Source organism: Citrobacter sp. Cpo071, assembly GCF_030332765.1.
Lineage (GTDB): Bacteria > Pseudomonadota > Gammaproteobacteria > Enterobacterales > Enterobacteriaceae > Citrobacter > Citrobacter portucalensis.
This window is the reverse complement of sequence record NZ_JAOWHE010000077.1, coordinates 115,343-340,430: the sequence shown is the minus strand read 5'-3', so window position 1 is coordinate 340,430 and position 225,088 is coordinate 115,343. Positions and strand designations below refer to the sequence as shown.

Genomic DNA, 225,088 nt, shown 5'->3' with positions numbered 1-225,088 from the left:
GCAACAACGCCCGCACCAACAGTACGGCCGCCTTCACGGATTGCGAAACGCAGACCGTCGTCCATCGCGATTGGGTGGATCAGGGTAACAACCATTTTGATGTTGTCTCCCGGCATTACCATCTCTACGCCTTCCGGCAGTTCGATGGTACCAGTCACGTCAGTAGTACGGAAGTAGAACTGCGGACGGTAGCCTTTGAAGAACGGAGTATGACGGCCGCCTTCGTCTTTGGACAGAATGTACACTTCAGATTCGAACTTGGTGTGCGGCTTGATAGAGCCCGGCTTAGCCAGTACCTGACCACGTTCGATTTCTTCACGTTTGATACCACGCAGCAGAACACCAACGTTCTCACCAGCACGGCCTTCGTCCAGCAGTTTGCGGAACATTTCAACGCCAGTACAGGTAGACTTAGCAGTCTCTTTGATACCAACGATTTCAACTTCTTCACCAACTTTGATGATACCGCGCTCTACACGACCGGTAACAACGGTACCACGACCGGAGATGGAGAATACGTCTTCGATAGGCAGCAGGAACGGCTTGTCAATCGCACGCTCTGGTTCTGGGATGTAAGAATCCAGGAAGCCAGCCAGTTCGATGATTTTCGCTTCCCACTCTGCTTCGCCTTCCAGCGCTTTCAGAGCAGAACCACGAACGATCGGAGTGTCGTCGCCCGGGAAATCGTACTGAGACAGAAGTTCACGAACTTCCATTTCTACCAGTTCCAGCAGCTCTTCGTCATCAACCATGTCGCATTTGTTCAGGAACACGATGATGTACGGAACGCCTACCTGACGACCCAGCAGGATGTGCTCACGAGTCTGCGGCATCGGGCCGTCAGTCGCAGCAACAACCAGGATCGCGCCGTCCATCTGCGCAGCACCGGTGATCATGTTTTTAACATAGTCGGCGTGGCCCGGGCAGTCTACGTGTGCGTAGTGGCGAGTCGGGGTGTCATATTCAACGTGAGAAGTGTTGATGGTGATACCACGAGCTTTTTCTTCCGGCGCGTTATCGATCTGGTCGAATGCACGAGCAGCACCGCCGTAGGTTTTAGCCAGTACGGTAGTGATTGCAGCGGTCAGGGTAGTTTTACCGTGGTCAACGTGGCCGATGGTGCCGACGTTAACGTGCGGTTTTGTACGTTCAAATTTTTCTTTAGACACGGCTATATTCCTTACTATAGTGCTCTCCCCTATGGAGAGAGCACGGGACTTAGGTTTTAATCCTGTGGATTATTTACCACGGGCTTCAATAACGGCCTGAGCAACGTTGTTCGGCGCATCGTCGTACTTCAGGAACTCCATGGAGTAAGAAGCACGGCCTTTGGTCAGAGAACGCAGCTGGGTTGCATATCCGAACATTTCAGACAGCGGAACTTCAGCATGGATAACAACGCCAGTGACGTTGGATTCCTGACCACGAAGCATACCACGACGGCGGCTCAAGTCACCGATTACGTCACCGGTGTTCTCTTCCGGAGTCTCTACTTCAACCTTCATGATAGGCTCAAGCAGAACTGGTTTCGCTTTCTTAAAGCCATCTTTGAAGGCGATAGAAGCGGCCAGTTTAAACGCCAGCTCAGAGGAGTCAACGTCATGGTAAGAACCGAAGTGCAGACGCACGCCCAGATCAACAACCGGGTAACCAGCCAGCGGGCCAGATTTCAGCTGTTCCTGGATGCCTTTATCAACGGCCGGGATGTATTCGCCAGGAATTACACCACCTTTGATGTCGTTGATGAACTCGTAGCCTTTCGGGTTTGAACCCGGCTCCAGCGGGTACATGTCGATAACAACATGACCGTACTGACCGCGACCACCAGACTGCTTAGCGTGTTTACCTTCGATATCGGTAACTTTCGCGCGAATCGCTTCGCGGTAAGCAACCTGAGGTTTACCGACGTTCGCTTCAACGTTGAATTCACGCTTCATACGGTCAACGATGATGTCGAGGTGCAGCTCACCCATACCAGCGATAATGGTCTGGTTAGATTCTTCGTCAGTCCATACGCGGAATGACGGGTCTTCTTTAGCCAGACGGCCCAGAGCCAGACCCATTTTTTCCTGGTCAGCTTTGGTTTTCGGTTCTACCGCGATGGAAATTACCGGCTCAGGGAATTCCATACGTTCCAGAATGATCGGGTGATCCGGGTCACACAGAGTGTCACCAGTGGTCACGTCTTTCAGACCGATTGCAGCAGCGATATCGCCCGCGCGAACTTCTTTGATCTCTTCACGTTTGTTAGCGTGCATCTGTACGATACGGCCGAAACGTTCACGTGCAGTTTTCACGGAGTTCAGGATGGTGTCACCGGAGTTAACCACACCAGAGTACACGCGGAAGAAGGTCAGGTTACCCACGAACGGGTCAGTAGCGATTTTGAATGCCAGAGCAGCAAACGGCTCGTCATCGCTAGCATGACGCTCAGCAGGAGTATCTTTACCGTCGTCCAGAATACCGTTGATCGCAGGTACGTCTACTGGGGATGGCAAGTAATCAATTACCGCATCCAGCATCGCCTGAACACCTTTGTTCTTGAACGCAGAACCACAGGTTACCAGGATGATTTCGTTGTTCAGAACGCGCTGACGCAGAGCTTTTTTGATCTCTTCTTCAGTCAGTTCTTCACCACCCAGGTATTTCTCCATCAGCTCTTCTGAAGCTTCTGCAGCGGACTCGATCAGGTTCTGGTGCCATTCTTCAGCCAGTTCCTGCATGTCAGCCGGGATATCTTCATAAGTGAAGGTTACGCCTGCATCTTCTTCGTTCCAGTTGATGGCTTTCATTTTCACCAGGTCAACAACACCGGTGAACGCTTCTTCAGCGCCAATTGCCAGCTGCAGCGGAACAGGGTTCGCGCCCAGACGGGTTTTGATCTGACCAACAACTTTCAGGAAGTTCGCACCCATACGGTCCATTTTGTTAACGAACGCAATGCGCGGAACTTTATATTTGTTTGCCTGACGCCATACGGTTTCAGACTGAGGCTGAACACCACCAACTGCGCAGTAAACCATTACTGCACCATCAAGCACACGCATGGAACGTTCTACTTCGATAGTGAAGTCAACGTGCCCCGGGGTGTCGATGATGTTTACGCGATGCGGTTCATACTGCTTAGCCATACCAGACCAGAATGCAGTAGTCGCTGCGGAGGTGATAGTAATACCACGTTCCTGCTCCTGCTCCATCCAGTCCATGGTGGCTGCGCCGTCATGAACTTCACCGATTTTATGGTTTACACCGGTGTAGAACAGAATACGTTCGGTAGTAGTGGTTTTACCGGCGTCGATGTGCGCACTGATACCGATGTTACGGTAGCGCGCGATGGGTGTTGTACGAGCCATTTGATTCCTCGTTTATCTTTTAGGCGTTCAATTTAAGTAGCCCAAAGCGGGCTGCTTACTAGAAGCGCCCGCCTGGTGACTAAAACTCCGAAGGGATTACCAACGGTAGTGTGCGAACGCCTTGTTGGCTTCTGCCATACGGTGAACGTCTTCACGTTTCTTAACTGCAGTACCTTTGTTTTCTGCAGCATCAGAAAGTTCGTTCGCCAGGCGCAGAGCCATGGATTTATCACCGCGTTTACGAGCAGCTTCAACGATCCAACGCATTGCCAGAGCATTACGACGGACCGGACGGACTTCAACTGGTACCTGATAAGTAGAACCACCAACGCGGCGAGACTTAACTTCGACAGTCGGGCGCACGTTTTCGAGAGCTACTTCGAAAGCTTCCAGTTCGTTTTTACCAGAACGCTGAGCCAGGGTCTCCAGCGCGCTGTATACGATAGTTTCGGCAGTAGATTTTTTACCATCTACCATCAGGATATTTACAAATTTAGCCAGCAGTTCTGATCCGAACTTCGGATCCGGCAGAATTTTACGCTGACCAATGACGCGACGACGTGGCATGGAAATACTCCGTTGTTAATTCAGGATTGTCCAAAACTCTAAGAGTTTAGTTTGACATTAATATAAAACGTTTGGCCTTACTTAACGGAGAACCATTAAGCCTTAGGACGTTTCACGCCATACTTGGAGCGTGATTGCTTACGGTCTTTAACGCCGGAGCAGTCAAGCGCACCACGAACGGTGTGGTAACGAACACCCGGGAGGTCTTTTACACGACCGCCACGGATCAGGATCACGGAGTGCTCCTGCAGGTTGTGACCTTCACCACCGATGTAGGAAGTCACTTCAAAACCGTTAGTCAGACGAACACGGCAAACTTTACGCAGTGCGGAGTTCGGTTTTTTAGGAGTGGTAGTATATACACGAGTACATACGCCACGTTTCTGCGGGCATGCTTCCAGCGCAGGCACGTTGCTTTTTGCAACTTTGCGTGCACGTGGTTTGCGTACCAGCTGGTTAACTGTTGCCATTAAATAGCTCCTGGTTTTAGCTTTTGCTTCGTAAACACGTAATAAAACGACCTCATACAATATGAGGACGCAGAATTTTAGGTCGGTGTCGAAAAGGTGTCAAGAAATATACAACGATCCCACAATTACCAGGACATCTGGCTGGGATGCTTCACCGTAAGTCTGACGAAGTCAGTATAGCTAACCCTGACGACACTGTCTGAAATTTGACCACTCAAACCGCGAGCCTTAATGTCTTCTTCCAGTACATAGACCTTAATGGAGGCATTTTGCAGACTTTCAAGGAAACGGCTGCCTTCGATTGCCGCCGTCACACCATCCTGGAGCAATAAAAGCTCATCGTCTTTATCTACCAGGCGAAGAAGAGAGGAGAAATCGGTAAGCCACGCGGAACGATGTAGTGTGTGCAGCATGAGAGTCTCAAAACCTTAAAATGACGTCAAAGTTGCCTAACTCACGGCGTAAATCTTCCGGTTCAAGCGCTGTCGCATCGACCACAAAATTACCCCCCTGCTGAAGGCCCCGCTCGCGTAATGAAGCGGCGCACAGCCAACATTGATCGATATCGTACAACCCTAACAGCTTGAAGGTTGCGATATAGTCTCGCGCCAGCACGGCATCCGGTTGTTGTCCCTGGAGGATTTGAAAGACGCCATCGCCGATAAAAAACACGCCGAGGTCTTCCGTTAATGCAGATGTCGCCAGCAATGCATCTAACCCTTCACGGCCAGATGCGCTGCCGTGCGGCACGGTAGAAAAGACAAAAGCAACACGTTTCATCAGAACTGCACCACGCGATCGCAGGTCAGGGATGCCTCAGCCAGCGATCCAAGCCCGCTGAGGTTAAAACCTGATTGTAAATTAGCCCCTGCCAGTCCCAGACGCTTTGCCTCAGTTTCATCAACAACGCCGCGACGCAACGCCGCCGCCACGCAGATATTCAGCGTTACACCATGCTGTTGGTTCAGCTGTTGCCAGGCCCGCACCAGATCATATTCATCACTGGCGGGTGAAGTCAGTAAGTTGGCGTTATATACACCTTCTCGATAGAAAAAGACGCTGCATAACTCATGCCCTTCTTCGAGAAGCGCATGTGCAAATTGCAACGCGCTACTCGCCTGCTGCGTGCCATAAGCAGGCCCTGTCACCATGATGGCAAAACGCATTACTTGTCTTGCCCCTGGAAATCGCCGCTTTTGAACTGACGAATATAGAGGTAGACCGTATGTTTGGAGATGTTCAGCCGATCGGCGACCTGGTTGATGGCATCTTTAATATCGAAGATGCCTTTCTCATATAAATTCAGGACGATCTGGCGGTTCTTCGCGTTGTTGGAAACATTGCGATCGGCATTCACTTCTTCGATCGTGAATTCCAGCGTCTGGGTAACCAGATCTTCCACCGAAGAAGCGAAGTTGACGGCAGAGCCCACTTCCGGGGTTTCCGGTGGGATAAAGGTATTCATTATCTGCGAGAAAGGAACATCAAGGTTCATGTTGATGCACAGCAGACCAATCACGCGATGCTCACGGTTGCGAATGGCAATCGTCACCGACTTCATCAAGACACCGCTTTTCGCACGTGTGAAGTAACACTTCGACACGCTGCTATCCGCACCCGTCATATCATGCAGCATACGCAACGCAAGGTCGGTAATCGGTGAGCCAATTTTACGGCCCGTGTGTTCACCGTTAGCAATGCGGATGGCCGAGCATTTCAAATCCTGCAAAGAGTGCAATACGATTTCACAATGGGAACCAATGAGCATCGCCAACCCGTCCACTACCGCTTCGTAGGATTTGAGGATATCGAAGTCGGTTTGATCGAAAGGACGTTGATCCAGCAAATCTAGCTCACTGGTTTCGTTGGTTAAAAGCGACCTGGACATGAAAAAAAGCACTCCTTTTCAGGAGCCTGTCGTTATGTTGTCAGGGCAGGCTCATCACTATTATAGGGGCATCTAAAGTAATACAGCGCACAAGGCGCTTTCCAGTATTAATTATATCCTGTCGATAATAAAAAACCGCCGCCCTGTGGGCGGCGGTTTCTGTTAGCTTATTTTTTGCTGCTGTCTGCAGCTTTATCTGCCGGTGCAGCATCTGGCTGCGCGTCAGCTTTCGGTGCCGGTTTGATGTCTAACAGTTCAACATCAAAGACCAGCGTAGAGTTGGCCGGAATACCCGGGACGCCGGTTTTGCCGTAAGCCAGATCCGGTGGGATAACCAGCTGGATTTTGCCGCCTTTCTTGATGTTTTTCAGGCCTTCAGTCCAGCCAGGGATGACACCGTCAAGACGGAAAGACAGCGGCTCACCACGGGTGTAGGAGTTATCAAACTCTTTACCATCGATCAGCGTACCTTTGTAGTTGACTACCACGGTATCGCTATCTTTCGGTGCAGCGCCAGTACCTTCTTTCTCTACTTTGTAGGCCAGGCCAGTAGAAGAGGTTTTAACGCCTTTCTCTTTAGCAAATTTCTCGCGGTAAACTTTACCTTTGGCTTCGTTGTCAGCCGCGTCTTTTTCCATTTTCGCCTGAGCGGAGCTCTTCACGCGCGCTTCAAACGCCTGCAGAGTTTGTTCGATTTCCTGGTCAGACAGTTTGCTCTTGTCTGCAAACGCATCCTGAACACCAGCGATCAGCTGATCTTTATCCAGTTTGATGCCCAGTTTTTCCTGCTCTTTCAGAGAGTTTTCCATATAACGACCCAGGGACGCGCCCAGCGCGTAAGCGGCTTTTTGGTCGTCATTCTTGAATGCTGCTTTGCTGTCAGCAGTAGCGGCTGGTTTCGCAGCATCAGCAGCGAAGGTGATCGGGGCATGCAGAGCAACAGCCATTGTGGTCGCCAGCAGCGTTACTTTAAACAGTGATTTCATCCATATCTCCAGGGCCGGGGCATCTCACCCCAGGGTTAGCTAACATAAAAATGTACTATAAAGCGTTGCAGAACAAATCAACATACAGGCACGCCCTATTATCACCACTTTTCAGACTCTTTTTGTTTAAATTAGTTTCGTTACCGAAGATTGAGTGCTGTGCAAACAGGCAAAGTTAAGTAGAATTCGCCGCAGTCCGCGATCTGCCGGAAAAAAAAGAAAGAGGTGAATCATGCAGGATACAACAATGGAAACTCGCCTGGCTGAACTGGAAAGTCGCCTGGCATTTCAGGAGATCACCATTGAAGAGCTCAACGTGACGGTGACCGCGCATGAACTGGAAATGGCCAAACTGCGCGACCATCTGCGTCTGCTGACGGAAAAGCTCAAAGCAACGCAGCCGTCCCACATTGCGTCGCAGTCTGAAGAGACCCCGCCGCCACATTATTGAGACGTAAAAAAAGCGGGGATATCCCCGCTTTTTTGTGCCGGATGACGACGTAAACGTCTTATCCGGCCTACGGTAGGCCTGATAAGCGTAGCGCCATCAGGCAATCATACCGATCAGTGGCAACCGCAGCCGCCGCCGTTACCTTTACCGCCACCGCCGCAGCAGCCTTCGCCGCCGTGCTCGTGACCATGGTCGTGACCGTGGCCGTGACCACCGCAGCAACCGTCATGACCGTGGTCATGATCGTGGTCGTGACCGTGCGCACCGTGAACGTGGCCGTGAGCCAGTTCTTCTTCGGTCGCTTCGCGGATAGCAACAACTTCTACGTTGAATTTCAGATTCTGGCCAGCCAGCATGTGGTTACCGTCAACCACAACGTGGTCGTCTTCCACTTCGGTAATTTCTACCGGTACTGGACCCTGGTCAGTTTCAGCCAGGAAACGCATGCCAACCTGCAGTTCGTCAACGCCCATGAAGACGTCTTTAGGAACGCGCTGCACCAGGTTTTCGTCGTACTGACCGTATGCGTCGTTTGCGCCAACAGCAACATCGAATTTGTCGCCAACTTCATGACCGTCCAGCGCTGTTTCCAGGCCAGAAATCAGGGAACCGTGACCATGCAGGTAGTCCAGCGGTGCACTCACCGGAGACTCATCAACCAACACACCGTCTTCTGTACGTACCTGATAGGCCAGGCTGACCACCAGGTCCTTTGCTACTTTCATGATATCTCCTGAGCATGGAAAGAATAGTGGCGCAGATTGTAGCGGAATTCTGCACCCGTGTACCCTCTAGCTTAAAAAAAGCTGCGCCATATCGCTAGTCCGGATGAAAAATCCCGATCACTTGCTCTTCTTTGCGAACGTGCTCGCGCGCCTCTTTATCTGCTTCCCGCATCTGATGACCGCACTTAACACACTCAACAATATCGATATTATTTTCGCGCCACATCGCCAGCGTATCCTGCGACTGGCAGGACGGACATTTTGCACCTGCGATAAAACGTTTACGAATTGCCATGGTTATCCTCTACTCAAATTCATCCCAGCCATCCAGCTGACGTCGCTCTTGCTGCATCTCTCGTTGGAAAATTTCCTCCAGCTCGCGCCGGGCTTCCCTGGCTCGAGAGATTTGTACCGTATCTGTATGCATGGGGATCAGTTCCCGCAGCATGCGCATATCCAGCCGCCGAAAATGCAGCTGAGCGCGCTGAGCCTGGTGCGGATGCATTCCCAGTGTAACCAGCGTTTTACGCCCCAACTCCAGCGCACTGGAGAACGTTTCGCGGGAAAACTGCGTCACACCAGCCTGTAATAACTCATGCGCCTCTACACGTCCGCGCGCTCGCGCAAGAATATGCAAATGCGGAAAATACTGTTGGCACAGTTCCACCAGTTTCATGGTGTCTTCAGGCTCATTACAGGTAATAACAATAGATTGCGCCGCCTCTGCCCCTGCGGAGCGCAACAGTTCCACCTGCGTGGCATCACCGTAATAAACCTTATAGCCATATTTACGCATCAGATTCACCGCACTGATATCCCGCTCCAGAACGGTAATGCGCATTTTATTAGCCATCAACAGGCGACCAATAACCTGACCAAAACGCCCAAACCCCACCACAATCACCTGCGGTTTATCATCTTCCACCCAGGGTTTTTCGTCTTCCTCATCCGTGCCGTTAAACTGGCGGGAGAGCCATTTATCAATCAGCTTCATCACCAACGGTGTGGTCATCATCGACAGCGTGACGGTCACCAGCAGCAACGCCATTTGGTCGCCCTGAAACAGCCTTTGCGAGGATGCCGTTGAAAACAGCACGAAAGCGAATTCACCCCCCTGACTTAAAACCCCGGCAAATTGCATCCGTTCAGAGCTTCTCATGCCGTTAAGACGCGCCAGCACATACAGCACCAGCATTTTTACGACCACCAGCACTATCACGCTCGCTGCCACCCACAGAATATGGGTGTAGAGCACGCCGAGGTTGAGCGACATGCCAACGGAGATAAAAAACAGCCCGAGCAACAGGCCTTTAAACGGATCGATTGCCGTTTCCAGCTCATGTCGGTATTCGCTTTCCGCCAGCAGCACGCCCGCGATAAACGTTCCCAGCGCCATTGACAGCCCCAGCGCATCCATAAATAAAGCAGAACCCAGCACCAACAGGAGCGTGGCAGCGGTGAACACTTCCCGCACGCCAGAATCCGCAATAAAGCGGAAAACCGGACGCAGCAAATAGCGACCGCCAATCAGCATGCCGGCAAAGGCCAGCACCTTCATTCCCACTTTGATCCAGTCAAAATGTTCGTCAGCAGAACCCGCCAGCAGCGGAACCAGTGCCAGCGCGGGGATCACCGCCAGATCCTGAAACAGCAGTACCGAAAAACCCAGTTGTCCGGATTCACTGCGGTTCATGCCTTTTTCGCGCATCAACTGTAGCGCCATAGCGGTCGATGACATCGCCAGACCAATGCCGCCAACCACTGCCGCCTGCCAGGAGAACGCAGTGAGCATCAATAATCCGGCCAGCACCACCGCGCTCAGCATCACCTGCGCGGCACCGACGCCAAAAATTGAACGCCGCAGTTGCCACAGTTTGGCGGGATTAAGTTCCAGCCCAATGATGAACATCAGAAAGACTACGCCCAGCTCGGAAAAATGCAGGATTTCATCCACATCGCTGATAAATCCTAATCCCCACGGGCCGATAGCAATACCCGCCAGCAAGTAACCCAGCACCGGACCGATACCCAGCTTTGAGGCCAGGGGAACTGCAGCCACCGCCGCGAAGAGGAACAACACTCCCGCTGTCAATAAATCAGAACCTTCCATCAGCGGCCTCCCACAGGGATCGGATTCGCCAGCCAGTCACCATACGCTTTCGCATGGCTGTCCAGCTCCTGCTTCGTTTGCCGTCTGGCCCAGTAAACGATAATTGGGCTCATCCAGTGCATGCGGCACATACCGGCCGTTAGCTCGAAAGGACGCAGCACATCGCTCATTGGATAACGGTTTAGCGCGTCATAGCGGTAGGCACTTTCCGGTTCTCCGGTAGTGATAACGCTACGCCAGTACTTTCCCGCCAGTTGATTCCCTCCGGGACCGCTGGCAAATCCGCGGCTCAGTACGCGATCAAGCCATTCCTTTAACAGCGCCGGACAGCTATAGGTGTAGAGCGGATGCTGAAAAACAATCACATCATGCTCACGCAGTAGCGCCTGCTCATGCGGAATATCGATAAAAAAATCAGGATAGTGTGCGTAAAGGTCGTGCACGGTAACATTGCTAAGCTGCATGGCCGGTTTAAGCAGAACCCGGTTCGCGACCGAGTCCTGAGATTCCGGATGGGCATACAGCAGCAAGACTTTCGCTGGCTGGAACATCATCCCCCTCCCGGTTTTGTCTTTTGTCTATTTTCGATGTTTTGGGCTACCATGGCGCCTCGGTGCGGCAAATGGCCCACACATTACATTATCATAATGATAAATTAACATAGTCTGAACATACGGCGCCTTATGATTGTTTTCTCATCGTTACAAATTCGTCGCGGCGTGCGCGTCTTGCTGGACAATGCCACGGCCACCATTAATCCAGGGCAGAAGGTTGGTCTGGTAGGTAAAAATGGCTGCGGTAAATCTACCCTGCTGGCATTGCTGAAAAATGAACTCAGCGCCGACGCCGGAGGATTTACCTATCCGGGAAACTGGCAGCTTGCGTGGGTGAATCAGGAAACGCCAGCATTGCCGCAGCCCGCGCTGGAGTACGTGATTGACGGCGACCGCGAGTATCGTCAACTGGAAGCGCAGTTGAAGGATGCCAACGAACGTAACGATGGACATGCCATTGCCACTGTCCATGGCAAGCTGGATGCCATCGACGCCTGGACCGTGCGCTCACGCGCCGCCAGCCTGCTGCATGGCCTCGGTTTCTCCAACGAGCAGCTTGAACGTCCGGTCAGCGACTTCTCCGGTGGCTGGCGTATGCGTCTCAACCTGGCCCAGGCGCTGATCTGCCGTTCAGACCTGCTGCTGCTCGATGAACCAACCAACCACCTCGATCTCGACGCGGTGATCTGGCTGGAAAGATGGCTGAAAAGCTATCAGGGCACGCTGATTTTGATCTCCCACGATCGCGACTTCCTCGATCCGGTGGTAGATAAAATTATTCATATCGAACAGCAAACCATGTTCGAGTACACCGGCAACTACAGCGCGTTTGAAATCCAGCGTGCGACCCGCCTCGCACAGCAACAGGCAATGTACGAAAGCCAGCAGGAGCGCGTGGCGCATCTGCAAAGCTATATCGATCGTTTCCGCGCTAAAGCAACGAAAGCGAAGCAGGCACAGAGCCGTATCAAAATGCTGGAACGCATGGAGCTGATTGCCCCAGCGCACGTGGACAACCCGTTCCACTTCAGCTTCCGTGAGCCGGAAAGCTTGCCAAACCCGCTGCTGAAGATGGAAAAGGTTAGCGCAGGCTACGGCGATCGCGTCATTCTCGATTCGATCAAACTGAATCTGGTGCCGGGTTCCCGCATCGGCCTGCTCGGTCGCAACGGCGCGGGTAAATCGACGCTGATTAAGCTGCTGGCCGGCGAACTGGCCCCAATCAGCGGTGAGATTGGCCTGGCGAAAGGCATCAAACTGGGCTACTTCGCGCAGCACCAGCTGGAGTTTTTACGCGCCGATGAATCACCCATTCAGCATCTGGCACGCATGGCACCGCAGGAACTGGAGCAGAAACTGCGTGACTACCTGGGTGGATTCGGCTTCCAGGGCGATAAAGTCAGCGAAGAGACACGCCGCTTCTCCGGTGGCGAAAAAGCGCGTCTGGTACTGGCGTTGATCGTCTGGCAGCGCCCTAACCTGCTGCTGCTCGATGAACCAACCAACCACCTGGACTTGGATATGCGTCAGGCGCTGACCGAGGCGCTGATCGATTTTGAAGGCGCGCTGGTTGTCGTCTCGCACGACCGTCACCTGATCCGCTCCACCACCGACGACCTCTATCTGGTACACGACAAGAAAGTCGAGCCGTTTGATGGCGATCTGGAGGATTATCAGCAGTGGCTGAGCGATGTCCAGAAACAGGAAAACCAGGGCGACGAACCGGCGAAAGAGAGCGTTAACAGCGCCCAGGCGCGTAAAGACCAGAAGCGCCGCGAAGCGGAACTGCGCTCCCTGACGCAGCCGCTGCGTAAAGAGATTACCCGTCTGGAAAAAGAGATGGAGAAACTGCACGCACAGCTGGCGCAGGCGGAAGAAAAACTCGGCAACAGCGAACTGTACGACCAAAGTCGCAAAGCCGAACTTACCGCCTGTTTGCAGCAGCAGGCCAGTGCGAAATCCGGGCTGGAAGAGTGTGAAATGGCCTGGCTGGATGCGCAGGAACAGCTCGAACAGATGCTGGCCGACTAACTTTGGGAAGACGATGATGAATCAGCTGACGACCAACGATATTACCTTCCGCAAGCTGACCATCTTCATGACCTTTATGGAGAAGGGTAACATCGCCCGCACCGCCGAGGCGCTGAACATCAGCGGCGTTAGCGTTCACCGGGCGTTGCACACGCTGGAAGAGAACGTTCGTTGCCCGCTGTTCGTTCACAAAGGACGTAATCTTATCGCCCAACCCGCAGCGTGGACGCTGCTGGAGTACTGCCAGGAAGTCATCCAACTGATGGCGCGCGGGCTGGAAGAGACGCGCAAAACAGCAGGTGTGGGTCAGGGTCGTTTACGCGTTGGCACGCTCTACTCACTGACGCTGGAGACGGTGCCGCACCTGATTATGGGCATGAAGCTGCGCCGCCCGGATCTGGAGCTGGATCTCACCATGGGCTCCAACGAAGCGCTGCTGAAGATGCTGGAAAACGGTACGCTGGACGCGATCCTGATTTCCATTTCAGAAAGCGAAATCGACCGCAACAGCCTCGAAGTGCTGCCCCTGTTCCACGACGATATCTACCTCGCCGCGCCGATGTCCGCTACGCTGGACGCCACCATGAAGGCGGACCTGCGTCACTATCGCAATGAGAAGTTTGTCTCACTGGCGGAAGGCTTCGCCACCTATGCCGGTTTTCAGGAAGCGTTTCATATCGCCGGGTTTGAGCCGGAAATCGTTACCCGCGTAAACGACATCTTCTCGATGCTCAGTCTGGTACAGGCAGGGGTTGGTTTCTGTTTGATGCCGGGGCGAATGAAGAAAATGTATGAGAATACCGTGAAGCTGCAAAAATTGGCTGAGCCCTATCAGATGCAGCAGCTTATCGCGATTGTCTTTGCCCGCAACCGCGAGCGTGACCCAAGCCTGTTGGCGCTGGCCGCCGAAGGGCGGATGTATGCGCGCAGCCTTAAGCCAAACGACTGATTGCCGGATGGCGACGCTTTGCGTCTTATCCGGCCTACGCGTTTCGAGCCGGTTTTGTAGGCCCGATAAGCGCAACGTCATCGGGCAATCACATCACGCACGAAGGTGTTTCGCCAGATGCACAGCAACATCCACGCCGCTGCGCTCCAGAGAAACAGACTCCCCTTCCCACGCCGCCTGACGCGTTAAGCAGGTCAGCACGCCACCGGGCGGCATTTCAATCGCCAGCCGCGCTTCACGTTCGTTAGCGGAGATAACCGCCTCCTGCCAGCGCACGGTACGCGCCATATTCATCGCCAGGTCGTCAGCAATCCGCTCCGGCTGCCACAGTACGCGCCCGGTGCTGCCGCTGAGGTAGGCGTAGCGTGGGCGAGAAAGCGTCACCTTACTGAAAGCCTCAACCAGCTTTTGTGCCGGTTCCGCCAGTAGTTCACAGTGAGAAGGCACGCTCACCGCCAGCCGGTGCGCCTTGCTGGCGCCTTTCTCCAGCGCGCGTTTTGCCACATCGGCCATCGCTTCATCGCTACCCGCAATCACAATCTGCGTTTCGGCATTCAGGTTGGCGATATAGGTTCCGCTGCCTGCCACCAGACTTTCCACCTGACTTAACGTTAGCCCCATAATCGCCGTCAGGCCGTAGCCATGCGGATACGCCTGCTCCATTAAGTCACCGCGCAGCGCCACGAGCCGCAGCGCGTCGGCAAAATCCAGCGCCCCGGCGAGCACCGCTGCCGGGTAAGCGCCGATAGACAAACCGCTGACGATATCCGGCGACACGCCGCGACGCTCCAGCTCATGCGACCACGCAACGCCCGCAATCAACAGTGACAGCTGCACCGCGCGGGTATGCTGTAGCGCCATCGGCGTGTCGAGTGTATCGGCCTCTGCGCCCAGCACCTCCCGTGCCTGCGCCAGCTCTGTTCCCGGCAGGTTTTGCAGCATCCCCGGATGCTGAGTTCCTTGCCCCGGAAAGGTAAACAGAATTTTCATTACTCCTCCCTGCTCCACGGGTCGCTCACCAGACGCGGCCCCTGCGCGGTTTTTAACAGTGCTTTACCGTCGCGCAGCCATTCGTTAAGGGCAAATGCGCCACAGGGCGTCTCAACCTGGGTATCGGCACGGCAAAGCCCTCCCGCCACCTGCTGTTGCCATTTGACCAACAGCTCGCGTGATAACGGCTGAGGCGCGCGGATCAGCAGATCCAGATCGCTTGCCGCGTGGATCACCGGGATCCCGGTAGCCAGCGCATAGCCGGTACTGCCGGTGATGCCCCACGTCCACGGCCACGCCTGCTGCGTCAATAACAACGCCACCTGAAGCGGTGGCTGAGAGATAAAAGGCGAACGCAGCAGCGACAGCGGATCCACCAGCAATTCCGGCGAGCAGACGCGAACGACCGCCTCCGCTTTCACCCAACCGGCGGCGCGCTGGTCGCGCTTCATCCCGCGGACGCCCACGGGAATACGCCCCTGCGCATCAACATCACGCCGTACGACCACCGGCAGGCCGCTATGCCAGACGGTATCCACCCAGGATTCCGTGACATCTTCGAGCGCGTCGCGCGCGTTCAGCCAGATAAGGTCGTGTGGGCGTAATGTTGTGCTCATGATTTAGATTCCTGAAGTCAGCGAGATAAACAGCGGCAGCGACAGGATACACAGTACGGAGCTCAACAGCAGCACGGCTTCTGCATCAGGCGACTGCACGCCAAAGCGGTTACCGAACACCACGCCGAAGAAACCCGCGGACAGCGCAATCATCAGGATAGCGGTAATCGCCACGGAACCATGCAGGCCGAAAATCAGCACGATACCCCAGGCAATAGCCGGTTGAATCAGCAGCTTAGTGATGGTGGAGGTAATCACCACGGTGTTGATCTGCAGTTTACGCGCAGAAAGAATGACGCCGGTCAGGAATAGCGCCGCCGCAGTAGCAGACAGACCCAACGGTTTGATCGCCGCCAGCACCAGCTCCGGCATTTTAATACCAATCGCGGAGAGGATGACCCCCAGCAGCGGGCCCATGACGATCGGTTTTTTGATCGAGCGCCACATCAGCACCGGCAGCATGGAGAGTGTAGAACCGGAGTTTCCACCTTCCGCGCGCGCTTTCTCACGTTCGAGGATCAGCAGGCAGAACGGCGTCATCAATACGGAACCGCAGGCAATGGAAACGGCAACGGACAGCGAGGTGGAAGAGGTTTCACCCAGCACGCTACCCAAAATCGGCAAGCCCAGCGCGGCGTAGTTTGGCAGCGCAACGGTCAGGGTCAGCACGGCGGCGTCCTGTGGAGATTTCTTGAAAACTTTGGTCGCCATAAAGTAGATGGCGGCATAGGTAATCCACATCGCCAGCGTCAGTACCACAATCAGCGGTGACTGCGCGACGATACCCGCCCACGGCGTTTGTACCGTGGCGCTAAACAGCGCTGCGGGTAACGCAAAGTCCATCACGAAGATATTGAGCAGGGAGACATTTTTGTTGTCCACCATTTTGGCCTTCCCGGCCCAGAATCCCAGCAGCATGATGACGAAAATCGGAGCAAGAGCATGAACAATTACGTAAGTCATATTTCACCTGTAATGAAAAAAGTTAGCACTGGCGCGATGATTATTATTTTTTCAGATGCAGTGACCCACGCGGGCGCAGCGTATGCGCCCACGGAGCCGTACATCCGGCAGGTCTCTTTTTTACTTACCAGCTAGCCCGCATGCGTTCGCGTACGAGGGCAGAGCTGCGGCGGTTGTCAGCGCCCAGACGGCTTTTCAGCGTCGGGTCCTGACGAGCGTCATTGATGGCCTGTTGCAGCGTGGTTTTCACCAGCGCCAGATCTTGTGCAGATGGGGCATCCGGATTGCTGATATCCAGCAGATTCTCCAGCAGCCCCAGGGTGGCGTAGTTGCTGATGTCATACGCCATTGGCGGAATGGTCGCCGCCAGTTTTTCCAGCGCCTCAACGGTACGCAGGGTGATGCGCGCCGCCGACTCTTTACCCATCGCATGGATCAATACGCCTTTATCGTTGAAGGCTATCAGACGGTTTGCCTGGTAGCCGTGCGCCAGAAACGCGCCGGACATTGCTTTACCAACGATAAGACCAATCACCGGGTGACCCGCCAGACGCGCATTGGCATATGCCGCCGCCGCGCCGGCCAGCGCCTGGTGAATGCCGAAACCTTCTTCACGGCGACCGTAGGCCTGGCTCGGCACGTCAATCACCGCCACAATCGGGCGCTTGACGGCTTTATCGGCATCGGCGGCGATGGTTTCGCTCACCACTTTCGCCAGCGTCCAGCCTTCCAGCAGACCGACTTCGCCTTTGGCTGCGCGTGGATAATGGTTATTGGCATCGGGAACGACCGCGATAAAACGCGCGGTTTCACCGTTCAATTCACCGTCTGCCGCCTGTACGGACGGGCACAGCCCCTCGATACGTTTAGCGTTTGGCACCAGCGTTTCCAGCCATAATTCGCCACGGCTAATTACGTTACTCATCATTTCACCTCCCGGGCGAAGAGCGCTCTAATCTGTTCTGAATCGGCCTGTTTGCGGGTGTCGAAGTTGCTCAGGCGATCGAGATACCAGTCGTAGTTATCGGTGCGATGTTTTGCCGGAACGCCTTTGGCCAGCGCCTCGTTCATGGCGGCTTTCACCGCTTTCACACCGTCGTTGACCAGTGCTTCTACCAGCCCGCTTTGGTAGCGAACTTCCCCCCCTGTCATGCTCCAGATGAACGGACGGTCGCGGGAGTCATACTCTTCAATCCCGGCTTCCTGCTCGATAACCTGCGGGCCGTTGAGGCCGAGGCGCGCTTCACGGGTGACAATCAGATAGCTACACAGCGCCGCCGCAATAGACATCCCACCGAAGCAGCCGACTGTACCGGCCACAATGCCCACCACCGGGGTATAACGACGCAGGTCAACAATCGCCGCATGGATATCGGCAATCGCCGCCAGACCGAGGTTCGCTTCTTGTAAACGCACGCCGCCGGTTTCCAGGCTCAGGACCGCCTGAGTCGGGATGCCGTTGCGGTTATCTTCCGCCGCCAGCTCCAGCGCCGCCGCCATTTTGGCGCCGGACACTTCGCCCATGCTGCCGCCCTGGAACGCGCCTTCAATCGCCACCACCACTGCCGGTTTGCCGTTAATGGTGCCTTTCGCCACCACCATGCCGTCATCAGACTGCGGGACAATGCCCTGTGCGCCGAGCCACGGCGACATCACGCCTTCAAACGGGTCAAGCAGTTCACGGTAGCTGCCTTCGTCCAGCAGCGCATGCGCACGCTGGCGCGCTTTTAATTCGATAAAACTGCGATCATCACGCATAGCTCACCTCTTCAAAAACCTGTTCGATACGGATGCGCGCCACGCCCGGCGTCGCGCCGAAGTCATGGATCGTCAGTTTGCCCGCAGGCAGGCTGCTGACCGTTTGCAGACGGTTGAACAGCGCTTCCCAGCGGCGGGTGCTGTTATCGACAGAAGTGGTGATATCAATGGTTAACGTCTGGCCCTGGTCGGCGGTGAATAACACCTCCATATCCCCAGAGCCCACAACGCCTGCCAGCGCTTTGCCGCTTAAGGTGCGGCTGGCCGGTACGGTTAACGTAATGTGTTCCATAACATCCTCTTAATGCTTTAAATACGGCGATTCGACGTAATTTCGACGCGATCGAGAAACAGCGTGGCGGCGAGCAGGTCAGCGGCACCGCCCGGCGAGGCGTTGAGCGCCAGCATCTGGCTATCCAGTTCCGCTAATGCCGCCTGACCTGCTAGATGAGCGCTGCCGCCAGCATTCAGCACGGCTCGCGCGCCGTCCTGCATGGCATCAAGCCCCTCCAGCCCCGCGCGGGACAGCACGCAGGTGTCGGTCAGTGAGGTCATGATCGCCATCAGCGCATCCAGCCTCGCGTGCGTTTCGCTGCTGCCGCTCAGGCGGCTTAAACGCAGCTGCGGCAGCGCACGTTGCATCACATGCGGAAACGCCTGCTGCGCTTCTTCACGTGCGCCGGGTACGCGGTAACGGTGCGTCGCACGAAGCCCCTTACTGAAGACTTTTGGCGCCGCATCGTCCGGCAGCTTCGCCAGCTCTGCGGCGGTAGCCGCAACCTGTTGGGCGCTACCTCCGCCACCGAGCATCGCCACGGCGCTCACCAGCAGCCCCAGCGCCCAAATCGCGCCGCGGTGGGTATTCACGCCGTGGGTCGCGGCCATCATCTGCTGCTCGCCTTCACGGCCGAGTCGCCCTATGGTTTGTCTGAGCGCAATATCCGCTGGACGCTGCCAGCTTTGCTGCGCCAGCGCCTGAAACGTGGGGGTCAGGCTGTGCGCGGAGCGCTCCATTAGCGAAAGCGTAAGATCGTGGTGCGCGCCGTTCCCCCGACTGTCCACCAGACCGGGTTTCGGGCTTAATCGTGCTTCGTCAATCAGACACTGCGTGGCGGTTCGCGCCAGCCATTCGGCACCGCCTTCAACCTGAATCTGGGGCAGAAGTTTCATTACCAGCTCCGGAATTTCGCAGGTGGGTTGTAAAGACCGCCGGACCATTCCACCAGGTCAGCGACACTACCGGCTGCCAGCAGCGAACGGGTGGCATCGGTACGACGAATGCCCATATCTTCCGGATAGACCACCTTGCCGCTCTGACGCAGTTCGGCAACGCGTTTAGCGTCAACGCCCAGACCGATATCGGTGATCCCGGCGACCGCAGCCACCATCGCGCGGCGCTCTTCGAGATCTTTGGCGCGGTAGAGGTAGGCAATACCTTCTTCAGTCAGCACATGAGTCACGTCATCGCCGTAAATCATTACCGGCGCCAGCGGCATGCCGGAGGCTTTCGCCACCTCTACCGCGTCCAGTTTTTCGACGAAGGTTGGCTTCACGCCCGCCTGGAAGGTTTCCACCATCTGCACGACCAGTTTTTTACCGCGCTGCATCGGATCCGGTTCGGTGATCATATTCAGCCAGGCTGGCGTTGCATGACGACGACCGTGCGGGTCATGGCCCATGTTCGGCGCGCCGCCGAAGCCGGAAAGACGGCCGCGGGTTACGGTGGATGAGTTGGCGTAGCCATCAACCTGCAAGGTGGAGCCGATAAACATATCCACCGCGTACTGCCCTGCCAACTGGCAGAAGGCGCGGTTAGAACGCATAGAGCCGTCAGAGCCAGTGAAGAAGATGTCCGGACGGGCGCGGATGTACTCTTCCATCCCCAGCTCGCCGCCGAAGCAGTGCACGCTTTCTACCCAGCCGCTTTCAATCGCCGGGATCAGCGTCGGATGCGGGTTCAAAGTCCAGTGTTTACAGATTTTGCCCTTCAGCCCCAGCTGTTCGCCGTAGGTCGGCAGCAGCAGTTCGATAGCGGCAGTGTTGAAGCCGATACCGTGGTTCAGCGACTGCACCTGGTGTTCCGCGTAGATGCCTCTAATCGCCATCATCGCCATCAGGATGTGTTCCTGTTTAATCAGGCGCGGGTCGCGGGTAAACAGCGGTTCAATAAAGAATGGTTTGTCGGCGACAACTACGTAGTCAATCCAGGATCCCGGAATATCCACGCGCGGCAGGTCGCATTCATCATCTACCAGCTCGTTCACCTGCGCGATAACGATACCGTCATGGAAGGCGGCGGCTTCCACCAACGCCGGAGTATCTTCGGTGCTCGGCCCGGTGTAGAGGTTACCTTTACGGTCAGCTTTATAACCGGCAATCAGCGCCACGTTCGGGGCCAGGTCAACATAAAGACGGGAATAGAGTTCGATGTAGGTGTGGATGGCGCCGATTTCCAGTTGGCCATCTTCCAGTAGCTGCGAAATACGCAGGCTCTGGGTACCAGAGAAGGAGAAGTCCAGCTTGCGGGCGATGCCTTTTTCAAAGATATCCAGGTGTTCGCTGCGCCCGACGCTTGGCATAATCATATGCAGGTCGTGGACAATCTGCGGATTGACTTCAGCCAGCATGCGGGACAGGAAATCTGCCTGCTTCTGGTTATTACCTTCTAATACCACGCGGTCACCCGGCGCGATCAGTTTTTCCAGCATCGCGGTCAGGTCTGCGGTCGGCAGCACCTTGCCCTGCACCGGAACGGAAGCCAGGCGGCGCTGTTTTTCCGTACGACGGGTGTTCCAGACTCGTGCTGGCGTTTGCCCAGATAACATTATTAACCTCCTGATTCAGCTAATCATTTTGATTGCTTAACACTGGAAAGAGTGTGCACCCTGGTGAGAAAGTCATCAATTAAGCGTAGGAAAGAATCATTAGCTTGAGAGTAATAATTGAAGTAACCATTTGTGACGATGATCAATTCACGCCGGGAGGGAGGAGGAAGCGGGTAAAGCTACCCGCTTGCGGAAAACTAGCTTTGTGCCGCCAGACGCTGGCGGATATCTTCAAAATGTTCACGGTTAAACAGCTTGCCGTTGAGAAAACGAGTTTTCAGCTCCCCTTCCTGCTCTTGCTCCCAGGTCTGTTCGTCATGCAGACGCAGTTCCCCTTGCTCATCACGTGTGACGCGAAGCAGACCACGGGCTGAACGTTTCAGACCATTATCAGTTTTCGGTTCTTTAAAAATCGTCCGGCCTTTACCGTCGACTTCTCCCCACGTCGCTTTCATCGCAAAACCAAAGGTGTCACGTGTGTTGTATTGATAAGTAAAAGAACCAACGCCAAACACGACGTTTGAACTGGCAAATCCTTTCGCTTCCAGACGACGCAGGATCTCATTCGCTCGCTCAAGGGTGATGGAGTCGCCATAAATCAGTCCGACATGCGGGTCGAGCACCTTGTAACCTTTGGCGTTAATCGTGCCGCCAAAAATCTCCCACAGCACTTCCACGGACCCTTTCTCCTGAGCGGTACGATCGCTGCGGGTATCCTCATCTGCGCCAATACCACACAGGATCTCCACCGGGTTGCCGCTATCCGGACGGAATACCACCCGACCTTCACGCGCCAGAATGATGCTTTTCAGTTCGCGGGTATATTCCGTCAGCACCTGCCAGTAGTCCCAGGTATCAGAGACTATTGATACAAATCCTTGCGGGTAGAGATCGGCAATCAGGCGGCGGAAGGTTTCAATCTCATGCTCGCGCTCACCCATACACATCACGCTGTGTTCGGTAGCCGGAATGCTGGCGCCGATAAAATAGGGCTCGCCGTCGGTGTAGTAATCGCGGGCGTACAGCAGAGATGGAATACTGTCGGTCCCTTTAAAGCTCAACAAATGCCCACTGCCCGCCTGCATGGTGTCCTGTAATCCGGACATACCGCGAAATGAAAAGTCATGGCACTGGAAGTCAAGGTGCGTCAGGTCGCTACAGGTTTGCTCTGCCCAGCGAGCGCAGATTTTGCGGTAGTGGTGAGCTATCGTGGCATTTGTTGACGCCTTCCACAGCTCCGCCGACAGCACGGTCTCCAGGTAATTCACCAGCCAGAAAAACTCGGGTTGGGTGTTGATGATAGTTAAAACCGGTACCGCCATCGGGACTTTGCTGCCTTCATCCAGCGCCTTGATGTGCAGCGGCAGATAGCCCAACTGATGCAGTGCACGAATATGGTCCACCGCCACCGCATCTTTGCCCAGATAGCTGTCCATGACCTGTTTGTATTCGCTGACCACCTCGTCTTCCGGGCGGGCAAAGAACGCCTCATTAAACAGGTCGACTAAAAACCACTGCATAAAACCCTGCAGGCCGAAGAATACCAGTTTGCCATCCGCCAACGGCGAGGAGAAAAAGCGATCGCTGCGCGGGGTAAAGTTGGAATACACGCGATGGGTACCCTGCGGATACTGTACGCGATGAGAAACTTTGTAGCCGTCGATAGCCAGAATCGGGTTCATTTTCATAATCAGTCTCTCCCTCAGGCGCGGTAAATCGCGTCAATATCGATAAGCTCAAGCTGCGGATGTACCAACGCTGGGGCAGCTAAAGAGGTGGTGGTGTAGATAGCGTCAATACCGTTTGCAAACAGGTGATCAACGCCCTTAGAAAAGATACCGTGGGTGACATACAGGCTGACACTGCGGGCGCCAGCATCACGTAACACCTGTGCAGAGCCTATAAACGTACCGCCTGCGTCACACAGATCGTCAACAATCAGCAGATCCCTACCCCTGACGTCTCCGGCCAATAACGCAAATCCCGTCAGGCTGCCGCTTGCCACATCACGTTTTTTGCTCAGGATGGCGTACTGCTCCACACCGGCTACTCTGGCTACAGCATCAATCTTCTTCAGCGATCCCGCATCGGGAGCAACCAGCATCAGCGCGTTTTGCTGAAACAGCCGCGATAATGACGTGCTTTGCATCAGGCAGACCTCCTGGGGGATCGCCACAAAGTTGTCGATTGCAGCCGCCGCCGCATCGCTGTGCGGGTCGAGCACGTTGACCTTGTCAAATTTCAACGTATTGAGGTGACTGGCGAAGACTTTCAGCGCAAAGCTGTCACCCGATACCATATGTCTGTCCTGACGCGCCCACGGCAGCCAGGGGAGGTCGAGATGGCTGACCAGTACATCGGTCTGATGACGTACCGCCTCAACCAGTTGCGCCAGCAGCATAAAATCGTTCATATCACGCATAGCCGTGGCACGGATGCGCATCAGGCGAGCAAAGGTTGGCAACGCATCGGTGACTTTTAACCAGACAGCACCATCAGGAAAAACACCGCTGGCAACGGCATAGGTCTGGTCGTCCAAAGTTAGTGTCAATTTTATGTTCATCGCGCTCACCCCTTAATTGTGTCCCTTCGACACAATTAATAATGTCCCTGTGACACATATTAAGCAAGCATAAAATGAATTATTTTTAAGCCGTGAGCTAATCCACTGATAAGCAATGAGAAAAAACGAACCTTGCCCCCCGGTGTCGGGCTGGTACACTTGTCAGCGTTACAAATCATCGTGAGTACCTTATGACCACCGAAGCCGACTACCTGAATCAGTACGATGCCAGCCGCTTCCCTTCACCTCTGGTGACGGTAGATAGCGTGTTATTTACCCTGCATCAGCAGGCGCTGTGCGTATTACTGGTCGAGCGGGCAAACCAGCCGCAAAAAGGGCGTTGGGGATTACCCGGCGGCTTTATTGATATCGAAAACGATGATTCAACCCGCGCCACCGCGCTGCGCAAACTCACCGAAAAAACAGGCGTTTCGCCTTCGTGGCTGGAACAACTGGATACCTTTTCCGGCCCTGATCGTGACCCGCGCGGCTGGAGCCTGACGGTCACCTGGTTTGCACTAATCGCCTGGGTAGACTGCGCGCCCCATATCGCCAGCGTCAGTAATGCCCGTTGGGTGCCGGTTGATGAACTGAAAAACTATTCACTCGCGTTTGATCACGAGAAAATTATTACCGCGGCGCTACACCGCTTACGGCAAAAAACGATGTACTCGCTCCTGCCCGTATACTGCTTGCCGGAAACATTTACCCATGGGCAACTGCTCGAAGCCACTGAGGTGATCCTCGGCCAGTCGATCCAGCGTAAAAGTCTGATTCGTCGCTTTGAAGCGTCAGGAATGTTTGAAGATACCGGAGAAAGCGTGGCGACAGGGACGCGTAAAGCCCGCCTGTGGCGACGTAAACCCAACGTCGATTTTCATCTTTTCTCGCGTAACCTGCTGACTGACTAGCGACAAAATCACATATTGGCTAACCCGCACGCGCTGTGCGCGGTATAGTTATTCTTTCCGATTATTAATTGCTCCGGTGTTATGGTTGAAATCACGTCCACAGAAATGACCCCACCTACCGACGATTCGCGAGAATTCCGCCCGATGCGCGGTATCAGTAACCGCCATCTGCAGACGATGCTGCCGCGTTTAATTCGCCGCAAGGTGAAGTTCGACGCCCACTGGCAGCGTCTGGAATTGCCTGACGGTGATTTCGTCGATCTGGCGTGGAGTGAAGATCCGCAACAGGCGAAACACAAACCGCGCCTGGTGGTTTTTCACGGTCTGGAAGGCAGTCTGAACAGCCCGTACGCACATGGCCTGATTGAAGCGGCGCAAAAGCGCGGCTGGCTGGGCGTGGTAATGCATTTTCGCGGTTGCAGCGGCGAACCCAATCGTCTGAACCGCATTTATCACTCCGGTGAAACAGAAGATGGCACCTGGTTTTTACACTGGCTGGAGCGTGAGTTCGGTCGCGTACCGACCGCGGCGGTAGGTTATTCACTCGGTGGAAACATGCTGGCTTGCCTGCTGGCAAAAGAAGGCAACGATATTCCGATAGATGCGGCGGTTATCGTTTCTGCACCTTTCGTGCTGGAAGCCTGTAGTTACCATATGGACAAGGGCTTCTCCCGGGTCTACCAGCGCTACCTGCTCAATCTGTTGAAAGCCAATGCCTCACGGAAGCTTGAAGCTTATCCAGGTTCGCTTCCGGTGAGTCTGGCCCAGTTGAAATCTTTGCGCCGCATTCGCGATTTTGACGATCTAATCACCGCCAAAATTCACGGTTTCGCCGATGCTATAGACTATTATCGCCAGTGCAGCGCCATGCCGTTGCTCAATCGGATCGCCAAACCAACGCTGATTATCCATGCGAAAGACGATCCGTTTATGGATCATCATGTGATCCCGAAACCGGAAAATCTGCCCTCACAGGTGGAGTACCAGCTTACTGAACACGGCGGCCACGTCGGATTTATAGGTGGCACGGTGCGCCGTCCTGAGATGTGGCTGGAATCAAGAATCCCGGACTGGCTGACAACGTATCTGGAGGCATCATCATGATTATCCCATGGCAAGATATCTCCCCGGACGCGCTGGACAATTTGATTGAAAGCTTTGTCTTGCGCGAAGGCACCGATTATGGTGAACATGAACGCTCGCTCGAACAAAAAGTCGCCGACGTCAAACGCCAACTACAATCAGGTGAAGCCGTGCTGGTGTGGTCTGAACTGCATGAAACGGTCAACATTATGCCGAGGAAGCAGATTCACGAGTAATCCGTAGCCGCCGGCCGACTTTACTATAATTACAACCATTTCATGGAGTTGTTATGTCTGCCAAACATCCGGTGATTGCGGTAACAGGATCCAGCGGCGCGGGGACCACCACCACCAGCCTCGCGTTTCGTAAAATTTTCGCGCAGTTAAATCTGCGCGCCGCCGAGGTGGAAGGTGACAGTTTTCATCGCTATACCCGTCCAGAAATGGACATGGCGATTCGCAAAGCGCGCGATGCCGGGCGGCATATCAGCTATTTTGGCCCCGAAGCTAATGACTTCGGCTTGCTGGAACAAACCTTCATCGAATACGGTCAGACGGGCAAAGGCCAGTCGCGAAAATATCTGCACACTTACGATGAGGCCGTACCATGGAACCAGGTTCCGGGGACATTCACGCCCTGGCAGCCGCTGCCTGAACCGACGGATGTACTGTTCTACGAAGGGCTGCACGGCGGTGTTGTCACCCCGCAGCAAAACGTGGCCCGGCATGTCGATCTGCTGGTTGGCGTGGTACCTATCGTAAACCTGGAATGGATCCAGAAGCTGACCCGCGATACCAGCGAGCGTGGACATTCGCGTGAAGCGGTGATGGACTCGGTGGTGCGTTCAATGGACGATTACATCAATTACATCACGCCGCAGTTTTCCCGGACGCATATTAACTTCCAGCGCGTACCGACCGTCGATACCTCCAACCCCTTTGCCGCTAAGAGCATTCCATCACTGGATGAAAGCTTTGTCGTGATTCATTTTCGTAACCTGGAAGGGATCGACTTCCCGTGGTTACTGGCCATGTTGCAGGGATCATTCATTTCCCATATCAATACGTTAGTCGTACCTGGCGGCAAGATGGGTCTGGCGATGGAATTGATTATGCTGCCGCTGGTACAGCGACTGATGGAAGGTAAGAAGATCGAGTGATGTGGTCTTTTGCCGGATGGCGGCTGATGCCTTATCCGGCCTACGTGTTTATATCCTGTAGGCCTGATAAGTGTAGCGCCATCAGGCAGCAGCAACCACTTCATAGGAATGGGTAATATTCACTGCCTTTTCCAACATCAACGCCACGGAGCAGTATTTTTCCGCTGAAAGATCGACGGCGCGGGAGACAGACGCATCTTTCAGATCGTTACCCGTTACGATGAAATGCAGGTTGATGTGGGTAAACAGGCGCGGCGCTTCATCACGACGCTCTGAAGTCAGCTTCACTTCGCAGTTGGTCACATCCTGACGACCCTTTTGCAGGATCGATACCACATCAATGGCGCTACAACCGCCAGCAGCCATTAATACCATTTCCATCGGGCTCGGCGCTTTATCACCGGAGTTACCGTCCATCAAAATTTGGTGGCCAGAGGCGGACTCACCGAGGAAGGTTAACCCCTCAACCCACTTTACACGCGCTTGCATATTTCGTAACTCCAATGTTTCAATTTTCCTGACAGATTACGCGCACATAACAATTCTCGCAACGGAAGGCGACCTGCGTCATGCTGAAGCGAGACACCAGGAGACACACGGCGAAAGCTATGCTAAAACAGACGGGATGCTACAGTAATACATTGACGTACTGCATGTATGCAGAGGACATCACATTACAGGCTGCAGTATATTTTTGACAGCCCCTTTCCCAGGTAGCGGGAAGCATATTTTTGCAAACCCAGAGGCAGCGTCGTTTTCTGGCTCTGGAGACAGCTTATAACAGAGGATAACCGCGCATGGTGCTTGGCAAACCGCAAACAGACCCGACTCTCGAATGGTTCTTGTCTCATTGCCATATTCATAAGTACCCATCGAAGAGCACGCTGATTCACCAGGGTGAAAAAGCGGAAACGTTGTATTACATCGTTAAAGGCTCCGTGGCAGTGCTGATCAAAGATGAAGAAGGGAAAGAAATGATCCTTTCTTATCTGAATCAGGGCGATTTTATTGGTGAATTAGGCCTCTTCGAAGAAGGTCAGGAACGTAGCGCCTGGGTACGTGCCAAAACCGCATGTGAAGTCGCTGAAATTTCCTACAAAAAATTTCGCCAATTAATCCAGGTCAACCCGGATATTCTGATGCGCCTGTCTTCTCAGATGGCTCGTCGTCTGCAGGTCACGTCTGAAAAAGTGGGCAACCTTGCCTTCCTCGACGTAACCGGTCGTATCGCGCAGACTCTGCTGAATCTGGCGAAACAGCCTGATGCGATGACCCACCCGGACGGCATGCAGATTAAAATCACCCGTCAGGAAATCGGCCAGATCGTTGGCTGCTCCCGTGAGACCGTCGGTCGTATTCTGAAGATGCTGGAAGATCAGAACCTGATCTCCGCACACGGTAAGACCATCGTCGTCTACGGCACGCGTTAACCCCATCGAAGTGGCGCGTTACCCAGTAATGCGCCACTTTTGTTTACTCCGATGTGGCGAAGACTGATATACCACCCAGAGATCAACTACGCACTACGACAAACGCTGGTGCTATGTTTACCTGTGGCTGTTGGTCTGATCATCGGTCAGCTTCATTTGGGGCTTCTCTTTTCCCTCGTCCCTGCCTGCTGCAACATTGCCGGTCTTGATACCCCGCACAAGCGCTTTTTCAAACGCTTAGTCATTGGTGCATCGCTGTTTGCCGGGTGCAGCTTGATCATGCAGCTACTGCTTGCGCAAACTATACCGCTACCATTGATCCTCACCGGCCTGACGCTGATTCTTGGCGTAACCGCCGAGCTAAGCCCGTTGCATGCGCGATTACTGCCAGCCTCGCTTATCGCAGCGATTTTCACGCTCAGCCTGGCCGGGAATATGCCCGTCTGGGAGCCGCTGCTGATTTACGCGCTGGGCACGTTATGGTACGGCCTGTTCAACTGGTTCTGGTTCTGGATGTGGCGCGAGCAACCGCTCCGCGAATCGCTCAGCTTGCTGTACCGTGAATTAGCCGATTACTGTGAAGCCAAGTACAGCATGCTGACCCAGCATGCTGACCCAGAAAAAGCGCTGCCTCCCCTGCTGGTTCGCCAACAAAAGGCGGTGGATCTGATTACCCAGTGCTATCAGCAAATGCATATGCTGTCGGCACATCACAACAATGAATACAAACGCCTGCTGCGTGCCTTTCAGGAGGCGCTGGATTTACAGGAGCATATTTCCGTTAGCCTCCACCAGCCAGAAGAAGTGCAAAAACTGGTTGAGCGTAGCCACGCGGAGCAGGTAATTCGCTGGAACGCGCGAACCGTCGCCGAACGCCTTCGGGTACTGGCCGATGATATTTTGTATCACCGCTTGCCGACCCGTTTCTCGATGGAAAAGCAGATTGGCACGCTGGAGAAAATCGCCAGGCAGCATCCGGACAATCCGGTGGGGCAATTTTGCTACTGGCACTTCAGCCGTATTGCCCGCGTGCTACGGACCCAGCGCCCGCTGTATGCCCGTGACTTAATGGCTGACAAGCAGCGTCGGTTGCCGCTGATCCCTGCCCTGAAAAACTACCTGTCGTTGAAATCCCCAGCGCTGCGCAATGCCGGACGCATCAGCGTTATGTTGAGTATCGCCAGCCTGATGGGCAGCGCTTTACACCTGCCAAAGCCTTACTGGATTTTGATGACAGTCCTGTTTGTTACGCAAAATGGCTACGGGGCGACCCGGGTGCGCATCTTACACCGTTCCGTAGGTACGCTCGTTGGACTGGTTATTGCCGGCGTCACGTTGCACTTTCATATTCCCGAAGGTTTCACGCTGGCGGCCATGCTGCTGATCACCCTGGTGAGCTATCTGATCATCCGTAAAAACTACGGCTGGGCTACCGTCGGTTTTACGGTAACGGCGGTATACACCCTGCAACTGCTGACGCTGAACGGGGAAGAGTTTATCGTGCCGCGGTTTGTCGATACGGTCATTGGCTGCTTAATCGCCTTTGGCGGCACGCTCTGGCTGTGGCCACAGTGGCAGAGCGGTCTGCTGCGTAAGAACGCCCACGATGCGTTAGAAGCCGACCAGGAGGCAATTCGTCTGATCCTCAGCAACGATCCACAGGCCACGCCGCTGGCGTATCAGCGCATGCGCGTCAACCAGACGCAAAACACGCTGTTCAACTCGCTGAACCAGGCAATGCAGGAGCCAGGATTTAACTCGCACTACCTTGCAGATATGAAACTGTGGGTCACGCACAGCCAGTTCATCGTCGAACACATCAACGCGATGACCACGCTGGCAAGGGAACATACGATGCTGACGCCGGATTTGGCGCAGCGGTATCTGGAGTCCTGTGAAATTGCACTCCAGCGCTGTCAGCAGCGGCTGGAATATGATGGGCCGGGAAGCTCGGGAGATGTGAATATTCTCGAAGCGCCAGAGATGCTGTCCCATGGTCCGTTAAGCACCCTTGAGCAGCATCTGCAGCGGGTTCTTGGGCATCTGAACACCATGCATACCATTTCGTCGGTAGCATGGCGTCAGCGACCGCACCACGGGATCTGGCTGAGCCGCCGACTACGGGACATGAAGGGTTAAGAGATTTGCCGGATGCGCTACGCTTATCCGGCCAACGAATCACACCTTACCCTGTAGGCCGGATAAGGCGCGCGCGCCGCCATCCGGCAATCAGCCCACCACCTTCGCTACCGCCTGCGCGAAACGCTGCATCCCTTCATCGATATCCGCCTGCTCCACCACCAGCGACGGCGCGAAACGCATCACGTCCGGCCCGGCGTTCAGCACCATCACCCCTTCGTGTGCGGCGGCATAGAGGAAATCGCGCGCCCGGCCTTTAAACTGCGGCTTCAGCTCGGCGCCAATCAGCAGCCCCATCCCGCGAATATCGCTGAAAATGTCGAACTGTTGATCAATCTTGTGCAAATGCTGGACAAACGCCTGACGCCGGGCCTGAATGCCTCCCAGCACCTCCGGCGTGTTGATGATATCAAACGCTGCCCCCGCTACCGCGCAGGCCAGCGGGTTACCGCCATAGGTGGAGCCGTGCGAACCCACGTGGAACGCGGAGGCAATCTCCTGAGTGGTCAACACCGCGCTTACCGGGAAGCCGCCACCGAGCGCCTTCGCGCTGGTGAGGATATCCGGCGTCACGCCGTAGTGCATATAGGCAAACAAATCGCCGGTACGCCCCATCCCACTCTGCACTTCATCAAATACCAACAGCGCCTGGTGCTGGTCACAAAGTTCACGCAAACCTTGCAGGAATTCCGGCGTAGCCGCAGTGACGCCGCCCTCTCCCTGAATAGGCTCAACGACCACCGCGCAGGTGTGATCGTCCATCACCGCTTTGACCGCATGCAGATCGTTAAACGGGACATGGATGATATCCGCCGGTTTTGGCCCAAAGCCGTCGGAGTATTTCGGCTGCCCACCAACGGACACGGTAAACAGCGAACGGCCGTGAAACGCATTATGGAAGGCAATGATTTTGGTTTTGAACGGACTATGACGCACGCAGGCATAATGGCGCGCCAGCTTAAAGGCGGTTTCGTTGGCTTCAGTACCGGAGTTCATGAACAGCACGCGCTCGGCAAAGGTCGCATCAATGATTTTACGGCCTAAGCGCAACGCCGGTTCGTTGGTAAATACGTTGCTGGTATGCCACAGGGTTTCGCCCTGGGTTTTTAACGCCTCAACCAATGCCGGATGGCAATGCCCTAACGCGGTCACTGCAATGCCCCCCGCGAAATCAACATACTCTTTGCCCTGTTGATCCCACACTCGACTCCCTTTTCCTTTTACCGGGATAAACTCAGCCGGTGCATAAATCGGCAGAATCACTTCATCGAATGTCGCGCGCGTAATTGCAGTTTGTTCAGTTGCCATGTCATTACCACCCTGTTAAGCAGAAACGCCAGTGAAATTATAATCACAAAATATGAATAAAAAATCACTGAATAGCAACTACAAATCAGCGATTGAGAAAATTAGCCAGCAGCTGATGCCCCTGTTCGCTGAGAATACTCTCCGGGTGAAACTGTACGCCTTCCATATCCCACTCGCGGTGACGAATGCCCATAATCTCCTGCGTTTCACTCCAGGCCGTCACCTCAAAGCACTCGGGAAGCGTCTCAGGGGCAACCACCAGAGAGTGGTAGCGCGTCACCGTTAATGGGTTAGCGAGTCCCTGAAAAACACCCTGCCCGGTATGGGTAATCGGCGAGGTTTTACCGTGCATCACTTTAGCCGCCCGAACTACGCTCGCGCCAAAGGCCTGCGCCATCGCCTGGTGGCCAAGACAAACACCCAACAAGGGGAGCTTACCGGCGAAATGACGAATAACCTCCAGTGAGATACCGGCGTCATCCGGCGTGCATGGCCCAGGGGAAATCACGATTTTTTGCGGGTTCAGCGCGTCGATTTGCGCCAGCGTCAGCTCGTCGTTGCGCCGGACAAGGACATCAGCGCCCAGTTCGCAGAAGTATTGGTACAGGTTCCAGGTAAAAGAATCATAGTTATCAATAAGCAGGATCATGGCGGCTCCGGTACATAAGAACCGCGCTATTCTACTCAGTTTCCGGGGCTTCGCTTACCACTTTACGAAATATCGCCCGCAGTGCAGACAGGTCACCCATCGCCCCGCTCTGATTAGCCTGATTCCACTCCTCAACCGGAATGCCATCCCAGCTCAGCATATACCCGGCATGAATCGCTAACTGTTCGAAGAAAATACGCTGCGCCAGGCCACTGCCAATGCGAAACGGATGCAGCACATTGATTTCGCAATAATAGTGGGCAAGACGATCGACAAACTTGTCTTCCGGTAATCCCACCAGCCAGGACTCATCTTCCAGGTCCTGCATCAGCGCATTGCCCTCTTTCTCGATATAGGCGAAGTGGCAAAAGCGAGTATCGCCCTGGTAAATATCGACTTCGCGCAGGTGTCCCGCCCAGTCAAAAATATCCCGATACAGCTGACGATGAATGGCGCACAGGTGCGGTAAGCCCCGTTTAAGCGGCCCCAATTCGATAGTTGCCGCACGCAGCGCTGTCAGTTCATAAGCAGCCTGCGCCAAACGCTGCGCCTGATGAATCCCCAGACGGTTACGCATGACATTCAGGCCCGGATATAAATACGGGTCGCGACCATCACCGAATTTATCGCTCATAGTGCCTCCTCAGCTCTTCAAGACGCGCCAGGGCCTCTTCAGCACTCAGAGTAACCCGTGGAATATCTACGCCTTCCAGCCGTCGGCTGGCCTGGAAATTGGCGTTTCGCCGTTGTTCCCACAGCCTGGACTTTTGTTTATCGGTGAGTTTTTTCACGTGACCTCCCTGAATGAGCCGACACTTGCCACAAGTATAAGCAGCAATTTCGGGTTACGCAGAGAGAGGGGTGAACGCGGGCAAGAACTACCCGCGCAAGATACGATTACGGCAGGACTTTAGCAGAAAGGATAACAATCGGTTTTGACGGGACATTCTGGTATGGACCGACATCATGGGTCTGTACCTGAGAGATCTTATCCGCGACATCCATACCTTTCACAACTTTACCGAAAACAGCGTAGCCAAAGTCGCGCTGGCCGTGATCGAGGAAAGCGTTATCTGCAATGTTGATAAAGAACTGGCTGGTCGCGCTGTCTTTATCCGCTGTACGCGCCATAGCAATCGTGCCGCGAGTGTTACGCAGTCCGTTATCGGCTTCATTCTTGATTGGCGGGTTAGGTTTCTTCTGCTGCATCTGCTCGGTAAAACCGCCGCCCTGCACCATGAAGCCTGGGATCACACGGTGGAACGTGGTGTTGTTATAGAAACCACTGTTGACATAATCGACAAAGTTTTGCACTGAAACCGGGGCTTTCTGACTGTTCAGCTCCAGCTCAATGTTACCAGCAGAGGTTGTCAGCAGAACATGTGGATCACCTTTTGCTGCCAGTGCTGCGGGGGAGAGAGCAGAAAGAGCGAGAACAGCTGCAACAGCCGCCAGAGTCGATTTGAGCATGAGAATTCCTTAACAAGAGCAGAAATGAAGCAAGTGAATTGATTCTAAAGAGCCTTCAAGGACAAGGCCATCCCTTTACTTAATTTTACGTACCTGAAACAAATGTAACCTCATGGCTGCAAGTATCAATGTGATCAAGATCACATAGAAAAATGTAACGCACCAAGTTATTACCGATAAATATTTAAATGCGTCACTAAAGCGCCTAAAATCTGCCCGCTCACGGCGCAGTCAATGCGCCTTACACTTCTATACAGGCCAGTCATGACTAACAGCAATCGCATCAAGCTCACATGGATTAGCTTTCTCTCCTACGCCCTGACAGGTGCGTTGGTAATTGTCACCGGGATGGTGATGGGAAACATCGCAGATTACTTCCATTTGCCCGTTTCCAGCATGAGTAACACCTTCACCTTCCTGAATGCCGGCATTCTGATCTCTATCTTTCTGAATGCATGGTTAATGGAAATCGTGCCACTGAAAACCCAGTTGCGCTTCGGCTTTATCCTGATGGTACTGGCCGTTGCCGGACTGATGTTCAGCCATAGCCTGGCCTTGTTCTCCGCCGCCATGTTTGTATTGGGCCTGGTAAGCGGTATCACCATGTCGATTGGTACGTTCCTGGTAACTCAAATGTACGAAGGTCGTCAGCGCGGTTCCCGCCTGCTGTTTACTGACTCCTTCTTCAGCATGGCCGGTATGATTTTCCCAATGGTTGCCGCGTTCCTGTTAGCGCGCAGCATCGAATGGTATTGGGTCTATGCCTGCATCGGCCTCGTATACGTCGCCATTTTCCTGCTGACCTTCGGTTGTGAATTCCCGGCACTGGGTAAACACGCTCAGCAGTCAGACGCGCCGGTAGTAAAAGAAAAATGGGGGATTGGCGTGCTGTTTCTGGCGATCGCTGCACTGTGCTACATCCTTGGCCAGTTGGGTTTTATCTCCTGGGTCCCGGAGTACGCCAAAAGCCTGGGCATGAGCCTGAACGATGCGGGTAAACTGGTCAGCGACTTCTGGATGTCTTACATGGTTGGCATGTGGGCATTTAGCTTTATTCTGCGTTTCTTCGATTTGCAGCGCATCCTGACCGTTCTGGCGGGTCTGGCTACCGTCCTGATGTATCTGTTTATCACCGGTACGCCAGAGCATATGCCGTGGTTTATTATGACGCTGGGCTTCTTCTCCAGTGCGATTTATACCACCATCATTACCCTTGGCTCCCAGCAGACGAAGGTCGCCTCACCCAAACTGGTTAACTTCGTTCTGACCTGCGGTACCATCGGCACCATGCTCACTTTCGTCGTCACCGGCCCTATCGTGGCACACAGCGGCCCGCAGGCGGCATTGCAAACAGCTAACGGCTTGTATGCGGTTGTATTCGTGATGTGCTTTATTCTTGGGTTTGTCACGCGCCATCGCCAGCATAACGCCCCAGCAACGCATTAATCTCACTGCCGGATGGTATCCACATCATCCGGCACATTCTCACCCTCCTCTTCTTTCACTGGTCATGTAGGCCAATTCTTACAAAAACCCCTTAATTTGTACGCTATTTATACAAACACGAAAACCCAAATAATTCCGTCACTTATAAAAATGCTGACAAATCAGTTATATACCTCTTAAGGAGTATATAAGGGCGAATTTGATTTGCATCAATAAGCGCGGTTGCTGAATCGTTAAGGTAGGCAGTAATAGAAAAGAAATCGAGGCAAAAATGAGCAAAGTCAGACTCGCTATTATCGGTAATGGTATGGTCGGCCATCGCTTTATTGAGGATCTTCTTGATAAATCCGACGCTGCCAATTTTGATATTACCGTCTTCTGTGAAGAACCCCGCAAAGCGTACGACCGCGTACACCTGTCTTCCTACTTCTCCCACCACACCGCCGAAGAGCTTTCTCTGGTGCGTGAAGGATTCTACGAGAAGCACGGCGTTAAGGTGTTAGTGGGCGAACGCGCAATTACCATTAACCGCCAGGAGAAGGTGATCCACTCCAGCGCAGGTCGTACGGTTTACTACGATAAGCTGATCATGGCGACGGGCTCTTACCCGTGGATCCCACCGATTAAAGGTTCGGAAACCCAGGACTGCTTCGTTTACCGCACCATCGAAGACCTCAACGCCATTGAGTCTTGCGCGCGCCGCAGCAAACGCGGTGCCGTGGTCGGCGGTGGCCTGCTGGGCCTGGAAGCCGCCGGTGCGCTGAAAAGCCTCGGCGTTGAAACCCACGTGATTGAATTCGCCCCAATGCTGATGGCTGAACAGCTGGATCATATGGGTGGCGAGCAGTTACGTCGCAAAATTGAAAGCATGGGCGTGCGTGTGCACACCAGCAAAAACACCAAAGAAATCGTTCAGGAAGGCACCGAAGCGCGCAAAACCATGCGTTTTGCCGACGGTAGCGAACTGGAAGTCGATTTCATCGTCTTCTCTACCGGTATTCGTCCACGCGACAAACTGGCCACCCAGTGCGGTCTGGACGTCGCGCCACGCGGCGGGATCGTCATTAACGACACTTGCCAGACATCTGACCCGGACATCTATGCCATCGGCGAATGCGCTAGCTGGAACAACCGCGTGTATGGTCTGGTCGCTCCAGGCTATAAAATGGCGCAGGTTGCCGTTGACCATATTCTCGAAACTGAAAATGCCTTTGAAGGCGCGGACCTGAGCGCCAAGCTGAAGCTGCTCGGCGTTGACGTCGGCGGTATTGGTGATGCGCATGCGCGCACGCCGGGCGCCCGTAGCTACGTCTATCTCGACGAAAGCAAAGAAGTCTACAAACGCCTGATCGTTAGCAAAGATAACAAAACCCTGCTCGGCGCGGTTCTGGTGGGCGACACCAGCGATTACGGCAATCTACTGCAACTGGTGCTGAACGCCATCGAACTGCCGGAAAACCCGGATTCACTGATTCTGCCAGCACACGCGGGCAGCGGTAAGCCGTCTATCGGTGTCGATAAACTGCCGGACAGCGCGCAGATTTGCTCCTGCTTCGATGTCACCAAAGGCATGCTGGTTGCCGCTATTAACAAGGGCTGCCATACCGTTGCGGCGCTGAAAGCGGAAACCAAAGCCGGTACCGGCTGCGGCGGGTGTATCCCGCTGGTAACGCAGGTCCTGAACGCCGAACTGGCGAAACAGGGTATCGAAGTTAACAACAACCTGTGTGAACACTTCCCGTACTCACGTCAGGAACTGTTCCATCTCATCCGCGTAGAAGGCATCAAAACCTTCGAAGAGCTGCTGGCAAAACACGGGAAAGGTTACGGCTGCGAAGTGTGTAAACCTACCGTAGGTTCCCTGCTGGCTTCCTGCTGGAATGAGTACATCCTCAAACCGCAGCACACGCCGTTGCAGGACACCAACGACAACTTCCTGGCGAACATCCAGAAAGACGGTACTTATTCCGTGATCCCGCGCTCTGCGGGTGGCGAAATTACCCCTGAAGGCCTGGTAGCTGTGGGCCGTATCGCGCGTGAATTTAACCTGTACACCAAAATTACCGGTTCTCAGCGTATCGGCCTGTTCGGCGCGCAGAAAGATGACCTGCCGGAAATCTGGCGTCAGCTGATTGAAGCCGGTTTTGAAACCGGTCACGCGTATGCCAAAGCGCTGCGTATGGCAAAAACCTGCGTAGGCAGCACCTGGTGCCGTTACGGCGTCGGCGATAGCGTGGGCTTCGGCGTGGAGCTGGAAAATCGCTACAAAGGCATTCGTACCCCGCACAAAATGAAATTCGGCGTCTCCGGCTGTACCCGTGAATGTGCGGAAGCTCAGGGTAAAGACGTGGGTATCATCGCCACTGAGAAAGGCTGGAACCTGTACGTTTGCGGTAACGGCGGGATGAAACCTCGTCATGCAGACCTGCTGGCAGCGGATATCGATCGCGAAACGCTGCTCAAATACCTTGACCGTTTCATGATGTTCTACATCCGTACTGCCGACAAACTGACCCGTACCGCACCGTGGTTAGACAATCTGGAAGGCGGTATTGAGTATCTGAAGTCCGTCATCATCGACGACAAGTTGGGTCTAAACCAGCATCTTGAAGAAGAGATGGCCCGTCTGCGTGAAGCTGTGGTGTGTGAGTGGACAGAAACCGTTAACACCCCATCCGCGCAGGTTCGCTTCAAACACTTTATCAACAGCGAAAAACGCGATCCGAATGTCCAGGTTGTGCCTGAACGTGAACAACATCGTCCGGCCACGCCTTATGAGCGTATCCCGGTGACTCTGGTGGAGGAAAACGCATGAGCCAGTGGAAAAACATCTGCAAAATCGATGACATTCTGCCTGCAACAGGCGTCTGCGCCCTGTTAGGTAACGAGCAGGTTGCGATTTTCCGCCCGTATCACAGCGACCAGGTGTTTGCGATCAGCAACATCGACCCGTTCTTTGAGTCCAGCGTGCTTTCTCGTGGGCTGATTGCTGAACATCAGGGCGAATTGTGGGTTGCCAGCCCGCTGAAAAAACAGCGTTTTCGCTTAAGCGACGGTCTGTGCATGGAAGACGAACAGTTCTCCGTGAAACATTACGAAGCGCGAGTGAAAGACGGCACGGTGCAACTGCGCGGTTAATTAATTTTGGGAGGCGCAACGCCTCCCCTTTTTTGACGTATTTATAGGTCTTTTAATGGTAGGCCTGATAAGCGTAGCGCCATCAGGCAATTGCACAGGCACATTGCCGGATGGCGGCATAAATGCCTTGTCCGGCCTACGGTTACGATTTCTTTTTATTGTTTGTACTTCAAGGATAATCAACACATGTTCACAGACACTATTAATAAGTGTGCGGCTAACGCTGCGCGCATCGCACGCCTGTCGGCTAATAACCCGCTTGGATTCTGGATCAGTTCGGCAATGGCGGGAGCCTATGTGGGTCTCGGCATCATTCTTATTTTCACCCTCGGTAATCTGCTCGACCCGTCCGTTCGTCCTCTGGTGATGGGTGCAACCTTTGGTATCGCCTTAACGCTGGTCATTATTGCCGGTTCGGAACTGTTTACCGGTCACACCATGTTCCTGACGCTCGGCGTCAAAGCAGGCACCATCAGCCACGGTCAGATGTGGGCAATCCTGCCAAAAACCTGGCTGGGTAACCTGGTCGGTTCCGTGTTTGTCGCCCTGCTTTACAGCTGGGGTGGCGGTAGCCTGCTGCCGGTCGATACCAGCATCGTCCATTCGGTTGCTCTGGCGAAAACGACCGCGCCTGCGATGGTTTTGTTCTTTAAAGGCGCACTGTGTAACTGGTTGGTTTGTCTGGCAATCTGGATGGCAATCCGTACCGAAGGCGCGGCAAAATTCCTCGCTATCTGGTGGTGTCTGCTGGCGTTTATCGCTTCCGGCTACGAGCACTCCGTTGCCAACATGACGCTGTTTGCCCTCTCCTGGTTCGGCCACCACAGCGAAGCCTATACCCTGTCAGGAATTGGTCATAACCTGCTGTGGGTGACACTCGGTAATACTTTGTCCGGTGTCGTATTCATGGGATTGGGTTATTGGTATGCTACGCCAAAATCGGAGCGTCCGGCTCCGGCAAAAATCAATCAGCCAGAGGCTGCTGCCAATAATTAAGGGGTAATGTCGTGGATCATTTGCCTATATTTTGTCAACTACGTGACCGCGACTGCTTGATCGTCGGCGGTGGAGATGTCGCAGAACGCAAAGCGCGGTTACTGCTGGAAGCGGGCGCCCGTTTAACGGTTAATGCGCTGGCGTTTATTCCGCAGTTCAAAGTATGGGCAGATGAAAACATGCTGACGCTGGTTGAGGGGCCGTTCGATGAGTCCCTGCTCGACACCTGCTGGTTGGCTATTGCCGCCACCGATGACGATACCGTCAACCAAAGCGTCAGCACCGCCGCAGAATCACGTCGTATCTTCTGCAACGTGGTCGATGCGCCAAAAGCAGCCAGTTTTATCATGCCCTCCATTATCGACCGCTCACCGCTGATGGTGGCGGTCTCCTCCGGCGGGACATCGCCAGTGCTGGCCCGTCTGCTGCGTGAAAGGCTTGAATCCGTACTGCCTCAGCATCTGGGCCAGGTCGCGCAGTATGCCGGCAAGTTGCGCTCCCGAGTGAAGCAACAGTTTGCCAGCATGGGTGAACGTCGCCGCTTCTGGGAAAAATTGTTCGTGAATGACCGCCTGGCGCAGTCGTTGGCGAACAATGACCTGAAAGCCGTCGAGGAAACCACTGAGCAAATGCTCAGCGAACCGCTGGATCACCGTGGTGAAGTGGTGCTGGTTGGCGCCGGTCCTGGCGATGCCGGCCTGCTGACGCTGAAAGGGCTACAGCAGATCCAGCAAGCGGATGTCGTGGTCTATGACCGTCTGGTTTCCGACGATATCATGAACCTTGTACGCCGCGATGCAGACCGAGTGTTCGTCGGTAAACGTGCGGGCTATCACTGCGTACCGCAGGAAGAGATCAACCAGATCCTGCTGCGTGAAGCACAACAGGGCAAGCGCGTGGTACGACTGAAAGGTGGCGACCCGTTCATCTTTGGCCGCGGTGGCGAAGAGCTGGAAACGCTGTGCCATGCCGGTATCCCATTCTCTGTAGTGCCGGGTATTACCGCAGCCTCCGGTTGTTCTGCCTATTCCGGCATTCCACTGACCCATCGTGATTACGCTCAGAGCGTGCGTCTGGTTACCGGACACCTGAAAACCGGCGGTGAGCTGGACTGGGAAAACCTGGCAGCAGAGAAACAAACGCTGGTGTTCTACATGGGGCTGAACCAGGCGGCCACGATTCAGGAAAAATTGATCGAATTTGGCATGCAGCCCGATATGCCCGTCGCCCTGGTAGAAAACGGTACCTCCGTGAAACAGCGTGTCGTCAATGGAGAGCTGACTCAGCTAGGAGAGTTGGCACAACAGGTTGAAAGCCCAGCGCTAATTATTGTTGGTCGTGTGGTAGGCCTTCGAGATAAGCTGAACTGGTTCTCAAACCATTAATTGAATGCAAATAAATGCCCTGATTATCAGGGCATTTATTTTTCTCGTTTGTTATTCATGATTTATTCTCAAACCTGAATTAAGAAAGACTAAATCCATTCACAAACAAAATGTATTTGCGCTCTTTTTTATAAAAAACACGTAAAATACCCTGTTTATATCCGTATAACCCATAAATTTAATTCACATCCTAAATAATACATGACCATTGAGTAATTTGACGAAGCACGGTCATTCAGTGGCAAAATAATAAATTACCTCGAAATAAATTTATGCCTTCAATGGCATATTTTGTGCGTATTTATTTAAGGATGTCGATTATGCAAAGGAAAAAACTCATTGCTGTGGGTATTGCTCTTGCGTTGCAAACTTACTATCTCCCGGCGATAGCCGCAGATAGTAGCGACGATGACAATGATTGCCCTACTGATATATCCGTATTATCAAAAGCCGAACGTAACAAACTCTCCGCATGCTGCCTGGCAGATTATACAGAACAAGACAATCACTGGGGATGGGTCGCAGGTGGTGTCGCTGCGCTAACAGCTGGTGTAGCGATAGGTATCGATAACAATAGCGGCGGCCATTCCCACCATAATGATACTCCGGCAACCCCATCAGATAATGGCGATGTAACGCCCACACCTCCCGACGACGATAGCGGCAATGTAACGCCCACACCTCCCGATGACGATAGCGGTGATGTAACGCCCACGCCTCCCGACGATGATGGCGGTGATGTAACGCCCACACCTCCCGATGACGATGGCGGTGATGTAACGCCCACGCCTCCCGACGACGATGGCGGCGATGTAACACCTACACCACCTGATGATACCTCTGTTATTACCTTCAGTAACGGCGTCACCATCGATAAAGGCCTGAACACACTGACATTTGACGGCATCAAGCTGGATAGCGGCACGGACCTCGGCGGCGCCGTATGGAATTACGTCGAACAGGATGATCGGTGGCAGATCGCATTACAAGACGGTAAAACGCTGCTGGTTTCCGACTGGAAAGTGACCGACGATAATGCCGCCGTCATTGAAGGTACGGTACAAGGAAGCGGCCTGTACTGGAAATATGACAACCAGGGATACCTGATCGTTGCCGATGACCAGACAACCGTCGTCGCTGGCGATGACGCTTCAAATACTGCCGATCGCGGGGTTGATACCCGTGGTGAAGGTAAAACTGGCGTCATCATCTCCGGCGATCGGACAAACAACGCGTTAAGCGGTGATTCCTCCGTCAGCGATGGTGCGGTCGGCATCGTCATTACCGGTGACAACACCACCAATACGATTTCAGGACAAAGCACCGTCGACGGCGCAACCGGCGCGCTGATTTCAGGTAACGGCACCACCACCCGCATTTCCGGTGGCATTGACGTCACAGGTGGCGGCACCGGCATGGTGATCGATGGCAACGAAACCACGGTGGCGAATACCGGCACCTCTAACATCAGCGGTCAAAGTTCAACCGGCTCCATCGTCAATGGCGACAACTCGCACGTTATCAACGATGGTGAACTCTATGTGGCCGACGGCGCTACCGGGGCAAAGATTACCGGTGATGATGTCCTCATCGACAATAAAGGCGATACCACCGCCAGCGGCGCAGGTTCTACCGGGCTATATATTGACGGCGACAACGCAACCATTAACAGCGAAGGGAGGCAGGATATTTCCGGCGGCGCAACGGGCATCCTGATTAACGGCAACAGCGCCACCTTCGATAATATCGGCACCACCGATGTCAGCGGCGCAGGCTCTATCGGTATCAGCATCACCGGCGACAAAACGCGCATTACTAACGATGGCGAACTAAACGTTACCGACGGCGCGACCGGAGCCAAAATGACCGGTGACGGTGCGGTGATTGATAACACCGGCGACTCAACGGTCACCGGCGCGGGGTCAACCGGGCTGTACATCGCGGGAAATAAGGCGCTGGTTATTGGCGAAGGAGATCAAACCATTGCGCAGGGCGCAACGGGTACCGTCATTGCGGGCGATAATTCCCGAATCGCGAATACGGGTGATATCACCGTGGATGGCGCGGGCTCTATCGCTGCAGTCATTGATGGAAATGATAATAGCCTGACTCAGGCAGGCGACATGCTAGTCACCAACGGCGCGACGGGTATCGTCACTGACGGGGCGGGTAACGAAATCAAAAACACCGGCAACGCGACCGTGCGCGATGCAAACTCCGTGGGTTTTGTGATCGATGGTGAAAGAAATGTCTTTAATAATAAAGGGAATATCGACGTCAGCCTGAATGGTACTGGCGCAAAAATGAGTGGCGACTCGTCACAGGCGACGCTGGATGGTGATATCAATGTGACCGCTGTCGAGGACAGCAACGGCCTATACCGTGGTGCACAGGGCCTCGATATGGCGGGTGATAACAATACGCTGAATATTACCGGCAACGTCACAATCAGCGGTGACTATGACGCAGATAGCCAGATGGCCAGCAACAGCGATACCCTCCAGGGAATCACCGTCAGCGGCACGAACAATCAGGTGGATCTAACCGGCTCGCTTAACATCAATGTTAGCGATGTGAGCACGGTAAGTGGACAGTGGCTGGATACATACGGCCTCACGGTCAAAGGTGATGGCAATACCGTCAATCTGATGGGCGGTATTGATATCAACTACGCCGAAAATGGCGATGGCGAAGTATCGTCTGTTACAGGCATAAATATAGACGGAGCTAGCAGTGTCACATTAAGCGGTGAGTCCACATTGAATATCACCACCCTCCCCGGCGGCTCAGTGACACTGGCCAATGTACAAAACGGCGGCAGCTTAACGTTAGACCAAAACTCTGTAATTAAAATCACAGAAACAGTTTTGCCCAGTGAGCATTACACCTACAACGCAATATTAACCGCAAAAGGCCAGGGTTCATCGATCGATAATCAGGGAGCCATCGTTGATGACGGCGCTGTCGCCCTATTATTCGCCCGCAGCGGCGCACAGGCAAAAAACAGTGGCGATATTAGCGCCTATGCCACAAGCGGTCATGACAACCGTAATGCAATCACTGCGGCTACCGATCAAGGATCGATAGTTAGCAACGCAGCGGGAGGATCAATCACGCTGGTATCGTCACTAACCCCAGGCAGCGATGGAGGAATAGGAACCTTCCCGCTGATTTGGTACAGCAATACGCTTTACGCCATGCTGGCGGAAAACTACGGCGAAGTGAGCAACGAGGCAGGCGCCACAATAAATCTCCAGGGGGCGGGAGTCTATGGCGTATCCGCCAGTAAAGGGACGGCCCTCAATGCCGGAGATATTTACCTGGACGGCTTTGTCCCGACGCTGAACGACGATAATACCGTCGCCAGCAAAAGTTACTGGTCACCATCACAACTCTATCTGACCAGCTCGGCAATGGTGGCAGGCACCACCGACGGTGGTTATGGCGATGCAACCGCCACCAATACAGGCACCATTACCGTCAATAATGCGGGCTTCGGTATGATGGCACTTAACGGCGGCACAGCCATTAACCAGGGCACTATTAACCTGACCGCCGATGCAGGCGTCACCAAAACCGATGATAACCAACTGGTGGGCATGGCGGCGCTGAATGGTGGCATCGTGATTAACTACACCACAGGGACCATCAATATTGATGCCAATTACGGCAAGCCTTTCCTGACTGACAGCAAAAGTACCGTGGTTAACTACGGTACGGTCTGTTATGACAGCAACTGCCAGGGCAGCGACGACTACAACCCAACCGACAGCAACGTTTCCCTTACTTTTGCTGATGGCGATGTCATTACCGCCGCAGGCGAAACGCTTACCGGCGAAACCATCATTACCAATCCGGTCGCAACGGAAACCGTACACATTAGCAACGCGGGCACCGTCAGCGGCGGCAAGGTCATCGTTAAAAATTACGGCGATTTAACCAATGCCGACACCGGCAGCATCAGCAGCGTCAGTATTGCAACAGGCGGCACCTATACCAACGAAGGTACAACAGCGGCAGTCTCCGTTGACGGCGGTGTCTTCAACAATACAGGCACCGTGACCGGGAAAACCGGCACCACCGTCGCAGGTTCCATTATCAACAACAGCGGGTCCATGAACACGGTTGAGCAATGGTCCAGCACCATGAACAATACCGGCATCGTGACGGACTGGACCGGCGCATCGGGTGGTGCGGTACTGAACAACAACGCTGGCGGCGAAGTCGATAAACTCAAATTTACCGCTGCCGCAACCGTCAATAACGCGGGTGTCATTAATAACGGCACCGTCGATAAAAACGGTACGCTCAATAATCTTGAAGGCGGCGTGATGACGCTGGCAGATAACGCCCTGTGGTCCGGTGCCTTCAATAACTGGGGGACAGTGAACAGCGATGCCGATATCGCCACCGGCGGGAGCGGGCACACGCTGTACAACGGCAGCACTGGCGTCATTAACGGGCAGGTCACTACCTCGAAAAATAATGGCGGCAGTAAAGCCATTAACGACGGCACCATCAACATTGATAAAACTAACAATGTGGCGATGTCCGCGCACGGCAGTGCGAAGATGGTCAATAACGGCACCATCAATGTGGGAACCGAAGGTACCACACAAACCGGTATGGTCGGGATGCAGCTGGAATCAGATGCCAAATCCGATGCGGTGATCGAGAATAACGGCACCATCAATATTTACGCCAGCAACTCCTACGCCTTCAGCCAGTTGGGCAGTAACGGTCATATCGTCAATAACGGCACAGTCTACATTGATGACAACGTGACTGGCTCCGGCTTTATCAAGCAGGATGGTAAAACCATTGAAGGCAGCGGCGAAAACGGTGACGGTACGGAAGTGCATTATGTTGACTTCACGGCCCCCACGGAACCTACCATTACCGATGGCACGACAACCGTTACCACCAGCGACAGTGCAGATTCAACGGCCACCAACAACCTGTCGGGCTATGTGGTCGGCACCAGCGCTGATGGCAGCGCCGGTAAGTTGATGGTCAGCAATGCCAGCATGAACGGCGTGGAGATTAACACCGGTTTTACCGCAGGTACTGCCGACACCACCGTCAGCTTTGACAACGTGGTCGAGGGCAGCAACCTGTCCGACGCAGGTGCCATTCAATCCACCTCCGTGGTGTGGAATGCACAGGGCAGCACCGATGCCAGCGGCAACGTTGACGTCACCATGACCAAAAACGCCTATGCCGATGTGGCGACCGATGGTTCCGTCAGTGACGTGGCGCAGGCGCTCGACGCCGGTTACACCAACAACGAGCTGTACACCAGCCTCAACGTTGGCTCCACCGCTGAGCTGAACAGCGCTCTGAAACAGGTAAGCGGCAGTCAGGCTATCACCGCGTTCCGTGAAGCCCGCGTGCTAAGCAACCGCTTTACCATGCTGGCCGATGCCGCGCCGCAAATTAAAGATGGCCTGGCGTTCAACGTCGTAGCGAAAGGCGACCCACGCGCTGAGTTGGGCAACGATACCCAGTACGACATGCTGGCATTACGTCAGTCGTTGGATCTCACCGCCAGCCAGAATCTGACGTTGGAGTACGGTATCGCGCGCCTGGACGGTGACGGTTCGAAGACCGCGGGCGACAACGGCCTGACCGGTGGCTACAGCCAGTTCTTTGGTCTGAAGCACAGCATGGCGTTTAATGAAGGTCTGGCGTGGAAGAACAGCCTGCGTTATGACGTACACAACCTCGACAGCAGCCGTTCTGTCTCTTATGGCGACACCAACAAGGTGGCGGACTCCAACGCACGTCAGCAGTATCTTGAGTTCCGCAGCGAAGGGGCGAAAACCTTCACCATGCTCAACGATACGTTGAAAGTCACGCCGTACGCCGGGGTAAAATTCCGTCATACGCTGGAAGGCAGCTATAAAGAGCGTAGTGCGGGTGATTTCAACCTGTCGATGAACGCTGGCAGCGAAACCGCTGTGGATTCCATTGTCGGAATGAAGTTCGACTATACCGCTGAAAATGGCTGGAGCGCCAGCGCCACGCTGGAAGGCGGTCCGAACCTGAGCTACAGCAAGAGCCAGCGTACTGCGTCACTGCAAGGTGCCGCAGGCCAGTCCTTTAGCGTAGACGACGACCAAAAAGGCGGAGGCATCAACGGCCTGGCGACGGTCGGTGTGAAATACAGCGCCAAAGACGCCAGCCTGAATCTGGACGCTTACCAGTGGAAAGAGGACAACATCAGCGATAAAGGCTTTATGTTGAATTTCAGAAAAACATTTCGCTAATTAATTAAACCCGCAGCCTGGTATTATTTATTAATACCAGGCTTTTTTATTTAAATTCAATTCACTAATCGTATGTTTTATATATAAAGCGACATGTCCTTTTCTGGACTACTTAAAGTTTATGTTAGTTGATATCTTATCCGGCGAAAAATGGACTTCATCCATTTAGAAATAGATATCTAACAAGGATTTTGACATGTTTAAATTTGCAAAAATCACCTTAGTTGCTGGTGTTCTGGCTACGCTGACCGCGTGCACTGGTCATATCGAAAACACAAAAAATAACTGCAGCTACGATTATTTCCTGCATCCAGCAATTTCGATTTCAAAAATTATTGGTGGCTGTGGTCCGGCTGCAAATCAGTAATAAAAGCGATTGCGCAGATACAAAAAAACCGGGAACTTCCCGGTTTTTTTAACAACACAGAGCGCATTACGGCTTGGCGACAAAACCAATCGCTTCGTAAACGGCTTTCAGCGTAACAGATGCGCGGGCGCTGGCTTTTTCCGCACCTTCTTTCATCACTTTCTGCAGGAAAGCTTCATCGTTACGGAAACGGTGATAGCGTTCCTGAAGCTCGGTCAGCATACCGGAAACGGCCTCTGCGACTTCACCTTTCAAATGACCATACATTTTGCCTTCGAAGTGCTGTTCCAGCTCCGGAATGCTCTTACCGGTGACGGCGGAGAGAATATCCAGCAGGTTGGAAACACCCGCTTTGTTCTGCACGTCGTAGCGTACAACTGGCGGCTCTTCGGAGTCGGTCATCGCACGTTTGATTTTCTTAACCACAGATTTCGGATCTTCCAGCAGACCGATCACGTTGTTGCGGTTGTCATCCGACTTGGACATTTTCTTCGTTGGCTCCAGCAGCGACATCACGCGCGCGCCGGATTTAGGAATGAACGGCTCAGGCACTTTGAAGATGTCGCCATACAAAGCGTTAAAGCGTTGGGCGATATCGCGGCTCAGTTCCAGATGCTGTTTCTGATCTTCGCCAACCGGTACCTGGTTGGTCTGATACAGCAGGATGTCTGCCGCCATCAGTACCGGATAATCAAACAGACCGGCGTTGATGTTCTCCGCATAGCGCGCGGATTTGTCTTTGAACTGGGTCATACGGCTCAGTTCGCCGAAGTAGGTGTAGCAGTTCAGCGCCCAACCTAACTGTGCATGCTCCGGTACGTGAGACTGCACGAAAATGGTGCTTTTTTCAGGATCGATACCGCATGCCAGATACAGCGCCAGCGTATCGAGCGTTGCTTTACGCAGCTGCTGAGCATCCTGACGAACGGTGATGGCATGTTGGTCAACGATGCAGTAGATGCAATGGTAGTCATCCTGCATGCTCACCCACTGACGCAGCGCACCCATATAGTTGCCAATGGTCAATTCACCTGAGGGCTGTGCGCCACTAAAAACGATGGGCTTAGTCATTTTTTGATTCCTGATTTTCGCTATGCGGAAGCCCGAGAGCGGGCAGTAGTTCATTAATACGGTCGTAAATAACGTCGGGCTGGCTCAGCGCGATCGACTCGCCGTAGTTGTAGCCATAGGTCAGGCCAACGGACGGACAGCCAGCAGCTTTTGCCGCCTGAATATCATTGCGTGAATCCCCTACGAAGAGCATTTGCTCAGGCTTGATGCCAAGCTTACTTGCCACCAGCAGCAGCGGATCCGGATGCGGTTTTTTATTCTGCACGTCGTCACCACCGATGACCACGCTAAAGTACTTGGCGATATCTAATGCTTCGAGCAATGGCGCGACAAACGGGGTCGGTTTGTTGGTCACCAGACCCAGCGGCAATCCTTTCGCATGCAGCGCGCCCAGCGTGTCGGCAACATCAGGGAACAGGAATGTCCCCTCTTCTGCGACATCGCCGTAGTATCTGTCGAACAGCTTACGCAAAATACGTACCTGCTCCTCGGCGGGAATATCATCATCAACGGGCGGTTTACCCATCGTTTTACGTAATGTTGCGCGCTCCTGACGGGACCACGCCAGCGCGCGCTCCATCAGTACATCTGCACCGTTACCAATCCAGGTGATAACGCGTTCTTCTCCGGCAACCGGCAGTTCCAGCGCATATAGCGCCATGTCCACCGCTGCGGCTAATCCCGGCGCGCTGTCGACCAGCGTGCCGTCGAGGTCAAATGCAGCGCCCCGAATATCCTGAAACTTATCCATGACTTACCTTCGCCAGTTCATTGCGCATTTCATCAATGACTTTTTTGTAGTCTGGTTGGTCGAAAATGGCGGAGCCTGCAACAAACATATCTGCGCCTGCCGCGGCAATTTCACCAATGTTATTCACTTTGACGCCACCATCCACTTCGAGGCGGATATCGTAGCCAGATTCATCAATACGACGACGCACTTCGCGCAGCTTATCCAGCGTTTGTGGGATGAAGGACTGTCCGCCAAAGCCTGGGTTAACGGACATCAGCAGGATCACATCGAGCTTATCCATGACGTAGTCCAGATAGCTCAGCGGTGTTGCCGGGTTGAACACCAGGCCCGCTTTACAGCCATGCTCTTTGATCAGCTGTAAAGTGCGATCGACATGCTCAGAGGCTTCCGGATGAAAAGTAATGATGCTGGCGCCAGCGGCGGCGAAGTCCGGGACAATCCGATCGACCGGTTTCACCATCAGGTGAACATCAATCGGGGCGGTGATGCCATATTTACGCAGCGATTTCAGTACCATCGGTCCGATGGTCAGGTTCGGTACGTAGTGATTGTCCATGACGTCGAAGTGCACGACATCGGCACCGGCAGTCAGCGCTCTCGCGGTGTCCTCACCCAGGCGGGCAAAATCAGCCGACAGAATTGAGGGGGCGATCAAATACTGTTTCATCCGCTTCTCCTTGAGATTTATTTCTTCGCAGGCGTTACAACTCCTGGTTTATACAGTGCCAGCAGTTCGTTCACCTTTTTACGCGTGCCGCCATTGCTGCTTATGCTGCGCCGCACTTTGACCTGAAAATGTTTCGCCGCTCGGTACCATTCACGGGTATCGGGCGTATCGTGGTTCGAAATTAACACCGGGATCTGCTTACTGACCAGCTTTTCTGCCATCTCGGCCAAATGCGCCTGCTCTTTCGGGCTAAAGCTGTTGGTGTGATACGCAGTGAAATTTGCTGTCGCCGAAAGCGGTGCATAAGGCGGGTCACAATAGACCACAGAGTTGCTATCCGCACGGTTCATGCACTCTTCATAGGAGAGGCAATGGAACTCCGCATTCTGCGCTTTCTCAGCAAAATGGTACAACTCGGCTTCCGGGAAGTAAGGTTTTTTATAACGCCCAAACGGGACGTTAAACTCGCCGCGCAGGTTATAGCGGCACAATCCGTTGTAACCAAAGCGGTTCAGATACAAGAACAGCACTGCTCTGCGGAACGGATCCTCGCTGGCATTAAATTCTTCTCTGAACCGATAGTACACCTCAGCCTGATTGGTTTCAGGCATAAACAGCTCACGCGAAGCCTGCACATACTCATCGGTACGCGTCTTCACGATGTTATAGAGACTGATAAGGTCGCTGTTGATATCGGCAAGAATATAACGAGAAAAGTCGGTGTTGAGAAACACCGACCCGGCACCCACGAAAGGTTCAATCAGGCACTCACCCTGAGGTAAATGCCGTTTGATATCATCAAGCAGGGGGTATTTCCCCCCTGCCCATTTCAAAAAAGCGCGATTTTTTTTCATGCTGACTAACTAATTACACCTTCTCCGGCTGTGGAGAAAGCTCCGACAGCATCCTGCGCTTTAGTCTTTGTCCCGCAATTGGGCGAAACATCAAACCATTGCAGAACATATCCTATCTTACTTCAAATCGGCCTGAACCTGATGCAGCGGTTTTGCCCACGGGTTTTTCGCCTGAATATCAGCGGGTAACGTAGACACTGCACGTTTCGCGTCTTCTTTAGACGCATACACGCCTGTCACCAGAACATACCACGGTTGACCGTTACGCGTCGTCTGGTACACCACGTAGTTCTTCAGGTTTTCTTTCTTCGCCCAACCGTTCAGGTTGTCGTAGTTAGAAGAACTGCTGAGCTGCAGCGTGTAATGGCTGGACGGCGCAGATTTTAACGCTCCAACATTACCTGCACTTTTCGCTCCGCCAGCAACAGGCGTTGTCGTTGTTGCTGTCGCCGTTGACGCAGGCGTTGCGGTCTGCGTTGGCGTCGCAGTTGCTTTCGGCTCAGCGGTCGCTTTCGGCGTAGCGGTTACCACAGGTGCTTTAGTTGTGGTGGTCGGCGCGGTAGCAGTTACGGTTGGTTTTGCCTGAGCAACAGGTTTCGGCTCTGTCGGCGTCGCTTTCACCGTAGTTTGCGGTTTACTCTTCGGCTCAATAACGGCCTGTTTACGTTCCTGACGCGTAGCAGCAGGACGCTCAGTCGTTTCCGTTTTCGCCGTCTGGCGCGCAGCATTACCATTACGCATCGGCGCAACGGTCGCAGGTTCGGTCGGCAGCGTAGAGTTCACCACGACGTTGTTAACCTGCTCCTGACCCTGCGGTTGTGTCAGAGCATTGTTCAAATCGCCCTGCACTTCAACACGCTGCTGGCCTTCGGTTGCCGCAGGTGCCTGACCTTGAGTCGGGGTAGAGGAAATCGGTGGCAGGGAAACATCCTGCTGGGTATTGCCAGCGGTCTGCTCAGTGCCCGTTGCAGGAGCCGTTGCGCTCGCCTGATCCGTTGCATTGCTGCCAGAAAGATCGATGCTCTTCTCACCAGATGCTGCCTGCTCATTGGAAGAAGATGAGGGGGCTTTCAGCGCAGAACCAATGCCGATAATCAGCAGCAGCAGTACCAGAACGCCCACACCCATCATCATATATTGGCGGGAGGCAGGTTTGCTGGCGGCTTTCTTACGCTTGCGCGGACGACGTTCTACACGCTCTTCATCCACGGCATCGTCATCAGATTCATACTCTTCTTCAATGTCCTGCTCTTCTTCACGCTCTTTGCGTGCTCGTGCAGGACGGCGATCGTCAGCATCCAGATCAACATCATCAAAATTGATTTGCGGCTCATTATCGCGTTCAGACGATTGACGAGAACGACCAGTACGACGATCGCTGGGATCGGGTTTCAGCTCGTCTTCTGGTTTGAATTCATCCATTTAACACCCCACTCAAAGGTTAATGCTTACGACTTTGCACATAACCTGAAGCTAAAAGACCTACGTTTCGCAACGTAAGCCTGACCTTTCTTGTTGTTACGCCTGCTGGCAATCAGCAATAGCGTTAAGAACCACCTCGTGCGACACTCCGCCGCGCACTTCACTCTTCCCTATCGCTCGCGGAAGCACCAAACGAATCTCTCCCGCTAACACTTTTTTATCTCGCAGCATGTGCGGCAGATAAGCCTCGGTGGACATTTCACGCGGCCCATTCACCGGTAAGCCAGCTCGCTGTAACAGCGTAATGATGCGCTGCGTATCAGCGGAGGTGAACTGACCCAAACGTTCTGACGTACGGGCAGCCATTACCATACCTGCTGCGACTGCTTCACCATGTAACCAATTGCCATAACCCATTTCAGCTTCGATCGCATGGCCAAAGGTGTGTCCCAGATTCAGTAAAGCACGTAAGCCCATTTCACGCTCGTCTGCTGCGACAACTTCTGCTTTCAGCTCACAACAACGACGGATACAGTACGCCATTGCCGGACCATCCAGACGCAGTAACGCATCCAGATTGTCTTCCAGCCAGCTGAAAAATTCACCGTCAAGAATGATGCCGTATTTGATCACTTCCGCCAGCCCCGATGCCAGCTCACGCGCAGGAAGCGTTTTCAGACAATCGAGATCCACCACCACGGAGGCCGGTTGGTAAAACGCGCCAATCATGTTTTTACCGAGGGGATGGTTTACGGCGGTTTTGCCGCCAACGGAGGAGTCGACCTGCGACAACAGAGTTGTCGGGACTTGAATAAAACGAACACCACGTTGATAGCTGGCTGCCGCAAAACCGGTCAGATCGCCAATCACGCCGCCGCCAAGGGCAACTAACGTGGTATCACGACCATGCGGTTTTTGCAGTAACGCGGTGAAAACCGTATCCAGAACCGTCAGGCTTTTATACTGCTCGCCATCGGGAAGGATAACGCTATCAACGTTAACACCCGCCTGTTCAAGTACGCCGCGAACCTTATCGAGATAAAGGGGAGCCAGGGTTTCGTTGGTCACCAACATAACCTGATCGCCCGATTTCAGCGGTAAGAATGAAGCTGGCTCATTGAACAAACCAGCCGCGATGGTGATAGGGTAACTACGTTCCCCGAGAGTGACTGTGATCCTCTCCATTACGCGACATCCACCTTAGTTACTTGTACCCGCAGACGAGTGTGTATTCAGCCAGAATTAGTTGCTTTCCAACATATGAATAATCTGGTTTGCTACGACTTTTGCGCTCTGATCGTCGGTGCGAATGGTCACGTCAGCAATCTCTTCGTACAGAGGATTGCGTTCGTCAGCCAACGCTTCCAGAACTTCACGAGGCGGTGATTCTACCTGCAGCAGCGGGCGTTTCTTGTCACGTTGAGTACGTGCAAGTTGTTTTTCAATTGTCGTTTCAAGATAGACCACGACGCCACGCGCGGAAAGACGGTTACGTGTTTCACGTGATTTTACAGAGCCACCGCCAGTTGCCAGCACAATACCCTGTTTTTCCGTCAACTCGTTGATGACTTTTTCTTCGCGATCACGGAAGCCGTCTTCACCTTCTACATCGAAGACCCAGCCCACATCAGCTCCGGTTCGTTTCTCAATCTCTTGATCAGAATCGTAAAATTCCATATTGAGTTGTTGAGCTAACTGGCGCCCAATAGTGCTTTTTCCGGCACCCATAGGCCCAACCAGAAAGATATTGCGTTTCTCTGCCATTTTTTCGGTACTACTAAGACTATTCGTTAATGGTAAACCCGCTTCGCAGACACCCAGCGCAGCAGGACATGAACTGAAACCTCATAAGATATTGCGAGAGTCAGACTGAAAATTATCTCAATACTCAAGCGGGTTTGGCAACTGAATAAATCACCAAACCTAACGCATTTCTGGTCGTGGCAGGCATGCTACCCTGCAAACATCAGACCTGGCGACGTATCGCGCAGTCAAATGACACCCAATAAGCCTATGGCACACCACCGGAAAGGCAAAGCGTATTCACTGCCGCATAAGTAAAGAAAAGTACCGACGCTCAAATCGGTACTCCTTGTATGCTAAATACACCCTCACGTCAAATCCCTGAAACGTGTTCAGTGCAAAAACAACGGCTTTTCATGCATAAGTTATTCCGTTGAAACCAGTCTGGGCGTAATAAAGACCACTAATTCGCGCCGTTCGTCTTCTTTACCATCATGGCGAAAAAGAGAGCCAAGCCAGGGAATGTCGCCTAATAGCGGCACGCTGTCGGCTGCGGATTTATTCTTATGTGAAAAAATCCCGCCAAGCGCAATCGTCTCGCCGCTTTTTACCTCGACCTGAGTTTCAATCTCCTGCTTGTCGATAGCCAGCACTTCGCCATCTGCCTGCTGTAGAACCTGTCCGGGAACATTCTGGCTGATATGCAGTTTCAGCCTGATTCTCCCTTTCTGCAACACCGTTGGTGTTACCTCCATCCCCAGTACCGCTTCCTTGAACTCGACGGATGTCGCACCGCTTTCACCGCTGGAGACCTGATAAGGGATCTCACTGCCCTGCTTAATACTGGCAGGTTGCAGGTGAGATGCCAGTAATCGTGGGCTGGCGATGATATCCAACTGCTGTTTTTGCTCCAGCGCAGACAACTCCAGTTCCAGTAAACGACCGTTAATGCGGCCAATATTAAATCCCACACGGGATGTGGCGGTGGCTACAGAAAGGTCGCTGGCGAGCGTCGTGACATTCCCAACCGCCCCCGATTGTTGTGCGTCAGCCAGCGACCACTTCACCCCCAGCTCGCGCAAACTTTTTTCATTAATAGTCACGATATGCGCCGCCAGTTCGACCTGGGCAACCGGCAAATCCATTTCCGATACCCACTTTTCCAGGGTGTTAAGCGCAACGCTATTATCACGCAGCAGTAAGCGGTTGGTCCGTTTATCCACCGTCATGCTTCCTTTGGCACTGAGCAGCTTTTCTCCTGCTTTTGCCAGCTCGGCAGCATCGGCATAGTGCAAAATAATGCTGCGCTGCTCCAGCGGCATACTGGCCTGAATCCGCGCCTGTTCATTGTCCTGGCGGGCCGCATTTTCACTCTGCCATTGAACAGAATGTACATGCAGGATGTTTCCCTCCTGGCGTAATACCAGTCCGGCACTTTTTACCACCGTCTGCAATGCCTGCTTCCAGGGGACATCCGTCAAATGCAGCGACAGCACACCGCTGACATCTGGCGAAACCACCAGGTTTTTCTGTTCCTGTTCAGCCAGCGCCTGCAATACTTGCGTAACCGGCACATCATCGACCACCAGCGTCACGTTTTGCGGTTTCGTCGCCAGTGCGCTCGTTATCCCGACCGCCAGCGCTATTACTATCCACGCTATCCATCGCTTCATTTACCGCTCCTTGTCGTTGCCACTGCCACCGCGGCGGTTCGCAGTTTTTTTCTGTGCCGAGGGTTATGTTCTGGGCCGTTATCTGCGTAATCGTCCAATCGTTTTTCAGGACGTCATTTGGCTTAACCCGCCGCCATTTTTTCTGGCTATCCTGAACAATGCCGATAGGTCGCGTGCCCTGGCTCACCATGCCCTGAAAGCGCCATGTCGACAGCTCAGCAATTTGGCAGCGGTCCTCCGGCGGCAGGAAGGGATTACGCATACCGGTGAGCATCAGTACGCTCATACATGCCAACAGCCAGCGTTCAACCGTCATTCAGGCGCTCCAGCTGTAGCGTTAGCAGCAGCTCCGTGTCTTCTGCGCTAAGCGAAAATCGGCTGACGTTCATCCCCTGATCCGCCAACTGGACAAACGTCTGCGGGATAGCATCCCAGGCCGATATCAGCGCCATCTCTCCGCCTTGCGCAGAGGGTTGCCAGTGGATAAGACGAGTAAGTGAAGTCTGAAACAGTAGTGGAGAGAACAGGGTCAGTTTCTCTTCCGGCTCTGCTGGTGATGCCGCTAACAGATAGACATCTCGCCATTGCATCTGAATAGCTGCCCGTTGCTGGACCAGCGTCTCGCGTTGCATCGTCCGCTCCCGCGCTACGGGATAAAGACATAACGTCACCAGTATGAGTAGCCCCAACATCCAGCCGCACCAGCAGATGAGTCGAAAGCGCGGCGACTGCGCTAACCAGACATCACAGAGCGTTATCATGCGCACCGCTCCGTGTCAGTCGATAGTGGAATTGCCAGCGTCCCTGCGCATCCTGCTGCGTTTCACCGGGGCTGCTCAACTGAAATAATGGCTGCTGGCGTAATTGCGTTTCCAGAGTCTTCAGCGCGGCAAAGTTCAACGTGTTTCCCGTCAGTTCCAGCGTGTCCTGCTGCCAGGTCATTTTTGTTAACCACGCCTGCTCAGGCAGTAATTCCGCCAGCTCTTGCAAAACCGACTGCCAGCTTCGGGTCTGCTCACGCTGTTTGTTCCGTGCCTGCACCTGTTGCCATCGTTGCTGGCGCTGCTGCATACGCGTCTTTAGCGCCATTAAGGCCTCGACACGCGTCTTTTCGGCATCTGCCAGCAACAATTCAGCCCGATTTTCTACACTCAACACGCTGTAATAGCGCAACAACACGCCAATACTAAGCAGTAGCGAAGCGCTAAATAAGATGCCCCAGAAGCGCAGGCAAGCGTAACGCCGAGTCTGACGCCAGGGCAGAAGATTAATGGTCGCTATCATCGGTACGCGCCTCCCATAGCGAGTCCCAGCGCAATGGCGAAGTGATGGCTTTGCGTTGGAATGGGCGGCTGGCGTACAGACACGGCGCTCAAAGGGTCGAAGCCGCCAGGGGAGCATTGCGCAATGGCTGTCGTGGGCAGAGATAATGTCGTGGCAAGCTCATCGATACTGCCAATATCGCTCGTTGATTTACGTCCCCATGCCGAACGGGTCGCCCATAACCACTGGGCGTCATCACGCCATACCAGACACTGCTGATGCTCTGGCAAGAAGGGAATAAATCGCTGTAACGCGCTGGCATCCGGTGTAATCGCCGTAACCTGCACCTTCAGGGTTTGGATAAGCGTCAGAAGCGCTGAAATCTCTTTGCTTTGCGCAGCAGTGACGTTAAATGCCGGGCTCAACGTGTCTTCGCTATAATCAAAATGCAGCGCATCCGGCGCCATATCGAGTTCACGCGCCATCGAACCGGACAACCATGCGGTTTGCTCTGGCTCGCGTAACGTCATTGTCGGACGAGGAAACTTTTTTTGTAACGTCCTGTTGGCGGGAAAAGAGAGATGAATATGGTGTCGGCGAGGGAGCTCCCGGCTCCACGGCAGTAGCGCGGTGACCAGCTGTTCAGGCTCGCGAATGTGGCCATCGACGATAACCTGAGGCGTCAGCGGTATACGCCACCAGCGTTGCAGATACCAACCTGATGCTTCGCGAACGATAGCGACAGCCAGCGCTTCATGTTGCTGAATATGCAGACCAATTTTCCAGATATTGAAAGCCATTGCTAATGATCTCCTTATCACCCGTCGCTTTAACGGGTATATCAATGCGTCTGGCTTGCCTTTATACTACCGCGCGTTTGTTTATAAACTGCCCAAATGCCACTAAATGGGAAATCTCCAGTGAAGTTCGTAAAGTATTTATTAATCCTTGCAGTATGTTGCATCCTGCTGGGAGCAGGCTCGATTTATGGCCTCTATCGCTATATTGAGCCGCAATTGCCTGATGTCGCGACGCTCAAAGATGTGCGTTTACAGATCCCGATGCAGGTTTACAGCGCTGACGGCGAGCTAATCGCGCAATATGGCGAGAAACGTCGAATCCCGGTCACGCTGGATCAGATGCCGCCGGTAATGGTTAAAGCCTTTATCGCCACAGAAGACAGCCGCTTTTATGAGCACCATGGGGTAGACCCGGTGGGGATCTTCCGTGCGGCCAGCGTCGCATTGTTCTCTGGTCACGCGTCGCAAGGGGCGAGTACCATTACCCAACAGTTGGCGAGAAACTTCTTCCTGAGCCCGGAACGTACGCTGATGCGTAAGATCAAAGAAGTGTTCCTGGCGATCCGCATTGAACAACTGCTGAGTAAAGATGAGATCCTCGAACTGTATCTGAACAAGATCTATCTGGGGTATCGCGCCTATGGCGTGGGTGCTGCCGCGCAGGTCTATTTTGGTAAGACGGTGGATCAACTCAGCTTAAGTGAAATTGCGGTGATTGCTGGTCTGCCAAAAGCGCCGTCAACCTTCAACCCGCTCTATTCGATGGACCGTGCAACCGCGCGACGTAACGTTGTACTGTCGCGTATGTTGAGCGAAAACTACATCACGCAAGCCCAGTACGATCAGGCGCGCGGCGAGGCCATTGACGCTAACTACCACGCGCCGGAAATCGCTTTCTCTGCACCGTATCTGTCTGAGATGGTGCGCCAGGAGATGTATAACCGTTATGGCGAGAAAGCCTATGAAGACGGGTATCGCATCACCACCACCATTACGCGCAAAGTACAGCAGGCAGCTCAGCAGGCAGTACGTAACAACGTGATGGATTACGACATGCGCCACGGCTACCGCGGCCCGTCGAACGTGCTGTGGAAAGTGGGCGAAAGCAGTTGGGACAGCAAGAAAATTACCGATACGCTGAAAGCGCTACCGACTTATGGCCCCCTGCTGCCGGCGGTTGTTACCAGCGCCAATCCACAGGAAGCCATTGCCGCGCTGGCGGATGGTACATCAGTGTCATTACGGATGGATGGTATGCGCTGGGCGCGTCCTTACCGTTCGGATACTCAACAAGGCCCAACGCCGCGTAAAGTGACTGACGTAGTACAGACTGGCCAGCAAATCTGGGTACGCCAGGTGGGAGATGCCTGGTGGCTGGCGCAAGTGCCGGACGTCAACTCCGCCCTGGTCTCCATCAATCCGCAAAACGGCGCGGTGCTGGCGCTGGTTGGTGGTTTTGACTTCAACCAGAGCAAGTTTAACCGTGCAACCCAGGCGTTACGCCAGGTGGGCTCCAACATCAAGCCATTCCTGTATACCGCCGCAATGGATAAAGGTCTGACGCTGGCGAGCATGCTCAACGACGTGCCAATCTCCCGCTGGGATGCCGGTGCTGGTTCCGACTGGCAGCCGAAGAACTCCCCGCCGCAGTACGCCGGTCCTATCCGCTTACGTCAGGGGCTGGGTCAGTCGAAAAACGTGGTGATGGTACGCGCCATGCGCGCCATGGGCGTGGATTACGCGGCAGAGTATCTGCAACGTTTCGGTTTCCCGGCACAGAACATTGTGCATACCGAGTCACTGGCGCTGGGTTCGGCTTCGTTCACGCCGTTGCAGGTGGCGCGTGGTTACGCGGTGATGTCTAACGGCGGCTTCCTGGTCGATCCGTATTTCATCAGTAAGATAGAAAGCGATATGGGCGGCGTTATCTTCGAAGCGAAGCCGAAAATTGCCTGCCCGGAATGCGATATTCCGGTGATTTACGGCGATACCCAGAAATCTAACGTGCTGGAAAACAGTAACGTAGAAGATGTCGCCGTCTCGCAGGAACAGCAGAATGCCGCCGTGCCTATGCCGCAGCTTGAGCAGGCGAACCAGGCACTGGTCGCGCAAAGCGGAACACAAGAGTACGCTCCGCACGTGATCAACACGCCGCTGGCCTTCCTGATTAAAAGCGCGCTGAACACCAATATCTTTGGTGAACCAGGCTGGATGGGAACCGGTTGGCGAGCAGGTCGCGATTTACAGCGTCATGATATCGGCGGGAAAACCGGGACCACCAACAGCTCTAAAGATGCGTGGTTCTCCGGTTACGGACCAGGGGTAGTAACGTCGGTATGGATCGGCTTTGATGACCATCGCCGCAACCTTGGTCATACAACGGCTTCCGGCGCGATCAAAGACCAAATCTCCGGCTACGAAGGCGGTGCGAAGAGTGCGCAGCCTGCATGGGATGCTTACATGAAATCCGTGCTGGAAGGTGTGCCTGAACAGCCACTGACGCCACCGCCGGGTATCGTGACGGTCAATATCGATCGCAGCACAGGACAACTGGCGAGCGGTGGCAATAGCCGCGCAGAGTACTTCATTGAAGGCACTCAGCCGACGCAACAGGCGGTGCATGAGGTGGGAACAACCATTATTGATAATGGTGAGACACACGAACTGTTCTGATCGATTGCCGGATGGCGCTTCGCTTATCCGGCCTACAATTTCGGTACAATTATTTGATCTTCCGGAATTTTGTAGGCTGGATAAGGTATCAGTTGGCAATCGTAATTAAAGCCGTCCCTGCCCTTTCAGCCATTCGCGTACGAGGAACAGCGCACTGACATTACGCGCTTCGTGAAAATCAGGGTCTTCCAGCAGGTCTATCAAATGCGCCAGCGGCCAGCGCACCTGCGGTAATGGCTCAGGTTCATCACCCTCCAGCGATTCAGGATATAAGTCCTCTGCCACCACGATGTTCATCTTGCTGGAGAAATAAGATGGCGCCATGCTGAGTTTCTTTAAAAACGTCAGATCTTTTGCGCCAAACCCCACCTCTTCTTTCAGCTCCCGATTCGCCGCCTCAAACACGCTTTCGCCAGGATCGATTAATCCCTTGGAAAAACCCAGTTCGTAGGACTCGGTCCCGACCGCGTATTCGCGAATAAGGATCAGATGGTCGTCAACAATCGGCACAATCATTACCGCTTCACGCGTGGATGGACGCATACGTTCATAAACGCGGCGTACGCCATTGCTGAACTCAAGGTCCACGCTTTCGACCTTAAACAGCCGGGATTGGGCGACGGTTTCCACTTTCAAAATCGTGGGTTTCTGTAATGATTTGCTCATTGTGAGGATCTTTGCTGTGAAATCTGGGGTTATTGTGCGATATACCGCACGGTTTCGGCAATGTGAATTGCCGTTTATTTACATTTATGTAACGTACTAAAAGTTAATCCCTATTTCAAATTAAAAGTCAATAGGTTGAAATAACTCCAGGAATTTGCTGATATTCCATTTTTGGTGATTTTGCTATGATTCGCATTTACTGGGCTGTACTTAAAGATGCTCAAGTTCGACTCCACACTTGCCGATAGCCAACCACAGAATCACGAATATTGAACAGGGTGCGACTGACCACGCCTGACAGACTAAGTAAGATGGGGAAAGCATGAGCACCATTCTGATTTTTTTAGCTGCTTTGCTGGCCTGCTCATTGCTTGCAGGATGGCTACTCAAATCAAAATCCAGGCAGAAAAATTTACCCTTGAGCAGCGTCTTCTCAGACGCCTCGAAACGTAAACTCACACCTGAAGAACGCAGCGCAGTCGAAAACTATCTCGAAAGCCTTAGTCAAATTCAGCAAGTACCCGGTCCCACGGGAGCCAGTGCTGCACCGGTCTCATTAACGTTGAATGCCCAAAGTAATAGCGTCATCGTGCTTACTCGTTCGATTACACGTTACGGCATTACCACCGACGATCCTAACAAATGGCGCTACTATCTTGATTCCGTTGAGGTACATCTTCCCCCTTTCTGGGAACAATACATCAACGACGAAAACAGCGTTGAGATAATCCACACCAATACGATACCGCTGGTTATCTCGTTGAACGGCCATACGCTGCAGGAATATATGCAGGAAGCGCGTGGTTATGCGTTACAGCACACCGCTTCTACCCAGGCGTCCATTCGTGGTGAAGAAAGTGAGCAGATTGAACTGCTGAATATTCGCCAGGAAACCCATGAAGAATATGCGCTCAGCCGCCCTTCGGGATTGCGCGAGGCGTTGTTGATAACCGCCTCATTCCTGCTGTTCTTTTTCTGTTTGGTTATCCCGAACACGTTTGTTCCGTGGGCAGTTGGTGGCGCGGTGTTGCTGTTAGCTGCGGGTCTGTGGGGATTGTTCGCCCCGCCGTCCAAAAGCGCCCTGCGGGAAATTCATTGTCTGCGCGGTACGCCACGTCGCTGGGGGTTATTTGGCGAAAACGACCAGGAACAAATTAATAATATCTCGCTGGGTATTATTGATCTGATCTACCCACCTCACTGGCAACCTTACATCGCCCAAGACCTTGGCCAGCAAACGGATATCGATATTTATCTCGATCGCCACGTTGCCCGCCAGGGGCGTTTTTTATCTCTGCACGATGAAGTGAAAAACTTCCCGTTACAGCACTGGCTGCGCAACGCCGTCATCGCAGGCGGCTCGTTGCTGGTACTGCTGATGCTGCTGTTTTGGATCCCGCTGGATATGCCGATAAAGGTCACGCTCTCCTGGATGAAGGGCGCGCAAACTATCGAAGCCACCAGCGTTAAACAGCTCGAAAACGCGGGCGTTCGCGTGGGTGACACGCTGCACCTGAGTGGTACGGGTATGTGTAACATTCATACCCAAGGAAGCTGGAATGCGCAGCCTGCCACGCCGTTTATGCCTTTCGATTGCTCGCAAATTATCTGGAATGACGCGCGCGCATTGCCGCTGCCTGAGTCTGACCTGGTGAATAAGGCTACCGCGCTCACGCAGGCCGTGAGCCGTCAGCTGCATCCCAAACCTGACGATGACTCTCGCGTCAGCGCATCGCTACGCTCAGCAATCCAAAAGTCCGGCATGGTATTACTGGACGATTTTGGTGAGATTGTCCTGAAAACGGCCGATCTGTGTGCAGCCAAAGATGAATGTGTGCGCTTAAAAAATGCGCTGGTTAACCTCGGTAACAGTAAAGACTGGGCCGCGCTGGTGAAACGGGCAAACGCAGGCAAACTGGATGGCGTGAACGTGCTGCTGCGTCCGGTAAGCGCAGAGTCACTGGATAATCTGGTAAATACCTCTACGGCACCGTTTATTTCACGCGAGACTGCGCGAGCAGCCCAGGCGCTGAATAGCCCTGCCCCTGGCGGTTTCCTGATTATCAGTGATGAAGGCAGCGATCTGGTCGATCAGCCGTGGCCGACGACCTCGCTATATGACTATCCTCCCCAGGAACAGTGGAACGCCTTCCAGCGCCTGGCACAGATGCTAATGCAGACGCCGTTTCGCGCGGAGGGGATCGTCACCAATATTTCGACTGACGCCAATGGCACCCAGCACATTGGACTGCACCGTATCCCGGACCGCTCAGGTTTATGGCGCTACCTTGGCACGACGCTGCTGATGTTCTCCATGCTCGGATGCGCTATCTACAACAGCATACAGGCATTCAGACGCTACCAGCGTCACCGCACCCGCATCGCGGAAATTCAGAGCTACTACGAAAGTTGCCTCAATCCAACACTGATTGATAACCCGGAAAGCCTGATTCGATAACACGCTCGCGCGACAGGATATGCTACCCTGTCGCGCATCATGTTTTCTTCTGGGGAGTTTCCATGCATATCAATATTGCCTGGCAGGATGTCGACACCGTGTTGTTAGATATGGACGGCACGCTGCTCGACCTGGCATTCGATAACTATTTCTGGCAAAAACTGGTACCGGAAACCTATGGCGCGAAGCAGGGTATCTCTCCTCAGGAAGCTCAGGACTATATTCGTCAGCAGTATCATGCCGTGCAGCATACGCTAAACTGGTATTGCCTTGATTACTGGAGCGAGTGCCTGGATCTGGATATTTGCGCCATGACCACGGAACAGGGACCGCGCGCCGTTTTGCGCGAAGATACCGTACCGTTTCTTGATGCCTTAAAAGCCAGCGGCAAACGCCGTATTCTGCTCACCAACGCGCATCCGCATAATCTGGCGGTGAAGCTTGAGCATACCGGTCTGGCCTCACACCTTGATTTATTACTTTCCACCCACACATTTGGTTATCCCAAAGAGGATCAGCGGTTATGGCACGCTGTGGCTGAAGAAACGGGAATGAGTGCAGAGAAGACGCTGTTTATTGACGACAGCGAACCCATTCTCGACGCCGCTGCTCTGTACGGTATTCGTTACTGCCTCGGCGTGACCAATCCCGACTCCGGCATCGCCGAAAAACAGTACGCACGCCATCCGTCACTGAATGACTACCGCCGACTGATCCCCTCACTGATGTGAAGGAGACGCCATGAAAGAAAAGCCCTCTGCTGAAGTCAGGCTGGATAAATGGCTGTGGGCTGCACGCTTTTACAAAACGCGTGCGCTAGCCCGCGAAATGGTTGAAGGCGGTAAGGTGCACTACAACGGCCAGCGCAGTAAGCCAAGCAAGATTGTCGAGCTGAACGCCACCCTCACCCTTCGCCAGGGAAATGACGAACGAACGGTCATTATCAAGGCCATTACCGAGCAGCGTCGCCCGGCAACGGAAGCCGTTACGCTGTATGAAGAAACCGCGGAAAGCGTGGAAAAACGCGAAAAAATGGCGCTGGCGCGTAAACTTAACGCGTTAACCATGCCGCACCCGGACAGACGACCGGACAAGAAAGAGCGCCGCGACCTGTTACGATTTAAACACGGCGACAGCGAGTGACTGTCACCTGCAAGAGAGATGATTATGCCGCAACATGACCAATTACATCGTTATCTGTTTGAAAACTTTGCCGTGCGCGGCGAGCTGGTGACCGTTTCGGAAACCCTGCAACAGATCCTCGAAAATCATACTTACCCGCAGCCGGTCAAAAACGTGCTGGCTGAGCTGCTGGTTGCCACCAGCCTGCTCACCGCCACGCTGAAATTTGCCGGTGATATCACTGTGCAGTTGCAGGGTGATGGTCCGCTGAGCCTGGCCGTCATCAACGGCAACAACAATCAGCAGATGCGCGGTGTGGCCCGCATGCAGGGTGATATTCCTGAAGATGCCGATCTGAAAACGCTGGTGGGCAACGGTTACCTGGTGATCACCATTACCCCGGAAGAAGGCGAGCGTTATCAAGGCGTGGTCGGTCTGGAAGGTGACACGCTGGCAGCGTGTCTGGAAGATTACTTCATGCGTTCTGAACAGCTGCCGACACGCCTGTTCATCCGCACTGGCGACGTTGATGGCAAACCCGCTGCTGGCGGAATGCTGCTGCAGGTAATGCCGGCGCAAAACGCGCAGGCAGATGATTTCGATCACCTGACCGCCCTGACCGAAACCATCAAAGCCGAAGAGCTGCTGACGCTGCCGGCCAACGAAGTGCTGTGGCGCCTGTACCACGAAGAAGAGGTTACTCTCTACGATCCGCAGGACGTTGAGTTCAAATGCACCTGTTCACGCGAACGCTGCGCAGGCGCACTGAAAACGTTGCCGGACGAAGAAGTGGACAGCATTCTGGCGGAAGAAGGCGAGATCGATATGCACTGCGATTACTGCGGTAGTCACTATCTGTTTAACGCCATGGATATTGCTGAGATCCGCAGTAATGCCTCCCCTGCCGATCCCCAGGTGCATTAATCACTGTCTTGCCTGATGGCACGGCGCTTATCAGGCCTACGGAAAATCTGTCGTAGGCCTGATAAGACGTTCGCGCTGCCATCCGGCAAAAACGATGTCGGCAACACACTCATTCGGTGTAATAAGTCATCGGCAGTCTTTTGCCATCAATAGTGATATCCCGCCAGATTCTGGGGGCTGAGCCCAGTTGCTGATTCGCCACCGCCTGCAGCAATTTATCCTTAGTGAATCCTTCAGGTAGCTTGGCAACAGCTAACAAATCCCATTTGTTTTTTTGCATGCCGAAGACCAGACTCTCCCCATCGCCAAAGGCATATAACACCTGCTCAGGATGACCATCCGCATTGAGGTCCTGACTCACCAGTACGCACGCATTCTGCTCAGCACAAGAGGTGATGCGATACCCCTGTGTTTTGACAAACGCCCAGAACGCATCGTCTGGCTTCTGGCTCCCCGGAGCCATCACAACCTTCGATACTAACTGTGTTGCGGTTAGCTCTTTAACCGGATCCCGGCGCCCTTGCAGCAGAGAATTCAAGTCGCGTCTGCGTTTACTGTCTTGATTAAACGCCACATCTTTTTGTAATGCTTCCAACGCTGCGCGCCCCGGTTTTCCGCTGTGATCCAGCATATACAGGCTGACTTGATCCGGTTTAATTTTCCCGCTGTGATATAGCCCCATATGGCTGTTAACGCTGATGCGCCAGGCATCAATAACCGGCGATGACAGCAGAACCAACAGCCCCAACGCCAGCAACGAAACGCCAAGAATGGCCGGCCCCTGAAGTTCAAGCGGATTGCGCCCACGGCGCAAAATGCTGGCCAGATAGCCAAACGACCATACCAGCAGCACCACGACCACCAGCACGCCATACAAACGCTCAGGCGTCCAACCGTACTGCTGTATTCGCACCCACAGTGACCAACCGGCAATCAGCATATAGATGGGCGCGACAATCAGAGAGCATTTGATCAGATAGCGTAACGCGCCAGGATAGGGTAACGCCTCTTTTTGCGGTTCACGCACGATAGCCATCAACAGCAACAGGAGCAGCGTCAGCGTTGACATCAACCCAGCCGCAGACACGCGTTGCGAAATAGCCTCCAGCCCGGTGAAGGGTAAGGTCAGTATGAACATCAGCGCCAACAGCGCGACCAGAGGTAACAGACCGGTGGCGATAAACGTCAGTAATTTTTGTACCGCCGTGACCAGACGCGACTGTGTTCGGGCCAGTAACACTGCCAGTGCGGTAATCAGACCAAAGGCCACATAGCCAAACCAGTCGGTATCAAAGAAGAGCGTGCTGAAGAAGGGAATACCGACCAGCTTAAACATCTCGCTCCATAGCAGGAGCACCAGCCAGAACAAACCGTTGGCGACAAAGACAATCAGCAACGTCAACGCATTAAGCCACAATTGCCGATAAAAATGCGGGTAGCGCGCCTGCTCACGAGAGACATGAAGCGAGTACTGAATCCAGGGCAAAGCAAGCATCGCCATCAGCAGTAAGCGCCAACCGTAGAACATAAAAACTTCATGTTGCCGCCACTTATCACTGTCCTCGACTTGCCACTTTAGCCAGACGCTCATCGCCAGCACCACAACAAAGATCAGCGCCATCCAGTACCACAGCGCGCGTTGTTTGAAAGAAACAACAGTAAGCAAAAGTGCCGAGGTGATCGCAATCGTCGCAGGCATGCCATAGAACAGCCAGCCGTCATTATGGGGCGCCAGATATGTCATCAGCAGATAGCATAATGTCCCCTGCAACAGGCCGATGAATATCATGCCCCAACGCGTCGTACGTGAAATTTCAGCACTATCCATGTCAGTATCCAGAATGAAGGGAAAAGCTAATTATCGCATCAACTTCACAATTTTGAGCATTGATAGAGCGATTTCAGACCACGACGACGGGAAGTGAATCGATATTGTTTATGTATAGCCCACATTCATTTCTTACGTGAATGCGATTACACTCACAAGATTCCCGCCAAAAACACTCTCCATTAACGTTTTAAGAACATTTTCCACAACAAAAAAGGGTTTCCTGCCATAATATCTGCCTCTTTGTGACAGGAGTCGCAGCGCATTCGGTCGCCCGTGATTTTCCCGGATGCGTAAATCTATGAGCCTTGTCGCGGTTAACAATCCCTAAAAAACCTTACTATTCCAGGTAATACATATTGGCTAAGGAGCAGTGAAATGCGTGTGAACAACAGTTTAACCCCGCAAGATCTCAAGGCTTATGGTATCAATGACGTTCAGGATATCGTTTACAATCCAGACTACGACACGCTTTTCCAGGAAGAACTTGATCCAAACCTGGAAGGTTATGAACGTGGTGTGTTAACGAATCTGGGCGCCGTTGCCGTTGATACCGGTATCTTTACCGGACGTTCGCCAAAGGATAAGTACATTGTCCGTGACGACACCACGCGCGACACGCTGTGGTGGTCCGACAAAGGTAAAGGTAAGAACGACAACAAACCGCTCTCCCCGGAAACCTGGCAGCATCTGAAAGGATTAGTCACCCAGCAACTTTCCGGCAAGCGCCTGTTTATCATTGATGCTTTCTGCGGCGCTAACGCCGATACCCGTCTTTCCGTGCGCTTCATTACCGAAGTTGCCTGGCAGGCGCATTTTGTCAAAAACATGTTCATCCGCCCAAGCGACGAAGAGCTGGTTGATTTCAAACCTGATTTCATCGTGATGAACGGCGCTAAATGCACCAACCCGCAGTGGAAAGAGCAGGGGCTGAACTCCGAAAACTTCGTGGCTTTCAACCTGACTGAGCGTATCCAGTTGATTGGCGGTACCTGGTACGGCGGCGAAATGAAGAAAGGTATGTTCTCCGTAATGAACTACCTGCTGCCGCTGAAAGGCATTGCCTCCATGCACTGCTCGGCAAACGTTGGGGAAAAAGGCGATGTGGCAGTCTTCTTTGGCCTGTCCGGCACCGGTAAAACCACGCTGTCCACCGACCCGAAACGTCGCCTGATTGGCGATGACGAACACGGCTGGGATGACGACGGCGTGTTTAACTTCGAAGGCGGTTGCTATGCGAAGACCATCAAACTGTCTAAAGATGCTGAGCCGGAAATCTACAACGCGATCCGTCGTGACGCGCTGCTGGAAAACGTCACCGTGCGCGAAGATGGTTCCATCGATTTCGATGATGGTTCAAAAACTGAGAACACCCGCGTTTCCTACCCGATTTATCACATCGATAATATCGTTAAGCCGGTGTCAAAAGCGGGCCATGCTACCAAAGTAATCTTCCTGACCGCCGACGCATTTGGCGTGCTGCCGCCGGTTTCTCGCCTGACGGCAGACCAAACGCAGTACCACTTCCTGTCTGGCTTCACCGCCAAACTGGCCGGTACCGAACGCGGCGTCACCGAACCGACCCCAACCTTCTCTGCCTGCTTCGGCGCAGCATTCCTGTCTCTGCACCCAACGCAGTACGCAGAAGTGCTGGTGAAACGTATGCAGGCGGCAGGTGCACAGGCGTATCTGGTTAACACAGGCTGGAACGGTACCGGCAAGCGTATCTCTATCAAAGATACCCGTGCGATTATCGACGCCATCCTGAACGGTTCGCTGGATGACGCGGAAACGTTCCGTCTGCCGATGTTTGACCTGGCTATCCCGACCGAGCTGCCGGGTGTGGACACTCGCATTCTCGATCCGCGTAATACCTACGCATCTCCGGAGCAGTGGCAGGAAAAAGCCAATGCACTGGCGAAACTGTTTATCGAGAACTTCGAGAAATATACCGACACCCCTGCAGGTGAAGCGCTGGTTAGCGCCGGACCGAAGCTGTAACGAAAAGTGCCGGATGGCGGTTTCGCCTTATCCGGCCTACAGCAACAAAAAGGGAGGCATTTTGCCTCCCTTTGTTATGCGTCTTTCGTGTTGCCCGGTGCGCGAGTGAAGGGAACCGGAAGCCATGCACGAATCGACAATCCACCGCGTTCACTGGTACCAATCTCCAGCATACCGTTATGGTTATCAATAATACGCTGCACAATCGCCAGCCCCAGGCCCGTGCCGCTGGTACTGCGCGCGCTGTCGCCGCGGACAAACGGCTGGAACAGGTGCTTACGCTGCTCCGGCTTGATGCCCGGACCATCATCTTCTACCTGGAACCAGGCGCGATGCTGCTCCATTCCGCTACTGACCTTAATCCAGCCGTTGCCGTAGCGGGCGGCATTAACCACCATATTGGCAACCGCACGCTTGATCGACAGCGGGTGCATCTTCACCTGAATGCAGCCCGGCAGCAGCGCAGTTTCGATTTCACGTTCGTAGCCGCTTTCTGCCGCCACCACTTCACCCAGCACCGAGTTCAGATCTGCCATCTCCATTGGCATCTCCTGACCGGTACGCAGGTAATCGATGAACTGCTCGATGATGGCGTTACACTCTTCGATGTCCTTATTGATGGACTCCGCAAGATAACCGTCCTCTTCGCCCATCATTTCCGTCGCCAGACGAATACGCGTCAGCGGGGTACGTAAATCGTGGCTCACGCCCGCCATTAACAGCGTACGGTCATCGGCCAGCTGCTTCACGCCCGCGGCCATATGGTTAAAGGCTCGGGTTACGGAGCGCACCTCTGAAGCGCCATACTCACGCAACGGCGGCGGAATGATACCTTTCCCCACCTGCAGCGCCGCATGTTCAAGATCCACCAATGGCCGGTTCTGGATACGGATAAACAGCCACGCCCCACCGATAGCCAGCAGCATAATCGCCAGCGTATAGCGGAACAGTGGTGAAAAATCGCCCTGATGAATTTCCGTAAGCGGCACGCGTACCCAGATATTGGGCGACAGCCAGGTTTTCAGCCACACGACCGGCGAGCTTTTGTTTACCTCAACGCGGACTTCCGTTGGGCCACCCAACTGCTGCGCCATCTGATGGCTTAAGAATTCATAGTGTTGCGCCCAACGCAGTCCGGCCTCTTCAGCGGCCTCGTTGGAATAGAGAGAAATACCCAGCTCACGATAAATTTCCCGGCGGAATGCGGGCGGCACCACCAGTTGCGTACCGTCCTCCAGCTGCAGTTTATCGGTCATCAGCATACGAACTTCGTACGCCAGGACCTTATTAAACTGCTGGAGGCTCGGCAGAATCGCGAAGTTCAGCACTACCAGGTATGTCGTCACCAGGCTGGCAAACAGCAAGGTGACGATGAGCAATAACGTGCGGGCAAACGAACTTCGTGGTGAGAAGCGCATTCGCCTCATGCTTTAGAACCGTCCGGAACAAAGACGTAGCCCAAACCCCATACGGTCTGAATGTAGCGTGGATGAGCCGGATCTTCTTCCACCATGCGCCGCAGACGGGAGATCTGGACGTCGATAGAACGTTCCATCGCGGAATATTCACGACCACGGGCGAGGTTCATCAGCTTGTCGCGGGACAGCGGCTCACGCGGGTGGCTTACCAGCGCTTTCAGTACCGCAAATTCCCCGCTGGTGAGCGGCATCGGCTCATCTTCACGGAACATTTCACGCGTACCGAGGTTCAGTTTGAACTTACCAAAAGCGATAACCGCTTCTTCCTGAGAAGGTGCGCCCGGCAGTTCATTCGCCTGACGACGCAGGACTGCACGAATACGTGCCAGCAGCTCACGCGGGTTAAACGGTTTCGGGATGTAATCGTCGGCACCGATTTCCAGCCCTACGATACGGTCAACTTCTTCACCCTTCGCTGTGACCATAATGATCGGCATCGGGTTGCTCTGGCTGCGCAGGCGACGGCAAATAGACAGGCCATCTTCTCCCGGCAGCATTAAATCCAGCACCATCAGGTGAAAGGACTCACGGGTCAGCAGACGATCCATCTGCTCAGCGTTTGCGACGCTTCGAACCTGGAAGCCCTGCTCGGTCAGATAACGCTCCAGAAGCGCACGCAAGCGCATGTCGTCATCGACCACCAGAATCTTATAGTTCTCTTGCATTGTTATTACTCCCAAAGGTTCGCAACAATTAAGTGTATATTCTTAAGAAAGCTAACGTGAGTCACCAGCGAATTCTGGTATGAATTCCAGGCTAAATTGTTACAAAGCATATTAAACAGCAGCTTAAGTATACAATGTTTCTCGCAATACATTATTTATTCTGTTGATATGCTCACGTAATACTAATTGTGCGCATCATCACAGAGTCGAAGGTAAAACAATAAGATGAAAACGCCCCTGATAACCCGTGAAGGGTATGAAAAACTTAAACAAGAGCTGAATTATCTCTGGCGTGAAGAGCGCCCGGAAGTCACCAAAAAAGTTACCTGGGCCGCAAGTCTGGGTGACCGCAGCGAAAATGCCGACTACCAGTATAATAAAAAGCGCCTGCGTGAGATCGACCGCCGCGTCCGTTATTTGACCAAGTGCATGGAGAATCTAAAAATCGTCGATTACTCCCCACAGCAGGAAGGCAAAGTCTTCTTTGGCGCATGGGTTGAGATTGAAAATGACGATGGCGACATCCGCAAATTCCGTATTGTTGGCTACGATGAGATCTTCGGTCGTAAGGATTACATCTCAATCGACTCACCAATGGCGCGGGCGCTATTGAAAAAAGAGGTCGGCGATCTCGCAGTAGTAAACACCCCAGGTGGCGAAGCCAGCTGGTACGTGAATGAGATTGAATACGTGAAGTGAGACCGGAACAATCCGAAGCCCCGGCAGATGGCTGGCATTTTTGCCAGTCAATCCGTATAACTATCCCCTGATTTTTTATCCTATAGACGAAGCTATCCATGATGAATGATTCTTTCTGCCGCATTATCGCAGGTGAAATTCAGGCTCGTGCTGAACAGGTAGAAGCTGCCGTTCGCCTGCTTGACGAAGGGAACACCGTGCCGTTTATCGCACGATATCGTAAGGAAATCACCGGCGGTCTGGACGATACGCAACTGCGTAATCTGGAAACCCGTCTGGGATATCTGCGTGAACTGGAAGACCGCCGTCAGGCAATCCTGAAATCTATCGGCGAGCAAGGCAAACTGACCGACGATCTGGCGAAAGCGATCAACGGCACGTTAAGTAAGACCGAACTCGAAGACCTCTATCTGCCGTACAAACCTAAGCGCCGCACCCGTGGGCAGATCGCCATTGAGGCCGGACTGGAGCCGCTGGCAGACCTGTTGTGGAACGAACCGTCTCACGACCCGGAAACGGAAGCCGCAAAATATCTCAACGCCGAAAACGGCGTGGCGGATACCAAAGCCGCCCTCGACGGCGCGCGCTACATTCTAATGGAGCGCTTCGCTGAAGATGCTGCTCTGCTGGCGAAAGTACGTGATTATCTGTGGAAAAACGCCCACCTGGTCGCCACCGTGGTAAGCGGTAAAGAAGAGGAAGGCGCTAAGTTCCGCGACTACTTCGATCACCACGAACCGATTTCTACCGTGCCATCCCACCGTGCGCTGGCCATGTTCCGTGGCCGTAACGAAGGCGTGTTGCAACTTTCACTGAATGCCGATCCGCAATTCGATGAGCCACCAAAAGAGAGCCACGGCGAGCAGATTATCCGGGATCACCTGGGACTACGCCTGAACAACGCCCCAGCAGACAGCTGGCGTAAAGGCGTGGTTAGCTGGACGTGGCGCATCAAGGTGCTGATGCACCTCGAAACGGAGCTGATGGGTACCGTGCGCGAACGTGCGGAAGATGAAGCTATCAACGTCTTTGCCCGTAACCTGCATGACCTGCTTATGGCCGCTCCGGCCGGGCTGCGCGCCACCATGGGCCTCGATCCAGGTCTGCGTACCGGTGTAAAAGTGGCAGTGGTTGACGGTACCGGCAAGCTGGTCGCGACCGACACCATTTATCCGCATACCGGTCAGGCCGCCAAAGCCGCCGTTGCCGTTGCGGCGCTGTGTGAAAAACACAACGTTGAACTGATGGCGATTGGTAACGGTACGGCGTCGCGCGAAACCGAGCGTTTCTTCCTCGACGTGCAAAAGCAGTTCCCGCAAGTGACCGCGCAGAAAGTGATCGTCAGTGAAGCCGGCGCGTCGGTTTACTCCGCATCCGAACTGGCGGCGCAGGAGTTCCCGGACCTCGACGTATCTCTGCGTGGCGCGGTGTCTATCGCCCGTCGTCTGCAGGATCCGCTGGCTGAGCTGGTAAAAATCGATCCGAAATCTATCGGCGTGGGCCAGTATCAGCACGACGTAAGCCAGACTCAGTTGGCGCGTAAGCTGGATGCGGTGGTGGAAGACTGCGTGAACGCCGTCGGCGTCGATCTGAATACCGCCTCCGTACCGCTGCTGACCCGTGTTGCTGGTCTGACGCGCATGATGGCGCAGAATATCGTTGCCTGGCGTGATGAGAACGGTCAATTCCAGAACCGTCAGCAACTGTTAAAAGTCAGCCGTCTTGGGCCTAAAGCCTTTGAACAGTGCGCGGGCTTCCTGCGTATCAACCACGGCGATAACCCGCTGGATGCCTCTACCGTTCACCCGGAAGCTTATCCGGTTGTGGAACGCATTCTGGCCGCCACCGAGCAATCGTTGCGTGACCTGATGGGTAACAGCAGCGAACTGCGTAATCTGAAAGCCGCTGATTTTACCGACGAACGCTTCGGGGTGCCGACCGTCACCGACATCATCAAAGAGCTGGAAAAACCGGGCCGCGATCCGCGTCCTGAATTTAAAACCGCGCAGTTTGCCGATGGTGTAGAAACCATGAACGATCTGCTGCCGGGAATGATTCTTGAAGGGGCAGTCACCAACGTCACCAACTTCGGCGCATTTGTTGATATCGGCGTGCATCAGGATGGTCTGGTGCATATCTCTTCACTGTCGAATAAGTTCGTCGAAGATCCACACACCGTGGTGAAAGCGGGCGACATTGTGAAGGTGAAAGTGCTGGAAGTGGACCTGCAGCGTAAGCGTATCGCGCTGACCATGCGTCTGGACGAGCAGCCGGGTGAAACCAATGCGCGTCGCGGCGGCGGGAATAACGATCGCGCTCAGGGCAATCGCCCGGCACCAAAAGCGGCGAAACCGCGTGGCCGTGACGCACAGCCTGCAGGCAACAGCGCGATGATGGATGCGTTGGCGGCGGCGATGGGTAAAAAACGCTAAGTTTAAACCCTGTGCCGGATGGTGGTGTAAACGCCCTGTCCGGCCAGGTTATCGCAATTAATTTGCAGGCCGGATAAGACGCATGAGCGACGCCATCCGGCATATTTAATCCATGCCCCGCTTTGCACCACAATATATTTATCACTTCATTAACAGATGAAACCTTAATTAAACATTAAGATCCCCAATAATTACTTCCGCGAATCACTCGTTTCCAACCAGAATAAATATTGAGGAATATCAAAATTGGCTCAAATTATTATCCAATTGTACATTCCGTCACATTTATTCTATTGATGATAGAAACCATTCTCATTATCATTGATTTGTTGATTATTTACTCTTTCCTTACGTTGGCTAATCATCTGGTCTCATGCCGCCCTGTCGCCCCATGAGGTTATCATCCAGTTAGCGAGATATAAGTAGGTCCCTATGCAATTCACTCCTGACAGTGCGTGGAAAATTACCGGTTTTGCCCGTGAAATCAGCCCGGCTTATCGTCAGAAACTGTTGTCACTTGGCATGCTACCCGGCTCATCCTTCAACGTGGTACGCGTCGCCCCGCTCGGCGATCCTATCCATATCGAAACGCGTCGCGTAAGTCTGGTATTGCGTAAGAAGGATCTGGCGTTATTAGAAGTGGAAGCGGTTTCCTGTTAATACAGTGAGTCTATAAAAATGAAAAAACTAACCATTGGTTTAATTGGTAATCCTAATTCCGGCAAGACAACTTTATTCAACCAGCTCACCGGCGCGCGCCAGCGTGTAGGCAACTGGGCTGGCGTTACCGTTGAGCGTAAAGAAGGCCATTTCGCCACGACGGACCACCAGGTCACGCTGGTCGATTTACCCGGCACCTATTCTCTGACGACAATCTCATCGCAAACCTCTCTCGATGAGCAGATTGCCTGCCACTATATTTTAAGCGGCGACGCGGATCTCTTGATCAACGTGGTCGATGCTTCAAACCTTGAACGCAACCTCTACCTGACGTTGCAACTGCTTGAGCTGGGTATTCCCTGTATCGTCGCACTGAACATGCTGGATATTGCTGAGAAACAGCAAATCCGTATCGATATCGACGCCCTCTCCGCTCGTCTTGGCTGTCCGGTGGTTCCACTGGTTTCCACCCGCGCCCGCGGCATTGAAGCACTGAAGCTGGCGATCGATCGCTACAAAGAAAACGACACCGTTGAGCTGGTCCATTATGCCCAGCCGCTGCTGCAAGAAGCTGACTCCCTCGCCGACGCAATGGCCAAAGATATGCCGCTTAAACAGCGCCGCTGGCTAGGCCTGCAGATGCTCGAAGGCGATATCTACAGCCGTGCTTACGCCGGTGATGCCGCACAAAACCTTGATGCCGCTGTTGCTCGCCTGAGTGAGACAATGGACGACCCGGCGCTACATATTGCCGATGCACGTTACCAGTGCATTGCTGCTATCTGCGATACCGTCAGTAATACCCTGACGGCAGAGCCGAGCCGTTTCACCACCGCGGTAGATAAAATTATCCTCAACCGCTTCCTCGGTCTGCCGATTTTCCTGTTCGTGATGTACCTGATGTTCCTGCTTGCCATCAACATTGGCGGCGCGCTGCAGCCGTTGTTTGATGTTGGATCCGTGGCACTCTTTATCCATGGTATTCAGTGGATTGGCTATACGCTGCATTTCCCGGACTGGCTGACCATCTTCCTGGCCCAGGGCCTTGGCGGCGGGATTAACACCGTGCTGCCGCTGGTACCGCAAATCGGCATGATGTATCTGTTCCTCTCCTTCCTTGAAGACTCCGGCTACATGGCGCGCGCCGCATTTGTGATGGACCGTCTAATGCAGGCGCTGGGACTGCCGGGCAAATCATTTGTCCCGCTGATCGTCGGCTTTGGCTGTAACGTACCGTCAGTGATGGGCGCACGTACGCTGGACGCCCCGCGTGAGCGTCTGATGACCATCATGATGGCGCCGTTTATGTCCTGTGGCGCACGTCTGGCGATTTTCGCCGTCTTTGCCGCCGCGTTCTTTGGTCAGAACGGCGCGTTGGCGGTCTTCTCGCTGTACGTGCTGGGTATCGTTATGGCGGTGTTGACTGGCCTGATGCTCAAACACACCATCATGCGTGGCGAAGCAACGCCGTTCGTGATGGAGCTGCCGGTATATCACGTACCGCACATTAAGAGTCTGATCATTCAAACCTGGCAACGTCTGAAAGGCTTCGTTCTGCGTGCAGGTAAAGTCATCATCATCGTCAGCATTTTCCTCAGCGCGTTTAACAGCTTCTCACTGAGCGGGAAAATCGTCGACAACATCAACGACTCTGCTCTGGCTTCCGTTAGCCGCGTCATTACCCCAGTCTTCAAACCGATTGGTGTTCACGAAGATAACTGGCAGGCAACCGTAGGTCTGTTCACCGGCGCGATGGCGAAAGAAGTGGTTGTCGGTACGCTGAACACGCTCTATACCGCAGAAAACATTCAGGAAGAAGAGTTCAACCCGGCAGATTTCCACCTCGGTGATGAGCTGCTCGGCGCGGTAGATGAAACCTGGCAAAGCCTGAAAGACACTTTCAGCCTGAGCGTGCTGGCTAACCCTATCGAAGCCAGCAAGGGCGACGGTGAAATGGCTACCGGTGCAATGGGCGTGATGGGCGAGAAATTTGGCAGCGCCGCCGCCGCGTACAGCTACCTGATCTTTGTTCTGCTGTATGTACCGTGCATTTCAGTGATGGGCGCTATCGCACGTGAATCCAGCCGTGGCTGGATGAGCTTCTCGATTCTGTGGGGCCTGAATATCGCCTACTCTCTGTCGACGCTGTTTTATCAGACGGTCAGCTACAAAGAGCACCCGACCTACAGCCTGGTGTGCATTTTAGCGGTCATCCTGTTTAACATCGTGCTGCTGGGCCTGCTGCGTCGAGCTCGCAGCCGCGTGGATCTCGCACTGCTGGCAACCAACAGAACGGCGAGTTCCTGCTGTTCCAGCACGACTGGCGATTGCCACTAAGGTTATCGACAATGGCATCGCTTATTCAGGTTCGTGATTTACTTGCTTTGCGGGGGCGCATGGAGGCGACACAAATTAGCCACACGCTGCATACCCCGCAACCCATGATTGACGCCATGCTGAATCAGTTAGAAAAAATGGGCAAAGCGGTGCGGATTCAGGAAGATGCCGACGGGTGTCTTTCCGGAAGCTGCAAAAGTTGCCCGGAAGGTAAAGCCTGCCTGCGCGAGTGGTGGGCTTTACGCTAATCAGATGCTCTTTGCCGGATGGCGCTACGCTTATCCGGCCTACAAATGATGCAAACATCCAGGCCGGATAGCGCGTTTACGCTGATATCCGGCTTTTTTGCGTAATGGATTCCACACAGATTTCATTATTTCAGCAAAAAAGATCTATCCTCCAGCCAGCCACGCATCGTTATTAATTCGTGGATGATTACTGGTAACCTGGGAAGTAGAGTCTCGTCATCTTTTTTCTCAGGTATAGCACCGCGTTTCCACTGATCGATATCACTGTTGTGCCCGATGACGAGATTATGCAGCATCGCCGGATGGCGCTGTTGGAGCTCATCCAAAAGCATATTCGTAAACGCGATTTGATGGGGCTGGTAGAAAAACTGGCCATCCTGCTTGTTAAAGGACACGCTAATGACAACCAGTTGAAAGCCTTGTTTAATTATTTAATGCAGGCCGGTAACACCACACATTTTGGCGAGTTTCTTCATGAAGTCGCCGAACGTTTACCCCAACATAAGGACAAGTTGATGACTATCGCCGAAAGATTACGACAGGAAGGGCACCTAAATGGTCTTCAGGAAGGCCATAGGAAAGGGTTGCAAGAAGGGTTACAAACGGGTCTGCAACAAGGCAAACGAGAGGAAGCATTACGTATTGCATCAACTATGCAGGCTGATGGTATAGACCCACTAACCATCTTCAGAATTACTGGCCTGACCGCTGAGGATCTGGCTACGCGCAGCCATTAATCTCAGGCCCGGCGAGCATGGCACCACCGGGCAACACATCAAATTTATAGTTTCTGTTTTAACGCCACAAGCGCTGCACAGAATTCGGCGGGATGCGAGATAAACGGCGCATGCGCCGCTTTGGCAAACACCAAAGACTCGCTCTGCGGCCACAGGGCATCCAGCATCGGGACGACTTTGCGCGGCACCAGCCCGTCAAGATAGCCGTACAACCGCAGGAAAGGCATTTCCACCGCGCACAGCGGTTCTCGCAGATCGACCGTTTTCAGGATCTCCAGCCCACCATTGAGCACCTCGACGTCCGGCATGGGTAAAGCCAGTACCGTTTTCTTCAGCGCTCGCGCATCCTGACGCGCAGTTTCTGTGCCCATCGTTTGCAATGCCAGAAAACGCTCCACCGTACGCTGGAAATCTTCGCTCAGCTGCTGCTGGAAGCCTGCCAGCACCTCTGGCTTGATTCCCGGCCACTCATCCCGCGCGCTAAAGCAAGGAGAAGACGCGACGGTCACCAGCGCCTGAACACGCTCAGGATGCGTTAACGCCACCTGACTCGCGACCAGCCCGCCCAGACTCCAGCCGAGCCAGATAGCTTTCTCCGGTGCCTGTTTCAATACCCGCTCAGCCATCTCTTCCAGCGACATTGCACCGAAACCCTGGCTACGACCAAATCCCGGTAAGTCGACAAGATGCAGCGTAAAATGCGAGCTCAGTTCCTCGCTTATGCAATGCCACACTTGCGCATTCAGTCCCCATCCGTGCAGCAGCACAAGATGGCAATTTCCCGAACCCTGGGTCTGCCACCAGATGTCATTCATCAGTTATTGTTCTCTTTTAGCCTGAAAGGATGCATCTATGCTAACAGTACCGGGATTGTGCTGGCTATGCCGAATGCCCCTGACGTTAGGGCATTGGGGGATCTGCTCAGTCTGTACGCGGGCAACGCGTCAACACGCCAGCCTGTGCCCTCAATGTGGACTCCCTGCCGCTCATACCGTCATTCCCTGTGGGCGCTGCCTGCAAAAACCGCCGCCGTGGCAGAGACTGGTTACCGTCAGCGACTATGTTCCGCCGTTGAGCGGGCTTATCCACCAGCTCAAGTTTTCACGACGCAGCGAAACAGCCTCAGCTCTTTCACGTTTGTTGTTGCTGGAGGTACTACAGGCCCGGCGCACCAGCGGCCTTCCTCTACCGGACAGGCTGGTCAGCGTCCCGCTCTGGCAACGTCGACACTGGCGCAGAGGGTTTAATCAGAGCGATTTACTGTGCCGTCCGCTGGCACGCTGGCTGGGTTGCGACTGGGACAGCCGGACCATCTCGCGGGTTCGGGCAACCGCCACACAGCACCATCTCAGCGCCCGATTACGTAAACGTAACCTGAAAAATGCCTTTCGCCTTGAATTGCCGGTGCAGGGACTCCATATGGTTATTGTGGATGATGTCGTCACTACCGGAAGTACCGTCGCGGAAATCGCGCAGCTGCTTTTACGCAACGGCGCGGCGACTGTCCAGGTATGGTGCCTGTGTCGAACCTTGTAGAGCCTCGATGATGGGCGTATTATAACCAAGTAAAATAGTCAACTATTAGGCCATTACTATGATCCATATTTCCGATGCTGCACAAGCGCACTTTGCCAAACTGCTGGCAAATCAGGAAGAAGGGACACAAATCCGCGTATTTGTGATTAATCCCGGCACGCCTAACGCTGAATGCGGCGTTTCTTATTGTCCGCCGGACGCCGTGGAAGCAACCGACACCGCCATTAAATTTGACCTGCTGACCGCATATGTTGATGAACTGAGCGCACCGTATCTGGAAGATGCAGAAATCGATTTCGTTACCGACCAGTTAGGCTCCCAGCTGACCCTGAAAGCACCAAACGCCAAAATGCGTAAAGTTGCCGATGATGCGCCGCTGATGGAACGCGTGGAGTACATGCTGCAATCGCAGATCAACCCACAGCTGGCTGGCCACGGTGGTCGTGTCTCTCTGATGGAAATCACCGATGAAGGCTACGCCATTCTGCAGTTTGGCGGCGGCTGTAACGGCTGTTCAATGGTAGATGTAACGCTGAAAGAAGGTATCGAGAAGCAGCTGCTGGCTGAATTCCCTGAACTGAAAGGCGTTCGCGATTTAACCGAACACCAGCGCGGCGAGCACTCTTACTACTAACGCCCGAACCTGTAGAGTATCCGTAGGCCCGATAAGACGCATCCGCGTCGCTATCGGGCATTAATGCCGGGTGGTAGCGTAATCGCAGTCTCCGGCTTACACCCCAACATTTCTTCGCATTTATCCTGCAACAATCCCCCGCATAATTTGACCAGCTTCTCATATTTTAAATTTTGCCTGTCCAAGTGATTTTCAAGCGCAGCATGTTACCCGTATCATTCGTGTCAGCACCTAACACACACATAATAGCCAGTTAAACTGATTAGTTTTGAAGGCAACCAGCATTGGTGCTGAGAATACTCTGTTCCCGGTCGGGACAATCGGAATTTGTCATCTAAACACTGACGTTACCCATAACAAAGTAAAGGCCAGGTAAATCATGCCATTAGTCATCGTTGCTATCGGTGTAATCTTGTTACTCCTCCTGATGATCCGTTTCAAAATGAACGGCTTCATCGCTCTCGTCCTGGTGGCGCTTGCTGTCGGATTGATGCAAGGGATGCCACTGGATAAAGTCATCGGTTCGATTAAAGCCGGCGTCGGCGGAACCCTTGGCAGCCTCGCCCTGATTATGGGTTTTGGCGCCATGCTGGGCAAAATGCTGGCGGACTGCGGCGGCGCACAGCGCATCGCAACCACGCTGATTGCTAAATTCGGCAAAAAACACATTCAGTGGGCGGTGGTATTAACCGGATTTACCGTCGGTTTTGCCCTGTTCTACGAAGTCGGCTTCGTGCTGATGCTGCCGCTGGTATTCACCATTGCTGCCGCTGCTAACATCCCGCTGCTGTACGTTGGTGTGCCGATGGCGGCTGCGCTGTCCGTTACTCACGGCTTCCTGCCGCCGCACCCGGGTCCAACCGCTATTGCCACCATTTTCCACGCAGATATGGGTAAAACTCTGCTGTTTGGTACGATTCTGGCAATCCCGACCGTTATTCTCGCCGGTCCGGTATACGCGCGTTTCCTGAAAGGCATCGATAAGCCAATCCCGGAAGGTCTGTACAGCGCAAAAACCTTCACTGAAGAAGAGATGCCAGGCTTTGGCGTCAGCGTCTGGACCTCTCTGGTCCCGGTTATCCTGATGGCAATGCGCGCTGTGGCGGAGATGATTCTGCCGAAAGGTCATGCTTTCCTGACGGTTGCAGAATTCCTCGGTGACCCGGTCATGGCAACGCTGATTGCGGTGCTGATTGCGATGTTCACTTTTGGTCTGAACCGCGGACGTTCGATGGATCAGATTAACGACACGCTGGTGTCCTCAATCAAAATCATCGCGATGATGCTGTTGATCATCGGTGGTGGCGGTGCCTTCAAACAGGTTCTGGTTGATAGCGGCGTGGACAAATACATCGCTTCAATGATGCACGGCTCTAACGTTTCTCCGCTGCTGATGGCATGGTCTATCGCTGCAGTACTGCGTATCGCACTGGGTTCCGCAACCGTTGCAGCGATTACTGCAGGTGGGATTGTGGCACCGCTGATTGCAACGACCGGCGTAAGCCCTGAGCTGATGGTTATTGCGGTTGGTTCCGGTTCCGTCATCTTCTCCCACGTGAACGATCCTGGGTTCTGGCTGTTCAAGGAGTACTTCAACCTGACCATCGGTGAAACCATCAAGTCATGGTCAATGTTGGAAACCATTATCTCCGTCTGCGGTCTGGTAGGGTGTCTGCTGCTGGGTATGGTGGTCTGATAAAACTGAGCCTGATGGCGCTACGCTTATCAGGCCTACGTGCTACGAGCCATCACCATAAAAAAGCCGGGGAAATCCCCGGCTTTCTTACTTCTTCTTCGCGGCCGCTTTTCGCCGCTTATCCAAATCCTTAATCAGCTTATTCACGCCCTCATCGGCAAACATCTGCTCCAGCGTGGCGGTGAGCTTACGCCGCCAGTTTTTGTACTGGTCGCTGGTCCCCGGAATGTTGACCGGCTCAGCCATATCCAGCCAGTCTTCCGGTTGCAGGCCCAGTAGCGCACTGTTGCTGTCAGCGATGTAGCGTTGCATGCCGCGATTCAGAATCGGCGTCATCGACATCAGGGACGCCTTGTGACCGGCACGTTTTGGCAGGCAGCCGTATTTGTGCAGCGCGTCCAGCAGCCCCTGTTTCGCCAGTTCCCGGTCCTGATACAACCCGCGCAGCACGACTTCATCCGGATACAGGCCCAGTGCTTTACCCAGCGTCAGATCGCCGCTATCCCAATAACCTTTAAGCGTAGGAAGGTCATGCGTCGCCGCGACTGCCATTGATTGTTCCGGGTACGCTTTCGGCGCACGGAAGTTTTTCTCATGGTCATTCTCAAAATAAAGCACTTTGTAGGAGTAGACGCCACTGTCACGCAGCTTGCTGACGATCTCCACCGGCACGGTACCCAGATCTTCACCAATCACCATGCAGTGGTGACGTTTACTCTCCAGCGCCAGAATTGACAGCAGATCGTCGACCGGATAATGCACGTAGGCACCGTGATCGGCTGTTTCACCGTAAGGGATCCACCACAGACGCAGCATCGACATAACATGGTCGATGCGCAACGCGCCGCAGTTCTGCATATTGGCGCGCAGCAGTTCGATAAACGGCTCGTAAGCGCGTGCCGTGATGATGTGCGGATCCATCGGCGGCAGTCCCCAGTTTTGCCCAAGCGGACCGAGAATATCCGGCGGCGCGCCAACTGAAGCTTTCAGGCAATACAACTCGCGGTCACACCAGGTTTCCGCCCCGCCTTCGGCCACGCCAACGGCCAGGTCGCGATACAGCCCTATCGGCATTGCAAAGCCCTGGCTGGTTTTCCAGCAGTCAGCAAACTGGGTATACGCCAGCCACTGCAACCACAGGTAGAAATCTACGTCATCACGATGTTCTTCGCAGAAGCGTTTTACCTCTGGCGAGTCCACTGACTGGAAAACTTCTGGCCACACCGGCCAGCCCCAGCGCAATGCGTCCTCTTTCACCTGATGCGCATGCAGCGCATCAAAGGCCGCCTGCCAGTAGAGGCTATCCCCTTCCTGAGCCACAAACTGGCGAAATGCCGCCATCTGCTCATCATCACGCGCAGAGAAGCTTTTCCACGCCATACGTAGCGCCGTCATCTTCAATGCGGTAACAGCAGAATAATCAACCCACTCGGCATCGCGGGCGCGTTGCAGAGCTTGCTGAGTCGCGGGTTTCTTCCACCACGCCTGCGCCTCTTTACTCAGACGGAAATCATCTACGGCGTTTACATCAACATAAATAACGTTCAACCAGCGACGTGACGACGGGCTGTACGGGCTGGCACTCTCCGGATTCGCCGGATACAGCGCGTGAATCGGATTAAGCCCGATAAACGCGCCGCCGCGTTGCGCCACATCCACCAGCATGGTGCGGAGATCGCCGAAGTCGCCAATCCCCCAGTTCTTTTCCGATCGCAAGGTGTAGAGCTGAACACATGCGCCCCACAGCTTCTGCCCGGCTAACAACGCCTGCGGTTCATAGCAGCGCTTTGGTGCCACGATGATACGACAATGGGAACGCAGCTCGCCCTGGGTCAGGGTCAACGTGTGATACCCCTCCGGCAGCTTCGCCGGAAGGTTAAAAGATTTACCGCCGACGGCATGCCCTTTGTGCTGCACGCCCTCTTCGGTGGTCAGCAGCCAGTTAAACTCTCCGCTTCCCTCAACCGCCAGCGGCATTTTCTTGCCAGCGGTATAGACCATGACATTCGGCACCGGGGTTACCGCCACCTGAGTGGCAGCGGTGGTGCGATGCATGGCGTCAAGCAAACGCCGTTTGGTTTCGGCGCCAATAGACTGCGGTTTACCGTGGGCATTAATGTAATTGGGGCTGATCCCCGCCGCCAGCGCGGCATTATCCAGACGTTTGCTTTCCATCGCGATTCCTTAACGTTTCGCCTGCCAGATACGAGCCTGATAATCGCGGATGGAGCGATCCGAGCTGAACATGCCGCAACGCGCGGTATTCAGAATCGCCGCTCGGGTCCAGGCGTCCTGGTCACGATACAACACGTCAACCTGCTTCTGAGCTTCAACGTAGGCCGCGAAGTCCGCCATCACCAGATACGGATCGCCGCCCTGCTTGCCGATACTGTGCAGCATCTGGTCAAAGGCATGCTTGTCGCCATCGCTGTATTTCCCGCTTTCCAGCTCTTTCAGGACAGCATCCAGCACTTTGTCTTTTTTACGCCATTTCACCGGGTCGTAGCCTTTGGCTTTGAGCGCCTTCACCTCTTCCACGGTATGACCAAAGATAAAGATATTCTCGTCACCCACCTTCTCGGCGATTTCGACGTTTGCGCCATCCAGCGTACCTACGGTTAACGCACCGTTCAGCGCCAGCTTCATGTTACCGGTGCCGGAAGCCTCTTTCCCTGCGGTTGAAATCTGCTCAGAGATATCCGCCGCCGGGATCAGCATTTCCGCCGCCGAGACACAATAATCCGGCAGGAAGACGACCTTCAGCTTGTCACCGACTTTCGGGTCGTTATTGATGGTTTGTGCAACCTGGTTGATGGCGAAGATGATATTTTTCGCCAGGTAGTAACCCGGAGCAGCTTTTGCGCCAAACAAGAATACGCGCGGCACGCGATCTGCCTGCGGGTTCTCACTGATTTCTTTGTACAACGCCAGAATATGCAGCAGATTCAGGTGCTGGCGCTTGTACTCATGAAGACGTTTAATCTGAATATCAAAGATAGCGTTAGTCGTTATTTCAATACCGGTACGCGCTTTAATAAACTTCACCAGACGCTCTTTGTTCGCCAGCTTGATGTCACGATACTGCTGACGGAACTTCGCATCGTCCGCGTATTTTTCCAGATTGATCAGCTGATCGAGATCGTTAGCCCACTCTTTTTTCAGCGATTTATCCAGTAGTGCGGCAAGCGCCGGGTTGCATTGCTTAATCCAGCGACGCGGAGTAATCCCGTTAGTGACGTTATGGAATTTGTTCGGCCAGAGCTGGTGATATTCCGGGAACAGATCTTTCACCACCAGATCGGAGTGCAGCGCCGCCACGCCGTTGACCGCAAAACCGCTGACCACGCACATATTGGCCATACGCACCTGTTTATTGTGCACCACTGCCAGCTTCGCCCATACTTCAGCATCACCCGGCCAGGTTTTATCAACCAACGTCTTAAAGCGGTCGTTAATTTCTTTGATGATTTGCATGTGGCGCGGCAGGAGTGCTTTCACCAGTTTCTCATCCCAGCACTCTAACGCTTCCGGCATCAGGGTGTGGTTGGTGTAAGCGAAGGTCTTGCTGGTAATCGCCCACGCATCGTCCCAGCTCATCTGGTGCTCATCAATCAGCATGCGCAGCAGTTCAGGGATCGCGATAGTCGGGTGAGTATCGTTAAGTTGAATGACTTCGTAATCAGCCAGTTCGTGCAGCTTACGCCCTGCCAGATGATGGCGGCGCAGAATGTCGGCTACGGAGCAGGCGCACTGGAAGTACTGCTGCATCAGGCGCAGCTTTTTACCCGCGGTGTGGTTATCGTTCGGGTACAGCACTTTCGTCAGTTTTTCAGCGTCGATGCCCTGCTGCTCTGCGCGCAGGAAATCGCCGTCATTAAATTTGGTCAGGTTAAACGGGTGCGCATGGCTGGCCTGCCACAGACGCAGCGGTTGCGCTACGCCGTTACGGTAACCAAGAACCGGCAGATCCCAGGCCTGGCCGGTGATAGTAAACCCTGGCTCCCAGTGCCCTTCTTTGGTGACCTTGCCGCCAATCCCAACCTGCACATCCAGCGCCTCGTTGTGACGGAACCACGGGTAGCTGCCACGATGCCAGTCATCCGGGGCTTCCATCTGTTGGCCATCGGCAAACGACTGACGGAACAGGCCGTACTGGTAGTTGAGACCGTAGCCCGTCGCCGACTGGCCGACTGTCGCCATCGAATCAAGGAAGCAGGCCGCCAGGCGTCCCAATCCACCGTTACCCAACGCCGGATCGATCTCTTCTTCCAGCAGATCAGTCAGGTTGACGTCATGCGCTTTCAGCTCATCGCTCACCGCCTGATACCAGCCGAGGTTGAGTAAATTGTTGCCGGTCAGGCGACCAATCAAAAACTCCATTGAGATGTAGTTAACGTGACGCTGATTTTTTGCCGGTTTCGCCGCAGGCTGGGCGCTGAGTAACTCAGCCAACGCCCCACTCACTGCCTGCCACCACTGGCGCGACGTCATTTCTTGAGCCGACAGTAAACCGAAGCGCTGCCACTGACGCGTCAGGGCAGCCTGAAATTGATCTTTGTTGAAAGTAGGCTGTGACATAGGGGTTCCAGATCCTTAGGTAATAAAACAACGTTATCGCTAGTTTGCCTGGCTCGTTGTTGACATTCCTCATCCTGGCACGGATTAGGGAGGGAGGAGGAGCGGGGATGAGCATAAAAGTGTGATCGCCGCCACTTTATTATTACCAACTACGCCAATAAATCGACTGACTTCGCAGTGCACTGTACCTGAGACGCCTCGCCTGATTTGACAAGAATCAGCATAATACCTTGCAAGACGAGATGACAAATTAATAATTATAACTTTTACAACAATTACTACAGCCGCTATTTTTAAAATAACAAGACGGTTGAAATCAAAATAATTCAAGAGCACACTAAGATAAATCTTCGACATAAAAATAAATCAAACAAATACTATCCAAGGATATATATGGCAAACTTATCTTGGATTACTCTGAAAGGTGAATTACAGGGTAATATTTCCGAAAACTGCGGCTCCAGGTACTCTATAGGAAATAAATCTCAGACAAACCATCTCAACCAAATTATGATTTATGGACTTGAGCATGAAACAACGCGTCAGCAGAACGTTAATCACCACGAACTCCAGATTATCAAACCTGTTGATCGTTCGTCCCCTTTGCTGAACAAAGCGATCAACGATAACGAAACGCTGGAATGCGAAATATCCCTCTATCGAACCACACCAACAGGAATGCAAGAAGTCTATTATAAAATTAAATTATTCAAAGCACATATATCAAACATTAAATTAATAGTCCCTCACAATATCATTGAAAACGGAAACGAAGCACAAGAACGCGTTTCCTTTATTTATGAATCGATTAGTTGGGAACACTGCATGGCAAGTACCAGCGCTTATAGTTTGTGGAGTGAACGAACTTTCTGACGCCAGACATCTCTTGATAAGGAAAAATCATGCGTAAACGTAACTCCATGTTAAATGGCAACTCACTCAGGTTTCGGGACGAACGACCGCAGGCAAGAGATTTTAATAGCTGGCATACCATGAACCCTGTGCAGCGCGATATGGCCTTTATGGATGGCTCATTTATCACGCAAAGTCATCACATCCTTCTGCTCACTCTCGAAGAAGCACAGCAGGTGACGGACGATTTAATCGGCGGAGTGGATAAATTTTTTTCCTACCGCGCAGCACCCGGCAACTTCAAAGATGGCCTGGATGGCTTCCGCAGTCTCTCTAAGCTTACTACCTATTACAATTCCGCACAGGAGTTGGTCTTTAATTTCAGTGCAATCCGCATTAAAGCTATTGAATACAAAATCGGCGGTAAAACCTATATCAAAATTACCGGGTATCCCGCCCTGCGCCGGATTCTTAACGGAACCCGCTACGGAGCAAGCCATCCACAGATGCTGGAAATGGCATTGGGTAAACGTGGGCTTTATAACAATATCCGAAATGGTGTCAAATACTGCATCTACTTCTCACTTGCCTGGCGGGCAATTGAACTGATTTTTAAGTCTGATTATGATCTGGTGGATTTTTTGGTAGATATCTCAATGGATGCTGCAAAGGCGGTGGTGTCGGGGGTAGTGATTGGGGTCATTGCTGGAGGGCTTGCTCTCGCCAGTTCACCCATCATTGTAACTACTTTTTTTATAATAGCCTTAGGATTATACCTTAATAATAGGTTAAATCATATTGAGGATGATATTGGACTATCTGTAGAATTAAAAACAAGAATCCGTGAATATTTCCGTAAAATGGAAAGAAGAGGTTCTGATTATGGATTCAATTCTCAATATTTTTACTCGTTCTAGAAAAGATGACATGAAAAAAATACACTTACGAATCTGGGCTTTTTTTGTGATTATTTTTTTAACCGCTGTCATTTACAGTTTGTTATTTGGAAGGACGATGACTGAATTTTTATCATTAATAAAAATGGGCGATATTATCTCTTATGATAAGACATGCGCACTGATAGGTTCAGTACCACTAATAAGTTATACAATGATTGCTGTCGTCAGAATTTTACTGAGTAAAGATGCACAGTACCGTTCACTTCCCAATCCTTATGAAAGTTTGGTACTCACTGCCATCACTTTTTCCTTTATTATTGGCGTTATTGCTAACTGTTTCGTTCCTTTTTTATTGTTTGGATTATCATACACATCCTGCCCCCAGAAGAAGCTTCATGATTTCTACGTTACAGATATCGAACTGTGTAAAACTATCGTAGATAAACGTGGCTTGTGGTAACGGATTCATCATACTTTTATTAATTTAAGGAATTGAATCGTTATTTTCAAAGAAAATGAGTATAGAACTCTGCAAAATCTATAGTCACCAATGATTTACATTAAAAATTATCACCAACAGTAACAATTAAGATAATTCTATAACAGCAAATCATGCTTCGTCATAAGGGGTTCAATCGCCGCCCTTGGTCAAACACTTCAACAGCCGCGCATCCTGACACCGGTTTCAGTAGGTGTCTATCATCTTAAGAATTTGTGACATAGCGCAAAATAAGACAGTCCAATCCCGGACATAACTTGCAATAAATCTTAATCTGGCCGACCTTATATCTATTAATTACGAAGCGCAAAAAAAATCATTCTTCCCTATTTTCACACAGTGAAGTGACTAACTTATGTTGATTCCGTCTAAATTAAGTCGTCCGGTTCGACTCGACCATACGGTGGTTCGTGAGCGCCTGTTGGCTAAACTTTCCGGCGCGAACAATTTCAGGCTTGCCCTGATAACAAGTCCTGCTGGTTATGGAAAAACGACGCTGGTTTCACAATGGGCGGCAGGGAAAAATGATTTAGGTTGGTATTCTCTGGATGAGGGCGATAATCAGCAAGAGCGCTTTGCCAGTTATCTGATCGCCGCTATCCAACAGGCAACCGGTGGACACTGCACCACCAGCGAAGCGATGGTGCAAAAACGTCAGTACGCCAGCCTGACGTCACTGTTTGCCCAGCTATTTATCGAACTGGCCGAGTGGCACCGCCCGCTCTACCTGGTAGTAGATGATTATCATCTGATCTCTAATCCGGCCATTCACGAAGCGATGCGTTTCTTCCTGCGTCATCAGCCTGAGAACCTCACGCTGGTCGTGCTGTCGCGCAACCTGCCGCAGTTGGGTATTGCCAACCTGCGGGTACGCGATCAACTGCTGGAGATAGGCAGCCAACAGCTGGCCTTTAACCATCAGGAAGCCAAACAATTTTTCGACCGACGTTTGTCCTCCCCCATCGAAGCGGCTGAAAGCAGCCGGATGTGCGATGACGTTGCTGGCTGGGCCACGGCATTACAACTGATCGCCCTTTCCGCCCGCCAGAACAATAACTCCGCTCACCAGTCGGCACGTCGCCTCGCCGGGATCAACGCCAGCCATCTGTCCGATTATCTGGTTGATGAAGTGCTGGACAGCGTTGACCTCGGCACCCGTCACTTCCTGCTAAAAAGCGCCATTCTGCGTTCCATGAACGATGCGCTGATCGTCCGCGTTACCGGGGAAGAAAACGGCCAGATGCGGCTGGAAGAAATTGAGCGCCAAGGGTTATTCCTGCAGCGAATGGATGACGTTGGCGAGTGGTTCAGCTATCACCCGCTGTTTGGCAGCTTTTTACGCCAGCGCTGCCAATGGGAGCTGGCGAACGAACTGCCCGAAATACACCGCGCCGCAGCTGAAAGCTGGATGGCGCAAGGCTTCCCCAGCGAAGCTATCCACCACGCGCTGGCGGCCGGCGACGCCCATATGCTACGCGATATCCTGCTTAATCATGCGTGGGGACTGTTTAACCATAGCGAGCTGACGTTACTGGAAGAGTCGCTGAAAGCCCTGCCGTGGGAAAGCCTGCTGGAAAATCCGCGTCTGGTTCTGTTGCAAGCCTGGCTGATGCAAAGCCAGCACCGCTACGGAGAGGTTAACACCTTGCTGGCGCGCGCAGAGCAGGAAATGAAAGGCGACATGGAGCCGACACTGCACGCCGAATTCAACGCTTTACGGGCGCAGGTAGCGATTAATGACGGCAACCCTGACGAAGCCGAACGCCTGGCGAAACTGGCGCTGGATGAGTTACCCATCGCCTGGTTCTATAGCCGGATCGTCGCCACCTCGGTGCACGGCGAAGTCCTGCACTGTAAGGGCGATCTCACACGCTCTCTGGCGTTGATGCAGCAAACCGAGCAAATGGCGCGCCATCATGACGTCTGGCATTACGCACTGTGGAGTCTTATCCAGCAAAGCGAAATTTTGTTTGCCCAGGGCTTTTTACAGGCCGCCTGGGAAACTCAGGAAAAAGCGTTCCAGCTGATCAAAGAACAGCACCTGGAACAGCTGCCGATGCACGAATTCCTGGTACGTATTCGCGCACAGCTACTGTGGGCATGGGCGCGTCTGGACGAATCAGAAGCTTCTGCCCGTAGCGGTATTGAACTGCTTTCCACTTTCCAGCCGCAGCAACAGCTACAGTGTCTGGCGCTGCTGGTTCAGTGTTCACTGGCACGGGGCGATCTCGATAACGCTCGCAGCCTGCTCAACCGTCTGGAAAACCTGTTGGGTAACGGTCACTATCACAGCGACTGGATCTCCAACGCCGATAAGGTGCGGGTGATTTACTGGCAAATGGTGGGCGACAAAAACTCGGCCGCCAACTGGCTGCGCCACACGCCGAAACCAGAATTCGCCAATAACCACTTCCTGCAAAGCCAGTGGCGCAACATCGCTCGTGCACAAATCCTGCTCGGCGAGTTTGAACCGGCTGAGATTGTGCTGGAAGAGTTGAATGAAAATGCGCGCAACCTGCGCCTGATGAGCGATCTGAACCGCAACCTGTTGCTGCTTAATCAGCTCTACTGGCAGGCAGGGCGCAAAAATGACGCCCAGCGTGTGTTACTCGACGCCCTACAGCTGGCGAACCGTACCGGGTTTATCAGCCACTTTGTTATCGAAGGCGAGGCCATGGCGCAACAACTGCGTCAGCTGATTCAGCTCAATACCTTACCGGAACTCGATCAGCACCGCGCCCAGCGCATTTTGCGTGAGATTAACCAGCACCACCGCCATAAATTTGCCCACTTCGATGAAGGGTTCGTTGAGCGTCTACTTACTCACCCGGAAGTGCCAGAGCTTATCCGCACCAGCCCGCTGACCCAGCGCGAATGGCAGGTTCTGGGACTGATTTATTCGGGCTACAGCAACGAGCAGATCGCCGGAGAGCTGGCCGTCGCGGCAACGACCATCAAGACGCACATCCGCAATTTGTACCAAAAGCTCGGCGTCGCACATCGCCAGGATGCGGTACAACATGCGCAGAAGCTACTGAAGATGATGGGGTACGGCGTTTAGTTAATGCCTGATACGCAACGCTTATCAGGCCTGGAATTACCTTAGCACAGCTCTAACTGGATATGATGGTCAGCAATCACCTGCATCACACCAGCAGGCGGCAGCGTGTCGGTATACACCGCATCCACCATGCTGATGCTGCCCATATTCACCATCGCGTTACGCCCAAACTTCGAGTGGTCCACCACCAGCATCACATGCCGTGAATTCTCAATGATCGCGCGCTTGGTACGAACTTCGTGATAATCAAACTCCAGCAGGGAACCGTCGCTGTCGATGCCGCTGATCCCTAAGATGCCGAAGTCCAGACGGAACTGAGAAATAAAGTCGAGGGTCGCTTCGCCCATAATACCGCCGTCGCGGCTACGCAGTTCACCACCGGCGAGGATTATGCGGAAATCCTCTTTCGCCATCAGCGTGTTCGCCACATTGAGGTTGTTGGTCACAATGCGTAAATTGCTGTGATTAAGCAGCGCGTGAGCCACCGCTTCCGGCGTGGTTCCGATATCAATAAACAGCGTTGAGCCGTTCGGGATTTGCGTGGCAACTTTGCGGGCAATGCGCTCTTTTTCCGCCGTCTGCGTCGCTTTACGGTCATGCCACGGGGTGTTGACCGAGCTGGATGGCAGCGCCGCGCCGCCGTGATGGCGCAAAATCATGTTCTGATCGGCCAGATCGTTAAGATCGCGGCGAATCGTCTGCGGGCTGACGGAGAAATGCTCCACCAGCTCTTCAGTACTGACGTATCCCTGTTTTTTTACCAGCTCGATGATCGCGTCATGTCGTTGTGTTTGCTTCATTAGTGTTCCCTGAAATTTTGCCGGATGCGCTAACGCTTATCCGGCCTACAAAGTTCGTTTCCGCACATTCATCGTATCGGCAAACGCCATTGCCAGACCCACGGCCAATCCGGCGATATGAGCACCATTCGCCATCGACATGCCGAATAGATCAAACCAGCCGGCAACAATCCAGATCAAAGCAAAGATAATCAAACCACGCTGCAGGAAAATACCGCTTTGCGGATCGCGCTCGCCACGCAACCACACGTAGCCCATCAGCGCATATACCACGCCAGACAGTCCACCAAACCACGGGCCGCTAAATTTCTGCTGAACATAGCCGCTCAACAGGGCGCTGATCACGGTAATAACAATCAGTTTTCCACTGCCCAGACGCTTTTCAACCGCACCGCCGAGATACCACCACCACAACAGGTTGAACAGAATATGCATCAGCGAGAAGTGCATAAAAGCGTGGGTGAAATAACGCCAGAATTCAAATTTCAGCGAAGGGTCAAACGGCCATGCCAGCCAGAGCATCACCGCCTGGTCGCCCAGCACGTTCATCGCGATAAACACCAGCACACACGCGGCCATCACCAACCAGGTTACCGGGCCTGCGCGTTCGCGCAATGTGGCCAGGAACGGATAACGCTGGTAGTGCAGACCGCTGTCGGTCTGACCCGACTGCCAGCTTGCCGCTAGGTAGCGCGGATCGCCCGGATTCTCCAGAAATCGCGCCAGTTCAGCATGCACGCGCTCGGCCTGGGACTCATCCGCCAGCCAGACATCCGTTTGCTGATGTTGTTGAATCGTCAGGATAACGCCCTGTGTCGCCATATAATCAACAAATGCCTGCGCCACGCGGGGGTTAGCAAAAGAGGTAATCATCAACATGGTTGCTGTCGCTTATTCCACACAAAAGAGGACAGTATATATATCCTGCCCGTTTCAGGCTGCATCTTTGTTAGCTTACGAACCGTATGCCACTTCTGCCGGAAAATGTCGATGCCAGGCGTCGAAGCCGCCGTCAACGCTGTAAACCGCGTCATAGCCCTGCTGAAGAAGATATTGCGCCGCGCCTTTACTGCTGTTGCCGTGATAACACATCACCAACACAGCGGTGTCGAAATCATGCTCGCGCATAAATGACCCCAGCGTGTCGTTCGTCAGATGAAACGCCTGCGGGGCATGACCCATGGCATAGCTTTGCGGATCACGGATATCCACTAACACCGCGCTCCCCTGATGCAGCTTCTGATGCGCTTCTTCGACATTAATACATTCAAACTGATCCATTGCTCTCTCTTCTTTATATGGCAGGTGATGCTTTTCGGACATGTTACTGCTTAGTTTACGTCCCGACGGCAGTTAAACACCATAATGTTATATGTATCACTGTAAATTGTTTATCCGATGTTACCAATGGCGCGATTCTTTGCTATTATGCTCGATAACGAACATTAATGAGCTATAACGAAAGTGCGAGAGGCCAGCATGGAAACCAAAGATCTGATTGTGATAGGTGGAGGCATCAACGGTGCCGGTATCGCGGCAGATGCCGCTGGACGCGGTTTATCCGTGCTGATGCTGGAAGCGCAGGATTTAGCCTGCGCCACCTCTTCCGCTAGCTCCAAACTCATCCACGGTGGCCTGCGCTACCTGGAACACTACGAATTTCGTCTGGTAAGCGAAGCGCTGGCCGAACGTGAAGTGCTGTTGAAAATGGCACCACATATCGCCTTCCCGATGCGTTTTCGTCTGCCCCACCGCCCGCATCTGCGTCCGGCGTGGATGATCCGCATTGGTTTGTTTATGTACGATCATCTGGGCAAACGCACTAGTTTGCCAAGTTCTACCGGTTTGCGTTTTGGCGCAGATTCCGTAATGAAACCTGAGATTGTGCGCGGTTTCGAATATTCTGACTGCTGGGTAGACGATGCGCGACTGGTTTTGGCAAACGCCCAAATGGTTGTACGTAAAGGCGGAGAAGTATTAACCCGCACTCGCGCCACTTCTGCTCGCCGTGAAAATGGTTTGTGGATTGTTGAAGCTGAAGATATCGATACCGGCAAAAAATACACCTGGCAGGCGCGTGGCCTGGTCAACGCCACCGGTCCGTGGGTGAAAGAGTTCTTCGACGACGGTATGCACCTGCCATCACCGTACGGCATTCGCCTGATTAAAGGCAGCCACATCGTAGTGCCGCGCGTACATACCCAGAAGCAAGCTTATATTCTGCAGAACGAAGATAAGCGTATCGTGTTTGTTATCCCATGGATGGACGAATTCTCGATCATCGGGACGACAGACGTTGAATACAAAGGCGATCCGAAAGCAGTGAAAATTGATGAAAGCGAAATCAATTACCTGCTGAAGGTCTACAACGCACACTTTAAGAAACAACTGGGTCGTGATGATATCGTCTGGACTTACTCGGGCGTGCGTCCGCTGTGCGATGACGAGTCTGACTCACCGCAGGCGATCACCCGTGATTACACGCTGGATATCCACGACGAAAACGGCAAAGCGCCGTTGCTGTCGGTCTTTGGCGGTAAGCTGACCACCTATCGTAAGCTGGCTGAGCACGCGATGGAAAAACTGGCATCGTACTACCAAGGAATTGGTCCGGCATGGACGAAAGAGTGCATTCTGCCAGGCGGTGACATTGGCGGCGATCGCGAAGATTACGCGGCCAAACTGCGCCGTCGCTACCCGTTCCTGACCGAGTCGCTGGCACGCCATTATTCTCGCACCTACGGCAGCAACACCGAATGGGTTATCGGCGAAGCCACCTCGCTTGCCGAGTTAGGTGAAGACTTTGGCCATGAGTTTTATGAGGCCGAACTGAAATATCTGGTCGATCATGAATGGGTTCGTCGTGCGGAAGATGCGTTGTGGCGTCGCACGAAAGAAGGTATGTGGCTGAATGCTGAGCAGCAGTCGCGTATGACCCAGTGGCTGGCGGAGTACATTGAGAAGCACCAGCTGTCGCTGGCGTCCTGATAAAAATGCCGGATGCGGCTAGCGCCTTATCCGGCCTACAAGAGTGCATAAACGTAGGCCGGGCAAGCGAAGCTCCCCCGGCATCGTGTGTTACAACCGCACCGAATCGATATGCCAGATGTTTTCGGCGTACTCTTTGATCGTCCTGTCCGACGAGAAGTACCCCATGTTGGCGATATTAATCATCGACTTGGTGGTCCACTCTTCCGGGTGACGATACAGTTCATCAACCTTATCCTGGCAATCAACGTAGCTGCGATAATCCGCCAGAACCTGATAGTGGTCGCCAAAGTTAATCAGCGAATCCACCAGGTCGCGATAGCGTCCCGGCTCCTCAGGGCTGAATACGCCGCTGCCGATCTGCGTCAGCACCTGGTGCAGCTCTTCGTCTTTCTCGTAATACTCACGCGGCTTGTAGCCCTGGCTGCGTAAAGCCTCGACTTCTTCCGCCGTATTACCAAAGATAAAGATATTTTCTGCGCCCACATGCTCCAGCATCTCAACGTTGGCACCGTCCAGCGTCCCGATGGTCAGCGCACCGTTAAGAGCAAATTTCATATTACTGGTACCGGAGGCTTCGGTCCCGGCCAGAGAAATCTGTTCAGAAAGGTCGGCAGCAGGAATAATCACCTGCGCCAGGCTGACGCTGTAGTTAGGGATAAACACCACTTTCAGCTTGTCGCCAATTTGCGGATCGTTGTTGATCACTTTCGCGACGTCGTTGATCAGGTGAATGATGTGTTTCGCCATGTAATAAGCAGAAGCCGCTTTACCGGCGAAGATATTCACACGCGGTACCCACTCAGCGTCAGGATCGGCCTTAATGCGGTTGTAGCGGGTAATCACATGCAGCACGTTCATCAACTGACGTTTGTATTCGTGAATACGCTTTATCTGCACATCAAACAGCGATTTCGGGTTCACCACCACGTTCAGCTGCTGGGCAATAAGCGTGGCCAGACGCTTTTTATTCTCCAGCTTCGCGCGGCGCACCGCCTGATTTACCAGTGGGTAATCGCAGTGCTGCTCAAGCTCACTGAGCTGGCTGAGATCGGTTCGCCAGGTGCGGCCAATGTTCTCATCCAGCACTTCAGAGAGCGACGGGTTAGCCAGCGCCAGCCAGCGACGCGGCGTCACGCCGTTGGTGACGTTGCAGAAGCGAGTCGGGAAAATCTTCGCAAAATCAGCAAACAGCGACTGCACCATCAGGTTGGAGTGCAGCTCGGAAACGCCGTTAACCTTGTGGCTCACCACCACCGCCAGCCATGCCATACGCACACGACGGCCGTTAGATTCATCGATAATCGACGTCCGCCCCAGCAGAGCTGTATCGTTCGGATACTGTTCCTGTAACGTCTTCAGGAAGTAGTCGTTGATTTCAAAGATGATTTGCAGATGGCGCGGCAAAATTTTGCCCAGCATATCGACGGGCCAGGTCTCCAGCGCTTCGCTCATCAAAGTGTGGTTGGTATACGAGAAGACCTGGCAGCAGACCTCAAACGCATCGTCCCAGCTGAACTTATGCTCATCGATCAGCAAACGCATTAGCTCAGGGATCGACAGCACCGGATGGGTGTCGTTGAGGTGAATGGCGATTTTATCCGCCAGGTTGTCGTAGGTTTTGTGCAGCTGGTAATGACGGCTCAGAATGTCCTGCACCGTGGAGGAGACCAGGAAATACTCCTGGCGCAACCGCAGTTCGCGTCCTGAATAGGTGGAGTCGTCCGGGTACAGTACGCGGGAGACGTTCTCGGAGTGGTTTTTATCTTCCACCGCCGCAAAGTAGTCGCCCTGGTTAAATTTACCGAGATTAATCTCGCTACTGGCCTGGGCATTCCACAGGCGCAGCGTGTTGGTGGCGTCGGTGTCGTAGCCGGGGATAATCTGGTCGTAGGCGACCGCGAGGATCTCTTCGGTTTCTATCCAGCGCGTTTTCTTGCCTTCCTGCTGAATGCGACCGCCAAAACGCACTTTGTAGCGCGTGTTGTGGCGTTTGAATTCCCACGGGTTACCGTATTCAAGCCAGTAGTCCGGCGACTCTTTCTGGCGGCCATCAACAATGTTCTGCTTGAACATACCGTAGTCATAACGAATACCGTAACCGCGTCCCGGCAGGCCCAGCGTTGCCAGTGAGTCCAGAAAGCAGGCCGCCAGGCGCCCGAGACCACCATTGCCAAGACCTGGGTCGTTTTCTTCGTCGATCAGATCTTCAAGATCCAACCCCATACCTTCCAGCGCATTTTTGACATCGTCATAAATGCCCAGCGATAACAGTGCATTGGAAAGCGTGCGGCCAATCAGAAACTCCATAGACAAGTAATAGACCTGACGAGTTTCCTGAGATAATTGCGCACGGTTAGAACGCAGCCAGCGCTCCACGAGACGGTCGCGCACCGCGAACAACGTGGCGTTCAGCCACTCATGTTTATTGGCAATGACCGGGTCCTTACCAATCGTGAACATCAGCTTATAGGCAATAGAATGCTTAAGTGCCTCTACGCTGAGTGTGGGCGATGCATAAGTAAATGGAGCATTCATATAGGTGATTCCTGGATATCTATTTCAAGCGATAGTAAAGCTCACGGTATGACTTCGCCGCGACTTGCCAGCTAAAATCCATGGTCATGGCCTGACGTTGTACAAACCGCCAAAGCGAAGGCCGGGACCACAATACGAAAGCACGCCGGATCGCGCGTAACAGCGACCAGGCATTACTATCTTCAAATACAAACCCACTGGCGATACCGTCCGCCAGGTTTTCCAGCGAACTGTCAGAGACTGTATCAGCCAGCCCACCGGTGCGCCGCACCAGCGGCAGCGTGCCGTACTTCAGTCCATACAACTGCGTTAAGCCACACGGCTCAAAACGGCTGGGAACCAATATCACATCAGCCCCACCCATGATGCGGTGCGAGAAGGCTTCGTGATAGCCGATCTGCACCCCCACCTGTCCTGGATGTTCCGCCGCTGCGGCGAGGAATCCTTCCTGTAATACCGGATCGCCCGCGCCTAGCAATGCCAGCTGTCCACCCTGCTCTAACAACCCCGGCAGCGCTTCCAGCACCAGATCCAGCCCTTTTTGACTGGTCAGACGGCTCACCACGGCAAACAGCGGTACTTTATCGTTGACCTTAAGTCCCATCGCTATCTGAAGCTGACGTTTGTTTTCTGCCTTCTCCTCCAGCGTGTCGCGCGTATATCGCGATGCCAGCAGGAGATCGGTTTCCGGGCTCCAGATTTTTTCATCAACGCCGTTCAGCACGCCGGAAAGACGGCCTTCACGATGACGCTGCTGCAACAGACCTTCCATGCCGTAGGCAAACTGCGGCTCGGTAATTTCCCGCGCGTAGGTCGGACTGACCGCCGTAATGTGGTCGGCGTAGTACAATCCTGCCTTCAAAAACGAAATCTGCCCGTTAAACTCCAGTCCGTGCACATTAAAGAACGACCATGGCAATTGGATGTCATCCATATGCTTTGCATAAAACATGCCTTGATACGCCAGGTTGTGGACGGTGAACACCGATTTCGCCGGATGGCCGCGCGCCGCCAGATACGCCGGAGCCAGACCCGCATGCCAGTCGTGCGCATGCACCACATCCGGGCGCCAGAATGGGTCAAGGCCACAGGCCATTTCACAGCCAACCCAGCCCAGCAATGCAAAACGCTGCACGTTATCGGTATACGCAAACAGGTTAGTGTCGTGATACGGGCTACCGGGGCGGTCATAGAGATGCGGCGCGTCAATCAGGTAAATACCCACGCCGTTGAAATGCCCGAACAGCAGCGTGATACGTCCGGCGAAGGTATCCCGACGCGTTACAACCTGCGCATCGGGAATGCCGCGACGGATATCAGGAAACGCCGGGAGCAGCACGCGGGCATCCACGCCGTCCGCTATTTGCGCTGCGGGTAACGCCCCAATAACATCCGCCAGTCCCCCGGTTTTTAACAGGGGGAACATCTCTGAACAAACGTGTAAAACCTGCATTATCGCTCCTGTTTGATCTGCAGTTTGCGTAGCATTTCACGCGTGACCAGCACAATACCTTCCTCTGAACGGTAGAAACGACGCGCATCTTCTTCCGCGTTTTCACCAATCACCATGCCTTCGGGAATAACGCAGGCGCGGTCGATAATGCAACGACGTAAGCGGCACGAACGTCCCACCCACACTTCAGGTAACAACACTGCCGAATCAATGTTACAGAATGAATTCACCCGCACTCGCGGGAACAGAACGGACTGCACCACCACCGAACCTGAAATTATGCATCCGCCAGAAACCAGCGAGTTCAGCGTCATTCCGTGGCTGCCGGAACGGTCCTGAACAAATTTCGCCGGTGGCAGCGATTCCATGTGCGTACGGATTGGCCAGTCCTGGTCGTACATGTCCAGTTCAGGCGTCACCGAAGCCAGATCGAGGTTCGCCTTCCAGTAGGCTTCCAGCGTACCCACGTCACGCCAGTACGGCTCGGATTCCGGGTCAGACTGCACGCAGGACAACGGGAATGGATGTGCATACGCCATGCCAGCTTCGGTGATTTTCGGGATAATGTCTTTACCGAAATCGTGACTGGAGTTTTCATCGAGGTCATCTTCCGCCAGCAATTCATACAGATAATCGGCGTTGAAAACGTAGATCCCCATACTGGCAAGAGATTTGGTCGGGTCGCCTGGCATGGCTGGCGGGTTGGCGGGTTTTTCAACAAACTCGATAATTTTGTCGCTGTCGTCCACGTCCATTACGCCAAACGCGCTGGCCTCTTCAATAGGCACTGGCATACAGGCCACGGTGCAACGCGCGCCTTTCTCGACGTGGTCGATCAACATGCGTGAGTAGTCCTGCTTGTAGATATGATCGCCCGCGAGGATCACCACATATTCCGCTTTATAGCGTCGAATGATGTCCAGGTTTTGGGTCACCGCATCCGCCGTACCGCGATACCAGTTTTCACCCTGCATTCTCTGCTGGGCAGGCAGCAGATCGACAAACTCATTCATCTCTTCGCTAAAGAACGACCAGCCGCGCTGAATATGCTGCACCAGCGTGTGGGACTGGTACTGAGTGATCACGCCAATACGGCGGATCCCGGAGTTAATACAGTTGGATAAGGCAAAATCGATAATGCGGAACTTACCGCCAAAGTGCACAGCAGGTTTGGCACGTTTGTTGGTTAAATCTTTTAAGCGGGTACCGCGGCCACCGGCCAGGATCAGGGCAACAGATTTTAATGGCAGCTGGCGCGCCAACATTACACGATCGTTCTTCTCTAAACTCACCATGACTAACTCCTTTTTTATCTTCTCTGGAACACACACAGTCCGTGCGCAGGTCCCTGCCAGACAGCCGTAAGCACCGGATTATCCTCTCCGGCAAATGGGGGAACGGCGCACCATTCCCCTTCAGGTAAAACGATATCTGTCACCTCAAGCGTGGCATTTATTGCAATCAGAAAACGGTCTGAAAGCAGGATTTGCATCTGCCTCGGGCCGTTTTGCCACTCATCCGCACTTAAGGGTTGTGCGTACTTATTCAGCCAACAAACATTGCCATCGCCCTCTTCCCACCAGCGATCACCCGTCAGTGCAGGAATTTGCTGGCGAAGATGGATCAGGGCAGCGGTAAATGTGGTTAGTCCGCTGTTTGCCTGCTGCCAGTCCAGCCAGGTCAGGGCGTTATCCTGGCAGTAAGCGTTATTGTTGCCGTGCTGGCTATGACCATGCTCATCGCCCGCCAGCAACATCGGCGTCCCCTGGGAGAGCAACAGCGTGGATAACAGCGCATGAATGCTGTCGCGCCGCCGCTCAATCAGGTCCAGCGTGCCGCCTAATCCTTCTTTACCATGATTGTCGCTGTAGTTATTGCTAGTGCCGTCGCGATTTTCCTCACCATTCGCTTCATTGTGCTTATTTGTGAAGCACACACAGTCGCGTAGCGTAAAACCGTCGTGCGCAGTCACCAGATTGACCGTCGCGCTGGGTTTGCGACCATCGCGTTTAAACACGTCGCTTGATGCGGCAAAACGCCCGGCAAACTCACCCAACGAGAGATTACGCTGGAGCCAGAAGCGTCGGGTCGCATCGCGGAAATGGTCATTCCACTCGGCAAACGGCGGGGGGAAATTCCCCACCTGATACCCGCCTTCACCAATATCCCACGGTTCCGCAATCAGCTTAACGCGTGAGAGCAGCGGACAGTTTTGGATCGCGGTAAACAGTGGCGCATCCTGACGAAACGCAGGTGTACGCCCCATGACGGAAGCCAAATCAAAACGAAAACCATCCACATGGCAGGTTTCAACCCAGTAGCGCAGGCATTCACATGCGTATTCCACAACGCCCGGATGGCTCAGATTGAGGGTGTTCCCACAACCGGTCCAGTTGTAGTAATCACCATCGTCCCTGATCCAATAATAGCTACGGTTATCAATTCCGCGCAGCGAGAAGACGGGGCCTTCGAGATCCAGCTCGGCGCTGTGGTTCAAAACGATATCGAGAATGACCTCAATCCCCGCTTTGTGCAGCGCTTTTACCGCGTCGCGAAACTCATCAAGCGCACTCTCCGGCGAACAGGCATAGGCCGGATGCAGCGCGAACATCGCTACCGGGTTGTAGCCCCAATAGTTCGACAGCCCCAGCCGCTGAAGCCGTGGTTCGCTGGCAAAATGCGCCACCGGCAGCAGCTCCAGCGCGGTAATGCCGAGGCGCTTGAAGTAATCGATCATCACTGGATGGCCCAGCGCTTTGTAGGTTCCGCGAATCTCTTCCGGCAGCTCAGGATGCAAATATGTCAACCCTTTGACATGCGCTTCGTAAATCACGGTATTGCCCCACGGCGTGCGCGGCGGGGTATCATCCTCCCAGTCATAATGATCGGACACCACCACGCCCTTCAGCGCGATGGTGGCATTATCATGATGATCCGGTTCATTTAGCCCACCGTGCAGCAGCGGGTTATCTTTTAACTCGCCATCCACCCGACGGGCGCAAGGGTCAAGCAGCAGCTTGGCCGGATTAAACCGGTGGCCCTGCTGCGGTTGCCATGGGCCATGAACACGATAGCCATAGCGCAGACCGGGCCGGGCGTTGGCCAGATAGCCGTGCCAGACATCACCGCTACGCCCCGGCAGGTCATAGCGAAGTTCGCACCCTTGCTCATCGAATACGCATAATTCAACGCGTTCAGCGTGGGCTGAGAAGAGTGTGAAATTGACACCATGGCCGTCATACGTTGCACCATGGGGGGTGGCGTTGCCGGTTGCCAGTTGCGTCATTACCCCTCCCGAACCAGCCAGATCGTTGCCAACGGCGGTAACGTGAGGCTCAGTGAGTGCTGACGACCATGGCTGGCGATTTCATCGCTGTGCACCGCACCGCCATTGCCGGTATTGCTACCGTGGTAATGCATCGAGTCGGTATTGAGGATCTCACGCCATTTGCCTGGCTGATTGATACCGAAGCGATAGCCGTGGCGGGGCACAGGCGTAAAGTTACTGACCACGATGATTTCATTGCCGACCTTGTCACGACGCACGAAAGCCAGCACCGAACGTTCGTTGTCATCCACCACCAGCCATTCAAAACCATAGGCGTCAAAGTCGAGCTCGTGCAGCGCTTTGTGATGACGGTAGGTGTGGTTCAAATCGCGCACCAGACGCTGTACGCCGTGGTGCCAGTTATCGCCACCTTCCAGCAGGTGCCAGTCGAGGCTGGCGTCATGGTTCCATTCACGTCCCTGCGCAAACTCGTTGCCCATAAACAGCAGTTTTTTTCCCGGGAAGGCCCACATCCAGCCGTAGTAGGCGCGCAGGTTGGCAAACTTCTGCCATGCGTCTCCCGGCATGCGATCGAGAATGGATTTTTTACCGTGTACCACTTCATCATGCGACAGCGGCAGGACAAAGTTTTCGGTGTAGTTGTACAGCATGCCGAAGGTCAGCTTGTCGTGATGGTACTGACGATGAATCGGGTCCAGCTTCATGTAGTCCAGCGTGTCGTGCATCCAGCCGAGGTTCCACTTATACCAGAACCCTAAACCGCCCATATCCTGTGGTCTTGAAACGCCGGCAAAGTCGGTGGACTCTTCCGCCATACTCACCGCACCAGGAACTTGTTCGCCAAGAATGCGGTTGGTATTGCGCAAAAACTCAATGGCTTCAAGGTTTTCACGACCGCCAAATTCGTTTGGGATCCATTCCCCTTCTTTGCGGCTGTAGTCGCGATAAATCATCGACGCCACGGCATCCACGCGCAGCGCGTCAATACCAAAGCGTTCAATCCAGTACAGGGCGTTGCCCACCAGGTAGTTGCTGACTTCACGGCGACCATAGTTGTAGATCAGCGTGTTCCAGTCCTGGTGATATCCTTCGCGCGGGTCGCTGTGCTCATACAGGTTGGTGCCATCAAACTCTGCCAAACCAAAGTCGTCCGACGGGAAATGACCCGGCACCCAGTCGAGAATAACGTTCAGCCCCGCCTGATGCGCGGCATTCACGAAATAACGGAAATCATCGCGCGTCCCGAAGCGACGGGTCGGCGCATACATGCCGGTAGGCTGGTAGCCCCAGCTACCGTCGAACGGATGCTCGTTAATCGGCAACAGTTCGAGGTGGGTAAAGCCCATCCATTTGGCGTACGGCACCAACTGATCCGCCAGCTCGCGGTAGCTCAGCCAGAAGTTGTTATCGGTATGACGACGCCATGACCCCAGGTGAACTTCATAGATAGAGATCGGTGCATCAAACTGGTTGGCTTTTTTGCGCGCCTCGCTTTGCACTACTTTTTCCGGCAGACCACAGATAAGCGACGCGGTTTCCGGACGCATTTGCGCTTCGAAGGCGTAAGGGTCCGCTTTGATTCGCAGCTTACCGTTGGCATCGATCATCTCGTATTTATACAGCTGACCATGCTGCGCGCCGGGGATAAACAGCTCCCAGATACCGCTTTCTTTGCGCAGGCGCATTGGGTGGCGACGGCCATCCCAGTAGTTGAACTGCCCAACCACTGACACGCGTTGAGCGTTAGGCGCCCAGACTGAGAAGCGCGTACCGGTTACGCCATCCATGGTATCCGCATGCGCACCCAGCGTTTCGTAAGGTCGCAGGTGCGTACCTTCAGATAACAGCCAGGCATCCATATCCTGGATCAGCGGGCCAAAACGATAAGGGTCATCAATCAGATTCTGCTGTCCATGCCAGACAACGGCCAACTGATAGCGAAAGAAATTTTTACGACGGGGAAGTACTGCACAGAAAAAACCGCGAGAGTCGAGGCAATCCAGCTTGCCGACTTTGCGTCCGGTTTTGGGTTCGATCACCCACACTTCGGTGGCGTCAGGTAATAGGGCGCGGACTTCAAGTCCAGCATCAGTTTGGTGCATACCGAGTACGGAAAAAGGATCCGCAAAATGGCCTGCAATTAGCGCATTAATCACGTCTCTATCGATACGAACGGACATGGTTGTCATCCTGTTTTATGGCGTCACCCCTTCCAACTGATTTTCGACATCAGGTAGTGACACTTTTTTTGACCTGAACGGCGCAGCACAATTGTGCATCCTCTCTGCGTCGTCCCACCTTCAGGCAACAACTTAATACCTCCGGTACTAAGTCACCCTTAAAGAATAGCCAATGCTTTATCTTACTCCTGGTAAAAAATGAAACATCTGCGCTTACTCCTGTATTACGCAAAAAAAGGGGTGATTCCTCACCCCTTGATCGTTAACAAACTATTACGCCAATTGGCGCAGCATACGGCGCAATGGCTCCGCAGCACCCCACAGCAACTGGTCGCCCACGGTAAAGGCTGACAGGAACTCCGGTCCCATGTTCAGCTTACGCAGACGGCCTACTGGCGTGGTCAGCGTGCCGGTAACGGCCGCCGGGGTTAACTCACGCATGGTGATATCCCGATCGTTTGGTACAACTTTGGCCCACGGATTGTGCGCCGCCAGCAGTTCTTCCACGGTCGGAATAGACACATCTTTTTTCAGTTTAATGGTGAACGCCTGGCTGTGGCAGCGCAGCGCACCGACGCGCACGCACAGGCCATCAACCGGGATCACGGAAGACGTGTTGAGAATTTTGTTGGTTTCCGCCTGTCCCTTCCACTCTTCACGGCTCTGACCGTTATCGAGCTGTTTGTCGATCCACGGAATCAGGCTACCGGCCAGCGGTACGCCAAAGTTATCAACCGGCAGTTCGCCGCTGCGGGACAGGGTCGTCACTTTACGTTCGATGTCGAGAATAGCAGAGGAAGGGGTCGCCAGTTCCTCGGCCACATGGCCATACAGATGACCCATCTGAGACAGCAGTTCACGCATATGGCGCGCGCCGCCGCCGGAAGCCGCCTGATAGGTCGCTACGGAAACCCAGTCAACCAGGTCATTGGCAAACAGGCCACCGAGGGACATCAGCATCAGGCTAACGGTACAGTTGCCGCCGACAAAGGTCTTAATGCCTTTGTTCAGGCCGTCGGTGATGACATCCTGGTTAACCGGATCGAGAATAATGATGGCATCGTCTTTCATACGCAGCGAAGAGGCTGCGTCAATCCAGTAACCCTGCCAACCGCTTTCACGAAGCTTTGGATAGATTTCGTTGGTATAATCGCCGCCCTGACAGGTCACGATGATATCGAGCGCCTTCAGCGCATCCAGATCAAAAGCGTCCTGAAGTGTGCCGGTCGCGGTGCCACCGAACGTCGGTGCCGCCTGCCCAAGCTGGGAAGTAGAAAAGAAAACAGGGCGAATGGCGTCGAAGTCACGCTCCTCAACCATGCGTTGCATGAGAACAGAGCCGACCATACCGCGCCAGCCGATAAAACCAACATTTTTCATAGCGTTTTTTCCTGCAGAGATGTGTGCTGTGTATGCTAACCAGTATCCTACTGGCCTATCCTTCACCATACAAAAAGCAGCCAAAGTCGCAAGTGAAATTAATCAATGATAGCGAAGCCATCAGTAATGCGACTTATCCCGCTGCGCAAGCAAGCAGAAAGTCCGCGGTAATTATCAGGGAATTTGAGTTATGAATGAAATCATTTCAGCGGCAGTTTTATTGATCCTGATTATGGATCCGCTCGGAAACCTGCCCATTTTCATGTCCGTATTGAAACATACCGAACCAAAACGTCGCCGCGCGATTATGATTCGCGAGCTGTTTATTGCGCTGTTGGTGATGCTGATATTCCTGTTTGCGGGCGAGAAAATTCTGGCATTTCTTAACCTGCGCGCGGAAACCGTATCGATCTCCGGGGGCATCATTCTGTTCCTGATCGCCATTAAGATGATTTTCCCCAGCGCCACCGGGAATAGCACCGGGCTTCCGGCTGGTGAAGAGCCATTTATCGTACCGCTGGCGATTCCGCTGGTAGCCGGGCCGACAATCCTGGCCTCATTAATGCTGTTGTCGCATCAGTACCCAAACCAGATGGGGCATCTGGTGATTGCGCTGCTGATCGCCTGGGGCGGTACATTCGTGATTTTGCTGCAGTCTTCGCTGTTTTTACGCCTGCTGGGAGAGAAAGGGGTTAACGCGCTGGAACGCCTGATGGGGCTGATTCTGGTGATGATGGCAACCCAGATGTTCCTCGACGGCGTTCGGATGTGGATGAAGGGGTAACCGTTTTGAAGCTGGAGAGCATAGCATTTCAGAGAACGATTCCGTTCACGTTATGTTCATTGCTTCTCTGAGATCTCGTCACCAGTGAACGTGTTAAGGGGGCTACGCAGCCCCCTTAACAATCCCGGCTCCCGGCAGGAAAATTGCCACTTCGTGGTTCCCTCCACTTATTCCTCCAGGCTACCGGGCCGGGCGCGAGGCAGCGTCCATGCAAAACGCGCCCTGAACCCGCATCCCTGCGGGTTCTCCCGGCCTTACGGAAACGCGTCGGCAATTTTCAGCCGGACCAGCCCACACCTGACCACCTGAGCTTTTACTTGAATACCTGTGAACAGCAAAACGGATATAGCTGAAAGCCAGAGCGCTGAAGCGACACCCTGGTCCGGCTGAAAATCGATGAGGTGTTGACGGCTGACCGGGTCTGCCCGCAGGGATGCGGGCAGAGGGGACGGCCTGCATGGATGCAGGCTCGGCCCCGACCCGACAGGCAGACGGCATAAGACGAATAACTCGCGCAGCGACGATTTTCCCGCCGGGAGCCTGGGTTGCAAGGGAGGCGGCGGTGAGCCTCCCTTGCACGTTCACGGGCATCAGCGCTTCAGAGAAATGACACCACTGAGGTGAACGGAACCCTGAGCAATAATCACATGTTCACCCTACATGCTTAACTGAACGGCATTGCACTGTAATACCAGGTATTCCTTATGCTTTTAAACCGCTGAGAAAACGTATTTTCATTTCTGCGAAGCGCCTTCCGGAATGCCCTCTTGTCAGCATCACGGATAAGCATTATCTTCTCGCTGCACCTGCAAAATCAGGTGCCAGAATTAGCCTTCTGAACTCCTTCATCGGTGACGCAAGTATTTTTGTGTCGCACGCTTAGGTACACTCCAATGGTGGACCGGGCGGGGGCGTCGCAAGACGCGCCGGTATCCGATGAGGCCGGTAAGGCTAACCCTGTTCGGCTCCACCTCCAGTGAGATTAGCCTCTCCAGTGGTGGATGAAAATCACTCATCGGAGGCTGCCCTATGGCTACTACCCCTCTCTTTTCATACTCTTTATTTACCCTTCCCTTTAGCCATGCCACGGACTTCACCGAACTGGCGGATAACTGTGAGAGTTTTGTCGAAGGGCTTGTTGAATGTCATGACCCGGTAGAAAAACTGGCGATTTGTGCGCGCCTGTCGGCCTGTCTGGCACTACTACAACCAACCTTAACGGAACCTGTACCGCAGCATCTACAGGCTAGCCTGACGGTAGAAACCTTACCGACCCGCTCTCCCCTCTTTGAACCCGAACCAGATCAGATGGGGCGTTACTGCCAGCTTTTAACGCATTTGCTGATGAGCAAAACGCTTTCTGATGATATGGAGCGGGTGGCGGGTGATTTGCTGCAGGATTTGGTGGATTATTTCGCCGACACACTGAAAGCGCCGCGCTGGTTGAAAACCGAGGATGGGGTGATGGTGCTGTAAAAAAGCCGGGTGGCGGCTTCGCCTTACCCGGCCTACGGTGTCGATATGTGCTCGTTTCCAGGCCCGGTAAGCGCTAGCGCCACCGGGCAATGCCATCAGCTCAACAGCTGGAAAGCAATCATACCGACAATCGCGCCGACCGTACCGAGGATGGTTTCCATCATCGTCCAGGTCTTCAGCGTTTGCGCTTCAGTCGCGCCGGTAAATTTACCGAACAACCAGAAACCGGCGTCGTTAACGTGGCTGACCACGATAGAGCCGCCCGCGATACAGATAGACAGCGCTGCCATCTGGGCACCGGAGTAGTTCAGTTGCTCAATCACTGGCATCACCAGACCGACCGCCGTTAAGCAGGCCACTGTCGCGGACCCCTGAATGATACGCACCGCCGCCGCCAGCACGAAGCAGGTGATAGCGATCGGCAAGCCCATACCGGTTAACGCTTCGCCCAGTGCAGGGCCAACGCCGGAATCTACCAGTACCTGTTTGAACACGCCGCCCGCACCAATCACCAGCAGAATAATCCCCGCTGGCTGCAGCGCATGGCCGCAGATTTCCATCACGCGGTCTTTTGGCATGCCCTGGCGCACCGCCAGACCGTAAATCGCCACCAGACAGGCAACCAGAATCGCGGTAAACGGATGACCGATAAACTCGAACCATTCGTAGGTTGAAGAACCGACCGGAACAAAGCGTGCGGCGATGGTTTTCAGACCAACCAGCACCAGCGGCAGCAGGATAAGCGATAAGCTGAAGCCAAAGGAGGGCATTTTGCCTTCGCCCAGATGCGGCTCGGTAATGTCTTCCGGTACGTGCAGCTCAACGTAACGGCTGATGAAGTTACCCCACAGCGGCCCGGCGATAATCATGCCCGGAATCGCGGCGCACAGGCCAATCAGGATCATCCAGCCAAAGTCGGCGTGCATCTGAGAGGCCAGCAGCATCGGCGCAGGCCCCGGCAGCAGGAACGCTGCGGCAGCCGCCACGCCCGCAAACAGCGGAATGACCAACTTAACCAGGTTAGTACCGGTATGGCGCGCCATTGAGAATGCTACGCTAATCAGCAGCACAATCGCCACCTCAAAGAACAGCGGCAGCGCGCAAATCAGACCGGCCAGGCCAATCGCGTAATGTGCGCGGCTATGACCGAAGGATTTCAGCATTTTGACGGCAATCTGATCGACCGCGCCGGTCTCATGCAAAATCTTGCCGAACATCGCCCCCAGCGCCACCACAATCGCCAGGAAACCGAGCGTGCCTCCCATCCCTTTTTCCATGGTCGCCGCGATTTTATCGAGCGGCATACCGGAAAAGAGACCTGCACCAATGGATACCACCATCAAAGCAACGAAGGCGTGCATACGCGCCTTCATCACTAAAAACAGCAGTAATAAAACGGACCCTACTGCTGTTAAAACAAGCGTTAATGTGCTCACTACTTACTGCCTTGGTTAATAACCTCAATGGTGCTGGCGACCACACCGTCCAGTGGTTGATCGATATCGACCACCAGTACATCGTTTTCATTCGCACCCGGTTCTTCCAGCGCTTCAAACTGGGTAACCAGCATCTGCGTTTTGAAGAAGTGGCCTTTACGCGCCTTCAGACGGCTTTCGATAACGTCAAAATCCCCTTTCAGATAAATGAAAGAGAGGTTCGGGTTACCGTCGCGCAACTGGTCGCGGTAGACTTTTTTCAAGGCAGAACAGACGATCAGAGAAACCTTATTGGTACGCTGCATCGCAAAAGCGGCGTCATTAAGCGCCTGTAGCCACGGTTTACGGTCGTCATCGTTGAGTGGCTCACCGGAAGCCATTTTCATGATGTTGCTGCGCGGATGGAGAAAATCGCCATCAAGAAACGCGGCCTGCAGTTGATGCGCCACTTCGCTGGCGACAGCAGATTTACCGCTGCCCGATACGCCCATCAGAACGTAAACGTGGTGATCATGATTAGTCGTGCTCAAAGCGTTGCCCCCACTGGTACAAGAATCAGGAAATTGTTACGGGTAACTGTTATCGGTAACATTGTCCAGCCGGATAAATAGAGAAGCAATATCCATTCGTGCTCGAAGTGTATAAGTGTGAGCTACTTCAAACTTGTTGGCTTAAATAGATCCGCCCGGTGACAAGGTGAAACCTAAATCTAACATTTTAGGCGTGACTGCTTCACCACGAATGCGCGCCAGCAGGCGTTCTGCGCCAATGCTGCCCATCCGTTCACGTGGCGTGAGCACACTCGCCAGACGCGGCTCCATCACCTGCCCGATGTCGTGACCGTGGAATCCGGCAATCGCCATGTCATCCGGGATTTTCAGCCCTAAACGCTGGCATTCGAAGGCCGCCCCTACCGCCAGGTCATCGTTGGTACAGAAAACGCCGTCGAGCTGCGGGTATTCACGCCGCGCCTGACGGATGAGTTCAATACCGGAGGAGTAGGAAGAAGACTGTTCCACCATCACGCTGTACGGCACCAGGTTGGCATCGCGCATTGCCTGCTCGTAGCCTCTCTGTTTGATGATAGTACGTTCATCAAGACGAGCGCCAAGATAGGCTACATGACGGTGCCCGCGGGCGATAATAGCGGCAGTCATCTGACGCGCGGCTTCGAAGTTGTCGAAACCGACGGCGATATCCAGACACGGAGACTGGCTATCCATCAGCTCAACCACCGGGATACCGGCAACTTCAATCATTTTCAGCGTACGGGGCGTATGGCTACGTTCGGTGAGGATCAGGCCATCGATATTCCACGACAGCATCGATTCCAGGCGCTCTTGTTCCATCTCAGGCTTATAGCCGTAGTGCGCGAGCATGGTTTGATAACCATGGGCGTCGGTGACAGCCTCAATGCCGCGTAGCACTTCAGCAAAAACCTGGTTAGTGAGAGACGGTAACAGCACGCCGATAGCGCGGCTGGTAGCGTTAGAAAGGATATCAGGAGCGCGATTGGGAATATAACCCAGCTCATCAAGTGCAGCGGCAATTTTGCCCCGCAGCGCCACGGAGACCTGCTCCGGGTTACGCAAAAAGCGACTGACCGTCATTTTGGTCACGCCCACGCGGTCGGCTACATCCTGAAGTACGGGTCTTTTCTTTTTCATCGTCCTGAAGCGTTAAAAAGGGATAGATTCTCCCAGTTTACCACGGACGTGCGTGAACCTTTGCAGAGAAAAAAAGGAGTTTTTATTGTGATAAATACACAAAATCATTCGAGTTGCATCAAGGCGGCGACGCAGTGACAAATTCGTCAGGAACGAATTTGAACAACCGAAGGTTGCCTCTGGTGAGGGACAAGGATGTCCCTCATTAAATCCCCGGGAGCGTACATTAAGTACGCGACCGGGGTGAGCGAGGAAAGCCAACACAGATGCGGCTTGAAGGATGACGTGTATTTTTATACTGGCGGCAGGTCAAACAGCAACACTTCACTGTCGCTGTCGGCATGAATAGAAATTGCCTGTTCATCCCAGATTGCCAGACCGTCGCTGGTGGTCGCTTTGGTGCCGTTAATCGTCACGTTGCCTTTTACCACCTGGATCCAAACGCGGCGTTCAGCGGCAATCTGATGCACCGACTGCTCATCTTTGACCAGCGCCCAACGGTACAGCTCCATATCCTGGTACACTTTAAGTGAACCATCACGGGCATCCGGCGACAGCACCAGTTGTTTACCCTGAGCGGCATCGAAACGACGCTGTTCATAGCGCGGAGTAATACCGTTCTCCTGCGGCATGATCCAGATCTGATACAGATGCAGCTTCTCAGTATTGCTCGGGTTGTACTCCGAGTGACGGATCCCCGTCCCGGCGCTCATAATCTGAAACTCACCGGCCGGAACCTGCTCTTTATTGCCCATGCTGTCCTGATGCTCCACCGCGCCTTCCAGCACGTAGGTCAGGATTTCCATGTCTTTATGGGGGTGAGTACCAAATCCCTGACCTGCATCGATCACGTCATCGTTAATCACGCGCAGTGCCGAGAACCCCATAAAGTTCGGGTCATAGTAGTTGGCAAAAGAGAAGGTATGCCAGGAATCAAGCCAGCCATGATTAGCGTGGCCACGGTCGTTAGCTTTGCGTAAGTAGATCATTGTGTTCACCCCCAGATGTTTTCGATGGAGTAAGTGTGGACTCAATCCGTCTGGGATCATAGAGGGTGAAAATTGACTCCTCTGTTCAAAAAATATGAACAAGCCCAGAGGAGTCTGTGCAGGCTATTTGGCGAGGGTTATCGTGGCAGGCGTTGCCTGTTCAAAGGCGCGTTCGATGATCTCCAGGTTGGTAAGAACTTCAGATTCCTTGACGTAATTAGGCGTACCGGTGGTCAGCGTCTGGTACAGCGCGTCATACACGCGACCGTAATCCCCCACTTCCGGCTTTACCTCTTCTTTTACCGTGATGCCGTCATCGTTGACGTACTCTAGCATCCCAATGGAATCATCAGCAGCGAAACCTGGCTCGCCCGGCATGATATTGGCCTTCAGGCTGGTTTCCTGCTGGTCGATGCCGTACTTCACAAACGAGCCTTTGGTGCCATGGACGATAAACTTCGGATAGTCGATTTTCACCAGATGACTGGTTTTAACAATGGCTTTCAGGTCGCCGTAAAACAGCTGCGCTTCAAAGGTATCGTCCGGGTTCGCTTTGTTGCGCAGGCTGCGGATGTCATAGGCCACATGATCGGGACGTCCGAACAGCGAGATAATCTGATCCATGGTGTGTACGCCCAGACCATAAAACGCGCCGTCCTGCGGCAGTCCCGGCTTGGTTTCTGCTTCAGGACGGTAGTAATCGAAATGGCTTTCAACCTCAACAATCTTGCCGAGCTTGCCGCTCTCAATGGCTTTTTTCGCGGTGAGGAAGCAGGAGTCAAAACGGCGATTCTGATACGGCGTAACGGTCAGTCCTTTGCTTCGCGCCAGTTCGAACAGCTCTTTTGCTTGCGCAAGCGTCGGCGTGAAGGGTTTCTCAACCAGCACATTTTTACCCGCTTCCAGCGCGCGTTTAGCATATTCAAAATGGCTGTCAGCATGGGTACAGACGATCACCAGTTTCACCTGCGGATCGTTTAAGATCTCGTCGAGGTCGCTGGTGAAGTGAATATGCGAATACTGCGGCGCCTGCTCTTCCGGCCTGGCGTTGCGGCGGAAAATGTGCGCGACGTGCCAGCTATTTTTGCGGTTGAGGACGTACGGCAAATGGTAGCGGGTGGTGCTTTTACCAAAACCAATAAATGCGCAGTGTAAGGTCATGAGACGATCCTTTTGAAGGTGATTGTCTACACCATAGCGCAAAGCGGCTGGAGACTGAATCCATCCTGTCATCGTGCCGGATGCGGCGTTGCCTTATCCGGCCTACCGCATTATACAGCCAAAAGATCGGGCGTAAGTGGCGTAGGCAGATTATTCACGGCCTGCGCGCAGCAACCGGAGCGTACACAGAGTACGTGAGGATTGCGAGCACAGCCCGGGATTAAGCTGGTAAGCAAACTAGCCCGAAACCCAGCCAAAAAAAAAGCCAGCAAAAGCTGGCTAAAGTAATACTGGAAGCAATGTGAGCAATGTCGTGCTTTCAGGTTCTCCGTAGGGGTTCCCCTGAACGCAGAGCAATAATAATCATTCTCATTCGCACTTGTCTACTTCTTTTTGCAAAAAAATGCAGTTGACGGATTTTTCTTTCTCAGCGAGTGTAAATGCACAATTAACCCTGCAGGAGATAAGGAATGAGTGAGATAGTGATACGCCACGCTGAACCGAAAGATTACGACGCAATTCGTCAGATCCACGCCCAGCCGGAGGTGTACCACAACACGCTACAGGTTCCTCATCCTTCTCTCGAAATGTGGCAAGCGCGGCTAACCGAGCAAGCCGGTGTCAAACAGCTGGTTGCCTGCATTGATGATATCGTCGTGGGGCATCTCTGTATTGAGGTCGCGCAGCGCCCGCGCCGCAGCCACGTGGCCGATTTTGGTATCTGCGTGGATGGCAGGTGGCACAATCGTGGCGTTGCCAGCGCGCTGATTCGTACGATGATCGACATGTGCGACAACTGGCTGCGCGTCGAGCGCATTGAGCTGACAGTATTTGTTGATAATGAGCCTGCTGTAGCAGTCTATAAGAAGTACGGCTTTGAAATCGAAGGCACCGGTAAGAAATACGGCCTGCGCAACGGTGAGTATGTTGATGCCTACTTTATGGCGCGCGTGAAATAAATTTAAGGGCGAGCCTTATCGCCCTGCTTATTGAAAGGACGCAATAGTGAAAAAGTTTCTTCCCCTGGTTTTGCTGGCCTCGCTCTCCCCTGCTTTTGCCACTACCGTACAAAATCTCGATTCCGTAGCCAGTGCCATCCAACATCCTGAAGGTAAACAGATTTTTGCTGAGCAAATGGCAGGAGCAACCCCTGCGAAAGGATTTGGTGAGCTTCCTCAGGGCTTATCCGAAAAGCAGTGGATTGCATGGGTTGCACCGAATGAAGATCCTGACAACCTGATCCTGACCGGTGCTAAATCTTGGGGAAAAGACGGTAAATATATTGGCATTGCTTGTTTTGCCGATAATAAGGCTGACGCCGAGCAAGCAAAAAAATACGCGGATAACACCTGCCCGGAAAACTACAGCAACGGGCGCGCTAATAAATTATATCTCGGCGTTTTTTCCTGGCAGAATCCACAGCTAACGCCGATTGCACGCTCGGAAAAACCGTTAAACCAGCTCTCGGAGTGGAATAAAGCCGCCGAAAAAGAGAGCGATGATGAGTCCATCAGACCGCTGGCTTATTATACAAAACTGGATCTGGCACCGTACCGGATCGCCCCCGATACCCTGGCGTTCGGGGTGCGTGGTGGATACTCTGATGCGTATTCCGGCGGCGGCGCATTTTACGAAGTGCTGGAGCTCTATGCGATCAAAGACAACAGGATAATCAACGTTTATTCCGACCTTGTTTATCAATATACGGACATCGCCGGAGACTGGAATAAAGACGGCACAAGGCAGCACGACATTAGCGAAAGTAAGTACATTCTCAAAATGCGCTCGGCAAAGACGCACGGATTTTATGACTTAGAGCGCGTTAGCCTACAGGATAAAAGCAGCCAAATATTCCGCTGGTCCGAATCACTGCAGCGATATGCGCCATAACCTACCAGTCAGGCCTACATCGTTCAGAACGCTGTAGGCTGTTGATATGGGTTAATAAACATCAATAAAAACTCCATTAATAACCCTCCATTATAAAATAAATAAAAATAACCCCCTTAGCTATTTATATTCGGATTCCCCTCAAGAAAATTCACTTAAAGTGAAACGTTTTATTTCTTCTATATACTAACGACATTAGAAAGCGTAATAAAAAGCAAAGATAAAAATTACCATTTTTACGACAACACGTAATAAAAGGATAAGGATGTCATGAGTGATATCGTCTATCTGATGGTTTCAGGACAACAGCAGGGTGCTATTTCTGACGGATGTGGAACCGTTGCATCTGTGGGTAACCGCTGGCAATCAGGGCACGAAGACGAGATTTTTGCTTTTTCGCTCTCTAATAGTATAACCAGTACTGGCAGAGGTTCACATTTTCACGGACTGCAATTTTGCAAACTGATAGATAAAAGCACCCCATTGTTTGTAAACGCTATTAACAACAACGAGCAGTTGTATATGGAGTTTTATTTCTACCGCATCAATAGGTTCGGTAGATGGGAGAAATATTATTATATTCAACTGCGGGGAGCATTTCTATCAGCCATTCAACACCAATTCAGCGACAATAATTTAGATACAGAAACAATAACCATCAGCTATGAATATATCCTCTGCAAACATCTTATTGCCAACACTGAGTTCAGCTACCTGGCGTTGCCCGAAAACTATAACCGCCTGTTTATCCCCAGCCCAAAAACCCCCGCAGACAACGGCCTCAAAACGTTAAACAGCAAAGGAGTTGGCAGACTGCTTGCCGCCGGAGGGATCTACAACGGGAATATCGACGGCTTCAGGGAAACGGCCGAAAAGTTGGGGGGCGATGCTCCTGCGGGTTACGAGCAGGTTATGGATAACAAAGGATTGCTGATCCTTGGTGCTTCAGTAGCTGCAGGCTTAACTATGGGAAGGATGAAATTTCCTGAATTAGAAAAACTGGAGCAGTTTGGGGCCAGGGGAACAGCATCAGGACGAACATTCGATCCTGAGCTTGCCGGAGGTCCCATAGAAAACCTAACAACTGATGGTGTCATCATAAACAGTAAAGGTATCGCTACAGTTGAGAAACATATTTCCAGGTTCATCCATGATCCTGCAAATGATGTAATGATCGGCAGGTTGAAAGACATTGAGAAAGGGAAAATGCCTCCAGAACAGGTCGATCTGAATTACTATACTCATGAATGTCGAGAATATCAGCGCTACTGTAATCTGGGATGGGAGTTTGGGCAACCTGAGGGGGATGCAGGATATAATCTATGGAATCACGCCCATACAGCCACGCTGGAAGATTACAGACTCAAGGGAACGGTTGATGACTTATACCACCAGGATGCACTTAACTATGATAACTGAAACAGAGCTTAACGTCCTGAAAGTTATGGCTGAAAAAGATATTAACTGGAACTGGATGAATCTGGATCGCACGCTATCTATGAAAAGAATCCCGGGATTCAGTAATGTCGTTAATATTGTGAATAAATTGGCTAGCGAGGGATTGGTAAATATCGAGGACAGCGGGCATAAGTCCATGCCTTACTATCGCGTATCTGAAAAAGGGTACAGGCTAATAAAGAATACAGATGCTGACAATAACGAACCATAACCACGTGAAGAATAATGCTGTTGAACCGACAAGCCCTCTCCCATCGAAGAGGGCCGTCATCCTTAGTATCCCGCCGTTAAGTCATCCACGGAACGCGGGTCGGACGCACCATACAGTGCGCCATCCGGTCCAACCATAATACTCTGCGTGCTACCCATCGCCTCTTTCAGCGCTACTTTCTGTCCTTTTTGCTCCAGCAGCTTGATTGTATCCGGGCTGAAGCCCTTCTCGATGCGCAGTTCATCCGGCAACCATTGATGATGGAAGCGCGGTGCGTTGGTCGCTTCGGCGACGTTCATCCCGAAATCAATGCTGTTGACCACCATTTGCAGTACGGTAGTGATGATTCGGCTTCCACCTGGGCTGCCGGTCACCAGCCAGGTTTTCCCGTCTTTTACCACGATAGTCGGCGACATCGATGACAGCGGACGCTTCTTCGGCCCAACCGCGTTGGCATCACCGCCCACCAGTCCATAAACGTTCGGCACGCCCGGCTTAGCGGAGAAGTCGTCCATTTCGTTATTCAGCAGAATACCGGTGTTACCCGCCACGATGCCGGTCCCGAAGGTGGTATTTAGGGTATACGTTACCGCCACGGCATTGCCGTCTTTATCCACGACCGAGAAGTGCGTAGTCTGGTTGCTTTCATACGGGGCGAGCTTGCCCGGTTTGATCTGGCTGGAAGGCTTAGCCTTGTTGATATCAATCTGATCGGCAAGCGTTTTAGCATATGCTTTGTTGGTCAGCGCTTGCCACGGCACTTTCACAAAATCCGGGTCGCCCAGATATTCTGAACGGTCGGCGTAAGCATATTTCTCCGCTTCAGCCATAACCTGCATAGCATCGGCGCTGCCAAACCCGTACTTCTTCATATCGAAGTTTTCGAGAATATTGAGGATCTGCACGATGTGAATACCGCCAGAGGACGGCGGCGGCATGGAGAAGACCTGATACCCGCGATAGTCACCGCCGATCGGCGTGCGCTCCACGGCTTTATAGCTGGCTAAATCCTCTTTGGTCATCAGCCCGCCGTTCTTCTGCATTTCCCCGGCTATCTGATCGGCAATCGCCCCTTTATAAAACGCATCCGGACCATTCTCGGCAATCATTTCCAGACTTTTCGCCAGATTCTTTTGCACCAGCTTATCGCCCTTTTTCAGCGGCTCGCCGTCCTTCCAGAAAATGGCTTTGCTGTTCTCGTGATTAGGGAGCACCTCGCTGCCATAGGTTTTCAGATCGTCGGCCAGCGCGTCATTAACCACAAAGCCCTCTTCCGCCAGCTTCATCGCCGGGCGCACCACTTTGTTCAGCGGCATCGTGCCGTATTTCTCCAGCGCCAGCGAGAAACCCGCCACTGTACCCGGCGTACCGGATGCCAGATGCGACGTCAGCGACTTTTTCGCATCGGCGTTGCCCTGCTCATCGAGGAACATGTCACGGGTCGCGCCAGCAGGCGCCATTTCACGAAAATCGATCGCTGTGGTGTTACCGTCTTTGGTACGCAGCAGCATAAAACCACCGCCGCCCAGATTGCCCGCCTGGGGATGCGTCACCGCCAGCGCATAGCCAACGGCCACGGCGGCATCAACGGCATTCCCACCCTGTTTAAGAATGTCCACACCAACCTGGGTAGCTAAAGCATCCACAGAGGCCACCATTCCGTGCTTAGCGCGTACGGGATGGAACACATCTTCCTCGACTCCGTAAGATACCGGCGGTGGCGCAGCCGGCGCGGCAGCAACGCTAAAACAACTTCCTGAGAGCAGAGCAGCAATGGCTACCCGGCGTAAAAACGTCGGTTTTATCATCGTTATTCTCCAGATGTATGGGGGTCGGCCCCCACTAAGCCTGGTGCATAACTCTGAAATAATCATCGTAACGGCGAGAAAGGAGTAAACTTAAGAGATCCCCGAGAGGAGAAAAGCGATGAAACGACTCTTACTTTTAGCCATGCTGTTGCCGTTTGCAGGCTTTACACAGCCCATCAACACTATGAATAACCCGAACCAACCCGGTTATCAGATCCCGAGTCAGCAGCGTATGCAAACCCAAATGCAAACGCAGCAAATTCAGCAGAAAGGGATGCTCAACCAACAGTTGCAAACGCAGACGCGTATGCAGCAACAGCATATGGAAAACCAAATTAACACCAACTCCCAGCGGGTCCTTCAGTCTCAGCCAGGCGAGTTGAATCCCAGCCAGCAGCAAATGCTGCCCAACAGCAACGGTGGGATGTTGAGTGGAACCCGTAACCCGGACAGCTCTCTGAATAAGCAACATATGCTGTCAGAGAAAAAGAACGGCGACATGCTGAAGCCCTCCAGCACGCCGCAGCCTAACGTTCCGTTAAAAACGATTGGGCCTTAAAAAGGTTGGAAATCCGGACCAATCGTATCAATGGCATCGGTACAGATGCAGTCCACGCCCCAGCGCAGCAGTTCCGCCGCGCGCTGGGGTCGGTTGACGGTATATACCAGAATACGTAGCCCCGCATCACGCAGCGCATCCACACGCGCTTCATCCAGCAGTTTGTGATTAAGATGAATAGAGACGCAGCCAAGCCGCGTGGTCAGCTCGCGCCAGTCCTCGCGCCATTCATCAAGCAGCAAGCCTCTCGGCAGTTCAGGTACCGCCTGCTGCGCCGCTTCAAGTGCATCAATTTCAAAGGATGACAATAGTGGCGGCGTCATTCCCGCCCACAGTTCCCGCGCGGCCAGCGCCACGACTTTGCCGGTTAACGTTCCGGTGCCGGTTGTGGGTTTAATTTCAATATTCGCCATCATACCGTGCTGACGGCAGCGCTCGGCCACTTGCGAGAGCAGCGGCAGCGGTTCACCTTTAAACTCACCGCTAAACCAGCCGCCGGCGTCCACGCGCAATAAATCCTGCCAGTTCAGCTCGCCTGCCACGCCCCACCCGTTGCTGGTTCGCTCCAGGTTGTCGTCATGCAGTAAGAAGATCTCACCGTCTTTCGACAATTTAGCGTCAAACTCGATCATGGTATGCCCGTATCGCGCCCCCACGTCGATCGCCGCCAGGGTGTTTTCCGGGGCCAGCTTACCGCCGCCACGATGGGCGACAATATGGGGGTAAGGCCAGTTACTCATACGCGTTGTCCTGTTTCGCCATCAAAAAGATGCAGATGATTTTCCGGCAGATGCAGCCACAGCGTGCTGCCTGCCGTTGGGCGATGCTGATGCGCCAGTCGCACCACCAGCTTTTGCTCGCCCCAGCGTCCGTGTGCCAGGTTATCTGCGCCCAGCATTTCCAGTGTATCAACAACCAACGGCACGCCGCCTTCGGCCTGCGAGCTTAGCGCAATATGCTCTGGGCGGATACCCAACGTCATTTTATGCCCAATAGACTCTCTCGCGCTTCTGCCGATGGGTAGCGTCATGCCGCCCTCCAGTTCAAAATGGGTGCCCGAGGTACTGATGCACCCGTCCAGCAGGTTCATCGCCGGGCTGCCGATAAAACTCGCCACAAAGCGGCTGGCAGGCTTTTCATACACCTCAACCGGTGTACCTATCTGCTCGGCAATGCCTTTGTTCATCACCATCACCCGTTGGGCGAGGGTCATCGCTTCAACCTGGTCGTGCGTCACGTATAGCGAAGTGGTTTTCAGGCGGCGATGCAGATGTTGTAACTCCAGACGCATCTGCACGCGCAGCTTGGCATCGAGGTTAGAAAGCGGCTCATCGAACAGGAATACCGCTGGGTCACGCACAATCGCTCGCCCCATCGCTACGCGCTGGCGCTGACCGCCAGAAAGTTCGCGCGGACGACGTTTGAGCAGCTCACCCAGCTCGAGAATACGCGCCGCCTCATTTACCCGTTCAGCAATGTGCTCCTTGCCCATCCCGCGGATTTTCAGCCCCCAGGCCATGTTTTCTTCCACGCTCATATGCGGGTAGAGCGCGTAGTTTTGAAAGACCATCGCAATGCCGCGATCCTTCGGCTCCATCTCGGTGACGCGTTTATTATCAATCCAGATATCGCCACCGCTCACCCGCTCCAGCCCGGCCACCATCCGCAGCAGCGTAGACTTTCCGCAGCCGGATGGGCCAACCATCACGATAAATTCCCCGTCCGCGACGTCCAGCGTCAGCGGTTTAATCACCTGGGTTTTGCCGTCCCAGCTTTTGGTTACTGCCTGTAGTTTTAAACCAGCCATTTTTATTTCTCACTATCGACCAGACCGCGTACGAAGGCACGCTGCATGGCTAACACGATGATTACCGGAGGGATGAGCGTCAGCAGCATGGCAGCCATTACCTGGTTCCACTGCGTGGTGCCTTCACCGGTGGCGATCATGCCTTTGATACCCGCCACCGCAGTGCCCAAATTGACGTCGGTAATAATTAACAACGGCCACAAATACTGGTTCCAGCCGTAGATAAAGGTGATAACGAACAGCGCCGCCAGATTGGTTTTTGACAGTGGTAGTACGATATCGCGGAAAAAACGCATCGGTGACGCACCGTCAATTCGCGCGGCCTCAACCAGCTCATCCGGCAGGGTCATAAAGAACTGTCGGAACAGGAAGGTCGCAGTAGCCGATGCCATCAACGGCAGCGTCAGACCCGCATAGCTGTCGAGCATTTTCAGGTTGGCGATAACCTCCACGGTGGGGAAGATTCGCACCTCAACCGGCAGCATCAGGGTGATAAAAATCATCCAGAAGAACAGGTTGCGCAGCGGAAAACGGAACCAGACGATGGCGAATGCGGAGAGCATGGAGACGGTGATTTTCCCTACCGTAATACTGAACGCCATGATGAAGCTGTTAAGCATCATCAACCAGAACGGCGCGCTGTTGACGCCCACACCGTTGACCCAGATGTATTTCATGTTCTCCAGCAACTGCGTGCCGGGAACCAGCGTCATCGGCGTTTCAAACACCGCTTTGTTGTCCAGCGTCGCCGCGACAAACGCGACGTACAGCGGAAACAGGATCACCATGATCCCCATAATCAACATGGCATGGCTGAATATTGTCAGCCCACGACGGTTCTCAATCATTGGTAACGCACCTTACTTTCCACATAGCGGAACTGCACCACCGTCAAAATAATGACCAGGAACATCAGCACCACCGATTGTGCGGCGGAAGAAGCCAGATCCAACCCGACAAACCCTTCACGGTAGATCTTATAAATCAGCGTGGTCGTCGCCTGCACCGGCCCACCCGCCGTGGCGGCATCAATAACCGGGAAGGTATCAAAGAAGGCATAAACCAGATTCACCACCAGCAGAAAGAAGCTGACCGGGGCTATCAGCGGCAGCGCCAGCTTAAAGAAGCGGCGAACCGGCCCTGCGCCATCAATCGCAGCAGCTTCGATCAGCGATCGCGGGATAGACTGCAGTGCGGCAAAGAAGAACAGGAAGTTGTAACTAATCTGCTTCCAGACCGACGCGAACACCACCAGAAACATTGCCTGACCGCTGTTTTGCGCATGGTTCCAGTCATAGCCAAACTCACCGAGAAAATGGGTAATCAGCCCGCGTCCTGGGTTAAACAGGAAGATCCACAATACGGCGGCGACGGCGGGCGCAACGGCATAAGGCAACAACATCAGCGTCTGGTAAAAACGGCTGCCGCGCACCACGTAATTCACCAGCGCCGCAAAAAATAACGACACCAGCAGACCGCTTACCGTGACTAACGTACTGAACTTAATGGTGGTCCAGAATGAGTCGAGGTAGTACGGGTCATGAAACAGCGCGACAAAGTTTTCCAGTCCGACAAACCGGCTGGAAAGACCAAACGGATCAACGGATTGTAGCGAGTACCACAGCGCTTCACCGGCGGGCCAGATAAAGAAAATAACGGTGATAACCAGCTGCGGAGCTACCAACAAATAGGGAAGCCAACGCGAGCGGAATACCGGACGGGATGAAGACATGTAGGTTCTTTCCTGGAAGGTGCCGGATGGCGGTGCAAGCACCTTATCCGGCCTACAAACTACGAACTTGTAGGCCTGATAAGCGCAGCGCCATCAGGCACTTATACACTTAAGACTTGGTCGATTGCTCAAAGCGGCGCAGTAACTGATTGCCACGCTCAACGGCGGCGTCCAGTGCCTGCTGCGGGGTTTTCTTCCCGGTCCAGACGCTTTCCAGCTCTTCATCCACAATGGTGCGGATCTGCGGCATATTGCCCAAACGCAGCCCTTTGGTGAACGGCAACGGCGGCTTGTTCAGCATCTGGCGGGTGGCGATATCAGCCCCAGGGTTCTTCTCATAGAAGCCCTGTTCACGGGTCAGGTCGTAGGCAGCGGTGGTGATCGGCAGATAGCCGGTCTTCTGGTGCCATTCCGCAGCAATTTCAGGCTTCGCCAGGAAGTTGAGGAACTGCGCCACGCCTTCGTAGGTTGCTTTGTCTTTACCCTGCATCACCCACAGGCTGGCCCCACCGATAATCGCATTCTGCGGCGCGCCCTTCACATCAGCATCGTACGGCATCATCCCGACGCCATAGTTGAATTTAGCGTAGTGACGGATGTCGGCCAGCGAACCGGAAGAGGCGGTGGTAATGGCACAATCCCCGTTGTAGAACTTCTCAGTGGATTCGTCCTTACGCCCGAAGTAGCTGAAATCACCTTTTTTGTTCAACTCCTCCAGCAGAGCGATATGTTTCACCTGTTCCGGTTTATTGAACTCCAGCACCGCGTCAGTACCGTCAAAGCCATTGTTTTTGGTTGCTACCGGCAGACCGTTCCAGGCGCTGAAGTTTTCAATCTGAATCCATCCCTGCCAGCCGCTGGCGTAACCGCACTTCATACCTGCGGCTTTCAGCTTCGCGGTATATTCCGCCAGATCCTGCCAGGTTTTCGGCGGCTGCTCCGGGTCTAAACCGGCTTTTTTGAAGGCATCTTTGTTGTAGTACAGCACCGGAGTGGAGCTGTTAAACGGCTGGGAGAGCAAGTGTCCGCTTTTAGAGTCGGTGTAGTAACCGGAAACCGTCGGTACGAACTGAGACTCATCGAAGTTAATGCCAGCCTCTTTGAATACTTCATAGACCGGTTTAATGGCTTTTGAGGCCATCATGGTTGCCGTACCCACTTCATAAACCTGCAGCAGCGCAGGCGCGTTTCCGGTACGGAAAGCAGCAATTCCTGCACTCAGGCTCTGCTCGTAGTTGCCTTTGTACTGCGGAACAATTTTGTAGTCGGGATTGGCTGCATTAAAACGTTGCGCCAGTGAATCAACTTCTTTACCCAGTTCGCCTTCCATTGAGTGCCAGAACGGGATAGTGGTGACCGCCAGTGCCTGACCTGCAAATGCCAGGCTAAGTGCCAGTCCTAAAGCTGTATGTCGTAACGATATCATCGGTTATCTCTCTTGTTGTGCCGGATGCGCGATATCACGCGTTTTATGCTCGCGGGGGTAACATGACATGCTCGAATGACAGAAAAATAACTTTTTTATTACAAAAAAAAGATAGTAAGGCGACAAACAGATGGCAAGGCGGTGACGGTGCTAAGGAAGGAAAGTGGGAGCTGTGACACTTATAGCGAAAGTGCCTACGAACCGCCGGATGGCGATGCTAACGCATCTTATCCGGCCTACAATGGCTTCCGCCGGAGTTAACCACGCAGGCGAGAGGCTATTTGTTCCAGCGTCAGTTGGCCCGCAGCCGCTTCAACCGTCATGGCGACAAAATCCGGGTTTGCAGGCACAGCTATCCCGTTACGCTTTAAAAACAGTAATGTAATAAACAAAGCGGTACGTTTGTTACCATCATTAAAAATATGCCCACGTGAGATAGCCAGTAAATGCATTGCGGCCAGCAACCACACGTCGGTCACACCTTCGTATTCAATTTGATTTAACACTCGATACATCAGCGCTTCAGCACGACCAGGATCAGGCATGCCCGCAACGCCAGGCGTTACGCGTAGCAGCCTGTCGTGAAACTGGATTATCTCTTCCGCTGAGATAATTTGTAGGGTCATTTATCCGCCAGCTCCCTGATTTCATTACCATGTACCATCATGATATCGGCAAATTCATCATCAAGTCTTGCAGCCTGATAGCGTTCGAACTCTTCCGCGCTGATGATTACGGCAGGCTTATGACCACGACGTGTAATAGTGACAGGAACGCCGGTGACAGCGCTCTCCAGTACTTCAGCCAGATTTTGTCGGGCTTCGCTATAGTTCATGGTACGCATCAAAACCTCCTCATATGTACAACTCAATTGTACATCTAAGATGTACAAAAAAGAAGCATCACTCAGGTTGTGCGAACGTAAACTCCAGCGCCAGTCCCAGGATCTGCATACCGTGGATATTATCTTCCGGCGATATCGCCACCAGACTTTCCAGAAACTTGAGCCGTCGCGACTGGGCGTTAATGATGAGCTTTCCTCGTAGCGCGGGAAGCTTCAGTGAAGAGATGGGGTACACCACGCGCCCGCAAACATCGACCGGCAATTTGCGTAAGTCAACCTGCTGCAGCACTCCGACAGAGGAATACAACAGGGCAACTGGCGTAACGGCAAGCAACGGCGCACTACTGATACTGACGAAATCCAAAAGTAGTTCGGGGTGCAGATAGTGCAGCCCATAAACTCCGGTAAAATTAATCCCGACGCCAGCGTCGCTCATATTCATTCTGTAAACGCTGCTGCTCTCGCCGTTCACGTTCACGTTGGATATCCGATTTATCATCATCCCAGCCTGGGCATACCGAGCTGGTAAACACTTCGCAGGGCGAGTCGGATTGCGCTAACGGGTTATCCGGTTTCTCTTCCCAGATAGCGGGATCGCGCGGGTCAAACGCTGGCGGTGTTGAGGCCTTGGTGGTTAGTGAAAGCGTCAAAAACAAACTGCCAATCATCATGCAGGTACCTGAACGAATCATCCATTCTCCATGTTCATTTTTATTATTGATAACTATTCTCAATAATAACATAGAGCAATAAAAAGGGGCCACAGCGGGCCCCTTGTCTATTCAGATAATGATTAACCGCCCAGATACGCACTACGCACCGCTTCGTTAGCCAGTAACGCATCACCGGTGTCTTCCAGCACCACATGACCGTTTTCCAGCACGTAGCCGCGATCGGCGAGCTTCAGCGCCTGGTTGGCGTTCTGTTCGACGAGGAAGATGGTCATCCCCTGCTCGCGCAGTTGTTCGATAGTATTAAAAATCTGCTGGATGATAATCGGCGCCAGACCCAGCGACGGTTCATCAAGCAGCAGCAGCCTCGGCTGGCTCATCAGTGCACGGCCTATCGCCAGCATCTGCTGTTCACCGCCGGACATCGTTCCCGCACGCTGAATACGACGCTCATGCAGACGGGGAAACAGGTCATACACCCATTTGATGCGTTCCTGAAACTGGTCTTTTTCGGCAAAGAAGCCGCCCATCGCCAGGTTCTCTTCCACCGTCATGCGGGAAAACACGCGACGCCCTTCCGGCACAATCGCTACCGCTTCGCGCATGATTTTCGCCGTCTGCCAGTCGGTAATGTCTTTACCATCAAAGACGATTCGCCCGCTAGTCGCTCGCGGGTCGCCACACAATGTGCCGAGCAGCGTGGTTTTTCCCGCGCCGTTAGCACCAATCAGAGTAACGATTTCACCCTGGTTGATATACAAGCTGACGTCGTGCAGCGCCTGTATCTTGCCGTAGTGGGCGTTGACTTTGTCGAACGATAACATCGCCTTATCCATATTAATCCTCGCCCCCATTATGCTTCACCTAAATAGGCGCGGATAACATCCGGGTTATTACGAATCTGTTCCGGCGTCCCATTCGCCAGCGGCGTGCCCTGATTCACCACGTAAATACGGTCGGAAATCCCCATCACCAGCTTCATGTCGTGCTCAATCAACAAAATGGTGGTGTTGTGATGGTTACGCAGTTCAGCAATCAGCTCGTCCAGCTCCTTGGTCTCTTTCGGGTTGAGTCCAGCAGCGGGTTCGTCAAGCATCAGGATTTCCGGCTGGGTCACCATGCAGCGGGCAATTTCCAGACGACGCTGGTCGCCATAGGCCAGGTTACTGGCCTGACGGTTGGCATGCTCCAGCAAGCCAATACGCTCCAGCCAGGTGGCCGCGCGATCCAACGCTTCACTCTGCGCGCGACGGAACGACGGGGTTTTCAACAGGCCGGAGAAGACGCCGGTTTTCAGTTGCTGATGTTGCGCCACCAGCAGGTTTTCAATCACCGTCATTTCGCGAAACAGACGCACGTGCTGGAAAGTACGTACCACGCCCATACGCGCGATTTGCTGACCCGGCAGCCCTTCCAGGTGCTGGTCGCGCAGCTTAATCGTCCCGCCGGTCGGCTTATAAAAACCGGTCAGACAGTTAAAGACCGTGGTTTTCCCCGCACCGTTCGGGCCGATTAACGAAACGATCTCCTGCGGTCGCAGTTCCAGTTCAACGTTGTTTACCGCCAGCAGACCGCCGAAGCGCATCATCAGGCCGTTAACGGATAATAATGGCTGACTCATGCCTGCTCTCCTTTTGCTTCCCCGTTTTTCAGCTTCAACTGTGGACGGGTCATCGGCAACAAGCCCTGCGGACGCCAGATCATCATCAGTACCATCAAACCACCCAGCATTAACATGCTGTATTCGTTGAAATCACGCATCAGTTCGCGTGACACCACCAGCAGGATGGCAGCGAGGATCACCGCAAACTGCGAGCCCATTCCGCCCAGTACCACAATCGCCAGCACAAAGGCCGACTCGGCAAAGGTGAAGGATTCCGGGCTGACGAAGCCCTGGCGCGCGGCAAACAGCGTACCGGCAAAACCGGCAAACGCGGCGCTGATGGTAAAGGCTGTCAGCTTAATGCGCGTAGGGTTTAAGCCCAGCGAGCGACAGGCAATTTCATCTTCACGCAGCGCTTCCCACGCACGACCCAGCGGCATACGCAGCAAACGGTTAATAACAAACAGCGAGAAGACCACCAGCAGCAGCGCCACCAGATAGAGGAAAATGACGCGGTCAGACGGATCGTACTTGACGTTAAAGAAGTTGCTGAAGGTATCCCAGCCGCCTTCACGGGCGGTACGGCTGAACTCCAGACCGAAAAAGGTCGGTTTCGGGATCTGGCTAATACCGTTTGGACCGCCGGTTATTTCGGTGTTGTTGAGCAGCAGGATGCGGACGATTTCGCCGAAGCCTAAGGTCACAATCGCCAGATAATCACCGCGCAGGCGCAGTACCGGGAAGCCGAGCAGGAAGCCCGCAGCAGCGGAAACCAGTCCCGCCAGCGGCAGACAAGTCCAGAAGCCGAGTCCGTAATAGTGGTTCAGCAGCGCGAAGGTGTAAGCGCCGATGGCATAGAAGCCGCCGTAGCCCAGCACCAGCAGGCCCGAAAGCCCTACCACCACGTTTAAGCCGAGGCCGAGGATGATATAAATCATCGTCAGCGTGGCGATATCCACCGTACCGCGTGACACCATAAACGGCCACGCCACGGCAATCACCAGCAGCGCCACCAGGAACAGCTTCTGTTTAACGGTGGAGCCGTCAATCGCCGGCAGAATAAACTTTGGTCCGGAGACGCTCTTCAGGCCTTTCTGGAAGGCTGGACGCAGCAGTTGGAAGAGAAAGACCACGCCAGTGCCGATAAACACCCACTGCCAGCGGATATCCGCGGCGGTATCGACCACCAGCTTGGTACCGTCCAGCTCTAACTGAACGCCCATAAAGACGCCCGCCAGGACGAAGAACATAGCGGCAGAGAGCAGCGCCATTGCAAAATGCATCGGTTTCATACTTTCTCTACCTCCGGGCGACCCAGAATACCGGTCGGCATCACCAGCAGCACCAGAATCAGCAGCGCGAATGAAACGACGTCTTTGTATTCGGTACTCAGATAAGCAGAGGAGAGCGCTTCCGCAACGCCCAGAATCAGGCCGCCGATCATCGCCCCTGGAATGCTGCCGATGCCGCCCAGTACCGCCGCGGTAAAGGCCTTCATCCCGGCCATAAAGCCGATGTATGGGTTAATTACGCCATAGAACTGACCGAGCAGCACGCCCGCTACCGCCGCCATTGCCGCACCAATCACAAAGGTCAACGCAATCACGCGATCGGTGTTAATGCCGAGCAGGCTGGCCATCTTCAGGTCTTCGGCACAGGCACGGCAGGCGCGGCCCATACGGGAGTAACGGATAAACAGCGTCAGCGCCAGCATTGCCAGGAAGGTTACGATCCAGATAACCAACTGCATGGTGGTGATGGAAGCAGAGAAGTTATCGCTACTGCCTACAGTCCACTGGCCATTAAACAGGCTGGGCAGCGCCACGTCGCGCGAACCTTCCGTCAGGCTGACGTAGTTTTGCAGGAAGATGGACATCCCGATAGCGGAAATCAGCGCGATCAGGCGCTTGGAGCTGCGCACGGGCCGATACGCCACGCGTTCAATGCTCCAGCCGTAGGCGCTGGCAATGACAATCGCGCCGACGAAGCCCGCCGCGACCAGTAGCCAGCTGGAATCGATGCCCATCATCATTAGCGCTGCGATGATCATAAAGGAGACATAGCTGCCGATCATATACACCTCGCCGTGGGCGAAGTTGATCATGCCGATAATGCCGTACACCATCGTGTAACCGATGGCGATCAGCGCGTAGGTGCTTCCCAGCGTGACGCCGTTAAACATCTGCTGCAAGAAATAGAGGAACTGCTCGGACATAAGGTAACCTTTTTAAACCCGCCCGTTTTGCACGGGCGGTGGGATAACTCGTCTTCAGGTATTACTTCGCAACGGTCGAAGAACCGTCTGCATGCCACTGGAAGACACCAAACTCAAATCCCTTCAAATCGCCTTTTTCGTCCCATTTCAGCGGCCCAATCACGGTATCAGCCCCGTGTGCTTTCAGATCTTTCACCAGGTCCAGCGGCTCTTTACTACCGCTGCGATCCATTGCTGTCGCCAATGACTGGACGGCTGCATAAGTGATCCACACGTATGGTCCGGTTGGATCTTTCTTGTCAGCTTTGAGCGCATCGACGATAGCCTTATTCGCCGGATCCTGGTCATAGCGTTTTGGCATGGTTACCAGCATGCCTTCAGCAGCATCACCGGCGATGTTAGACAGCGACGCATTGCCGACGCCCTCAGGTCCCATAAACTGGGTTTTCAGCCCGACGGAACGCGCCTGACGCAACATTTGCCCCATTTCCGGGTAGTAGCCGCCGTAATAAACAAAGTCGATATTTTCTTTTTTCAGGCGGGCGATCAGCGCAGAAAAATCTTTTTCCCCGGCGGTGATACCGTCAAAGAAAACGATGTTGGCTTTGCCCGCTTTCAGGCTGTCCTGCACCGAACGCGCCAGGCCTTCACCGTATTGCTGTTTATCGTGAATGATGGCGATACGCTGTGGCTTCACCTTCTCCAGAATGTATTTCGCGGCGGTCGGCCCCTGAGAGGAGTCCAGGCCCGCTGTACGCATAATGTGAGCGTAACCGCGCTGGGTCAGTTCCGGGTTTGTGGCACCCGGAGAAATCATCAGAATGCCTTCATCTTCATAGATATCTGATGCGGGCTGCGTGGAAGATGAGCACAGATGTCCAATAACGTACTGAATGCCGTCATTGACGATTTTGTTCGCTACCGCAACGGCCTGTTTCGGATCGCAGGCATCGTCATATTCCACAGCAACCAGTTTGTCGCCTTTGACCCCGCCTTTGGCATTGATATCTTTAATGGCCTGACGTGCGCCATTAAATTCCATATCGCCCCACTGCGCGACCGGACCTGACATCGCGCCGACAACAGCGACCTTGATATCTTCCGCCATGACCGCGTGTGACATTGCCAGTGCTATCACCCCTGCGATGATTGTTTTCGCATTCCGTTTCATTACCTGAATCCCCATTCGTGACGTAATTAATATTTTGTATTTATGTGGTTAAAAAGCAGTCTGTGCTTTTTTTGAACTGCACTATTTTTACCAGTCTCATTAATGGTTTAGCGCAGTTTTTTAAGCAAAATCAGGCTAAAATCTCTATTTTTCAGTCGATTAAGAAAAGATAATATTCTGCTTTTCACTATAGATAAACAAAAAAAAGCACGTTTGTCAGCATAAAATAACGGCACAAAGAGCCGAATAAAATGCTGCATTCCAGGGTATTATTCTGCCTGTTTTTCAATCTCTACGGTTTCAAACTGTCATTACCGTTGTTACAAAATTATTAATCTGGTTATTCACATAAAAAAGAGAAAGCATCCGGGCGAATTATTTCGGTACACTCATTCCATCTTTTGTGATTTGGACATGCTGTTAATGAAGCTGACCATCGTTCGTTTAGATAACTTTAGCGACCAGGACCAGATTGATCTGGGCAAAATCTGGCCGGAATATTCCGCCTCATCGTTAAGCGTAGATGAAACGCACCGGATCTACGCCGCACGCTTTAACGAGCGTCTGTTAGGCGCAGTTCGCGTAACCCTGAGCGGCACGCAAGGTGCATTAGATTCATTGCGCGTACGCGATATCACCCGCCGTCGCGGCGTCGGGCAGTATTTGATCGAAGAAGTCATCCGGGAAAACCCTGACGTGAGTTCATGGTGGATGGCCGACGTCGGCGTTGAAGACCGCAGCGTGATGGCCGCGTTTATGCAGGCGTTAGGGTTTACAGCCCAGGAGAATGGCTGGGAAAAAAGATAAAAAAGCCGGATGGCGCTGACGCTTATCCGGCCTACATGCTGGGAGCAAAAAATAAAAAACCATCTCGCAATTTTCCAGGAATTTCACGTTGCAGGAAGGCGGCAAGTTATGAAGTCCCCGGGAGCTTACATAAGTAAGTAACCGGGGTTGAATAACGTAGCCAACGCATTTGCAGCGCGAAAGGCACCTGGAAAATTATTTGGCGTCGGTCGCCGTCCCGTTTGCATGCCAGTCAAACACGCCGAATTCAAAGCCTTTCAGATCGCCCTTCGCATCCCATGACAGCGGCCCCATTACGGTTTCCACTGAGTTTGCTTTCAGGTATTTGGCAATTTCAGCCGGGTCGTCAGACTGGTTCAGACCGGCCTGTAAGGATTGCAGCGCGGCGTAGGTGGTCCATACGAATGCGCCGCTCGGATCCTGTTTCTTGGCTTTGATCGCGTCCACAATCGGTTTGTTCGCCGGAACCTGATCGTAGTTCTTCGGTTTCGTTACCAGTAAGCCTTCTGCAGACTCACCCGCGATGTTAGACAACGACACGTTCGCTACCCCTTCTGGCCCCATAAACTGGGTTTTCAGACCCGCAGCGCGTGCCTGGCGCAGAATCTGTCCCATTTCCGGGTGGTAACCACCGTAGTAAACGAAATCGATATTCTCTTTCTTCAGACGCGCCACCAGCGTAGAGAAATCTTTCTCGCCAGCGGTGATCCCGTCGAAGAACACCACGTCAGCGTTGGCTTTCTTGAGGTTGTCCTGCACGGAACGCGCCAGGCCTTCGCCGTACTGTTGTTTGTCGTGAACGATCGCAATGCGCTTCGGCTTCACTTTTTCAACGATATATTTGGCAGCGGTTGGTCCCTGATCGGAATCCAGACCGGTGGTACGCATCACCAGGTTATAGCCGCGCGCGGTCAGCTCAGGCGCCGTTGCCGCTGGGGTGATCATCAGAATGCCTTCGTCTTCATAGATATCTGACGCAGGCTGAGTGGAAGACGAGCACAGGTGGCCGATAACATATTTAATCCCGTCGTTGACCACTTTGTTAGCTACCGCTACCGCTTGTTTCGGGTCACAGGCATCGTCATATTTCACCATGACCAGTTTGTCGCCTTTCACGCCGCCTTTGGCGTTGATATCTGCAATCGCCTGCTCTGCGCCAGTAAATTCCTGATCGCCATACTGCGCTACCGGACCGGACATCGCGCCGACGACGGCAACTTTAATATCCTTAGCAAACGTCATATTGCTCAAAGACAGGGCGATACATCCTGCCAATAACGCTTTACCCTTCATATTCATCCTGACAATCCCCATTATTGTGGTTATTACGTGTGTTGTGATGTTGTTGTTCAGCACTTTATTTCGATTATTGGATAGCCACCCGTGCTTTAGCAGCATACTCTGCTAAAACATACCCGATTTTTATTATTTTGGAATAGCTAAATTTACATCCAGATAACAAATTCGTATCTGGGGAGGGGAGGAAAGGTCGTAGGCCCGATAAGCAAAGCGCCATCGGGCAAAGGTGTTGCCGGATGGCAGCGTAAACGCCTTATCCGGCCTACAAAAAACAAAACCCCCGAATTCACATTCGAGGGTTCATTGGCAATGCGCGAAGATTACGCTTCGATCGCCGCGCGCAGTTTTTTCATGGCGTTCTTTTCAAGCTGACGAACACGTTCAGCGGAAACGCCGTAGCGATCGGCCAGTTCCTGCAACGTCGACTTGTTGTCTTCGTCCAGCCAACGGGCACGAATGATGTCCTGGCTACGCTCGTCCAGACCTTCCATTGCGTGGGTCAGTTTGTTCGCGGCCTGATCTTCCCAGTTATCTTCTTCAATGCCGTCGGCAAAGTTAGAAGATTTATCCTGCAGATACAGCACCGGGGCCATCGGCTGGCTGTCAGACTCATCGTCTGAAGACATGTCAAACGTCATGTCCTGTGCCGCCATACGGGATTCCATTTCGCGCACGTCTTTGCTGGAAACACCCAGCTCGCGAGCAACCATTTCAACTTCGTCCTGGTTAAACCAGCCCAGACGCTGCTTGGTTTTACGCAGATTAAAGAATAGCTTACGCTGTGCTTTGGTGGTCGCAACTTTAACGATACGCCAGTTACGCAGAACGTATTCGTGGATCTCAGCTTTGATCCAATGCACGGCGAAGGAAACCAGGCGCACACCCACTTCCGGGTTGAAACGGCGCACAGCTTTCATCAGGCCGATATTACCTTCCTGAATCAGATCCGCCTGCGGCAGGCCATAGCCCGCATAATTACGAGCAACATGAACAACAAAGCGCAGGTGAGACAGGATCAGCGTTTTAGCTGCTTCCAGATCGCCCTGGTAATGCAGCTTTTCAGCCAGTGCCCGCTCCTCGTCAGCCGACAACATCGGCCACGCGTTCGCAGCCCGGATGTAAGATTCCAGGTTACCAACAGGGGCTAAAGCTAAATTTTGCATTTCTTTGGTCATTCAAATCCTCTCAATCTTTTCATCTGGCGCATTGGCTTAAAACTAATTAACAAAAACCAGTAGCAACAACCATGCCAGAGCTTATGAGCAACGAGAATATCATTCAATCTTTTATCAGACAGTGATTTTATCCACAAGTTCCATGTCGTAATGTGTATAGATTACGCACAAAATGTGACATCACAATGAATACGCCGGGAAGAGATCACAGGGACTCTTTCCCTGCAGAGCGAACTACTCAGTGCAGGGAAAGATTATACCAGAGATTTTTTAATCGGGGGTAAAGTGGCGTAAATGTTGAACCGTGGCAAGCCAGGCTGCCACCCAGCCAATCATTGAGCACACCAGCAGCAATAACAGGCACTCGTCGAATGATAAGCCATTGATATCAAACTTGGTTCCAAATACCTGTGCCACCTCAGTCACCGCTGACGACAGACGCATCACCAAAATTTCTGACAAAATCAGTGAAAGAAATGCACCGGAAAAACCGAGCAGTGCACCGCCGTAGAGGAACGGACGCAGGATAAATCCATCCGTCGCGCCAATCAGTTTTTGCACGTTAATGGTATCGCGTCGCGCAAAAATACTCAGACGCACGCTGTTACCGATGACTAGGAAGACCGCCGCCACCATCAGCACGCCGATCATCGCTGAAACGCGTCCGACAAGGCCCGTCAGCGCCGCCAGGCGAGCGAACCAGCTGTCATCCATTCGCACTTCATCAATACCGTTGATTTGTGCGATGCGGTCACGCAGCGTGTTCAGCGACTCCGTACCCTGGAAGTCCAGTTTCGGGATAACAACCGCCACGGCCGGAAGCGGGTTCTCTTCCAGCATATCCAGCGCGCCGCCAAAGCCAGACCAGTTACGGAATTCGCCCAGCGCGTCGTCACGAGAAAGATAATTCACTTTCTCCACGCCCTGCTCGGCCTGCAACTGACCAACCACCCGCGCCGCCGCATCATCATCCAGCGTTTTTTGCAGGTAAACGGTGATCTGCGGAGACGGATAATACTGGCTTGCCGCATGGTTTACGTTCTTATAAACCATGTAGCATACGCTTGGCAGCGTCAGGGAGATGGCAATGACCATCACCGTCAGAAACGTCGCCAGCGGCTTGCTTTTCAGGTCCTGTAACGCGCCCTGAAACGCATAACGTACCTGCTCGTTAAAGACATTAGTTTTACGCGAGTTCGGCTTTGGCGCGGCTTTCGCACGCTTTGGTGCGTTGCGACCGCCGTCACCCGGCGCACCGCCAGATTTACGAAAGCGATCCAGTCGGCCACCGAACTGTTTAATTTGGTTAATAGCGTCACGTCTATTCATGCGCCAGGCCTCCATGCAGATGTCCATCGCTCAGAACCATTTGGCGATAGGAGCGACGGGAGATCAGGCCAATATCGTGCGTGGCCATTAATACCGTGACCCCGACGCGGTTAAACTCTTCGAACAGGCGAAGGATCCCTTCTGACAGCGCGTCATCCAGGTTCCCCGTTGGTTCATCCGCCAGCAGCACCGCAGGTTTATTCACCACCGCACGGGCGATGCCGACGCGTTGTTGTTCACCGCCGGAGAGTTGAATCGGGAAGTTTTTCGCTTTGTCCAACAGCCCGACCTTATCCAGCGCCGCTGACACGCGACGACGAATATCGTCCCCGCTGGCACCCGCGATGATCAGCGGGATTGCCACATTGTCAAACACGGTTCTGTCCATCAACAGGTGGTGATCCTGAAAAATCATGCCAATCTGGCGACGCAGAAACGGCACTTCACGGTTTTTCAAACGGCTGATGTCATGCCCGCTAAAGTAGATTTTCCCGGCGCTGGGCCGTTCAATTCCACAAATCAGCTTCAGCAGGGTACTTTTCCCCGCGCCGGAGTGGCCGGTCAGAAACGCCATCTCGCCAGGCTGCATATGGAAGGTCACTCCCTGCAGCGCTTGTCTCCCACCGAGATAGGCCTTGCTGACATGTTCAAAGCGAATCATTGTTAATCCTCTCGGGCAAAAAGTGCCTCTATAAAATCGTCCGCTTTAAACGGACGTAAATCCTCGATACGTTCGCCCACACCGATATAGCGGATAGGGATGCCAAACTGATCGGCTACCGAGAAGATAACCCCGCCCTTCGCCGTACCGTCCAGCTTGGTCAGGGTGATACCGGTTAAGCCCACCGCTTCATGGAACAGTTTGGCCTGGCTTATCGCATTCTGCCCGGTGCTGGCGTCGATAGTCAGCATAACTTCATGCGGCGCATCTTCGTCCAGCTTCTTCATGACGCGAACGATTTTTTTCAATTCTTCCATCAGGTGCGATTTATTCTGCAAACGCCCTGCGGTATCAGCGATCAGCACGTCTACGTTACGCGCCTTCGCCGCCTGGATGGCATCAAAGATAACGGACGCGGAATCCGCGCCAGTATGCTGAGCAATCACCGGGATGTTGTTACGCTGACCCCAAACCTGCAGCTGTTCTACTGCCGCCGCACGGAAAGTATCACCTGCCGCCAGCATTACCGATTTACCCTGCTGCTCAAACTGACGCGCCAGCTTACCAATAGTGGTGGTTTTACCCACGCCGTTGACGCCAACCATTAAGATAACAAATGGTGTTTTGCCATCAACGTTCAGCGGTTCGTCAACCTTCGCCAGAATCTCGCCCATCTCTTCTTTCAACAGACCGTACAGCGCTTCCGCATCTTTAAGCTGCTTACGGCTGGCGCCTTCCGTCAGATTCGCAATGATCTTGCGGGTCGTTTCTACACCCACATCAGCGATCAGCAGCTGCTCTTCCAGCTCTTCAAACAGATCATCGTCGATTTTTTTACCACGGAACAGACTGATAAATCCGGAACCGAGGTTTTCTTTTGTTTTCAGCAGGCTGCGTTTCAGACGCGCAAAGAAACCTTCTTTGGTTGGTTTTTCCTGCTCCTGGACCACCTCTTCTTCTACCGGTTCTTCTACAGCAGGTTCTTCTACCGGCACCACCATAACCGCTTCTTCAGCAGCCTCAGCGGCCAGCGCCTGTGCTTCCAGCTCTTCGTCGGTCAGTTGCGGTTCGTTTTCAGCTTCTTCTTCAGCCGCCTCAACGATTTCCACGGTTTCCGCTTCGGCCTGCCATTCTTCGGCAGAAACTTCTTCAGTTTTCACCTCTTCCGGCAGCGGCAATTCTTCGCGTTCGATAACCACCGCTGCTGGCGTTTCCACTACAGTTTCAGCAACGGGTTCAGCAACCGGCTCAATCTCCGGCTGCGCTTGTTCGGCGACAGGTTCTTCTTCCGGCTGCAGTTTTTCGATTTCCGCAACCTGTTCAGTTACTTCAACGACTTCAGCTGCAAAGGCTTGCGTTTCAGCCTCGCTACGGGTTTCCTCGACGTGCGGCTGTTCGTCAACGACGGTAGTTTCTTCAGCAACCGGTTGTTGTTCTTCATTTTTTACTTCTGTCTCGTTTTCCGGTGCCTGCTCTTTTTGACCAAAGCCCAGCCAGGAAAAAAAGCCACGTTTTTTCTCTTTCGCCATTTGCGACTACACTCCCCCGCTGTTGCTTCATGGCACAGCGTCAACGCTATGTACATAGCAGCTAAAAAAATGATGAAATAGTCTATCACTTAACTTAACTCACATCACCGCCTGGAATGACATGCTATAGGCGGATTGAGCAATAATAGAAATGAAAAAACCGAATCACTCTGGTAGCGGCCAGATCCGCATTATTGGCGGGCAATGGCGTGGCCGTAAACTCCCGGTTCCGGACAGCCCCGGCTTACGTCCGACCACCGACCGTGTGCGCGAAACGTTGTTTAACTGGCTGGCCCCGGTAATGGTCGATGCTCACTGTCTGGACTGCTTCGCCGGCAGCGGCGCGCTGGGGCTGGAAGCCCTCTCTCGCTATGCGGCAAATGCGACGCTTCTGGAGATGGATCGCGCGGTATCTCAGCAGCTACAAAAGAATCTCGCCACACTGAAAGCCTCCCATGCCCGCGTCGTCAATACCAATACGCTGACATTTTTGGCTCAGGCAGGTACGCCGCATAACGTGGTATTTGTTGACCCGCCGTTTCGCAAAGGATTACTGGAAGAAACATTAACTCTTCTGGAAACTCATGGCTGGCTGGCAAATGAAGCGTATATTTACGTTGAAAGCGAAGTAGAAAACGGCTTACCGCCGGTTCCGGTGAACTGGTCGCTATACCGTGAGAAAGTCGCCGGACAGGTCGCCTATCGCCTGTACCAACGTGAAGCACAAGGAGAGCACGATGCTGATTAACCTGGGACGCCTGTTGATGCTGTGCGTCTGGGCATTTTTACTACTGAATATTTTCCAACCCTTTCCACGCCCGCTTAACATCTTCGTTAACGTCGCACTGATATTTATGGTGCTGATGCATGGCATGCAGCTGGCGCTGCTAAAAAGCACCATGCCTAAAGATGGCCCGCAGATGACCAACGGAGAGAAAATCCGTATTTTTCTGTTCGGCGTCTTTGAACTACTGGTGTGGCAGAAGAAGATTAAAGATCAGTTGAAGAAGTAGCTGTGATCTTTTCGCCCGGCGGCACGTTGCGGGCCGGGCTGGGCCTGCAACTCACCATCACGGTGGTAATATACCGTCCAGTTGATCTTTCAGTTTTGGAATATCTTTACTGGCTCTTGTTTTCCGCAGGTGTTTCACCTGCTCGCAAATCTCTTCGGTCCGGGTGTAATAGGTGCCAGACGTCGGGCCTGGACGCTCACATAAAACATAGTTAGTACCAAGAGGATAAAAAATAACAATAAAAGAGAGGATAGTACCAATAACAAATCCTACCCCCGCGACGTGGAAAACAATGGTAAATGTCCTGTCGAAGAATTTTGGCGGCTGCATGCTTTTCGCAAAAGCCAGATAGGCAGTGCCCAAAGTAAAGCAACCCGTCACCGGAATCATGAAAAACATGCAAAATGAACCCCAGAAAAAGTAGACGATGCTTCTGGATTCAATGAGATCGGTGAGATCCGGTACGCTGGCAATATACTCCACCCAAGTCCCCCCCCCAAAAATGAATATACAGAGAAATAAGTTGCATCTCTTCTTAATATTCACCAGATTAATATTATGCTTCATGTCAATAATTTCCGCCATAAAGGGAGCTTCTGTACCCCAGCCGTTGGATGTTCCTCTCTTCGATTCTTTGCCGTTCTTTAAGTCCCTCACGAATACACGCTATCAGTTTGTCTGATAGCTCATATTTGTTGTCCACTTCATTCAGAGACCAGGTAATAATAAAACCTAATACAACGACACCGACAATTTCTCCCCAAACCGGAACGGCGGCGCTAGAGAACAATAGAGGTACAGCTAACCCAAGAGTACTACCCACTGATTGCGAGACAAAAACACTTACAATCACCTTCGCCACATCCATCGTCACGTTTCCCAGCAATGCGGCAACGTCATGCTCGGATTTAAAGGCCAACTCAATCAACCGCCAGCATGCGGAAAACCAGATGCAGAATCTGGCCCCTGACATTATGCCATTTCGAAACCCGGCGCTGCCAATGCCCACTTCAAGTACCTTAGGATGATTTATCCGGTAACGGGTTCCGTTAAGAATGCGCCGCAGAGAAGGGTAGCCCGTAATCTTCACATACAGCTTTCCCTGATAAGCATATTGCGTTGCTTTAATCCCAAGGCCTTTTAAAGTGAAGACAATCTTTCCGGCCTGTTGATAAGAAAAAAGCTTCGACAGCTTTTTAGTCGCATCAGCCGCATCTTTGATATTACCTGCATAATTGGTCGAAAAACTGACAGATTTGCTGCCCAGCAAATCATCAATCACGCCCTGCGCCTCTTCAAGCGTTAGCAGTATAATGTGTTGTGTATTGCTATTCAGATTATTTTTCAGCGTTCTGATTTCGTTCTCAATACGCTGATTACGTTGCCGGTTATTACCTCTAAGAATATCTTCACGGTGATTCCCTATCCAGTCATAATACATTTCCATCATTACTCCTTAATAAATTCGCTCATCCCAAAGGCTGTATGCACTGGTTCCCGCCATAATGTGATCCCAGGTAATTGACTCATAGGAAAGCTCAATGACTTCTTCTGGCTGACCCGCACTGTCATCGACAGTATGAGGCACCTGTAAATGGATGCTAGATATTCTGGCATTGATAAGTTTTATCGCGTAATAACACTCATTTAAACCCGCAGGACTCGTGCGATAGAAGCTAAATTCACAGTTCAATGTTTCATTGTCAGTTATGGCTTTCCCTAATAACGGCGAGGATTTATCTACTGGCTTTATAAACGTCAAACATTGATGGTTCACATTCTGTACCCGACTCATGCCATGATTCACTGTCATGACCATTATCTGATCACGGTGGGCCGTTTGTGATTTATTTCCTATCGAATTTACCGATGCACAACCAGCAGAAATCAATCCCTGCGCCTGCCCATTCAAGGTCAACCACATTGTATTCGCCATTTCAATTCCTTAGCCATTTTAATTACATGTTTATATTCATGCGACAACGTTGGAATAATAGGATAGTGAAAGGCGGATAGCAGAATGGTGATACAATCGATATTTTGGTCACACAAAAAAAATATAATACCAACGTTATTTTCACAGAAGAATAAATAATAACTATATTTGAATAGTGTTATATATTTCAGTTGAATTTATTATCGGCACTGGCAAGATAAATACAGTGCCGATCGGCTTTATTGCCCATGCGTAAAATCAACAAATCGCGAACCTTTGTAACTCAGCGTGCCTTTATCCCCGACCGTTAACGCGTGGTACTGCTGGGCATCCAGACGAAACGTCTGCTCCATCCCCCCGTTTTGTGGCTTAAAGCTGGCTTCATAGCGCATGCTGGTTCCTGCCGGGCTTACTTCCTGCTGACGGGATCGCCGATCGTTTAGCGGTTTTTCCCGTTTGTTACTTACCACCACCTGCTTTTGCACCAGCGGCGCCGCATCATTATCGGCTTTTTCTCGCCGCTGCTGAACAAAGCGAAACGACGCAGCGACAACGATTAAGACAATGATAACAATGAAAAAAAGTGGTGGTTTGCTCATATAATTAACCCATCAGAAAATGCGGAAATAAGCATACATCGCCTGTTATGGTGTTGTCATCTGGCTGTGTCGACCTCTACACTGGACAGTAGAGCCGTGAGCACCCCGCTTACGAAAAAATAACGAATTCAAGGAACTAAGATGCTTTGGTCGTTTATCGCTGTCTGTCTTTCCGCATGGTTGTTCGTGGATGCTTCCTATCGTGGACCTGCCTGGCAACGCTGGGTCTTTAAGCCCCTGACGTTACTCCTGCTGACACTGCTGGCCTGGCAGGCGCCAATGTTTAACGCTATCAGCTATCTGGTGCTGGCTGGCCTGCTTGCCTCGCTGCTGGGCGATGCGCTGACGCTGTTACCGCGCCAGCGCCTGCTGTACGCCGTGGGGGCATTCTTCCTGTCGCATCTGCTGTATACCATTTACTTCGCCAGCCAAATGACGCTGTCGTTCTTCTGGCCTTTGCCGTTGGTGCTGGTAGTGCTGGGGGCGTTGCTGATCGCCGTGATCTGGACGCGTCTGGAAGAGCTGCGTGTCGCTATCTGCACCTTTATCGGCATCACGCTGATGATGGTCTGGATGGCCGGTGAGCTGTGGTTCTTTCGACCGACCGCCCCGGCGCTGTCGGCATTTATGGGCGCATCGCTCCTGTTCATCGGCAACATTGTCTGGCTGGGTAGCCATTATCGTCGCCGCTTCCGCGCCGATAACGCCATTGCCGCCGCCTGCTACTTCGCCGGACATTTCCTGATTGTTCGTTCGTTGTATCTTTAAAACGCTTGACTCTGGAGTCGACTCCAGAGTGTATCCTCCGGTTAATACGAAATGATTATCAACCGGAGGATGCCATGTCGACACCCGATACCCGTGGCAAAAAAGTCCCACAATTCTCTTCTTTCAAGCCAGCGCCTGCACCACAAAAGGCGGATGACTGCTGCTGCGAAGGAAGCTGCCCCACTACACCAACCGTATCCGATACCGTAATAGGTACCCGCTATTCCTGGAAAGTGGCAGGCATGGACTGCGCAGCTTGCGCCCGCAAAGTAGAGAATGCGGTCCGCCAGGTCAGCGGCGTCAACCAGGTCCAGGTTCTGTTCGCCACTGAAAAACTGGTGGTCGATGCCGGTTCCGATATCCGCCAGCAAGTTGAAAACGCGGTGCAAAAAGCAGGCTATACCCTGCGCGATGAGCACGCAACGGACGCCGCACCCGAGTCACGTTTTAAAGAAAACCTGCCGCTGATTTCGCTGATTATCATGATGGCGATTAGCTGGGGGCTGGAGCAGTTCAATCATCCTTTCGGTCAGATAGCGTTTATCGCCACCACGCTGGTCGGCCTGTATCCCATTGCCCGTCAGGCCCTGCGTCTGATGAAAACCGGCAGCTACTTTGCCATTGAAACGTTGATGAGCGTCGCCGCCATTGGTGCACTGTTTATCGGCGCGACGGCGGAAGCCGCTATGGTGCTGCTGCTGTTTTTAATTGGCGAGCGTCTGGAAGGATGGGCCGCCAGCCGCGCCCGTAAAGGGGTCAGCGCTCTGATGGCGCTCAAACCGGAAACCGCCACACGCTTGCGTAACGGCGAACGCGAAGAGGTGGCTATCAATACCCTCCGGCCTGGCGATGTTATTGAAGTTGCCGCGGGTGGGCGTTTACCTGCCGACGGCAAACTGGTCTCCGGCTTTGCCAGCTTTGATGAGAGCGCCCTGACCGGCGAATCGATCCCGGTTGAACGCGCCACCGGCGAGAAAGTCCCGGCGGGTGCCACCAGCGTGGATCGTCTGGTTACGCTGGAAGTGCTCTCAGAACCGGGTGCCAGCGCCATTGACCGTATTCTGAAGCTGATTGAAGAAGCGGAAGAACGCCGCGCTCCCATTGAGCGCTTTATTGACCGTTTCAGCCGAATTTATACCCCAGCTATTATGGCGGTTGCGCTGCTGGTCACCCTCGTACCACCACTGCTGTTTGCCGCATCCTGGCAGGAGTGGATTTATAAAGGGCTGACGCTGCTGCTGATTGGCTGCCCTTGTGCATTGGTGATTTCAACGCCCGCAGCCATTACCTCTGGTCTGGCCGCTGCGGCGCGTCGTGGGGCATTAATCAAAGGCGGAGCCGCGCTGGAACAGTTGGGTAGAGTCACGCAGGTGGCGTTTGATAAAACCGGCACCCTGACCGTCGGTAAACCACGCGTCACGGCGATTCATCCGGCAAGCGGTATTGGTGAGGCTGAATTGCTGGCACTGGCGGCAGCGGTAGAGCAAGGCGCGACACACCCGCTGGCACAAGCAATTGTTCGGGAAGCACAAACGCGCGAGCTGACTATTCCTGTCGCAAAAGAGCAACGGGCGCTGGTTGGCTCTGGAATTGAAGCGCTGGTCAACGGCGAACGCGTACTGATTTGCGCCGCTGGTAAGCAGCCTGCCGACGCCTTTGCCGGGCAGATTAGCGAGCTGGAAAGCGCGGGCCAAACGGTGGTGTTGGTGCTGCGTAACGATACTGTACTCGGCGTACTGGCCCTACAGGACACGCTGCGCGATGACGCTCGCAGCGCCATCAGCGAGCTTAATCAGATTGGCGTGAAAGGCGTGATCCTGACCGGTGATAACCCGCGTGCGGCCGCCGCCATTGCCGGTGAACTGGGCCTCGAATTCAAAGCGGGACTCTTGCCGGAAGATAAGGTGCAGGCCGTTACCCATCTTAACCAACAGTCGCCGCTGGCGATGGTCGGCGACGGCATCAACGACGCCCCGGCAATGAAAGCGGCTACCATCGGTATTGCGATGGGAAGCGGGACCGACGTCGCGCTGGAAACCGCCGATGCCGCCCTGACCCACAACCGTCTGCGTGGTCTGGTGCAAATGATTCAGCTGGCGCGGGCCACCCATGCCAATATTCGCCAGAACATTGCGATTGCGCTGGGTCTGAAGGGGATTTTCCTCGTCACCACGCTGCTCGGGATAACCGGACTGTGGCTGGCGGTGCTGGCGGATACGGGGGCGACGGTGCTGGTGACCGCGAACGCGCTGCGGTTGTTGCGTAAAGGGTAGTGCCTGTTTCTCGCCTGATGGCGCTTCGCTTATCAGGCCTACAGGTTACTCAGTCTTTATAGGCCGGAGAAGCGTTAGCGCCATCCGGCATAACAAGATTACTGGCCTTTGCGCACCAGATAGCGGTACGGCAGCGAGTCGGTCTCTTTGGCCACCAGCTCATGTTCCATAAAGGTACAGAAGCCAGGAATATCGCGGGTTGTTGCCGGATCGTCGGCGACAATCAGCAGCGTTTCACCGGCCTGCATGCCGCGTACGGTTTTACGCACCATCATTACCGGTTCCGGGCAGCGCAGCCCCTGGGCATCAAGAGTATGGTCGGGGGAAGTAAACAGGTCGCTCATCGTCGTCTCATTCATACAAAAACGGCGTTATTTTACGCTCTGTTGTGGCGTAAGCCAATCAGGTTAACGATTGCGTGAAAAACAACCATTGCAATGTGCTCTTAAAGCAGTATCATGCGACGGTTTTTTATTGGGTTCCCTCACCCCATCCAACAAAAAGGTCACAATATGACTCCGTTTACACAAACTCAGCGCGTAAAAGCGTTGTTCTGGCTATCGCTATTTCATCTGCTGGTGATCACCTCCAGCAACTATCTGGTGCAGCTTCCAATCTCCATTTTTGGTTTCCATACCACATGGGGCGCGTTTAGCTTTCCGTTTATTTTCCTCGCGACCGACCTGACCGTGCGTATTTTTGGCGCGCCGCTGGCTCGACGTATCATCTTTGCGGTTATGATCCCCGCACTGCTGATCTCCTATGTCGTTTCATCGCTGTTCTATATGGGATCGTGGCAAGGATTCGGCGCACTGCTGCACTTTAACCTGTTTGTCGCCCGTATCGCCGCCGCCAGCTTTATGGCCTACGCGCTGGGACAAATTCTGGATGTGCATGTCTTTAACCGCCTGCGTCAGAACCGTCGCTGGTGGCTGGCACCGACGGCGTCCACGCTGTTTGGCAATATCAGCGATACGTTGGCCTTCTTCTTTATCGCTTTCTGGCGTAGCCCGGATGCCTTTATGGCCGAGCACTGGATGGAAATCGCACTGGTCGATTACTGCTTCAAAGTGCTGATCAGCATTATTTTCTTCCTGCCAATGTATGGCGTGCTGCTGAATATGTTACTGAAAAGGCTGGCAGATAAATCTGAAATCTCTGCATTGCAGACGAGTTAAAGGTTCATTTTCCGAGTTGTGATAAGATGGACGAATGAGCCGTTATGGCCGTTTATCGAAAGGAAGAAGTCAATGCGCAATCTGGTTAAATATGTCGGTATTGGCCTGCTGGTTATGGGGCTTGCGGCCTGTGATAATAGCGATACAAAAGCGCCAGCCGAGGGTGCTGCCGCAGAAAGTAACGCCACCGGACAACCGGTCAGCCTGCTGGACGGCAAACTCAGTTTTTCCCTGCCAGCGGATATGACCGATCAGAGCGGCAAACTGGGCACCCAGGCGAACAATATGCACGTATATTCTGACGCAACCGGCCAGAAAGCGGTGATTGTGATTGTTGGCGACAACACCAACGAAGATCTGGCCGTGCTGGCAAAACGTCTGGAAGATCAGCAGCGTAGCCGTGATCCGCAGCTGCAGGTCGTCACCAATAAATCTATTGAGCTGAAAGGCCACACGCTGCAGCAGTTAGACAGCATCATCTCGGCCAAAGGCCAGACCGCATACTCTTCCGTGGTGTTGGGTAAAGTGGACAACCAACTGTTGACGCTGCAAATCACGCTGCCTGCTGACGATCAGCAAAAAGCGCAGACTACCGCAGAAAACATCATTAACACGCTGGTTATCCAGTAACGGTTAAGACGATGACGCGGCCTCCGGTGACACCACCTGAGGCCGTTTTTTTAACCGCCAGGTCAGCAATAACGCCATCGCTACCAGCCCTGCCGCTGCCAGATAGATAACCGGCACACCCGCCCACGTCATGACCAGCCCGGCCAGCGGCCCGGTAACCCCCAGCGATAAATCCATAAACACCGTGTAGGTCGCCAGCGCAGCCCCCTGATTTTGCTGAGGAACGGCTTTTACCGCCACCACGCCCAGCGCCGGGAAAACCAGTGAGAACCCAGCCCCGGCCAGCAGAACGCCGATTTTCGCCATCCACGGCATCGAAGCCATCCCGACCAGTAACAGCCCGACAATCTCGACGCTAAAGCAGATCATCGCCACATTCAGCCCGCCTAAACGGTTGATACCATTTGGGAACAACAAACGAGTACCGACAAACGTGCAGCTAAAAAGCGTCAGCGCGAATGCGGCGCCATCCCAGCCTTTGGCATCATAGAACAAGGTAATGAAGGTAGCGATTACCCCAAATCCGGCGGAGGCCAGGGCCAGCGCCATACCATACAACCAGACGCGCCCAAGCACCGCGCGAAATGGCAACGGTTTGCCTTTGCTGGCCTTTACCGCCGGACGAGGGAGCGCCAGCAGGATTGCCAACAGTGCCACGCCCATCACGGTCAGCGCCAGCCCCTGTAAGCCACCCCAGGCATAAAACAGAACACCCAGCGGCGCGCCTATCGCCATCGCGCCATAGGTCACGATACCATTCCAGGAAATCACCCGTCCGATGTGCATTGAGCCAACCACCCCCACGCCCCACAGCGTAGAGCCGGTCCCGGCAAAGCTTTGCCCGATCCCGAGAATCACGCGCCCCAGACATAGCAGCAGCAGACTGGCCAACGGCCAGCCGTTCGTTGATCCCGCCAGTAAATAGCCCAGGCCACTTAAAAAGCAGCCGCACAGCCCAAATACCACAATCTTCTTTGGCCCCAGCAGATCGGCATAGCGACCGGCATGCGGACGGCTCAGCAGCGTAGCGAAATATTGCAGGCTGATGACCAGCCCAGCCCAGAAAGCGCTAAATCCCATTACATCATGGACGTAGCCAGGCAACACCGCGAGCGGCAGGCCGATGGTCAGGTAGCTGGCGAAGTTAAACATCACCACAGAAACAATACGCAGGTTCAGGCGTAAACCGCTAAGCGTCGGTTCAGCGACGGGTTCGGGCATGGAGGGTCACCACGTTTTCACAACAGTGTTTCATTTCTACCATGTTGCAGAGCAGAAATCAGTAGCCAGTTTAGGAATATCAGTCGCAAGCCAGCCGCTACACTTAATGCAAAAACGCAAACAGGAAGAAGACATGATAACCACCCAGCCCGATAAAACGGGTTTGCACATTTTGCTCAAACTGGCCGCTCTGGTGGTGATCCTCGCAGGTATCCATGCTGCGGCGGATATCATTGTGCAGCTGCTGCTGGCCCTCTTTTTTGCCATTGTATTGAATCCACTGGTCACCTGGTTTATCCGCCGGGGAATCGGTCGCCCAATCGCTATTACCTTAGTCGTGGTGGTGATGCTGATCGTTCTTACGGCGTTGGTTGGCGTGCTGGCGTCGTCAATCACTGAATTCATGGACCTGCTGCCAAAATACAATAAGGAGCTAACGCGCAAGGTTCTGTATTTGCAAGAGATGGTGCCTTTTCTGAATCTGCATATGTCCCCGGAACGTATACTGCAACGCATGGACTCTGACAAGCTGATGACCTTCACAACCACGCTGATGACGAGTCTTTCTGGTGCCATGGCCAGCGTCTTTCTGCTGGTGATGACGGTAGTTTTTATGCTGTTTGAGGTGCGTCATGTCCCCTATAAGATGCGTTTTGCGTTGAATAATCCGCAAATCCACATTGCGGGGCTACATCGAGCGCTGAAGGGTGTGTCACACTATCTGGCGCTGAAAACGCTGCTCAGCTTATGGACCGGTTCCATAATCTGGCTGGGACTGGCACTGATGGGGATTCAGTTTGCTCTGATGTGGGGCGTACTGGCATTCCTGTTAAACTACGTGCCCAACATTGGCTCGGTCATTTCCGCCGTCCCGCCAATGATCCAGGCACTGCTATTTAATGGCATTTACGAATGTCTGTTGGTTGGCGCACTGTTTCTGGTGGTGCATATGGTGATTGGCAATATTCTCGAACCCCGAATGATGGGGCATCGGCTGGGATTATCGACGCTAATCGTCTTCCTCTCTCTGTTGGTATGGGGATGGCTGCTCGGTCCGGTCGGCATGTTGCTCTCCGTGCCGTTAACCAGCGTATGTAAAATCTGGATGGAAACCACCACAGGCGGCAGCAAACTGGCGATTTTGCTGGGGCCCGGCAGGCCCAAAAGCCGGCTTCCCTGAAAAACTACCAACCGAGGTAGTTTTTATATTTTTATATGACCGTTAAAATGACGCTAACGCAGTTATATATAGAAGCTTATCTTAAATAAAGAGTGAAAGGGATTTCATTTTTTATAAAGAAAATACATAAGTCAAGATGATGGTTTCTTTACCAAAACGCATAAAAATAATGAATACCCCCCAAAGCATTTAACTTAAGCTATCTACTTAGCTTTAAAGGTTATTTTATTTGATACATTTTCTCTAAAAATCTATACTTCTCGCCAATGATGATGCTGAAAAATTTCCGTTGAAGAAAGTCTTGGGATATTACTATCCGGTCATCTCATTACCTTGCTACCAACTATATGAAATAAAATGCTAATTTAGCTTAAATATAATCATAGGCAATACAAGGTGCCCATGATTTCGGAGTTTATTATTTAACACGTATAAACGGTACTTTGATAGGGAGCTTTAATGAAACAGTATATTAAGTGGTTTGCGGCCATTGCCGTTGTCGGTGCTCTGGCGGGTTGTGCACGTACTGCGCCGATTGATCAAGTTCACACCAGTGTGAGCGCGGGGCATACTCAGGACCAGGTTAAAACCGCAATCCTGAAAGCCGGTATTCAACGCCAATGGGTCATGTCTGAAGTCGGACCAGGTGTTATTAAAGCTCGCCAACAAACCCGCGATCATGTAGCTGAAGTCCGTATCACTTATACCGCCACCAGCTATGACATCAAATACGACAGCAGCCTTAACCTGCAGGCATCTGGTGGAAAAATTCACAAAAACTATAACCGCTGGGTACGCAATCTGGATAAAGACATCCAGCTTAATCTGTCAGCCGGCGCCAATCTGTAATTATGCCTAAAGTCGGGCCGAAAAGGCCCGATACTCTTATTATCTGCCATTTAACAGGTTGTCCCCACATGTACGAACAGGATTCGCTTAGCGCACTGGATGCCATTACTGAAGCACAACGTATCGCCTTTGCCCCTATGCTTTTTCAAACCGCGTTGTGTCTGCGAAATGCGGGAGTACTCACCTGGCTAGACAAGCAAGGTAAACGCGGCGCCACGCTCGACGAAATTACCGAAAACAGCACCATCAACGAATATGCCGCCAGCATCCTGTTGGATATGGGGTTAAGTGGGCGAATCATTACCCACAAAGAAGGATATTATTACCTCGCTAAAGTCGGTCATTTTCTTTTACATGACACCATGACGCGCGTGAATATGGACTTCACTCAGGATGTTTGCTACCAAGGATTGTTCTATCTTGAAAATGCGTTGAAAGATGGAAAACCCGCGGGACTAAAAATTTTTGGCGACTGGCCAACAATCTATCCTGCGCTATCACAATTACCGCTGGCTGCGCGTGAAAGTTGGTTTGCTTTTGATCATTACTATTCAGATGGCGCATTTGATGCCGCATTGCCATATGTATTCGCCAGCGCCCCTGCAACCCTGTACGATGTCGGTGGAAATACCGGGAAATGGGCATTACGTTGTTGTCAGCATGATGACAATATTACAGTCACCCTCTTAGATTTGCCGCAACAAATTGCACTTGCCCGCGAAAATATAGAAAATGCAGGATTATCTCATCGCATAAATTTCCATGCTGTGGATATGCTTAGCGACTCGCCTTTACCTGACGGCGCTGATATCTGGTGGATGAGCCAATTCCTGGACTGTTTTTCCCCGGAACAAATTATCGCTATGCTAAGCAACGTTGCTCGGGTGATGAAACCGGGCGCGAAGCTGTGCATTATGGAGCTGTTTTGGGATGCCCAAAAATTTGAGGCGGCCTCATTTAGCCTGAATGCGTCTTCGCTTTATTTTACCTGTATGGCGAATGGCAACAGCCGTTTCTACAGCGTAGAGAAGTTTTATCACTATCTGAATCAGGCAGGTTTTCAGGTAGATGAACGCCACGACAACTTAGGTGTTGGGCATACTTTATTGATATGTCAGAAGAAAAAATAAGAAACAATCGGAACAACCGATTTACCGCGGATACGCGTTGATGAAATTTGCTTTCAACATTATTGACTGGCAGGCCAAGGCACCAGGGTTAAGCGAAACAGAACAGTGGCATGAATGGTCACGGCTTTCGCACGCCATCGATCCCACCGCGCCGTTGGCTAAGCTCCATGAGTTACCGATGATGACAGCTCGCCGCCTCAGTTCCGGCAGCAAACTGGCCGTCGATTGCGGTCTGGCGATGCTACGCCGTCATGATATCAATGCCGTTTTGTATACCAGCCGCCATGGTGAACTGGAGCGTAACTACAGGATCCTACACGCTCTTGCAACTGAGCAAGCGCTCTCACCGACCGATTTTGCCCTTTCTGTCCATAACTCTGCTGTGGGTAACTTGACCATCGCCGCAAAAAAACCGATTGTCTCCTCCTCGCTTTCTGCTGGCAGGGATACATTCCAGCAGGGGTTATGCGAAGTCATCGGGCTGTTGCAGGCGGGATATCAGCGCGTATTGATGGTCGATTTCGACGGTTTTCTGCCCGAGTTTTATCACCCACAGTTACCACCAGACATGCCAACGTGGCCGTTTGCCGTCGCGCTGGTTATTGAATCCGGTGATAGCTGGCAATGTGAAACCCGTCCACACAGCGCACAGGACGAGACAACGTTGCCGCAAAGCCTGTTGTTTTTACAACATTACTTACAAGATGCCAGGGCGTTTACCCTGCCTGGCGAACGCGTACAGTGGCAGTGGAGTCAGTGATGAACACGATGATCCTGCGGCTTAACCGGGTATGGCGACTGGTGATGACCGGTTTTTGCTTTGCCCTGTTTGGCCTCGGCGGGCTCCTCCTATCTACGATTTGGTTTAACGTCCTGCTGATCGCGGTATGGGATAAAGCCCGACGTCGGCGTATCGCCAGACGCAGTATCGCCGCCAGTTTTCGTCTCTTCTTAACCGTGGCGAAGCGGCTTGGCGTGCTGAATTACCAGATTGAAGGGCGAGACATTTTACGCAACGAACAAGGGTGTCTTGTCGTCGCCAACCACCCGACGCTGATCGACTATGTCCTACTGGCCTCGGTCATGCCAGAAACCGACTGTCTGGTGAAAAGTGCACTACTAAAAAATCCTTTTCTCGGCGGCGTAGTCCGGGCCGCAGATTATCTGATTAACAGCCAGGCTGATGCGCTATTGCCCGCTTGCCAGCAACGTCTGGAGCAAGGCGATACCATTTTAATTTTCCCCGAGGGAACCCGTACACGCCCCGGAGAAGCAATGACGTTACAGCGTGGTGCGGCGAATATCGCCGTGCGCTGCAGCAGTGATTTACGCATAGTGACTATTAACTGCAGCGAACAAATGCTGGATAAAGAAAGCCAATGGTACAACGTCCCATCTGTAAAACCGATGTTTACCATTTCAGTACACGAACGGGTTAAGATCGACCAATTTTACGACGCAAACTCACAAGAACCGGCGCTGGCCGCAAGGCAGTTGAACCGGCATCTTTTGCTTCAATTACAACCAGGTACTTTACCTCTTTCAGGAATTAATGATGCAAGCGCTTTATCTTGAAATCAAAAATCTCATTATAACGACATTGAATCTCGACGAACTGACAGCTGATGATATTGAAACCGAAGCGGCACTCTTTGGCGATGGCTTAGGTCTGGACTCAATCGATGCCCTGGAGCTGGGTCTGGCGGTGAAAAACGAGTATGGCGTGATCCTCTCAGCAGAGAGCGAAGAAATGCGTCAGCACTTCTTCTCCGTCGCCACGCTGGCATCTTTCATTCACGCGCAACGTGCCTGAGGATAGTCCGTTATGACCGAACAAAAAGCCATTTACGCAGAAGTCTCCTCGCTGCTGGTCAAGCTGTTTGAAGTTGACCCGCAAGATATCAAGCCTGAGGCGCGCCTGTACGAAGATTTGGAACTCGATAGCATCGATGCCGTCGACATGATCGTGCATCTGCAAAAGAAAACCGGTAAGAAAATCAAGCCGGAAGAGTTCAAAGCAGTACGCACCGTACAAGATGTCGTCGATGCGGTAGAACGCCTTCTCAAAGAAGCGTAATTCTCCGTGTCGGGCACACGCTCGTTGCCAGTCGTACAACTGCTGACAGGTCTACTGTTGCTAGCCTGGCCGTTTTTGATCTGGTTTGGCCTGGCGCATAACAGTCTGCACTGGTTGCTACCGTTGATGGCGCTACTCCTTTTTTTACGCTTTCGCCAGACCCGGCGACAGGCGGGGCCGCTGCGCGTCGTGACACAGGTAGTGGCGGTCGCGGGTATCACCTTGTGCATTGCCAGTTATCTGCTCAAAACGCACCAGCTGCTGCTGTTTTATCCGGTAGTGGTAAACGCCGTTATGCTGTCGGTTTTTGGTGGATCGTTATGGTCAGCAATGCCCATTGTTGAACGTCTGGCACGACTGCGCGACCCAAATCTGCCCGATGCGGGCGTGCGCTATACGCGCCGTGTGACACAAATCTGGTGCGCCTTTTTCATCATCAATGGCAGCGTTGCGCTCTTTACCGCACTGAATGGCGATATGACCCTGTGGACCACCTGGAACGGCATGGTTTCCTATCTGCTAATGGGAACATTGATGGTAGGCGAGTGGTTAATTCGCCAACTGGTGATAAAACGAGATACCCAATGAAGCAGCCCCTCACACTCGCTCAATGGCTCTGTGCCCCACGTCCGGATGACGTTCCTGTTGCGTGGCAGGAAGAGCATACCTGGACGCTTGGCCATCTGCGCCATGATGTGGCCCAGTTGATAACATATCTGCGACAGCAGGAAGGTGAACGCTGGGCATTGTGCTTCGAGAACAGCTATTTATTCATCGTCGCGCTGCTGGCAACGCTCCATGCCGGCAAAACACCGGTGATCCCAGGACATTGTCGCGTTTCGTTGTTAAACGAGCAGCACTTGCTGTTTGACGGCGTACTGAGCGATAAAGCGATGGACTGGCAGGGAACGCTGCGGGTGGTCAGCTCCGCCATGACATCCGTGGCTCACGACATCACGTTCCCAGCAATACGCAGTGACGCCTTTGTGGAGCTATTCACTTCCGGTTCGACCGGCCAGCCGAAACGCGTGATCAAACCGATCGCTCGTCTGGATAGCGAAGCGGCATTGCTCGCTACACGCTTTGCCGATCGTCTGGCAGGTTGCCGGGTGGTCGCGTCAGTGGTACCGCAACATCTGTATGGCTTGACGTTCCGTATCTTTTTGCCGATGGCCTTAGGTCTGCCGCTGCACGCGGCGATGCTTTGGTATGCCGAACAACTGGCGGCGCTGAGCGCTGAGCATCGGTATGCGTTTATCAGCAGCCCGGCGTTTCTGAAACGCCTCGACCACAACCTGACACCGCCGCCGGTCGAACTGATTCTGTCTGCGGGCGGCATGCTGCCCTGGCAGGACGTCACGCAGGCTGCTGACTGGCTAAATGTCTGGCCCGATGAGATCTACGGCAGCACTGAGACCGGGATCCTTGCGTGGCGCTATCGCCATCAGGATGATGTGGCATGGCTGCCCTTTCCCGGCGTCAGATTCCAGTCAGAAGACGACGCATTTCGTGTGTTTTCACCGCTAATTAACGCTGATGATGGCCTGTTACTCGATGACGTTCTGCAGTTTATCGAAAATGGACAGTTCCGCCTGATGGGCAGACGCGGGCGGGTGGTCAAAATTGAAGAGAAACGTATTTCACTCAGCGAAGTGGAACAACGTTTACTGGCACTGGATGGTATCTGTGAAGTCGCGGCATTGCCGGTCTCACGTGGAGGACGTCAGGGCGTTGGCGTCCTGCTGGTACTGGATGACGAAGCCCGGCAACGCTGGCTTGAGTGCGGTGGTAAACCGCAAGAACTGACCTGGCGACGTTCGCTGCTGCCCTGGCTGGAGCCTGTCGCGGTTCCCCGCTACTGGCGGGTGATTGATGAGATTCCGGTCAACAGTATGAACAAGCGTGTCTATGCGCAATTACAGGAGTTATTTCATGAAACCCCATGAAATCGAGCGCCATCAGGCACTGCCTCATCAGGCTGAGATTGTTTTACAACTAGACCCTTCTCTGTTTTGGTTCAGCGGGCATTTTAGCGTGCAGCCACTGCTGCCGGGCGTTGCACAGCTGAACTGGGCGATGGATTACGCCACCACGCTGCTGGCCCCTGGCTGGCGTTTTCACAGTATTCAAAACGTGAAGTTCCAGTCGCCGTTATTGCCAGAGGCCACCGTCACCCTGAGTCTGAGCTGGCAGGAAGCGCGTCAGATGCTCTCTTTTAGCTACCAGCGCCACGACGGTGACGTGCGCCATACCGCCAGCAGCGGGAAGATTCGGTTATGCCGCTAACCTTTTCCCCGTGCGTGTTGATCCCCTGCTACAACCACGGCGCGATGATGTCGGACGTGTTGGATCGTCTTCAGCCGTTCAATCTCCCCTGCATTGTGGTGGACGATGGCAGTGACGAGACTACACGAGATGAACTGGCACGCCTGGCGGCAGAATACAGCAATCTGACGTTAATTCGCCTGCCCATCAACGCAGGCAAAGGCGCGGCGGTTATTCGCGGAATGCAGACGGCGGCAGATGCCGGGTTCAGTCATGCCGTGCAAGTCGATGCCGACGGGCAACATGCCATTGAAGATATTCCCAGGCTGCTTGCATTGGCAAAAGAACATCCGACAGCACTGATTTCCGGGCAACCGATTTACGATGATTCGGTTCCTCGCTCGCGCCTGTACGGTCGTTGGGTAACCCATATCTGGGTGTGGATAGAAACGCTCTCGTTGCAGATCAAAGACAGTATGTGCGGCTTCCGGGTGTATCCGGTGGCCCCCACGCTGCAACTGGCACAGCGCGTAACGCTCGGCAAACGGATGGATTTTGATACTGAAGTGATGGTGCGCCTCTACTGGCAAGGCAACACCAGCTATTTTATCCCCACGCGAGTCACCTATCCGCAGGACGGGCTATCCCATTTCGACGCGCTTAAAGACAATTTGCACATTTCATTGATGCACACTCGCCTGTTCTTTGGCATGTTGCCACGCATCCCCTCCCTGCTTTGTCGTCGTTCATCGACACACTGGGCGCAGCAACAGGAAGTCAAAGGGTTGTGGGGAATGCGCCTGATGCTACTGGTCTGGCGTGTACTGGGTCACAAAGCCTTCTCCCTGCTACTGTATCCGGTCGTCGGCGTATACTGGCTCAGCGCTTCAACTGCCCGAAAAGCCTCTCAACGCTGGATTAGCCGCGTAAGGGCGCAACTGATCACACGGCGGATGCCAGTACCGCCAAACCTGACCAGTTATCAGCATTTCCTGCGTTTTGGCGGCGCGATGCTGGATAAGATCGCCAGCTGGCGTGGTGAGCTGCACTTCGGTCGCGATGTGATTTTTGCACCAGGTGCAGAAACGACGCTGAATATCAGCGATCCTCGGGGAAAACTACTACTGGCTTCACATCTTGGCGATGTCGAAGCCTGTCGGGCACTGGCCCAGCTACAGGGCAGTAAAACAATCAATGCGCTGGTATTTAGCGATAACGCCCAACGCTTTAAACAAATCATGCAAGAGATGGCCCCGCAGGCTGGATTAAATCTGCTCCCGGTGAACAGTATTGGTCCAGATACTGCCATTCTGCTCAAAGAGAAATTGGAGCGCGGTGAATGGGTAGCCATCGTAGGCGATCGCATCGCAGTCAATCCCCAACGCGGCGGCGAGTGGCGCGTGTGCTGGAGCCGCTTTATGGGGCAAAACGCGCCATTCCCTCAGGGCCCGTTTATTCTCGCGTCTATTTTACGCTGCCCTGTAGATCTGATTTTTGCCCTGCGCCAGCAGGAGAAACTCCACATCTACTGCGAACCGTTTGCCGACCCGCTGCTCTTACCGCGTGCCACACGACAACAGGCATTACAGAATACTGTCGATCGCTACGCCGAACGCCTTGAGCACTATGCGCTTCAGTCGCCCCTAGACTGGTTTAACTTTTTCGATTTCTGGCAACTGCCGGATACCAATGACAAGGAGTAAAGGGTGCTTAACGATCCCCGCTTTACGGCTGAAGTCGAGCTAACTATTCCGTTTCACGACGTCGATATGATGGGCGTAGCGTGGCATGGTAACTACTTCCGTTACTTCGAGATTGCCCGTGAGGCACTGCTGAACCAATTCGATTATGGCTATCGGCAGATGAAAGAATCTGGCTATCTGTGGCCCGTGGTCGACACTCGGGTGAAGTATCGCAATGCGCTGACTTTCGAGCAGCGTATCCGTGTACGCGCCCAAATTAAAGAGTACGAAAATCGCCTGCGTATTGGCTACGAAATTTTTGATGCCGAAACAGGTAAACGCGCCACAACAGGCTACACCATCCAGGTCGCCGTCGACGAAAAAAGCCGTGAACTGTGCTTTGTCAGCCCGGATATTCTGTTTGAACGGATGGGAGTGACACCATGAAATTATGGCCATTGCTCGTGCTGCTCGTCAGCCCTTTCGTCAGTGCCCTGACGCTCGACTCCCTACAACAGCGTTTTACCGAACAACCGGTGGTTCGCGCCCACTTCGATCAAACCCGGACGATAAAGGATCTGCCGCAGCCGCTGCGATCTCAGGGCAAGATGTTGATCGCCCGCGACCAGGGGTTGCTGTGGGATCAAACGTCCCCGTTCCCCATGCAACTGCTGCTGGACGACAAACGGATGGTTCAGGCAATTAACGGTCAACCACCGCAGACCATTACCGCTGAGAATAACCCGCAAATGTTCCAGTTTAATCATCTGCTACGGGCGTTATTCCAGGCGGATCGTAACGTGCTGGAACAAAACTTCCGCGTGGAGTTTGCAGACTTAGGAGAAGGTCGCTGGACGCTACGCCTGACGCCAATCACCACACCGCTGGATAAGATTTTTGCGACGATTGATTTAGCCGGAAAGACTTACCTGGAGAGTATTCATCTCAACGATAAGCAGGGGGATCGCACCGATATCGCGCTTTCCCAACACCAACTAACGCCAGCGCAACTGACCGATGACGAACGCCAACGCTTTGCCGCCCAGTAAACGCCCCGCGCTGTTATGGGGAGTCGTCTGCCTGCTCCTGCTGGGCATCTTTCTGACGCTGCTACCTCAGGCCCGCCTTAACAGCAGCGTGCTGGCCATGTTGCCAAAGCAGACGCTGGGCGCTATACCTCCGGGTCTTAACGAGGGATTTATGCAGCGCCTTGACCGTCAGGTGGTCTGGCTAGTGAGCCCCGGTAAGCAACCGGACCCAGCTATAGCCCGGGACTGGCTGGCTTTACTGCAAAAATCGCACGCGCTAGCCCAGGTAAAAGGTCCAATGGATGCCGACAGCCAGCAAGCCTGGGGGGCATTCTTCTGGCAACATCGTAACGGCCTGATAGATAACGAGACCCGCGCCCGGCTGCAAAACGGCGGCGAAGCGCAGGGCCAGTGGATCCTGTCCCAACTTTACTCCGCATTCTCCGGCGTCAGTGGCAAAGAGCTACAAAACGATCCCTTCATGCTGATGCGAGGCTCGCAGCTGGCCATGGCCAAAACCGGGCAGCGTCTGCGCCTGATGGACGGCTGGCTTGTCACCCAGGATGAGCAAGGCAACTATTGGTATCTGTTACATGGCGAGTTGACCGGCTCATCGTTTGATATGCAACAGACGCATCAATTGGTCACCACGCTGAATACGCTGGAGGGTGAGCTCAAAGCCCACTATCCACAGGCTCAACTGCTGTCTCGCGGGACGCTGTTCTATAGCGATTACGCCAGCCAGCAGGCGAAACAAGATATCTCTACCCTCGGCATAGCCACTGTGCTCGGGGTGATCCTGCTCATCGTGGCTGTATTTCGTTCGCTGCGTCCGCTGCTGCTGTGCCTGATTTCGATTGGCATTGGTGCGCTGGCGGGGACCGTCGTCACGCTGCTGATTTTTGGCGAGCTCCATCTGATGACGCTGGTGATGAGCATGAGCATCATCGGTATTTCCGCCGACTATACGCTCTACTATTTGACCGAACGGATGGTGCACGGTGCGGAAACATCGCCATGGCAAAGCCTTGCCAAAGTGCGCAATGCCCTGCTCCTGGCTCTACTCACCACCGTAGCGGCTTATCTGATTATGATGCTGGCCCCCTTCCCCGGTATTCGCCAGATGGCGGTATTCGCGGCGGTAGGTCTGAGCGCCTCCTGCCTGACGGTCATTTTCTGGCACCCGTGGTTGTGTCGTCGGTTGCCGGTACGCCCGGTGCCGGCAATGGTACTCATGCTACGCTGGCTTGCTGCATGGCGGCGGAATAAGAAATTATCCGTTGGCCTGCCGGTGGCGCTGACGTTGTTCTCGTTGGCAGGTATGGCGACGCTACGCGTAGATGATGATATCTCCCAGTTACAGGCGCTGCCGCAGGGTATTCTTGCTCAGGAAAAAGCGATTACCGCCCTGACCGGGCAAAGCGTCGACCAGAAGTGGTTTGTGGTGTACGGCAAATCCGCTCAACAAACGCTGGAGCGGATGGAAACCTTTATCCCCGCGCTGGAACAGGCAAAAAAAGATGGTTTACTCAGCGGATATCGCACCATTCCGCTCAATTCACTCGCCCAGCAACAGCAGGATCTGTCTCTGCTAAAAGATGCCGCGCCCGCCATCACGAAAGCCTTAAACAACGCCGGTCTGGCAACGGTGAACCCCGATCTTAGCGCCATGCCCGTAACCGTCGATGCCTGGCTTGCCAGCCCGGCCAGTGAAGGCTGGCGCTTGCTATGGTTGTCTCTGGCTGATGGCGAAAGCAGCGTACTGGTTCCCGTTGAAGGGGTGAAACAAAGTGATGCATTAAATACGCTCAGCGCGAAATATTCCGGCGTGGCGTGGGTGGATCGTAAGAGCAGCTTTGACAACCTGTTTGCCCTTTATCGCCATATTCTGACCGGTCTGCTGTGCATTGCGCTGGCGGTGATTGCCTGTGGCGCCGTCATTCGGCTTGGCTGGCGTAAGGGCTTAATTAGCCTGGTCCCCTCAGTGCTGTCTTTAGGTTGCAGTCTGGCGGTGCTGGCCCTGAGCGGTCATGCGCTCAACCTGTTCTCGCTGCTGGCACTGGTGCTGGTACTGGGAATTGGCATTAACTACACGCTGTTTTTCAGTAATCCACGCGGTACGCCACTGACATCGCTGCTGGCTATCACGCTGGCAATGATGACCACGCTCCTGACGCTCGGCATGCTGGTCTTTAGCGCCACTCAGGCAATCAGCAGTTTTGGCATTGTGCTAGTGAGCGGTATTTTCACCGCCTTCCTGCTGTCACCGCTGGCGATGCCAGGAAAAAAAGAGAAAAAAAGAAGATGATTAAACAGACATTCTGGCGCACCGCTGCGCTCGTCGCCACGTTGCTGCTGGCCGGTTGCAGCCACTCGCAGCCGGAACAGAAAGGCCGCCCGCAAGCCTGGTTAGAGCCGGGGACTCGTGTAACGCTACCTACCCCAGGGATTTCTCCCGCGGTGAATTCACAACAGCTACTAACCGGAAGTTTCAACGGCAAAACTCAGTCACTGTTGGTCATGCTCAATGCTGATGACAAGAAAATCACACTTGCCGGGCTGTCATCAGTCGGCATTCGCCTGTTCCTCGTGACTTACGATGAAAAAGGACTGCACACCGAGCAATCGATCATCGTTCCACAATTGCCGCCAGCCAGCCAGGTGCTGGCTGACGTGATGCTCAGTCATTGGCCGATTAGCGCCTGGCAACCGCAATTACCCACAGGCTGGACGCTCGTCGATACGGGTGACACGCGTGAGCTGCGCAATGCCCGCGGCAAAGTGGTCACGGAAATCACGTATCTGAATCGAAAAGGAAAACGCGAACCGATCAGCATTGAACAGCACGTTTTTAAATACCACATCACCATTCAATACCTGGGTGACTGAGATGATCTACATTTCTGCCGTTGGCATGATTAATGCGTTGGGCAATAACACTGATGAAATCGCAGCCAATCTCACTCGTGGCATAGCGCCGGGAATGCGCCCGCGCACGGGCTGGCTGCAAGGACACCCATCCGCCGTGTTAGCAGGCGTTGACGGTGAGCTGCCCGCTATTCCTCAGCACTTTAGCGCTCATCGTTCGCGCAACAACCAGCTATTGCTGGCAGCCCTGATGCAAATCCAGCCGCAGGTGGACGACGCTATCGCCCGATTTGGTCGCGATCGTATTGCTGTTGTTCTCGGCACCAGCACCTCCGGCCTGGATGAGGGTGACGTTCACGTAGATTTGATGCTCAACGGCAAAGAGAGCACTGACTGGCGCTATCCGCAACAGGAACTGGGCGATCCGTCGCGTTTTCTTAGCCACTGGCTGGCGCTGGATGGCCCAGCCTTTACGCTCTCAACCGCCTGCTCGTCCAGTGCAAGAGCTATCATGAGCGGACGTCGTTTGATCGAATCTGGTCTGGTCGATATCGCCATTGTCGGCGGTGCGGATACGCTAAGCCGAATGCCAATCAACGGATTCCACAGTCTGGAATCACTCTCCCCAACGCTGTGTCAGCCGTTTGGCCGCAACCGTTGTGGGATCACCATTGGCGAAGGCGCCGCATTGATGGTATTAACCCGCGAGCCACAGCCTATCGCGCTCCTTGGCGTCGGCGAATCCAGCGACGCGTACCATATTTCGGCTCCCCATCCACAGGGGGAAGGTGCCATTCGCGCCATCGGCCAGGCGCTTAACGACGCAGGAATGACGCCGGAACATGTGGGCTATATCAATCTGCACGGTACCGCCACACCGTTAAACGATCAGATTGAGTCCAACGTCGTGAGCGCGCTATTTGGCGAAACGGTCCCGTGCAGTTCAACCAAACACCTGACCGGGCACACGCTGGGCGCTGCGGGGATCACCGAAGCAGCGATCAGTATGCTGATTCTGCAACGCGAACTGCCGCTGCCACCGCAGGATTTTAGCCAGTCGCCACGCGATGAAACATTGCCACCCTGCGGCATCATTGAACAGCCGCAGCCGCTGACTCGCCCGGTTATCTTGTCTAATTCGTTTGCCTTCGGTGGCAATAATGCCAGCATCCTGCTCGGGAGAACCTCATGAGCCACTTTTTACCACCGGGTGATTATTTACCGCATGATGCGCCGATGCTGCTTCTTGAAGAGGTCGTCAGTGTGGCGGACGAAACCGCCACCTGCCACGTGATGGTATCAGCAAACAGCGTACTGGCCCCTTTTCTCGACCTTGATGGCAATCTGCCTGGCTGGTTCGCACTGGAACTGATGGCGCAGACCATTGGCGTCTGGTCTGGCTGGCACCGCCAGCAACAAGGTCAGGCGAGTATTACGTTAGGCATGGTACTGGGCGCACGTGAGTTAGTCTGTGCTACAGGTGTTCTGCCTGCCGGGAAGACGCTGAGCATCCATGTCAAATTGCTGATGCAGGATGCACGATTCGGTAGCTTTGAATGTGCCATCCAGGCAGACAACGAGACGCTGGCAACCGGTCGAGTCAACACCTTCCAGCCGACATCAGAAGAAATTAACACGCTATTTCAACAAGGAGCGTCCACATGAGCCGTTCAGTTTTAGTTACGGGTGCCAGCAAAGGTATCGGTCGCGCCATCGCCAGACAACTGGCCGCGGACGGTTTTGTGGTCGGCGTACACTATCATCGCGATGTGCAAGGAGCACAAGAAACGCTGGATGCTATCCTCGCCGCTGGCGGCGCAGGGCGCCTGTTGACATTTGACGTTGCCAATCGCGAGCAGTGCCGTGAAATACTGTCGCAAGATATTGAGGCAAACGGCGCATGGTACGGTATTGTCAGCAACGCTGGAGTCACTCGGGATGCCGCTTTCCCTGCGCTCAGTGATAACGACTGGGATTCGGTGATCCATACCAACCTCGACAGCTTTTACAACGTCATTCATCCGTGCATTATGCCGATGATCAGCGCACGCCAGGGGGGCCGTATCATCACATTGTCTTCGGTTTCGGGCGTGATGGGCAACCGCGGTCAGGTCAATTACAGTGCGGCAAAAGCCGGAATTATTGGTGCCACCAAAGCGCTGGCTATCGAACTGGCAAAACGCAAAATTACCGTAAACTGCATTGCACCGGGACTCATTGATACCGGGATGATCGAGATGGAAGAAGCCGCATTGAAAGAGGCGATGTCGATGATTCCCATGAAACGAATAGGTCAGGCTGAAGAAGTGGCCGGGCTTGCCAGTTATTTAATGTCGGATGTGGCGGGCTATGTAACTCGCCAGGTGATTTCCATCAATGGAGGGATGTTATGACACGTCGTGTCGTGATTACAGGCATGGGCGGCGTCACCGCCTTTGGGGAAAACTGGCAGGCTGTCTCCGCCAGGTTATTGGCATATGAAAATGCGGTACGCAAAATGCCGGAGTGGCAGGTTTATGACGGACTGCACACACTGCTGGGAGCGCCGATCGACGACTTCACTCTGCCGGAACACTATACCCGCAAGCGAATTCGCGCCATGGGGCGCGTATCGCTGATGTCCACCCGCGCAACAGAGCTGGCGCTTGAGCAGGCCGGGCTGATTGGCGATCGGGTACTGACTAACGGTGAAACCGGGATCGCTTATGGTTCATCAACCGGTAGTACCGGTCCAGTGAGCGAGTTCGCGACCATGCTGACCGAGAAACACACCAATAACATCACCGGCACGACCTACGTGCAAATGATGCCGCATACCACTGCCGTTAACACCGGATTGTTTTTCGGTCTGCGTGGGCGAGTCATCCCGACATCCAGCGCCTGCACATCCGGTAGCCAGGCAATTGGTTACGCATGGGAAGCCATTCGACACGGCTATCAAACGGTGATGGTCGCCGGCGGCGCAGAAGAACTGTGTCCTTCCGAAGCCGCCGTGTTTGATACGTTATTCGCAACCAGCCAGCGCAACGACGAGCCGAAAACCACCCCATCCCCGTTCGATGAAAAACGCGATGGTCTGGTCATCGGAGAAGGTGCAGGTACGCTAGTGCTGGAAGAGCTGGAACACGCTAAAGCACGCGGAGCAACGATTTATGGTGAAATCGTTGGCTTTGCCACTAACTGCGATGCAGCCCATATCACCCAGCCGCAGCGCGAAACAATGCAGATTTGCATGGAAAAATCACTGAATATGGCAGGTATTAGTGCCCGGGATATCGGCTATATTTCAGCGCACGGAACCGCAACCGATCGTGGTGATGTTGCAGAAAGTCAGGCAACCTCTGCAATTTATGGTGATAATGTTCCGCTATCCTCGCTTAAAAGCTATTTTGGACATACCCTTGGCGCTTGTGGCGCACTAGAGGCCTGGATGAGTCTGCAAATGATGCGTGAAGGCTGGTTTGCGCCTACGCTAAATTTGAGTCAGCCAGATGCCAATTGTGGCGCGCTGGATTACATTATGGGTGAAGCCCGCAAGATTGATTGCGAGTTTTTGCAGAGCAACAACTTTGCGTTTGGCGGCATAAATACTTCTATCATCATTAAACGTTGGCCGTGATATGTACCGGATCGTTCTTGGGAAAGTTTCTGTTTTAAGCGCTGGTGCACTGCCTGCCGCACTGAGTGAGCAAGCGCCGCAAGGTGCTCGCCGTGCGCGCTGGCTGGCCGGTCGCGTGCTGCTTTCCCATGCCCTTTCGCCATTACCAGACATCGTCTATGGCGAGCAAGGAAAACCGGCCTTTTCTGCTGACACGCCGCTGTGGTTCAATCTCAGCCACAGCGGTGATGATATCGCCCTGCTGCTCAGCGACGAAGGGGAAGTCGGCTGCGATATAGAAGTCGTTCGCCCGCGCGATAACTGGCAAACGCTGGCAAATACGGTATTCAGTCTTGGTGAACATGCCGAAGTCGAGGCCGAACGCCCGGAGCAACAGCTGGCGGCGTTCTGGCGCATCTGGACGCGTAAAGAAGCTATCGTGAAACAGCGCGGCGGTAGCGCCTGGCAAATCGTCAGCGTCGACAGTACCGCGTTAACTTCCTCACTCTCCGTCAGCCAGTGCCAGCTTGATACCCTGAGCCTGGCGGTGTGCACCCCCACGCCGTTTACCCTGACCGCAGACGCCGTGCAGCGACTGGAAGCCTTAGCGTAAATTTTCCGGGAAGTTTTTCGGCAGCTCGCTCGCCGCACAGGCAATAACGTCATCATTGTTCGCGCCGCAGTCACGTACGAAAGTGATGGTCGCGAACTCATCAATCACCTCGGTGGGATACGCCGGGCCGGCATCGCGGTACGACATCATCAGCGGAATATGGTCATTCTGGAAGCAGACCGTTTTTTCCGGATTATTTATCACCCAGCGAGGGAAAAAGATGGTGCCGTGAAAGAGTTTGTCACCCAGGTTTACGATCAGACTGACGTCGGTCCCGGTCGGTTCGGTCCACGAAATTTTATAAACGCTCTCCCCCACCCGCACAATATAGGCCCGCTGATCTTTCACCCAACGATTCCCCACAATACCGCTGTGAATGCGGTAATCCAGCGTAGTGTCGTTTTTCACGTAGATCTCGTAATTCCAGCCATTATCGTAGGTATAGACCAGATGTTTGCCGACAAATCCGCTTAAATCATGTTTATCAAACGCGCTCATATTCGTTCTCCTCTTACTTGATGCGAGGATCTTAACGCTTCAAAAATTGGATGAATAACGCTATGTTTGCATCAAATTCATTCAATTATTAGATGAGTTATGCACAAAACAACCCTCGAGCAGTGGGCCATATTGGAGAAAGTGGTGGAGCTGGGCAGCTTCGCTAAAGCGGCGGAAGAGACCAACCGTAGCCAGTCTTCGGTAAGCTACAATCTGGCACTGTTACAGGAGCGACTTGGCGTAACGCTGCTGACCCCGGAAGGGCGCAGGGCTGTCCTGACACCGGCCGGAGAGCTATTGCTCAATCAGGTCAAACCGCTACTGAAGGCCTTTTTATGGGTGGAAACCCGGGCCGCAACGTTACAAAACGGTACGCGAACGCGGCTGGATTTGATGGTAGATAGCATCTTCCCACGCAAACGCCTGTTTGCCATTCTCAAACAGTTTCAGCAGGCCTGGCCGCAAACGCAGGTGCGTCTGACCGAAGTCCTGGAGAATGGCGATGCTCGACTGGCAGCACATGCCGATGCGGACGTAATGGTCCTGACCCGGCGTCAGGATGTCACCGGACGCGGCGAATGGCTGATGAATATTGACTTCGTGGCCGTGGCCCACCGCGATCACCCACTCTGCATGCTGGATGCGCCGCTGAATGAAGACGCATTACGCGCCTGGCCGCTGATTCGCATTGCCGATCGCGACAACCCACAACAACCGGTGCGCGATGCCTGGACCTTCTCGACCATTGATGCCGCGATTGATGCGGTGATGTATCAGGTCGGTTACGGCTGGCTGCCCGAGGAACGTATTCAGACGCAACTTGATCAGGGGCTTTTACGCCCACTGCCGTTAAGCCATGGTGCTCGTCGCGCCACGCCTTTGCATCTGATCGTTAAAGATACGCTCGCTCCGCTGGATGAACAGGTCAGTACCCTCCTGCGTTTATTACGATAGCATTAACCTTTTCCCCGGATGCCGGACGTGTGTTACAAAATACGCTATTCCCCTTACTCCCTGTGCGCCAACGCGCCACATGAAAGGTTAACTGCAGATGCAACGAGTCACCATTACCCTCGATGACGATTTACTGGAAACGCTCGACGGCCTGAGTCAGCGCCGTGGCTACAACAACCGTTCCGAAGCGATCCGCGATATTCTGCGTGGCGCACTGGCGCAGGAAACTACCCTTGAACACGGCACTCAGGGCTTCGCGGTGCTCTCGTATGTTTATGAGCATGAGAAGCGTGATCTGGCCAGCCGTATTGTTTCTACCCAACACCACCATCACGATTTATCGGTCGCCACGCTGCACGTGCACATCAACCATGACGACTGTCTGGAAATCGCCGTGCTAAAAGGCGACATGGGCGATGTACAGCATTTTGCCGATGACGTGATTTCCCAGCGCGGCGTGCGCCACGGCCATTTACAGTGCCTGCCGAAAGAAGAGTAATTGCCTGTTTCGTTGCGGGATGCCGGATGGCGGCTACGCCTTATCCGGCCTACGTCCGTTACCGTTTGTAGGCCAGGCAAGCGAAGCGCCCCCGGCAATAATGATTACGCCATCGTACCAATCGTCTTTCTGAAACGCAGCAGTGCTATCAGGAAGAACGCGCTGCCAATCGCCAGCAGCGTCAGAAACTGCGGCCAGACAATGCTAAACCCGGCGCCGCGGTAAAGTATCGCCTGCGCGAGACTGACGAAATGGGTAGTCGGCATGGTCAGCATAATGTCCTGCACCGCCTGCGGCATGCTTTCACGCGGTGTGGAGCCACCTGAAAGCATCTGTAACGGCAGCAGCACCAGAATCATCAGCAGCCCCAGCTGCGGCATAGAGCGCGCCAGCGTCCCCATAAAAATGCCGATCGAGGTGGTGGCGAACAGGCTCAGCGCCACGCCCAGCATAAACAACGGTATCGAACCTTCAATCGGCACCCCGAGCACGCCTTTTACCATCAGCATCAGCGACAGACCGGAAACCACCAGCACCACCAGCCCCATCGACCAGATTTTTGCCATCATGATCTCAAACGGCGTCACCGGCATCACCAGCAGATGTTCAATGGTCCCGTGCTCGCGTTCGCGGATCAACGCCGAACCGGTCAGCACAATCGCCAACATAGTGATGTTGTTGATAATCGCCATCACCGCGCCAAAGCGGGCGGGTTCCAGATTAGGGTTAAAGCGCATGCGCATTTCCAGCGCCACCGGCGGCTCATTGTTATCGCGGTAACGCGCCACAAAGCTGTTCACCTCGCCGCTGATGATATTCTGGATATAGCTGTTGCCGGTAAACGCCTGGCTCATGCGCGTGGCATCGACGTTAACCTGTATATCCGGTTGTCGTCCGGCCAGCACATCACGCTGAAAATCAGGCGGAATGTTTACGGCGAAGGTATAGCGCCCGGCGTCCAGCCCGGCATCCATTTCATCGGCAGTGATCATCTCCGGCGGTAAAAACCACGGGCGATAAAAGCTGTTCACAATCCGATTCGACAACTGCGACTGGTCCATATCGGCAATAGCAATCGGTGCCAGATGCAGCGAACCCGGCAGGACGGTCGCGGAAGAATAAACCGAAATCGTGAAGGCGAAGACGATCAGCGTCAGCATCGCTTTGTCACCCAGCAGGCTGCGCAACTCTTTGATGCCGAGGTTATAAATATTGCGTAATCGGCGCATCACCCCTCCTGTTTTTTCAGCAGTAATACGCTCAGACCAATCACCACCGGAATGGCTACCGCCAGCGGAATAAACAGCTGCCAGAGATCGGTCAGATCCAACGCTTTAGAGAACGTTCCACGCGCGATGGTCAGAAAATGGCTGGTCGGATAAATTTCACCAATCCACCGACCCGGCCCTTCCAGCGAGGCAACTGGATCGATCATTCCGGAAAACTGCGTCGCCGGGATCAGCGTAATAATCGCCGTACCAAAAATGGCCGCGATCTGGCTTTTCATAAACGTGGAGATTAACAGCCCCAGCCCGGTGGCAATGGTGACGTACAGCAGCGCAGCCAGCGTCAGGGTCACAAAGCTCCCCTTATGCGGAACGCCGAATACAAACACCGACAGCGCGCACAACAGCAGGAAGTTCAGCATGCCCAGCACGATGTACGGCAACTGTTTGCCGAGTAAAAACTCGCTGCGGGTCGTGGGCGTAACGTACAGATTGATAATCGACCCCAGCTCTTTCTCACGCACCACGCTGAGGGCGCTGAGCATGGAGGGGATCATCATCAACAGCAGTGGGATCACTGCCGGAACAATCGCCGGCAGGCTCTTCACATCCGGGTTGTAACGATAGCGAGTTTCAATGGTCATCAGCCCGTTTTGCCCGCTGGCATTTGGCTGGCGCGCCATCACATCCTGCAGCCAGGTCTGGTGCATCGCCTGCACGTAACCCCTGACCGTTTCAGCGCGGCTTGGCATTGCGCCATCGACCCAGACGCCAATCTTCACCGGCGTTCCACGCGCGATGTCGCGGCCAAAATTTGGCGGAATTTCAATTGCTACCGCAACTTCGCCTGAACGCATCCGTTTGTCCAGCTCGTCATAACTGGTGAGCGGCGGTTGTTCGATAAAATAGCGCGATCCCGCCAGATTCAGCGTCCACGCCTGGCTGCTGACGGTCTGGTCGCGGTCGAGCACCGAAAAACGCAGGTTTTCCACATCCATGCTGATGCCGTAGCCCATGATAAGCATCAGGATCACCGTGCCCATCAGCGCCAGCGTGGAGCGTACCGGATCGCGCCGTAGTTCCAGCGCTTCACGGCGGCTGTAGCTGAATAAGCGCCGCAGGCTAAAACCTTGCCGCGGCGGCTTACTGTTTTCATGCACTGTCGGGACATTGGCTGGCGCTAACTGAGTTTCCGGCGCCGGGCCTGCCGCTTCCTGCAACCAGGAGATAAACGCCTCTTCCAGACTGGCAGCTCCACGCTGTTTCACCAGTTCCTGCGGCGTACCGCTGGCCAGTACTTTTCCGGCGTGCATCAGCGACATGCGGTCGCAGCGCTCCGCTTCGTTCATAAAGTGGGTGGAGATAAAAATGGTCACTTTGTCCTGGCGCGACAGATCAACCATCAGTTGCCAGAACATATCCCTCGCTACCGGATCGACCCCGGAGGTCGGTTCATCAAGAATGAGCATCTCCGGGCGATGGATCACCGCCACCGCCAGCGACAGGCGTTGACGGATCCCCAACGGCAGCGCACCGGGCAGCGCATCTTCGACATCGGTCAGCGAAAAGCGCTCACTCATCTCCTGCACCCGCCCAGGGATTTCTGCTTCAGGGATATGGAACAGCCGCGCATGTAGTTCGAGGTTTTGCCGGACGGTCAGCTCGCTGTAGAGCGAAAATGCCTGCGACATATAGCCTACCCGGCGGCGGGTATCGATATTCTTCGGATCAACCGCTTGCCCAAACAGCCACGCCTCGCCTTCGCTTGCGGGCAGCAGTCCGGTGAGCATTTTCATGGTGGTGGATTTACCGCAGCCGTTGGAGCCGAGAAAACCGAAGATTTCCCCGCGCGGAATGCGGAAGTTAACGTGGTCCACCGCCACAAATTTACCGAAGCGCATGGTCAGGTTTTTCGCCTCGATGGCAATCTCTTCCTGCTCAGCGTGATACGGCGGGATCACTACCGGTTTATGCGCCTGGCGCTGGGCTTCAGGTAACAGCGCGATAAACGCCTGCTCCAGCGTGTTGCTGTTGGTTTGCTCACGTAGCTGCTGCGCGCTCCCGGTGGCTAACACCTCCCCGGCGTTCATCGCCACCAGCCAGTCAAAGCGCTCGGCTTCTTCCATATAAGCAGTCGCAACCAGCACGCTCATGTTGGTCTGCCGCTGACGAATACTGTTAATCAGATCCCAGAACTGGGCGCGGGACAGCGGGTCGACCCCGGTGGTGGGTTCATCGAGAATTAACAGTTCCGGGTCGTGGATTAACGCGCAGCACAGCCCCAGCTTTTGCTTCATCCCGCCCGAGAGTTTCCCGGCAGGACGGTCACGAAACGGTGCCAATCCGGTGCTATTCAGCAGCTCGGTAATCCGCGCCTCACGCTCCGCTTTGTCATGCCCAAACAGGCGGGCAAAGAAATCGACGTTCTCATATACCGACAGCGTGTGATACAGGTTTTTCCCCAGCCCCTGCGGCATCCAGGCAATGCGCGGACAGACATCCCGGCGATGTTTTGGGTCGCGCATATCGCCACCCAACACCATCACGTTGCCGTGTTCAATGACCCGCGCGCCGGAGATGAGCGACAGCAGGCTCGATTTTCCGACGCCATCCGGGCCAATCAACCCCACCATACAGCGGGCAGGGATATCCAGCGTGATATTGTTCAGCGCTACCGTTTTCCCGTAATGCTGACTCACGCCGTCAAGGTGCGCCACGGGAGGAACGGGAACCAGCGCCAGATGCGTCATTGCGGCAACCTCACCACCAGGTCGTCAGGCCAGGCGCGACTTTCATCAACACGCACCCACGCCATGCCCGGCAGACCGGTTTTCACGTACTCCAGATGCTGCTGCAACAGCTCTGGCGGGATACGCGCTTTGACGCGAAACATCAGTTTCAGCCGTTCATCGCTGGTTTCGACCGTTTTCGGCGTGAACTGCGCGACGCTAGCCACAAAGCTGATGGTCGCCGGAATACGCAGATCCGGCGCAGCATCCAGCACCAGACGCGCTTCTCCGCCAATCTTCAGTAAACCAGCCTGTTCGGTTGGCAAGAAGAACGTCATGTAGACATCGCTGAGATCGACCATATTCAGCACGCGACCGCCCGCGGAAAGCACCTCGCCAGGTTCAGCTACGCGGTACTGTACGCGACCATCTCGCGGGGCTTTCAGCTCGCTGTCATCAATATCAGCCGCAATACGACGTTCGGTAGCCTGCGCGGCTTCTACGCGGGTTTGTGCCTGAATGATACTGGTGCGAGCGGCTTCAATGGCGGCTTTTGCCGCAGAGACCTGCGCCTTTGCGGATTCCAGTGCAGCGCGTGCGCTTTCTGCCGCAGCCCTGTCGTCATCCAGCTGTTGCTCAGACACTGCCCCACGCTGAGATAGCGAACGGGAGCGGACGTGGCGTTTAGAGACCGACTGCAGTTCCGCCTCACGCTGTTTTACCACCGACTGCGCGGCGCGCATTTCACTTTGCCGCTGCTCTAACAGCGCCCGCGCTGCCGCCACCGCACTTTCGGCCTCTTTGATTTGGGCTACGGCTTCCAGCCGCTGCTCCTGCAGCACGCGGGTATCCATTTTCGCCAGCACCTCACCCTGACGGACGAACTGCCCTTCCGACACGAGGATCGTGTCAATTCGCCCGGCAATCTTGGTGGCAATATCCACTTCAGTGGCTTCAATTCTGCCGTTGCTGGCTGCAAACCCCTCCGGTATTCCTGCAGGGCGAAGCATCCACCATGCTATCGCGGCCACCACGACCAGGATGCCCGCCACCCACCACATCATATGACGTTTAAACTTATCCATATTCGACCCGCCGTAATCCCTGTTATCAAACGATGCGTGTCACAAAGCCCACTGAACAGCTATTCAGCGGGAGATTCCATCCGGGATAAGAAGGAATGAGAAACAATGGCCAGAGAGCAGACAGGCATGTAAGCAACCTGCGCCGCGAAGGAAGTGAATGATGAAAATGCTGTGAAATCGGGTAGTAATGTTGTCATCATCAGCGTTCCTGGCCGGAAATGAAACACGCATACTCATTACTGCTGTCTATTGAATACTAACACCTGGATTCAATATGTCTATTCGGTTGTAGCAGGTATGTTGCAGGCAAAAAACCGTGCCCGGCAATCCATTTACCGGGCAAATTTCACAAGTGAGCTTTATGTAAAACGCAGCGGGTCCACGCTCAACGTATCGTCTTCGCTTATTCAGATACCAAATCCTGCGCACATGCCCAGGCACTCGACCATGCCCACTGGAAGTTATAGCCACCCAACCAGCCGGTGACGTCCATCACTTCACCGATAAAGTAGAGCCCTGGCACTTTGCGGGCTTCCATCGTGCGCGATGACAGCTCGTTGGTATCGACGCCGCCCAACGTGACTTCAGCGGTACGATACCCTTCCGTACCGTTCGGCTGCACCCGCCACTCGGTCAGCGTTTCAACCAGCGTTTGCTGATCGCGTACGTTAAGCTGCTTCAGAGACACGTCAGGAATTTGCCCTAACTGCTGCAAGCATTCCACCAGACGCTTTGGCAACTGCATTGCTAAGGTGTTCTTTAAGCTCTGGTTAGGGTGTGCGCTACGTTGTTCGTCGAGGAAGCTCACCAGGTCAACATCCGGCAACAAATTAATGCTGACAAATTCGCCTGGCTGCCAAAAACTGGAAATCTGCAAAACAGCTGGGCCCGAAAGTCCTCGGTGTGTAAAGAGCAGATTTTCACGAAATACGGTGCCGTCTTCGGCGGTGATAACGGAGGAGACCGACACGCCAGAGAGCACCTGAAGCTGCTCCAGCAGTGGCTTATGCAACGTAAAGGGCACCAGTCCCGCGCGCGTTGGCAACACCTTCAGACCAAACTGTTCGGCAATTTTATAACCAAACGGCGTTGCCCCCAGACCCGGCATGGAAAGCCCACCGGAAGCGATAACCAGTTTTTTCGTGCCGACCGTCATGCCGTTCAGTTCGAGGGTGAAACCTTCATCATCCTGCACCACGCTCAGGACTTCGCTCCGTAACCGCATAGTTACGTTACCTTTTTCACACTCGTCTACCAGCATATCGACAATTTGCTGAGCGGAATCATCGCAGAACAGCTGACCCAGCGTTTTTTCATGCCAGGCAATACCATGTTTGCCCACCAGGTCGATAAAATCCCACTGCGTGTAACGCGCCAGTGCCGATTTGCAAAAATGGGGGTTTTGGCTCAAATAGGCGGCCGGTTCGACATAAAGATTGGTAAAGTTGCAGCGTCCCCCGCCAGACATGAGAATCTTGCGTCCTGGCTTTTTACCATTATCAATAAGCAGTACTCGACTACCTGCTTGTCCTGCCTGCGCGGCACAAAACATACCCGCTGCGCCAGCGCCTATAATAACGGTATCAAACCTTTCCACGTTGCGATCCTCTCTAAAAAGCGGGTGTGAATTGTAAAGATTCCTCAGTGGTCGCACCAGCACCAAACTACCGATAAAGGGTATTTAACTGAAATATATAGGATAATTCTTTAGTGGTGTAAAACAAAGCAGGAGACAAATCAAAAAAACTCTATATTTCACTTTGCCCGCGCCGCCAAAGTCACTGATAATGCGCCGCGTTCATGTCCTCAAAATGGCGTAACGTCCTATGCTACATTTGTTTGCTGGCCTGGATTTACATACCGGGCTTTTACTATTGCTTGCTCTGGCTTTTGTGCTGTTCTACGAAGCAATTAACGGCTTCCATGACACAGCCAATGCTGTCGCAACCGTGATCTATACCCGTGCAATGCGTTCGCAATTGGCGGTGGTCATGGCTGCGTTGTTCAACTTCTTTGGTGTTTTGCTGGGTGGTCTCAGCGTGGCGTATGCCATCGTGCATATGCTACCAACGGATCTGCTGCTTAATATGGGATCGTCACATGGCCTTGCCATGGTGTTCTCCATGCTGCTGGCGGCAATTATCTGGAACCTGGGTACCTGGTACTTTGGTTTACCTGCATCCAGCTCCCACACGCTGATTGGCGCCATTATCGGTATTGGTTTAACCAATGCACTGATGACCGGCACCTCGGTGGTGGACGCACTTAACATTCCGAAAGTTATCGGTATTTTTGCTTCGCTTATCATCTCGCCAATTGTTGGTCTGGTGGTTGCAGGCGGTCTTATTTTCATTCTGCGTCGTTACTGGAGCGGTACAAAAAAACGTGCCCGTATCCACCTGACGCCAGCAGAACGTGAAAAGAAAGATGGCAAGAAAAAGCCGCCGTTCTGGACCCGTATTGCACTGATCCTCTCCGCTATCGGCGTAGCGTTCTCTCATGGCGCTAACGACGGGCAGAAAGGCATTGGTCTGGTGATGCTGGTGCTGATTGGCGTAGCGCCTGCAGGCTTCGTGGTGAATATGAATGCTTCCGGTTACGAGATTACCCGTACCCGTGATGCAATCAATAACGTCGAAGTCTTCTTCCAGCAGCGCCCTGACCTGCTTAAACAGGCCACAGGCGTAGACCAGCTGATTCCGTCCCCGACGGACGCGGCACCCGCGACGACGACAGAGTTCCATTGCCACCCGGCGAATACCATCAACGCGCTGGAACGTGCGAAAGGTATGCTGGCGAACCTGGAAACCTACGACAAATTAAGCGTCGAACAGCGTGGTCAGCTGCGCCGTATTATGCTGTGCATCTCTGATACCACCGATAAAGTGGTTAAGCTGCCTGGCGTAAGCGCTGACGATCAGCGTCTGCTGAAAAAACTGAAAGCTGACATGCTGAGCACCATTGAGTACGCGCCTATCTGGATCATTATGGCCGTCGCACTGGCGCTGGGTATTGGTACGATGATTGGCTGGCGTCGTGTTGCCACCACCATCGGCGAGAAAATCGGTAAGAAAGGCATGACTTATGCCCAGGGGATGTCGGCTCAGATGACCGCCGCAGTCTCTATCGGTCTCGCCAGCTACACCGGTATGCCCGTTTCCACCACCCACGTTCTCTCTTCTTCCGTTGCGGGGACGATGGTTGTTGATGGCGGCGGATTGCAGCGTAAAACGGTAACCAGCATTCTGATGGCCTGGGTCTTCACCCTGCCAGCTGCGATTATTCTTTCCGGGGTGCTGTACTGGCTCTCCCTGAAGCTTATCTAAGCGAATGCACGGTAAAAAAGCGGGTCAGGAAGCTGACCCGCTTTTTTTGTATCTGTTGTTGGCATCAGTGCCAGATAATCAGCGCAACCATGCTGATTAGCACCAGGCCGCATAGCGCGCTGGTGAGAATGAACTGACCGCGAACCCGCTCACAGCGGCGAATAAATTCATCATCATGATGATCGCGGTAACGCTGAGCGTAGATATACCACACCAGACGCATCTGCTTGTTCGGTTGCCCATGCGAGGTAAAAAAGCCCCCTCCATCTACATACTGGTAAAGTAATGGATCGCAACCACGAAGTACCACTAACAGTGCGCGTAGCGAAGAAAAATAGCGCGCCATATTAACAATGCAAACGACACATAAAGCCCAGAATAATGCAATGGTGCTTATCATACCTCCTCCCCGGCGACCCGCCCACGGAACTCCTTTCCGGGACTACCGCTCCCCGATACCCTGCCAAACCATTCAATGAAGAGTGCAGCCGAAACCGTTCGTGTTAGTATCACGCATCCGAACGCCTCTTTAGATAGTGTAGGAGATTAGTTAATTTTTTTGCCATAAGGTTAATCGCTATCAATGCAATTAACTAAAAAATTTGTTTAACTATTTGGCAAGCAAGGCGGATTGACGGATTATCCTGGTCGCTATAATGTAAGGATAGTCCTTATATGGTACGTTTTTACGACTGGGCTAGCCCCGCGCACAAGGTTCGCAGGACGCGGATGACGCGGCGGCATATAACGCCAGCAGGCTAGTCATCGACAACTTATGGAAGGAGTAACACTATGGCTTATAAACACATTCTTATCGCGGTTGATCTTTCTCCGGAAAGCAAAGTTCTGGTTGAAAAAGCGGTTTCTATGGCGCGACCTTACAATGCTAAAGTCTCCCTTATCCACGTTGACGTAAACTATTCCGACCTGTACACCGGGCTCATCGACGTGAATCTGGGCGACATGCAGAAACGCATTTCTGAAGAAACCCACCACGCGTTAACCGAGCTGTCCACCAATGCAGGCTACCCTATCACCGAAACCCTGAGCGGTAGCGGCGACCTGGGTCAGGTTCTGGTTGATGCCATCAAAAAATACGACATGGATCTGGTCGTCTGTGGTCACCACCAGGATTTCTGGAGCAAACTGATGTCCTCCGCGCGCCAACTGATCAACACCGTCCACGTCGACATGTTGATTGTTCCGCTGCGTGACGACGAAGAAGCATAAAATGCTTGCCGCCGGAAGTTAACCCGGCCCACTGCAAGTCGTTAAGCTTGTAAACGCCCGCCTTCGCGGGCGTTTTTGTTTTTATCATTCGGTCACAATTAGTACATCAATCCAACAAACAAATCATAATTAGTGTGATCAACTAATTGGATCGAAAACTATCTCTATAATACTCTACCCTTGCGGCCAATAACCGCAGTCTATAACAAAATAAGACTTTTTCGGCGCGTTTAAGCATACGCGTTCATACTTTTCGGGATGGCTTTGAAAGGCGATGGAATATGAATAAAACTGCACCTACGGGCTTGCTGCAGCAACCTCGTCCGTTCTTCATGATCTTCTTTGTGGAATTATGGGAACGATTTGGCTATTACGGCGTACAGGGCATCCTGGCGGTATTTTTTGTTAAGCAGCTCGGATTTTCACAAGAACAGGCATTTGTAACCTTTGGTGCCTTTGCCGCACTGGTTTACGGCCTGATCTCGATCGGCGGCTACGTCGGCGACCACCTGTTAGGCACCAAGCGCACGCTGGTACTCGGTGCCATTGTGCTGGCAATCGGCTACTTCATGACCGGGATGTCGCTGCTTAAGCCGGATCTGATCTTTATTGCTTTGGGTACCATTGCCGTTGGTAACGGGCTATTTAAAGCCAACCCGGCAAGCCTGCTGTCAAAATGCTATCCCCCGAAAGACGCCCGTCTGGACGGTGCTTTCACTCTGTTTTATATGTCGATTAACATCGGTTCGCTACTGTCACTGTCGCTGGCGCCGGTGATTGCCGATAAGTTTGGCTACGCTGTGACTTACAACCTGTGCGGAGCCGGACTAATCGTCGCGCTGCTGGTCTACTTTGCCTGCCGCGGAATGGTGAAAAATATCGGCTCTGAGCCAGACCATAAGCCACTGAATTTCCGTAACCTGCTGTACGTGCTGGCCGGTACGGTAGTGATGGTATTTATCTGCGCCTGGCTGATGCACAACGTGCAGATTGCCAACCTGGTGCTGATCGTCCTGTCGATTGTCGTGACCATCATCTTCTTCCGTCAGGCATTCAAACTGGATAAAACCGGGCGCAACAAGATGTTCGTGGCCTTTATCCTGATGCTGGAAGCGGTGGTGTTCTACGTGCTGTACGCGCAGATGCCGACATCGCTGAACTTCTTTGCGATCAATAACGTACACCATGAAATTCTGGGTTTCGCCATCAACCCGGTGAGCTTCCAGGCGCTGAACCCGTTCTGGGTGGTACTGGCGAGTCCGGTACTGGCCGCAATCTATACCCGTCTGGGCAACAAAGGCAAAGACCTGACCATGCCGATGAAATTTACGCTCGGTATGTTCCTGTGCTCATTGGGCTTCCTGACGGCCGCCGCTGCCGGGATGTGGTTTGCCGATGCACAAGGGCTGACGTCGCCGTGGTTTATCGTGCTGGTGTATCTGTTCCAGAGCCTGGGTGAACTGCTGATTAGCGCCCTGGGACTGGCTATGGTCGCCGCTCTCGTGCCACAACACCTGATGGGCTTCATTCTTGGGATGTGGTTCCTGACGCAGGCCGCAGCCTTCCTGATGGGGGGTTATGTCGCTACGTTCACCGCCGTACCAGAGAACATCACCGACCCGCTGCAAACGCTGCCTATCTATACCAACGTCTTCAGTAAGATTGGCCTTGTCACCCTGGCCGTAACGGTCGTGATGGCGATTATGGTGCCATGGCTGAACCGCATGATTAATACGCCGAGCACCGAGCAATAACCTTCAGTGCCGGATGGCGGCTATTGCCCCTATCCGGCCTACATTCAACATGCCCGGTCGCCTTGCGCTATCGGGCATTATCACTCACTACCCTTTACGCGCGTCTATCCACTCCTGCACTTCCACCACAAAAGTGTCCGGCGCTTTACGGTACATTTTGCGCGCCAAGTCCAGAATCGTATGCTGACCGAGCGCTTCTTCCATTCGCTGCTGGGCCATGTCCATTACCGAACGCACGCCACAAATGCCTTCACAGGCCCACTCCGGTGGATGTTCCTCAAATACCGCCAGCCGCTGGCGAATTTCACGACACTCAAAGATGCGCTTATCGCCATCAATAGCATTCACCACATCCAGCACCGTGATGTGTTCAGCGGGTTTAGCTAACTGGAAACCGCCACCTTTGCCTTCAATGCTGCGCACCAGACCCGCTTTGGACAGACGGGTGAAAATTTTTGCCAGATAGTCATACGGTACGCTTTGCAGTTCGGCTATTTCCCGCACGCTCATATCCCGCGCGTCGCCCTTACTGTCGACCATACACATCAGGCTATGAATGCCGTACTCAACTCCCGAACTGTAGAATGCCATTCTCTTATCTCAGCCAAAATGAATCTGAGTTTATTGTAACTTTTTCATCTCATTCATTCCAGACAGCAAAGTAACCCCTTTTCACAACAGAACTTTAAATGCATACTTATCAATCAGATAATCAAAAAACATCACCCTTTGAGGCAAAAAGGATCTCGATCGCATTGCAATTCCTAACTACGACAAATAAAATCCGAGTAAATAATTCGTAGTCACCAGTGAGAAAACCCCAATGCGTAAACAAATTCTGATCGTGGGCGCCGGCTTTGCCGGTATGTGGGCAGCATTAAGCGCCGCACGACTGGCGGATAAACATCAGCAGGCAATTGATATTACAGTAATTGCTCCACAGCCGGAGCTGCGTGTCCGCCCACGATTTTATGAAAGCGCCGTTCATACGCTGGTCGCACCACTGCAACCGTTGTTTGACGTTACCGGCGTCAACTTCCTGCAAGGTCACGTCGAGCAAATCCTCCCGGACTCTAAAGAGGTGAGCTGGAAAGATGCCAACGGTGACACTCATCTGCGTCGCTATGACCGCCTGGTGCTCGCCAGCGGAAGTCACGTAAACCGCGACGCCGTCGCCGGTGCCGCCGAGCACGCGTTTGACCTCGACCAACTCGAGAGCGCCGCTGTACTGAAGCAGCACATTAATAATCTGGCATTACAACCGGAAAGTGAGGCTCGTAATACCGTGGTGGTCTGTGGTGGTGGTTTCACCGGGATAGAGATGGCGCTGGAATTACCGGGTCGTTTGCGCGAAATATTGGGCACTGATGCTAAGACCAGAGTTGTCGTAGTTGAACGCGGTGCTCAGCCAGGCGGACGCTGGAGCCAGGAATTACGTGACGTGATTATCGAAGCCTCTGCTGAACTGGGCGTCGAGTGGCTGGTCAATGCGGAAGTAGAGTGCGTGGATGCCTCCGGCGTCACGCTGAAAGATGGGCAGGTGATTGCCTCTCAGACGGTTATCTGGACCGTCGGCGTACAGGCTAATAACCTGACAGCACAGATTAACGCCCCGCGCGATCGCCAGGGCCGTCTGCATGTGAATGCTAATCTGCAGGTTGTGGGTCACGATGATATCTACGCCACTGGCGATGTAGCCTATGCCGCCACCGACGACAAAGGCAACCATGCGTTAATGACCTGTCAGCACGCGATTTTGTTGGGTAAATTTGCCGGTAATAACGCCGCAGCGGACCTGTTGGACGTAACGCCATTGCCATATCGTCAGGAAAACTACGTCACCTGCCTGGATCTTGGTGCCTGGGGCGCAGTGTATAGCGAAGGATGGGATCAGCAGGTGAAACTGACGCGCGCAGAAGCGAAGAAGCTGAAGGTGTCGATTGTCAGCGAGCTGATTTACCCACCGAAAGCAGACCGAGCAGTAGCATTTGAGATTGCCGACCCGCTGGCACCGTTTGTTTAATAGGTTATGCCGGATGCGGCTAACGCCTTATCCGGCCTACAAACCACACGCTGCCGTAGGCCTGATAAGCGTAGCGCATCAGGCAATTCAGCGCACCAAGCCGGATGCGGCTAACGCCTTATCCGGCCTACAAACTATGCTGTCCCAGCGTAGATATCAAACCGATGTCCTTTCGTGACTACCGCATTCGGCGTAGCGACATCCGCCAGCGGCGGCGCGTAGTCTGGGCGCTTCACCACCACACGTTTGGTGGCCAACTGACGCGCAGGCTCCAGCAGCCCATCCGCATCTAAATCCGGCCCCACCAGCGACTGAAACACCCGCATTTCTTTTTTCACCAGCGCGCTTTTCTGCTTATGTGGAAACATCGGATCGAGGTACACCACCTGCGGGCGCGGCGTGATATCGGTTAACGCCGTCAGACTCGACGCGTGGATCAGCTGTAAACGTTCCTGCAGCCACGGACCGATTTCCGGGTCGGCATAGCCGCGCGCCAGGCCATCATCAAGCAGCGCCGCCACTACCGGATTACGTTCCAGCATTCGTACGCGGCAACCTACCGAGGCCAGTACAAACGCATCGCGCCCCAGCCCTGCGGTTGCATCAACCACATCCGGCAGGTAATCGCCTTTAATGCCCACCGCCTTCGCCACCGCTTCACCGCGGCCACCGCCAAATTTGCGCCGATGGGCCATCGCACCACCCACGAAATCCACGAAGATACCGCCGAGTTTGGGTTCATCACGTTTGCGCAGTTCCAGATGTTCCGGCGTCATCACCAGCGCCATCAGGTTATCTTCATCGTGTTCCAGTCCCCAGCGGGCGGCAAGAACAGATAAGGCGCCGTCTCCGGCGCCTGTTTCATCTACTAAGCAGATTTTCAATTCCGCTTTACCCTAAATAATTCGAGTTGCATCAAGACAACAAGTGAAGGAATCCCTGGGAACGTACAAATAGTACGTGACCAGGGTGAGTGAGCGCAGTTGCCGAAGAGGCAGCTTGAAGTATGACGGGTAAATCAGCCTTTGATCCCGTAATGCTCCAGCATTGCATCCAGCTGTGGCTCGCGGCCACGGAAGCGCTTGAACAGTTCCATCGGCTCTTCAGAACCGCCACGGGTGAGGATGTTATCGAGGAACGATTGTCCGGTTTGACGGTTGAAAATCCCTTCATCTTCGAAGCGAGAGAAGGCATCAGCCGCCAGTACGTCTGCCCACAGATAGCTGTAGTAACCCGCTGCGTAGCCACCAGCAAAAATGTGGCTGAAGGCATGCGGGAAGCGGCCCCACGTTGGGCCCGGCACCACGGCGACCTGTTTTTTAATTTCCGCCAGCGTCTCGAGGATTTTAGCCCCTTGCTGCGGGTTAAACTCCGCGTGCAGACGGAAATCAAACAGACCGAACTCCAGTTGACGCAGAATAAACAGCGCTGCCTGGTAGTTTTTCGCCGCCAGCATTTTATCCAGCAGTTCCTTCGGCAGCGGTTCACCGGTCTCAAAGTGACCAGAGATAAACGCCAACGCTTCCGGCTCCCAACACCAGTTCTCCATAAACTGGCTCGGCAGTTCGACCGCATCCCATGGCACACCGTTGATACCGGAAACGCCCGCAGTTTCGACACGGGTCAGCATGTGGTGCAGACCGTGGCCGAACTCGTGGAACAGGGTGATCACTTCATCGTGGGTAAACAGCGCCGGTTTGCCGTTCACCGGACGGTTAAAGTTACAGGTCAGGTAAGCGACCGGCTTTTGCAATGTGCCGTCGGATTTACGCATCTGGCCGACACAGTCGTCCATCCACGCCCCGCCGCGTTTGTGTTCACGGGCATACAGATCAAGATAGAAGCTACCACGCAGCTCGTTGTTTTCATCGTACAGCTCGAAGAAACGAACTTCCGGATGCCAGACGTCAACATCGGTGCGCTCTTTGGCGGTGATGCCATAAATACGTTTAACGACTTCAAACAGACCGTTAACGGCTTTGTTTTCCGGGAAGTAAGGACGCAGCTGCTCGTCGCTGATGCTGTAAAGGTGCTGTTTTTGTTTCTCGCTGTAGTAAGCGATATCCCACGGCTGTAGCTCATCAACACCAAATTCCGCTTTCGCGAAGGCGCGCAGCTGAGCCAGCTCTTTCTCACCCTGCGGACGGGCTCGTTTCGCCAGGTCAGTCAGGAAGTCGAGTACCTGCTGCGGGTTCTCCGCCATTTTGGTAGCCAGAGATTTAAAGGCGTAGCTCTCAAAGCCCAGCAGTTGTGCCAGTTCGTGGCGCAGCGCGAGGATCTCTTCCATTATCGGGCTGTTGTCCCATTTGCCCGCGTTTGGCCCCTGGTCAGATGCGCGCGTGGAGTATGCACGATACATCTCTTCACGCAGCCCCTGGTTATCACAGTAGGTCATCACCGGCAGGTAGCTTGGGATATCCAGGGTTAACAGATAGCCTTCCTGCTCTTTGGCTTCAGCCTGCGCTTTTGCGGCGGCCAGCGCGCTTTCCGGCATCCCGGCAAGTTCCGCTTCGTCGGTCACCAGCTTGGTCCAGCCCATCGTAGCATCGAGGACGTTATTGCTGTACAGGTTGCCGAGCTCAGACAGGCGGGTGGCAATCTCACCATAGCGCTGCTGTTTTTCCTTCGGCAGACCAATACCAGAAAGCTCAAAATCGCGCAGCGCGTTATCAACCGCTTTTTTCTGTGCGGTGTTCAGGGTGGCGTAATGATCGCCATCACGCAGGTCGCGGTACGCTTTGTACAGGCCTTCATGTTGTCCAACCCAGGTACTGTATTCAGACAGCAGCGGCAGCGTTTGTTCGTAGGCTTCACGCAGTTCCGGGCTGTTTTTCACCGAATTCAGATGGCTAACAGGAGAGAAAATACGCCCCAGCACATCGTCAACTTCCGCCAACGGCTGGCAGAGGTTTTCCCAGGTGTACGGCGCGCCCTGTGCGACTACGCGCTCCACATTCTCGCGACAGTCGTTCAACGCCTTAGTGACGGCAGGCACAACGTGCTCTGGCTGAATTTTAGAAAACGGCGGCAGTTCGAAGGGAGTCAGCAATGGATTGGTCATTAGCGCGGTCCTGTTGAAAAGAGTGAATGAAGCGCGTATCCGGCGCTGTGCATATTAATTTGTACAATGGGGTTAAGTGTAGAGGATTTCAATGCTAACCGTGATGGAAAGACGCCCGGTGACGCTGCGCTTACCGGGCCTACGGGTAATCCGTGTCGATCTGCTGTAAACTGTGGCAAATCGTCATTTCAGCGGAATTTCATTACCCATGCTCAGTTATCGCCACAGTTATCACGCAGGCAACCACGCCGACGTCCTTAAACACACCGTTCAGAGCCTGATCATTGAATCGCTCAAAGAGAAAGAAAAACCGTTTCTTTATCTGGACACCCATGCTGGTGCTGGCCGTTATCAGCTGAGCAGTGAGCATGCCGAACGCACCGGTGAATACCTGGAAGGAATCGCGCGTATCTGGCAGCAGGACGATTTGCCTGCCGAACTGGAACCCTACATTGGCGTAGTGCAGCACTTCAACCGTAGCGGTCAGTTGCGCTACTACCCAGGCTCTCCGTTAATTGCTCGCCAGCTGCTGCGCGAACAGGACAGTCTGCAATTAACTGAACTGCACCCGAGCGACTTCCCTCTGCTGCGCGGCGAATTCCAGAAAGATGAGCGCGCTCGCGTGGCCAAAGCCGATGGTTATCAGCAGCTGAAAGCAAAATTACCGCCGGTTTCCCGTCGTGGGTTGATCCTTATCGATCCACCCTACGAAATCAAAAGCGACTACCAGGCAGTAGTGACCGGTATTAACGAAGGCTACAAACGTTTCGCGACCGGCACCTATGCGTTGTGGTATCCAGTGGTTCTGCGCCAACAAATCAAGCGCATGATCCACGATCTCGAAGACACCGGCATCCGCAAAATTCTGCAAATTGAGCTGGCAGTACGCCCGGACAGCGATCAGCGCGGCATGACGGCATCCGGCATGATTGTGATTAACCCACCGTGGAAGCTGGAGCAGCAGATGAACAACGTCCTGCCGTGGCTACACAGCAAACTGGTTCCGACAGGAACCGGGCATACTTCCGTAAGCTGGATAGTGCCGGAGTAATCGCAGCCATCGGTGGAACCTTTTAATATCAGGTATACAATCGCGAATATTTTGGCGGATGGCGTAACGCTTCTCCGCCCTACAATGAACATAAAGGAGCGGTCATGACCAAGCACTATGATTACATCGCTATTGGCGGCGGCAGCGGCGGTATTGCCTCCATTAACCGTGCAGCAATGTACGGTCAAAAATGCGCACTGATTGAAGCCAAAGAGTTAGGCGGCACCTGCGTTAACGTTGGCTGCGTACCGAAGAAAGTGATGTGGCATGCCGCACAGGTCCGCGAAGCGATCCACATGTACGGTCCGGATTACGGTTTCGACACCACCATCAATAAGTTCGACTGGGATAAACTGATCGCCACGCGTACCGCTTATATCGATCGTATTCATACCTCGTACGACTACGTGCTGGGCAAAAATAATGTCGATGTGATCAAAGGCTTTGCGCGCTTCGTTGATGCAAAAACCGTTGAAGTGAATGGTGAAATCATCACTGCCGATCATATTTTGATTGCCACTGGTGGTCGCCCGAGTCGCCCGGCTGTCCCTGGCGCGGAATACGGTATTGATTCTAATGGTTTCTTTGAGCTGCCAGCGTTACCAGAACGCGTGGCTGTTGTTGGTGCAGGCTACATTGCCGTTGAGCTGGCTGGTGTGATTAACGGCCTGGGTGCCCAAACGCACCTGTTCGTACGCAAACACGCGCCGCTGCGTAGCTTTGACCCGATGATCGTCGACACGCTGGTTGAGGTAATGAACGCCGAAGGCCCGACTCTGCATACTCACGCGATTCCAAAAGCGGTTGTTAAAAACGCTGACGGCAGCCTGACCCTGCAACTGGAAGATGGTCGTAGCGAAACGGTAGACTGCCTGATTTGGGCGATTGGTCGTGAGCCAGAAACGGACAACTTCAATCTGGCTGTTACCGGCGTGAAAACCAACGAAAAAGGCTACATCGTCGTTGATAAATTCCAGAACACCAGCGTGCCGGGTATTTATGCCGTCGGCGACAATACCGGTGCCGTTGAGCTGACGCCGGTTGCCGTTGCCGCGGGCCGTCGCCTGTCCGAGCGTCTGTTTAATAACAAGCCGGACGAGCATCTGGACTACAACAACATCCCGACCGTGGTCTTCAGCCACCCGCCAATTGGCACCGTGGGCCTGACCGAGCAGCAGGCTCGCGAACAGCACGGCGATGACCAGGTGAAAGTGTATAAATCATCATTTACCGCGATGTATACCGCTGTCACCACACACCGTCAGCCGTGCCGCATGAAGCTGGTATGCGTCGGTCCGGAAGAGAAAATTGTCGGTATTCACGGTATTGGTTTTGGAATGGATGAAATGCTACAAGGCTTCGCGGTCGCGCTGAAAATGGGCGCAACCAAGAAAGACTTTGATAACACCGTTGCGATTCACCCAACGGCGGCAGAAGAATTCGTTACCATGCGTTAATCTGAATGACCGGTGTCAGGAAATGAGCAATTCCCCGACACCGGTACACTCTTCAAAAACAAACATCCTCCGATGCACATTCAGCAGACGCATTCCCGCCACATTGCAACGTCGTAGAACCACAGGCTGTACGATCACGCAGTATGAAAACCAAACATTCCGCATGACACAATCTTCGAAAATAAGATTTTCAAGATAACAACGATTCAGAGTTAAATTTGCGAAAAGAATATTATTAAAACTACTATTAATTAAATTACTGCGAAAGAATATCGCTTTTACAGGCTGACTCTGAATATGCTGATCTATGAATTGCTGGTGTTCTTGCAAGCCATTCACAGCAAATTGCGTGGATTTATCTCCTTGATGTTGCAAAGTATTCTTCTCACGAGTATTTTGCAAACACAAAGGGGTAATCCCCTGACGCTTAGCGTTAAGGTTCATAAAGATTCCAATAATTGTGACGTTATCCGGACAGATAACAAATAAGAGGGACCTTTAAATGACCTGTTTAGCTACCTGGAAACAAGACCGTTTTTATCCAGTTATTTGCAGAGTTGCGTAACGATATAAAAGTTCAAAAACACAGTTATTACACAAACAAAAAAGAATAATTTCACTTAGGTGTATATTTCATGCCAAAAAGTAAAAGCAGTAATTGTATCCTGGTCATTGAATCCCCTTGGAAACTGGATGACCATGATTCCAATCGTTCTTCGGTCGTTCCATTTATTCAAGGAATCGCCAGACTCCAGGGCGACACTGAGGTCTATTTTCTAAATTTCTACAATAAGAAGAGTTTCGAAATTGCCCTTAAGTGCCTGTGTATGCAGGTTTTTCGCAATACAATTGTTTACGTCGCAGCGCATGGTAGCGAATCACACATTGGCGGCATTTTGCTGAAAGATATTCTAAAAGCAGTCAGTGAAAAAGCCGCAGACAATAACATCAGTGGGTTGATGCTGGGATCGTGTTTTGCAGGAACCAAAACTCAGCTGTTGAAAGAGTACACTCAGGGAAGTGGTTTGCGCTGGTGTGCAGGTTACTCTTCATCATGTGACTGGTTGACCGGAACAATGATTGACAGCGCTATCATCAGTAACGCCCTCAGCATTAAGAAGTCACATTACGCGAGTCGCGAGAAAATGGTTCAGGCTTTCGCTTGTGCAGTTGCGCCTTTTGCGCCCGGTGCCGTCATCGGCCAGAACAAAAAAGACAACAGCGTTCCCCTTTATCAATCGTTGAAGATTGTTATTCAACCTGAAGGTCAGGGGTACCATGCTCTCGTTTCCTCTGAAGAAATATTTGCGCAAGCACAAGCAAACTATGTGCAGGAAGAAGAGGAATACATTGCTTAACTCATCACCCGATATCGACGTGCTGTTGTAACCGAGCAGGCATGTTATACCGGTTCATGGAGAAGAATTATCCAGCCTGCAAAACGCGTCAGGCTGGATAACGCCAGAGGTTATTTACCCTGCATATATGGCGTATACACGCCGTTTAAGCTTTCGAGGAACGCCACGATATCGTCGATATCTTCCTGCGGCAGTTCTTTACCCACCTGATAACGCAGCATCAGTTTTACCGCGCCATCGAGCGTAGGCACATCACCGCGATGGAAATAAGGCGCGGTCAGCGCAACGTTACGCAAGCCCGGGACTTTTTGACGCAGCTTGTCACGTAATTCATTAGTGACGTTCATGCGGCCAATATCTGCGGCAGTGACCTCACCGAAATTAAAGTCCTTTTTCAAACCCAATGGCTCAAATGAGCGCCCGCCTAAAATAATACCGCCATGACAGGTCGCACACTTATTATCTTTAAACAATTGATAGCCATGTTTCTGCTGAGCAGTTAACGCCGCTTCATCGCCGCGTAGCCATTTATCAAACGGCGAATTTGGCGTAATTAGCGTTTTCTCAAACTCAGCAATCGCATCGGTAATATTATCCCCGCTGAATCCCTGCGGATAAACCGCGATAAACTCTTGCTTCAATTGCGGATCTTTATCCAGTTTCTGGATAATTTCATCCCAGGATTTAGACGCCATTTCGATAGGGTTCAACGGCGGGCCGCCTGCCTGCGCCTGCAATGTTGGCGCACGACCATCCCAGAATTGTTCAACGTTGAAGACCGAGTTAAACACCGTCGGCGCATTAATCGGGCCAACGGCGCCACCTACGCCGATCGACGTTTTCCGGCCATCCACGCCGCCTGCATTCAGGGCGTGGCAATGCGCGCAAGAAATCGTGCTGTCGCCTGAAATACGCGGGTCGTGGTAAAGCGTAAAGCCAAGCGCTACTTTGCGGGCATCGGTCGGGATACTTTCTGGTATCGGTTGTACCGGTTCATTACGATGCTGCGCGGCGGTATCGTTACTGGCGTAATACTGCTCACGCTGTTTCGCAATCCAGCCCAGGATCTCGGCTCGCTCCGTATCGCTGACCTTCCCGGCCCAGTGCAGCGCGGTATATCGCGTTGGCGGCATGGTGTCGTACTGCATCACCCATTCAATTTTATTCAGGTCGCTTTGCGAAACGGGTTTATCTGCGACCAGCGCCGCACGAACGGCTTCAAGATTGAATGATTTGTATCCCAGTTGAATATCATAATTCATCAACTGCTTAGCGACAGGAAAAGAAGAATAGAAAGGTAATTCAGCTGAAGGCGTGTGACAATAATCGCATCCTTTTTCGCGTAAAAATCCTAATACCTTATTATTTTCTTCCAGCGTAGAGGCCTGAACATCAGCCTGTTTGCTACGTTGATTATCGTGATACCACACATAACCGGATAATCCAAAATAACAAATCACGACGCCAGCTATGGCAATCGCGGTAAGACGGGTAATGATTTTCATTATTTTACCCTCACCGTTGTGAGTTATTGTGACCCAGAAAAATTAGAATAATTAATGCACAGTCTTTGTCAGACCTGACCATCATAGGAAATAAGGGGATTACTATTTTGATAAGTATCAAGCAATTACATGGAGGAGAACTATCAATAGAATAGCCTGCGCCTATTATAGAGATAAGGCGCTACCTGTCTTTGTTCACACCTCGTTGCAATCGAATGCTCTGAAAATGGAATATATTCAGATCATGCAGAACTTTGAATTATCCATTATTTTCATTGGGATAGTCTGATTCTTTAAATTTTGCTCAACATTAAAACGTGATCAACCGCACGCTTTACTCACCCGACACCGAAGCGAGTGTCTACGCTTAACTGACGACCGGGCAATAGCCTTAATCTTTCAACGTCCATCGGAGGTCTTTCTCATTATGCTCAACCAGAAACTACCCCACGCCCCTTCTGAAGAAATGACGATCGACATCGATCTGCTTTATGAAATGGATCCGTGCGAGTTAAAGCTGGATGAAATGATTGAGGCGGAGCCTGAGCCGGAGATGATTGAAGGGCTTCCCGCTTCAGATGCGTTAACTCCTGCCGATCGTTATCTCGAACTGTTCGAACACGTCCAGTCATCCAAACTGTTTGCGGATAGTAAAACCTTCCCTGATTGTGCGCCCAAAATGGACCCGCTGGACATTTTAATCCGTTATCGCAAGGTTAAACGCCATCGGGACTTCGATCTGCGACGCTTCGTCGAGAACCATTTCTGGCTCCCGGAAACGCCCTCCAGCGAATACGTTTCTGACCCGGAAAGTTCGCTGAAAGAGCATATCGATCAACTGTGGCCGGTGCTGACGCGCGAGCCGCAGGACCACATTCCCTGGTCCTCGCTGCTGGCGTTACCGCAGTCATACATTGTGCCAGGCGGGCGTTTTAGCGAAACCTACTACTGGGATTCCTACTTTACCATGCTGGGTCTGGCAGAGAGCGGCCGCGAAGATCTGCTGAAATGTATGGCAGATAACTTTGCCTGGATGATTGAAAACTATGGTCACATCCCGAATGGCAACCGTACTTACTATCTGAGTCGCTCACAGCCACCCGTTTTTGCCCTGATGGTGGAGCTGTTTGAAGAAGATGGCGTACGCGGCGCGCGTCGTTACCTTGATCATCTAAAAATGGAGTACGCGTTCTGGATGGATGGCGCCGATTCCCTGGTACTCAACCAGGCCTACCGCCACGTGATCAGAATGTCGGACGGCTCTCTACTTAACCGCTATTGGGACGATCGTGATACGCCGCGCGATGAGTCATGGCTTGAAGACGTCGAGACCGCCAAGCATTCGGGTCGCCCGCCCAATGAAGTGTATCGGGATTTACGCGCGGGCGCGGCTTCTGGCTGGGATTATTCATCGCGCTGGCTGCGCGACGCAGGCCGCCTTGCCAGCATACGCACCACGCAGTTCATCCCAATTGACCTGAACGCATTCCTCTACAAGCTGGAAAGCACTATCGCCAATATTTCCGCGCTGAAAGGTGACAAAGAAACGGAAGCGCTGTTTCGCCAGAAAGCCAGCGATCGTCGTGATGCGGTAAACCGCTATCTCTGGGACGATGAAAACGGCTGCTATCGCGATTACGACTGGCGGCGCGAACAAATGGCCCTGTTTTCTGCCGCCAGTATTGTGCCGCTGTATGTCGGTATGGCAACGCATGAACAAGCCGATCGGCTTGCTAACGCAGTTCGCAGTCGCCTGCTCACGCCCGGTGGCATTTTAGCCACGGAGCATGAAACCGGGGAACAATGGGATAAACCCAACGGCTGGGCGCCGCTGCAGTGGATGGCGATCCAGGGCTTCAAACTGTACGGTGACGACCATCTCGGGGATGAAATTGCCCGTAACTGGTTGAAAACGGTGAATCTCTTTTATCAGGAACACCACAAACTTATCGAAAAATACCACATAGCCGACGCAGCGCCGCGCGAAGGCGGCGGTGGGGAATATCCGTTGCAGGACGGCTTTGGCTGGACCAATGGCGTGGTGCGCCGACTCATCGGTTTGTATGGCGAACCCTAGCAGCTGACGGTCTGAGTCATCAGGCTTTTAGTTAATCGCATCGTACAGCTCGGCGTGAATTTTCTGCCATTTCTTGTTCTCAGGGCTTGGCTGGGCGCGAACACGCAGCTCGGCCTGCTCAAGATCATATTGCTGACGCGCAACGACCGCAGGCACGGAACAAAAACTTTGCAGATAACTTTTATGCAGCGAAGTGAGCGATGCCCCATTCGACATCGCATGGCTGAGCGTAGTCATAAACTGTCGGCATGGTTTGCTTTCATCCATCTGCGAAGGGTAACGCAGCAGCAGTCTCAACACCTCTGTATTGCCCGCCGAAAACGCCTGCTCCGTCCACGCCAGCTTCCAGTCCATCCCGCCCTGCAGGAACAGTGACGTCACGCGGGTGTCATTGCGGTCGATAGCCGCCCGCATGTTAAAGGCATCCCAGGTGATGCCCATTCTGGTCACCGCCTCCCGTGCGCTGGGGGCATCGCGTCGCGGTTCCTCCTGCACAATTTCAACGGATTGTCCGGAAGACGCCTGTGGCGCTGGCGAAGTGAATAACCAGAACGCACCCAGCGAAATCGCCAGCACCATCACGCCGACCGCTACCCACAACATACCGGAAATCAGCTGTTCACGTTCTTCCGCAGTGCGCTTGGCCCGCTTTTCCGGCGGATCAATACTGTCTGCGATTTCATGCTTATCGCCTCCCGCTTGCTCGTCTTTTTGCTTTGCTGTTTCCCAAAACTGGCGGACCATGGCCTCATCAGATTCCAGATACGACGCAGGATTAATGCGCGTACGCCGTTCTTCAAATGCCCGTTGCACAGGATGAGTTATCTGTCGGTACTGGTAGTCCAGCAACATCAGTTGTACCGACGTCAGCGGCTGCTGCGCGATAACGCAGTTACGAGCCAGGCGGCAATCATCCAAAAACATGCGTAGCGTGATACGCGGCTCAACAAATGACATGAGCACTGAGGTATCGTTAAAAATCTGCGTAAAGTGGCGAACGAATAATTTCTTATCGACGACCATCAGCGCCAGCTCGCTAAACATCATACCGTCCAGCGCATCTCGTCCTTCGCCCAACTTTAGCCAGCGACGCAGACGTTCACCACCAAAGTGCTGTTTCAGAAAGCTGTTGAGAGGATGTTGATCCGGCCATACCCGTGCAATCAGAGATTTGAGGGTTAATTCTATTGCGCGAAGTTGACGCTGCGCCCGCATCTGAGCATCCGGCTCCACAGGTGCAATTTCGGTTTGATACTTCAGGATGGGCTGTTGCTGGCGTAATTGTTCCAGAGAAGCCACAAAGCGCAGCGCTGAAATCAGCTGGTTTTCACTGACGTCCTGGCCATTTTCATATTGGGGTACACTCTGTTGAAGATGACGTAGCCGCAGAGTGAACTGGCTCAATTGCGCATCATTCATCTGCAACCGTCTGGCGACAGCCCCCCAGCCGCCCAGATTCAGTCGTGCCTGATCCAGTTGCTCGAGAAACCACCGTGGGTCTTTGCCTTCTGCGGCATGTACGCCTAGCAGCAGTAATATTTCAACCGACGCCTGGCGGATAATCCCCAGACAATGTTCAAAGGGTGTACATGTCGCTTGTAACGCGCTATTGGTCATCATCTTCCCTAAAAGGACCCAAAACGTGCGGCCTCACAATGGTATGTAATTATCTTTTTTAAACGCAACGTTGTGCCGATGTAGACTAGAACACATTCATATAGCAAATAAATAAGTTTTACAGTGACTTCCGCACAATCATTGAAAATTATTCTGGAGATAAGCCTGTGCCTGTACTGCAAACATCACGTCTGCTCTACCGCCCACTGACAGAAAATGACTGGACGTTCTTCTTAACGCTACAGCAGAACCCAGATGTGATGCGTTTTGTCGCTGACGCACGTACTGAAGAGGAAATACGGACAGCCTTCGACTCCCGCCTGCCTGAATGGTTTCCCGGCAGCCCGCACTGGCTATGTCTGCTCCTGTGCGATAAGACATCGGGAGCACCGCTTGGCGTGACTGGATACATTCAGGAGGGCAATGAATGTGCCGAGGTTGGCTTTCTGCTCGCCCCAGAGGCGCAGGGTAAAGGGTATGGCGCTGAATCTCTGCATGCCGTGTGTGAATACGCATTTGCCAGCGGCGGTCTGCGGCGACTGACCGCCTGTGTCACCGCAGGAAACGAAGCCTCACGGCGTCTGTTGGAAAAGGTCGGGTTCATTCATGAAGGCACGCTACGCGCAAGCTACTGGCTACATCATACCTGGCACGATGACTGGATTTTTGGTCTGTTAAAACAGGAATATCAGCCGCCCACGGCATAGGTCGTTTTGCGGTAAATACTGGCTGTCAGGCAACTAGCGTAACGGCGTGTTTTTTTTAGAATAGGTCTCTTTGCACAGAGACTATTATGCCGCTGCGTTCGACGCATTTCACGCCCGCTTGTATTGCATTTATTAAGCAATGGCAGGGCCTGTCGCTGGAAAAGTATCAGGACAAAAAAGGCATCTGGGTCATTGGCTACGGACACGAAATCACCGCCAATGAATCCTTTGATACCCCAATTACGGTGATGCAGGCAGAAACATTGCTGCTCGCAGATATGAGGATCTGCGAGGCATTCATCCATAAGGAAATGACGCAAATAAAAGACAGGTTTCAGCTGGAAGCATTAATTACGTGGATATTCAGTGTGGGAATTACCCAATTTTGCGCTAAAAAAATCTGGCCGGTGTTTATTTCACAGCCAGAAATATTCTGACTGTGAAATATGTTCCTAGTAAATGGTGTTGTTTAACATCATTGCCGCCTGCGTACGGTTTTTTACCTCCAGGCGCTGGTACAACGATTCAAGATGGGCTTTTACCGTTCCGGTACTGATATTTAACAGTCGACCAATTTGTTTATTAGATTCTCCGGCGGCCAGCATGGTCAAAATCTCCCGCTGACGCGCGCTGAGCAATCTGATATTTTGCCCACCGCTTTCGGTAGCGGTTATGCAGTCTCTGGGGATAAACATCATACCCATCGCGACGCTATTGAGGGCCAGCGTAAAGGTTTCCGCGTCAGAATCGCGCGGAACAATGGCCAGCACGTTCAGTTTAGTGACCTCTTGCAGCCATTTTTTACGGCAGTCCGTTGCGGTCACCAGCACCTTCACCATCGCAAAGCGCTCTGCTATCTGTTGCAGCAAGCTACAGCAGAACTCAGCATCAAGGTCGCCATCCAATATAACTAATGCCTCGGGTTTATCTTCCAGCGTCAGCCAAAGTTCATCTGCCTGACTGACACCCTGAACATCCACTCCTGGAATACGTTGCTGCAAACTTACATTCATTCCATGAATAAATATTGACTGCCTGTCAAACATTACTACCTGCATTATTTATCTCCATCCGAATAGGATATTAGCCTTAACATGCGGAAGGGTATTACCCATAGGGTAAAATAAGAAGTCACCATTTGGCGGGGGGCCATTTTACCGATAGACGGAGAAGAAAGAAGCAGAAGTTATGAATAGTTACAGCTCAACCCGAAGGATCATACAAAGGAACAAAAACAGGTTCGAAAACTAGGGAAAGTCTTAATATTCGACGCTCATGATAAGACAATGAATATTAATTAATATGATTTTATATTTTTAGCTAAAAATAAGATATCTACGACAATGGATAAATCTGTTACAAAATACAATCTAGCATTAAGTGCTTATTCAACGCATGCCGTGACCTGTTGAATAAGCACCTTATGGGTTTACAGGAACATTCCGCCGGATACCTCGATACGCTGTGCCGTCATCCAGGCCAGTTCATCGCTAAGCAGCGCAGCAATGGCATCGCCGATATCATCCGGCAAACCAACGCGTCCCAGCGCCGTTTGCGATGCAATGTACGCATTCAATTGCGCATTATCCCGCACATTTCCGCCGCTAAAATCCGTTTCTATTGCGCCTGGCGCAATAATATTCGCCGTTATGCCGCGCTCTCCCAGCTCTTTTGCCTGATAACGGGTTAACACTTCCATCGCACCTTTCATGGCTGCGTATGCGCTGTAACCCGGTAGCGCAAAGCGGGCAAGCCCGGTCGAGACATTGAGGATGCGACCACCTTTATTCATCAGCGGTAGCAGGCTCTGCGTCAGGAAAAAGGGGCCCTTAAAATGGATGTTCAAAAGTTGGTCAAATTGCGCTTCAGTAAATGCCGGATACGGTGCGTTAATGCCGATTCCGGCATTGTTCAATAAATAATCAAACACGTTACTTTGCCACTGCGTTTGTAACGTTCCCTGCACCTGTTGAACAAACTGAGGGAATGTAGAAATATCACCGACATTCAAAGGTAATGCCGCCGCTTTACCGCCTGATTGGCGTATTTCATCCACAACCTGCTGCGCTTCTTTTTCATTGCTGTTCCACGTCAGGATAATACCGATTCCTTTACTCGCTAGCTTCAGCGCCGCGTTTTTACCGAGTCCACGGCCGCCGCCAGTCACCAATGCGATACGTTGCGTCATAAGAAACCTCATTTCAGGTGTTGTGAAGATTGAGACAAAGCTTATTAGGTGATAGAAGAACAATAAATACTGCTAACTGCGCATTACTGTTTCATTTAGAACAACAATAGGGCATGAGAATGGATAAAATTCACGCAATGCAGTTGTTCATCCGCGTCGCAGAACTGGAGAGCTTTTCGCGTGCCGCAGACACCCTCGGACTTCCTAAAGGTAGCGTATCGCGCCAGATCCAGGCTCTGGAAAATCATCTGGGCACGCAGTTGTTGCACCGCACAACACGCCGCGTTCAGCTCACGCAAGACGGCATGATCTATTACGAACGCGCGAAAGATCTGTTGAGTAATCTGGATGAGCTGGATGGGTTGTTCCATCACGATCCGTCCAGCATCAGCGGCAAGCTGCGCGTTGATATGCCGGTCGGTGTAGCAAGAAACCTGGTGATGCCCCGCTTACCGAGCTTTTTGCATCAGTATCCGGGCCTGGAACTCGAACTCAGCAGCAGCGACCGTCTGGTGGATTTGATCCGCGAAGGTTTCGACTGTGTGGTACGCGTGGGTACGCTGAAAGATTCAGGGCTGATTGCGCGCCCGCTGGGGAAACTCACGCAGATTAACTGCGCCAGCCCGCAATACCTCGCCCGCTTTGGTTATCCGGAAAATCTGGAGGATCTTACCTCGCATGCAGTGGTGCATTACTCGGTCAATTTGGGAACGCGTGCGCAAGGTTTCGAAGTGGCGACAGAAAACGGCACGCAATGGGTTAAAACCGGCGGCATGCTAACGGTAAACAGTACCGAAACCTATCACGCGGCATGCCTTGCCGGTCTGGGCATTATTCAGGTGCCGCGCGTTGGCGTGCGTGATGCCCTGCGCGCCGGTACGCTGGTTGAAGTGTTGCCGCAATATCGCGCCGAGCCAATGCCAGTCTCTTTGCTTTATCCGCATCGGCGCAACCTCTCCCGCCGGGTACATCTGTTTATGGAATGGCTGACTGGCGTGATGAAAGACTATGTGGATTAGTCCATTTTTCAGGATGCGCCCCTGAGCAGGCTATAATGTCATGAGTGAACAAAATAAGGACAACCGATCGGATGACGCAGGAACAAGACGCAAAACACCCTACGCCAGAACATAAACCAGCCTCCGCCGCGCCGGAGAAAAACGCTAAAGCGAACCAGGCGCTGAAAACCGCGCTGACCTTCGCCGATAAAATTCAACGCCAGCCCATCATCGCCCATCTTATTCGTGCCGCAGAGCGGTTTAACGATCGTATGGGAAATCAGTTTGGTGCCGCCATTACCTACTTCTCGTTTCTGTCGATGATCCCAATCCTGATGGTGTCGTTTGCCGCCGCGGGTTTTATTCTCGCTTCGCACCCTACGCTTTTGCAGGATATCTTCAGCAAGATTCTGCTGAACGTCAGCGATCCGACGCTCGCCTCTACGCTGAAAAACACCATCAATACCGCCGTTCAGCAGCGTACGACCGTAGGTTTGGTTGGGCTGGGTATCGCGCTCTATTCCGGCATTAACTGGATGGGGAACCTGCGCGAAGCGATTCGTGCCCAGTCGCGGGATGTTTGGGAACGTACGCCGCAGGATCAGGAAAAAATTTGGGTCAAATATCTGCGTGATTTTGTTTCCTTGATTGGCTTACTGGTTGCACTGATTGTTACTCTGTCCATTACCTCTATCGCCGGTTCCGCCCAGCAGATGATTATCTCTGCGCTGTATCTCGACGGTATCGAATGGCTGAAGCCCGCCTGGCGGCTGATCGGCCTGACCATCTCTATTTTCGCCAACTACCTGCTGTTCTTCTGGATTTTTTGGCGGCTACCGCGTCACCGACCGCGTAAGAAAGCGCTCATTCGAGGTACCTTTATCGCGGCGCTGGGGTTTGAAGTCATCAAAATGATCATGACGTATACGCTGCCATCACTGGTGCAGTCGCCGTCAGGCGCGGCATTTGGTTCCGTGCTTGGACTGATGGCATTCTTCTACTTCTTCGCTCGTCTGACCCTGTTTTGCGCAGCCTGGATTGCCACGGCGGAATACAAAGACGACCCGCGTATGCCGGGGAAAACACACCGCTAATCTTTGTTAACTGGCCGGATGGCGCTGCGCTTATCTGGCCTACGGGAGAGTTTTGTAGGCCGGATAAGCGCAACCCCATCCGGCAATTATAATGCCGCCTGCTCTCACTGATTTAGTGAATAAATCCAACCCGTAACTTTTATTTAACCAAAAACCAGTTTTATCATCCAAGTTTTAAATTGTGTGAAGCATTTCATGGAAGTGAAATCTCAAGCCTAAAAATTATCCCCTTTTTGCTCCATTTTTGACCGACCTCAAAGTTTGTTACAGATTGAAATGTCTCTTTTGCTGTGCGTAATATGACCTTTCGTTCGGCCAAAAATAAGAAAATATTATGCAAGCAACAGCCACAACACTCGACAACGAACAGGAACACACCCCGGTCAACTCGCGCAATAAAGTTGTCGTCGCCTCGCTCATTGGCACCGCCATTGAGTTCTTCGACTTCTATATTTACGCCACCGCCGCGGTGATCGTGTTCCCGCATATCTTCTTCCCGCAGGGGGATCCGACCGCGGCTACGCTACAGTCCCTCGCCACTTTTGCTATCGCCTTTGTGGCCCGACCAATCGGTTCCGCGGTGTTCGGACATTTCGGCGATCGCGTCGGCCGTAAAGTCACGCTGGTTGCTTCACTGCTTACCATGGGGATCTCGACAGTCGTCATTGGCCTGCTGCCGGGCTATGAAACTATCGGCATTTTCGCCCCACTGCTGCTGGCGCTGGCGCGTTTTGGTCAGGGTTTAGGTCTGGGCGGTGAATGGGGCGGCGCAGCGTTGCTGGCGACGGAAAACGCACCACCGCGCAAACGTGCGCTGTACGGATCATTTCCGCAGTTGGGCGCGCCTATCGGTTTCTTCTTCGCCAACGGTACCTTTCTGCTGCTCTCCTGGTTGCTGACCGACGAACAGTTCATGAGCTGGGGCTGGCGCGTACCGTTCATCTTCTCCGCGGTGCTGGTGATTATCGGTCTGTACGTCCGCGTTTCATTGCATGAATCCCCGGTTTTCGCCAAAGTAGCCGCGGCGAAAAAACAGGTGAAAATCCCGCTAGGTACTCTACTGACAAAACATGTTCGCGTGACGATCCTCGGCACGTTCATCATGCTGGCGACCTATACGCTGTTCTATATCATGACCGTCTATTCGATGACGTTCAGTACCGCCGCAGCGCCTGTAGGGCTTGGCCTGCCGCGTAGTGAAGTGTTGTGGATGCTGATGATGGCGGTCATTGGTTTTGGCGTCATGGTGCCGGTGGCGGGCCTGCTGGCCGATGCGTTTGGTCGCCGCAAGAGCATGCTCATCATCACCACGCTGATCATTCTGTTTGCGCTGTTTGCCTTTAAACCGCTGCTCGGCTCTGGCAATCCGGTGCTGGTGTTCGCCTTCCTGTTGCTGGGCTTAAGCCTGATGGGTCTGACATTTGGCCCGATGGGCGCACTGCTGCCGGAGCTGTTCCCGACCGAAGTGCGCTACACGGGGGCGTCGTTCTCATACAACGTTTCGTCGATTCTCGGCGCATCGGTTGCCCCATACATCGCTGCATGGTTGCAGGCGAATTATGGTCTGGCGGCTGTTGGTACGTATCTGGCATCGATGGCGGCGTTAACGCTGATTGCACTGCTGTTGACCCACGAAACCCGCCATCAGTCGTTGTAATTCTTTTGCCGGATGCGGCGTAACCACCTTATCCGGCCTGGGTTGAACATGAAATCCAGGCCGGATAAACATCCGGCCAGACATCACTTCTTCATCTGCGACAGGATCGTCCGGCACTGATTCGCGTCACCCTCTGACGGCGAAATCAGCGCCAACAAGGCTGCCGCGGGAGTGACTAACGTGGCTAATGCGGCAGCAACCGCACCGCGCGCAATCAGCGGTCCGGCCTTCACGCCAGCCTGCGGATTCTTAAAGGTGCCGCGAACATACAGCGGCGAACGCAGAGTAATAATACGAATCCCTTTGCTCTCCGGATCGATGGTTAAATCCAGTTGCTCCGACGCAAAGCTTGCCGTACCAGTGACATTGATGACTGCGTTTTCCGTGTCGAAAGCAAAAATCTGCGGACGCGCCACGCCGTTAACAATATCCAGATTCGCCGCCGCGCAGTTCACCCGCACTTCGTCATCACCAAATATCTGCCCGACAAGATAGTTCCCCAGATTCAAGCCCACAATTTCCATCAGATTCCGGCTGATCAAGCCGTCATTCATCAGCAGTTTCAGGTTGCCATTGCTGTTACCCAGCAGCGCCGCTACCGAGTTTCCACTTCCGCTAAACCGGGCGTCCCCGTTCATTTCACCGAGCGTTTTCTGCATCAGTTCCACATCGGGCATCAGCGCTTTTAGCTTCAGCCGCCGCGCCTGAATATCCGCCTGTCCCCGCATCGGCTTTTTATCCCCTTCCAGATGGATGCTGGAGACAATGCTGCCTCCCGCAAGACCAAATTTCAGCGGTTGCAGGCGCAGGTCAGCATTTTTCAGGATGATATGAGTGGAGAGATCGCTGATCGGCAGGCTACTGCCATGCTCAATACGCCGTCCTTTGAAACGCACGTCAGCGTCCATCACATTCCATTTATCGGTTTCAAAACGGTCATACGGCAAGACCTTGTCCGCTGGCTGAACGCTCTTCTCACCTTTGCGCTGTTCAGATTGTTTTGCCCGTTCCGCCCCTTTGCCTGAATCCACCCCGATCAGCGGCCCCAAATCGGCCAGCCTCAGCTGGCGTGATTCCACATCGCCCTTCAGCATGGGTCGCGGCTTACCGGTGGTATAGGCCAGCGTTCCGTGAATATCGCTGTCGCCAATGCGGCCATTGAAATCGCGATAATCAAAAACAGAGGATTTTTCCGGGTCAATTTTCGCCACCAGACGTCCGTCGGTTTCAAACGGCGGCGTATCCGGGAGCAGTACGCCGGTCAAATCGTACAAATCCCCTAGCGAATCTCCCGAGAATTTAAGCCGCAGATCCGCCCCGCCCATATTCATCGGATCGTTTATCGTGCCGATAAACGCTACGCGCGTATTGCCCGAACGGAAATCAGCCTGAATCGGGAAAGGCGTATCTTCGCCACGCAGCGCCAGCATTCCGCCTATTTTTCCGCTACCGCTTAGCGGTTCGCCGTTATATCGTCCTTGCGCTTTCAGCCCAAACACGTAGTCCTCGACGCGGGCGTTGCTCTCTTTACCTTTTGCACCGGTCACTTCGCTAAAGGGTAACGGTTTACCCAGCGGATCGACCAGGATCTCAATCTCCGACTTCGTCACCTTATCGTTAATGGCGATACGTCCCTGGTCGAACAGAATGTTATCCAGCCGGAAAGACCATGCGGATGGCGGCGCATCAGGATCGCGGTTTTCGTCCCCAGCTAAGTTAAAGGTCCAGTTATTGTTTTTCTCCGACAGACGGATCAGCCGCGCATCGGGTTTGACCAGCTTGACCCACGGGAGCCAGACGGTTTTTGTCAGCAGTGCCAGCGGGGCGAGCGTAGCTTCAACACGCGGAAGATGCACCATGGTGACGTCGGGAATGTCCGGCGGGTTGCCGAGGATAATATCTTCAGCATGAACATGCGGCCACGGAACCCAGCTACGCCAGCCAGTTTCCTGCTTCTGGCGTTCCCAAACCACGCCCAGGTCACCCCGTATAGCAAAGGGCCGGTTGAGTTCTGTAGAGACTTTCTGGTTGATGGTCGGTTTGAGCCGGTTCCAGTCAAATGTCGCAATCACAATGATGAGTACGACGATCAACAACAAGAAAACCCCTATTACTGAAGTGGTTATTTTACCTGTTCTCGTCATGTCTAACCTCCTTACTTCCTTCCTTGCCTGTCCTAAAGATAGTCCAGCAGGATGAAAAGGAGGTGCACTACGCCCTCATCAAAGCGACAGGATCACCTCTTCAAGCGTATCCAGAGGCACTGGACGAGAGAGAAAATAGCCTTGCGCAGCGAAAGCCGGTGAGTTTTGCACATCGCGCCACTCTTCCAGCGTTTCAACGCCTTCGACAATGACACCGCGGCAATAGCGGTTCATGAGCTGTAATAGTAGTGTGAAGAGATTACGTCCCTCCGGCGTCTTGCGCAGCATGACGAACAGATCCCGCGCCACTTTGATATAGTCATAACTCACTTCACTAAGCGCCGAGAAGTTCGCCATTCCGGTACCAAAGTCATCCAGCCAGAGCGGGCCGAACTCGCACATTGAGGCGAACGACGACCCCTTCGGCAAGCGGATATGTTCCACCAGCTCAAAACGCAGCCACGGCAGGCCTTCAATTATTTTCAGGATTTCGGGATCCTGACGCATCGCAATGAGTGTTGGTCCATCGACATTCACTGAAGCCAGCAGGTTGTTGGCTCTGAAAAAGCCCCCTTTCAGCTCAAGCTGCAGAAGTTGCTCTTTCACTACATCAACACGATGCCGTACAGCCACTTCAGCAAAATAGCGGTCTGGTGCAATACGTTGGGAAGGGTTATCAGGATGGCTCACGACGGTCAGCAGTTCAACGGCCATCAGCCGTCCGTTGGTCTGGTAAATTGGCTGGTAGGTGTAAGCACGCTCGCACTGCAGCCAATAGCGTCTTTCCAGCAAGCTTTCAATACTCGCATCGGGCGTAATGAGCTGCTGGGTAACCTGCTTTATCATCTGAGATGTCCTGTAAATAAGAGTGTGACTGACCGGACTCGTCAAAGGTTATCGGCGCTCAGACGAAGAACTTTACGTTCAGCTGTGCGCAAAAATAAAAACTAAGCGGCAAAAACAACGCAGAACACGTGCTGGCTCAAAAAAATAATGGAACGATGTTTTAATATAGTTGACCACTTAACACCCACAGCGCACACTAACGCTAATTTTTTTCAGAGCAGGTTACGACTATGTCCAGAAAGATTGCCGTGATTGGCGAATGCATGATTGAGCTGTCACAGAAAGGCGCTGACGTTCAGCGCGGATTCGGTGGCGACACGTTGAATACATCCGTTTATATCGCCCGTCAGGTCGATGCGGCGGCACTTTCCGTACACTATGTGACTGCACTGGGTACCGACAGTTTTAGCCAACAAATGCTGGAGTCCTGGCAGGGTGAAAACGTAGACACTTCATTAACCCAGCGCATGGAAAACCGCCTGCCAGGTCTCTACTACATTGAGACCGACAGCACTGGCGAGCGCACCTTCTATTACTGGCGTAATGAAGCCGCCGCAAAATTCTGGCTGGAGAGCGAGCAGTCTGCCGCGATTTGCGAAGAACTGGCGACATTTGACTACTTGTATCTGAGCGGAATCAGCCTGGCGATTTTAAGCCCGGCAAGCCGTGACAAGCTGCTGTCATTGCTGCGGGAATGCCGTGCCAACGGCGGAAAGGTCATTTTTGACAATAATTACCGCCCACGTCTGTGGAGCAGCAAAGAAGAAACCCAGCAGGTGTATCAGCAGATGCTGGAATGTACCAATATCGCATTCCTTACGCTGGACGATGAAGACGCACTGTGGGGTGAAAAGCCCGTTGCCGAGGTGATTGCCCGTACTCACGCAGCTGGCGTTCAGGAAGTGGTAGTGAAGCGCGGCGCAGACTCTTGCCTGGTTTCCATTGCAGGCGAAGAACTGATCGACGTTCCGGCCGTTAAATTGCCGAAAGAGAAAGTGATCGATACCACTGCGGCCGGAGACTCCTTCAGCGCCGGGTATCTGGCGGTCCGTCTGACCGGTGGCGATGCCGCCGAAGCCGCAAAACGCGGCCACCTGACGGCAAGCACCGTCATTCAGCATCGTGGGGCGATTATCCCCCGCGACGCCATGCCGCAATAATTTATTGTTCCTGTAGGCCGGATGAGGCGTTAACGCCGCATCCGGCACTGGGTAAGCCAGGAGCGCTTCACTTGCCCGGCTTACAGGTTACGATACCCTTTACTGTACAGGCGGGATATCCGTCACTTCAGGGTGTGATTCATCCGTTTCAACAGACGTTGCCGCTGCGGTAACGGGCGCCATAATGCTATCCCACGTCGCCTGCAGATCCTTCATATTGAATTCAGGTTCACCCTTCGGCTGCAGCAGAATTAACGCCATATCTTGCGACAGCTGCTGACGCAGGTCCTGATTCAGCATCTCAACGCTCAGGCTGTTGAGGAAGCTCTGGCGTAAACGCTGGTACTGTTCAGGCGCAATATCCACCACCTGATTTTGCAGCGAGCGCAAACGCTGGCTGATCAAAATATCGGTATCGGTACGACCATAGGTGGCAAACAGCTTCTGCAGTTCCAGATTCTTTTGCGCTACCAGCGCATTGAACTCTTCTTCCGGCAGTCCCTTATCACGCACTTTCGCCAGCTCACGCGCAACCGTACCCAGATTGGCGTTCAGCTTATCGTTCGGCGACTCCACGTTAATCGCGCACTGCGCGCGCAGGAACAGCACCCGGCAGTCAAATCCGAGGCCAATGTCTTTGGCATTGTTTTTGGTTAGCTCTTGCTGAATGTGCCAGAACAGCGCCTCACGAGCTAAATCAGCGCGCCAGTAACGTAACAGCGCGGCAGATTCACGGATCGGCTGCCACGGCGTATCCCACATAATAGACAGGCGATCCTGGCGTACCGCATCGGTCATAATACTCACGGCTTCAGCTCGCAGCGGAGAGAGCGTGGGAACCGGTGCAGGCGTTTCGCGTTTTCCTTTTAACTCGCCAAAGGTTTTATTGATTTGCTCAGCTACGCTGCGTGCATCAACGTTACCGACGATGATCAGCGTCATCGCGTCCGGGGTATACCATTTCTGGTAGAAAGACTGAATTTTCGACGCGTCTACCGGCGTTTTCAGCGGATCGGCGGGATCGTGCCCCAACAGGGTCGATCCCTTCAGACGGTAACGCCACCACCCTTCTTTGGTATCTGACGGCCAGGTTGCAACCATATCTTCGCTATTCAGCGCATGATTGACCGTTTCAGAGGTGATGCTCAGTTTACCGGAGATATTCGCCAGATAAGAAAGTGACTCTTTCAGTAGGTCGTTACGGCTGTTAGGCAGACTGAGGTTATACAGCGTGGAATCATAGGAAACGATAACCGGCGGCATGGGACGTTTGGGATCGAACCCCTGCTGCCACAGTGAACGGGCTTGCGTGGCATCGAGGCCACCGCTTTGCGTCAGCGCGATACGCGGGATCGCATGGCTGAAACCACTCTGTTGCGCACTTTCGGTGAGTGAACCGGTATTGACCAGCAGGCGAACCTCAATACGGTCGCTCGGACGCTGGGGAGTGGCTAACACTTGCCACTGTAAACCATTTGCCAGCGTGCCCTGTTGCCACGCTGGATCAGGCTGGAGCGCATCTGCCTGCACATAGCCGGCAGTGGCCATCATCAGCAAGCCGCCCGCTAAAAGTCGAATTTTTGTGCCCTGCATGTGAACCCCTGATCAACTATCCTGGAAATAAAAAGACAGCCCTCGAAAGGACTCTCTGAATATGACGTTAAAAACACTTCGTGTTAGACCGCGAGAACATAAAAATGTCACGGAAGAAGTGAAAAAATCCCGAGCCGCCGAATCGACGGTTTCAGGCACAGGGGGTAATTATGCGCAAACGCCCGCAGTCCTGGAAGGGACTACGGGCATAAGTGACGAGATTAAGAGGATAAATCGTGCGTTTTGCCATCCGGCGCACGATTATTCAGCGTGTCATCCAGCTTTTTGGTATCCAATTCTTTCACCCATTTAGCCACAACGACAGTTGCAACACCGTTACCAATCAGGTTGGTCAGCGCACGGGCTTCAGACATGAAGCGGTCAATACCAAGAATCAGCGCCAGGCCAGCAACCGGTAAATGCCCCACCGCAGAGATAGTCGCGGCCAGAACAATGAAGCCACTCCCGGTCACACCCGCTGCACCTTTTGAGGAGAGCAGGAGCACCACCAACAGGGTTATCTGATGGAAGATATCCATGTGGCTGTTGGTCGCCTGAGCGATAAACACCGCCGCCATAGTCAGATAGATTGATGTCCCATCAAGGTTAAACGAGTAGCCCGTGGGTATAACCAATCCGACAACCGACTTCCGACAGCCCAGTTTTTCCATCTTATCGAGCATACGCGGCAGCGCAGACTCGGAAGAAGAAGTACCCAGAACGATCAGCAGCTCTTCACGGATATAGCGGATGAATTTAAAGATACTGAAGCCGGTTGCGCGCGCAATTGAACCCAGCACCAGCACCACAAACAGAATACAGGTGATGTAGAAGCAGATGATTAGCTGACCCAGTTGCACCAGCGTTCCGACGCCATATTTACCGATGGTAAAGGCCATAGCACCGAAAGCACCGATAGGCGCCAGGCGCATGATCATATTGATGATGCCGAAAATAACCTGCGAGAAACTTTCAATCACGTTGAAAATCATCTGGCCCTTGCTGCCCAGACGATGCAGCGCAAAACCAAACATTACTGCAAACAGCAATACCTGCAGGATGTTACCGCTGGCAAACGCGCCAATGACGCTCGCCGGGATAATATCCATCAGGAAACCTACGATCCCCTGGTCTTTTGCCTGTTCGGCGTAAATCGCAACCGCTTTGGCATCCAGCGTCGCCGGATCGACGTTCATTCCGGCACCGGGTTGCACCACGTTAACAATGATAAGACCGATGATCAGCGCAATCGTACTGACCACTTCAAAATAAAGCAGTGCAACCGCACCGGTGCGGCCTACGGCTTTCATACTTTCCATGCCTGCAATGCCGGTAACGACAGTACAGAAGATGACAGGTGCGATGACCATCTTGATGAGCTTAACGAAGGCATCACCAAGCGGTTTCATTTGGGCGCCTAATTCAGGGTAGTAATGGCCAAGGAGAATACCAATGGCAATCGCTGTCAGGACCTGAAAGTAAAGGCTTTTGAATATAGAGGTTTTCATAGGGTGTCCTTAAAGTAAAAACCACAGGTCTTGTAAGGTTTTGTTTAACCTGCGGCCTTAAAGTAACACCCACACAACTTGACAGAAATGTACCTGGATCATAATTGATACAAAAATGTTAAAAATTTTGAGCTGGCTCGCACAAGCGAGACCTTTTTTAACTTTTGTAATCAGCGCTTTCCGGCGCCAGATAACGTTCTTCGAAGATATTTGCCGGAACCGGTCGGGCAAACAGGAACCCTTGTGCCACTTCCACCCCGGCTTGTGATAGCCATTCACGCTGCGCTTCGGTTTCGACACCTTCGGCGATCATCTGCAAATTAAGGCTGTGGGCCAACTGAATGATGGCGGAGATCATGCTGCAATCCTCAGGTACTCCGTCGACAAACATCTTATCGATTTTGAGGACATCCACCGGTAGCGACTTCATGTGCTGCAGCTGTCGCAGGCCCGCATACCCCATGCCAAAGTCATCCAGTGCGATACGTACTCCCGCATTACGCAATGGGCGCAAAATGGCCACCGCGGCGTGGGGATCATCGATATGTCGGCTTTCAGTCACTTCCAGGATCAACGTACCAGGCTTGATGCGATAGCGGTTTAACAACTCCAGCAGGTCCGAGACCATACTCGGGTGCATCAGCTGTAGTGCGGACAAATTCACCGACAGCGGCAGCATCAGACCCCGTTCCTGCCACGCTGACAGCTGGCGGCACGTCTCTTCCAGCACCCAGTAACCAACCGTCACCATCAGGCCGCAGGACTCAATTCTGTCGATTAACCCTTCGGGCAGCTCCCAGCTTCCGTCCGGCTGCTGCATCCGCAATAATGCTTCTGCGCTCAATACCTTACCGCTGGACATTTCCACCTGCGGTTGCATCCAAAGCGCGAACTGCTGGTTATCCAGCGCGCTGAGAATATCGTTCTCTTCCGTCAAACGCTGCTGCGCCTCTTCCATCTGTAACGGATCAAAGAACTGAATTTGATTTTTACCCTTATGGCGCGAGGTTAACACGGCCGAGAGAGCGCGGCGGTAAAGCTGTTCTGCGGTCAAATCACCATAGAACATTGCTACCCCAATGTTGCAGGTAGGACGCAGTTGAATACCCTGAATAGGTAATCGCTCGTTAACGATAGTGAGTACTTGCTGACCTAGAGTAATAGCGTGCCAGGGTTCTTTTACACCATGGGCGATGATGGCGAAGTCATAGCCACTCACCTGGGAAAGCACCATCCTGGGGGCTAATACCGACTTGAGTTTTTCGACCAGCGTAAGCAGCAGGATTTCCCGCTGAGTTTCAGTTAACACCCCCGCGGTGTCACGTAGGGTTTCGCAGGTGACAATCATCAGCGCCGTCGTCTGCTGGCGGGTAACAACCTGCTCCAGCAACCCCATTAAAAACGACTTATTGGGCAGTTCGGAAACCGGGAAACGCATTGCAAAGTCGCTTTGCTCTTCGCTATGTCGCTGAATCAACTGCTGATTAAGATTGTAGCTACGCACCAGCATACCAATCTCATCATCCTGATGTAGACGCGGCAATGCCAGTTGATAGCCAATCAGATCCTGCTGTTGGATGTCGTTCAGCTCACGGGCAATTTTACGTAAGGGGTGCACAATCAAGCGGTTAATGCACCAGGAGATAGCGACGGTCAGTATTAACGATAAAAGTAAGTAAATGGTCACTAACGTCGAGAGCGTACTCATCACGAATTTGTACATGCGGTACGAATCCGCCTGCAGTACCAGATACGCCAGCGGTTGCGGGTTAGCTGAACGCTCAAGAGAATAGATCGGCAGCGAAATTTGTACCGGAAGCTCAAACAGGCGAGTCACCGTAACAGGAACGGGGCGTTCAGGGATAAAACTCATCCGCAACGCCTGAAACTGATTGGGCAGCACCACATCGGCGCGACTGACTACACCCGCTGGCCGAATACTTTTTAAAATGGCTTCCGCTTCGGGAATATCCCCTTTCAGGATAGTGTCCGACAGAGGCTCACGGACGGAGCGAGCGATACTTTCCAGTTGCGTAGCCGTGTTATAGCGGTTTTGCTGGACCAGATGGAACAACAAAACGGTGCAAAAAATAAAAACGAACACCATAACAACGGCCGCAACCATTGCCATCTGCTTAATTGTTAACGAGCGACTGACACGCAAACTGACTCTCCACGGATAGACGAAACTGCCGTCAGAGTATACCCGATCGTAGCGGTATTAAGAGAGGCGGTATCTGAAAACTTCCCAGCGTGCATTATCGCGACAGGATAGGCACCTGGCGACGAGATTTATCTGCATTTAAGCCGAAAAAGGCCGCAAGGTCGCCCCTGCGGCCTGGTTCGGGCGCATGTTGCCATCACGGCAGGCAGACGCCTAAAAAGCGCATTACTTCCTGTTACGCAGCCAGCTCACAATCAGGCTGGCAATGGTGCCAGCGATGATGGGAGCCGCTAAATCGTGCCAGAAGGCCACGCCTAACTGTGCGAGCGTCATATGGCCGCCTGTGTTGCAATGGCAACTGTTCACGGCTATCCTTGAGTTGTTCAGGTTCAAGTCAGCCCCCGTTTTGTTGCCAGGTTTATACCGAACAACGTGCGGGGGTTTTCTCTTTCCAGCAACCGATGCCGCCGGGGATCAAGCCCCCGCAACATTGCGCCTCACCGGGAATTCCCGGCTTGCCGCTGATTCTACGGCAGCCCACTTGCCATATCACTGCGCAATATTGCGCTCTGCGTAGCGCCTCGCAATTCACCCATTTTCTTACCAGCACGCTGGAAAGATTCTTTCCAGTTGGCAACATTCCTGCCGACCATTAGTTCAGACAAAAACATAACACATTGATATCTATCAGTTCATTTTCTGGCACAGCGATTGCTATTTGACTGTGAGCTGTTCTGTTCCGAATTAAAGGAGATATCATGTCTGACTGTCGTACTTACGGATTCAACACCCAGATCGTTCACGCGGGGCAACAACCCGACCCTTCAACTGGCGCGCTTAGTACGCCTATTTTCCAGACCTCAACGTTTGTTTTTGACAGCGCCGAACAAGGTGCCGCCCGCTTTGCGCTCGAAGAGTCCGGGTACATTTACACCCGTTTGGGTAACCCCACCACCGATGCGCTGGAGAAAAAGCTGGCGGTACTGGAAAGAGGTGAAGCCGGGTTGGCAACCGCGTCCGGTATTTCTGCTATCACCACAACGCTGTTGACGCTTTGCCAGCAGGGTGACCATATCGTTTCCGCCAGCGCGATTTACGGCTGCACCCACGCGTTTTTGTCGCACAGCATGCCGAAGTTTGGGATTAACGTCAGCTTTGTCGACGCGGCAAAGCCTGAAGAAATCCGCGCCGCGATGCGACCAGAAACCAAAGTTGTGTATATCGAAACGCCCGCCAACCCAACGCTGTCGCTGGTCGACATTGAAACGGTTGCCGGTATCGCCCATCAACAGGGCGCATTGCTGGTGGTGGATAACACCTTTATGTCGCCGTACTGTCAGCAGCCTTTGCAACTGGGCGCGGATATTGTGGTTCACAGCGTCACCAAATATATCAACGGTCACGGGGATGTGATTGGGGGCATCATTGTTGGTAAGCAGGAGTTTATCGACCAGGCGCGGTTTGTAGGCCTGAAAGATATCACCGGCGGCTGCATGAGTCCTTTCAATGCGTGGTTAACACTGCGCGGCGTTAAAACGCTGGGCATTCGTATGGAACGCCACTGTGAAAATGCGCTGAAAATCGCCCGCTTCCTCGAAGGGCATCCATCTATTACTCGGGTGTATTATCCTGGCCTGACTTCGCATCCGCAGTATGAGCTGGGCCAGCGGCAAATGAGCCTGCCAGGTGGAATTATCAGCTTCGAAATCGCCGGCGGCCTTGAGGCTGGTAGGCGGATGATCAATTCTGTAGAATTGTGCCTCCTCGCGGTCAGTCTCGGTGATACCGAAACCCTCATTCAGCACCCAGCGTCTATGACACATTCGCCCGTTGCACCTGAGGAACGGCTCAAAGCAGGTATTACCGACGGGCTTATCCGTCTTTCTGTGGGTCTTGAAGATCCAGAAGATATTATTAACGACCTTGAACACGCCATCAGAAAGGCAACATTCTGACCAATATGGCCTGAACCGACGCCGTTCGGTTCAGGTTGTTGAGAATCAAGGCACAACAGTCTGGCAATACACGCGATCCTCTTTCGGGGAGAACGTGTATTTTGGGCAGGGGGTTCTATGCAGGACAACACATTACAATTAAGCAACAATACAGCAACCGCCGTACCATTCTCAAAAAAAATACCGTTTACGAAATACGATTTTGGCTGGGTATTACTGTGTATCGGCATGGCCATTGGTGCCGGAACGGTACTGATGCCGGTACAAATTGGCTTAACAGGCATTTGGGTATTTATCGTTGCCTTTATTATTGCTTATCCGGCAACTTATATTGTGCAGGATATTTATTTAAAAACATTATCAGAAAGCGAAACCTGTAATGACTACACGGATATTATAAGTCATTACCTGGGAAAAAACTGGGGCGTATTTCTTGGCGTCATCTATTTCCTGATGATTATTCACGGCATATTTATTTATTCTTTATCCGTGGTTTTTGACAGCGCCTCATATATTAAAACCTTCGGCTTGACCGAGGCCGATCTTTCGCAGTCGATAATCTACAAAGTGGCCATTTTTGCCGTGCTGGTCGCCATTGCTTCCGGGGGAGAAAAGCTGCTGTTCAAAATCTCCGGCCCGATGGTGGTGGTCAAAGTAGGTATCATCATCGTATTTGGTTTTGCGATGGTTCCGCACTGGAACTTCGCTAATATCAGCGCCTTCCCTGAAGCATCGGTCTTCTTTCGTGATGTACTGCTAACCATCCCGTTCTGCTTCTTCTCGGCGGTGTTTATTCAGGTGTTGAACCCAATGAACATCGCCTACCGCAAACGGGTGGCGGACCGGGTGCTGGCTACGCGTATGGCAATCCGTACGCATCGCATCAGTTACATTACTCTGATTGCTGTCATTCTGTTTTTCTCCTTCTCTTTTACCTTTTCCATTAGCCATGAAGAGGCCGTTTCGGCTTTCGAACAAAATATTTCAGCACTGGCGCTGGCGGCTCAGGTCATTCCTGGGCAGATTATTCATATCACCTCAACGGTATTAAATATCTTCGCCGTATTAACCGCGTTCTTTGGTATTTATCTGGGATTCCACGAAGCGATCAAAGGTATTATTCTCAACGTTCTGAGCCGCGTCATTGACATTGAGAAAATTAATCCGTTGGTGCTTACGCTGGGTATTTGCACCTTTATTGTTATCACCCTGGTCATTTGGGTGTCATTTCGCGTATCGGTACTGGTGTTCTTCCAGCTAGGTAGTCCGCTTTACGGGATTGTGTCGTGTATTATTCCGTTCTTCCTGATCTATAAAGTAACGCAACTGGAAAAACTGCGCGGACTGAAAACCTGGTTGATCCTGCTGTACGGAATTCTGCTGTGCCTGTCGCCCTTATTGAAGCTGATTGAATAACCCATGTATATCGCGCCGTCAGACGCTGGCGGCGCTTAACCCACACTCTCCAGCTGATAGCCGCGAATTTTATTCAGCACCGTGGTGTGCGACACGCCCAGCGCTTTGGCGATATGCCGTGACGACACATTATCTTCCACCATCTGTTCAATGAGCTGGCGTTCAGCACACAGAACCTGCTCTTTAAAAGGACGTTCTGTCGGGCCCCGCTCAACGGCAGGCAAATTCACCATCCCTAATTCTTCCCGCGTAATGACATCGGATTCCGCCATCAGCATCAGGCGAATAATGGTATTTTCCAGTTCGCGCACGTTTCCCGGCCAGCTGTGATGGTGCAGGGCATCAAAACAGGCTTTATCCAGAATGATCCGCCGCTGGAATTCCTTTGCGTATTTCTGCACAAAGTGGCGAATCAGCAGGCTGATATCCTGTGGACGCTCGCGCAAAGGTGGAATGGTCAGTGAAAGCACGTTGATGCGGTAATAGAGATCGGCGCGCAGCAGACGTTGTTCTACCATCTCTTCCAGATTGGCATTGGTTGCCACAATAATACGCACATTGACCGGAATAATATGCGCTCCGCCAACGCGCCGAATCCCGCCATCCTGAAGCACGCGCAGGAGTTTAGCCTGTAAGCTCAGCGACATTTCGCCAAACTCATCGAGAAAAAGGGTGCCTTTATCGGCCATTTCAAACAGCCCTTTTTTGCCTTTACAATCCGCGCCGCTGAAAGCCCCTTTCTCATAGCCAAAGAATTCACTCTCCATTAGCGACTCAGGTAGCGCAGAGCAGTTGACCGGAATAAACGGATAAAAACGTCGCTGCCCGGAATTATGGATAGCCCGGGCCAGCAGCTCTTTACCGGTCCCCGTATCGCCACGGATCAGAACGGTATATTTGCTGTCGGCAATTTTTATCGCCTTTTCGATAAGCGCGTGCATGCTCTGGCTGCTGCAAATAATGTCAGAGAAATAGCGCGGGCGTTCCGGCTCCGGCGTTGACAGTTCGCTTATCTCCTCACAGAGGTAAGCGACATGAATAATATCGGCGCGCTGGCTTAAACAGGATTGCACACAGGAAATATCCTGTAGCTGGCGGCACCAGGATTTAATCAGGATCCGCCCAGGCGTGACTTTCATGGAGATGATATTGATATCACAGCAGGAAAATTCCTTCAGGACATCCTCAACCATCGACAGACGATCAATTGTTTTAATATCCCAGCGTATCGTGACCACATTTGCTCCTGGTAGTTAGCAACTGCGAAATAGATATTTTTGTGACTAGAGGGAATCTGACTACATTCTAGACACTGTGGAATAATGTTCTGCCAAAGGACTCACATTGTGGACGTAAAGAGAAAATATAAAAAAACCGGAGCACAAGGCTCCGGTTATCGGGTCATAACCCAGGTTTATTGCTGTGGGTTCTCATCCTGGTCAACGGCAAAACACGCCACCAGTTGACCGCCGTAATCTTTCAACTGCGGCTGAAGCTGGGTACACGGACCAAAGCGACGACGGCAGCGGGCGTTAAACGCGCAGCCCGGCGGCGGATTCAGCGGGCTTGGCAGTTCACCGGTCAGCTTGATACGCTCACGGCGATCGTCCGGGTTCAGACGCGGCGTTGCGGAGAGCAGCGCTTGCGTGTACGGATGACGCGGATTATTGAAGATTTGGTCCTTCGTCCCTTTCTCCACGCAGCGGCCTAAATACATCACCATCACTTCATCGGCAATGTGCTCAACCACCGACAGGTCGTGCGAGATAAAGACGTATGACAGCCCCAATTCCTGCTGCAAATCCATCATCAGATTCAGCACCTGCGCACGCACCGAGACGTCCAGCGCTGAGACCGGTTCATCGGCAATCACCACGTCCGGGTCAAGCATCAGACCGCGAGCGATGGCAATACGCTGACGCTGACCGCCGGAGAACATATGCGGATAGCGGTCGTAGTGTTCGGTTTTCAGCCCCACTTTCGCCATCATCGCCAGCGCTTTTTCACGACGCTCCTCTTTGCTGAGCGTGGAGTTGATCAGCAGCGGCTCTTCCAGAATCTGCCCCACTTTCTTACGCGGGTTCAGGGAACCGTACGGGTTCTGGAATACAATCTGGATTTTCTGCCGACGCAGCTTTTGCGCCTGCGGGTCGTGCTTAAGCAGATCCTGTCCCTGGTAATACAGCTCACCGCCGGTCGGGACTTCAATCATCGTCAGCAGGCGGCCAAGGGTGGATTTCCCACAGCCCGACTCGCCTACCACCGCCAGCGTTTTACCGCGTTCTAAGGTAAAGGAGACGCCGTCCAGCGCTTTCACCAGGCGCTCCGGGGCGAACATGCCCTTTTTCACCGGGTAGTGTTTTTTCAGATCAATAGCCTGCAACAGCGGCTGTGACAAAGTGGCCTTTTGCGTACTCATAGCCCAGGCCTCCCGGCATCATCAAGTGGGTAGTGGCATTTCGACTGACGACCGCCTTCCAGCAGGTTCAGTTCAGGTTCTTCAGCGCGGCATTTGTCGGTCGCATAGGGGCAGCGTGGGTTCAGCAAACAGCCGCTCGGGCGGTCATATTTCCCGGGAACCACGCCCGGCAGCGAGGCCAGACGTGCTTTATCCTGAGCAAACTCAGGCAGCGCGCGCAGCAGCGCCTGGGTGTAAGGATGACGCGGCGCGCGAAAGATATCCTGCGCGGCTCCGGTTTCTACCACCTGACCGGCGTACATCACGATGATTTTGTGTGCCGCTTCAGCCACCAGCGCCAGATCGTGCGTGATTAAGACCAGCGCCATGTTCTCTTTTTGCTGCAATTCCAGCAGTAGCTCGATGATCTGCGCCTGAATAGTCACATCCAGCGCCGTTGTCGGTTCGTCGGCAATCAGCAGTTTCGGACGACAGGCTATCGCCATCGCGATCATCACGCGCTGACTCATCCCACCGGACAACTGGTGCGGATATACATCAAGACGCGAGGCCGGATCGGGGATCCCCACCAGCGTCAGCAGGTCTATTGCCCGCTGAACACGCGTTTTTTTGTTGCCGCCCTGGTGCACTTTAATGGCTTCCATAATCTGGTAGCCGACGGTGTAGCAGGGGTTAAGGCTGGTCATCGGGTCCTGGAAGATCATCGCCACTTCCGCCCCCACTAACTGGCGACGCTCTTTCTCAGAGATGCGCTTCAGGTCGCGACCATTAAACTCCAGATTTTCGGCCATAACGCGGCCTGGGTAGTCAATCAGTCCCATAATCGCCAGCGAACTGACGGACTTACCAGAGCCGGACTCTCCTACAATGCCAACCACTTCACCCTGATTCACACTGTAGCTAATGCGGTCTACGGCGCGGAATTCGGAACCTACGTCGCCGAAATGCACCGATAATTTATCTACATTTAATAACGCCATCTCGAACCTCTTACTGCTTCAGTTTGGGATCGAGCGCGTCACGCAGACCGTCACCCATCAGGTTAAATGCCAGCACCGTCAACAGGATCGCCAGCCCCGGGAAGGTCACAACCCACCAGGCGCTTTGGGCAAACTGCAGAACGTCAGAGAGCATGGTGCCCCATTCCGGCGTAGGCGGCTGTGCGCCCATCCCCAGGAAGCCGAGGGCAGCCATATCGAGAATGGCGTTAGAGAAGCCAAGCGACGCCTGAACAATCAGCGGCGCAAGACAGTTAGGAAGAATGTTGACGAACATCTGGCGCATCGCGCCGGCTCCCGCCACGCGAGATGCAGTGACGTAGTCGCGGTTAACCTCCACCAGCACGGCGGCGCGCGTCAAACGGACATAGTGCGGCAATGCCACGAACGTCAGCGCCAGCGCGGCGTTGCCAATCGAGGGGCCAAATACAGCCACCAGCACCAGTGCCAGCAACAGGCTCGGCAATGCCAGCATGATATCGACCACACGCATGATGACGTTATCGACAATCCCGCCAAAGTAACCGGCGATCAGCCCAAGAACCACGCCCATCAGCAGGGAGAGTACTACCACCAGACAGCCGACCAACAGCGACAGACGCGCACCGTACATCAGGCGGGACAACACGTCGCGGCCCACATCATCAGTACCAAACAGATGGGCCATGGTACCGCCTTCCTGCCACGCGGGAGGAGCCAGCAGCGTATCGCGGAACTGGTCTGCAGGGTTGTAGGGTGCGAGGACGTTGGCAAAGACCGCAATCAGGATCATCACCACAACGTACACCAGCCCAACAACCGCACCTTTGTTGCGTTTAAAATAGTGCCAGAACTCCTGCAGCGGAGTCATCGGCACCGGTGCAGCAATAACTTTATTTTCAGTAACCTGTGACATGATGGCCCCTTACTTCTTATGCCGAATACGCGGGTTCACCACGCCGTACAGCAGGTCTACCAGCAGGTTGACGAGGATAATCATCGTCGCGACCAGCAGCACCCCGCCCTGCACCACCGGATAATCGCGGCGTTGCAGCGCATCGATCAGCCAGCGCCCCAGCCCCGGCCACGAGAAGATGGTCTCGGTCAGAATCGCCCCGGCCAGCAGCGTACCAACCTGCAGGCCGATAACGGTCACCACGGGCAGCATCGCGTTACGCAGAGCGTGAATAATGATGACGCGCATACGGGTCAGGCCTTTGGCGCGCGCGGTACGGATGTAATCTTCACCCAGCACTTCCAGCATCGATGAACGGGTCATACGCACAATGACCGCCAGAGGAATGGTACCCAGCACCATCGCAGGCAGGATCATATGCGCCAACGCATCAATAAAGTTACCCTCTTCACCCCAGATGGCGGTGTCGATCAGCATAAAGCCGGTTAGCGGATTGGAATCATCAAGGAACACCATGTCGCTCACCCGCCCAGAAACTGGCGTCAGGTTCAACTGCACGGAAACCAGCATGATCAGCATCATGCCCCACCAGAAAATCGGCATAGAGTAACCGGTCAGCGCCAGGCCAACTGCCGTGTGATCGAAAATGGAGCCGCGCTTAACGGCAGCAAGTACACCCACTGGGATACCCACTGCGACGGCGAAAATCATCGCGCAGACGCCGAGTTCCAGCGTTGCTTTGAAGCGAGGTACGAACTCTTCCCACACCGGTAAGCGGCTTTTCAGTGAGATACCTAAATCACCATGCATAACCCCCCAGATATAGTGGAGGTACTGCTGCCACATCGGCTTATCCAGACCGAGTTCAGCCAACAGTTGAGCATGACGCTCAGGGGAGATCCCACGTTCACCCGCCATGATCATAACCGGATCGCCGGGGATCATATGGACGAAGGCAAAGGTGAGAAGAGTGATACCGATAAACGTGGGGATGACGAGTCCCAAACGTCGGAGAATGAACTGCAACATAACCCGGATTCTCTCTAATGACGCACGGCCTGGAACCGTGAGTCTGTATTGCTCACAAATCTTATCCCACGCAAACTGCATCGCGGGTAAAGCATTACGCCGGAGGGCGCTGCGCTTATCCGGCCTAAACAACACCGGGGCGCAGCGCTTCCTTAATTGCTTTTAATTATTCGACAGAGACGTTTTCGAAGTGGTGTTTGCCTAATGGATCAACCACATAGCCTTTCACTTCTTTACGCACTGGTTCGTACACGGTGGAGTGAGCAACAATCAGAGCCGGAGCCTGGTCGTGCATAACAACCTGAGCTTGCTTGTACAGTTCAATACGTTTGTTGTGATCGTCGGTCGCACGCGCCGGCTGGATCAGGTCTTCAAACGGCTTGTAGCACCAGCGAGAGTAGTTGGAACCGTCTTTCGCTGCCGCACAGCTGAACAAGGTCGCGAAGAAGTTGTCCGGATCCCCGTTGTCACCGGTCCAGCCCATCATCACCGCCTGATGTTCACCCGCTTTGGCGCGTTTCAGATACTCGCCCCACTCGTAGGTCACAATCTTGGCCTGAACGCCAATTTTCGCCCAGTCAGCCTGAACCATTTCTGCCATACGACGTGCGTTCGGGTTATATGGACGCTGTACCGGCATAGCCCACAGCTCAACGGTAAAGCCTTTGTCCTGACCCGCTTCCTTCAGCAGCGCTTTAGCCTTCTCAGGATCGTAGGTGTAGTCTTTAACGTCGTCGTTATAGCCCCACATGGTCGGCGGGATCAGGTTTTTCGCGGCAACGCCAGCGCCCTGATAAACCGCTTTGATGATCGCTTCTTTGTTTACCGCGTAGGTCAGCGCCTGACGGACTTTCACGTCATCAAACGGTTTCTTCTCGGTGTTGAAAGAGAGGTAGCCAACGTTCAGACCCGCCTGCTCCATCAGGTTGATGTTTTTATCCTGCTTCATGCGCGCGATGTCTGCCGGGTTCGGGTACGGCATCACCTGGCACTCGTTCTTCTGCAGTTTGGCGTAACGCACGGAAGCGTCAGGCGTAATGGAGAAGACCAGACGGTCGATCTGCGGCTTGGTGCCCCAGTAACCTTCGAATGCTTTATACAGAATACGGGAGTCTTTCTGGTACTGCTGCAGCTGGAACGGACCGGTACCAATTGGGTTCAGATCCACTTTCTCCGGAGAACCGGCTTTCAGCATGTTGTCAGCATATTCTTTGGAAAGAATAGAAGCGAAGTCCATCGCCAGGTCAGCCAGGAACGGCGCTTCCGGGCGAGTCAGCACGAACTGAACGGTTTTATCGTCCACTTTTTTCACTTCGGAGATCAGATCCGGCAGACCCATCCCTTCGAAGTATTCATAGCTGCCGCCAGAGACTTTATGGTACGGGTTCTGGGCATTCTTCTGACGATCGAAAGAGAACACCACGTCATCGGCGTTAAAATCGCGCGTCGGTTTAAATTCTTTGTTGTCCTGCCACTTCACGCCCTGACGCAGGTGGAAGGTGTAGGTTTTGCCGTCTTCGCTGATTTCCCACTTCTCAGCAAGGCCCGGGATCACTTCAGTCGTACCGGTTTTGAACTCGACCAGGCGGTTATAGATCGGTACGGAGCTGGCATCATAGGTGGTGCCAGAGGTGAAAAGCTGCGGGTTAAAGCCTTCAGGAGATCCTTCTGAACAATAAACCAGAGTTTTAGCCTGTACGCTTGCTGCGACGGTCATAGCCACCAGGCTCAGACCAAGCTTCAGCATCCCTGACTTCTTCAAGGAAATACTCATTCTTCTGCTCCAAATGTGATGTTTGTTGTTTTACCCTTTGCAGTGGGTTTGCACCGCCTGGCCTTTTTTGTTTTTTACCCGGCCGGGTCGGCGTTAAGAGGATGGGGATTCCGTTCACATAAGCGACTGAGTTGCAGTGCGGATTCTCCATGAAATGCCCCTCATACCCTACAATCTGTCAACAGAATGTGAAAACGTCAATACAGGTCACCGTGATTTACGCCAACGGTGAGAATTCACAAACAAAGATTAAAAAAAGTGCGGAAGGACATTTTCAGCAGGGAAATTTGTGCTACGCGCACTATGCCAGAATAAACATCTTCATATTTCGCAACATTTGGTGATTAACATTTATGCAATTTATTCAAACTTTCTAAATTAATGCTGCATATCTGAGCGATTAATACCATGAACGTTAAAGCGCACAGCGGAAAATGCCAGCTTCAGCCATAAGTAGCGCAAAAAAAGTTTCAAGCAAATATAAAAAAAGGCAATGGAATATGTCACAGAATCGTTAACAGTCAGTGGGAAGTGGTGCACAATTTTTGCAGATAAAATGAAGGTCAAACGTGGGGTCGGAAAAACACAAAATACGCCCTGCCAGCGCTTCGCCTGTAGGCCGGATAAGGCGCTTGCGCCGCCATCCGGCAATGTCTGTTATAGCGTGATGTTTTGCCTGATGGCGCTTCGCTTATCAGGCCTACAAAAGCCACAAATGCAAAAAGCCCGCTCAGAGAGCGGGCTTTTCTAATTTGGTCGGTGATAGAGGATTCGAACCTCCGACCCCTTCGTCCCGAACGAAGTGCGCTACCAGGCTGCGCCAATCACCGAATGCGGGGCGCATCTTACTGCTCAGCTGCGCGCCCGTCAATCCCTTAGTATCAAAATGCCATTTGATCGGCGAGAAAGTCAGCAGCTCAGTTACTGGGCTGTAGCCTTATTCGCGTCCGGGATACGACACCAGTTGTTATTCTCGTTAATACCGCCATTTGGCGAGGTATAACCGAGGCAACCCAAAATGGTGTCGTACAGTTCCACATGACGACGCGGCACCTTCATATCAGCTTCTTGCTTAAGGTGTGCAAACGCCTTCGCATGGTCGGGGTCTTCCAGATATTTGTCAGACATCCACACCATCATAGGAACGCGGAACTGCTCAGGTGGCGCCATTTTACGCGGCGTACCGTGCAGGTGCTCGCGCTCGTTAATCGACTCACCGTGATCGGCGGCATAAAACACGATCGCTTTCTTATCGCGTAGTTGATCAAACACTTTGGTAATAAAGTGATCAACATAGGTTACCGAGTTATCGAATGAGTTGATCATCTCAGCTTTCGAGCAACCGCTATCAACATTGACACATTCCGGCTTCCACTGCGCATAATCACGGGTATAGCGCTGGGTGTAGTTAAAATGCGAGCCCTTGGTATGCAGAATAATTAGATGCTTGCCACCATCTTCATTATTTTGCAGAGACTGCTGCATCTCGGTAATCAACAGCATATCGTCAACGTTCTTGCCACGGTTACGTGGCTCTGCGCCAATCTGCTCACGATAGGCGATGTTCTCCGCCATGGTATTACTGTAGAACCACATCTCGCTTTGCATCGCGTAAAGATCGGTCTTGAACCCTAACTGGCCGAGCACGGAGAAGACGTTTTGTTCTTTCAGAGTACGCTGCGGGTTTTCTTCTGCCCCACCCTCACGCACAAACATGCAACGCAGCGAAAGTTTGGTTGCCGTATCACAGGAATATCCACGGAAGGCGGCCAGATTTTTCTCCTGGGCGAGCCTTGGCGTGGTATTACGCTCATAGCCAAAAATCCCCATATGATCCCAGCGGGTCGTTTCGCCGATAATAAAGACCACATAGGTGTCGTCGAGGTTTTTGGGGGCAACATAGGTAAACTTCTTCGCCGGGTTCATCAACGATTTGTTGTCTGAGGATTCATCCACCTGTGCCCAGGCGTACAGACCCAGCGCGGAGAGCCAGTTTGACGGCAGATAGGAATTCGCCACTACCCCGCCATAGCTGGGTAAATCGATTCCCGTTGCTCGCTCAACGCTTCTCTGTTGCATGCTCAGCAGGCGAATCGGGACCCATACCATCAGACCAGCCAGTAAAACTACCGCCACGCTGCGCCATCTCATGCCAGGCGTACGGATCTGTTTCATCAGGGTATAGCGGCAGCGATTACTCCAAATCAGAACCAACGGTAAAATGCTGACCGAAACCAGCCACACGACAAAATGCCAGCCAACCACTTCTTTCGATAAATCAATATCCGTGGTCATTACGGAGGCAATAATACCGTAACCAATTACCACGTTCAGGAAGGTCATGTAATAGCTGGCACCGGCAGAACACAGCACCACTAACGTTGTCAGGACACGCCAGGCGCGCCGACCAAATAAAGAGAGAAGTCGTAGTAAAAAGAAGGTCACCAGCACAGTGCCGGCTAATTCAACAACCGCAGAGAGTCCTTTCCAGACGGTAAACTCGTGTGCATATCCGCTAAAGCGCCGGAAAAATACAGCACAGTTCATAAACAAACCGATATAGATTGCCAGCAGGAAACTGAGTTTCTGCTGCGTCATCGACTTAATATATCTCATGCAAACAAACCCTGGGAATCGGGATTAAAACACCCTGAGCAGTAGTCAAACAGACCAGGCAGGGGAAAATGCGACAACAGCAGAAGTGAAATGTCTACGGGCGCGGGTAAGTAGACCACAGGAGGGGGAAAAAGTGCTTATGGAGAATGCAAATGACGCATATATTTTTGTAAATATATGCGCCAGGTATTAATCAGACTACTAATAGGTTTAGGCGTGCGCCTCGGTATATACGCTACGCTGTGGCTGGCGGATGGTGGTGGAGAGTGCCAGCGAGATAATTAACAGCGCAAAGATAACGCAGAAGGTCACATAGAAACCGCCGAACAGCGAGGCGATAATGGAACCACAAATGCTGCCGATACCGAAACCTAAGTAAATGACGCCGTAGTTTTTAGCCAGGTTATTCAAACCGAAGAACTCGCTCACCAGTGACGGGAACACGGTGATGGTACCGCCAAAGTTAAATGCTACACAGGCAATCGCCGCGAAGAAGGTCGCATCATTCAGCGGGGCGAACAGCAGTGCCGCCATACCGACCAGCGAAACGACCTGCCCAATGGTGATAACGCGAATACGAGAGATTTTGTCGGACAGAATCCCCAGCACCAGACGACCTGACAGGTTAGCGATAGAAATGACGGTAACCGCATTTGCCGCCGTTGCCACATCCATATGCGCCAGGCTTTGTGCAATATCTTTCGCCACGCCAATCACATACAGCCCACTCATACACGCCGTCAGGAACATCACTGCCAGCATCCAGTACTGCGGTTTACGCATGGACTGCGCCAGGGTGTAGTCATTCTCAACCACGCCATTTTTCGTTTTCACTTCCTGATTCGGCGCGTCTTTCATCAGCGTGGAGCCAAAGACGATCATCACCAGCACAATCGCGCCCCAAATCATGAAGGTTTTTTCCAGACCCACAGTGCTCAACAGTTGGCTGTCGATGAATTTAAAACCGAGGCTGCCAAGACCGTAAGAACCGATGGCAAAGGCGGAAATCAGCCCTTTACGCTCAGGGAACCATTTTACACAGTTGGAAAGTGTTAACAGGTAGCCTGCGCCATCCGCCAGACCAACCAACACACCGGCGCTCAGCCACAGCATAATCAGGCTGTCAGAGTGGGCGGTTAAGAAGAAGCCGACACCCAGTAAAATACCGGAGGCCATGGTGACGCGTTTCACGCCAAAACGTTCCTGCAGTTTCCCGGCGACGGAAGAAGAAATTGCCAGCCCGAGGCTCAGCAGGCCAAAGGAAAAGGCAACCTGACTCACCGGCGCATCAAGCTTAGAAGAGAGCGCACCGTTAAACAGGCTCCAGGTATAAACAGAACCTAAAGCAAATTGGGTAATGATGGTGCCGATCAGTGTCAGCCAGCGGGTACGCTGATAATCAGAAGTTTTCATGGCAGTCTTCCTGCATAAACAAAATGGGAAATTCTCTGCCAACAACCATACCGAAGCGCTTTTATGAGCAGGAGAAAACGGCATGAAATGCCGCCAGGACGGAATGAAATGCCTGGAATGCGGAATGAATGACGAGACAAAAAGTCGGGTTACTGAATTTTATCGCATGAGTTAGTACACGCTATCGCTGGAGTGCGTGTGATTGTTGATCTCAACATGTAATCAAGATGTTTATATGCTGATTACTTACGTTAAAATTTGGCACTCACTCCCATGGTGTACATATAGTCGCTGTTGTTGGTACTGTTTTCCGCCTGCGAAAGCGCCGCGTAAGCCGCCATGTGCGGGTTCAACAGCATATCTGCACCGACGGTGACATCCACCCAGTTACCGTCCTGACCCGCTGCTGACATACGGCTGAGACCCGACTGCGCCTTCCAGATATTCTCGCCAAACTGCTGGTTATAGCTGATTTGCGCCCACGGTCGCACATCACCGAACTGCGAATTGACTCGCCAGCCCAACGAACTCACGCTGGCATGCCACAGCGGATCGTTCTGCGTTACCGAAGTCGCGCTATCGCCAAATTCGTTGTAAGTAGATGTGGTTGAACCGTCATAATGCAGTGCGGCAACCGGACCAGTTGTCACCTGCCTTGAAAGCGGGAAGTTCCAGCCCATACTCATGCCGCTGGTCGCATCCATAGGCGTCTCATCCGCCAGATTCACCACGGGACCAGCCACGTTCTGAGTGGAACGAATACGTTCTTCCAGAATGTCGTTATAACGTGGTTGGTGATCGCTGTCCCATGTATAACGTTCAGCCGTATGCCCTGACATCGCATCAACGATATATTCTTGTTGCCAGCCATATGCTGTATTGATGGACAGCGCACAAACTACGACGCTCGCCAGAGTTAACCTTTGGCGACCACTACTGTTTCTTATAATCATCAACGCGACTCCAGAAAAGAGCCGAATTCGGCGATATTATTGTCATTGTGTGAAGGATATTGGGCCCATCAGGCCCTGTATTAAATATTGTCTTTTTAGCTGGCGCGTCAAGGCGGGCCGAATGAAATTTTTACGCCAGTAAAAACAGCGAGGAAGAATATGCAGCGTTGCGGATGGGTCAGCCAGGACCCACTTTACATTGCCTACCACGACAAGGAATGGGGCGTCCCCGAAACCGATGGTAAAAAGCTGTTCGAAATGATCTGCCTTGAGGGCCAGCAGGCCGGGTTATCGTGGATTACCGTGCTCAAGAAACGGGAAAACTATCGCCACGCCTTCCACCATTTTGACCCGGAAAAAGTGGCGGCCATGACCGAAGAGGATGTG

204 protein-coding genes, 1 tRNA gene and 4 pseudogenes (1 of these 209 only partly in view) are annotated in these 225,088 nt (G+C 53.2%); 91 read left to right on the top strand and 118 right to left on the bottom strand.

The features are described 5' to 3' along the window. The 9 genes from tuf to fkpA all read right to left on the bottom strand — a co-directional run. Positions 1 to 1,169, bottom strand: a 1,169-nt coding sequence (tuf, locus tag OGY09_RS10435) for an elongation factor Tu (RefSeq protein ID WP_049014834.1), incomplete at its 3' end; no start/stop codon positions are given. 69 nt (positions 1,170 to 1,238) lie between these two features. Further along, positions 1,239 to 3,353, bottom strand: coding sequence for an elongation factor G (fusA, locus tag OGY09_RS10430; protein ID WP_003023659.1), 2,115 nt, complete (start codon positions 3,351 to 3,353; stop codon positions 1,239 to 1,241). 96 nt (positions 3,354 to 3,449) lie between these two features. Further along, entirely contained in the window at positions 3,450 to 3,920 is a 471-nt protein-coding gene (gene rpsG, locus OGY09_RS10425) for a 30S ribosomal protein S7 (RefSeq protein WP_003023657.1), read from the bottom strand. Between the two features lie 95 nt (positions 3,921 to 4,015). Next, positions 4,016 to 4,390: a 30S ribosomal protein S12 gene (gene rpsL / locus OGY09_RS10420; protein WP_003023654.1), complete on the bottom strand. Its 375-nt coding sequence runs from the start codon at positions 4,388 to 4,390 to the stop codon at positions 4,016 to 4,018. Between the two features lie 125 nt (positions 4,391 to 4,515). Continuing rightward, positions 4,516 to 4,803: a sulfurtransferase complex subunit TusB gene (gene tusB, locus OGY09_RS10415; protein WP_008786292.1), complete on the bottom strand. Its 288-nt coding sequence runs from the start codon at positions 4,801 to 4,803 to the stop codon at positions 4,516 to 4,518. Positions 4,804 to 4,810: 7 nt separating this feature from the next. Continuing rightward, positions 4,811 to 5,170 carry a sulfurtransferase complex subunit TusC gene (gene tusC / locus OGY09_RS10410; RefSeq protein ID WP_032945176.1) on the bottom strand — a complete coding sequence of 120 codons (360 nt, stop codon included), beginning with the start codon at positions 5,168 to 5,170 and terminating at the stop codon, positions 4,811 to 4,813. After that, the gene (gene tusD, locus OGY09_RS10405) at positions 5,170 to 5,556 is read right to left on the bottom strand and encodes a sulfurtransferase complex subunit TusD (RefSeq protein ID WP_008786293.1); all 387 of its coding nucleotides are present in this window, start codon (positions 5,554 to 5,556) and stop codon (positions 5,170 to 5,172) included. The genes tusC and tusD overlap by 1 nt, the downstream gene beginning before the upstream one ends. Beyond that, positions 5,556 to 6,278, bottom strand: coding sequence for a helix-turn-helix transcriptional regulator (locus OGY09_RS10400; RefSeq protein ID WP_003023643.1), 723 nt, complete (start codon positions 6,276 to 6,278; stop codon positions 5,556 to 5,558). The genes tusD and OGY09_RS10400 overlap by 1 nt, the downstream gene beginning before the upstream one ends. A gap of 167 nt (positions 6,279 to 6,445) precedes the next feature. Then, positions 6,446 to 7,264 carry an FKBP-type peptidyl-prolyl cis-trans isomerase gene (fkpA, locus tag OGY09_RS10395; protein ID WP_286590373.1) on the bottom strand — a complete coding sequence of 273 codons (819 nt, stop codon included), beginning with the start codon at positions 7,262 to 7,264 and terminating at the stop codon, positions 6,446 to 6,448. Positions 7,265 to 7,496: 232 nt separating this feature from the next. Between fkpA and OGY09_RS10390 the strand changes: the two genes are divergently transcribed. Then, complete coding sequence (locus OGY09_RS10390) at positions 7,497 to 7,715, top strand: protein SlyX (RefSeq protein WP_003023639.1); 219 nt, start codon at positions 7,497 to 7,499, stop codon at positions 7,713 to 7,715. Between the two features lie 113 nt (positions 7,716 to 7,828). Here the strand turns inward: OGY09_RS10390 and slyD are convergent, their stop codons facing one another. From slyD to kefG, 4 genes are all read right to left on the bottom strand, one after another. After that, a complete protein-coding gene (gene slyD, locus OGY09_RS10385) occupies positions 7,829 to 8,440 on the bottom strand; it encodes a peptidylprolyl isomerase (protein WP_008786294.1) in 612 nt (203 codons plus the stop codon). A 94-nt stretch (positions 8,441 to 8,534) separates the two neighbouring features. Beyond that, entirely contained in the window at positions 8,535 to 8,735 is a 201-nt protein-coding gene (locus OGY09_RS10380; RefSeq protein WP_003023632.1) for a YheV family putative zinc ribbon protein, read from the bottom strand. Between the two features lie 9 nt (positions 8,736 to 8,744). Continuing rightward, a complete protein-coding gene (gene kefB, locus OGY09_RS10375; RefSeq protein WP_003827759.1) occupies positions 8,745 to 10,550 on the bottom strand; it encodes a glutathione-regulated potassium-efflux system protein KefB in 1,806 nt (601 codons plus the stop codon). Beyond that, positions 10,550 to 11,101 (bottom strand): glutathione-regulated potassium-efflux system ancillary protein KefG, encoded by a 552-nt coding sequence (gene kefG / locus OGY09_RS10370; RefSeq protein ID WP_003023629.1) that lies wholly within the window; start codon positions 11,099 to 11,101, stop codon positions 10,550 to 10,552. The genes kefB and kefG overlap by 1 nt, the downstream gene beginning before the upstream one ends. 132 nt (positions 11,102 to 11,233) lie before the next feature. Between kefG and OGY09_RS10365 the strand changes: the two genes are divergently transcribed. After that, positions 11,234 to 13,135 carry an ABC transporter ATP-binding protein gene (locus tag OGY09_RS10365; RefSeq protein ID WP_275399086.1) on the top strand — a complete coding sequence of 634 codons (1,902 nt, stop codon included), beginning with the start codon at positions 11,234 to 11,236 and terminating at the stop codon, positions 13,133 to 13,135. A 16-nt stretch (positions 13,136 to 13,151) separates the two neighbouring features. Beyond that, on the top strand, positions 13,152 to 14,084 hold the full coding sequence (locus OGY09_RS10360) for a LysR family transcriptional regulator (RefSeq protein WP_275399087.1): 933 nt from the start codon (positions 13,152 to 13,154) through the stop codon (positions 14,082 to 14,084). Between the two features lie 93 nt (positions 14,085 to 14,177). Here the strand turns inward: OGY09_RS10360 and mdcH are convergent, their stop codons facing one another. The 10 genes from mdcH to prs form a co-directional block, all read right to left on the bottom strand. Further along, a complete protein-coding gene (gene mdcH / locus OGY09_RS10355; protein WP_057067139.1) occupies positions 14,178 to 15,074 on the bottom strand; it encodes a malonate decarboxylase subunit epsilon in 897 nt (298 codons plus the stop codon). Beyond that, positions 15,074 to 15,691, bottom strand: a complete 618-nt coding sequence (locus OGY09_RS10350) for a malonate decarboxylase holo-ACP synthase (RefSeq protein ID WP_032945182.1) — start codon at positions 15,689 to 15,691, stop codon at positions 15,074 to 15,076. Before OGY09_RS10350 ends, mdcH begins: the two co-directional genes overlap by 1 nt. Before the next feature lie 3 nt (positions 15,692 to 15,694). Next, on the bottom strand, positions 15,695 to 16,654 hold the full coding sequence (locus OGY09_RS10345; protein WP_032945183.1) for an AEC family transporter: 960 nt from the start codon (positions 16,652 to 16,654) through the stop codon (positions 15,695 to 15,697). A gap of 124 nt (positions 16,655 to 16,778) precedes the next feature. Further along, entirely contained in the window at positions 16,779 to 17,579 is an 801-nt protein-coding gene (gene mdcE / locus OGY09_RS10340) for a biotin-independent malonate decarboxylase subunit gamma (protein ID WP_032945185.1), read from the bottom strand. Continuing rightward, positions 17,579 to 18,412 (bottom strand): biotin-independent malonate decarboxylase subunit beta, encoded by an 834-nt coding sequence (locus OGY09_RS10335; RefSeq protein WP_032945186.1) that lies wholly within the window; start codon positions 18,410 to 18,412, stop codon positions 17,579 to 17,581. Before OGY09_RS10335 ends, mdcE begins: the two co-directional genes overlap by 1 nt. Further along, a complete protein-coding gene (gene mdcC / locus OGY09_RS10330; RefSeq protein ID WP_032945188.1) occupies positions 18,405 to 18,704 on the bottom strand; it encodes a malonate decarboxylase acyl carrier protein in 300 nt (99 codons plus the stop codon). Before mdcC ends, OGY09_RS10335 begins: the two co-directional genes overlap by 8 nt. Positions 18,705 to 18,721: 17 nt before the next feature. Beyond that, a complete protein-coding gene (locus OGY09_RS10325; protein WP_275399088.1) occupies positions 18,722 to 19,582 on the bottom strand; it encodes a triphosphoribosyl-dephospho-CoA synthase in 861 nt (286 codons plus the stop codon). After that, positions 19,582 to 21,237, bottom strand: coding sequence for a malonate decarboxylase subunit alpha (mdcA, locus tag OGY09_RS10320; protein WP_032945191.1), 1,656 nt, complete (start codon positions 21,235 to 21,237; stop codon positions 19,582 to 19,584). The genes OGY09_RS10325 and mdcA overlap by 1 nt, the downstream gene beginning before the upstream one ends. Before the next feature lie 197 nt (positions 21,238 to 21,434). Continuing rightward, complete coding sequence (locus tag OGY09_RS10315; protein WP_032945192.1) at positions 21,435 to 22,925, bottom strand: nicotinate phosphoribosyltransferase; 1,491 nt, start codon at positions 22,923 to 22,925, stop codon at positions 21,435 to 21,437. A gap of 14 nt (positions 22,926 to 22,939) precedes the next feature. Further along, the gene (gene prs / locus OGY09_RS10310; RefSeq protein ID WP_032945194.1) at positions 22,940 to 23,800 is read right to left on the bottom strand and encodes a ribose-phosphate diphosphokinase; all 861 of its coding nucleotides are present in this window, start codon (positions 23,798 to 23,800) and stop codon (positions 22,940 to 22,942) included. A gap of 191 nt (positions 23,801 to 23,991) precedes the next feature. On the opposite strand from prs, the gene OGY09_RS10305 reads away from it, so the two are divergent. The 4 genes and pseudogenes from OGY09_RS10305 (at position 23,992) to OGY09_RS10290 (ending at position 26,953) form a co-directional block, all read left to right on the top strand. Next, positions 23,992 to 24,711 carry an NUDIX domain-containing protein gene (locus OGY09_RS10305; RefSeq protein ID WP_008786298.1) on the top strand — a complete coding sequence of 240 codons (720 nt, stop codon included), beginning with the start codon at positions 23,992 to 23,994 and terminating at the stop codon, positions 24,709 to 24,711. A 35-nt stretch (positions 24,712 to 24,746) separates the two neighbouring features. Beyond that, positions 24,747 to 25,815: pseudogene (locus tag OGY09_RS10300) on the top strand (hydrolase). Further along, entirely contained in the window at positions 25,812 to 26,030 is a 219-nt protein-coding gene (locus tag OGY09_RS10295; RefSeq protein ID WP_003023615.1) for a YheU family protein, read from the top strand. Before OGY09_RS10300 ends, OGY09_RS10295 begins: the two are co-directional and overlap by 4 nt. A gap of 53 nt (positions 26,031 to 26,083) precedes the next feature. After that, entirely contained in the window at positions 26,084 to 26,953 is an 870-nt protein-coding gene (locus OGY09_RS10290) for a phosphoribulokinase (protein ID WP_003827751.1), read from the top strand. Positions 26,954 to 27,034: 81 nt separating this feature from the next. Here the strand turns inward: OGY09_RS10290 and OGY09_RS10285 are convergent, their stop codons facing one another. Continuing rightward, a complete protein-coding gene (locus tag OGY09_RS10285; protein WP_003827750.1) occupies positions 27,035 to 27,442 on the bottom strand; it encodes an OsmC family protein in 408 nt (135 codons plus the stop codon). A 308-nt stretch (positions 27,443 to 27,750) separates the two neighbouring features. Between OGY09_RS10285 and crp the strand changes: the two genes are divergently transcribed. Further along, complete coding sequence (gene crp / locus OGY09_RS10280) at positions 27,751 to 28,383, top strand: cAMP-activated global transcriptional regulator CRP (RefSeq protein ID WP_000242758.1); 633 nt, start codon at positions 27,751 to 27,753, stop codon at positions 28,381 to 28,383. A gap of 51 nt (positions 28,384 to 28,434) precedes the next feature. Then, positions 28,435 to 30,522, top strand: coding sequence for a YccS/YhfK family putative transporter (locus OGY09_RS10275; RefSeq protein ID WP_008786302.1), 2,088 nt, complete (start codon positions 28,435 to 28,437; stop codon positions 30,520 to 30,522). A 90-nt stretch (positions 30,523 to 30,612) separates the two neighbouring features. Here OGY09_RS10275 and argD read toward each other — a convergent pair whose 3' ends face one another. From argD to ppiA, 5 genes are all read right to left on the bottom strand, one after another. Further along, positions 30,613 to 31,830: a bifunctional acetylornithine/succinyldiaminopimelate transaminase gene (gene argD / locus OGY09_RS10270; protein WP_032945195.1), complete on the bottom strand. Its 1,218-nt coding sequence runs from the start codon at positions 31,828 to 31,830 to the stop codon at positions 30,613 to 30,615. Positions 31,831 to 31,915: 85 nt separating this feature from the next. Continuing rightward, positions 31,916 to 32,479: an aminodeoxychorismate synthase component 2 gene (gene pabA / locus OGY09_RS10265; protein ID WP_032945196.1), complete on the bottom strand. Its 564-nt coding sequence runs from the start codon at positions 32,477 to 32,479 to the stop codon at positions 31,916 to 31,918. A 31-nt stretch (positions 32,480 to 32,510) separates the two neighbouring features. After that, on the bottom strand, positions 32,511 to 33,113 hold the full coding sequence (locus tag OGY09_RS10260) for a putative adenosine monophosphate-protein transferase Fic (RefSeq protein WP_005121664.1): 603 nt from the start codon (positions 33,111 to 33,113) through the stop codon (positions 32,511 to 32,513). Continuing rightward, complete coding sequence (gene ficA, locus OGY09_RS10255; protein WP_071992578.1) at positions 33,103 to 33,270, bottom strand: FicA/YhfG family antitoxin; 168 nt, start codon at positions 33,268 to 33,270, stop codon at positions 33,103 to 33,105. The genes OGY09_RS10260 and ficA overlap by 11 nt, the downstream gene beginning before the upstream one ends. 106 nt (positions 33,271 to 33,376) lie before the next feature. Then, the gene (ppiA, locus tag OGY09_RS10250; RefSeq protein ID WP_003023595.1) at positions 33,377 to 33,949 is read right to left on the bottom strand and encodes a peptidylprolyl isomerase A; all 573 of its coding nucleotides are present in this window, start codon (positions 33,947 to 33,949) and stop codon (positions 33,377 to 33,379) included. A 264-nt stretch (positions 33,950 to 34,213) separates the two neighbouring features. Here ppiA and tsgA point away from each other — a divergent pair, with 264 nt between their 5' ends. From tsgA to OGY09_RS10215, 7 genes are all read left to right on the top strand, one after another. Next, positions 34,214 to 35,395 (top strand): MFS transporter TsgA, encoded by a 1,182-nt coding sequence (tsgA, locus tag OGY09_RS10245; RefSeq protein ID WP_032945197.1) that lies wholly within the window; start codon positions 34,214 to 34,216, stop codon positions 35,393 to 35,395. A 271-nt stretch (positions 35,396 to 35,666) separates the two neighbouring features. Next, positions 35,667 to 38,210 carry an NADPH-nitrite reductase large subunit gene (gene nirB / locus OGY09_RS10240; RefSeq protein WP_032945198.1) on the top strand — a complete coding sequence of 848 codons (2,544 nt, stop codon included), beginning with the start codon at positions 35,667 to 35,669 and terminating at the stop codon, positions 38,208 to 38,210. Further along, a complete protein-coding gene (nirD, locus tag OGY09_RS10235; protein WP_003023590.1) occupies positions 38,207 to 38,533 on the top strand; it encodes a nitrite reductase small subunit NirD in 327 nt (108 codons plus the stop codon). Before nirB ends, nirD begins: the two co-directional genes overlap by 4 nt. Positions 38,534 to 38,719: 186 nt before the next feature. Beyond that, positions 38,720 to 39,529, top strand: coding sequence for a nitrite transporter NirC (gene nirC / locus OGY09_RS10230; RefSeq protein WP_008786308.1), 810 nt, complete (start codon positions 38,720 to 38,722; stop codon positions 39,527 to 39,529). An 11-nt stretch (positions 39,530 to 39,540) separates the two neighbouring features. After that, on the top strand, positions 39,541 to 40,914 hold the full coding sequence (cysG, locus tag OGY09_RS10225; protein ID WP_032945200.1) for a siroheme synthase CysG: 1,374 nt from the start codon (positions 39,541 to 39,543) through the stop codon (positions 40,912 to 40,914). 320 nt (positions 40,915 to 41,234) lie between these two features. Next, a complete protein-coding gene (locus OGY09_RS10220) occupies positions 41,235 to 47,183 on the top strand; it encodes a pectate lyase-fold domain-containing protein (protein ID WP_032945201.1) in 5,949 nt (1,982 codons plus the stop codon). Between the two features lie 196 nt (positions 47,184 to 47,379). Next, positions 47,380 to 47,550, top strand: coding sequence for a YhfL family protein (locus OGY09_RS10215; RefSeq protein ID WP_008786311.1), 171 nt, complete (start codon positions 47,380 to 47,382; stop codon positions 47,548 to 47,550). Between the two features lie 66 nt (positions 47,551 to 47,616). Here the strand turns inward: OGY09_RS10215 and trpS are convergent, their stop codons facing one another. The 12 genes from trpS to OGY09_RS10155 all read right to left on the bottom strand — a co-directional run bounded on the left by trpS (position 47,617) and on the right by OGY09_RS10155 (position 57,797). Beyond that, positions 47,617 to 48,621, bottom strand: coding sequence for a tryptophan--tRNA ligase (gene trpS, locus OGY09_RS10210; protein WP_003827687.1), 1,005 nt, complete (start codon positions 48,619 to 48,621; stop codon positions 47,617 to 47,619). Continuing rightward, positions 48,614 to 49,372, bottom strand: a complete 759-nt coding sequence (gene gph / locus OGY09_RS10205; RefSeq protein ID WP_003837920.1) for a phosphoglycolate phosphatase — start codon at positions 49,370 to 49,372, stop codon at positions 48,614 to 48,616. Before gph ends, trpS begins: the two co-directional genes overlap by 8 nt. Further along, positions 49,365 to 50,042, bottom strand: coding sequence for a ribulose-phosphate 3-epimerase (gene rpe / locus OGY09_RS10200; RefSeq protein ID WP_003023561.1), 678 nt, complete (start codon positions 50,040 to 50,042; stop codon positions 49,365 to 49,367). Before rpe ends, gph begins: the two co-directional genes overlap by 8 nt. A 17-nt stretch (positions 50,043 to 50,059) precedes the next feature. Further along, positions 50,060 to 50,896: an adenine-specific DNA-methyltransferase gene (dam, locus tag OGY09_RS10195; RefSeq protein WP_003827684.1), complete on the bottom strand. Its 837-nt coding sequence runs from the start codon at positions 50,894 to 50,896 to the stop codon at positions 50,060 to 50,062. Positions 50,897 to 51,013: 117 nt separating this feature from the next. After that, a complete protein-coding gene (gene damX / locus OGY09_RS10190) occupies positions 51,014 to 52,318 on the bottom strand; it encodes a cell division protein DamX (protein WP_032945203.1) in 1,305 nt (434 codons plus the stop codon). Positions 52,319 to 52,414: 96 nt separating this feature from the next. Next, on the bottom strand, positions 52,415 to 53,503 hold the full coding sequence (gene aroB / locus OGY09_RS10185) for a 3-dehydroquinate synthase (RefSeq protein ID WP_003827681.1): 1,089 nt from the start codon (positions 53,501 to 53,503) through the stop codon (positions 52,415 to 52,417). A 57-nt stretch (positions 53,504 to 53,560) separates the two neighbouring features. Further along, positions 53,561 to 54,082: a shikimate kinase AroK gene (gene aroK / locus OGY09_RS10180; protein WP_003023552.1), complete on the bottom strand. Its 522-nt coding sequence runs from the start codon at positions 54,080 to 54,082 to the stop codon at positions 53,561 to 53,563. Between the two features lie 404 nt (positions 54,083 to 54,486). Beyond that, a complete protein-coding gene (gene hofQ / locus OGY09_RS10175) occupies positions 54,487 to 55,734 on the bottom strand; it encodes a DNA uptake porin HofQ (protein ID WP_071992579.1) in 1,248 nt (415 codons plus the stop codon). After that, the gene (locus OGY09_RS10170) at positions 55,637 to 56,050 is read right to left on the bottom strand and encodes a HofP DNA utilization family protein (protein ID WP_032945209.1); all 414 of its coding nucleotides are present in this window, start codon (positions 56,048 to 56,050) and stop codon (positions 55,637 to 55,639) included. Before OGY09_RS10170 ends, hofQ begins: the two co-directional genes overlap by 98 nt. Beyond that, on the bottom strand, positions 56,040 to 56,495 hold the full coding sequence (locus tag OGY09_RS10165) for a HofO family protein (protein ID WP_032945211.1): 456 nt from the start codon (positions 56,493 to 56,495) through the stop codon (positions 56,040 to 56,042). The genes OGY09_RS10170 and OGY09_RS10165 overlap by 11 nt, the downstream gene beginning before the upstream one ends. Continuing rightward, the gene (locus OGY09_RS10160; protein ID WP_032945213.1) at positions 56,479 to 57,018 is read right to left on the bottom strand and encodes a PilN domain-containing protein; all 540 of its coding nucleotides are present in this window, start codon (positions 57,016 to 57,018) and stop codon (positions 56,479 to 56,481) included. The genes OGY09_RS10165 and OGY09_RS10160 overlap by 17 nt, the downstream gene beginning before the upstream one ends. After that, positions 57,015 to 57,797 carry a type IV pilus biogenesis protein PilM gene (locus tag OGY09_RS10155; RefSeq protein WP_032945215.1) on the bottom strand — a complete coding sequence of 261 codons (783 nt, stop codon included), beginning with the start codon at positions 57,795 to 57,797 and terminating at the stop codon, positions 57,015 to 57,017. The genes OGY09_RS10160 and OGY09_RS10155 overlap by 4 nt, the downstream gene beginning before the upstream one ends. A gap of 120 nt (positions 57,798 to 57,917) precedes the next feature. On the opposite strand from OGY09_RS10155, the gene mrcA reads away from it, so the two are divergent. Next, positions 57,918 to 60,470, top strand: a complete 2,553-nt coding sequence (mrcA, locus tag OGY09_RS10150; RefSeq protein ID WP_003827669.1) for a peptidoglycan glycosyltransferase/peptidoglycan DD-transpeptidase MrcA — start codon at positions 57,918 to 57,920, stop codon at positions 60,468 to 60,470. Positions 60,471 to 60,575: 105 nt separating this feature from the next. Here mrcA and nudE read toward each other — a convergent pair whose 3' ends face one another. Further along, on the bottom strand, positions 60,576 to 61,136 hold the full coding sequence (gene nudE, locus OGY09_RS10145; RefSeq protein ID WP_032945217.1) for an ADP compounds hydrolase NudE: 561 nt from the start codon (positions 61,134 to 61,136) through the stop codon (positions 60,576 to 60,578). Between the two features lie 322 nt (positions 61,137 to 61,458). Between nudE and igaA the strand changes: the two genes are divergently transcribed. The 4 genes from igaA to hslO all read left to right on the top strand — a co-directional run bounded on the left by igaA (position 61,459) and on the right by hslO (position 65,640). Beyond that, positions 61,459 to 63,594, top strand: coding sequence for an intracellular growth attenuator protein IgaA (gene igaA / locus OGY09_RS10140; RefSeq protein WP_032945218.1), 2,136 nt, complete (start codon positions 61,459 to 61,461; stop codon positions 63,592 to 63,594). A 62-nt stretch (positions 63,595 to 63,656) separates the two neighbouring features. After that, positions 63,657 to 64,325, top strand: coding sequence for a GMP/IMP nucleotidase (gene yrfG, locus OGY09_RS10135; RefSeq protein WP_003023533.1), 669 nt, complete (start codon positions 63,657 to 63,659; stop codon positions 64,323 to 64,325). Between the two features lie 10 nt (positions 64,326 to 64,335). Beyond that, positions 64,336 to 64,737 carry a ribosome-associated heat shock protein Hsp15 gene (gene hslR, locus OGY09_RS10130; protein WP_003837900.1) on the top strand — a complete coding sequence of 134 codons (402 nt, stop codon included), beginning with the start codon at positions 64,336 to 64,338 and terminating at the stop codon, positions 64,735 to 64,737. 24 nt (positions 64,738 to 64,761) lie between these two features. Next, positions 64,762 to 65,640, top strand: a complete 879-nt coding sequence (gene hslO / locus OGY09_RS10125; RefSeq protein ID WP_003023531.1) for an Hsp33 family molecular chaperone HslO — start codon at positions 64,762 to 64,764, stop codon at positions 65,638 to 65,640. A 109-nt stretch (positions 65,641 to 65,749) separates the two neighbouring features. On the opposite strand, the gene OGY09_RS10120 is transcribed toward hslO, so the two are convergent. Then, positions 65,750 to 67,468 carry a DUF4153 domain-containing protein gene (locus tag OGY09_RS10120; protein ID WP_032945220.1) on the bottom strand — a complete coding sequence of 573 codons (1,719 nt, stop codon included), beginning with the start codon at positions 67,466 to 67,468 and terminating at the stop codon, positions 65,750 to 65,752. Positions 67,469 to 67,846: 378 nt separating this feature from the next. Here OGY09_RS10120 and pckA point away from each other — a divergent pair, with 378 nt between their 5' ends. Next, a complete protein-coding gene (pckA, locus tag OGY09_RS10115; RefSeq protein WP_003023529.1) occupies positions 67,847 to 69,469 on the top strand; it encodes a phosphoenolpyruvate carboxykinase (ATP) in 1,623 nt (540 codons plus the stop codon). Positions 69,470 to 69,543: 74 nt separating this feature from the next. Here the strand turns inward: pckA and envZ are convergent, their stop codons facing one another. Both envZ and ompR read right to left on the bottom strand, forming a co-directional pair. Beyond that, the gene (gene envZ / locus OGY09_RS10110) at positions 69,544 to 70,896 is read right to left on the bottom strand and encodes a two-component system sensor histidine kinase EnvZ (protein WP_032945222.1); all 1,353 of its coding nucleotides are present in this window, start codon (positions 70,894 to 70,896) and stop codon (positions 69,544 to 69,546) included. Continuing rightward, positions 70,893 to 71,612 carry an osmolarity response regulator transcription factor OmpR gene (ompR, locus tag OGY09_RS10105; RefSeq protein ID WP_001157751.1) on the bottom strand — a complete coding sequence of 240 codons (720 nt, stop codon included), beginning with the start codon at positions 71,610 to 71,612 and terminating at the stop codon, positions 70,893 to 70,895. The genes envZ and ompR overlap by 4 nt, the downstream gene beginning before the upstream one ends. A 225-nt stretch (positions 71,613 to 71,837) precedes the next feature. Here ompR and greB point away from each other — a divergent pair, with 225 nt between their 5' ends. From greB to OGY09_RS10075, 6 genes and pseudogenes are all read left to right on the top strand, one after another. Then, positions 71,838 to 72,311 (top strand): transcription elongation factor GreB, encoded by a 474-nt coding sequence (gene greB, locus OGY09_RS10100; protein ID WP_003023524.1) that lies wholly within the window; start codon positions 71,838 to 71,840, stop codon positions 72,309 to 72,311. 98 nt (positions 72,312 to 72,409) lie between these two features. Further along, entirely contained in the window at positions 72,410 to 74,743 is a 2,334-nt protein-coding gene (locus OGY09_RS10095) for a Tex family protein (RefSeq protein WP_032945224.1), read from the top strand. Positions 74,744 to 75,175: 432 nt separating this feature from the next. Then, on the top strand, positions 75,176 to 75,403 hold the full coding sequence (gene feoA, locus OGY09_RS10090) for a ferrous iron transporter A (RefSeq protein WP_003023519.1): 228 nt from the start codon (positions 75,176 to 75,178) through the stop codon (positions 75,401 to 75,403). A gap of 18 nt (positions 75,404 to 75,421) precedes the next feature. After that, positions 75,422 to 77,740 (top strand): Fe(2+) transporter permease subunit FeoB, encoded by a 2,319-nt coding sequence (gene feoB / locus OGY09_RS10085; RefSeq protein WP_003827652.1) that lies wholly within the window; start codon positions 75,422 to 75,424, stop codon positions 77,738 to 77,740. An 11-nt stretch (positions 77,741 to 77,751) separates the two neighbouring features. After that, positions 77,752 to 77,988, top strand: coding sequence for a [Fe-S]-dependent transcriptional repressor FeoC (feoC, locus tag OGY09_RS10080; RefSeq protein WP_003023516.1), 237 nt, complete (start codon positions 77,752 to 77,754; stop codon positions 77,986 to 77,988). Positions 77,989 to 78,221: 233 nt separating this feature from the next. After that, positions 78,222 to 78,725, top strand: a pseudogene (locus OGY09_RS10075) (Rpn family recombination-promoting nuclease/putative transposase); the annotation flags it as partial. A 44-nt stretch (positions 78,726 to 78,769) separates the two neighbouring features. Here the strand turns inward: OGY09_RS10075 and bioH are convergent. Beyond that, positions 78,770 to 79,540, bottom strand: a complete 771-nt coding sequence (bioH, locus tag OGY09_RS10070; protein ID WP_008786336.1) for a pimeloyl-ACP methyl ester esterase BioH — start codon at positions 79,538 to 79,540, stop codon at positions 78,770 to 78,772. Positions 79,541 to 79,577: 37 nt separating this feature from the next. Here bioH and gntX point away from each other — a divergent pair, with 37 nt between their 5' ends. The 3 genes from gntX (at position 79,578) to gntT (ending at position 82,591) form a co-directional block, all read left to right on the top strand. Continuing rightward, on the top strand, positions 79,578 to 80,261 hold the full coding sequence (gene gntX, locus OGY09_RS10065; protein WP_008786337.1) for a DNA utilization protein GntX: 684 nt from the start codon (positions 79,578 to 79,580) through the stop codon (positions 80,259 to 80,261). A 58-nt stretch (positions 80,262 to 80,319) separates the two neighbouring features. After that, positions 80,320 to 80,895 (top strand): Fe-S biogenesis protein NfuA, encoded by a 576-nt coding sequence (gene nfuA, locus OGY09_RS10060; protein WP_003023509.1) that lies wholly within the window; start codon positions 80,320 to 80,322, stop codon positions 80,893 to 80,895. Between the two features lie 379 nt (positions 80,896 to 81,274). Further along, positions 81,275 to 82,591, top strand: coding sequence for a gluconate transporter (gene gntT / locus OGY09_RS10055; RefSeq protein WP_003023507.1), 1,317 nt, complete (start codon positions 81,275 to 81,277; stop codon positions 82,589 to 82,591). Between the two features lie 87 nt (positions 82,592 to 82,678). Here the strand turns inward: gntT and malQ are convergent, their stop codons facing one another. Together malQ and malP are read right to left on the bottom strand one after the other, a co-directional pair. Then, positions 82,679 to 84,766 carry a 4-alpha-glucanotransferase gene (malQ, locus tag OGY09_RS10050; protein WP_032945226.1) on the bottom strand — a complete coding sequence of 696 codons (2,088 nt, stop codon included), beginning with the start codon at positions 84,764 to 84,766 and terminating at the stop codon, positions 82,679 to 82,681. A 9-nt stretch (positions 84,767 to 84,775) separates the two neighbouring features. Beyond that, a complete protein-coding gene (gene malP / locus OGY09_RS10045) occupies positions 84,776 to 87,169 on the bottom strand; it encodes a maltodextrin phosphorylase (protein WP_032945228.1) in 2,394 nt (797 codons plus the stop codon). A 393-nt stretch (positions 87,170 to 87,562) separates the two neighbouring features. Here malP and OGY09_RS10040 point away from each other — a divergent pair, with 393 nt between their 5' ends. The 4 genes from OGY09_RS10040 to malT all read left to right on the top strand — a co-directional run bounded on the left by OGY09_RS10040 (position 87,563) and on the right by malT (position 92,480). Continuing rightward, complete coding sequence (locus tag OGY09_RS10040) at positions 87,563 to 88,042, top strand: Hcp family type VI secretion system effector (RefSeq protein ID WP_032945230.1); 480 nt, start codon at positions 87,563 to 87,565, stop codon at positions 88,040 to 88,042. A 29-nt stretch (positions 88,043 to 88,071) separates the two neighbouring features. After that, positions 88,072 to 88,938, top strand: coding sequence for a hypothetical protein (locus OGY09_RS10035; RefSeq protein WP_032945232.1), 867 nt, complete (start codon positions 88,072 to 88,074; stop codon positions 88,936 to 88,938). Beyond that, entirely contained in the window at positions 88,904 to 89,380 is a 477-nt protein-coding gene (locus OGY09_RS10030; protein WP_032945233.1) for a DUF1240 domain-containing protein, read from the top strand. The genes OGY09_RS10035 and OGY09_RS10030 overlap by 35 nt, the downstream gene beginning before the upstream one ends. A 394-nt stretch (positions 89,381 to 89,774) precedes the next feature. After that, a complete protein-coding gene (malT, locus tag OGY09_RS10025) occupies positions 89,775 to 92,480 on the top strand; it encodes an HTH-type transcriptional regulator MalT (RefSeq protein WP_032945235.1) in 2,706 nt (901 codons plus the stop codon). 41 nt (positions 92,481 to 92,521) lie between these two features. Here the strand turns inward: malT and OGY09_RS10020 are convergent, their stop codons facing one another. The 3 genes from OGY09_RS10020 to glpE form a co-directional block, all read right to left on the bottom strand. Further along, positions 92,522 to 93,280, bottom strand: coding sequence for a DeoR/GlpR family transcriptional regulator (locus OGY09_RS10020; RefSeq protein ID WP_003023499.1), 759 nt, complete (start codon positions 93,278 to 93,280; stop codon positions 92,522 to 92,524). Positions 93,281 to 93,325: 45 nt separating this feature from the next. Beyond that, positions 93,326 to 94,159: a rhomboid family intramembrane serine protease GlpG gene (gene glpG / locus OGY09_RS10015; RefSeq protein WP_032945236.1), complete on the bottom strand. Its 834-nt coding sequence runs from the start codon at positions 94,157 to 94,159 to the stop codon at positions 93,326 to 93,328. Positions 94,160 to 94,234: 75 nt separating this feature from the next. Next, a complete protein-coding gene (gene glpE, locus OGY09_RS10010; protein WP_003827629.1) occupies positions 94,235 to 94,561 on the bottom strand; it encodes a thiosulfate sulfurtransferase GlpE in 327 nt (108 codons plus the stop codon). Between the two features lie 198 nt (positions 94,562 to 94,759). Between glpE and glpD the strand changes: the two genes are divergently transcribed. Then, the gene (gene glpD, locus OGY09_RS10005; protein ID WP_008786343.1) at positions 94,760 to 96,268 is read left to right on the top strand and encodes a glycerol-3-phosphate dehydrogenase; all 1,509 of its coding nucleotides are present in this window, start codon (positions 94,760 to 94,762) and stop codon (positions 96,266 to 96,268) included. A gap of 90 nt (positions 96,269 to 96,358) precedes the next feature. Here glpD and glgP read toward each other — a convergent pair whose 3' ends face one another. The 6 genes from glgP to asd form a co-directional block, all read right to left on the bottom strand. After that, on the bottom strand, positions 96,359 to 98,806 hold the full coding sequence (glgP, locus tag OGY09_RS10000; RefSeq protein ID WP_003827624.1) for a glycogen phosphorylase: 2,448 nt from the start codon (positions 98,804 to 98,806) through the stop codon (positions 96,359 to 96,361). A 19-nt stretch (positions 98,807 to 98,825) separates the two neighbouring features. Beyond that, on the bottom strand, positions 98,826 to 100,259 hold the full coding sequence (gene glgA / locus OGY09_RS09995) for a glycogen synthase GlgA (RefSeq protein ID WP_003827622.1): 1,434 nt from the start codon (positions 100,257 to 100,259) through the stop codon (positions 98,826 to 98,828). Continuing rightward, positions 100,259 to 101,554: a glucose-1-phosphate adenylyltransferase gene (gene glgC, locus OGY09_RS09990; RefSeq protein WP_006687433.1), complete on the bottom strand. Its 1,296-nt coding sequence runs from the start codon at positions 101,552 to 101,554 to the stop codon at positions 100,259 to 100,261. Before glgC ends, glgA begins: the two co-directional genes overlap by 1 nt. Before the next feature lie 14 nt (positions 101,555 to 101,568). After that, positions 101,569 to 103,545, bottom strand: coding sequence for a glycogen debranching protein GlgX (gene glgX / locus OGY09_RS09985; protein ID WP_008786347.1), 1,977 nt, complete (start codon positions 103,543 to 103,545; stop codon positions 101,569 to 101,571). Further along, entirely contained in the window at positions 103,545 to 105,728 is a 2,184-nt protein-coding gene (gene glgB / locus OGY09_RS09980; RefSeq protein ID WP_032945237.1) for a 1,4-alpha-glucan branching enzyme, read from the bottom strand. The genes glgX and glgB overlap by 1 nt, the downstream gene beginning before the upstream one ends. 273 nt (positions 105,729 to 106,001) lie before the next feature. After that, on the bottom strand, positions 106,002 to 107,108 hold the full coding sequence (gene asd, locus OGY09_RS09975; RefSeq protein WP_003827614.1) for an aspartate-semialdehyde dehydrogenase: 1,107 nt from the start codon (positions 107,106 to 107,108) through the stop codon (positions 106,002 to 106,004). A gap of 190 nt (positions 107,109 to 107,298) precedes the next feature. Here asd and yhgN point away from each other — a divergent pair, with 190 nt between their 5' ends. The 3 genes and pseudogenes from yhgN to OGY09_RS09960 all read left to right on the top strand — a co-directional run. After that, entirely contained in the window at positions 107,299 to 107,892 is a 594-nt protein-coding gene (yhgN, locus tag OGY09_RS09970) for an NAAT family transporter YhgN (RefSeq protein WP_003023480.1), read from the top strand. Between the two features lie 1,029 nt (positions 107,893 to 108,921). Beyond that, a complete protein-coding gene (locus tag OGY09_RS09965) occupies positions 108,922 to 109,368 on the top strand; it encodes a hypothetical protein (RefSeq protein WP_032945238.1) in 447 nt (148 codons plus the stop codon). Beyond that, positions 109,362 to 109,541 (top strand): annotated as a pseudogene (locus tag OGY09_RS09960) (MarC family protein); the annotation flags it as partial. The gene OGY09_RS09965 and the pseudogene OGY09_RS09960, both read left to right, overlap by 7 nt. Here the strand turns inward: OGY09_RS09960 and gntU are convergent. From gntU to OGY09_RS09935, 5 genes are all read right to left on the bottom strand, one after another. Continuing rightward, complete coding sequence (gene gntU, locus OGY09_RS09955; RefSeq protein ID WP_003827609.1) at positions 109,464 to 110,804, bottom strand: gluconate transporter; 1,341 nt, start codon at positions 110,802 to 110,804, stop codon at positions 109,464 to 109,466. The pseudogene OGY09_RS09960 and the gene gntU overlap by 78 nt on opposite strands. After that, the gene (gene gntK / locus OGY09_RS09950; protein WP_003023475.1) at positions 110,804 to 111,334 is read right to left on the bottom strand and encodes a gluconokinase; all 531 of its coding nucleotides are present in this window, start codon (positions 111,332 to 111,334) and stop codon (positions 110,804 to 110,806) included. Before gntK ends, gntU begins: the two co-directional genes overlap by 1 nt. A gap of 141 nt (positions 111,335 to 111,475) precedes the next feature. Then, positions 111,476 to 112,471 (bottom strand): gluconate operon transcriptional repressor GntR, encoded by a 996-nt coding sequence (gene gntR, locus OGY09_RS09945; RefSeq protein WP_008786351.1) that lies wholly within the window; start codon positions 112,469 to 112,471, stop codon positions 111,476 to 111,478. 293 nt (positions 112,472 to 112,764) lie between these two features. Beyond that, positions 112,765 to 113,460, bottom strand: a complete 696-nt coding sequence (gene yhhW / locus OGY09_RS09940) for a quercetin 2,3-dioxygenase (RefSeq protein ID WP_003023472.1) — start codon at positions 113,458 to 113,460, stop codon at positions 112,765 to 112,767. A gap of 123 nt (positions 113,461 to 113,583) precedes the next feature. Then, complete coding sequence (locus tag OGY09_RS09935; RefSeq protein ID WP_032945239.1) at positions 113,584 to 114,621, bottom strand: oxidoreductase; 1,038 nt, start codon at positions 114,619 to 114,621, stop codon at positions 113,584 to 113,586. Between the two features lie 470 nt (positions 114,622 to 115,091). On the opposite strand from OGY09_RS09935, the gene yhhY reads away from it, so the two are divergent. The 4 genes from yhhY to OGY09_RS09915 all read left to right on the top strand — a co-directional run bounded on the left by yhhY (position 115,092) and on the right by OGY09_RS09915 (position 118,180). After that, a complete protein-coding gene (gene yhhY / locus OGY09_RS09930; RefSeq protein ID WP_008786353.1) occupies positions 115,092 to 115,580 on the top strand; it encodes an N-acetyltransferase in 489 nt (162 codons plus the stop codon). Between the two features lie 46 nt (positions 115,581 to 115,626). Further along, on the top strand, positions 115,627 to 116,511 hold the full coding sequence (locus OGY09_RS09925; RefSeq protein WP_032945240.1) for a hypothetical protein: 885 nt from the start codon (positions 115,627 to 115,629) through the stop codon (positions 116,509 to 116,511). 270 nt (positions 116,512 to 116,781) lie between these two features. Beyond that, complete coding sequence (gene tssD, locus OGY09_RS09920) at positions 116,782 to 117,930, top strand: type VI secretion system tube protein TssD (protein WP_032945241.1); 1,149 nt, start codon at positions 116,782 to 116,784, stop codon at positions 117,928 to 117,930. Beyond that, positions 117,920 to 118,180 carry a hypothetical protein gene (locus OGY09_RS09915; protein ID WP_008786356.1) on the top strand — a complete coding sequence of 87 codons (261 nt, stop codon included), beginning with the start codon at positions 117,920 to 117,922 and terminating at the stop codon, positions 118,178 to 118,180. Before tssD ends, OGY09_RS09915 begins: the two co-directional genes overlap by 11 nt. 62 nt (positions 118,181 to 118,242) lie before the next feature. On the opposite strand, the gene ggt is transcribed toward OGY09_RS09915, so the two are convergent. Next, the gene (ggt, locus tag OGY09_RS09910) at positions 118,243 to 119,988 is read right to left on the bottom strand and encodes a gamma-glutamyltransferase (RefSeq protein ID WP_032945242.1); all 1,746 of its coding nucleotides are present in this window, start codon (positions 119,986 to 119,988) and stop codon (positions 118,243 to 118,245) included. A 118-nt stretch (positions 119,989 to 120,106) separates the two neighbouring features. On the opposite strand from ggt, the gene OGY09_RS09905 reads away from it, so the two are divergent. Continuing rightward, positions 120,107 to 120,547 carry a DUF2756 family protein gene (locus OGY09_RS09905; protein WP_032945243.1) on the top strand — a complete coding sequence of 147 codons (441 nt, stop codon included), beginning with the start codon at positions 120,107 to 120,109 and terminating at the stop codon, positions 120,545 to 120,547. Here the strand turns inward: OGY09_RS09905 and ugpQ are convergent. The 14 genes from ugpQ to livK form a co-directional block, all read right to left on the bottom strand. Further along, a complete protein-coding gene (gene ugpQ, locus OGY09_RS09900; RefSeq protein WP_003827589.1) occupies positions 120,544 to 121,287 on the bottom strand; it encodes a glycerophosphodiester phosphodiesterase in 744 nt (247 codons plus the stop codon). The genes OGY09_RS09905 and ugpQ overlap by 4 nt on opposite strands. Next, positions 121,284 to 122,354 (bottom strand): sn-glycerol-3-phosphate import ATP-binding protein UgpC, encoded by a 1,071-nt coding sequence (locus OGY09_RS09895; RefSeq protein WP_032945244.1) that lies wholly within the window; start codon positions 122,352 to 122,354, stop codon positions 121,284 to 121,286. Before OGY09_RS09895 ends, ugpQ begins: the two co-directional genes overlap by 4 nt. A gap of 2 nt (positions 122,355 to 122,356) precedes the next feature. Then, positions 122,357 to 123,202 carry a sn-glycerol-3-phosphate ABC transporter permease UgpE gene (gene ugpE / locus OGY09_RS09890; RefSeq protein WP_003023450.1) on the bottom strand — a complete coding sequence of 282 codons (846 nt, stop codon included), beginning with the start codon at positions 123,200 to 123,202 and terminating at the stop codon, positions 122,357 to 122,359. Continuing rightward, complete coding sequence (gene ugpA / locus OGY09_RS09885) at positions 123,199 to 124,086, bottom strand: sn-glycerol-3-phosphate ABC transporter permease UgpA (RefSeq protein WP_032945245.1); 888 nt, start codon at positions 124,084 to 124,086, stop codon at positions 123,199 to 123,201. The genes ugpE and ugpA overlap by 4 nt, the downstream gene beginning before the upstream one ends. A gap of 109 nt (positions 124,087 to 124,195) precedes the next feature. After that, positions 124,196 to 125,512 carry a sn-glycerol-3-phosphate ABC transporter substrate-binding protein UgpB gene (gene ugpB, locus OGY09_RS09880; protein WP_003827583.1) on the bottom strand — a complete coding sequence of 439 codons (1,317 nt, stop codon included), beginning with the start codon at positions 125,510 to 125,512 and terminating at the stop codon, positions 124,196 to 124,198. A gap of 257 nt (positions 125,513 to 125,769) precedes the next feature. After that, on the bottom strand, positions 125,770 to 126,138 hold the full coding sequence (locus OGY09_RS09875) for a type II toxin-antitoxin system death-on-curing family toxin (protein ID WP_032945247.1): 369 nt from the start codon (positions 126,136 to 126,138) through the stop codon (positions 125,770 to 125,772). Then, complete coding sequence (locus tag OGY09_RS09870; protein WP_032945249.1) at positions 126,135 to 126,356, bottom strand: type II toxin-antitoxin system Phd/YefM family antitoxin; 222 nt, start codon at positions 126,354 to 126,356, stop codon at positions 126,135 to 126,137. The genes OGY09_RS09875 and OGY09_RS09870 overlap by 4 nt, the downstream gene beginning before the upstream one ends. Before the next feature lie 58 nt (positions 126,357 to 126,414). Continuing rightward, positions 126,415 to 126,792, bottom strand: coding sequence for a hypothetical protein (locus OGY09_RS09865; protein ID WP_050592554.1), 378 nt, complete (start codon positions 126,790 to 126,792; stop codon positions 126,415 to 126,417). Continuing rightward, positions 126,767 to 127,048, bottom strand: coding sequence for a hypothetical protein (locus tag OGY09_RS09860; RefSeq protein WP_032945252.1), 282 nt, complete (start codon positions 127,046 to 127,048; stop codon positions 126,767 to 126,769). The genes OGY09_RS09865 and OGY09_RS09860 overlap by 26 nt, the downstream gene beginning before the upstream one ends. A 101-nt stretch (positions 127,049 to 127,149) precedes the next feature. Then, the gene (gene livF, locus OGY09_RS09855) at positions 127,150 to 127,863 is read right to left on the bottom strand and encodes a high-affinity branched-chain amino acid ABC transporter ATP-binding protein LivF (RefSeq protein ID WP_003827581.1); all 714 of its coding nucleotides are present in this window, start codon (positions 127,861 to 127,863) and stop codon (positions 127,150 to 127,152) included. Between the two features lie 17 nt (positions 127,864 to 127,880). Then, positions 127,881 to 128,648 carry a high-affinity branched-chain amino acid ABC transporter ATP-binding protein LivG gene (gene livG, locus OGY09_RS09850; protein WP_003023438.1) on the bottom strand — a complete coding sequence of 256 codons (768 nt, stop codon included), beginning with the start codon at positions 128,646 to 128,648 and terminating at the stop codon, positions 127,881 to 127,883. Next, positions 128,645 to 129,922, bottom strand: coding sequence for a branched chain amino acid ABC transporter permease LivM (livM, locus tag OGY09_RS09845; protein ID WP_032945254.1), 1,278 nt, complete (start codon positions 129,920 to 129,922; stop codon positions 128,645 to 128,647). The genes livG and livM overlap by 4 nt, the downstream gene beginning before the upstream one ends. Further along, positions 129,919 to 130,845, bottom strand: coding sequence for a high-affinity branched-chain amino acid ABC transporter permease LivH (gene livH, locus OGY09_RS09840; RefSeq protein ID WP_003827575.1), 927 nt, complete (start codon positions 130,843 to 130,845; stop codon positions 129,919 to 129,921). The genes livM and livH overlap by 4 nt, the downstream gene beginning before the upstream one ends. A gap of 61 nt (positions 130,846 to 130,906) precedes the next feature. Beyond that, a complete protein-coding gene (livK, locus tag OGY09_RS09835; protein WP_003023433.1) occupies positions 130,907 to 132,016 on the bottom strand; it encodes a high-affinity branched-chain amino acid ABC transporter substrate-binding protein LivK in 1,110 nt (369 codons plus the stop codon). A 423-nt stretch (positions 132,017 to 132,439) separates the two neighbouring features. On the opposite strand from livK, the gene panM reads away from it, so the two are divergent. Next, positions 132,440 to 132,823 (top strand): aspartate 1-decarboxylase autocleavage activator PanM, encoded by a 384-nt coding sequence (gene panM, locus OGY09_RS09830; RefSeq protein ID WP_003827573.1) that lies wholly within the window; start codon positions 132,440 to 132,442, stop codon positions 132,821 to 132,823. Next, positions 132,808 to 132,935: pseudogene (locus OGY09_RS25435) on the top strand (hypothetical protein). The gene panM and the pseudogene OGY09_RS25435 overlap by 16 nt, the downstream one beginning before the upstream one ends. An 83-nt stretch (positions 132,936 to 133,018) precedes the next feature. On the opposite strand, the gene OGY09_RS09825 reads toward OGY09_RS25435, so the two are convergent. From OGY09_RS09825 to ftsY, 5 genes are all read right to left on the bottom strand, one after another. After that, positions 133,019 to 134,122, bottom strand: coding sequence for a branched-chain amino acid ABC transporter substrate-binding protein (locus tag OGY09_RS09825; protein WP_275399093.1), 1,104 nt, complete (start codon positions 134,120 to 134,122; stop codon positions 133,019 to 133,021). 320 nt (positions 134,123 to 134,442) lie between these two features. After that, entirely contained in the window at positions 134,443 to 135,297 is an 855-nt protein-coding gene (rpoH, locus tag OGY09_RS09820; protein ID WP_003023425.1) for an RNA polymerase sigma factor RpoH, read from the bottom strand. Positions 135,298 to 135,567: 270 nt separating this feature from the next. After that, positions 135,568 to 136,626 (bottom strand): permease-like cell division protein FtsX, encoded by a 1,059-nt coding sequence (gene ftsX, locus OGY09_RS09815; protein ID WP_003837835.1) that lies wholly within the window; start codon positions 136,624 to 136,626, stop codon positions 135,568 to 135,570. After that, entirely contained in the window at positions 136,619 to 137,287 is a 669-nt protein-coding gene (gene ftsE / locus OGY09_RS09810; RefSeq protein ID WP_003023420.1) for a cell division ATP-binding protein FtsE, read from the bottom strand. The genes ftsX and ftsE overlap by 8 nt, the downstream gene beginning before the upstream one ends. Positions 137,288 to 137,289: 2 nt before the next feature. Next, the gene (ftsY, locus tag OGY09_RS09805) at positions 137,290 to 138,816 is read right to left on the bottom strand and encodes a signal recognition particle-docking protein FtsY (protein WP_008786366.1); all 1,527 of its coding nucleotides are present in this window, start codon (positions 138,814 to 138,816) and stop codon (positions 137,290 to 137,292) included. Positions 138,817 to 138,967: 151 nt separating this feature from the next. On the opposite strand from ftsY, the gene rsmD reads away from it, so the two are divergent. After that, the gene (rsmD, locus tag OGY09_RS09800; protein ID WP_032945257.1) at positions 138,968 to 139,564 is read left to right on the top strand and encodes a 16S rRNA (guanine(966)-N(2))-methyltransferase; all 597 of its coding nucleotides are present in this window, start codon (positions 138,968 to 138,970) and stop codon (positions 139,562 to 139,564) included. Beyond that, on the top strand, positions 139,554 to 139,829 hold the full coding sequence (locus OGY09_RS09795; protein WP_003023415.1) for a DUF1145 family protein: 276 nt from the start codon (positions 139,554 to 139,556) through the stop codon (positions 139,827 to 139,829). The genes rsmD and OGY09_RS09795 overlap by 11 nt, the downstream gene beginning before the upstream one ends. Positions 139,830 to 139,886: 57 nt before the next feature. On the opposite strand, the gene OGY09_RS09790 is transcribed toward OGY09_RS09795, so the two are convergent. The 4 genes from OGY09_RS09790 to OGY09_RS09775 all read right to left on the bottom strand — a co-directional run bounded on the left by OGY09_RS09790 (position 139,887) and on the right by OGY09_RS09775 (position 142,364). Continuing rightward, positions 139,887 to 140,414: a DUF1240 domain-containing protein gene (locus tag OGY09_RS09790; RefSeq protein ID WP_032945259.1), complete on the bottom strand. Its 528-nt coding sequence runs from the start codon at positions 140,412 to 140,414 to the stop codon at positions 139,887 to 139,889. Further along, positions 140,398 to 141,279, bottom strand: a complete 882-nt coding sequence (locus OGY09_RS09785; protein ID WP_241033114.1) for a hypothetical protein — start codon at positions 141,277 to 141,279, stop codon at positions 140,398 to 140,400. The genes OGY09_RS09790 and OGY09_RS09785 overlap by 17 nt, the downstream gene beginning before the upstream one ends. 6 nt (positions 141,280 to 141,285) lie before the next feature. Beyond that, entirely contained in the window at positions 141,286 to 141,765 is a 480-nt protein-coding gene (locus OGY09_RS09780; protein ID WP_032945263.1) for an Hcp family type VI secretion system effector, read from the bottom strand. 239 nt (positions 141,766 to 142,004) lie between these two features. Further along, complete coding sequence (locus OGY09_RS09775; protein ID WP_032945264.1) at positions 142,005 to 142,364, bottom strand: DUF2500 domain-containing protein; 360 nt, start codon at positions 142,362 to 142,364, stop codon at positions 142,005 to 142,007. 141 nt (positions 142,365 to 142,505) lie between these two features. On the opposite strand from OGY09_RS09775, the gene OGY09_RS09770 reads away from it, so the two are divergent. Beyond that, positions 142,506 to 143,132: a lysoplasmalogenase gene (locus OGY09_RS09770; RefSeq protein ID WP_032945266.1), complete on the top strand. Its 627-nt coding sequence runs from the start codon at positions 142,506 to 142,508 to the stop codon at positions 143,130 to 143,132. Between the two features lie 74 nt (positions 143,133 to 143,206). Beyond that, positions 143,207 to 145,405 (top strand): Zn(II)/Cd(II)/Pb(II) translocating P-type ATPase ZntA, encoded by a 2,199-nt coding sequence (gene zntA / locus OGY09_RS09765; protein ID WP_032945268.1) that lies wholly within the window; start codon positions 143,207 to 143,209, stop codon positions 145,403 to 145,405. 98 nt (positions 145,406 to 145,503) lie between these two features. Here the strand turns inward: zntA and tusA are convergent, their stop codons facing one another. Continuing rightward, positions 145,504 to 145,749 carry a sulfurtransferase TusA gene (tusA, locus tag OGY09_RS09760; RefSeq protein WP_003827551.1) on the bottom strand — a complete coding sequence of 82 codons (246 nt, stop codon included), beginning with the start codon at positions 145,747 to 145,749 and terminating at the stop codon, positions 145,504 to 145,506. A gap of 168 nt (positions 145,750 to 145,917) precedes the next feature. Between tusA and OGY09_RS09755 the strand changes: the two genes are divergently transcribed. Beyond that, on the top strand, positions 145,918 to 146,583 hold the full coding sequence (locus tag OGY09_RS09755) for a 7-cyano-7-deazaguanine/7-aminomethyl-7-deazaguanine transporter (protein ID WP_003827549.1): 666 nt from the start codon (positions 145,918 to 145,920) through the stop codon (positions 146,581 to 146,583). Positions 146,584 to 146,655: 72 nt separating this feature from the next. Beyond that, a complete protein-coding gene (locus tag OGY09_RS09750; RefSeq protein WP_003827547.1) occupies positions 146,656 to 147,213 on the top strand; it encodes a DcrB family lipoprotein in 558 nt (185 codons plus the stop codon). 3 nt (positions 147,214 to 147,216) lie between these two features. On the opposite strand, the gene OGY09_RS09745 is transcribed toward OGY09_RS09750, so the two are convergent. Beyond that, on the bottom strand, positions 147,217 to 148,434 hold the full coding sequence (locus tag OGY09_RS09745) for an MFS transporter (RefSeq protein ID WP_032945269.1): 1,218 nt from the start codon (positions 148,432 to 148,434) through the stop codon (positions 147,217 to 147,219). Positions 148,435 to 148,567: 133 nt separating this feature from the next. On the opposite strand from OGY09_RS09745, the gene OGY09_RS09740 reads away from it, so the two are divergent. The 20 genes from OGY09_RS09740 to acpT all read left to right on the top strand — a co-directional run bounded on the left by OGY09_RS09740 (position 148,568) and on the right by acpT (position 165,724). Next, positions 148,568 to 149,614 carry an AI-2E family transporter gene (locus OGY09_RS09740; RefSeq protein ID WP_032945270.1) on the top strand — a complete coding sequence of 349 codons (1,047 nt, stop codon included), beginning with the start codon at positions 148,568 to 148,570 and terminating at the stop codon, positions 149,612 to 149,614. 471 nt (positions 149,615 to 150,085) lie between these two features. Next, entirely contained in the window at positions 150,086 to 150,463 is a 378-nt protein-coding gene (locus tag OGY09_RS09735) for a hypothetical protein (RefSeq protein ID WP_122973818.1), read from the top strand. 68 nt (positions 150,464 to 150,531) lie between these two features. After that, positions 150,532 to 151,593: a class I SAM-dependent methyltransferase gene (locus OGY09_RS09730; protein WP_003827540.1), complete on the top strand. Its 1,062-nt coding sequence runs from the start codon at positions 150,532 to 150,534 to the stop codon at positions 151,591 to 151,593. 40 nt (positions 151,594 to 151,633) lie between these two features. Continuing rightward, on the top strand, positions 151,634 to 152,353 hold the full coding sequence (locus tag OGY09_RS09725; protein WP_020996072.1) for a beta-ketoacyl synthase chain length factor: 720 nt from the start codon (positions 151,634 to 151,636) through the stop codon (positions 152,351 to 152,353). Beyond that, complete coding sequence (locus OGY09_RS09720; RefSeq protein WP_032945274.1) at positions 152,353 to 153,168, top strand: lysophospholipid acyltransferase family protein; 816 nt, start codon at positions 152,353 to 152,355, stop codon at positions 153,166 to 153,168. Before OGY09_RS09725 ends, OGY09_RS09720 begins: the two co-directional genes overlap by 1 nt. Beyond that, a complete protein-coding gene (locus tag OGY09_RS09715; RefSeq protein WP_003827537.1) occupies positions 153,149 to 153,406 on the top strand; it encodes a phosphopantetheine-binding protein in 258 nt (85 codons plus the stop codon). Before OGY09_RS09720 ends, OGY09_RS09715 begins: the two co-directional genes overlap by 20 nt. Before the next feature lie 12 nt (positions 153,407 to 153,418). After that, positions 153,419 to 153,670 (top strand): acyl carrier protein, encoded by a 252-nt coding sequence (locus OGY09_RS09710; protein ID WP_003827536.1) that lies wholly within the window; start codon positions 153,419 to 153,421, stop codon positions 153,668 to 153,670. A gap of 6 nt (positions 153,671 to 153,676) precedes the next feature. Continuing rightward, positions 153,677 to 154,258, top strand: a complete 582-nt coding sequence (locus OGY09_RS09705; RefSeq protein ID WP_003827535.1) for a COG4648 family protein — start codon at positions 153,677 to 153,679, stop codon at positions 154,256 to 154,258. Further along, complete coding sequence (locus OGY09_RS09700) at positions 154,255 to 155,616, top strand: AMP-binding protein (protein ID WP_032945276.1); 1,362 nt, start codon at positions 154,255 to 154,257, stop codon at positions 155,614 to 155,616. The genes OGY09_RS09705 and OGY09_RS09700 overlap by 4 nt, the downstream gene beginning before the upstream one ends. Continuing rightward, positions 155,603 to 155,956, top strand: coding sequence for an ApeI family dehydratase (locus OGY09_RS09695; RefSeq protein ID WP_020996070.1), 354 nt, complete (start codon positions 155,603 to 155,605; stop codon positions 155,954 to 155,956). The genes OGY09_RS09700 and OGY09_RS09695 overlap by 14 nt, the downstream gene beginning before the upstream one ends. Continuing rightward, on the top strand, positions 155,947 to 157,638 hold the full coding sequence (locus tag OGY09_RS09690) for a glycosyltransferase family 2 protein (protein ID WP_032945278.1): 1,692 nt from the start codon (positions 155,947 to 155,949) through the stop codon (positions 157,636 to 157,638). Before OGY09_RS09695 ends, OGY09_RS09690 begins: the two co-directional genes overlap by 10 nt. 3 nt (positions 157,639 to 157,641) lie before the next feature. After that, complete coding sequence (locus OGY09_RS09685; RefSeq protein ID WP_003827529.1) at positions 157,642 to 158,064, top strand: acyl-CoA thioesterase; 423 nt, start codon at positions 157,642 to 157,644, stop codon at positions 158,062 to 158,064. Next, entirely contained in the window at positions 158,061 to 158,666 is a 606-nt protein-coding gene (locus OGY09_RS09680; protein ID WP_032945279.1) for a LolA family protein, read from the top strand. Before OGY09_RS09685 ends, OGY09_RS09680 begins: the two co-directional genes overlap by 4 nt. Continuing rightward, positions 158,635 to 160,953, top strand: a complete 2,319-nt coding sequence (locus tag OGY09_RS09675; protein WP_032945281.1) for an MMPL family transporter — start codon at positions 158,635 to 158,637, stop codon at positions 160,951 to 160,953. The genes OGY09_RS09680 and OGY09_RS09675 overlap by 32 nt, the downstream gene beginning before the upstream one ends. Next, complete coding sequence (locus OGY09_RS09670) at positions 160,950 to 161,534, top strand: DUF3261 domain-containing protein (protein WP_008786383.1); 585 nt, start codon at positions 160,950 to 160,952, stop codon at positions 161,532 to 161,534. Before OGY09_RS09675 ends, OGY09_RS09670 begins: the two co-directional genes overlap by 4 nt. A gap of 1 nt (position 161,535) precedes the next feature. Beyond that, positions 161,536 to 162,705 (top strand): beta-ketoacyl-[acyl-carrier-protein] synthase family protein, encoded by a 1,170-nt coding sequence (locus OGY09_RS09665; RefSeq protein WP_032945283.1) that lies wholly within the window; start codon positions 161,536 to 161,538, stop codon positions 162,703 to 162,705. Next, a complete protein-coding gene (locus OGY09_RS09660) occupies positions 162,702 to 163,178 on the top strand; it encodes a hotdog family protein (RefSeq protein ID WP_032945285.1) in 477 nt (158 codons plus the stop codon). The genes OGY09_RS09665 and OGY09_RS09660 overlap by 4 nt, the downstream gene beginning before the upstream one ends. Beyond that, positions 163,175 to 163,906 carry a 3-ketoacyl-ACP reductase FabG2 gene (locus OGY09_RS09655; protein WP_008786386.1) on the top strand — a complete coding sequence of 244 codons (732 nt, stop codon included), beginning with the start codon at positions 163,175 to 163,177 and terminating at the stop codon, positions 163,904 to 163,906. The genes OGY09_RS09660 and OGY09_RS09655 overlap by 4 nt, the downstream gene beginning before the upstream one ends. Then, positions 163,903 to 165,132, top strand: coding sequence for a beta-ketoacyl-ACP synthase (locus OGY09_RS09650; RefSeq protein WP_003827516.1), 1,230 nt, complete (start codon positions 163,903 to 163,905; stop codon positions 165,130 to 165,132). The genes OGY09_RS09655 and OGY09_RS09650 overlap by 4 nt, the downstream gene beginning before the upstream one ends. Before the next feature lies 1 nt (position 165,133). Beyond that, positions 165,134 to 165,724 carry a 4'-phosphopantetheinyl transferase AcpT gene (gene acpT / locus OGY09_RS09645; protein WP_003827514.1) on the top strand — a complete coding sequence of 197 codons (591 nt, stop codon included), beginning with the start codon at positions 165,134 to 165,136 and terminating at the stop codon, positions 165,722 to 165,724. Here acpT and OGY09_RS09640 read toward each other — a convergent pair. Continuing rightward, positions 165,716 to 166,222, bottom strand: a complete 507-nt coding sequence (locus tag OGY09_RS09640; protein WP_008786388.1) for a phenolic acid decarboxylase — start codon at positions 166,220 to 166,222, stop codon at positions 165,716 to 165,718. The genes acpT and OGY09_RS09640 overlap by 9 nt on opposite strands. 99 nt (positions 166,223 to 166,321) lie before the next feature. Here OGY09_RS09640 and OGY09_RS09635 point away from each other — a divergent pair, with 99 nt between their 5' ends. Beyond that, the gene (locus OGY09_RS09635; protein WP_286590370.1) at positions 166,322 to 167,176 is read left to right on the top strand and encodes a LysR family transcriptional regulator; all 855 of its coding nucleotides are present in this window, start codon (positions 166,322 to 166,324) and stop codon (positions 167,174 to 167,176) included. Positions 167,177 to 167,273: 97 nt separating this feature from the next. Beyond that, a complete protein-coding gene (gene nikR / locus OGY09_RS09625; RefSeq protein WP_003827507.1) occupies positions 167,274 to 167,675 on the top strand; it encodes a nickel-responsive transcriptional regulator NikR in 402 nt (133 codons plus the stop codon). Positions 167,676 to 167,779: 104 nt separating this feature from the next. On the opposite strand, the gene OGY09_RS09620 is transcribed toward nikR, so the two are convergent. The 4 genes from OGY09_RS09620 to OGY09_RS09605 form a co-directional block, all read right to left on the bottom strand. Further along, positions 167,780 to 168,904, bottom strand: a complete 1,125-nt coding sequence (locus tag OGY09_RS09620; protein WP_020996068.1) for an ABC transporter permease — start codon at positions 168,902 to 168,904, stop codon at positions 167,780 to 167,782. Beyond that, positions 168,904 to 171,651, bottom strand: coding sequence for a ribosome-associated ATPase/putative transporter RbbA (rbbA, locus tag OGY09_RS09615; RefSeq protein WP_032945289.1), 2,748 nt, complete (start codon positions 171,649 to 171,651; stop codon positions 168,904 to 168,906). The genes OGY09_RS09620 and rbbA overlap by 1 nt, the downstream gene beginning before the upstream one ends. Further along, entirely contained in the window at positions 171,648 to 172,715 is a 1,068-nt protein-coding gene (locus OGY09_RS09610) for an HlyD family secretion protein (protein WP_003827499.1), read from the bottom strand. Before OGY09_RS09610 ends, rbbA begins: the two co-directional genes overlap by 4 nt. Before the next feature lie 403 nt (positions 172,716 to 173,118). Beyond that, positions 173,119 to 174,312, bottom strand: coding sequence for a BaiN/RdsA family NAD(P)/FAD-dependent oxidoreductase (locus OGY09_RS09605; protein ID WP_032945291.1), 1,194 nt, complete (start codon positions 174,310 to 174,312; stop codon positions 173,119 to 173,121). Between the two features lie 229 nt (positions 174,313 to 174,541). Between OGY09_RS09605 and pitA the strand changes: the two genes are divergently transcribed. Beyond that, a complete protein-coding gene (pitA, locus tag OGY09_RS09600) occupies positions 174,542 to 176,041 on the top strand; it encodes an inorganic phosphate transporter PitA (RefSeq protein WP_003827471.1) in 1,500 nt (499 codons plus the stop codon). A gap of 64 nt (positions 176,042 to 176,105) precedes the next feature. Here the strand turns inward: pitA and uspB are convergent, their stop codons facing one another. Further along, on the bottom strand, positions 176,106 to 176,441 hold the full coding sequence (gene uspB, locus OGY09_RS09595; protein ID WP_003023371.1) for a universal stress protein UspB: 336 nt from the start codon (positions 176,439 to 176,441) through the stop codon (positions 176,106 to 176,108). Between the two features lie 392 nt (positions 176,442 to 176,833). Between uspB and uspA the strand changes: the two genes are divergently transcribed. After that, on the top strand, positions 176,834 to 177,271 hold the full coding sequence (gene uspA, locus OGY09_RS09590) for a universal stress protein UspA (RefSeq protein ID WP_003023368.1): 438 nt from the start codon (positions 176,834 to 176,836) through the stop codon (positions 177,269 to 177,271). 281 nt (positions 177,272 to 177,552) lie between these two features. Then, positions 177,553 to 179,025: a dipeptide/tripeptide permease DtpB gene (dtpB, locus tag OGY09_RS09585; protein WP_003827469.1), complete on the top strand. Its 1,473-nt coding sequence runs from the start codon at positions 177,553 to 177,555 to the stop codon at positions 179,023 to 179,025. 87 nt (positions 179,026 to 179,112) lie between these two features. Here the strand turns inward: dtpB and OGY09_RS09580 are convergent, their stop codons facing one another. Then, positions 179,113 to 179,616, bottom strand: coding sequence for an RrF2 family transcriptional regulator (locus tag OGY09_RS09580; RefSeq protein WP_003023361.1), 504 nt, complete (start codon positions 179,614 to 179,616; stop codon positions 179,113 to 179,115). A 232-nt stretch (positions 179,617 to 179,848) separates the two neighbouring features. Here OGY09_RS09580 and OGY09_RS09575 point away from each other — a divergent pair, with 232 nt between their 5' ends. Continuing rightward, complete coding sequence (locus tag OGY09_RS09575) at positions 179,849 to 181,048, top strand: NAD(P)/FAD-dependent oxidoreductase (RefSeq protein WP_286590369.1); 1,200 nt, start codon at positions 179,849 to 179,851, stop codon at positions 181,046 to 181,048. A 134-nt stretch (positions 181,049 to 181,182) separates the two neighbouring features. Here the strand turns inward: OGY09_RS09575 and rsmJ are convergent, their stop codons facing one another. Beyond that, on the bottom strand, positions 181,183 to 181,932 hold the full coding sequence (gene rsmJ / locus OGY09_RS09570) for a 16S rRNA (guanine(1516)-N(2))-methyltransferase RsmJ (protein WP_003827462.1): 750 nt from the start codon (positions 181,930 to 181,932) through the stop codon (positions 181,183 to 181,185). Between the two features lie 134 nt (positions 181,933 to 182,066). Continuing rightward, positions 182,067 to 184,109, bottom strand: a complete 2,043-nt coding sequence (gene prlC / locus OGY09_RS09565) for an oligopeptidase A (RefSeq protein WP_048236970.1) — start codon at positions 184,107 to 184,109, stop codon at positions 182,067 to 182,069. 208 nt (positions 184,110 to 184,317) lie between these two features. Between prlC and OGY09_RS09560 the strand changes: the two genes are divergently transcribed. Both OGY09_RS09560 and gorA read left to right on the top strand, forming a co-directional pair. Further along, positions 184,318 to 185,160 (top strand): 23S rRNA (adenine(2030)-N(6))-methyltransferase RlmJ, encoded by an 843-nt coding sequence (locus OGY09_RS09560; RefSeq protein WP_003827459.1) that lies wholly within the window; start codon positions 184,318 to 184,320, stop codon positions 185,158 to 185,160. A 104-nt stretch (positions 185,161 to 185,264) separates the two neighbouring features. Continuing rightward, a complete protein-coding gene (gene gorA / locus OGY09_RS09555) occupies positions 185,265 to 186,617 on the top strand; it encodes a glutathione-disulfide reductase (RefSeq protein WP_032945299.1) in 1,353 nt (450 codons plus the stop codon). Positions 186,618 to 186,632: 15 nt separating this feature from the next. Here the strand turns inward: gorA and OGY09_RS09550 are convergent, their stop codons facing one another. Next, positions 186,633 to 187,061, bottom strand: coding sequence for a hypothetical protein (locus OGY09_RS09550; RefSeq protein ID WP_032945301.1), 429 nt, complete (start codon positions 187,059 to 187,061; stop codon positions 186,633 to 186,635). Positions 187,062 to 187,252: 191 nt separating this feature from the next. Here OGY09_RS09550 and OGY09_RS09545 point away from each other — a divergent pair, with 191 nt between their 5' ends. Then, positions 187,253 to 187,975 carry a hypothetical protein gene (locus tag OGY09_RS09545; protein ID WP_032945302.1) on the top strand — a complete coding sequence of 241 codons (723 nt, stop codon included), beginning with the start codon at positions 187,253 to 187,255 and terminating at the stop codon, positions 187,973 to 187,975. A 110-nt stretch (positions 187,976 to 188,085) separates the two neighbouring features. Here OGY09_RS09545 and OGY09_RS09540 read toward each other — a convergent pair whose 3' ends face one another. Continuing rightward, positions 188,086 to 189,480, bottom strand: coding sequence for a cytochrome-c peroxidase (locus OGY09_RS09540; RefSeq protein ID WP_003837773.1), 1,395 nt, complete (start codon positions 189,478 to 189,480; stop codon positions 188,086 to 188,088). Between the two features lie 427 nt (positions 189,481 to 189,907). Here OGY09_RS09540 and OGY09_RS09535 point away from each other — a divergent pair, with 427 nt between their 5' ends. Next, positions 189,908 to 191,557, top strand: a complete 1,650-nt coding sequence (locus tag OGY09_RS09535; RefSeq protein ID WP_003827453.1) for an alpha,alpha-trehalase — start codon at positions 189,908 to 189,910, stop codon at positions 191,555 to 191,557. Between the two features lie 27 nt (positions 191,558 to 191,584). Here the strand turns inward: OGY09_RS09535 and OGY09_RS09530 are convergent, their stop codons facing one another. Then, on the bottom strand, positions 191,585 to 193,174 hold the full coding sequence (locus OGY09_RS09530; RefSeq protein WP_032945303.1) for an STY4199 family HEPN domain-containing protein: 1,590 nt from the start codon (positions 193,172 to 193,174) through the stop codon (positions 191,585 to 191,587). Positions 193,175 to 193,341: 167 nt separating this feature from the next. On the opposite strand from OGY09_RS09530, the gene OGY09_RS09525 reads away from it, so the two are divergent. After that, positions 193,342 to 193,881, top strand: a complete 540-nt coding sequence (locus tag OGY09_RS09525) for a GNAT family N-acetyltransferase (RefSeq protein ID WP_032945305.1) — start codon at positions 193,342 to 193,344, stop codon at positions 193,879 to 193,881. 86 nt (positions 193,882 to 193,967) lie between these two features. Then, entirely contained in the window at positions 193,968 to 194,318 is a 351-nt protein-coding gene (locus OGY09_RS09520; RefSeq protein ID WP_032945307.1) for a glycoside hydrolase family protein, read from the top strand. A 15-nt stretch (positions 194,319 to 194,333) separates the two neighbouring features. Here OGY09_RS09520 and OGY09_RS09515 read toward each other — a convergent pair whose 3' ends face one another. Next, positions 194,334 to 194,939 (bottom strand): helix-turn-helix transcriptional regulator, encoded by a 606-nt coding sequence (locus OGY09_RS09515; RefSeq protein ID WP_003827446.1) that lies wholly within the window; start codon positions 194,937 to 194,939, stop codon positions 194,334 to 194,336. A 371-nt stretch (positions 194,940 to 195,310) separates the two neighbouring features. After that, the gene (locus tag OGY09_RS09510) at positions 195,311 to 196,069 is read right to left on the bottom strand and encodes an SDR family NAD(P)-dependent oxidoreductase (protein WP_032945309.1); all 759 of its coding nucleotides are present in this window, start codon (positions 196,067 to 196,069) and stop codon (positions 195,311 to 195,313) included. 119 nt (positions 196,070 to 196,188) lie between these two features. On the opposite strand from OGY09_RS09510, the gene OGY09_RS09505 reads away from it, so the two are divergent. From OGY09_RS09505 to OGY09_RS09495, 3 genes are all read left to right on the top strand, one after another. Further along, positions 196,189 to 197,088: a LysR family transcriptional regulator gene (locus OGY09_RS09505; protein WP_032945311.1), complete on the top strand. Its 900-nt coding sequence runs from the start codon at positions 196,189 to 196,191 to the stop codon at positions 197,086 to 197,088. A gap of 71 nt (positions 197,089 to 197,159) precedes the next feature. After that, positions 197,160 to 198,161 carry an inner membrane protein YhjD gene (gene yhjD / locus OGY09_RS09500; protein ID WP_032945313.1) on the top strand — a complete coding sequence of 334 codons (1,002 nt, stop codon included), beginning with the start codon at positions 197,160 to 197,162 and terminating at the stop codon, positions 198,159 to 198,161. Between the two features lie 334 nt (positions 198,162 to 198,495). Continuing rightward, a complete protein-coding gene (locus OGY09_RS09495) occupies positions 198,496 to 199,818 on the top strand; it encodes an MFS transporter (protein WP_275399095.1) in 1,323 nt (440 codons plus the stop codon). Positions 199,819 to 199,901: 83 nt separating this feature from the next. Here the strand turns inward: OGY09_RS09495 and OGY09_RS09490 are convergent, their stop codons facing one another. Together OGY09_RS09490 and pdeH are read right to left on the bottom strand one after the other, a co-directional pair. Continuing rightward, a complete protein-coding gene (locus OGY09_RS09490) occupies positions 199,902 to 201,962 on the bottom strand; it encodes an AsmA family protein (protein ID WP_032945315.1) in 2,061 nt (686 codons plus the stop codon). A 78-nt stretch (positions 201,963 to 202,040) separates the two neighbouring features. Further along, positions 202,041 to 202,808, bottom strand: a complete 768-nt coding sequence (pdeH, locus tag OGY09_RS09485; protein ID WP_008786408.1) for a cyclic-guanylate-specific phosphodiesterase — start codon at positions 202,806 to 202,808, stop codon at positions 202,041 to 202,043. Positions 202,809 to 203,038: 230 nt separating this feature from the next. Between pdeH and kdgK the strand changes: the two genes are divergently transcribed. Next, the gene (kdgK, locus tag OGY09_RS09480) at positions 203,039 to 203,968 is read left to right on the top strand and encodes a 2-dehydro-3-deoxygluconokinase (RefSeq protein ID WP_008786409.1); all 930 of its coding nucleotides are present in this window, start codon (positions 203,039 to 203,041) and stop codon (positions 203,966 to 203,968) included. A gap of 99 nt (positions 203,969 to 204,067) precedes the next feature. On the opposite strand, the gene OGY09_RS09475 is transcribed toward kdgK, so the two are convergent. The 4 genes from OGY09_RS09475 to OGY09_RS09460 all read right to left on the bottom strand — a co-directional run bounded on the left by OGY09_RS09475 (position 204,068) and on the right by OGY09_RS09460 (position 209,566). Continuing rightward, positions 204,068 to 205,561 (bottom strand): M16 family metallopeptidase, encoded by a 1,494-nt coding sequence (locus OGY09_RS09475; RefSeq protein WP_032945317.1) that lies wholly within the window; start codon positions 205,559 to 205,561, stop codon positions 204,068 to 204,070. 221 nt (positions 205,562 to 205,782) lie between these two features. Further along, entirely contained in the window at positions 205,783 to 207,069 is a 1,287-nt protein-coding gene (dctA, locus tag OGY09_RS09470) for a C4-dicarboxylate transporter DctC (RefSeq protein ID WP_008786411.1), read from the bottom strand. Between the two features lie 157 nt (positions 207,070 to 207,226). After that, positions 207,227 to 209,233, bottom strand: a complete 2,007-nt coding sequence (hmsP, locus tag OGY09_RS09465; RefSeq protein WP_020996063.1) for a biofilm formation regulator HmsP — start codon at positions 209,231 to 209,233, stop codon at positions 207,227 to 207,229. 225 nt (positions 209,234 to 209,458) lie between these two features. Continuing rightward, positions 209,459 to 209,566, bottom strand: a complete 108-nt coding sequence (locus OGY09_RS09460; protein WP_003827426.1) for a type I toxin-antitoxin system toxin Ldr family protein — start codon at positions 209,564 to 209,566, stop codon at positions 209,459 to 209,461. A gap of 425 nt (positions 209,567 to 209,991) precedes the next feature. Here OGY09_RS09460 and megL point away from each other — a divergent pair, with 425 nt between their 5' ends. Together megL and OGY09_RS09450 are read left to right on the top strand one after the other, a co-directional pair. Beyond that, complete coding sequence (megL, locus tag OGY09_RS09455) at positions 209,992 to 211,188, top strand: methionine gamma-lyase (protein ID WP_008786414.1); 1,197 nt, start codon at positions 209,992 to 209,994, stop codon at positions 211,186 to 211,188. A gap of 117 nt (positions 211,189 to 211,305) precedes the next feature. After that, positions 211,306 to 212,604: an SLC5/6 family protein gene (locus OGY09_RS09450; RefSeq protein ID WP_008786415.1), complete on the top strand. Its 1,299-nt coding sequence runs from the start codon at positions 211,306 to 211,308 to the stop codon at positions 212,602 to 212,604. 35 nt (positions 212,605 to 212,639) lie between these two features. Here the strand turns inward: OGY09_RS09450 and OGY09_RS09445 are convergent, their stop codons facing one another. The 10 genes from OGY09_RS09445 to OGY09_RS09400 form a co-directional block, all read right to left on the bottom strand. After that, positions 212,640 to 213,842, bottom strand: coding sequence for a sigma-54 interaction domain-containing protein (locus OGY09_RS09445; RefSeq protein WP_032945318.1), 1,203 nt, complete (start codon positions 213,840 to 213,842; stop codon positions 212,640 to 212,642). Positions 213,843 to 214,018: 176 nt separating this feature from the next. Then, positions 214,019 to 215,023, bottom strand: a complete 1,005-nt coding sequence (gene dppF / locus OGY09_RS09440; RefSeq protein WP_008786417.1) for a dipeptide ABC transporter ATP-binding subunit DppF — start codon at positions 215,021 to 215,023, stop codon at positions 214,019 to 214,021. After that, positions 215,020 to 216,003: a dipeptide ABC transporter ATP-binding protein gene (gene dppD, locus OGY09_RS09435; RefSeq protein ID WP_048236981.1), complete on the bottom strand. Its 984-nt coding sequence runs from the start codon at positions 216,001 to 216,003 to the stop codon at positions 215,020 to 215,022. Before dppD ends, dppF begins: the two co-directional genes overlap by 4 nt. A gap of 10 nt (positions 216,004 to 216,013) precedes the next feature. After that, complete coding sequence (dppC, locus tag OGY09_RS09430) at positions 216,014 to 216,916, bottom strand: dipeptide ABC transporter permease DppC (protein ID WP_003024315.1); 903 nt, start codon at positions 216,914 to 216,916, stop codon at positions 216,014 to 216,016. Between the two features lie 9 nt (positions 216,917 to 216,925). Then, entirely contained in the window at positions 216,926 to 217,945 is a 1,020-nt protein-coding gene (gene dppB / locus OGY09_RS09425; protein WP_032945322.1) for a dipeptide ABC transporter permease DppB, read from the bottom strand. A 166-nt stretch (positions 217,946 to 218,111) separates the two neighbouring features. Then, a complete protein-coding gene (gene dppA / locus OGY09_RS09420) occupies positions 218,112 to 219,719 on the bottom strand; it encodes a dipeptide ABC transporter periplasmic-binding protein DppA (protein ID WP_003827414.1) in 1,608 nt (535 codons plus the stop codon). A gap of 753 nt (positions 219,720 to 220,472) precedes the next feature. Next, positions 220,473 to 220,549 (bottom strand) — tRNA-Pro (locus OGY09_RS09415). A gap of 91 nt (positions 220,550 to 220,640) precedes the next feature. After that, positions 220,641 to 222,335 (bottom strand): kdo(2)-lipid A phosphoethanolamine 7''-transferase, encoded by a 1,695-nt coding sequence (eptB, locus tag OGY09_RS09410; RefSeq protein ID WP_032945323.1) that lies wholly within the window; start codon positions 222,333 to 222,335, stop codon positions 220,641 to 220,643. Between the two features lie 210 nt (positions 222,336 to 222,545). Then, a complete protein-coding gene (locus OGY09_RS09405; protein ID WP_020996062.1) occupies positions 222,546 to 223,748 on the bottom strand; it encodes an L-lactate MFS transporter in 1,203 nt (400 codons plus the stop codon). A 251-nt stretch (positions 223,749 to 223,999) separates the two neighbouring features. Then, positions 224,000 to 224,701 carry an autotransporter outer membrane beta-barrel domain-containing protein gene (locus tag OGY09_RS09400; RefSeq protein ID WP_003827405.1) on the bottom strand — a complete coding sequence of 234 codons (702 nt, stop codon included), beginning with the start codon at positions 224,699 to 224,701 and terminating at the stop codon, positions 224,000 to 224,002. Between the two features lie 159 nt (positions 224,702 to 224,860). On the opposite strand from OGY09_RS09400, the gene tag reads away from it, so the two are divergent. Next, positions 224,861 to 225,088, top strand: the beginning of a protein-coding gene (tag, locus tag OGY09_RS09395; RefSeq protein WP_032945325.1) for a DNA-3-methyladenine glycosylase I. The gene runs 342 nt beyond the window's last position; 228 of the gene's 570 nt are visible here — the first part of the coding sequence; the start codon lies at positions 224,861 to 224,863; its stop codon lies beyond the right edge, outside the window.

What these genes read in the sequence shown, in the direction of transcription:
- OGY09_RS09875 (WP_032945247.1), bottom strand. Translation starts at nt 126,138, where the DNA reads ATGACCCTACAAATTATCTCAGCGGAAGAGATAATCCAGTTTCACGAC.
- pitA (WP_003827471.1), top strand. Translation starts at nt 174,542, where the DNA reads ATGCTACATTTGTTTGCTGGCCTGGATTTACATACCGGGCTTTTACTA.
- malP (WP_032945228.1), bottom strand. Translation starts at nt 87,169, where the DNA reads ATGTCACAGCCTACTTTCAACAAAGATCAATTTCAGGCTGCCCTGACG.
- livM (WP_032945254.1), bottom strand. Translation starts at nt 129,922, where the DNA reads ATGAAACCGATGCATTTTGCAATGGCGCTGCTCTCTGCCGCTATGTTC.
- OGY09_RS09775 (WP_032945264.1), bottom strand. Translation starts at nt 142,364, where the DNA reads ATGAGCAAACCACCACTTTTTTTCATTGTTATCATTGTCTTAATCGTT.
- OGY09_RS09610 (WP_003827499.1), bottom strand. Translation starts at nt 172,715, where the DNA reads ATGGATAAGTTTAAACGTCATATGATGTGGTGGGTGGCGGGCATCCTG.
- feoC (WP_003023516.1), top strand. Translation starts at nt 77,752, where the DNA reads ATGGCATCGCTTATTCAGGTTCGTGATTTACTTGCTTTGCGGGGGCGC.
- rpoH (WP_003023425.1), bottom strand. Translation starts at nt 135,297, where the DNA reads ATGACCAAAGAAATGCAAAATTTAGCTTTAGCCCCTGTTGGTAACCTG.
- gph (WP_003837920.1), bottom strand. Translation starts at nt 49,372, where the DNA reads ATGGATAAGTTTCAGGATATTCGGGGCGCTGCATTTGACCTCGACGGC.
- OGY09_RS10215 (WP_008786311.1), top strand. Translation starts at nt 47,380, where the DNA reads ATGTTTAAATTTGCAAAAATCACCTTAGTTGCTGGTGTTCTGGCTACG.
- OGY09_RS09650 (WP_003827516.1), top strand. Translation starts at nt 163,903, where the DNA reads ATGACACGTCGTGTCGTGATTACAGGCATGGGCGGCGTCACCGCCTTT.
- OGY09_RS09750 (WP_003827547.1), top strand. Translation starts at nt 146,656, where the DNA reads ATGCGCAATCTGGTTAAATATGTCGGTATTGGCCTGCTGGTTATGGGG.
- OGY09_RS09710 (WP_003827536.1), top strand. Translation starts at nt 153,419, where the DNA reads ATGACCGAACAAAAAGCCATTTACGCAGAAGTCTCCTCGCTGCTGGTC.
- OGY09_RS09675 (WP_032945281.1), top strand. Translation starts at nt 158,635, where the DNA reads ATGACGAACGCCAACGCTTTGCCGCCCAGTAAACGCCCCGCGCTGTTA.
- OGY09_RS09635 (WP_286590370.1), top strand. Translation starts at nt 166,322, where the DNA reads ATGCACAAAACAACCCTCGAGCAGTGGGCCATATTGGAGAAAGTGGTG.
- hofQ (WP_071992579.1), bottom strand. Translation starts at nt 55,734, where the DNA reads ATGAAGCGATGGATAGCGTGGATAGTAATAGCGCTGGCGGTCGGGATA.
- gntT (WP_003023507.1), top strand. Translation starts at nt 81,275, where the DNA reads ATGCCATTAGTCATCGTTGCTATCGGTGTAATCTTGTTACTCCTCCTG.
- OGY09_RS09770 (WP_032945266.1), top strand. Translation starts at nt 142,506, where the DNA reads ATGCTTTGGTCGTTTATCGCTGTCTGTCTTTCCGCATGGTTGTTCGTG.
- panM (WP_003827573.1), top strand. Translation starts at nt 132,440, where the DNA reads ATGAAGCTGACCATCGTTCGTTTAGATAACTTTAGCGACCAGGACCAG.
- glgP (WP_003827624.1), bottom strand. Translation starts at nt 98,806, where the DNA reads ATGAATGCTCCATTTACTTATGCATCGCCCACACTCAGCGTAGAGGCA.
- OGY09_RS09475 (WP_032945317.1), bottom strand. Translation starts at nt 205,561, where the DNA reads ATGCAGGGCACAAAAATTCGACTTTTAGCGGGCGGCTTGCTGATGATG.
- OGY09_RS09495 (WP_275399095.1), top strand. Translation starts at nt 198,496, where the DNA reads ATGCAAGCAACAGCCACAACACTCGACAACGAACAGGAACACACCCCG.
- aroB (WP_003827681.1), bottom strand. Translation starts at nt 53,503, where the DNA reads ATGGAGAGGATCACAGTCACTCTCGGGGAACGTAGTTACCCTATCACC.
- acpT (WP_003827514.1), top strand. Translation starts at nt 165,134, where the DNA reads ATGTACCGGATCGTTCTTGGGAAAGTTTCTGTTTTAAGCGCTGGTGCA.
- OGY09_RS09640 (WP_008786388.1), bottom strand. Translation starts at nt 166,222, where the DNA reads ATGAGCGCGTTTGATAAACATGATTTAAGCGGATTTGTCGGCAAACAT.
- OGY09_RS10155 (WP_032945215.1), bottom strand. Translation starts at nt 57,797, where the DNA reads ATGGCTTTCAATATCTGGAAAATTGGTCTGCATATTCAGCAACATGAA.
- asd (WP_003827614.1), bottom strand. Translation starts at nt 107,108, where the DNA reads ATGAAAAATGTTGGTTTTATCGGCTGGCGCGGTATGGTCGGCTCTGTT.
- fusA (WP_003023659.1), bottom strand. Translation starts at nt 3,353, where the DNA reads ATGGCTCGTACAACACCCATCGCGCGCTACCGTAACATCGGTATCAGT.
- OGY09_RS10275 (WP_008786302.1), top strand. Translation starts at nt 28,435, where the DNA reads ATGTGGCGAAGACTGATATACCACCCAGAGATCAACTACGCACTACGA.
- kefB (WP_003827759.1), bottom strand. Translation starts at nt 10,550, where the DNA reads ATGGAAGGTTCTGATTTATTGACAGCGGGAGTGTTGTTCCTCTTCGCG.
- OGY09_RS09895 (WP_032945244.1), bottom strand. Translation starts at nt 122,354, where the DNA reads ATGGCTGGTTTAAAACTACAGGCAGTAACCAAAAGCTGGGACGGCAAA.
- dppB (WP_032945322.1), bottom strand. Translation starts at nt 217,945, where the DNA reads ATGTTGCAGTTCATTCTCCGACGTTTGGGACTCGTCATCCCCACGTTT.
- OGY09_RS10030 (WP_032945233.1), top strand. Translation starts at nt 88,904, where the DNA reads ATGGATTCAATTCTCAATATTTTTACTCGTTCTAGAAAAGATGACATG.
- OGY09_RS09690 (WP_032945278.1), top strand. Translation starts at nt 155,947, where the DNA reads ATGCCGCTAACCTTTTCCCCGTGCGTGTTGATCCCCTGCTACAACCAC.
- ftsX (WP_003837835.1), bottom strand. Translation starts at nt 136,626, where the DNA reads ATGAATAGACGTGACGCTATTAACCAAATTAAACAGTTCGGTGGCCGA.
- uspB (WP_003023371.1), bottom strand. Translation starts at nt 176,441, where the DNA reads ATGATAAGCACCATTGCATTATTCTGGGCTTTATGTGTCGTTTGCATT.
- rpsG (WP_003023657.1), bottom strand. Translation starts at nt 3,920, where the DNA reads ATGCCACGTCGTCGCGTCATTGGTCAGCGTAAAATTCTGCCGGATCCG.
- tusB (WP_008786292.1), bottom strand. Translation starts at nt 4,803, where the DNA reads ATGCTGCACACACTACATCGTTCCGCGTGGCTTACCGATTTCTCCTCT.
- nfuA (WP_003023509.1), top strand. Translation starts at nt 80,320, where the DNA reads ATGATCCATATTTCCGATGCTGCACAAGCGCACTTTGCCAAACTGCTG.
- slyD (WP_008786294.1), bottom strand. Translation starts at nt 8,440, where the DNA reads ATGAAAGTAGCAAAGGACCTGGTGGTCAGCCTGGCCTATCAGGTACGT.
- pckA (WP_003023529.1), top strand. Translation starts at nt 67,847, where the DNA reads ATGCGTGTGAACAACAGTTTAACCCCGCAAGATCTCAAGGCTTATGGT.
- OGY09_RS09670 (WP_008786383.1), top strand. Translation starts at nt 160,950, where the DNA reads ATGATTAAACAGACATTCTGGCGCACCGCTGCGCTCGTCGCCACGTTG.
- OGY09_RS09680 (WP_032945279.1), top strand. Translation starts at nt 158,061, where the DNA reads ATGAAATTATGGCCATTGCTCGTGCTGCTCGTCAGCCCTTTCGTCAGT.
- dctA (WP_008786411.1), bottom strand. Translation starts at nt 207,069, where the DNA reads ATGAAAACCTCTATATTCAAAAGCCTTTACTTTCAGGTCCTGACAGCG.
- OGY09_RS09715 (WP_003827537.1), top strand. Translation starts at nt 153,149, where the DNA reads ATGCAAGCGCTTTATCTTGAAATCAAAAATCTCATTATAACGACATTG.
- pabA (WP_032945196.1), bottom strand. Translation starts at nt 32,479, where the DNA reads ATGATCCTGCTTATTGATAACTATGATTCTTTTACCTGGAACCTGTAC.
- greB (WP_003023524.1), top strand. Translation starts at nt 71,838, where the DNA reads ATGAAAACGCCCCTGATAACCCGTGAAGGGTATGAAAAACTTAAACAA.
- ompR (WP_001157751.1), bottom strand. Translation starts at nt 71,612, where the DNA reads ATGCAAGAGAACTATAAGATTCTGGTGGTCGATGACGACATGCGCTTG.
- OGY09_RS09450 (WP_008786415.1), top strand. Translation starts at nt 211,306, where the DNA reads ATGCAGGACAACACATTACAATTAAGCAACAATACAGCAACCGCCGTA.
- glpD (WP_008786343.1), top strand. Translation starts at nt 94,760, where the DNA reads ATGGAAACCAAAGATCTGATTGTGATAGGTGGAGGCATCAACGGTGCC.
- OGY09_RS10260 (WP_005121664.1), bottom strand. Translation starts at nt 33,113, where the DNA reads ATGAGCGATAAATTCGGTGATGGTCGCGACCCGTATTTATATCCGGGC.
- OGY09_RS10220 (WP_032945201.1), top strand. Translation starts at nt 41,235, where the DNA reads ATGCAAAGGAAAAAACTCATTGCTGTGGGTATTGCTCTTGCGTTGCAA.
- OGY09_RS10350 (WP_032945182.1), bottom strand. Translation starts at nt 15,691, where the DNA reads ATGAGCACAACATTACGCCCACACGACCTTATCTGGCTGAACGCGCGC.
- argD (WP_032945195.1), bottom strand. Translation starts at nt 31,830, where the DNA reads ATGGCAACTGAACAAACTGCAATTACGCGCGCGACATTCGATGAAGTG.
- OGY09_RS09915 (WP_008786356.1), top strand. Translation starts at nt 117,920, where the DNA reads ATGATAACTGAAACAGAGCTTAACGTCCTGAAAGTTATGGCTGAAAAA.
- tusA (WP_003827551.1), bottom strand. Translation starts at nt 145,749, where the DNA reads ATGAGCGACCTGTTTACTTCCCCCGACCATACTCTTGATGCCCAGGGG.
- hslO (WP_003023531.1), top strand. Translation starts at nt 64,762, where the DNA reads ATGCCGCAACATGACCAATTACATCGTTATCTGTTTGAAAACTTTGCC.
- OGY09_RS09580 (WP_003023361.1), bottom strand. Translation starts at nt 179,616, where the DNA reads ATGGCATTCTACAGTTCGGGAGTTGAGTACGGCATTCATAGCCTGATG.
- OGY09_RS09790 (WP_032945259.1), bottom strand. Translation starts at nt 140,414, where the DNA reads ATGGCGGAAATTATTGACATGAAGCATAATATTAATCTGGTGAATATT.
- OGY09_RS09755 (WP_003827549.1), top strand. Translation starts at nt 145,918, where the DNA reads ATGACTCCGTTTACACAAACTCAGCGCGTAAAAGCGTTGTTCTGGCTA.
- OGY09_RS09905 (WP_032945243.1), top strand. Translation starts at nt 120,107, where the DNA reads ATGAAACGACTCTTACTTTTAGCCATGCTGTTGCCGTTTGCAGGCTTT.
- mdcE (WP_032945185.1), bottom strand. Translation starts at nt 17,579, where the DNA reads ATGAGTAACGTAATTAGCCGTGGCGAATTATGGCTGGAAACGCTGGTG.
- rbbA (WP_032945289.1), bottom strand. Translation starts at nt 171,651, where the DNA reads ATGACGCATCTGGCGCTGGTTCCCGTTCCTCCCGTGGCGCACCTTGAC.
- OGY09_RS10160 (WP_032945213.1), bottom strand. Translation starts at nt 57,018, where the DNA reads ATGATAGCGACCATTAATCTTCTGCCCTGGCGTCAGACTCGGCGTTAC.
- dppC (WP_003024315.1), bottom strand. Translation starts at nt 216,916, where the DNA reads ATGTCACAGGTTACTGAAAATAAAGTTATTGCTGCACCGGTGCCGATG.
- OGY09_RS10335 (WP_032945186.1), bottom strand. Translation starts at nt 18,412, where the DNA reads ATGCGTGATGATCGCAGTTTTATCGAATTAAAAGCGCGCCAGCGTGCG.
- kdgK (WP_008786409.1), top strand. Translation starts at nt 203,039, where the DNA reads ATGTCCAGAAAGATTGCCGTGATTGGCGAATGCATGATTGAGCTGTCA.
- megL (WP_008786414.1), top strand. Translation starts at nt 209,992, where the DNA reads ATGTCTGACTGTCGTACTTACGGATTCAACACCCAGATCGTTCACGCG.
- fkpA (WP_286590373.1), bottom strand. Translation starts at nt 7,264, where the DNA reads ATGAAATCACTGTTTAAAGTAACGCTGCTGGCGACCACAATGGCTGTT.
- OGY09_RS09745 (WP_032945269.1), bottom strand. Translation starts at nt 148,434, where the DNA reads ATGCCCGAACCCGTCGCTGAACCGACGCTTAGCGGTTTACGCCTGAAC.
- mdcH (WP_057067139.1), bottom strand. Translation starts at nt 15,074, where the DNA reads ATGAAAATTCTGTTTACCTTTCCGGGGCAAGGAACTCAGCATCCGGGG.
- tssD (WP_032945241.1), top strand. Translation starts at nt 116,782, where the DNA reads ATGAGTGATATCGTCTATCTGATGGTTTCAGGACAACAGCAGGGTGCT.
- yhhY (WP_008786353.1), top strand. Translation starts at nt 115,092, where the DNA reads ATGAGTGAGATAGTGATACGCCACGCTGAACCGAAAGATTACGACGCA.
- glpG (WP_032945236.1), bottom strand. Translation starts at nt 94,159, where the DNA reads ATGTTGATGATTACCTCTTTTGCTAACCCCCGCGTGGCGCAGGCATTT.
- mdcC (WP_032945188.1), bottom strand. Translation starts at nt 18,704, where the DNA reads ATGGAACACATTACGTTAACCGTACCGGCCAGCCGCACCTTAAGCGGC.
- yhhW (WP_003023472.1), bottom strand. Translation starts at nt 113,460, where the DNA reads ATGATCTACTTACGCAAAGCTAACGACCGTGGCCACGCTAATCATGGC.
- OGY09_RS09515 (WP_003827446.1), bottom strand. Translation starts at nt 194,939, where the DNA reads ATGCAGGTAGTAATGTTTGACAGGCAGTCAATATTTATTCATGGAATG.
- OGY09_RS09490 (WP_032945315.1), bottom strand. Translation starts at nt 201,962, where the DNA reads ATGACGAGAACAGGTAAAATAACCACTTCAGTAATAGGGGTTTTCTTG.
- OGY09_RS09695 (WP_020996070.1), top strand. Translation starts at nt 155,603, where the DNA reads ATGAAACCCCATGAAATCGAGCGCCATCAGGCACTGCCTCATCAGGCT.
- OGY09_RS09860 (WP_032945252.1), bottom strand. Translation starts at nt 127,048, where the DNA reads ATGATTCGTTCAGGTACCTGCATGATGATTGGCAGTTTGTTTTTGACG.
- OGY09_RS10170 (WP_032945209.1), bottom strand. Translation starts at nt 56,050, where the DNA reads ATGACGGTTGAACGCTGGCTGTTGGCATGTATGAGCGTACTGATGCTC.
- bioH (WP_008786336.1), bottom strand. Translation starts at nt 79,540, where the DNA reads ATGAATGACATCTGGTGGCAGACCCAGGGTTCGGGAAATTGCCATCTT.
- crp (WP_000242758.1), top strand. Translation starts at nt 27,751, where the DNA reads ATGGTGCTTGGCAAACCGCAAACAGACCCGACTCTCGAATGGTTCTTG.
- OGY09_RS09785 (WP_241033114.1), bottom strand. Translation starts at nt 141,279, where the DNA reads ATGATGGAAATGTATTATGACTGGATAGGGAATCACCGTGAAGATATT.
- OGY09_RS09825 (WP_275399093.1), bottom strand. Translation starts at nt 134,122, where the DNA reads ATGAATATGAAGGGTAAAGCGTTATTGGCAGGATGTATCGCCCTGTCT.
- dam (WP_003827684.1), bottom strand. Translation starts at nt 50,896, where the DNA reads ATGAAAAAAAATCGCGCTTTTTTGAAATGGGCAGGGGGGAAATACCCC.
- igaA (WP_032945218.1), top strand. Translation starts at nt 61,459, where the DNA reads ATGAGCACCATTCTGATTTTTTTAGCTGCTTTGCTGGCCTGCTCATTG.
- rpe (WP_003023561.1), bottom strand. Translation starts at nt 50,042, where the DNA reads ATGAAACAGTATTTGATCGCCCCCTCAATTCTGTCGGCTGATTTTGCC.
- dppF (WP_008786417.1), bottom strand. Translation starts at nt 215,023, where the DNA reads ATGAGTACGCAAAAGGCCACTTTGTCACAGCCGCTGTTGCAGGCTATT.
- tusC (WP_032945176.1), bottom strand. Translation starts at nt 5,170, where the DNA reads ATGAAACGTGTTGCTTTTGTCTTTTCTACCGTGCCGCACGGCAGCGCA.
- OGY09_RS10285 (WP_003827750.1), bottom strand. Translation starts at nt 27,442, where the DNA reads ATGCAAGCGCGTGTAAAGTGGGTTGAGGGGTTAACCTTCCTCGGTGAG.
- kefG (WP_003023629.1), bottom strand. Translation starts at nt 11,101, where the DNA reads ATGTTCCAGCCAGCGAAAGTCTTGCTGCTGTATGCCCATCCGGAATCT.
- OGY09_RS09665 (WP_032945283.1), top strand. Translation starts at nt 161,536, where the DNA reads ATGATCTACATTTCTGCCGTTGGCATGATTAATGCGTTGGGCAATAAC.
- OGY09_RS09870 (WP_032945249.1), bottom strand. Translation starts at nt 126,356, where the DNA reads ATGCGTACCATGAACTATAGCGAAGCCCGACAAAATCTGGCTGAAGTA.
- OGY09_RS10020 (WP_003023499.1), bottom strand. Translation starts at nt 93,280, where the DNA reads ATGAAGCAAACACAACGACATGACGCGATCATCGAGCTGGTAAAAAAA.
- feoA (WP_003023519.1), top strand. Translation starts at nt 75,176, where the DNA reads ATGCAATTCACTCCTGACAGTGCGTGGAAAATTACCGGTTTTGCCCGT.
- OGY09_RS09740 (WP_032945270.1), top strand. Translation starts at nt 148,568, where the DNA reads ATGATAACCACCCAGCCCGATAAAACGGGTTTGCACATTTTGCTCAAA.
- glgB (WP_032945237.1), bottom strand. Translation starts at nt 105,728, where the DNA reads ATGTCCGTTCGTATCGATAGAGACGTGATTAATGCGCTAATTGCAGGC.
- malQ (WP_032945226.1), bottom strand. Translation starts at nt 84,766, where the DNA reads ATGGAAAGCAAACGTCTGGATAATGCCGCGCTGGCGGCGGGGATCAGC.
- rpsL (WP_003023654.1), bottom strand. Translation starts at nt 4,390, where the DNA reads ATGGCAACAGTTAACCAGCTGGTACGCAAACCACGTGCACGCAAAGTT.
- OGY09_RS10295 (WP_003023615.1), top strand. Translation starts at nt 25,812, where the DNA reads ATGATTATCCCATGGCAAGATATCTCCCCGGACGCGCTGGACAATTTG.
- OGY09_RS10095 (WP_032945224.1), top strand. Translation starts at nt 72,410, where the DNA reads ATGATGAATGATTCTTTCTGCCGCATTATCGCAGGTGAAATTCAGGCT.
- ugpB (WP_003827583.1), bottom strand. Translation starts at nt 125,512, where the DNA reads ATGATATCGTTACGACATACAGCTTTAGGACTGGCACTTAGCCTGGCA.
- OGY09_RS09505 (WP_032945311.1), top strand. Translation starts at nt 196,189, where the DNA reads ATGGATAAAATTCACGCAATGCAGTTGTTCATCCGCGTCGCAGAACTG.
- OGY09_RS09965 (WP_032945238.1), top strand. Translation starts at nt 108,922, where the DNA reads ATGGCTACTACCCCTCTCTTTTCATACTCTTTATTTACCCTTCCCTTT.
- feoB (WP_003827652.1), top strand. Translation starts at nt 75,422, where the DNA reads ATGAAAAAACTAACCATTGGTTTAATTGGTAATCCTAATTCCGGCAAG.
- malT (WP_032945235.1), top strand. Translation starts at nt 89,775, where the DNA reads ATGTTGATTCCGTCTAAATTAAGTCGTCCGGTTCGACTCGACCATACG.
- OGY09_RS10345 (WP_032945183.1), bottom strand. Translation starts at nt 16,654, where the DNA reads ATGACTTACGTAATTGTTCATGCTCTTGCTCCGATTTTCGTCATCATG.
- trpS (WP_003827687.1), bottom strand. Translation starts at nt 48,621, where the DNA reads ATGACTAAGCCCATCGTTTTTAGTGGCGCACAGCCCTCAGGTGAATTG.
- livF (WP_003827581.1), bottom strand. Translation starts at nt 127,863, where the DNA reads ATGGATAAGGCGATGTTATCGTTCGACAAAGTCAACGCCCACTACGGC.
- OGY09_RS10120 (WP_032945220.1), bottom strand. Translation starts at nt 67,468, where the DNA reads ATGGATAGTGCTGAAATTTCACGTACGACGCGTTGGGGCATGATATTC.
- hslR (WP_003837900.1), top strand. Translation starts at nt 64,336, where the DNA reads ATGAAAGAAAAGCCCTCTGCTGAAGTCAGGCTGGATAAATGGCTGTGG.
- envZ (WP_032945222.1), bottom strand. Translation starts at nt 70,896, where the DNA reads ATGAGGCGAATGCGCTTCTCACCACGAAGTTCGTTTGCCCGCACGTTA.
- OGY09_RS10390 (WP_003023639.1), top strand. Translation starts at nt 7,497, where the DNA reads ATGCAGGATACAACAATGGAAACTCGCCTGGCTGAACTGGAAAGTCGC.
- zntA (WP_032945268.1), top strand. Translation starts at nt 143,207, where the DNA reads ATGTCGACACCCGATACCCGTGGCAAAAAAGTCCCACAATTCTCTTCT.
- OGY09_RS09720 (WP_032945274.1), top strand. Translation starts at nt 152,353, where the DNA reads ATGAACACGATGATCCTGCGGCTTAACCGGGTATGGCGACTGGTGATG.
- OGY09_RS09730 (WP_003827540.1), top strand. Translation starts at nt 150,532, where the DNA reads ATGTACGAACAGGATTCGCTTAGCGCACTGGATGCCATTACTGAAGCA.
- damX (WP_032945203.1), bottom strand. Translation starts at nt 52,318, where the DNA reads ATGGATGAATTCAAACCAGAAGACGAGCTGAAACCCGATCCCAGCGAT.
- gorA (WP_032945299.1), top strand. Translation starts at nt 185,265, where the DNA reads ATGACCAAGCACTATGATTACATCGCTATTGGCGGCGGCAGCGGCGGT.
- gntX (WP_008786337.1), top strand. Translation starts at nt 79,578, where the DNA reads ATGCTAACAGTACCGGGATTGTGCTGGCTATGCCGAATGCCCCTGACG.
- OGY09_RS09405 (WP_020996062.1), bottom strand. Translation starts at nt 223,748, where the DNA reads ATGAAAACTTCTGATTATCAGCGTACCCGCTGGCTGACACTGATCGGC.
- yhjD (WP_032945313.1), top strand. Translation starts at nt 197,160, where the DNA reads ATGACGCAGGAACAAGACGCAAAACACCCTACGCCAGAACATAAACCA.
- OGY09_RS09935 (WP_032945239.1), bottom strand. Translation starts at nt 114,621, where the DNA reads ATGACCTTACACTGCGCATTTATTGGTTTTGGTAAAAGCACCACCCGC.
- rsmD (WP_032945257.1), top strand. Translation starts at nt 138,968, where the DNA reads ATGAAAAAACCGAATCACTCTGGTAGCGGCCAGATCCGCATTATTGGC.
- OGY09_RS09795 (WP_003023415.1), top strand. Translation starts at nt 139,554, where the DNA reads ATGCTGATTAACCTGGGACGCCTGTTGATGCTGTGCGTCTGGGCATTT.
- livH (WP_003827575.1), bottom strand. Translation starts at nt 130,845, where the DNA reads ATGTCCGAGCAGTTCCTCTATTTCTTGCAGCAGATGTTTAACGGCGTC.
- nirD (WP_003023590.1), top strand. Translation starts at nt 38,207, where the DNA reads ATGAGCCAGTGGAAAAACATCTGCAAAATCGATGACATTCTGCCTGCA.
- livK (WP_003023433.1), bottom strand. Translation starts at nt 132,016, where the DNA reads ATGAAACGGAATGCGAAAACAATCATCGCAGGGGTGATAGCACTGGCA.
- uspA (WP_003023368.1), top strand. Translation starts at nt 176,834, where the DNA reads ATGGCTTATAAACACATTCTTATCGCGGTTGATCTTTCTCCGGAAAGC.
- gntR (WP_008786351.1), bottom strand. Translation starts at nt 112,471, where the DNA reads ATGAAAAAGAAAAGACCCGTACTTCAGGATGTAGCCGACCGCGTGGGC.
- OGY09_RS10305 (WP_008786298.1), top strand. Translation starts at nt 23,992, where the DNA reads ATGACCACCGAAGCCGACTACCTGAATCAGTACGATGCCAGCCGCTTC.
- OGY09_RS10315 (WP_032945192.1), bottom strand. Translation starts at nt 22,925, where the DNA reads ATGAAAATGAACCCGATTCTGGCTATCGACGGCTACAAAGTTTCTCAT.
- dppA (WP_003827414.1), bottom strand. Translation starts at nt 219,719, where the DNA reads ATGAGTATTTCCTTGAAGAAGTCAGGGATGCTGAAGCTTGGTCTGAGC.
- OGY09_RS10325 (WP_275399088.1), bottom strand. Translation starts at nt 19,582, where the DNA reads ATGAAACTTCTGCCCCAGATTCAGGTTGAAGGCGGTGCCGAATGGCTG.
- ugpA (WP_032945245.1), bottom strand. Translation starts at nt 124,086, where the DNA reads ATGTCTTCATCCCGTCCGGTATTCCGCTCGCGTTGGCTTCCCTATTTG.
- OGY09_RS10165 (WP_032945211.1), bottom strand. Translation starts at nt 56,495, where the DNA reads ATGATAACGCTCTGTGATGTCTGGTTAGCGCAGTCGCCGCGCTTTCGA.
- ugpE (WP_003023450.1), bottom strand. Translation starts at nt 123,202, where the DNA reads ATGATTGAGAACCGTCGTGGGCTGACAATATTCAGCCATGCCATGTTG.
- prs (WP_032945194.1), bottom strand. Translation starts at nt 23,800, where the DNA reads ATGAACATAAAATTGACACTAACTTTGGACGACCAGACCTATGCCGTT.
- OGY09_RS09780 (WP_032945263.1), bottom strand. Translation starts at nt 141,765, where the DNA reads ATGGCGAATACAATGTGGTTGACCTTGAATGGGCAGGCGCAGGGATTG.
- nudE (WP_032945217.1), bottom strand. Translation starts at nt 61,136, where the DNA reads ATGAGCAAATCATTACAGAAACCCACGATTTTGAAAGTGGAAACCGTC.
- OGY09_RS09655 (WP_008786386.1), top strand. Translation starts at nt 163,175, where the DNA reads ATGAGCCGTTCAGTTTTAGTTACGGGTGCCAGCAAAGGTATCGGTCGC.
- nirC (WP_008786308.1), top strand. Translation starts at nt 38,720, where the DNA reads ATGTTCACAGACACTATTAATAAGTGTGCGGCTAACGCTGCGCGCATC.
- ppiA (WP_003023595.1), bottom strand. Translation starts at nt 33,949, where the DNA reads ATGCTCAAATCGACTCTGGCGGCTGTTGCAGCTGTTCTCGCTCTTTCT.
- glgC (WP_006687433.1), bottom strand. Translation starts at nt 101,554, where the DNA reads ATGGTGAGTTTAGAGAAGAACGATCGTGTAATGTTGGCGCGCCAGCTG.
- pdeH (WP_008786408.1), bottom strand. Translation starts at nt 202,808, where the DNA reads ATGATAAAGCAGGTTACCCAGCAGCTCATTACGCCCGATGCGAGTATT.
- prlC (WP_048236970.1), bottom strand. Translation starts at nt 184,109, where the DNA reads ATGACCAATCCATTGCTGACTCCCTTCGAACTGCCGCCGTTTTCTAAA.
- OGY09_RS10380 (WP_003023632.1), bottom strand. Translation starts at nt 8,735, where the DNA reads ATGGCAATTCGTAAACGTTTTATCGCAGGTGCAAAATGTCCGTCCTGC.
- glpE (WP_003827629.1), bottom strand. Translation starts at nt 94,561, where the DNA reads ATGGATCAGTTTGAATGTATTAATGTCGAAGAAGCGCATCAGAAGCTG.
- ftsY (WP_008786366.1), bottom strand. Translation starts at nt 138,816, where the DNA reads ATGGCGAAAGAGAAAAAACGTGGCTTTTTTTCCTGGCTGGGCTTTGGT.
- OGY09_RS09520 (WP_032945307.1), top strand. Translation starts at nt 193,968, where the DNA reads ATGCCGCTGCGTTCGACGCATTTCACGCCCGCTTGTATTGCATTTATT.
- livG (WP_003023438.1), bottom strand. Translation starts at nt 128,648, where the DNA reads ATGAGTCAGCCATTATTATCCGTTAACGGCCTGATGATGCGCTTCGGC.
- ftsE (WP_003023420.1), bottom strand. Translation starts at nt 137,287, where the DNA reads ATGATTCGCTTTGAACATGTCAGCAAGGCCTATCTCGGTGGGAGACAA.
- ugpQ (WP_003827589.1), bottom strand. Translation starts at nt 121,287, where the DNA reads ATGAGTAACTGGCCTTACCCCCATATTGTCGCCCATCGTGGCGGCGGT.
- OGY09_RS10365 (WP_275399086.1), top strand. Translation starts at nt 11,234, where the DNA reads ATGATTGTTTTCTCATCGTTACAAATTCGTCGCGGCGTGCGCGTCTTG.
- OGY09_RS10035 (WP_032945232.1), top strand. Translation starts at nt 88,072, where the DNA reads ATGCGTAAACGTAACTCCATGTTAAATGGCAACTCACTCAGGTTTCGG.
- glgX (WP_008786347.1), bottom strand. Translation starts at nt 103,545, where the DNA reads ATGACGCAACTGGCAACCGGCAACGCCACCCCCCATGGTGCAACGTAT.
- OGY09_RS09725 (WP_020996072.1), top strand. Translation starts at nt 151,634, where the DNA reads ATGAAATTTGCTTTCAACATTATTGACTGGCAGGCCAAGGCACCAGGG.
- OGY09_RS09620 (WP_020996068.1), bottom strand. Translation starts at nt 168,904, where the DNA reads ATGCGCCGATTACGCAATATTTATAACCTCGGCATCAAAGAGTTGCGC.
- OGY09_RS10400 (WP_003023643.1), bottom strand. Translation starts at nt 6,278, where the DNA reads ATGTCCAGGTCGCTTTTAACCAACGAAACCAGTGAGCTAGATTTGCTG.
- eptB (WP_032945323.1), bottom strand. Translation starts at nt 222,335, where the DNA reads ATGAGATATATTAAGTCGATGACGCAGCAGAAACTCAGTTTCCTGCTG.
- OGY09_RS09530 (WP_032945303.1), bottom strand. Translation starts at nt 193,174, where the DNA reads ATGACCAATAGCGCGTTACAAGCGACATGTACACCCTTTGAACATTGT.
- tsgA (WP_032945197.1), top strand. Translation starts at nt 34,214, where the DNA reads ATGACTAACAGCAATCGCATCAAGCTCACATGGATTAGCTTTCTCTCC.
- OGY09_RS09400 (WP_003827405.1), bottom strand. Translation starts at nt 224,701, where the DNA reads ATGATTATAAGAAACAGTAGTGGTCGCCAAAGGTTAACTCTGGCGAGC.
- OGY09_RS09660 (WP_032945285.1), top strand. Translation starts at nt 162,702, where the DNA reads ATGAGCCACTTTTTACCACCGGGTGATTATTTACCGCATGATGCGCCG.
- OGY09_RS10360 (WP_275399087.1), top strand. Translation starts at nt 13,152, where the DNA reads ATGAATCAGCTGACGACCAACGATATTACCTTCCGCAAGCTGACCATC.
- OGY09_RS09460 (WP_003827426.1), bottom strand. Translation starts at nt 209,566, where the DNA reads ATGACGCTCGCACAGTTAGGCGTGGCCTTCTGGCACGATTTAGCGGCT.
- nirB (WP_032945198.1), top strand. Translation starts at nt 35,667, where the DNA reads ATGAGCAAAGTCAGACTCGCTATTATCGGTAATGGTATGGTCGGCCAT.
- nikR (WP_003827507.1), top strand. Translation starts at nt 167,274, where the DNA reads ATGCAACGAGTCACCATTACCCTCGATGACGATTTACTGGAAACGCTC.
- OGY09_RS09535 (WP_003827453.1), top strand. Translation starts at nt 189,908, where the DNA reads ATGCTCAACCAGAAACTACCCCACGCCCCTTCTGAAGAAATGACGATC.
- OGY09_RS09550 (WP_032945301.1), bottom strand. Translation starts at nt 187,061, where the DNA reads ATGAACCTTAACGCTAAGCGTCAGGGGATTACCCCTTTGTGTTTGCAA.
- OGY09_RS09545 (WP_032945302.1), top strand. Translation starts at nt 187,253, where the DNA reads ATGCCAAAAAGTAAAAGCAGTAATTGTATCCTGGTCATTGAATCCCCT.
- yhgN (WP_003023480.1), top strand. Translation starts at nt 107,299, where the DNA reads ATGAATGAAATCATTTCAGCGGCAGTTTTATTGATCCTGATTATGGAT.
- OGY09_RS09865 (WP_050592554.1), bottom strand. Translation starts at nt 126,792, where the DNA reads ATGAGCGACGCTGGCGTCGGGATTAATTTTACCGGAGTTTATGGGCTG.
- OGY09_RS09560 (WP_003827459.1), top strand. Translation starts at nt 184,318, where the DNA reads ATGCTCAGTTATCGCCACAGTTATCACGCAGGCAACCACGCCGACGTC.
- aroK (WP_003023552.1), bottom strand. Translation starts at nt 54,082, where the DNA reads ATGGCAGAGAAACGCAATATCTTTCTGGTTGGGCCTATGGGTGCCGGA.
- OGY09_RS09540 (WP_003837773.1), bottom strand. Translation starts at nt 189,480, where the DNA reads ATGAAAATCATTACCCGTCTTACCGCGATTGCCATAGCTGGCGTCGTG.
- OGY09_RS10040 (WP_032945230.1), top strand. Translation starts at nt 87,563, where the DNA reads ATGGCAAACTTATCTTGGATTACTCTGAAAGGTGAATTACAGGGTAAT.
- ggt (WP_032945242.1), bottom strand. Translation starts at nt 119,988, where the DNA reads ATGATAAAACCGACGTTTTTACGCCGGGTAGCCATTGCTGCTCTGCTC.
- OGY09_RS09700 (WP_032945276.1), top strand. Translation starts at nt 154,255, where the DNA reads ATGAAGCAGCCCCTCACACTCGCTCAATGGCTCTGTGCCCCACGTCCG.
- glgA (WP_003827622.1), bottom strand. Translation starts at nt 100,259, where the DNA reads ATGCAGGTTTTACACGTTTGTTCAGAGATGTTCCCCCTGTTAAAAACC.
- OGY09_RS10290 (WP_003827751.1), top strand. Translation starts at nt 26,084, where the DNA reads ATGTCTGCCAAACATCCGGTGATTGCGGTAACAGGATCCAGCGGCGCG.
- tusD (WP_008786293.1), bottom strand. Translation starts at nt 5,556, where the DNA reads ATGCGTTTTGCCATCATGGTGACAGGGCCTGCTTATGGCACGCAGCAG.
- dtpB (WP_003827469.1), top strand. Translation starts at nt 177,553, where the DNA reads ATGAATAAAACTGCACCTACGGGCTTGCTGCAGCAACCTCGTCCGTTC.
- OGY09_RS09510 (WP_032945309.1), bottom strand. Translation starts at nt 196,069, where the DNA reads ATGACGCAACGTATCGCATTGGTGACTGGCGGCGGCCGTGGACTCGGT.
- OGY09_RS09575 (WP_286590369.1), top strand. Translation starts at nt 179,849, where the DNA reads ATGCGTAAACAAATTCTGATCGTGGGCGCCGGCTTTGCCGGTATGTGG.
- dppD (WP_048236981.1), bottom strand. Translation starts at nt 216,003, where the DNA reads ATGGCGTTATTAAATGTAGATAAATTATCGGTGCATTTCGGCGACGTA.
- yrfG (WP_003023533.1), top strand. Translation starts at nt 63,657, where the DNA reads ATGCATATCAATATTGCCTGGCAGGATGTCGACACCGTGTTGTTAGAT.
- mdcA (WP_032945191.1), bottom strand. Translation starts at nt 21,237, where the DNA reads ATGTTATCTGGGCAAACGCCAGCACGAGTCTGGAACACCCGTCGTACG.